Source organism: Rothia sp. 27098_8_27 (assembly GCF_041432805.1).
GTDB classification, from domain to species: Bacteria; Actinomycetota; Actinomycetes; order Actinomycetales; family Micrococcaceae; genus Rothia; species Rothia mucilaginosa.
This window is the reverse complement of record NZ_JAPWAJ010000001.1, coordinates 115343-346028: the sequence shown is the minus strand read 5'-3', so window position 1 is coordinate 346028 and position 230686 is coordinate 115343. Positions and strand designations below refer to the sequence as shown.

The following is a 230686-nucleotide window of genomic DNA, read 5'->3' as shown; positions in this document are numbered from 1 at the left end:
CTTCCACTCCTGCGCGGGGAAAGTCAGAGTCATCTGCTCACCCAGAGTAATGGAATCATCCGGCACCTCAGTATCGTTCGCGCCGATGCTGTCCTTCTCCTTCTTCGGAGCCAGATCAACGGTCTGCACAATAATCGACTCGGGGTTGGAGGCATTCAGCTCAATCTGGTGAATCGTTGCGTCCATACGCTCATCGTGCGCCCGGAGAGCCTGAAGCACCTGCCACACCACCTTGTAACGCTTGTTATCGCTCAGAGCCTCAGCGGTAGATACACCCTCAGGAATAGCAATCGGCAGAATAATATAGCCGTATTTCTTACCCTCGGCACGGCGCATCACGCGACCCACAGCCTGAATGACATCCACCATCGAATTACGGGGATTCAGGAAGAGCACCGCGTCAAGATTCGGAACGTCCACGCCCTCAGTCAAGCAGCGAGCGTTCGTCAGGATACGACAAATTTTGCCCTCTTCGTTCGGCTCCTGCTTGAGCCAGTTCAGGAGCTCGGCACGGCTCTGCGCGTTAAAACCGCCATCAATGTGGCGAACCTGCACGCCCAGGTCATCGGTCAGGTCGTCGTTCTCAGGGCTACGCAGGTTAATGCGCACGAGGTCCTCAAACTCGCGCTCAATCTTCTGGGAATCCTTAATCGAACGGTTGAACGCCACGGCACGTTTCATGGGAGCGATGTCATTGCCGAAGGAAGCCTCCAGCTCACCGCTACGGCGCTTAGCGAGACCGTTCCAACAACCCACCAGCTTCGCCACATCATCAATGGCAAGTTCGTTAGATTCGTCAGCCAGAAGGTTCTGGAAAGAGGCCGCAACCTGCGACTCAGAAACACCCAGCACCAGCACCTTGTAATCGGTCAGCAGGCCCTTCTCCACGGCCTCACCAAAGCCAATACGGTAGAACACCGGACCGAAGGTGTCCATGTCATCCATGGAACAGAGCACGGCGGCCTTCTCGCTTGCCTGGAACTTCGTGTCCTCATTAAAAATCTTGGGGGTAGCCGTCATGTAGACGCGCTTGCGGCCCGCCACACACGTATTGTCGTGAATCTTCACGAAGTTCGACTCCGACTCATCCGCCAGAGTCACACCAGTCGTGCGGTGTGCCTCATCGCAAATAATCAGGTCAAAGTCGCCGACACCCGCAGCCTGAGCCGCAGACACAGCATCAATGGAATGGTAGGTAGAGAAGACCACCTCGAGGCCCTCATCCAGCGGGTTAGCATTCATTGCCTTCGCCAACTCGGCACCGTCCGTCGTAGCGGGCAGCTGCAGGTCCTCAACACGCAGATCAGCCAGATCAGCATTAGCGCCACCGCGCTTCCTCTCGCGGCCCACCTTCGAATCGGAGCACACCGCATAAGCATGGAACGGACCCTCAATCTCGTTCGAGAACTCCGAAATGGACTGCGACATAAGCGCTAGGGAAGGCACCATAAAGAGCACACGCGCGTGACCGCCATTCTGCTCGGCAAACTTCTCAGCCAGGCGAATAGCGGTAAAAGTCTTACCGGTACCGCAAGCCATAATCAGCTGGCCGCGGTCGTTCTTCTGCAGACCAATCAAGGTATTCGTAATAGCTCGGTCCTGGTGCGGACGAAGCTCCTTATGCGGCTTGTGACCAACCTGCTGCTCGCTCGGGTCATCCAGAGAATAGGTCGACCAGTCGATATTAGAATCACGGAAATTCTGCAGGCCCATACGCTGCACAGGGAAGCGCTGCTCCTCCAACATCTTCTCCGCATTCTTCGACCACTTATCGGTCGTGGACACAATAATGCGGTGCGTAAACGGTTCACGACCGGAAGCCGCAATAAAGGAATCAATATTTTCCTTAGCAATCGTGCTCTGCTCATCGTAGAACTTGCACTGAATAGCGGTTACGCCGCCGTCAACATTTTCAGCCACCAGGTCGATACCAATATCGCCAAAGCCCTCGCGGCCATCCCACTCATTCCACAGATGCACACCCTTGTACAGGCGGCTCTGGATGCTGTCCTGGGTCAGGAACAGCTTAGTCAGGCGCTCCAAACGGTCGCCCTGTTCGCGGGTATTACGAGCAGTATCTCGAAGCTGATGAATCAAGCCATCAAAGTCCATCGACGTCTTCGTCGAAACGTCGGCAGGAGTGCCGGAGGCGGTCATGAACTCTCCTAAATAGTGTGAGTTGATAGAGATGTAACCTTTTCATCTTATATTGCGGCGGGTCAGATAGCCGTCTCCAATGGTCATTGGGGCTCTCCCCGGTCCAATGTGTGGTGAACTTACCGAGGGTACGCGCCGGTCAGGAAGTCTTTCTATGCGTTGCATGCAAGTGAGCGGTCTCTCGCCGAACCTGAACGTAGCCTGTGAACTGTGGTACCCTACTAGAAGCACAAAACCTTTAAATCCGTCCCGTGAGGCGGGGAAGGAGACGGCTATGCCTGGGTCAGCTGTACCCACATCCGGCGCGAATCAGGGGCGAAATCTAACCGCAGCCCCCCATTCGGCAACCCCTCAAAGCACCTCCGAGAACGCGACCACCGTCGGCCGCACCATCCTCAGCGAGGACGAAATCCGCCGCGCCCTCACCCGCATCGCCTACGAAATTATTGAAACCAATAAAGGCGTAGAAAACCTCGTACTCATCGGCATCCGCTCCCGCGGCGTGCCCCTCGCCGTACGACTCGCAGCCCGCATCCAAGCCATCGAGCCGAACTTCAACGCAGAAACACGAATCGGCGCCCTGGACATCACCGCCTACCGCGACGACCAGCGAACCGGCGGCACCACCTCCCCAGACACCACAGGGGAAAGCATCATGCCCAGCATCGGCATTGAAGGCAAAACCGTAGTCCTCGTTGACGACGTCCTCTACTCCGGTCGCACCGTACGCGCCGCCCTCGACGCACTCAACGCCCACGGGCGACCCGCCCTCGTACGCCTGGCAGTCCTCGTAGACCGCGGACACCGGCAACTACCCATCCGCGCCGACCACGTGGGCAAAAACCTGCCCACCAGCGCCAGCGAAACCGTGCGCGTCGTACTGACTGAAACCGACAACGCAACAGACCGAGTTGACATTATCCAGCTGGGAGGGCTCTCATGAAGCATCTGCTCGACACCCGCGAACTAACCCGCGAAGAAGCCATCGAAATCCTTGACGTCGCCGACTACATGGCGCAGGTCAAAGCCGAAAACCGCACCCTCAACGTGCTCAACGGCAAGACCGTCGTCAACCTCTTCTTCGAGGACTCCACCCGAACCCGCCTCTCCTTCGAAGCCGCAGAGAAGCGCCTGGGCGCCGCCGTCACCAACTTCTCCGCATCTGGCTCCTCCCTGTCTAAGGGCGAGTCGCTCAAGGACACCGCGCAGACCCTCAAGGCGATTGCCGCGGATGCGTTCGTGATCCGCCACTCGGCATCCGGCGCGCCGCAGCGCCTCGCCGAGGCAGGCTGGACCGACATCCCCGTACTCAACGCGGGCGACGGCACCCACGCACACCCCACCCAGGCACTGCTCGACGCCGTATCCCTGCGCCAGTACAAGGCAGAACGCGACGGCCTCGACAGCCCCCGCGGCACCGACCTGTCCGGCATGCGTGTGCTCATCGTTGGCGACATCCTGCACTCGCGCGTGGCACGCTCCAACCTCTGGCTGCTGCACACCCTCGGCGCACAGGTCGTCTTCGTCGCGCCGCCGACCCTGCTGCCGCTGAACACCGCCTCCTGGATTGAAGAAGCTGGCGTAGAAATCTTCCACGACTTCGACGAAGCTATCGCCACCAACCCCGACGCCGTCATGCTGCTGCGCATCCAGAAGGAACGCATGAACGCCGCGTACTTCCCCTCCGCAGAGGAATACACCGAGCTGTGGGGCCTGACCGCCGAACGCTTCGCAGCCCTGCAGGCACAGCCGCAGCCGGTCGCAATCCTGCACCCGGGCCCCATGAACCGCGGCCTGGAAATCTGCACCGAAGCCGCCGACGCCACCAACTCCTGGGTCCTGCGCCAGGTCAGCAACGGCGTGGCGCTGCGTATGGCGGTGCTCTATCTGCTTCTGACCGACGGCTCCAGCGCCAAGCTCTACGCCGGCGACGAATCCTAAACGACCTTCCTAACGAGAGGAACCAACACCATGAGCAAGTACCTGATCAAGGGCGCAAGCCTCTACGGCGAAAAGGTCGCCGACATCCTCATCGAGGACGGCGTGATTAGCCGCATCGCAGAGAACATTGACGCCGCAGACGCACAGGTCGTCGAGGCGGCAGGCCAGGTGGCGCTGCCCGGCCTGGTCGACATCCACACCCACCTGCGTCAGCCCGGCTACGAGGCATCCGAAACCGTCGAGACCGGCACCCGCGCGGCAGCCCTGGGCGGCTACACCGCAGTGTTCGCGATGGCAAACTCCATGCCCGTGGCAGACACCGCCGCAGTCGTTGAGCAGGTTGACCGCCTCGGCAAGGAATCCGCATGGTGCCGCGTGCAGCCCATCGGCGCAGTGACCGTGGGCCTGAAGGGCGAGCGCCTCTCCGACATTGGCGGCATGGCGAACTCCACCGCGAACGTGCGCGTGTTCTCTGACGACGGCATGTGCGTGTACGACCCCGCCGTGATGCGCCGCGCCCTCGAATACGTCAAGACCTTCGACGGCGTCATTGCGCAGCACGCGCAGGAGCCGCGCCTGACCGAAGGCGCCCAGATGAACGAAGGTAAGGTGTCCGCTGACCTGGGTCTGACCGGTTGGCCCGCCGTCGCTGAAGAGGCAATTATCGCCCGCGACGTGCTGCTGGCTGAGCACCTGGACTCCAAGCTGCACATCTGCCACCTGTCCACCAAGGGCTCCATTGAGGTTGTGCGTTGGGCTAAGTCCCGCGGCGTGAAGGTGACTGCGGAGGCAACCCCGCACCACCTGCTGCTCACCGACGAGACCGCACGCACCTACGACCCGATTTTCAAGGTGAACCCGCCGCTGCGCACCGAAGAGGACGTCATGGCGCTGCGTCAGGCAGTTGCTGACGGCATCATCGACGTGATTGGTACCGACCACGCACCGCACCCGGCAGAGACCAAGGAATGCGAGTGGGCGTGCGCCGCGAACGGCATGACCGGCCTGGAGCAGGCACTGTCCATCATCCAGATGACCCTGGTTGACACCGGCATGATTACCTGGCGCGACGTGGCACGCATCCTCTCCGAGCAGCCCGCGAAGATTGGCCGTCTGGAGGCCGAGCAGGGCCGCCCGCTTGCCGAAGGCGAACCGGCAAACATTGTGCTGGTCGACCCGAAGGCAACCCGCGTCATCAAGCCGGAGGAGCAGGCAACCAAGGGTAAGAACAACCCCTACCGCGACATGGAGGTGCCCGGCTCGATTCGTGCAACCTTCTACGCTGGCCACCCGACCGTGCTGAACGGCGAGCTGGCAACCCCGCGCCGCTAACCCGCGAGGCGAACGTACGTGGTGACCGTGCCTGGCGGTGGTAGGTTCACGCCTGCCACCGCCTCGCCGGGAGCACCGCCCCCAACCTCACCAACCCAGGCCGAGATCATCGACCGAGACCCCCAACCGAAAGAGAGAACCTTCGTGGGAAAGTTCCTGACCGCCGTCATCTGCATCGCCCTGGTCGCCCTGTGCATCTACGGCATGTGGCACGGATGGCGCTCGCGTCTGGCACGCCAGGCGAACATGTTCGGCTCCCTCAAGGAAGTTCCCGAACGCTACGAGGGCATGACCGCTGACGCCGCTTTTGAGGGCGAGTACGTCAGCACCACGATTTTCGGTAACTGGCTGGACCGTGTGGGTTTCGATTCGCTCGGCTTCAAGAGCAAGTCCACCCTGCTGATTTACCCGGACAGCATCATCTTCACCCGTAACGGCGCGAAGGACCTGTGGATTCCGGCGAAGAAGCTCGCTGTCATCACCACTGACCGCGGTATGGCAGGCAAGGTTGTGGAGAAGAACGGCCTGGTCGTGATTGGTTGGACCCTGGACGGTCACCGCGTGCAGACCGGATTCCGCACCCGCTACGCCGAGGATAAGCAGGCGGTACTGCGGGAGCTGCGCCGCATCGCCCCGAACGCGGTGGATGCGCCCGAGAAGTGGACGGCAGAACCGGAAGCCTAAATCCCGGTGTAATATCCCTGCGCACCCACACCCATAGATTTTGCCTGAGGTCAGGCGAACACCCGCCGAAGGCACCATAGACTACCCCGGAACCTGCACGGTAGAGGCCGTACAGGAAGCGGGGGAGAACACCAGAGAAAAGGAAGAAGAGCATGACTGACATGACACGATCCGGCGCCCTGCGTACGGACCGCGCGCTGCTCGTCCTGGAGGACGGCACCGTCTACCGCGGCTACGGCTACGGCGCAACCGGCGCGTCCCTGGGCGAGGCGGTTTTCTCGACCGGTATGACCGGCTACCAGGAAACCCTGACCGACCCCTCCTACGCGGGTCAGATTGTGGTTCAGACCGCTCCCCATATCGGCAACACCGGCGTGAACACCACCGACGCTGAGTCCCGCAAGATTTGGGTTGCCGGCTACGTGGTTCGCGACGCAGCACGTGTGGCATCCAACTGGCGTTCTGAGCGCACCCTCGACGAAGAGCTCATCGAGCAGGGCATCGTCGGTATTCAGGGCATTGACACTCGCGCCCTGACCCGCCGCCTGCGTTCGAGCGGTTCGATGCGTGCGGGCGTGTTCTCCGGTGAGCACGCAGAACGCCCCGAAGCTGAACTGCTGGAGGAGGTGCGCGCCTCCGAGCCGATGGCTGGCCGTAAGCTCGCTGACTCCGTTTCGGTTGATACCGCCTACACCGTTGAGCCGCACCAGTTCAACTGGTTCGCACCCCCGGTCGCAACCGTTGTCGCCCTGGACCTGGGCATTAAGTCGATGACCCCGCAGCGTTTCGCTGAGCGTGGCGTGCGCGTGCACGTGCTGCCCGCAAGCGCAACCCTCGAGGACATCTACTCCCACAACCCCGACGGCGTGTTCTTCTCCAACGGCCCCGGTGACCCGGCAACCGCTGACGAGCAGGTTGAGCTGCTACAGGGCGTGCTGCGTAAGGGCACCCCGTTCTTCGGCATCTGCTTCGGTAACCAGCTACTCGGCCGCGCCCTGGGTTTCGGCACCTACAAGCTGCCCTTCGGCCACCGCGGCATCAACCAGCCGGTCATGGATAAGACCACCGGCAAGGTTGAAATCACCGCGCAGAACCACGGCTTCGCTGTGGACGCGCCGATTGGCGACTACGTGACCGCACCGAACGCCGAGTTCGGTCAGGTCATGGTCTCCCACGTGGGTCTGAACGACAACGTGGTTGAGGGCCTGACCTGTAAGGACATCCCCGCGTTCTCCGTGCAGTACCACCCCGAGGCTGCTGCGGGCCCGCACGATTCCGCCTACCTCTTTGACCGTTTCATCGACCTGATGGTCGCAACCAAGACTGCAAAGGAAGCATAAATGCCTCGTCGTACTGACCTTAATAGCGTCCTCGTCATCGGTTCCGGCCCCATCGTCATCGGTCAGGCAGCGGAATTTGACTACTCCGGCACTCAGGCGCTGCGCGTGCTGAAGGAGGAGGGCGTGCGCGTCATCCTCGTGAACTCGAACCCGGCAACCATCATGACCGACCCCGAGTTCGCGGACGCCACCTACATTGAACCCATCACCCCCGAGGTGATTGAGAAGATCATCGAGAAGGAAAAGCCGGACGCAATCCTGCCGACCCTGGGTGGTCAGACCGCGCTGAACGCGGCTATCTCCCTGGATGAGCGCGGCGTGCTCGCCAAGTACAATGTTGAGCTGATCGGCGCGAACATTGAGGCGATTAACCTCGGTGAGGACCGTGAAGCATTCAAGGGCGTGGTGGAGCGCGCCGGCGGTGAGTCTGCACGCTCGGTGATTGTTCACTCCATGCCGGAGGCGCTGGAAGCCGCTAAGGAGCTGGGCTACCCGATGGTGGTCCGCCCCTCCTTCACCATGGGTGGTCTCGGCTCGGGTATGGCGTACAACGAGGAAGACCTCTACCGTATTGCTGGCGCCGGTATTCAGTACTCGCCGACCAGCGAGGTCCTGCTGGAGGAGTCCATCCTCGGCTGGAAGGAATACGAGCTGGAGATGATGCGTGACACCAACGACAACGTCGTGGTCGTCTGCTCCATCGAAAACTTCGACCCCGTGGGCGTGCACACCGGTGACTCCATCACCGTGGCACCCGCACTGACCCTGACCGACCGTGAGTTCCAGAAGCTGCGCGACATCGCGATCAACGTGATTCGTGAGGTTGGCGTGGACACCGGTGGTTGTAACATCCAGTTCGCGATTGACCCGAAGACCGGCCGCATCATCGTCATTGAGATGAACCCGCGCGTGTCTCGTTCCTCGGCGCTCGCGTCGAAGGCTACCGGCTTCCCGATTGCGAAGATTGCGACCAAGCTGTCCCTGGGTTACACCCTGGATGAGATTCCGAACGATATCACCCAGAAGACCCCGGCGTCCTTCGAACCGACCCTCGACTACGTGGTCGTAAAGGTTCCGCGCTTCGCGTTTGAGAAGTTCCCGGCTGCTGACCCGACCCTGACCACCACCATGAAGAGTGTTGGCGAGGCTATGGCTCTGGGCCGTAACTTCACTGAGGCTCTGCAGAAGGCGATGCGTTCGCTGGAGCAGAAGGGTGCGTCCTTCTCGTTCAAGCCGCTGAACCTCTCTGAGGCTGAGCTGGCCGAGCTGATTGAGAAGACTAAGGTTCCGACCACCCAGCGTATCTACCAGGTGCAGCAGGCCCTGCTGGCCGGTGCTACCGTGGAGCAGCTGCACGAGGCTACCAAGATTGACCCGTGGTTCCTGGATCAGCTGGTGCTGCTGAATGAGGTTGCCGGCGTGGTTCACGCTAAGCGTGACAACCTTGACCCGGAGACTTTGAAGCTGGCTAAGCGTCACGGTTTCTCGGACGCTCAGATTGCTGAGATTATCGGCTCTTCTGAGGATGTTGTGCGCGGTGTTCGCCACGCTCTGGGTATCCGCCCGGTCTTCAAGACTGTTGACACCTGTGCAGCCGAGTTTGAGGCGTTCACTCCGTACCACTACTCCTCCTACGACCTGGAGGATGAGGTTGCGCACCACGAGAAGCCCTCGATTATGATTCTGGGTTCGGGCCCGAACCGTATCGGTCAGGGTATCGAGTTTGACTACTCCTGTGTGCACGCTTCGCTGGTGCTGCGCTCGCTCGGTTACGAGACCGTCATGGTCAACTGCAACCCTGAGACTGTTTCGACTGACTACGATATTTCGACTCGCCTGTACTTTGAGCCGCTCACCCTTGAGGATGTGCTTGAGATTGTTGAGTCGGAGCGTCGTACCGGCGGTCTGATGGGCGTGTTCGTTCAGCTGGGCGGTCAGACCCCGCTGAAGCTGGCTCGTGCCCTGAAGGATGCGGGCGTGCCGATTCTGGGCACCACCCCCGAGGCTATTGACCTGGCCGAGGACCGCGGCGAGTTCTCCCGCGTGCTGGAGGAGGGCGGCCTGATTTCGCCCAAGAACGGTACCGCGTTCACTTTCGAGGGTGCTAAGCGCATCGCTGACGAGATTGGTTACCCGGTTCTGGTTCGTCCTTCGTACGTGCTGGGCGGCCGTGGCATGGAGATCGTCTACGATGAGGCGAACCTGGCACGCTACCTGGAGAACGCTACCGAGGTTTCGCCTTCGCAGCCTGCTCTGATTGATAAGTTCCTTGAGGACGCTATCGAGATTGACGTTGACGCCCTGTTCGACGGCGAGGAGCTGTACTTGGGCGGCGTCATGGAGCACATTGAGGAAGCCGGTATTCACTCGGGTGACTCTTCCTGTACTCTGCCTCCGATTACTCTCGGCCCGGATATCATCGCGAAGGTGAAGGACGCTACCGAGAAGATTGCTCGCGGCACCGGTGTGCGCGGCCTGATTAACATTCAGTTCGCGTACGTGTCTGAGAACCTGTACGTGATTGAGGCGAACCCGCGTGCGTCTCGTACTGTTCCGTTCGTGTCGAAGGCTACCGGCGTGCAGATGGCTAAGGCTGCTGTGCTGATTGGTCTGGGTAAGAGCATTGCTGAGCTGAAGGCTGAGGGCTACCTGCCGTCGAACATGGATGGCGCATCCCTGCCTGAGGAGACCGCGATTGCTGTGAAGGCTGCGGTTCTGCCGTTCGCTCGTTTCCGCACTCCCGAGGGTGTTGTGGTGGATTCGCTGCTGAGCCCGGAGATGCGTTCGACCGGTGAGGTCATGGGTCTGGATAAGCACTATGACACCGCGTTCGCGAAGGCTCAGGCTGGTGCTGGTTCGCCGTTGCCGACCTCCGGTAAGGTGTTCATTTCGGTGGCTAACCACGATAAGCGTAACGTCATTATTTACGCGAAGATGCTGGAGTCGCTGGGCTTTGAGATCGTTTCGACCGGTGGTACCGCTGAGATTCTGCGCCGTAACGGCTTGAACTCGGTGATTGTGGCTTCGAAGTTCGCTGAGGCGAATGGCGACCACTCGATTGTGGATATGGTCCGCAATGGTGATATTGACCTGATTCTGAACACCCCTGCCGGTGGTGCTGCTCGTAGCGATGGTTACGAGATTCGTGCCGCTGCGGTTTCGGTGGGTTGCCCGGTCATGACTACCATTTCTGAGTTCGCTGCGGCTGTTCAGGCGATTAACGCTCTGCGTGAGCACAGCTGGGACATCATGAGCCTGCAGGAGCACGGCGTTCAGCTGGCTGCCGCTGTGGATGCTCGTTCTGAGGGTGGCGAGGCGTAATGTCCGCTGCTTTTGGTGATCGTCTGGCGAAGGCGATGGCGGAGCGCGGCCCGCTGTGTGTGGGTATTGACCCGCATCCGAACCTGCTGGAGCAGTGGGGTCTTGAGGATTCTGCTGCCGGTCTGGCTGCTTTTACTGAGGCGGTCTATGAGGGTTGCGCCCCGTTTGCGGCGGCGTTGAAGCCTCAGGTGGCGCTGTTTGAGCGTCACGGTTCGGCTGGTCTTGCTGTGCTGGAGGCGCTGTTTGCCCGCGCTGCCGCTGATGGTGTGCTGATTGTTGCTGACGCTAAGCGCGGCGATATCGGTTCGACCATGAAGGCGTACGCGGATGCGTGGCTCGGCTCGTCTTCGCCGCTGGGTACCGATTCGGTGACTTTGAGCCCGTATCTGGGTTTTGAGTCGCTGCGTCCGGCGCTGGATTTGGCTGATGAGAATGACCGCGGCACGTTCGTGTTGGCGTTGACCTCGAACCCCGAGGGTAGGAGCGTTCAGCACGTGGGCGCGTCGGAGTCTGGTCATCCCGGTGAGTCTGGGGGCGCTGTGGCTAAGCGTATTATCGCTGCGGCTACCGCTGAGAATGCTTCCCGCCAGTGGGAGCAGATGGGCCCGTGCGGCCTGGTGGTTGGCGCGACCGTTGGTCAGGCGCTGGTTGATTTGGGTATTGACCTGAGCGTGTTCAACGGCCCGATTCTGTCGCCGGGTTATGGTGCGCAGGGCGCTTCGGCGGCTGATTTGTACCGCGTGTTTGCGGGTGTTGAGTCGCAGGTGCTGGTGAATTCCAGCCGTGGCGTGCTTGCTGCTGGCCCGTCGGTTGAGGGTTTGGCGCAGGCTGCGCAGGCGGCTCGTGATGACCTGCTGGCGGCCCGCGGCGCATAGTTCGCGTGTTGCGTGAGGGGCGTGTGCTCCGGGTGGATTCTGTTGAGGGTCTGCTCGGGGTGCGCGCCCCTTTTGCATACCCCCTGTGTGTGCCTGTTTTATCGCATTTTTTCGGTACATCCGCATGCATAATTTTGCCGCCGCCCGCTCGCGCCGATGCAAGTTTGCTCACCTCTGTAGTGGGGGAGTGTGTTTCCGTCAAGACTCACGCCCGCGGTTCCGCTTTTGATAGGGCGAATACTCCGCTATGCTATAGAGGTACTCCCTGATATTTACGTGCTGACGTGCGTAGACGCATTGTTGGTGCGAGGGTGAGTGCCGCGGGTGGAACGAGGGTTCTCGTGCTATCCGTGTTACATTAGTTGATAAGTAAAATTCTATAACTCGCAGAAATGGGGGACCCAACCATGCCGCTGACTCCGCTAACTGAGGATGCGCGCGCCTCCGCCCGCGAGAAGGCAGTACTTGCCCGAGCACACCGCCAGGAAATTAAGCGTGCACTGAGTGAACGTGAACTTTCCGTGCGTCAGGTGCTCGATATGGTCGATTCCGACCCTGCACTGGCTAAAATGCCGGTGGGGCAGATGCTGCGCGCACTTCCGGGCATTGGTGCCGTTCGCGCTGAACGCATCATTGAAGAACTTCATATTGCACCGACTCGCCGCCTTGGCGGCCTGGGTGTACACCAGCGTCGCAAGATGGTGGAGTACTTCAACCGTAATTCGCGGTATTTGAACCGTGCACGTCGTAAGACTGCTGGTCAGTCTTCCGAGTCTTCTCAGTCCTAACACATCGTGCCTTCAGCCGATGAAGGCGCAGTAAGGAAGCTATGTCTCAGCCGACTCTCACCGTACTGGCTGGCCCCACTGCTGTTGGCAAGGGTACGGTGTGCCAGTACATTCGTGAGAACTACCCGAACGTGTGGTTCTCTGTTTCCGCTACTACTCGTGATCCTCGCCCCGGTGAGGTTGACGGTACTCACTACTATTTCGTTTCGATGGAAGAGTTTGACCAGATGATTGCTGACGGTCAGATGCTTGAGTACGCTGTGGTACACGGTAAGAACAAGTACGGTACTCCGCGCGCTAAGGTCCAGGAGGCTCTGGACGCTGGCCGCCCGGTGATTCTTGAGATTGACCTGCAGGGTGCTCGCCAGATTCGCGAGACCATGCCTGATGCTCGCCTGATTTTCTTGGCTCCTCCGAGCTGGGATGAGCTGGTGTCGCGTCTGGTGGGTCGAGGTACCGAGAGTGAGCAGGAGCAAGCTCGTCGCCTTGAAACCGCGAAGGTTGAGTTGGCTGCTGAGAAGGAATTTGACGTCACGGTCGTCAACGACTCTGTTGAGCGTGCGGCGAAGGAGATTGCTGAGCTGATTGGCGCCGCCTAATCTGCATGCTTTGCGTTTGCGGTGGGGCTAGAGTTTCTTCCGACCTGTAGTTCTGCCGCGAGGCGTTGTGAAAGGTGGGGGTTTCGAAGAGTTTTCTTCGGGCCCCCACCTTTTTATATAGGCTGACACCTTTTGTCCAGGCTGGTACGTGCGTTTTAGCCGTTGAGAGGGTAGAATAGTTCTTTAGTTTTGACCGTGCCCTCAGTGCGCCCGGTTTGCGCCATAGCGCGAACGGTGTACGGGGGTGGTCGGTACGTACATTCCATCAAGCTATTTGGAGTTTTTAGTGGCAAACGAAATCAAGGAACACGAGGACTACAACTTCGTTGACGGTGTCGCTCCCGAGGGCATCGTGAGCCCCAGCGCTGACGCGCTGATTGAGAAGGCGGAGTCCAAGTACGGCCTGGTGATTTTCGGTGCCCGCCGTGCACGCCAGATTAACGCGTACTACGCTAACCTGCAGGACAATACTGCTGCGCACGTTGGCCCGCTGGTTGACGCTGAGTCGAACGAGAAGTCCCTGTCGGTGGCAATGCGTGAAATCATTGCTGACCGTGTTGTGGCGGAGCACCGCCCGGACGCTAAGTTCGACGAGGACGGCTACCCGATTCCCGAGGATCTGTCCGCTGTGATTGATTTCAGCGCGGCTGAGTTCTCTGGCGCTATCGAGGAGGAGTACATCCCCGCAGGTAGCGAAGAGGTTATTGCTATCGAAGAGGTTATCCTCGACGAGTCCGCTGAGTAATCTGCTTCTACAAGGATTCTTTGACGTACCATGCGCATTATCGTTGGTATTGGAGGGGGCATTGCTGCGTATAAGGCGGCGATGCTCCTTCGTCTTTTTGCGAAGAATGGCGACGAGGTGATCGCCATGCCCACCCCGAACGCGACGAAGTTCGTGGGTGTTCCCACCCTGGAGGCGCTGAGCGGCAACCCCGTCTCAACGGATGTGTTTGACCGCGTGCCGGAGGTGAACCACGTGCGTCAGGCCGAGCAGGCTGACGCTGTGGTGATTGCCCCGGCGACCGCTGATTTGCTGGCTCGTTTGGCGGCTGGTCGTGCGGATGATCTGCTGTCCTCTACGGTGTTGACGACGCACGCCCCGGTGATTTTGGCGCCGGCGATGCACACTCAGATGTGGGAGCATCCGGCGACTCAGGCGAATGTGCAGACGCTGCGTTCGTGGGGTTATCATGTGATTGAGCCAGCGATTGGGCGTTTGACGGGCCCGGATTCTGGTCCGGGTCGCATGCCTGAGCCGGAGGATATTTTCGCGGTCGCACTGGACGTGATTGCGCGCTTCCCGAAGGGTCAGGTGCACCCGGTGTACACGCCCGGTTACGCGCCGACTGAGCCCCTGTACACGGGCACGGAGCAGGAGCGTATGGCGGCGGCGCGTGCGGCGACGCTGACCTCGGCACTGCTGGGGCAGGTTGATGCAGGCCAGGGTGAACACAGCCAGGCAACTGGCGCATCCGAATCGCTGCGTGGTCCTCTGGCTGGTCGCCTCGTGGTCATTACCGCTGGCGGCACCCGTGAGGCGCTGGACCCGGTACGCTTCCTCGGCAACCGTTCGACCGGCAAGCAGGGCGTGGCGCTCGCGGAGGCGGCACGCGACCTGGGCGCGACCGTGCACCTGATTGGTGCGAACCTTGAGGTTCCTGCGCCGGAGGGTGTGCAGGTGACCCGCGTGGTGAGCGCCCTGGAGCTGCGTGAGGCGACCCTTGAGGCGAGCGCGGCGGCGGATGTGCTGATCATGTCTGCGGCGGTGGCTGATTTTAGGCCCGCCGAGTTTGCCGAGTTCAAGATTAAGAAGAGCGCCGATTCTGAGGATGCGCCGGTGATTCAGCTGGTGCGCAACCCGGATATTCTGCGTGAGGTCGTGGTGCGCCGCCAGCAGGCTCGTGAGGCGGGGGAGAGCACCCTCGGCCCGAAGCTCATTGTTGGTTTTGCGGCGGAGACCGGTTCGGCGGAGAAGACTCCGTTGGAGCTGGGTCGTGAGAAGCTGCAGCGTAAGGGTACGGACTTCTTGGCGGTCAATACGGTGGGTGTGAATCGTGGTTTCGGCACGGACGATAACACGATTACGCTGCTGTCGACTCTGAATGATGAGGCGCCGGTGTTCTCCGGTTCGAAGAAGGAACTGTCGGTGCGTCTGCTGGAGCATGTGGCGGCTTTCCTGCCTGAGCTTTCTGCCTAAGGCAACCTGGCGCATCCGCGTAAAGTTTCGGAGTGTTTATAGTTCGCAGTGTTTATAGTGTGGAGCCCGTGCGGTATTTCCTGGGGAGGTATCGTGCGGGCTTTGCTGTACCCTTACGGCTCTGCCGCCCGCCTCTTTCTGTAGACCGCCGCTTTTTGTAGACTCCCTTGGGGGAGCATTATGTGCAAGCACTTGTGATGCGGGTTTCTTTCTTCTGGGGTTCCTTCCGGGGTTCGCCGGGGGAGCGTCTCATATTTCTGTCATAGTGGTGAAATTTCTGACCGTACCCCTGAACCGTCAGATAAAGGTCTTGTATCATGGCATAGAGAGTATTTCGCGTTGAAGGGGAAGAAGCACCATGCCCGAGAATCAGAGCAAGCCCGCCACGGTACAGTCCGCACAGAGTGAGGAGCGCCCTCAGATTCTGGTGATCACCGGTATTTCTGGTGCAGGCCGTAGCACCGTCGCAAACGTACTGGAGGATGAGGGCTGGTACGTTATCGATAACATCCCGCCGCAGATGCTCGGTTCCCTGGCTGAGCTGGTGACCCGTGACGGTGCGCGAGTTCCGAAGGTGGCGCTCGGCATTGACGTTCGCGCCCGCGCACTGTTCTCCGATCTTCCCGCTGCGATTGAGACTTTGCGCAAGTCCGATATTGACTTCTCCATGCTCTTCCTTGACGCCAAGGACGAGACCATTATTGCCCGCTACGAGGCTCAGCGCCGCCCGCACCCGTTGCAGGGTGAGGGCCGCGTCCTCGACGGTATCCGCGCTGAACGCACTCTCTTTGAAGGTCTGCGCCTCGCTTCTGACCGCACCATTGACACCACCGGCATGAACGTTCATGAGCTGGCTCGTACCGTGCGTGAAATGTTCGCTGAGGGTGCGGATAAGAAGCTGAACCTGACCGTGATGAGCTTCGGCTTCAAGTACGGTGCGCCGTCGGACGCTAATTACATGGCTGATATGCGTTTCATCCCGAACCCGCACTGGGTTCCGGAGCTGCGCCCCCTGACCGGTCAGGACGCCCCGGTACGCGACTACGTGCTGGAGCACGCAGGCACCGAGGAGTTCATCAGCAACTACCTTGCGGCTCTTCGTCCCGTGCTTGAGGGCTACCGCCGTGAGGGTAAGTACTACGCCACCATCGCAATTGGCTGCACCGGTGGTAAGCATCGTTCCGTGGCTGTGACGGAAGAACTGGCTCGTCGTCTCTCTGCTTTCGGTGAGCTGAACGTGAATGTTCAGCACCGCGACAAGGGCCGCGAGTAAGTTCCGCCCGGCGCGTCCCAACCACCGCGTCGTGATTCATTAGCCGCCGTCCGGCCCCGCACACCGTGGGGCCGGCATACCATTCCTTCCGGGTATGTGAGGTATTACTATGTCCACCCATTCGACCAGTTATGACACTCAGGGTATTCCGCGCCTGCCGGCTCTGCCGACTCAGGCGTTGCGCCTGTTGAAGACCACGCACCGTTCGCCGAAGGTCACGGCGATGGGCGGCGGCCACGGGCTGTACGGTTCCCTGTCTGCGCTGCGCCACGTCACGCCTGATTTGACGGCTGTTGTGACGGTTGCTGACGATGGCGGTTCGTCGGGTCGTTTGCGTGAGGAGATGGGTATTCTCCCTCCCGGAGATTTGCGTATGGCGCTTTCTGCGCTGTGTGATGACACCGATTGGGGTCGCACGTGGCGTGATGTGATGCAGCATCGTTTTAGCGCGCCCGAGGGTTACGAGGGTGAGTTCCCGCTGGATTACCATGCTCTCGGTAACCTGCTGATTGCTACTCTCTGGCAGCTGCTGGATGACCCGGTTGCCGGCCTGGACTGGGCGGGTGCCCTGCTGAATGCACGCGGTCGCGTGCTGCCGATGGCGCTGGACCCGATGGTTATTTATGGCACTGTGTTGCGTGAGCATAACGGTGGCGGTATTGAGCGTGTGAAGGTGGTCGGCCAGGTGAACCTCTCGAAGGAGGAACGGGTTCACGATATTGGTCTGACCCCTGAGAATGCTCGCCCCTGCCCGGAGGCGCTCTCCGCTATTGAAGAATCCGACTGGATTGTTTTGGGTCCGGGTTCGTGGCGTACGTCGGTTCTGCCGCATCTGCTGTTGGATGCTCAGCGTGAGGCGATTATCCGCACGGAGGCGCGCCGCTGCGTGGTCATGAACCTCTCCGACGATAAGGAGACGGTCGGCTTCACCCCGGCAACGCACTTGGATTTGTTGCGCCAGTACGCCCCGAAGCTTCACCTTGACGCGGTGATTGCTGACGCTGACATGCAGGCTGATCACCGTTCCGAGCTGGAGCGTGAGGCTTCTGCGATGGGTGCGAAGGTTGTGTGGGCGCATCTGCGTTCGAGCGCCCAGCCGAATGTGCACGACCCGCTGAAGCTTGCGGCTGCGTATAACGAAGCGTTTGAGCTGAGCTCCTAGAATCACCGTTGCGGCTGCTATTTTGGTGTGCCCTTTTTACCGAATTTATAGACTTTAAACACTACGCCTAGAAGGACCTGTTCATGGCATTAACCACGCTCGTCAAGGACGAACTCGCCAACTACGAGGCAACGAAAGTCTCTGCTCGTAAGGCAGAAATCTCTACGATTCTGCGTTTTACCGGAGGCCTGCACATTGTCTCGGGGCGAATCGTGGTGGAGTCTGAGGTCGACCACGAGGCAACCGCCCACCGCATGCGCCGCACCATCGCGGAGATTTACGGCCACGACTCTGAGCTGACCAGCGTCAGCGGTGGTGGCCTGCGTCGAGGCGGCCGCTACATTGTGCGTGTGGATCACGGCGGCGAGGCGCTGGCTCGCCAGACCGGTCTGCTGGATTTGCGTGGTCGCCCGGTGCGTGGCCTGCCGCCGGCCGTGGTGAACGGCTCCCTGCAGGACGCCGAGGCGGTCATGCGCGGTGCGTTCCTGGCGCACGGTTCGCTGACTGAGCCGGGTCGTTCCTCCTCACTGGAGATTACCTGCCCCGGCCCGGAGGCGGCGCTCGCGCTGGTGGGTGCGGCTCGTCGCCTGGACATTATCGCGAAGGCACGTGAGGTGCGCGGCACCGACCGCGTGGTGGTCCGTGACGGCGAGACCATTTCGCAGCTGTTGGAGCGTATGGGTGCGACTGGCACCCTGACCACGTGGCGTGAGGCGCGCACCCGCAAGGAGGTTCGTGCGACCGCGAACCGCCTTGCGAATTTTGATGATGCGAACCTGCGCCGTAGCGCCCAGGCGGCTGTTGCGGCGAGCGCCCGCGTGGAGCGTGCCCTGCAGATTCTGGGTCATGAGGCGCCGGATCATCTGCGCTATGCCGGTGAGCTGCGTGTGCTGCATAAGCACGCGTCGTTGGATGAGCTGGGTCGTCTGGCTGATCCGCCGATGACGAAGGACGCGATTGCGGGCCGTATTCGCCGTCTGCTGGTGATGGCTGATAAGCGTGCTTCGGAGCTGGGCGTTCCGGGTACTGAGCTGCCGCGCGAGGACTAGGCGAGGACTAAATTCTGGTCTTGCGCGGGGCTGACTGCGCGTGTGGCTAGGTGTGTGGCTGAGGTGTTTGTGACGGTTTTATGACAAACCCGAACCCGCCGTTTTTGAATAAAAACCGCATATTTTTCAAAAATGAGCCTGTGGATGGCTTCTTTCTCGCTGTACGAGGGGAGTTATCCACAGGTTCTTTGTTCGCGCTCGTGCGTTCGCGCGCGTGAGCCTAGGGTAGGGGTATGACGAGCATGACCCCCAACCACGAGCAGAACCACCTGCAGAGCCCGAGCGCTGTGCCGAACAACGGCGCAGCGCAAGACAACGCACCCCAGCAGGGCGGCGCGCAGCGTAGCGCCCGCTCCCTGATGAACAGCCTCTACCGTAGCCCGCGCGCCCGCAAGAACGGTGCGCCGGATGCTGAGGACACAGTGCCGCTGGCAATCTCAACTGAGGTAACGCCGGTGGAGACAGATACCGAGGCGTCGCAGGGTGAAACCTCTCAGCCCAAGACTAACCAGCCCGCACCTACCAGCCAGTCCGGCACTAGCCAGCCCGAGGCATCCCGCCCGGAGTCGAACGGCTGGGCTGACTGGGACCAGCAGCCCGACTGGAACGAAGTGGACGACTGGGCGGAATGGGAGCAGGCCGATCAGCCCGGCACCACCCGCAGTACCCGTTGGGGCTTGTCGCCGCGCGTGCTGCTTCTCGTGGCGGTGTTGGCGCTGGTTGCCGTGGTGTGGGGTGTGACCCAGTTTTCGGCGGCGCCGCGTGCCGAGCAGTTTGCCTCCCCGAGTGCTTCCGCTGAGTCGGTGCAGGCGGTGGGTGCCCAGCAGAGCCCCGGCACCCAGTCGACCGCCCAGCCGAGTGCTAACCCGAGTGAATCCGCGCAGGGTGGCGCCTCCGGTGAGGCTACCGTGCGGGTGCACGTGGCGGGTGCCGTAAACAACCCCGGCGTGTACACCCTGCCCGCGCAGGGCCGCGCCGTGGATGCGATTGCCGCCGCCTCCGGTGCCGCAGCGGATGCTGACCTGGACCGTGTGAACCTTGCCGGTGCGCTGAGTGACGGGGTGCAGATTTATGTGCCGCATCGCGGTGAGACGGCTGCTCCGGCGCAGATTCAGCCCAACGGTGGCACGGCGAATGCGGGTCAGGCTAACGCGGCGAATGGTGCAGCGCAGAACGGCGCTTCGCAGGGTGGCACGCAGCCTCAGCCTGCGCGCACGCTGACCGCTTCGGGGAGCGCACAGAAGGGCTCAACTCCGGTGAACATTAACACCGCCACCGCTGAGGAGTTGCAGAGCCTGCCGCGTATTGGCCCGGCGATGGCTCAGCGCATTATTGCTTGGCGTGAGGCGCACGGCGGTTTCCGCAGCGTGGATGAGCTGGATGCGGTGCCCGGTATCGGCCCGTCGATGCTGGAGAACCTGCGTCCGCTGGTGACGGTCTAATGCTTGCATGGAACCGCCGGGAGCCTACGCCGCAGGGGCGCCCTTCGCGAGGCAAGCAGGCATCTGCGCGAAAGCCTGCTGCACTGCAAAAACCCAGCGCACCGCAAAAGCGCGCGTGGCAGACAGGGGAGCTCTTTCCCGGCTCCTCGCGCCTCATCCGGTCTGCGGCTACGGCGTATGACCGTGCCCGCTACCGCTGGAGCATCGGCGCTGAGCGGTGGCGTACCCGCCGTGATGACCAGGAGCTGCGCGCCCAGGGAAGCCTCATTCACCTGGACCTTCGCCTGAGTTTTACGGTGCTGGCGCTGTGGGCTTTTACCGCGGCGGCGCTGACCGTGGGCACGTGGCGGGTGGTGCATCCGCTGGCGTGCGTGCTCATTGCTCTGCTGGGGTGCCTGGCGATTCTGTTGTTCTTTCCGCCGCGTGCGGTGATGCCCTACAGCCTGCTCTTTCGCACGACCGGTCAGCTGGTTTTTCTGGCGTGTATCGTGACGGTTCAGGCGGTGCTTTTGTGCGCTACGGGGGTGGATGCATCCCGCGCCACCCTGCAGCAGGCGCAGGGTGCTTCGCTTCGTCTGAATGGCACGGTGGAGCAGGTTCGCCGCGTGGATCCGCGTACTACTCTGGTGGTTATTAAGCTGGAGGAAATTCAGGGGCGGAGCGTGCGTGCGCTGGTGAATGAGCGGGTGCGTGTGTACCGGCGTGACGGTTCGGCGAAGAGCGCCGCGCAGCGTCTGGAGGCACGTTCGGCGGCGAGTTCGGCGACTCAACAACAGGGGAGCGGCACCGTGCGCTCGCAGGCGATTTATCCAGGCATGAAGGTGACCGCCCTCGGCACGGTGGAATTCAACGGTTCCACGGCGAAGCTGAGCGGCGCGACTATTTTTCCTGCGCCCGCCTACGGTGCCGGATCGAACGCTGTCACCCGGACGGCGGCGGAGCCGTACCTGTCCAAGCTCAAGGAGCAGCTGCGCACCCGCGCCTTGGACACTCTCGGCACGGAGTCGGCGGCGCTGGTTTTGGGTACCGCCTACGGGGACGATTCGCTGATGAGTTCCACCGCGCGGGAGGAGTATAAGCTCAGCGGGCTCAGCCATATTACGGCGGTGTCCGGGGCGAATATTGCCATTGTGTTTTTGGGTGCGTACCGGCTGGTGTTGGCGGTTCGCCCGTACCGCCTCGCCAGCGCATACCTGCTATTCCGTTCCTGGATGCAGCGGTTGCGGGGGAGAGGCGCGGCTCGTTCTCGCCGCCCCGCGTACCCCCGGAATCCCGCCCAGCCCCAACAACCTACCCCGCCAAATGCCCACGCCCTGCCGCCGCTCGTGTACCGGCTGAGCACCTTCGCCATTCCGCACCGCGTCATGGTGCTGTGCGGGGTTGCGGCGGTGCTCGCCTACGCCATGCTGCTGGACTCTGAGGGTTCCGTGATTCGTTCCCTCGCCATGGGCCTGCTCGGTGCTTACGCGATGCTGCGCGGTTCGGGTCGCCAGTCTTTGGCGGCGCTGCAAACAACGGTGCTGATGTGTCTGCTTGCCGCCCCGCACCTCGCCGTGGATATGGGGTTCGCCCTGTCGGTGACGGCGACCTCCGCGTTGATTCTGCTGGGCCCGCCGCTGATTCGTCTGCTCATGCGCGTCATGCCGGTGTTCTGCGCGGAAATGCTCGCCGCGCCAATCGTGGCGTCCCTGTGGTGCACTCCGCTGATTTTGGCGATGAGCGGTAAGGTGCCGCTCTACTCGGTTCCTGCGAACCTGGTTGCGGCTCCTTTGGCGCCGCTGAGTATGCTCGCCGGGCTGGTTGCGCTCGGATTCATGCTCCTGGGTCTGCCCACTGCGGCGGATCTGTGCCTGCGTGCCGGTGGTCTTGCCGCGCAGGGCATCGAGTGGGCGGCACACACTGCCGCGCACGCGCCGGGTAACCCGTGGGAGCCCGGTTCGAACGTGCCGGCGGTGGTGTGTAGCGCCCTCTGCGTGCTGGCGTTGAGCGTTGCCCTCTGGTGGGTGGATGCGCGCCGCTACCGTGCGGTCACGCACCGGCAGTATTTGCGGGTGGTACCGCAAACCGCGCCCTCCTATCAGCGCCCTAATCAGCCCGCCCGGTCTTAACCGACTAACCCTGACCGACTACCCCTAACCACCGCTAGGAGGCATCTGAGAAGAAAACGCTATGATGGATACTCGAGACTCTACCCGCGCAGCACCCCGTGCGCAGCGGGGCCGAGTTCAGCCCGTACCCTGCAGATAAAGGCGAGTGATAAGCGTGTCCGAGCGTAAGCGTTCAACCCAGCGTGGCGGTTCCCGAGGCTACGCCCGCCGAGGCGGCCCCGCCCTCGACACCGCGTGGCGTACCGTCACCCCGGCACCCGCCGTCATGCTCTACGGCCCGGAGGAGTACTTCGCCTCCCGCGCTGCGGCACGCCTGCGTGAGCTGTTCCGCAGCATCCACCCGGAGGTGGACCGCGTTCAGATTAACGCCGCCACCTACACGGCGGGGGAGCTGATTCTGCACGCTTCGCCCTCTCTGTTTGGTTCGGCGAAGATCATTGAGGTTGAGAACGTAGCCTCCATGAGTGACGAGTTTTTGACCGATACGCTCGCTTACCTGAACGCCCCCGAGCCGGACATCATGCTCATTCTGAACCACTCGGGCGGTAACCGCGGCAAGAAGCTCATCGACCTGGTGCGCTCCCAGTTCGTGCTCATTAACTGCAAGGCGCTCAAGACCGACCGTGAGAAGAGCGAGTTCTTGGCGGGAGAATTTGCCGCCGCTCAGCGCCCCATTACCGGTGGCGCTCTGGCGTTGCTGACTGCCTCCGCCTCCGACACTGCGGAGCTTGCCGCCGCATGCCAGCAGCTGCTCTCAGACGTACCCGGCGAAATCACCGAGGAGGCGGTGAACCGCTACTACGGCGGCCGCACCGAAGTCACCGCGTTCCGCGTGAGTGACGCCGCGATTTCCGGTAACGCCCCGGAGGCTCTGCGTCTGCTCCGCCACTCCCTTGCCACCGGTACGGAGCCGATTCCGATGCTGGGTGCGCTCGCCATGCGCATCCGCAATATTGCGCGCGTGCACCACGTGCGTATGAGCGCTAACGAGCTGGCGCGTGAGGTGGGTATGTCACCGTGGCAGGTTGAGCAGGCTCAGCGTGACGGCCGCCGTTTTACCGGCGCCCAGTTGGCGCATATTGTGCAGCTTCTGGCTGATGCGGACGCGCAGCTGAAGGGCGAGTCGCAGGACGCCGTGTATGCGGTGGAGCAGGCTGTTTTGGCGATTGCTCTACCTCCGCGCCTGTAGTGCATAATAGAGCCCATGCTCGAAATTCTGAAGAAAATTTTCTTTGCCCTGCTGCCCTTCCTGCAGAAGGCGGCAGAGGATGCCCTCAACGACGCTACTGCGTCTAAGGGTGACTCCGAGTCCTCCCAGAAGAGCGAATCCCACAAGGATGATTCTCGTCAGGGTGAGGCTCGTACCTCCGGCTCTTCGGCGCCTAAGCCGAGCGCCCCGAAGTCTTCCTCGGTAAAGTCCTCGGCACCTAAGCCTTCCGCACCGGCTTCGACCGGCGCATCCGACGGTTCGGATTACCCGGGCGATTACCGCGACATGATCAACTTTGAGTACTCGCCCTCCCTGGACGGCGACGCTGACCCGGGTGAAATCGTGTGGACGTGGGTTCCCTTCGAGGAGGACCACTCGCAGGGTAAGGACCGCCCGGTGATCCTGGTGGGTCGTGACGGTGAGTACCTGCTGGCGCTGATGATGACCAGCAAGGACCACAATAACCGTGAGCACGCCGATTCGAACTACCTTGATATTGGTTCGGGTCCGTGGGATCCGCAGGGCCGCGCTTCTGAGGTGAAGCTGAACCGTGTGATTCGTGTTCGCCCGGATTCGATGCGCCGTGAGGGTGCGATTATGCCGGAGGATACGTTCCGCCTGATTGAGCGTGCGTGGACTCGCCATAACGGCTAACGTCCTGTGCCGGTAGTTTCACCGGCGACCGGTGCCGATTATCTGCGCCGGATGTGGAGGCTGCATGTAGCGGTTTTCACAGTATTTTTCTCTCCGCGGGGGTCTGTCGTGGAGGCTGTTCATCTGGTATTATGTGTGGTTGAGTGTCCGATGGTCATCGGGCACTGCTGGCCGGTTGCCATAGGCATCCCCACGCCGCTCAGTCGATGATCGGCCAGCGTCGCCCTCACCGACCAATAAGACAAAACAGAAAGTTTAATTGTGGCTAACATTAAGTCTCAGAAGAAGCGTATCCTCACCAACGAGAAGGCTCGCCTGCGCAACAACATTGTAAAGTCCGAGCTGAAGACCGCGACCCGCAAGGTCAAGGCTGCTGTTGAGGCACAGAACAAGGAAGCCGCTGTTGAGGCTCTGCGTTTTGTGAACCGTAAGCTGGACAAGGCTGTTTCCAAGGGTGTTCTGCACAAGAAGACCGCTGCAAACAAGAAGTCCGGTCTTGCTGCGCTGGTAAACAAGGCTTTCTAAAACTTGCGGGGTACGTGAGTACCTCTCTGGTTTAAGGGCAGAGACCCCCTGTGTTCCCCCTCCTCTAAGGGGAACGCAGGGGGTTTCTTTTTCGTGTATAGTTGGGGTTAAGGAGTTAAACGACCCCTCTGAAACCCTGAGCCTCACCTATTGGTGCGGCAATAACGCTCGGGCGGCCGCGGCTTTATGCTTCGGTCTAGAAGACATCGGGGGCACCACCGGTTAGCTCCTCATAACTTTTGTGAAAGGCATCCTGCTAAGTGGCGGGGTGCCTTTTGCTATGCCCGCATGCTGTGGTTTTATGGCACATATTTCGGGGAGGTGCCCGCCCGGTGACGAAACCGCTTGCGGGTCGCGTGGAAGCCCGTATAGTGGGAACTACCGGCGGTACCGCACACCGCCCGTGCCTATCACGAGCGCCCTAAGCGGCGTCGCACATAGTGCCGGTGTGGGCACACATTTTTGCATATTATCAGGAAGTTCCCCATGAGTAACGAGACCACAGAAGAAGCTTACGATTATCGTGAAGACCCTGAGTATTGGCGTGCCCCGTTCGATTTTACAAAGCCCACGTTTGACGTAAATACTCCGGAGGGGTGGATGCGTGCTGAGTTGAACGGGCGTTATTTTAATGCTCCGGCGGCACGCCCCGGTGCCGAGTATGAGTGGGGTCTGGCAGAGATTAAGCGTAGGTATGAAGCTAAGGAATTCCCCTTCGACGATAGCGAAGTAACCCTTTTGTATCGTGAGAAGGTAGCTAATGGTGAGTTGCCGGATGTTTATGCTGGCACTCCATACGATTTGGCGCTTCTGCCTTTCTAACATAGTTTCCCCTTCCGCCCGGGGTTTTGGGCGGCATAACCGAATATAGAACATATTTTTTACAACACCACCCACTACACAACCACCGATGGTTTACCGGGAACTTTCCATACACCCCCATGTACCCGGTGAACCGACCACGAGCTAAGGACAACGATGAGCCAGCCGAACTTCCCTCCCGCCCGACTTTTTGACGCTTTCGCCAAGCCCGCCTCCACCGAACAGCCCACGAAGAAGGGACTGCTCGGCAAGCTGGGCCTGGGCGAGTCCTCCGAGGAGGACAACTACACGACCGTCATGCTGGTCGGCTTCAACTCCGCGAAGGAACCCCCGGGCAACGGTGAGGACGCCCTCGACGTGATTCACCGCGCGTTCGACCCGTGCGATGAGAGCCCCGGCTTCGACATGGACGACTTCTACGACTATGGTTCCGTCGCCCCGCAGCTGCAGAACAGCGACGACTCCGATTCCACGGTTCTGGTGTGGCCCAAGATGTTCTACAACATGGTCACTATCCCGGAGCGTCGCCTGCGCCTGCTCGTGGTGACCGGCCCCGCTCCCAGCCTGTGCCTGCGGCGGTTCATGACCCGCTTCTTCAAGTACGTGAAGAAGCTCCACGTGGACCACGCGATCTTCGTTGAGACCTTCGAGGATGAGGTGGCGCACACCCGCCCGTACCCGTACACGCTGACCACTCACGACGAGAAGCTGGCGGCGATCCCCGGTATTCTGCACGAGGACTACACCGGTTCTACCTCGGTGACGATGGCGATGTCTGCGCTCGCCGCCGAGCACGGCCTGCGTTCCTCGGTCATGTTGCGTATGAGCATCCCGGGGTATCTGAGCTTTGACCAGCAGAACCCGCGCGCGGTCGTGAGCCTGATCGAGGCTCTGGAAGTCATCCTCGGTATTAAGGTCGAGTCTGAGGAGTACGACCGCCTGCGCGCCCACGCTGATGAGTGGGAGGCGGAGCTCGCCGAAGAAATGGCGAAGGACTACGAGAAGGTTGAGCTGGTGCGTGAGATTGAGCAGAAGATGGATTCGACTCTGCGCACTGTCTCCGGTGAGGTGATTGCCGAGGATATTGAGGGCTACCTGGATTCCCTCAGCGGCGCCTCCGAGGGCGTAAATCCTGCCGATGATGGTGCGGATTCTGCGGAGGATTCTTCGGAACGCTAGGTCCGTTCGCACATATGGCGCGGGTATGGGAAAATGATAGGTAACTATGCCCATACCCGCAGCCAGCATCTCGAAAGGATGATGTGATTGGCACCCATGTCGAAGAACCCGCCCGTTCCGGCGGCGACCGACCCCGCGATTATTCGCAACTTCTGCATTATCGCCCACATTGACCACGGTAAGTCCACCCTCGCAGACCGTATGCTGCAGGCCACCGGCGTGGTTGCCCCGCGCGATATGAAGGCGCAGTACCTGGACCGCATGGACATTGAGCGTGAACGCGGTATCACCATTAAGTCTCAGGCTGTGCGCATGCCCTGGGATGTTGACGGTACCTCCTACGCGCTGAACATGATTGACACCCCCGGCCACGTGGACTTCACCTATGAGGTGTCCCGCTCCCTGGCTGCGTGTGAGGGTGCGCTTCTGCTCGTGGACGCCGCCCAGGGTATTGAGGCTCAGACCCTGGCGAACCTGTACCTGGCGATGGAGAACGACCTGACCATCATCCCGGTGCTGAACAAGATTGACCTTCCCGCGGCTCAGCCCGATAAGTACGCTGAGGAGCTGGCGAACCTGATTGGTTGCGAACCGGACGAGGTTCTGCGCGTATCGGGTAAGACCGGTGAGGGTGTTGAGGCTCTGCTGGACCGTATTGTGGAGGCGATTCCAGCCCCGCAGGGTGACGCATCCGCCCCGGCGCGTGCCATGATTTTTGACTCGGTGTACGACTCATACCGCGGTGTGGTCACCTATGTGCGTGTTGTGGACGGTAGCCTGCAGCCGCGTCAGAAGATTAAGATGATGTCCACCGGCGCTGAGCATGACCTGCTTGAAATCGGCGTGATTTCCCCTGAGCCTGTCCCCTCGAAGGGCCTGGGCGTGGGCGAGGTGGGTTACCTCATTACCGGTGTGAAGGACGTCCGTCAGTCCCGTGTGGGTGATACCGTCACCTCCGCCGTGAAGCCTGCTCAGGAGTCCCTGGGTGGTTACGAGGATCCCAAGCCGATGGTGTTCTCTGGCCTGTTCCCGATTGATGGTTCGGACTACCCGGCGCTGCGTGACGCGCTGGATAAGCTGAAGCTCAACGATGCCGCGCTGATTTACGAGCCGGAGACTTCTGCCGCTCTGGGCTTCGGTTTCCGCTGTGGCTTCCTGGGTCTGTTGCACCTGGAGATTGTGCGTGAGCGTCTGGAACGCGAGTTCAACCTGGACCTGATTTCGACCGCGCCGAACGTTATTTATGATGTGGTGGATGAGGCTGGCAACGCTAAGCGCGTGACCAATCCGAGCGAATTCCCCGAGGGTAAGGTCGCGACGATTCGCGAGCCCATGGTGGCGTGTACGATTATTGCCCCGAGCGAGTACATTGGCGCGATTATGGAGCTGTGCCAGGCTCGCCGCGGCCAGATCGGCGGCATGGATTACCTGTCCGAGGATCGTGTGGAGATGCGTTACCGCCTGCCCCTGGCAGAGATCGTGTTCGACTTCTTCGATCAGTTGAAGTCCCGCACCCGCGGCTACGCCTCGCTGGACTGGAAGTTCGACGGTGAGGAAGAGGCTGACCTGGTGAAGGTCGACATCCTGCTGCAGGGTGAGAAGGTGGATGCGTTCAGCGCCATTACTCACCGCGATAAGGCGTACTCGTACGGCCTGATGATGACTTCTAAGCTACGTGAGCTGATTCCTCGCCAGCAGTTTGAGGTGCCGATTCAGGCGGCTATCGGTTCGCGTATTATTGCCCGCGAGAATATTCGCGCGATGCGTAAGGACGTTCTTTCGAAGTGTTACGGTGGCGATATTTCGCGTAAGCGTAAGCTGCTGGAGAAGCAGAAGGAAGGCAAGAAGCGCATGAAGATGGTCGGTCGTGTGGAGGTTCCTCAGGAAGCCTTCATTGCGGCACTGTCTTCGAGCGAGGAGAAGGAAAAGAAGAAGTAGCCTTTCGCTGCTGTAGCTTTTCCGGCTGTGTGCTGACCTGTTGATTGTGGAGAACCCGGCTGGTGCCTCGTGTACCGCCGGGTTCTCTGCACGCTGTCTGTTGATGTTACCCGCCCGCTGATGCTACCCGCGTAGCCGCATGCGCGGTGCCCCTATTTGATTCACTACTCGTACACCTAGTTCCAGGAGGCAGAATGCCCGCCCAGCCCACCGGCGCCCCCGCACCCCGCGACGGGCGCATCCCCGCCACCAGCGCGGCAGGATGCGAAACCCGCGACTTCAGCCTCTACGTACACATCCCCTTCTGCTCCGTACGCTGCGGCTACTGCGACTTCAACACCTACGCCACCGAAGACTTCGGCGACGGCATCGGCCTCGGCACCTACGCCGACGACGCCATCGCAGAAATCCTCTTCGCCGCCCGCACCCTCGAAGCATCCGGCATCGCAAAACGCCCCATGTACACCGTCTTCTTCGGAGGCGGCACCCCCACCAAACTGCCCGCCCGCGACCTCGTACGCATCCTACAGGCAGCCATCGACGTATTCGGCCTCGTCGAAGGGGCAGAAGTCACCACCGAAGCGAACCCCGACTCCGTCACCCGCGAAGACCTGCAGACCCTCAAGGACGGCGGCTTCACCCGCGTCTCCTTCGGCATGCAGTCCGTCGTCCCCGAGGTGCTACAGGTACTCGACCGCACCCACACGCCGTCGAACGTACCGAAGGTCGTCGCCTGGGCTAAGGAGGTCGGCCTGCAGGTGTCCGTGGACCTGATTTACGGTTCGCCGGGGGAGAGCCTGCACCAGTGGGAGCGCAGTGTTCGCGCCGCAATCTCATACGAACCCGACCACATTTCCGCGTACTCGCTCATTGTAGAGGACGGCACCAAGCTCGCCGCACAGATCCGCCGCGGCGAATACACCATGCCCGACGAAGACCTCATGGCGGACATGTACCTGCTCGCCGAGGAGCTACTCACCGAAGCCGGATACAACTGGTACGAGGTGTCCAACTACTCGCGTAGCGAGGACACCCGCAGTGACCACAACCTCGCCTACTGGCGCAACCAGGACTGGTGGGGCATCGGCCCCGGCGCGCACTCGCACGTGAACGGTACCCGCTGGTGGAACGTGAAGCACCCGGTGCCGTACGCGCAGAAGGTGCGTGCGGGGGAGTCCCCGGCGGCGGCACGTGAGGTGCTGGACACCGCCACTCGTGCTTTTGAGACGATTATGCTCATGATCCGTGTGCGTGAGGGCTTGGCGATGCGCGAGCTGCTCGCCGTGCACGATGAGGCGCAGCTGGGCGCCTCCCTGCGCTGGTTGGTTTCTCAAGCTCTGATTGAGCCTGATGCTTTGAGTCCTCAAGCTGAACCTGACCCTGAAGCCCACGTGCGACTAACCCTCAAGGGCCGCCTACTGGGCGATGCTGTCACCCGCGAGCTGCTCCCGGAGGTCTCTGAAGAGCACGAAGGGCGCTAAGAAGCATTGGCCTGACAAGGGGCTTTTCAATCGAGGCGACGTTCCGGTTCTGGTCTGTCGCAGCTTCACTTGATGCTTTTCTCTGACGCTGCCTGCGAAGGGCGTGCACCCCGGTATTGCCGTAATATTTCGGTGATTTCGGGGTGTTTTTACGGGTCTCAAAAAACTTTTAAAAAATTTTTCGGGGCTGTTTGGAGGGACTTTGGGGGAGCACCACACCTTACACCGGCGTGCTAATTGTTCGCATTTGTGCTGGACTAGCCGAAAGAATTTTCCACTCTTTCATGCCACTTTTGGAGTGCGTATTTTTCGATTACTTTCCTGTGAAAAAATTTTCCCAAAACACCCAATTTCAAGTTGTGGTTGAAGGTTACGCTGTGCCATAATAGGTCATGGCAGGACGGTATATGTCTAACAGCGTGTTCTCGTCTTTGCTGAAGTTGAGTGAATACGGTTGTGGGCTCCTGGTAACAGGGGCCCACGATCGTTTAACAACGATTATCTACAGCGCCATTCGGTAGAGTTTGCAGCAATTCACGCGCACTAGGCAAAGAAGCCCCACTTAAACGTAGAACGCCCCGCACACAACGTGCGGGGCGTTCATCGTAAAAGCTATCAGCGCGGTTCTGAGACAGCGCGGTTTAGGACCGTCAGTTCTTAGGACTCTGCGGATTCTGCGTTCTCGGTGGAGTAGAAGCGGTCCAGCAGGCGCGGGTTAATGCGGTAGCTGTACGGCTCACCGCGGTTCACCTCAATACCGGCACGCAGCGACGCAATAGCCATGAACAGCCACACGAGCGCACCCAGAACCATGGCAATGTTGCCCATGCCGGGCAGGAACGACACAACCCACAGCGCCACCAGAGCAATGGAGGGCAGGAGGGTGAAGTTCATTGCCTCGCGAGCCTCCTGCTCAGCGAAGGGCGCGTTATTGCGGCTGACGTAGAAAACCGCAGCGGAAGGGATGATGCCGAGAATACCGCCGAAATGCGCGAGAGTCGCACGGTTGCGGTCCTGAATCACGCTAATCTTACGGGTTTTCTGAGGCCCGGTTGCCGGGCGAACATCGTTAGTCACGAAAATCCTGGTTCGATAGAAGTTTCTTGTGGTGATCACCTAAGCCGGTGGATCTGCCCTCCGAGGAGGTGAATCGTTTGAGCGGTGGTGACCTAAGAGTGTAGTGATGTTGCGGCAAAACCCACAGGGGCAATGCCACACGCTCAACTATTGTACCGCTTTAGGGGACGAAACCCACAGGATAATGCCCTCGGGGGAAAGGTTCTGAGCAAATTCACACCTGCGCCCGCAGACGGGGGCGCAATGGCGGATTTCGGGTGCGGTTAGGCACCCGGCTCTGTGAGAAAATCGATGAGCGATTCGACCGGACCGAGCAGTGTCGGATCCAGGTCAGCGTAGGAGTCAACGCGGGAGAGAATATGCTTCCACGCCTGCGCCACATCCGCCTGCGTTTCGTGCGGCTGACCCAGACGGCGCAGCGTGCCCTTCTTGAAATCCTCACCGCGCGGAACCTGCGGCCACGCCTTCAAACCCAGCACCGAGGGCTTGACCGCCTGCCAAATATCGATGAATGGGTGACCCACGATCTTCACGTGCCCGGCGGCACCCGGCACAGCCAACGCCTCCGCAACAATGCGCTGCTCCTTCGTGCCTTCAATCAGGTGGTCGACCAGAATACCCAGGCGGCGGCCCGGGCCCGGCGCGAACTCACGAATAGCACCGGCGAGATCATCCACGCCGTGCAGCGGCTCCACAACAATGCCCTCAACGCGCAGATCGTGGCCCCAGACCTTCTCCACGAGTTCGGCGTCGTGCAGGCCCTCAACCCAGATGCGGGAGGCGCGTGCCACTCGAGCCGGGGCGTTCTTCACCGCAATGGAACCGGAACGAGAAATCGTGCGCTTCGGCTCCTTCGCCGCCACCGGGGCGACAATCTCAACGGGCTCACCCTCAATCAAGTAGCCCGGACCCAACGGGAAGTTCTTCACGCGACCCTTCGCGTCCTCGAGTCCGAAGAACAGGGCGCCGCCGATGCGTTCAGCCTTCACGACCTCACCCACCCAGCCGTTAATATCCTCAATCAGCAGGCCGCGGCGCAGCGGCACCTTACGCGGGGCCGGCGCCTGGCGGCTCATGCGGGCGGCGTTTAGATCCTGGGCACCCCAGCCGTAGGGGGAGTGGTGGGTACTCAACGTATTCTCCTTTGGGGCGGTAGGGGCAGCAGAGCCAGTAGGGGCGGTGACAGCGCCGGAACCATGAGACAGAACAACCAGACGGAACCGTAAGACAGAACCGGCGGGGGAACTAAAACGGGGTTCGGGGCGCACCGCAGATTAAGCGGATAGCGGGAGCGACCCCCTTTCAGCCTAGCCATTGTATCGGGTCGGGGGTAGTATCCCCTAGAATTGATACGACCATTGTTGGCGGTGCACTCATCGAGCACCGCCATCGTCTCGAGAGGAAGGAAACGCATGAGCCACTACGATACTCTCGGCGTATCGAACGACGCCAGCCCCGAAGAGATCAAGAAGGCGTACCGAAAGAAGGCACGCCAACTGCACCCCGACGTGAACCCCTCCGAGGACGCAGCCGAAGAGTTCAAGCGCGTCACCCTCGCCTACGAGGTGCTCTCCGACCCCGAAAAGCGCCGCAACTATGACACCACCGGCGACGAACAGGGCCGCGCAGGCTACCCCGGAGGCGGCGGCTACCCGGGCGGCGGATTCAGCGGCTTCGGCGGTTTCGAGGACCTGCTGAACATGTTCACCGGCGGCGCGGCAGGTGCCCGCGGCCCCGCATCCCGTATGCGTCAGGGCCAGGACGACCTGATTACCGTCTCCATCAGCCTGCAGGACGCCGTGTTCGGTGTTGAGAAGACCATTGAGCGTCGCTCCGCCGTGACCTGCAAGTCCTGTAACGGTGAAGGCACCGCAGAGGGCACCCAGCCCGAAACCTGCACCACCTGCTCCGGTCACGGTTTCATGCAGCGCCGCGTGCAGTCCATCCTCGGTACCGTCATGCAGCAGGTTGAATGCCCCGACTGCCACGGCTACGGCACCGTCATCAAGACCCCCTGCCCTGAATGTCACGGTCAGGGCCGCGTACGTGAAGACGTGCCGCTGACCTTCAACGTTCCCGCCGGCGTGCACGACCAGGCGCGTATCCGCCTGCGCGGCAAGGGCGAGGCAGGCCTGTACGGTGGCCCCAACGGCGACCTGTACATTGACCTGAACGTTAAGCGTGACAAGTACTTCAGCCGCGAGGGCGACAACCTGGTCACCACCGTGAACATCCCCATGGTCGCGGCGGCGCTGGGCACCACCATCCCGCTGAAGACCTTCGACGGCAACCAGGAAGTTGCGATCCCCGCAGGCACTCAGAGCGGTGACGTGATCACCCTCAACGGCCTGGGCGCAACCGTGCTCGGCACCGAGCGTCGCGGCGACCTGCTGGTGCGTATCCAGGTGGTTACCCCCACCGACATGACCGAAGAACAGCGTGAACTGCTGCGCCAGTTCGCCGCCCTGCGCGGTGAATCCCTCACCGAAGGTTCGCAGGTCAAGCACCGCGGCGGTCTCTTCTCCCGCCTGAAGGACCAGTTCAAGTAGGATCCCTACACCAAGCTCAGGATGCGGCGGGTGCGGTACTCAACCCGCACCCGCCGCATTCCTGTCAGCACTGCTGTCAGCGCTGCGCTGTACGCGCCCGCGCTAAGCAGCACACCTATTTCACACGCCACCCGCACACTACCCACGCTTTTAAACCGCACCTCAAGGAGAACCATGAGCGCCCCCATCTTCTACATCAGCACGGAAGAATACGACGCACTCACCCCCGGCGCCACCTGCGCGCTTAGCGGTTCCGAAGGCAAGCACGCCCTCGTCAAGCGCCTTGAGCTCGGCGAACGCATCGACCTGGGTGACGGCACCGGCCGCCGCGCACTCGGTACGGTCGCCTCCATCAACGCGGACGGCGTGAGCGTGCTGGTGCAGGAGCTACGCGAGGAACGTAGCGTGCCCTCCATCTACCTGGTGCAGGCGCTCGCGAAGGACGGCCGCGACCTGCTCGCCATCGAAACCGCGACTGAGCTGGGCGTGTACGGTGTGCTTCCGTGGAGCGCGGACCGTTCCATCGTGCGTTGGAAGGGGGAGCGCGCCTCCAAGGCACACACTAAGTGGCAGAACACCGTCACCGCTGCGGCGAAGCAGTCGCGCCGCGCGCTCATTCCCGAAGTGTACGACCTGTACAGCACCGCCGACCTGGTGGAACTCATTGAAGAAGTTGCCGGGGAGAGTTCTGAGCAGTCCGCCGCCGTGTTCATCCTGCACGAGCAGGCGACCGAACGCCTCAGCGCCCTGGCACGCAAGCTTGTAGAGGCAGAGAACCTGCCCGAAGAAATCTACCTGCTCGTCGGCCCCGAAGGCGGCATCAGCGACCGCGAAGTGCAGCTCTTCACCGACGCCGGCGCGCAGCTGGCACTACTCGGTGACGAGGTGCTGCGTTCCTCCACCGCCGGTTCTGCCGCCATGTGCACCCTGAACGTGGTGCTGGGCCGCTGGTAGAGCGTCGCTGACAGAACCTAGCCGGTGCGTGGTGCATCACGCGCATCTATACTTGTAAATACATCACTAGCCAAGGAGCCCATATGACTACCTCCCGACCTCTCTCGACCGCGCGCACCGTATCCTTCAAGAGCGCCGCAGAAATGATCGCCGTGCTCGGCCCGCAGGACGCGCACCTAGCAATTATCGAGGACTACTTCGAGCAGATTAGCCTGCGTCCCAAGGACCTGGACGTGCTCATCACCGGCCCCTCCGAGGCCGTCAACACCGCCGCAAAGCTGCTGAACGAGCTGCGCGTACTCTCCAGCCACGACACACAGATTACCGTGCAGGTCATTCACCGCCTCATGGGCATGCTCGGCGACGAACTGAGCAACCCGGCGCACTCGCTGTCCACCAGCATCCTCTCCACCCGCGGCACCACGATTCGCCCCAAGACCATTAACCAGAAGAAGTATGTGGACGCTATCGACGCGAACACCGTCATCTTCGGTATCGGCCCGGCGGGTACCGGTAAGACCTACCTCGCCATGGCGAAGGCTGTGCAGGCGCTGCAGAGCCACGAAGTGAACCGCATTATCCTCACCCGCCCCGCCGTGGAGGCTGGCGAGCGTCTGGGCTTCCTGCCCGGCACCCTCAACGAGAAGATTGACCCGTACCTGCGCCCGCTCTACGACGCACTGCACGACATGCTCGAACCTGAAACCATCCCCAAGCTCATGGAGGCGGGCACCATTGAGGTCGCACCGCTGGCGTACATGCGCGGCCGTACCCTCAACGACGCATTCATCATCCTTGACGAGGCACAGAACACCACCGCCGAGCAGATGAAAATGTTCCTGACCCGCCTGGGCTTCGGCTCGAAGATGGTCATTACCGGTGACATCACCCAGATCGACCTGCCCGGTGGCGCCGCCTCCGGCCTGAAGCAGGTGCGCAACATTCTGCAGGGTGTGGAGGATATTCACTTCAGCATCCTGGAATCCTCCGACGTGGTTCGCCACACCCTGGTGTCGAACATTGTGTCCGCCTACGATCAGTGGGGCGAAGACCAGAAGGCAATGGAACGCAAGCGCAACCGCAAGGTCAAGCGCGCCACCATCGAGGCCGCAGCCGAGAAGCTGCTGGACCGCGCCGGTATCAACGGCGGCTCCGAAAAGAACGCCGAGCAGAACCCCAACAACGCACAGACCATCCCGGAAGGACGCTAAACGGTGGCAGAGATCGAATTCGACTGTGAAGAACCCGCAACCGGTGCCGACCCGGTAACCGACGCCTTCATCCGCGAATCTTTCGAAGCGGTAGACACCGAGGTGCTCACCCGCCTCGTCGAGCACGCCTTCAAACGCATGCACCTTGCCGATGACACCTACCTGTCCATCGCCATTGTGAACGAAGACGAAATGGAACGCGTGCACATCGAGTGGATGGACCTGCCCGGTGCAACCGACGTGATGAGCTTCCCCATGGACGAGCTGGAACCGGGAACCCCCGAAAACCCCTCCAGCGGCATGCTCGGCGACATCATCCTCTGCCCGCCCGTCGCCGCACGTCAGGGCGCAGACGCGGGCCACAGCACCCTCGATGAGCTGTGCCTGCTCACCACCCACGGCATTCTGCACTGCCTCGGCTACGACCACGGCACCGCCGAAGAGGAAGCTGAAATGTTCGGCATTCAGCGCTCCATCCTCGAAGAGTTCCTGGGCCGCCCGGCACCGGTCGAAACCCGACACTAGGGGAGCGGCGTGGACATTCTACTCACAGCCCTCCTCGCCGTTCTCGCGCTCTGCCTGACCGTGGTCGCGGCAATCGCCGAAACCGCATTTACCTACCTGCCGCACAACGAGGCTGAGGAGGCAGTGGAGGCACACCCGGACACCCTCGGCGCCCGCGTCCTGCAGCGCACCCTCGACGGTGACTCCGAAGCGTACACGCACCCGCTGCGCCTGACCCGCCTCATTGCGGCAGCCGCCGCGGTGCTCGCCACCATGACCTGCCTGCTGAACCTGGTTGAGGTGCACGCGCTCGCCGTCGTGCTGACCCTCGTGATTGTTGCGCTGGTGGGCTACCCGGTTCTGCATGTGCTGGCGCGTGCTCTGGGTCGTAACCGCCCGGTCGCGTCGATTCGTGTGCTGGCTCGCCCGGTGCACTACCTGTCGGTTCTGCTGAGCCCGGCGACCGGTCTGCTCGATAAGCTCAGCGTGCGCCTGGCGCCGGAACGTTCGGCTGAGGCCCCGGTGGGCGTGTTCGATGAGGAGGAGTTGCGCGAGTTCCTGGACCGCGCCTCCGACGCTGAAACCATCGAGGACGACGAGGCGCAGATGGTGCAGTCCGTCTTTGAGATGGACGATACCCGCATCCGTTCGCTCATGGTTCCGCGTACCGACATGCTCACCGCTAGCCGTGACACCCCTCTGCGTGAGGCGCTGAGCCTGTTCCTGCGTTCGGGTTATTCGCGTATGCCGGTGATTGGTGATTCGAGCGATGAGATTCTGGGTGTGCTCTACCTGAAGGACGCGATGCGCGCCTTCATCCTGCACGGTGAGGCTCCCGAAGGTACCGCCCTGCCGACCGTGGTTGAGCTGATGCGCCCGGCTCGTTTTGAGCCCGAGTCGAAGCGCGCCATGGACCTGCTGCGTGAGATGCAGCGTGAGTCCACGCACGTGGCGATTATTGTTGACGAGTACGGCGGCACCGCCGGCCTGATTACCCTTGAGGACCTGATCGAGGAGCTGGTCGGCGACATCTCTGACGAGTACGATCACGAGCGCCCCGAGTACACGCTGAACGATGACGGCACGTTCCGTCTCTCTGCCCGCCTGGGTATTGATGAGCTGGGCGAGATTTTCGGCCGTGAACTCGACGATGAAGATGTTGATACGGTGGGCGGTCTGCTCGCTAAGCATCTGGGCATGGTGCCGATTGTCGGTTCTGAGATTGAGATTGACGGTATTCATATTCGTGCGATTGGTTCGTCGGGCCGCCGCCACCAGGTGGATATGTTGCAGGCGTGGTATGAGCCGCCTCGTGATGAGCAGCAGAACGCTGAAGGTTCCGCTACGTCTTCCTCGGAGCCTCATTCCGCGGAGGTTGCTGACATCCTCACCGTGGATACGGAGCCTCCCGCTGTGGCTGAGCCGCACGCGCATCCGGATCTTCCGGGAGATATTGCAGAGGCTGAGCCGGCAATCGATCAGCACGGCAACCGCTAGACATCGAACATAGACGCCGCAATTTCCCTAACACACTTTGAGTTGGCCGCCCCGCCCCGGAAGGCGCAGGCAGATGAAGCTGGCACCCCATACACCCCGCACGGGGTTTGACAAGGAGAAACACAATGGACCAGGAGTACACCCCGCTCGATTTGAGCACTCTGGACTTGAGCACCCCGCTGCCGACCTACCCGGCGGATTTCCGTTCGGGCTTCGCGTCGCTGGTGGGCCGCCCGAATGCGGGTAAGTCTACTTTGACGAACGCTATGGTCGGTCAGAAGGTGGCTATCACTTCGAACCGTCCGCAGACGACCCGCCACACGATCCGCGGTATTGTGCACAAGGACGAGTACCAGCTGATTCTGGTGGACACCCCGGGTATTCACCGCCCCCGCACTCTGCTGGGTGAGCGTCTGAACGACCTGGTGGCGAGCACTCTTTCGCAGGTGGATGTGCTGGGCTTCTGCATTCCGGCGAATGAGAAGATTGGCCCGGGTGACCGTTACATTGCGTCGCAGCTGGTGGCGTCGAGCAATAAGCCGGTGGTTGCTATTGTGACGAAGGCTGACACTGTGAGCTCTGAGGAGCTGCGTGAGCAGCTGCTGGCTGTTGAGGCGCTCGGCGAGGAGGTCATGAGCGCTGAGCGTGCGGCTCGTGCTAAGCGTGCCGCGCATCGTGCGAAGCAGAAGGGTAAGGGCCCCAAGGGTAAGGGCGGCAAGAATGATGCTGTGCCTTTCGCGAAGGGTTCGGGTCCTGCGGCTAAGCGCCGTGCCGGTGAGGTTGCTGAGCCGATGCCGGTTGACGGTAAGGGCGGCTGGGCTGCGATTATCCCGGTGTCTGCTGTGAAGCATTTCCAGGTGGATGCGGTTGCTGACCTGCTGGCGCAGTACACTCCGCTGTCGCCGCCGCTGTACCCGGAGGGTGAGCTGACCGATGAGCCGGAGGCAACCCTCATCGCGGAGCTGGTGCGTGAGGCTGCCCTGGAGGGTGCGCGCGAGGAGTTGCCCCACTCGATTGCTGTGACGGTTGAGGAGATGGAGTTCCGTGAGGGCCGCCCGGCGGATAACCCGCTGCTGGATGTGCACGTGAACCTGTTTGTGGAGCGTGAGTCGCAGAAGTACATCATTATCGGTAAGGGCGGCTCGAACCTGCGCAAGATTGGTACGAAGGCTCGTGAGCAGATTGAGGCGATGCTCGGTACCCGCATTTATTTGAATATTCATGTGAAGGTTGCGAAGGAGTGGCAGTCTGACGCGCGTGCGTTGAACCGCCTGGGATTCTAGTAGCTTTCCTGAGCGCATCGCCTGGAGACTTTGCCCTGCGAGGTTGCCTTCGGAGGCGGTCGCGCATCCTTAGTTTTCACCCGGTGGCTTGCAGAAATATGTGCATGCCTCCGGGTGAAACTTTTCACTCTCATTCGGCGCTCATAGGGAAGAGTGTTACTCTGAGAAAGCACTTGCTCACCGGCAGAAAGAGAAAAGGTATGCCCCAGGCACCTCGTTTACGAAGCACCGGTCGTCATATGCGCACGACGGTGATGACTTCAAACCGCAATAAGTGGATTGCTCTGCTTACTGCTTGCATGCTCGTCATTGTTGTTGGCTTTGGTGGCGTGTTGGCTCTGCGTATGCGCAATAATCTGCATACTCAGGAGCTGAACATCAGCAATTACAAGGACGGCCTGGAGAACGGCGCCTTGGACATTCTCGTGATTGGCTCCGATACCCGTAAGGGTAATAACGGTGCGTACGGTGATGAGGATGACCGCAATTCTGAGGCTCGCGCGGACGTGATGATGCTGCTGCAGATCAGCAAGGACCGTAAGAACGTGAGCGTGCTGTCGTTCCCGCGTGACTTGATGGTTGACGTGCCGCAGTGTACTGATCCTGAGAGCGGCACCGTGTACCCGGCTGAGGAGAACGTTCAGATTAACGAGTCTCTGTCTCGCGGTGGTGCCGGTTGTACTGTGGCGACCATTAGCAAGCTGACCGGTGTGAATATTGACCACTTCATGTTGGTGGACTTTAACGCTGTGAAGGAGCTGTCGAAGGTTGTTGGCGGCGTTCAGGTGTGTGTGGACGCTCCGATTGATGACGAGTACAGCGGTCTGAAGCTTCCTGCCGGTACTTCTTCGGTTGAGGGTGAGCAGGCTCTTGCGTTCTTGCGTAGCCGCCACGGCTTCTCGGACGGTTCCGATATTGGTCGTATTCAGGCTCAGCAGGGCTTCTTGTCTTCGCTGCTGCGTAAGGTGAAGAGCGAGGGTACTCTGTCGAATCCGGGCCGTCTGATTAACATTGCTGAGGCGATTACTCAGAACGTGACGGTGGATAAGAACCTGGGTAATATCAGCACTCTGGTGGGTGTTGGTGCGACTCTTGGTGGTGTGGACCTGTCGAATGTTGTGTTTGCGACGGTGCCGACTGAGCCGTGGAGCCAGGATGCGAACCGCCTGCAGGTTTCTGCGGATGCTGCGAACGTGTTCCAGCGTCTGCGTGACGATAAGTCGCTGAAGGAGGAGAAGGCTCCGGAGGCGCCGGCTACTTCTGCCGCTCCGGTTCAGCTCGATCGTACGGTTCCGGTGAGCGTGTACAACGCGACCGGTCTGGATGGCCGCTCGGCTACGATTGCTTCGGTGGTTGAGGGCCTGGGCTACTCGAATGTTACTCCGGGTACTTCCGCTAGCCCGACGAACTTCACCACGGTCTTCTATTCGACCGGTTACGAGGCGGAGGCGAAGGAAATCGCCGCAAAGCTGAACGTGACCCGAGTGGTGGCGACTGAAGAGGTTCAGGGCGTGTCGGTGACAATCGGTACTGACTTCCCGTCCGGTGAGGCGATGGAGAAGCAGGAGGCTGCGATTGCGGGTAACGCGACCGGTCAGACTGCTGATCAGAACAAGTGCCAGACTGCTTTCGCCTACTAGGTTCTAGCTAGGGCATAGCGCAGATACATGAATTTTGAGTGAAGGGGCGTAGCGCCAGAAATGGTGGCTGCGCCCCTTTACCGTTAATTCTTTCCAGATGATGGACGGCTTCCCGGGTGCCCTGCCGCCGCCTCCGACCCCTGTGATAGCGTGGAGGCATGACTATTGACGGTGAGAGCATGCGCGGGGTTACCCGCCAGGCAGTGAACCTGCTGCTTATTCGCCGGAACGGGGCACACTAGAATCTGCCGCAACCGTTCCGGCTTTTTGACGCGGCATCTCACCTTTGCATCCTTTCTGATGCACCGCCTTGACCACGGCTGCCGGGAACCGATACCCGGCACGGTACGAGCCCCACAATTGGGGTAGAGCGAGACGGACCAACCAACAGGAAATTCATCATGAAAAACCACCAGAAGCCCAGCCCCATGCCGGTACACAAGTACCGCCCTTTCCACGAGCAGATTGTTGTTGACCTGCCGGACCGCACCTGGCCGGATAAGGTCATTGAGAAGGCTCCGCGCTGGTGCGCAGTGGATCTGCGTGACGGCAACCAGGCGCTGATTGACCCCATGGACACCGACCGTAAGCTTGCGATGTTCAAGCTGCTGGTGAAGATGGGTTACAAGGAAATTGAGGTTGGTTTCCCTTCGGCGTCGCAGACTGACTTTGATTTTGTGCGCACTCTCGTTGAGGACGGCCACATTCCTTCGGATGTGACCATTCAGGTTCTGGTGCAGGCGCGTGAGCATCTGATTGCCCGCACTTTTGAGGCGATTGAGGGTGCACCGCAGGCGATTGTGCACTTCTACAACTCGACCTCCGTGCTGCAGCGTCGCGTGGTGTTCAACCAGGATCAGGAGGGCGTGCTGGATATCGCCCTGCAGGGTGCGCGCCTGTGCCGCAAGTACGAAGAGCAGATGATCTCTGATACTAAGGTCATCTACGAGTACTCGCCCGAGTCTTTCACCGGCACTGAGCTGGAGTACGCGGCTCGCGTGGTGAACGCTGTGGCTGAGGAGCTGGAGGTTGGTCAGAACGGCCGCGAGCTGATTGTGAACCTGCCCGCTACCGTTGAGATGGCTACCCCGAACGTGTACGCCGACTCTGTCGAGTGGATGGACCGCAACCTGAACCACCGCGAGCACATTGTGCTGTCGCTGCACCCGCATAATGACCGCGGTACCGGCGTGGCTGCTGCTGAGCTGGGTTACTTGGCGGGCGCTGACCGTATTGAGGGTTGCCTCTTCGGTAATGGCGAGCGCACCGGTAACGTTGACCTGGTGACGTTGGGTCTGAACATGTACACCCAGGGTGTGGATCCGCAGATTGATTTCTCTGATATTGACGGTATCCGTAAGACTGTTGAATACTGCAACCAGCTGAAGGTGCACGAGCGTTCGCCGTATGGTGGTGACTTGGTGTTCACCGCGTTCTCTGGTTCTCACCAGGACGCTATTAAGAAGGGCTTTGAGGCTCTGGAGCGTACCGCTGCTGAGGCGGGTAAGACCGTGGATGAGGTGTACTGGGAGGTTCCGTACCTGCCGATTGATCCTCGCGACCTGGGTCGTACCTACGAGGCGATTATTCGTGTGAACTCGCAGTCCGGTAAGGGCGGCATGGCGTACCTGCTGAAGCAGGATCACGGCCTGGATCTGCCGCGTCGTGCTCAGGTTGAGTTCTCGAAGATTGTTCAGGCTCGTACTGACGCTGAGGGCGGCGAGATGACCAGCCAGAAGCTGTGGAACATCTTCGCGGATGAGTACCTGCCCGCAACCGACACGGAGAAGCGTTGGGGTAAGTACCGTATTGAGTCGATTAACATTGATTCGGCTGATACCGGTGCGACTACTCTGCGTGTTGGTCTGAACATTGATGGTCACACGTACACTCGTTCGGCTTCGGGTACCGGTCCGGTGGATGCTCTGCAGAACATCCTTTCGGGCGAGGGCGTGGATATTCGCGTGATGGATTACTCGGAGCACACCATGTCGTCTTCGTCGACTGCTAACGCTGCCTGCTACGTTGAGGCTGCTGTTGGTTCTCGCGTGCTGTGGGGTATCGGTGTGGACAACTCGACGACTCGTGCGGCGTTGAAGGCGATGATTTCGGCTGTGAACCGTGCGCTGCGTGATGAGCGTCAGGCGTAGGCGATAGCCGTACATGCTTTGTGCAAGGTTTGCGGGTGACCGCTGGCTGATGACCGTTGACCGTGCATGATGTGGGGGCGGGATGCATACTGGGAGTATGTATCCCGCCCTTACGCGTTAATGTGCGCAGGTGTTGTGTGCATCGGCGTGCTGTGGGGCGAATAATCTGCTGGGAGGAACTCTCATGAAAAGCTACGCGATGGTGTTTAGCCCCGTTGATGCGGCGGGCACCGATTCTTCTGTCCGGGCCTGGAATTATGAGCTGCGCGGTGGTGATGATACTGCTCTGCCTGCCGGTTCTGCCGAAGTGTGGGAGGCTGGCTGGGTGGGTTCGACCGGTCCCGGTATTGAGCAGGATCAGTGGCCGCGCAGTACGTTTACTGGTTTGCCGATGCAGCATATTTTTACGGTGAGGTTGCCGGGGGAGTACCTGCCGGATGCGCAGAAGTATCCGGGTGTGGTGGCGTTCTCTTTCTTCGCCGGTGATGGCCAGTTCGCTGAGGATGAGGCGACTGAGGGTGTTGCTAATGCTGCTAGTGATGACCCGTTTGAGGTGCAGTATGCGCAGGCGCGGGTGCATCCGTATCAGTTGTTGTTGCGCGATATTTTGGATGCCGAGTTTGCGGTGCTGTACCTGAGCGAGGAGGAGTTCTCGTCCCGTACGGAGCCGCCGCAGGATGTGCGCCGGCCCGGTGAGCATCGCGGTGAGGAGGAGAGCTTCAGCGCCTGGGCTTTGGCGGATCGTCAACAGCCGCTGGACCGTAAGCCTGCTCTTGTGGGGTGGGTTCCGACGGATGACCCGAATGCCGGTAAGGTCCCCAGTGATGTGCTTGAGAATGTGGACTCGCAGACTGGTTATTTGAGTCCTTTCGATTGGGATGCGGAGGATTCGGCGTGGTTTGAGTGGGCGAAGCCGCTGATTGCGGTGGGTACTCACCTGGGTGGCACTCATTTTTATGCGCAGGCTCTGCCGGAGGGTCTGACGGCTCGTTATATTGAGTTCGATGAGTTTGATGTGCTGAATTTTGGGTGCGGTAGCGCTGTTTTTGATTTTGAGACTGGTGTTTTTGACTGGTCGTGCGGCTAGTGTGCTTGCGCCGTTGACGCACCTTCGACGCGCCGGAGAGCGCGCATTTGAGGTGTTTGTACGGCTTCCTCGAGCCATGGATGAGCCGTAGATAAGCCCCGGTTGCACCGCGGTGTACCGCTTGAACCGGCACCCTGAGCGTTTCACAGTGTGGACGGGGCGGTTTGCGGAAGTTCCACATCACCTTCGGCGAACCGCCCCGGGTGGGTGCGCCTCCTGTATCCTTGAATGCGTGGAATGGATTCAAGCAATTATTTTGGGCTTCGTTCAGGGCCTTACCGAATTTCTGCCGATTTCATCATCGGCGCATCTGAACATTGTTGGTCAGATCCTGCCGGAGAGGGCTGACCCGGGCGCCGCGTTTACCGCAATCACCCAGCTGGGTACTGAGACTGCGGTTCTGATTTTCTTCTGGCGCGATCTTGTTCGCATCCTGAAGTCCTGGTTCGGATCCTTGACCGGCCGCGTACCGCGCAACGACCCGGATGCCCGCATGGGTTGGCTGATTATTCTCGGCTCCCTGCCCATCGGCGTTTTGGGTCTGCTGCTGGAAGACTACATTGACACCCAGTTCCGCAGCCTGTGGGTTGTGGCGACCATGCTGATTGTCTTTGCGGTGTTCCTGGGTCTTGCGGACCGTTTTGGTCGTGAGCAGCGTGAGCTGAAGGACCTGACTTTCCGTCACGGTATTCTGTACGGTTTCGCGCAGGCGCTGGCACTGATCCCGGGTGTTTCCCGTTCGGGCGGTACGATTACTGCGGGTCTGTTCATGGGTTACACCCGTGAGGCTGCGGCTCGTTACTCGTTCCTGCTGGCCATGCCTGCCGTGTTCATGTCTGGCCTGTACAAGACCTTCAAGGTGGTCACCGGCGAGGAGGCGACCGGCTACTACGGTATTCCCTCGACTTTCGTGGCTACTCTGGTTGCGTTTGTGGTGGGTTACCTGATGATTGGCTGGTTCTTGAAGTACGTGTCTTCGAAGTCCTACGGCATTTTCATCTGGTACCGCATTGCGCTCGGTATCCTGATTTTCGTTGGTCTGGGCACTGGCGTTCTGAACGCTACTTCTTCGGCGTTCTAAGGCTTTAGCCCTCAGCGTGATATGACATACCCGTCCGTGAGTTTCTCACGGGCGGGTATTCTTATTGGAGTAGATTTTTTGGCACCCGCATGCCTTGAGGTTGGGCGGCGGGTGTGGCGCGTCCACCGGTTGTGGGCGTTTTTACGGAAAGGAAACCCATGCGAGCTTGGGATGCCCCCGCCTCTGTGACTCTGCCCGGTCAGGCTGCGCTGCCGCGTATTTTTGATACCGCGGCTGGTGAGATTGTTCAGGTTCAGGAGGATAAGGCGGCGAGCCTGTACGTTTGCGGTATCACCCCGTACGACGCGACGCATATGGGTCACGCCTCCACCTATGTTGCTTTTGACTTGCTGCACCGCGCCTGGCTGGATGCGGGCGTGCCGGTCACCTACGTTCAGAACGTGACCGATGTGGACGACCCGCTACTGGAGCGTGCGACCGCGACGAATGTTGATTGGCGTGAGCTGGCTGAGGATCAGACTGAGCTGTTCCGCACCGACATGAAGGCGCTGAACGTGATTCCGCCGGCGCACTATGTGGGTGTGGTGGAGTCCATTGAGTGGCTGTTCCCGCTGATTGAGGATTTGCTGCGCCGCGGCCTGGCGTACCGCGTGCCCGGTTTCACGGACGAGCAGGGTGTGGTGCATCCTGACGGTGACGTGTACCTGGATTTGAAGGCTGTGCGTGAGCTGCCCGCGAACGCTGAGGGCTACTCGTGGGCACCGGGCGAGGTCTGCCACTTGAGCCGTGATGAGATGCTGGAGATTTTCGCTGAGCGCGGCGGCGACCCGAACCGTGCCGGTAAGCGTGACGCACTGGATCCGCTGCTGTGGCGTGTTGAGCGTGAGGGCGAGCCGAGCTGGGATGCCGGCGAGCTGGGCGCGGGCCGCCCCGGCTGGCACATCGAGTGCACGATGATTGCCCGCCGTTTTGTGGATGGTTCGCTGACCGTTCAGGCTGGCGGTAACGACTTGACGTTCCCGCACCACGATTTGGGTGCGGGCCATTCGTGGGCTGTGTCTGCACGCCCGCACGCTAAGCATTACGCGCACACCGGCATGGTCGGTTTGGACGGCCACAAGATGAGCAAGTCCCGCGGTAACCTGGTGCTGGTTTCGCGTCTGCGTGCGGCCGGTGAGGATGCGAATGCGGTGCGCCTGGCGATTATGGGTCAGCATTACCGTTCGGATTGGTTCTGGACTGATGAGCTGTTGGAGCACGCGAAGGCTCGCCTGGACACCTACCGTCATGCGGTGTCGGTGGCTGAGGGTCGTGAGGGTGCGAGCGATGAGGCGGCTGTTGAGCTGCTGGCCGCTGTGCGTGAAGCACTCGGCGAGGACCTGAACGCTCCGGCGGCGTTGGCGGCTGTGGATGCGTGGGCTGTGAAGGCTCTGGCGGACACCACCGTCGGCGGTGGCGCGCTGGTGCGTGACATCCTGGCGGCACGCCTGGGCGTGGTCCTCTAGGGATAGCACCCTACGAAACGTTGAAGCGCAGGAGCGGCGCGACGGTGTGAAAGCCGTGGCTGCCGCCCTGCGCTTTTCTGCGCCTGCATGTGATGCGCTCGCTTTCTACCGCACCGCTGGCTGACAGCACAAGAAACCAGCTTCCCGGTTATCACGCCCGCGGGGTAATGCGCCACAGCCGATTTGCAGACTCCGCTAAAATAGAAAAGGACTTTTTCCGTCCGCAGTTCGCCGCAAAGCGCGAACAGCACAGACTGACCCAAACCCGAGGAGAATCACCCCGTGAGCAGCGGCACCCCCACCCCCACCGGCGCAATCAACCGCCGCGGCCCCTTCCGCCCCGGCGAGCGCGTCCAAATCACTGACGAACGCGGCCGCATCACCACCATCACCCTCGCCGAAGGCGGCGAATACCACTCCCACAAGGGCTTCCTCAAGCACGACGACCTCATCGGCGCACCCGAAGGCACCGTCATCCCCAACACTCACGGCATCCTCTACCAGGCGCTGCGCCCCCTCTACAAGGACTTCGTGCTCTCCATGCCGCGCGGCGCAGCCGTCGTCTACCCCAAGGACGCCGCCCAGATCATCGTCAAGGCAGACATCTTCCCCGGCGCACGCGTCGTCGAGGCCGGCGTCGGCTCCGGTGCGCTGTCCATCGCGCTGCTGCGTGCAGTCGGTGACTACGGTTGCGTGCACTCCTTCGAACGTCGTGAAGAGTTCGCAGACGTCGCCCGCGGCAACATTGAAACCATGTTCGGTGGCCCCCACCCGGCGTGGAAGCTGAGCATCGGCGACCTGCAGGACACCCTGCCGCAGGTTGAAGAGCCCGGCAGCGTCGACCGCGTCGTACTCGACATGCTCGCACCCTGGGAATGCCTGGACGCTGTAGCGGAGGCGCTCGCACCCGGCGGCGTGCTCATCTGCTACGTTGCGACCGTAACCCAGATGTCCCGCCTGGTTGAGGGCATGCGCCTGGACGGCCGCTTCACCGAACCCGAATGCGACGAAACCATTGTGCGCGGCTGGCACGTGGAAGGCCTGGCGGTCCGCCCCGACCACCGCATGGTTGCACACACCGCGTTCCTGGTCGTGGCTCGTCGCCTCGCTGACGGTGCGGTGCGTCTGGCGCCGAAGCGTCGCGCGTCCAAGACTGACTTCTCTGAAGAGGATATGAACGCGTGGATCCCCATGAACGTGGGTGAGCGTGAGGTGACCGATAAGAAGATTCGCCGCGCAGCCCGCGATGCGAAGAACCTTGCCGCTCACGCCGCACGCGCGAACGAGATTGCGCTGGAACAAAACGGCGGCGCGCAGAACAACGGCGCAGCAGCTGAGGCGACTGAGTCTGCCGAATAATTTGAACCACCTTTGACCTGCGGGGGCACGGGCGTTGCCTGGAGCCCCCGCAGTGCACTCACCAGGCTACTCACTGTGCCCACACCCACCCCCGCACCGAGTAGCCGCCGATGAGGACGAACAGCTAAAGGAGCTACCGTGTCCACCCACGAATCTGCAGATCAGGCAGGAACCCCCCAGTACGGCACCGCCCACAGTGCAGCCAGCGCGGCACCGCACTACTCGGCTGCTTTCGGGTCGACCTCCCTGCCCGGCAGTCAGCCCGTCAGCGCGCAGGAGTATGACGCCGTGCTGCGTCGACTCTCCGCGGCGGAGGCAACCCGCGACAATATGAGCCGACAGATTCGTGGTGCGGGGGAGAAGAACCGCAAGCTCGTTGAGGCAATCACCAGTATGCGCTACCAGGTGGAGCGTCTGCGCGCCTCCCTGTCGCAGAACGTTATGCCGCCGCTGAATTCGGCGATTGTGCTGGCGGTGCATGAGGGTCAGACCATGACCTACGAGCAGGTTGCCGACGATAAGACCCCCGCCGAGATTGACACCTACCTTGATGTTCAGGTGAGCGGCCGCATGATGCGTATTCCGGTGTCCCCGCTGATTGACCTGTCCACGCTGACCCCCGGCATGACCGTGCTGCTCAACGACAAGACCGAGGCGGTGCTTGCCCTAGACACCGAACCCTTCGGTGACGTGGTGACCGTGCGCGAGGTGCTGGATGAGCAGCGCGTGCTGGTTGATACGTCCTCGGGTGCTCAGCAGGTGGCGCGTGTGGCTGGTTCCCTCGACATTGAGCAGCTGCGCACCGGCGACGCGGTCACCCTCGACACCCGCACCCGCATGCTGACCTCGCAGGTTCCCGCTTCCCGCTCGCAGGAGCTGGTCCTGGAAGAGATTCCGGACGTCACCTACGAGCAGATTGGTGGCCTGGGCGCGCAGATTGAGCAGATTCGCGACGCGGTGGAGCTGCCGTACCTGCACCCCGAGATTTTTGAGCGCTACCACCTGGCACCGCCCAAGGGCATTCTGCTGTACGGTCCTCCCGGTAACGGTAAGACCATGATCGCTAAGGCTGTGGCGAACTCCCTGGCGGCTCGTGCGGCTGCGCTGAACCCGGGTTCGGCTACTCGCGGCTACTTTTTGAACATTAAGGGCCCCGAGCTGCTCGATAAGTTCGTTGGTGAGACGGAGCGTCAGATTCGCGATATTTTCGTTGCCGCCCGTGAGAAGGCGGAGGCGGGACACCCGGTCGTCGTGTTCTTTGACGAGATGGAGTCGCTGTTCCGTATGCGCGGTTCGGGTCGTTCTTCCGATATTGAGACGACCATCGTGCCGCAGCTGCTTGCCGAAATTGATGGCGTGGAGTCACTGCAGAACGTCATCGTTATTGGTGCGACCAACCGTGAAGACCTGATTGATGCCGCGGTGATGCGCCCGGGTCGACTCGACCTGAAGATTCGCATTAACCGCCCGGATGCCGCCGGTGCGGCAGAGATTTTCGGCCTGTACCTGACCGAGGACCTGCCCCTGGACGCTGCGGAGGTCGCAGCCGCCGGTTCGACCCGCGCAGCCCTGACAGCGATGATTGCGGCGGCGGCAGGTCAGCTGTACGCGCGCACCCCCTCCACCGCGTACGCTGTGGCGACCGTGGATTCTTCCATGGTCGTTGGTTCTGGTGCGAGCGCGAACCTGTCCACTCACACGCTGTACCGCGGCGATTTCGCTTCGGGTGCGGTGATTCGCAATATTGTGGACCGTGCGAAGAAGGCCGCGATTAAGGAGCAGCTGCAGGCGCTGACTGCCGGTGCGGACGCCTCGAGCGTGGGTATTGGTACCCGCCACCTGCTGGAGGCGGTACGCGCCGAGTTTGAGGATCAGGTGGACTTGCCGCCGTTGCCCGATATTGAGGATGCGCTCACCGTTGCCGGTGTGCGTGGCCGCCTGGTGTCGGTGGAGCCGCCGCGCTAAACCGCGCGCCCGCATGAGCCGGGCGGCGCGCGCCCACTAAGCTGTGCGCTCAGCCCACACCCCGCGTTTATCCCGCATCAACCCCAGTATTACCGCAGGTCCAAAGCCTTTAGATGGTATAGAACTTTTCAGGAGAACCCCATGAACTCCACCCCCAGCTACGGCGTGCACCGCATTATGGGTGCCGAAACCGAGTACGGCGTCATCGCCCCCTCCGCGCCGGGCACCAACCCGACCGTGCTGTCCGCACTGGTAGTCAACACCTACGCCAAGCTCGCCTTCCGCCGCGGCGCCGCCTTCCGCGAGCAGCTGCAGCGCCGCGCCCTGGCGGATGAGCTGACCGCCGAGCAGGCACGCCAGGCAGAGAACTACTCGACCGCCACCCCCGAGGGTCAGTGGCTGGGCGAGTCCGAGTCGCCGCTGCGTGATGCCTTCGGTCAGGTTCAGGACGCATCCACCGCCCACTCAAGCCAGATGACGCACACCCGCACCGAGCTGACCAGCGAAGATATCGCCCTGGAGATTATGCGTGAGGCGGGCGTTCAGGCACCGGGTGAGCCCGCCGAGCCGCGTAGCGCCCTGGATGCGCTCGCCGGTGTGCACGGCCGCGGTGGTTTCCCGGAGCGTCTGGATTGGGACCGCGTGACCATGAACGCGATTCTGCCCAATGGTGCGCGCCTGTATGTGGATCACGCGCATCCGGAGTATTCGTCGCCGGAGGTTCTGACCCCCGCCGACGCGGTGCTCTATGACGCTGCCGGTGACGCGCTGGCGTATGAGTCGCTGGTGGAGCTGGGCAACCACGCGCAGGATTTGCCGCAGGTGAAGCTGTACAAGAACAACACCGACTCGAAGGGCCAGTCGTACGGCGCCCACGAAAACTACCTGATTAGCCGTGACGTTCCGTTTGAGCAGGTTGCGGATGCGCTCCTGCCGTTCTTTGCGACCCGCGCGATTTTTACGGGTGCGGGCCGTGTGGGTATCGGCACGCACGGTGAGGTTCCGGGTTTTCAGATTAGTTCGCGTGCTGATTTCTTTGAGCGCACGATTGGTCTGGAGACCACGATTCGCCGCCCGATTGTGAATACGCGCGATGAGCCGCATGCGGATGAGGCGAAGTACCGCCGCCTGCACGTGATTCCGGCGGATGCGAACCTCTCGCACTATTCGAACCTGTTGAAGTTTGGTACGGCGGCGCTGGTGATGAACCTGATTGAGTCGCATAGCGAGCAGCACCCCGTGCTGCCGGGCGTGCGCCTGTCTGATCCGGTGGCGGCGATGCACGCGGTCAGCCACGATTTGTCGCTGTCGGTTCAGTTGCCGCTGGCACCGTCTTCGGCGACCCTGCCGAACCCGGTGTCCACGAGCGGTTCGGCGAGCACCCTGCAGATTCAGCGCGCCTACTATGAGGCCTCCCGTGCGCACGAGGAATCGAACCCGGCGGGTGTGGATGCTGCGACCGCGCAGATCCTTGATCTGTGGGGCGAGGTTCTGGATGCCCTGGAAACCAACCCGCTCTCGCTGGCGGATCGTCTGGATTGGGTCGCGAAGTATGCGCTGGTGCGCGGTTATGTCGCTCAGGGCGTAGATTATGCGAATCCGAAGTTGAAGGCTTTGGATTTGCAGTACGCTGATATTGACCCGTCGAAGAGCCTGTATCACCGTCTGGTGTCGCGTGGCCGTATGCGCACGCTGTTCTCTGCGGAGCAGATTGAGCGTGCGACGACTGAGCCGCCGCGTGAGACGCGCGCGTTTTTGCGTGGCACGTTGATGGCGCGTTGGCCGGAGGAGATTCTGGGTATTAACTGGGATACGGTGTCCTGCCGTGGCAGGTATTCGAAGGATCTGACTCGTTTTACGATGATGGAGCCGACCCGGTACGGTGCCGCCCAGGTGGAGCCGCTACTGGATGAGGTGAACCATTCGGATGAGCTGCTGAACCGCCTGCGCTAGTAGCACCCCCTAAACCCACATAAACTCACATTCTTCCCCGGGGTGAATACCCCCATTCGGAAGAGTAAAAACCACATAACCCACAGTTAGGGTGCAGGAGAATCCGGGTACCAAAACCCTTACACCCCGCACCCGACCCCACTAGAACTTATTTGTCCACAACCGAAAACCCCTTGAGGAGAGAATCATGAGCCGCGAACGCATCAGCGCACAGCAGACCGAAACCACCGCAGCCGAGCAGGAGCAGGAACTGACCCTCGCCGCCTCCCACGTTGTCTCTGACGTGAGCGAGGTCGACGACCTGCTCGACGAAATTGACGGCCTGCTCGCTGAGAACGCTGAAGACTTCGTCACCGGCTTCGTCCAGAAGGGCGGCGAGTAACCGGCGCACCTGCGCGTCAGGTCAGCATCATGGAACACCGTATTTTCGGCATTGAAAGCGAATTCGGGCTCAGCTACGTCCCGCACGGGCTCGGTCGGCTGAGCATCGAAGAGTCCGCCGCCGCCCTTTTCAAGCCCGTCCTGGATCAGTGGCGTTCAACGAACGTCTTCCTGCCCAACGGCGGTAGGCTCTACCTTGACGTGGGTTCGCACCCCGAGTACGCCTCCGCCGAATGCGGCAGCATTGACGAGTTGCTCGCGCAGGAACGCGCCGGTGAGCTGCTGTTCGCTGATCTGGCGCGTACCGCCCGCAAGCGCCTGCTCGCAGGTTCGGAGGGCCGCCCCCTCGACGGTGAACTGTACCTGTTCAAGAACAACGTGGATTCGGCGGGCAACTCCTACGGCAGCCACGAGAACTACCTGATCAGCCGCAAACTGCAGTTCAACGACCTGATTGCCCAGCTCGTGCCGTTCCTGGTGACCCGCCAGATTCTGGTTGGTGCCGGTAAGACCCACCCGAATGGTGGTCCGGTGCCCGGTTCGACCGACCCGGCGTCCAGCACGGGTGTGCCGTCGTATTCGTTCTCGCAGCGTGCCGACCATATTTGGGAGGCGGCATCCACCTCAACTTCGCGCGCTCGCCCGCTCATTAACACCCGCGACGAGCCGCACGCGGACGCTTCGAAGTTCCGCCGCATGCACGTCATTAATGGTGATTCGAACATGGCGGAGCCGACGACCCTGCTGAAGATTGCCAGCACCGACCTGGTGCTGCGCATGCTGGAGGACCGCTTCCCGGTCACGAGCCTGGATATTGTGTCTGTTCCGGCGGCTCTGCGCGCTATCAGCCACGACCTGACCGGCACCGCAACCTTCGAAACCACGGACGGTAAGCACTACACGGCGTTGAGCGTTCAGCGTCACTACCTGGATGCGGCACGCCAGTACGTGCAGCAGTACGGCGCGCACCACCACCACGTGGATTACGCCCTGGACCTGTGGCAGCGCACCCTGGACGCTATCGAGTCTGGCGACTACAGCAGCATTGACACGGAGATTGACTGGGCGATTAAGAAGAAGCTTCTGGATGCGTATATTGCCCGCGCCCGCGCGGCTGGTCAGCCTGCCGATTATGCGAGCGCCCGCATCCGTCAGCTGGATTTGGCGTACCACGACATCGACCCGGAGCGTAGCGTCTTCCATGCGCTGGTTCGTCGCGGTGCGGTCAAGCGCATCCTGCCTGAGGGGGCTGCGGAGGCGGCGAAGACTCAGCCGCCGAACACTCGCGCTCTGCAGCGTTCGCGTTTCATTAATGCGGCGGTTGCGGCGGGGGAGCAGTTCACCGTGGATTGGGTGCATTTGAAGCTCAACGCCTACCCGCAGCACACGCTGGTGTGTAAGGACCCGTTTGCTACCGGTAGCGATGAGCTGGAGGAGGTGCTGAGCCTGTTGGCGTCTAAGGCGCGTCAGCATCAGGAGGCGGCATTCCCGCCGCCCTGCTAATAAACAGCACTGCTAAACAGCATTGCTAGAAACGCTCTGATGAGGGGAAACCCACCGGCGGTCGGGGTTGTGGGCCTTCGGGAACACCCCGGCCGCGACACAGCCTGAACACAGCTACGTGCCGTAGCATAAAACAGCTAAACCTATACCTGTAAACTGTTCTGTGGCACACGGGCACTCACACGCCCCACTCTCACAGAAAACCCCAGAGGATAACACTATGACCAAACGCTCTAAGCTCACTATTTTCGGTGCCAGCGCGGCAGCTCTCGCGCTTGCACTGTCTGCATGTGGCGCGCAGTCCAGCAGCGACCTGTCTAAGGTGCAGTACACCCTGAAGAACGCGACCGCTGAGCCTGAGGCGTCCTTCGCGACTCCCTTCGCCGCTTCTAGCCCCTCCGCGTACGTGATTGAGGAAGGCAACGGCGACTCCATCAATGATGGTGACTACGTGCTCGTTGAGGCTGCCGTGTTCAATGGCACCGACGGCAAGCTTAACGGTTCCACTTACTCCAGCGAGCCGATTCTGCTGCCGATTAACGATCAGCTGAAGCAGGCTGCACCGCAGGTGTACGAAACCCTGAAGAAGATTAAGGTTGGCGGTTCTTTCTCGTACACCACCAACGTTCTGCAGCAGCGCAGCACTGCGGGCGTGACCACTACGACCGCTTCGCCCGGTGCCGCAACTAACGTTGAGGTGTACACCGTGAAGACGAAGCTGCCCAAGTACGCAACCGGTAAGGCTGTTGAGGCTGACCCGTCGCTGCCGTCCTTCACTCTGGATGAGTCCACCGGCAAGGCTGAAATCAAGCTGCCCGATAACAAGCCGGAGGTCACCGAGCTGACCGCTAAGACCCTCATTGAGGGCGAGGGCGCCGAGGTCAAGGAAACCGATACCGTGTACGTGCGTTACATTGGTGTGCAGTACTCCGACGGTAAGGTCGTCGACGGCAACTATGACGCCGCCACCCCGATGGGCATCTCCCTGCAGGGCGTTATCAAGGGCTGGACTCAGGGTCTGAAGGGCAAGAAGGTCGGCTCCCGTGTTGAGCTGGTCATCCCGGCGGACCTGGCGTACGGTAACGACACCGGCGGTTCCAAGCCTTCGGGCACTCTGGTGTTCGTGGTTGATATTCTGGGCGCGGAGGAGAACCCGCAGACCCTGCAGCGTGCTCAGGCGGCTTCTAGCGCAGCTGCTGCGGAGGCGAGCGCCTCGGCAACCGCAACCCCGGCAGCGTCTGCTTCGGCTACCGCGCAGTAGCCCGGGACCCATATTTTCGGGACCCACGTTTTTACGTCACATTTTTATACCGCGCTCGCCGCCTATACGGCTTAGGCGGCGGGCGCACCCACTATTTCGATGTATGTCGAACCAATCAAAGGAGACACCCATGTCTTTCGGTCAGCGTAACCTCGACCGCGAAAAGCCCGAAATTGATTTCCCCGAGGGCGACGCCCCCACCGAGCTGGTCATTACCGACCTGATCGAGGGTGCAGGCGCTGAGGTTGTTCCCGGCTCCCGCGTGCTCACCCACTATGTTGGTGTGGCTTTCTCCACCGGTGAAGAGTTTGACGCGTCCTGGAACCGCGGCGAGCCGCTGCCGTTCCAGGTGGGCGTTGGCCAGGTTATCCGCGGCTGGGATGAGGGTCTGCTCGGCATGAAGGTCGGCGGCCGTCGTCGCCTGGAGATTCCCTCCGACATGGCGTATGGTGACCGCGGCGCTGGTTCGGTCATTAAGCCCGGTGAGTCCCTGATTTTCGTGGTGGACCTGCTGGACGTCCGCTAAGGACTAGCAAGGTTCTCGCGTTTTTCGCGTAAGAGACGCGTAGCCCGGTGCTTTCTCCCGATTGTGGGAGGGGCACCGGGCTTTTGAGTACCCACATGCAAAGTAAGTGCCGCGGAACACACACGGTATGATGGAATCATGTCCACCGCAGCTCAGCTTTACATGACTCTTCACCGCCTCGCCACCGCCGCCGAGGCACCCGATACCGCAACCCGAACCCAGGGCATCAGCCGCAACGAGCTACTGACCCTGCTCGGCATTAGCACGCGCGCTAACGGCTCCCTCAGTGAGGCCCAGGAACGCGCCTTTGAACGAGCCAAGCAGACCCTGCGTGATGCCGGCGCGCGCATTACCCACGTGACCACGGATCTGGGGGAGCGCTACCGCCTCGAACCCAGCGACGCCGCTAAGCTGCCCGCTTGGAACCCCACCGCTGAGGAGTTCCGCCTCATCAACACCATCCTGCGCGGCTGGGAAGGCACCGAATTGCAGGATGACGCCTACCGCATCCTGCGTAAGATTGCGCTGACCAGCGAGAACCTCACCGATGAGGCGCTCGCCGCCGCGAAGATTCTGGAGCCGAAGACCGGCAAGCGTCAGCGCGCGAAGAACCTGTACACCTACCGCGAGCCCCTTCAGCGCATTTACTTTAGCGATAACCCGCACCTGAATGAGCTGTTCACCGCCTATGCGGAGCGTAAGACAGTCACGTTCACCTATCAGACGGCTGCCGGTGCGACCCGCGTGCAGGAAAAGGTCAGTGTTGCCGGTATTGGTTACCGTTACGGCACCTGGTATTTTGTCGGCTACTACACTGAGAGCTCGGAGCGTAAGGAGTACACGTTCCGTGCCAGCCGTATTCAGAAGCTCACGATGCTCTCACGTATCGATTCGACCCCCATCAACGCGACGTTCAACGCTAAGAACTGGCTTGAGGGCATTGAGGGCTACGAAGAGTACCTGATTGTTGCCGAGGTCAACGCCGATTCCACGCTGTCGGAGCCCTTCACCGTGCCCTCGTACGGCACGATTGATAGCGCTGTGGCGGCGACCAGCTACAGCTGCGTGATCGAGCCGCCCGAGGAATCGGAGGATGCCTCTACCCGCCAGCGTGACAGCTACGCCGCCCAGCAGCAGCTGTTGCGCACCCTTACCGACCTGCACAGCGGCGCGGTCGAGGATCCCGGCACCTGGGCGGATATCAACCAGCGCAACCGCAACAACTCCCTCGACGACCTTGTTGACCTGCTCCTGGGTCTGCACCGTGCCGACCGCTGGGCGAGCGCCCACGATGAGGCGCCCATGCCGTTGAATCAGCTCAACGCCCTCTACAGCGTAGACACCGAGAAGAACCGTGCCCTCGGCAAAACTATTGCCGAGATTTTCGCGCGGGTAGACACCGTTCCCTTCGATTCTGATCCCAAGGACCCGGACGCCCTCAAGCCCACCTACATTAACCTGCTGCCGGACTTTGGCGGCGCCACCCCGAACACGCTACTGAACTACGCGCGCCTTACCGACACTGAGCTCGCCATTCTCGTCTTCACCCTCTCTGCCGCAGATATTCTGCACCCGGCGGATGCGCGCCTGGGCAGTATCCGTGCGGCGCTCGCCGCCGCGTACCCGAACGTGCCCGTCTATGCGCAGCACCTGTGCTTCGCCCCCGAGGAGCCTCTGTTGCAAGAGGCGACTGCCGCCTTGAGTAGCGGCAACGCCGTGACCATTGGTTACGGTACCTCTGAGCGTGCCGCTGACCGCCTGGTGGACCCGTATGCGTTGGTGTTGCACCGCGACCACATGTATCTGCATGCGTGGTGCCGTACCGCTGAGGAACGCTACTATGCCGCGCGTGGTGAGCAAGTCCCCGAGTACGTACCCGAGGCTTTTGCTCACGCGGCCACCGGCGAGACTGCCGACAGTGAGGCAGGGGAGAAGGAACCCAACTTCTGGCGTAACTTCCGCCTCAGCCGCATCAACCACATTCACGAGGCGGGCGCGGGTCGCACCCACCCGGTCACCGGTGACACCGTCCCGCATTGGCACGCGCAGCAGCACAGCACTCAGACCAACCCCTTCGCTGAGTTGCGGATTCACCCGACCGAGCACATTCCCAGCGGTGAGCCGCTCGATACTCTCACCGCAACGTACATGCGCCGCAGCACCCACCACGTGAAGAAGGCTTCACGCACCCAGTACGTGCGCATCCACTACTACAACAACGCCCACGGTGCCGGCGATAAGAACATCCTCGATACCGTCATCGCGCACCGAGGTGCCCTCGAACTGGTCGGTCCCGCGCACCTGCGCGCGGCGCTGCTTGACCAGTTGCAAACCCTCAACGCGAGTAGCCGCAGTAGTATGCCGGCAGGTGTGCCCACAGAAAAATAGAACTTCACCCACAAGCAAAAACGCCCTAAAAACCCATCTAAGGGGCCAAAACATTAACCTAAAACTTGTATAATGGTGCTCATGTCTTGGTGGTTCTGGATTTTGCTATGGGGCGCGCTCATTATCTGCTCGCTCCTCTATTTGGCATGGTTCACCTACAAAGCACTCACTCGCGGTTTCACACTCCTTGACGAAACCGTAACCTGGGTCGAGTCAATCGAGGGACAATTCGACGCAGCGCAAGCGAACGCAAGCCGAAAACTCCCGCGAGACACCACCCTCGGGGTATTCACACCCATCACCGAGGCATACAATAACTACGAACAAGGTAAGCAGACACGCAGGTCTGAGCGGATCAAGCGACGGGTCTCCCGACGAGATCGACTCGGCCAACCTCAAAACATCGGAGACCTGCTCTAACAGAAAGGCACACCACCATGGGCCAGATTTTCAGCCACCCCGCGACCATCATCGTCGTTATCCTCCTCATCGTCCTGCTCTTCGGCGCACCCAAGCTGCCCGGCATGGCACGCAGCCTCGGCCAGTCCATGCGCATCTTCAAGACCGAAGTTGAGGGCCTGAAGAACGATTCCAAGAAGGACCCCCGCGAGAAGGACGGCGAAGAGGTCGTCACCGCTGAGGTCGTAGACAACGGCAAGGACGGCAAGACCGAAACCAAGTAACGGTCCCGCCACCGACGCACCAAACCCGTGCCAGCCCACCGGCCGGCACGGGTTTTGCGGCACCACCCCATAAACACCCCACCAGACCCCCTCAGCCGAATCACACACGGCACCGACACCCAGAGGACACCACGTGGCAACACCCGACCAGGACGTGCGCAACCGCAAAATCAATCCTGAAGCACGCATGGAACTCAAGGAACACCTGCGCGAATTCCGCGACCGCCTCATCAAAGCGGCTATCGCAACCATCATCGCAGCCATCATCGGTACGGTCTTCCTCTACCAGCCTTTCATCGATATGATCTCTGCGCCCCTGCAGCAGATCAACGCAGAAACCGGCCGCAACGCAAACCTGAACTACGGTAGCGTCGCATCTCCTTTCGACCAGCTGCTGAAGGTCGGTATGTACATCGGCTTGGTGATCGCCTCTCCCGTCTGGCTCTACCAGGCGCTGCGATTCCTGTTGCCGGCACTGCACACCAAGGAGAAGAGGTATCTCTTCGGCTTCCTCACCGCATCTATTTTCGCGTTTGCCTGCGGTGTCGCCATTTCGTACTTCACCCTCCCCGGCGTGGTCTACGCGCTGCTGAAGTTCACCCCCCTCAACGACAGTAACTACATTGACGCGGGCGTGTACATCTCCTTCATCTTGAAGTTCGTCGTTACATTCTCTTGCGCCTTCATCATCCCCGTGATTCTGGTCGGCATTAACATGCTGGGTCTAATCCGCGGTAAGACCATCCTGAAGTCTTGGCGCTGGGTTGTTGTGCTCGTTGCAGTGATTGCAGCGCTGACTGCACCCGGTAGCGACATCATGATGATGTTCGTGCTCATGGCGCCGCTACTGATCTTCTTCTTCGCAGCAATCCTCATCTGCATGATTAACGACAAGCGCCGCGACCGCAAGCTCGCAAAGCTGGCGCAGGGTGCAGACGAAGCAAGCCTGAACACCGCAACCAGCGCCGAAGACCTGGCGAAGATGGGTTACTTCGAGGACGAGAAGACTTCCTAAATTGAATAGCTCGCTTTGAGCAACCTAACCGAAAGGGGCGGGGTACAGAGAACCTGTATCCCGCCCCTTTCGCGTCCCCGGAAAGCGTCTCGAGGCGCACAGACGAAGAGGCGCACAGACGAATTTTTACAACGCCCGCCGGTACATCCCGGCAGAAACTGAGCATAAATTGCGCCGAAACTGTGCCGCCGGTGCGCTCGCTGTTCGCCCGTACCGGATTAGTGCCCATCCGGGATGCTTTCGGAAGGTGGGCGGTGGGCGAGCGGTTACACTGGACATACTATGAGCAAGCACCACGCACAGCACACATCCGACGCACACACTTCTAACTCTTCTAACGAGCAGACCGGCACCGACTACGCTGCCGCCTACGCCGCATCCCGAGAGCGCGCCGCATACGCGAAGACCGCCCTCGGGGCTTTTGAGGCGTCCCTTGATTTTCCGCTGGATGATTTTCAGCGTCAGGCGTGTGCCGCTGTGGAGGCGGACCGCTCCGTCCTCGTTGCCGCGCCTACGGGTGCCGGTAAGACCATTGTGGGTGAGTTCGGTATCTACCTGGCGTTGCGCCGCGGCATGAAGGCGTTCTACACGACCCCCATTAAGGCGCTGAGCAACCAGAAGTACCACGACTTTGTGCGCGCGTACGGCGAGGACTACGTGGGCCTGCTCACCGGCGATACGAGCATCAACACGGAAGCACCCGTGGTCGTGATGACCACCGAGGTGCTGCGCAACATGCTCTACGCCAACTCGACCACGCTGACCGGCCTGGGCTATGTGGTGATGGATGAGGTGCACTACCTGGCGGACCGTTTCCGTGGCGCGGTGTGGGAAGAGGCGATTATTCACCTTCCCGAGCACGTGAACGTCATTTCTCTGTCGGCTACGGTGTCGAACGTTGAGGAGTTCGGCGCGTGGCTGGATACGGTGCGCGGCGGCACGGACATTATTGTTTCTGAGCACCGTCCGGTGCCCCTGTGGCAGCACATGATGGTCGGTCACCGCGTGGTGGACCTGTTCGTACCCGAAGACAACTCCGCGCAGGGTAAGAACCAGGAGCCGGAGGAGAAGCTCTCCCGCAAGCAGGCGAAGAAGGCACAGAAAGCTAAGCAGCGCGGCGCAACCGTGGAGGCGGGCGCCAACCCTCTGCTTGCCGGTCTGCGCCTGAACCCGCAGCTGAAGGCGCTACGCCCCGGCTTCCGTTCCGCACCGGGCCGCGGACGCTACGGCGGCAAGCGTGAACGTTTCCGTCACCGCCGTGAAGGCTGGCTGAATGAGACGTTCAGCAGCGGCGAGCGCGGCCGCTCGGACCGTCGTGACCGTTTCAGCAATGATTGTTTCAGTAACGACCGGGACTTTGATGCGCGCGGTGAGCAGAAGCCTCTGCGTCCGCAGCGCATCACCCGCCCGGAGATGGTGCGCGCCCTCGACAAGCAGGGCCTGCTGCCCGCCATTTGCTTTATCTTCTCCCGAGCCGGTTGCGACGGCGCGGTCAGCCACTGCGTATCCGCCGATATTACGCTGACCACCCCCGAACAGCAGCAGACCATCCGCGCCTACATTGCAGAAGCAACCGCTCACCTGGACACCCGCGACCTGAACACCCTCGGCTACTACGAATGGCGTGACGGCCTGATTCGCGGTATCGCCGCACACCACGCCGGCCTGCTGCCCCTATTCAAGGAGGTCGTCGAAACCCTCTTCGCCCAGGGCCTAATCAAGCTGGTCTTCGCCACTGAAACCCTCGCACTGGGCATCAACATGCCCGCACGCACCGTCATCCTGGAAAAGCTCACCAAATACAACGGCGAATCCCACGTAGACATCACCCCCGGCGAGTACACCCAGCTGACCGGACGCGCAGGCCGCCGCGGCATCGACATCGAAGGCCACGCCGTCGTCATGTGGCGCCCCGGCATGTCCCCAGAACACGTGGCAACCCTCGCCTCAACCCGCACCTACCCGCTGAACTCCTCATTCCGCCCCACCTACAACATGGCGGCAAACCTCATCGCCTCCTACGGCGCCGAACGCACCCGCAAAATCCTGGAATCCTCCTTCGCGCAGTTCCAGGCAGACAAGTCGGTCGTGGGCGTCGCCTCCCGCGTACGCAAAAACGAAAGCGCTCTAGAAGGCTACCGCGAAGCCATGGCATGCCACCTGGGCGACTTCACCGAATACGTCCAGCTCAGCCGCCAGATCGCCGAACTGGAAAAGAAGGCGTCCAAGAGCAACGAACGTCACGCACGCGCGCAGGCACACCACAGCATCCAGCAGCTGTTGCCCGGCGACATCATCTACATTCCGCACGGCCGCTCCCGCGGCTACGCAGTCGTCATCACCCGCTCCGACTCGCACGCCGACCCGCGCATCGGCATCGTCACCGAGGACGCGCACCAGCGCACCGCCTCAACCCGCGATTTCGAAGGCGCCGTCGAACCGGTCTCACGCATCAAAATCCCCAAGCGCCTAAGCCTCAAAACCGCCAAGGAACGCCGCGACACCGCAAGCCGCATGCGCCAGGCACTCTACGACGGCCGCGCCCCGCGTGCGCTCGCACAGCAGAACATCCCGGCTCGTCAGAACAGCATTGACGCGCAGCTGGAGGCTCTGCAGGCCCAGCTGCGTAACCACCCGTGCCACGGCTGCTCCGACCGCGCAAACCACATGCGTTGGGCTGAGCGCTGGCAGAAGCTCAACTCTGAAACCGAAGGGTTGCGCCGCCAGATTGCCCGCCGCACCAACACAATCGCGCAGGTCTTCAACCGCATTGCGCGTCTGCTGGAAAGCTACGGCTACGTCGAACGCACCGAGGATAACGAACTATCGCTAACCACCGGCGGCCAGGCGCTGCGCCGCATCTACGGCGAGCGCGACCTACTGACCGCCCTGTGCCTAGACGCGCACTTCCTCGACGGACTGGAACCCGCCGCCATCGCGGCAACCGTCGCCGCACTAACCTACCAGGGCAAGCGCGACGCCGTAGAATACCTGGCTCACTACCCGCACCCGTCCCTGCGCGCACCCATCGCAACGATTACGCAGCGCCTCACCGACCTGAACGCAGCCGAGGAACAGTTCAAGGTCAACCCGACCCCGGCATGCGACTTCGGCCTGGTCGAACCCATGTACGCCTGGGCGAACGGCGCACACCTCGCAAAGGCAATCGAGGACACCGGCCTAGCCGCTGGCGACTTCGTACGCTGGGCAAAGCAGGTACTGGACGCCCTGGACCAGATCGCGCACATCCGCTCGCTGGACCCGGTCATCCGCGCCCGCTGTGAAGAGGCAATCGAGGCGGTACGCCGCGGCGTAGTCGCGCTCGACGTCTAACCCGCACCTCCACAAAGTGCTACACCCTGCTCGACCAGCTCGGGCCACCACCCCCGCGACTGTGCATTGTTCTGCATCATCTAAGTTCCGCCTCATCTAAGGACGAACGAACTACCACAGGCAGCGGGGGTGCTTCTATACTCGAAAGAGACGCTCAGTTGAGCTACGCGAGCACAATTGAAGTGCCCGCCCCGTGTGCGCTTTCGGCGCGCCTCAAAGGTGAAAGGAATCTAATGTCTACCCGTATTTTTGTAGATGGTAGCGTGTACAGCCCGGTCGACCCGTACGCAACCGCAATGCTCGTCGAAGACGGCTTCGTCCGCTGGGTTGGTTCCGACTCCGGGGCACGTTCAATTGCCGACGAATCAGCCACCATCACCGAACTCGACGGCGCCCTACTAACCCCCACCTTTGCACGCGCACTAGCACCGGTAGCAGGCAAAGAAGCACCCGAAATCCTCGACTACCTGCAGACATACCGCGCAGCCGGCTACCACACCCACACCCTACTCGCCGGCATGGAAGACGTACCCGACCTCGTCTCCGCACTCAGCTACTACAGCGCCGAACACGGCGTACCCGACATCCGCCTCATCCTCAACGCCACCGGCGTAGAAACCGACGAACTCATCAGCGCCATCAAGGCGCTACGCCCCCTCACCGAAGGCGAACGCGCCATCAAGGGCCTGCAGCTAGTCGGCATCTTTGTCGCACCCACCGAGGCACCCGCAGCAGCACAGGTAGCCGAAGACGCAGCACTCCTGCTCTCCATCGACGCATCCACCAGCTTCACCACCGCGGCCAACGCCGCGCTCGCCGTACGCGAGAGCCGCCCCTGGCTCTCCATCCGCCTCGACGCAGCAATCAGCACCCCGCAGGACCCCATCACCGACGAACACCTCACCCAGCTGGCAGAAGCACGCATCAACCTCGGCCTAAGCGTCTGCGAACCCGAAGAAGACGAAGCCACCAACGACACCGTCCAAGCACTCCTCGCACATGCCGGGGGAGAAGCACGCGAAACCGTCGCCTCAGTCGCACGCCGCGCAAACGCAACCGGCACCTCCATCGCCCTCGGCTCCGACACCCAACTCTACGCACCCGGCGCCTGGCCCCTCATCCGCGAACTCGTCAACGACGAACACGGCATCTCCGCACGCAGCGCCTTCGCCGCCCTCACCCGCGGCGTATACCGCCTAGCCCACGAAGAAAACCCCTTCACCGGCCAGTTCGCACCCGACACCCCCGCATTCGTAGCACAGTGGCGCGTAGAAGCCCTCATGGTCCAGGCACCCGACTCCCGCGTAGCATCGTGGAGCACCGACCCCCGCGCTCGCATTCCGCTGCTTCCGGTGCTGGATGAGGATTCGCCTCTGCCCATTCTGGAATCTATTTACACTGAAAATAACTAATTTTTTAGCTTATCAACACCTTTTTAGGCGGTTTTAGGGCCGTGGAAGCCCCCGATGATTCAGTTGCCCGCATGTTTACCCGGTATACTGGATACCTACACTGCCTGTTTTATATGTACCTGTGAGGGAGTAATATGCGCGTTCTAACTGTCATCCCGACGTATAACGAGAAGGAGAACCTGCCCATCGTGGTAGAGCGTCTTCGCAAGGCAGCTCCCGAGGTGGACATTCTCGTGGTGGATGATAACAGCCCCGACGGCACCGGCCAGATTGCTGATGAGCTGTCTGCTAAGGATTCCCAGATTCACGTTCTGCACCGCACCGTTAAGGACGGCCTGGGTGGCGCGTACCTCGCTGGCTTTGATTGGGGCCTTGAGGCAGGCTACGACATTCTGATTGAGATGGATGCTGACTGCTCGCACCAGCCTGAGCAGCTTCCTTCTCTGGTTCGTGCCGTGGAGGCAGGCGCTGACCTGGCTATTGGTTCGCGTTACGTTCCCGGCGGCAAGACCAAGAACTGGCCGGCTCACCGCCAGGTTCTCTCTCGCGGCGCTAACCTGTACACCCGTATGGTGCTGGGCACCTCCATCAAGGACATTACCGCTGGTTTCCGCGCGTACCGTCGTGAGGCCCTGCAGCGTCTGAACCTGGACGGTATTGACTCGAAGGGCTACGTGTTCCAGGTTGATCTGGCGTGGCGTTCTGAGCAGGCTGGCCTGAATATTGTTGAGGTTCCGATTACCTTCGTTGAGCGTGAGATTGGCGCTTCGAAGATGGACGGCAACATTATCTTTGACTCCATGTCTAAGGTGACCCGCTGGGGTATGGCTAACCGCATTCAGAAGCTGAAGAAGGCTCTGGGTAAGTAATCGTCCCTTGTTCTGAGACTTATACGAAAGACCGGGGCAGATACGTAAAAGTATCTGCCCCGGTCTTTTCGCTTTCTGTAGCGCTCTTTCGGCTCACGTACCGACGGAAGCCAGCACCACAACAAAGGAAAGCCCGCTAAGAGCACGAGTGGCGCTTAGCGGGCCTTCTTACAGCGCGGGCTTCTACAGCGTTTCTACGGTGCTTTTAGAGCGCGTAGTGCTTGCGGTAGTATTCCAGGCGGTCTTCCAGAGTCTTTTCCAACTCTTCGATGCTGCGGCGTTCCATGAGCATATCCCAGTGGGTACGTGCGGGCTTCTCTTCTTCAGCGTCTGCGGTGGAGTCGCCGTTGACGAGGTATGCTTCCTTGCCGGACTTTGCGGTCCAGACAGAGGGGATTTCTGCTTCTGCCGCGAAGGTCACGAAAACGCGGTCACCGTCTGCGGTACGGTATTCGACGCGCTGGCGGGGCGCGGGCTGTACGTTCGATTCGGTTTCCATCGACTGGGAACCCAGGCGCATACCGCGCAGGCTACGATCGCTCATTTTTCCTCCAGTGTCGTCGGGTGCGCTCTTTGGCGCTTTAGGCATAACGTTGGGCGGGGGAGAGCTATTCCCTCGAACGTTTACAAAACATCCATTATATCGGTAATAGTCTCCACCCGCCCAACGTGGTGGTATTTATTCGGCGTGATTTTTGGTGATTCACGCCTTTTTATGCGTAGATTTCGCGTTTAGCCGTTGATGCCGTAGCTTCCGGGTGCCTGCGGTGCGCTCTTGGGTGCCTCTGCTGCGGGCTTCTTCGGTGCGTCCGCAAGGTCGGATGCGGGCAGGGTGCCGAATGCGTTGCCCAGGCCGCGCAGTGCATCGCCGAGTTCGGTCGGGATGAACCAGAGCTTGTTGGCGTCGCCTTCGGCGAGCTTGGGCAGGGTCTGCAGGTACTGGTAGGTGAGTAGCTGCTGGCTGGGGTTGGATTCGTGGATTGCTGCGAAGACCTTCTGCACGGCTTCGGCTTCACCGTTTGCGCGCAGGATTGCGGACTGTGCGTCACCTTCTGCACGAAGGATTTGCGCCTGCTTTTCACCCTCTGCACGCAGGATTGCGGCGCGGGATTCACCTTCTGCGGTCAGAATGTCGGACTGCTTCTGGCCTTCTGCGGTGAGGATTGCGGCGCGGCGGTCACGCTCTGCACGCATCTGCTTCTCCATGGAGTCCTGGATGGATACCGGGGGCTGGATTTCCTTGATGTCCACGCGGGAGACGCGCAGGCCCCAGCGGCCGGTGGTGGAGTCGAGTACGCCTCGCAGCTCCGCGTTGATCTGGTCGCGGGAGGTGAGAGTCTGCTCCAGGTTCAGGCCACCGACGACGTTACGCAGGGTTGCGCTGGTCAGCTCGTCCACGGCGCGAATGTAGTTGGTGATTTCGTAGGTTGCAGCCTGGGGGTCGGTGACCTGGAAGTACACAACGGTGTCGATGCCGACCACGAGGTTATCTTCGGTAATCACGGACTGCGAGGGGAAGGAAACGACCTGTTCACGCAGGTCGATGAGGGGCAGCACGCGGTCAATCACGGGGATGACGATGTGCAGGCCGGGCTTGAGAACGGCGTGGAACTTACCCAGTCGTTCGACGATGCCGGCTCGTCCCTGCGGGATGACGCGCACGGTCTTTGCGAGCATCGTCAGCACGAAGAGGATGAGTAGGACCGTCAGAATAAGGCTGATAGGCATTGTTTCTCCTTATCGGTGAGTTATATGGTGTGTTTTCGGGGTATCTGAAGTGGCTTTTGGAGCCGGTATTCAGATGGGTCTTAGTTTGTTGGTCTTAGTCATGGGGGAGAGGCTCTACGATTGCGGTAGCACCCTCAATGGCTCGTACCCTCGCGTGTGATCCTGCTACGAGCGTTCCGGATGCGGTGCGCGCCGTCCAGGTGTCGCCAGCTAGTACAACTAAACCGGTTTCACTAGTCACATCTTGAGTGACGCACACCTCAGCGCCAACGAGTGCTTCAGCATTAGTGACAGCTCCGGTGGCTGATTTATTGAGCTTTTTCAGCAGCGGCGGGCGCAGACCAAGAACCAGAATCAGGCAGATCACCACGAAAATAACGGTTCGAATCAGCATGTTATCCACGAAGGGCGATATTGCTGCGGTGATGCCTGCGCTAATCGCCAGCATGAGAAAGAACAGGTCGAGGCTGAGCATTTCTATGACGGCGAAAACGAGGGCGAGTGCAACCCAGAGTGTCCAGGGTGTCTCAAAGAGCCAATCCACGAGTTTTCTCCTTTGGTGTACATCAACCGGCGTGGTTGATGTTGGATCTGCACACGAGGCGACGACACCTTCGTGATGCGGGGTATATCCATTATTTCAGGTGGATTGAGTGCTGGCGACAGTTCTGGTGACCGAGTGAGGTTAATACATGAACTGTTAAGACTTTATTTAGATACGGGGAATCTTTGGTTCATTCTAGACCTCCCTAAAAAGCCGATAATATACATTATGTAAAGTAGACCTATTTTTCACTACCCCACCGGCTACTCACCGGTGCTTTCAGCTTCATGCACCTCAGCTTCCGCGACCCGCAAGCTACGCGCTCAAATGTTCCGAACCTTCGGGCTCCTCAATATGTCCCTCAGCGCCTCCCGTTAAACGACAAGCACCCGAGACGAGCTCACACCATTCGGTGCGCCCCATCTCGGGTGCCTATCATCAGCTACTGCGCTTCTTTATTCTGCGTGCTTTTCGCTGAACTCTACCCATGCGTTGAGCACACGCTCCGCTGCGCCGGATGCAATAGATTCGCGCGCATCAGCCAAAGCCTGGGTGAAACGGGTCTCAAAGCTCTCCCCGTTGACCGGGCGGTACGCGACCAGGCCAGCCGCAGCGTTCATCACCACAGCGTCGTGAATGGCGCGCAGCGGGCTCTTCGGGGACTCGCCCTCCCCCGCCAAAATTGCACGGAAAATGCCCGCGTTGTACTCGGCGTCGCCGCCTCGCAGCTGCTCCAGCGGTGCATTCTGCAGACCATACTCGGTCGGGTCAAAACGGTACTCGGTCAGTTCGCCGTCGACAGCCTCCCACAGGCGGCTCGTAGTCGCGATGGTCAGCTCGTCCAGGCCGTCATCACCGCGGAAAATCAGGGCGTGATCGCCGCGCTCCGCAAAGACGTGAGCCATCTTCTCAGCCATGACCGGGTTAGCAACGCCGATAGCCGAGGACTTCACGCGAGCCGGGTTCGTCATGGGGCCCAGGTAGTTGAACGCGGTCGGAATGCCCAGCAGGCGGCGGGTCGGGCCCACGTGGCGCATTGCCGGGTGGAAAGTCATCGCAAATAGGAACGTGATGCCAGTCTCGCGAGCGCATTCGGCGACTGCGGAAATGGGCATGTCGAGGCGGATTCCGAGGGCTTCGAGGACGTCTGCGGAGCCGGATTTGGAGGTGGAGGCGCGGTTGCCGTGTTTGACGACGGTGGCGCCGGTGCCTGCGATGACGAGGGCTGCCATGGTGGAGATGTTGACGGTGTTTTGTTGGTCGCCGCCGGTGCCGACGATGTCTACGGCGTGGGGGTTGATGTCGACGGTTTCGGCTTTGGCGATCATGCCGGCTGCGAGTGCGCCGAGTTCTTCGGGGGTTTCGCCTTTGGAGTGGAGGGCGGTGAGGAAGGATGCGAGAATCGGCTGTTCGGTTTGGCCGGTCATGATGTGGTCCATTGCCCAGGCGACTTCGGTGTCGGTGAGGTTTTGGTGTTTGACGAGCTGGTTGAGGATGTATTTCCAGGTGATTTCGTGCGTAGTCATGTGTTAAGTGTAAAACCCCCGCCGCGTATCTGCATGGTTGGGTGCAGTATGCGAGACGGGGGTTTGTTAGGCGTGTTGCGCTTTAGTGGCGTATGGTGGGTGCCTTCGGTTTAGTGGAAGGAGTCACCGCATGCGCAGGAGCCTGCTGCGTTGGGGTTGTCGATGGAGAAGCCCTGCTTTTCGATGGTGTCTTCGAAGTCGATGGTGGAGCCGTCGAGGTAGGGTGCGCTCATCTTGTCGACGATGACTTCTACGCCGTCGAAGTTGCGGACTGCGTCGCCGTCGAGGACGCGCTCGTCGAAGTAGAGCTGGTAGATGAGGCCGGAGCAGCCGCCGGGCTGGACGGCGATGCGCAGGCGCAGGTCGGTGCGGCCTTCCTGTTCGAGGAGGGTGCGGACCTTGGTCTGTGCTACTTCGGTGAGGTTGACGCCGTGGGTCGGCAGTTCGGTGGTGGTTTCACTCATTGGTGTTGTCCTTTTGTTTTGTTGGTTGCCCGTGTGCGCCGCGTGTGGGTGCGTGTGGGCGTTTTAGCCTTCACGATACGCGCCCAAGTGTTTGATGTACAACCTAGGGTGTGCATAGTTCGCCGGGGGCGTGAGTGTTGGTGTGGGGGCTTGACATGTAATTCTGCTTCTAGGATACCGAAAAAGTGGGGGTTGGGGTTTGTGACCCTTCTCCCCCACTTTTTGTGGATGTTCCTAGCGAGCACCGAGTGCGCTGAGCAGTAGCGCTTCCGCGAGGATTGCGTTCTTGAAGTCCGGGATGTAGAGGGACTCGTTGGCGCTGTGTGCGCGGGTGTCGGGGTCTTCTACGCCGGTGACGAGGATCTGTGCCTGGGGGAAGAGGTCCTTCAGGTCGGAGATGAACGGGATGGATCCGCCCATGCCGGTCTGTACGGGTTCGACGTCCCATGCGGCGCGCATTGCGTCGAGGGCGGTTTGTGCGCCGTCTGCGTCGACTTCGGTGGCGAAGGGCATGCCGGAGTCTACGGCGGTGTAGTTCGCCTGGGCGCCGTGGGGTGCGTGTGCCTTGATGTGTTCGGCGAGTGCGCGGTGTGCGTTTTCGGGGTTGTCGCCGGGCGCTAGGCGGGTGCTGATGCGTGCGCGGGATACGACGGCGAGGGTGTTGGAGGAGGTTGCGATGGAGGGGATGTCCATGCCGATGACGGAGATTGCCGGCTGGGTCCACAGGCGGGAGGCAACGGATCCGGTGCCTGCCAGGGGTACGGTGTCGAGGATGCCGGAGTCGTTGCGGAAGTCTGCTTCGGCGTATTCGAGTTCGGGTTCGGGGGCGCGGTGCAGGCCTTCGACGGCTACGGCACCGGTGGCGTCGTGCAGGGTGGCGAGTAGCTGCGCCATGAGGGTGTGGGCATCGAGCATGGGGCCGCCGAACATGCCGGAGTGGATGGCGTGGCTGCCAACGCGTACCTCGATGTCGCCGGATGCGACGCCGCGCAGGCTGGTGGTCAGTGCGGGTACGCCGGCACGCCAGTTGGCGGAGTCTGCGACCACGATGTAGTCGGCGGACAGTTCCTCACGGTAGGTGTTGAGGAAAGAGACGAAGGAGGGTGAGCCTGCTTCTTCTTCGCCTTCAATGAAGAGCTTCACGCCGAGCTTGAAGTCCTCACCGAGAGTTTCGTTGAGGGCTGCGAGCGCGGCGAGGTGCACGAGGATTCCTGCCTTGTCGTCTGCTGCGCCGCGGCCGTATAGGCGGTCGCCCTTGCGGGTTGCGACGAAGGGTTCGGTGTCCCACAGGTCGAGGTTGCCGGCGGGCTGCACGTCGTGGTGGGCGTAGAGCAGGATGGTCGGGTAGCCTTCTGCGGCGGGGCGGGAGGCGATGACGGCGGGCATGCCCTGCTTTTCGGTGCCGTCGGCGGTGGTGTAGGTAGCGCGTTCGATGCGTACGTTGTTGAAGCCTGCCTTGGTTGCGAGCGCGGCGACTGCCTCGGCGCTGCGGTCTACCTGGGTGAGGTCGTGCGATTCCCAGGCGATGGAGGGGATGGCGACGAGCTCGGTGAGGGTCTGAAGGGTTGCTTCGAAGTTTTTGGTGATAGCGTCGCGTAGGGCGCTGTGGTGGGTGAATTCAGTAGTCATGTTTCTACCTTACCCCTACCTTACCCGCCGCCGCCGGGTGGTTGGGGTTGTTTCAGTTGCTGGTGTGGGCTTGTGGGGGCGGGTTTGGTGTGTGCCGTTCGGGTATGATGGGAGGGTGTTTGGTCGTAAGAAAGAGAAGGCTGAAGCGGAAGCTGTTCAGCCGCAGGTTGTAGAGGAGCCTCAGGCTCCGGTTAATCCGAAGTTCACCCCGAAGAAGGGCCGTCCTACTCCTTCGCGTAAGGAGCAGCAGGCGGCTCGTCGTCAGCCTCTGGTTGTTAATGACCGTAAGGAGGCGAAGGCTCGTGAACGTGAGGCAATGGCGAAGGCTCGTGAGCGTCAGAATGATGCGTTGATGGGTGGCGATCAGCGTTACCTGCCCGCCGTGGACCGTGGTTCGCAGCGCCGTTATATCCGTGACTACATTGATGCGCGCCGCAATATTGGTGACGTCATGTTGTTTGTCATGCTGGCGTTCTTTATTTTTACCCTGTTTATCCCCGGTTTCTTTGGTTCTGCTGAGGCTGCGGATGGTTTCCAGCGTATTACTACGTACGTCCTTTGGGGTCTGCTGCTGCTGTGGATTGGTGATTCCTGGATTCTGTGGCGTGGCCTGAAGAAGAAGGTAATTGCGAAGTTCGGCGAGATGGAGCCTCGTTCCGGTATGTATACGTATAACCGTGTGATGGTTCCGCGTCGTATGCGCCGCCCGGTTCCGATGGTGAAGTACGGCGAGTACCCGCACTAAGTCGTTTGTGCCCTGTAGTGTGGCTCCCTGGTGGCTCTGTGGCTCTGGGGGTTGCGCTTGTTGGGTGTGGGGAGAGGTCCTGAGTATTCTCGGGCCTCTCCCCTATTTTTTATGCCCGCTAATCCTCCATACGCGAGAAGCCACATGTGTTTCGAGAAGCCACTTCTTTGGTGGCTTTTCGAAACACATGTGGCTTCTGGACATATATGTCGCGGCTGGATACCGGTACGACTAGGCTTCGATTCGAGAGTAGAGAATCTGCCATTTACCGTCGCGGTGTTCGAGGGCGAACGTGTAGATTTCTTCTTCCTTGTCGCTGCTCCAGGTTTCTTGGCGGCCGTCGGGTTCCACCTCGGTGTGTTTGTCCCATTCGTGGAGGGTTTCCAAGTAGTAGGTTTGATGGTCGTCAGTCCTGGGTATGCCGGCGGGTTTGAAGTATTCGATGCCGTCGATGACCCATCCGCCGCGCTGGTAGAGCGCTTCTATTTCCTTGTAGATTTTGAGTTCTCCGTCGTTTGAGGTAGAGAGGAATTCGCGTGCTTTGCTGTAGTCGCCGGTTTGGACGCCGTAGTTAATCCACTGGTTCCAGGCGTCCATGGTTTTGAGGAGGCCGTCGGCGGTCTTTGCACGGTAGCCGTCGTCGGGCGCGTTGGGCTTGGGGACGTTTTGGGCGGGGCCTTTGGCGTCTGCTTTGCGGTATTCGCCGCTACCGGCATTGTTGCCGGCGCTACTGCTTGGGCTACTGTTGGCCGCGGCTGCGCCGGATGCGGTGGATCCGTCTCCTGCAGTTGTGATGTCGTGTGGGGCGCAGGCGGCGAGGAGGGTGCTGAGGCTGATGAGTGTGCCGCCGGTCAGCATTGAGCGGCGGTTCAGCGTGTTGGGGTTCATGGTTAGTCCTCCACATCGTTGTAGTGCATGGTCTCCCACTTATCTCCATTATGCGCGAGCGCGCGCTGGGAACCTGTCATTGTTCTTACCCTCTGGGTGTGTGGCTTTCTATCTTGTGGAAAGATTACGAGGACTTCACTTTGGTGGTTGATTCAATCAACCATCGCTCGCCATTATGACGCAACTTAAAATCCCACATATTGTTATTTTGCTCGCTATTTTCCCGGGTTTCCCAACTACCATCCGGCTGAACGTACATCGCATAATGCCAATCACGATAAACACGCCAAGCATAGGTTTCCCCATCCTCACACCAGGGTGCACTGTCAGCAATTGAATAATTTCCTTATTAATACACATCATCCATTTAAATGCTTAATTTAAAACTAATGTTAATGGAAAAATATAGGGGTCTCGATTTTCCGGTTCAAACATCGAGACCCCTTCCACAATACTTATTTTTTAGAGATATAGTTCACAAGACCACTATTCTTATTGATTTCATTATTCTCAATATCTTTATTATTTTCTTTAAATTCTTGCAATGCCCTATTAAATCTCCTGTACGACCTCTCGTACAAGTCCTTAAAATTCTGCTCCTGATACATATCTAGATACATATCTAGAATCTCTCTAGCATCCTTCGAATTTCGACGTTCAGCTATATTTTTCAACTTATTCTTCTCTTCCTTCTTTTCTTCTTCCTTCTTTTCTTCTTCCTTCTTTTCTTCTTCCTTCTTTTCTTCTTCCTTCTTTTCTTCTTCCTTCTTTTCTTTGGGCAAATACTTTTTCTTATAACTTGGAGGCATTAACTCAATCAGTTCGATAAACATAGCATATATGATATGCCACAGATATCTTTCATGCTTGCCACGCTCCTCCCTACTGGGAATATTTTCTGGCTTTACATAACCAATTAGATCAACATACATCTTTGCAACCAAAAAATATGCCGCCCTATTATGATATTCCGAAAATATGTCTCGATGTTTATCAATTGAATCAATCTGATTAATTTTACTTGTCGTTAGGCGCCCAAAGTTACGAGCTGCCATATGTGGAACTTTAAGGTACACAGAACTGAATGACTTTAACAGAATATTTGCATCAACATATTTAGTATTAGGAGCGTAGTGCCTAGACTCACCAGATAGACTCTCATAAAGAAGCTTGCCGGCACTAATTCCCTTAAAATACTCTTCCAGGTTTTTATGGAATTCCCCTCTTGACTCAAACTGGATAGCCTTAACTGGATTTTGGGTATTAGTTGATCTAACAATATCAAGAACTAATTCATCATCTTCACTAACTACAATCCTCAAAGGTACATGAATCAATTCCTTAATATCTTCAATTTCTTTTAATATGGCATTAATTTCTTTCAGACATGCGTCATTAGCCTTCTTATATTTTTTATATTTGTCGCCACTAATCTCATTATTGCAAAACATTTCAAATAATTGAGAGTCTGTTTTTCCTCGAGCATCCAGCGGAACACTATCTTCAATTTTCTTCTTTTCATCCAATGCGGCACGGTAGTAGTCACTTAATATATAGCTAGTTTGGCATCCATTAACAATATTATAATCATATATGGACATGAGACCCTCATCCTTATTCACTTCTGCTCGATTCGCAGTAACTGTAACACCATTATTTTTTGCAAAGAAGTTCCGCCTTCCACTGTCAGAATCCAAGGCTTCTTTAATTGATGAATTGACATTTGTGTTTCCTTGGAAGCTACGCACATTCTTGTGGAAAACATTAATATTAATGTTATCCTCATCGTCATGGATTATCTTTAGATACTCACCTAATGGAAGGTAACCAATATAAACTTCATCAACTCCCCCACCTCCGGTTGACACTTGATAAAGTCCATCATATTTGAACTTTGTACTCTTTTTATCTTGTGTTACTTTTCTATATATAGACAGAAGATGTTCACCATCAATTATTTTAGATTCGCCATACTCACAACTATGAATATTACGTAACACCTTCTTAGCAGATTCATACCTAGGAAGAGCCCTCTTATCCACAGTATCATCAGTGAAGCTATCCGCCGCAGAAACATAGTATGCATATATTTTGGGCTTATTTTTTGGCTTTAGAATTTCCTCAACCATATTCTTCAATTCAATGAATTTTTGAATCCGCTGAGAAAACTTATCTAGATGCTTTTCATCTTCATTAAGAATGGCATCTATTCCCGATGTAAATGACGCGAAATTTGCAATAAAATTTTTGTTATCAAGAATATTTTTTGCCTGAACAAAAATATACTTTACATCAAATTCATCGTCACTGTATTTTAAACTACGGACATCAATTTCATCATTTACTACAACTCCATTGACAATAATTGATATTGCATCTACTCCTTGATCATCCCCTCCCCCACTATGAACACTTATTGGATCCAGCCGGTTATCTATGCTATGCATGGCAGACAGTAGATATCCTGTAAAATATTCAAATAATTTATCTTCATTTGATTCAGTAATTTTAAATTTATCAATAATTTGATTAACAGCGCTCTTTAGTAAAGTACTTTTTTCATATCGTTCGGTAGCTGTCACTTCGGTAGCTGTCACTTCGGTAGCTGTCACTTCGGTAGCTGTCACTTCGGTAGCTGTCACTTCGGTAGCTGTCACTTCGGTAGCTGTCACTTCGGTAGCTGTCACTTTTATTCTCCTTTGGATTATCGTGAGTGGTGCAATCGTCGGTGCTGCACCACTCTGATAGTACTATCGCTCCAGGTCAGGGTGCAATCCACAACACACAAAACGCTAACAGAATCTCAGGTAAAAATTCAGCCCCCCTCCCTCAGATACCAGCACAACCACCCCTTACACGTTGAGAGGGCACGCAAAAAAAGGGGCACCGCCTCCACCCCCTAGGGTAGAGAACGGTGCCCCCTTTCAGCACGCAGAGTCAACACGCCAAGTCAGCGCGCCGGGAAGCATAACGCCCCCGCCTGCAAACCTTCTAGCGGCGAGCGCGGCGCAGCTTCACCAGGCCACGGTTAATGTGTGCCGCCCAGAGCGGACCCTCATACAGGAACGCGGTGTAGCCCTGCACCAGGTCGGCGCCAGCGTCCAGGCGCTCCTGCACATCCTCAGCGGTGGTCACGCCGCCGACGGAGATGATGGCCAGGTCGTCGCCGATTTCGCGCTTGAGCAGTCGCAGCACCTCGAGGGAGCGGGGCTTCAGCGGCGCACCGGAGAGGCCGCCTGCACCAATTTCCTTGACCTTGGTCATGTCGCTGGTCAGACCCAGGCCGTCGCGGGCGATGGTGGTGTTGGTGGCGATGATGCCGTCCAGCTTCAGCTCCTTAGCGAGGGCTGCCACCTCGATCACGTCCTCATCGACCAGGTCGGGTGCGATCTTCACGGTCAGCGGTACGTGGCGGTTGGGGCATACGCGGTCTGCCTCTTCACGCACTGCGGCAAGCAGCGGGCGCAGCGACTCGATAGCCTGCAGGGTGCGCAGGCCGGGGGTGTTCGGGGAAGAAACGTTGACGACCAGGTAGTCTGCCTGCGGTGCCAGGGTGCGGGTAGAAATCAGGTAGTCCTCGATAGCGTTCTCAAGCTCAACGACCTTGGTCTTGCCGATGTTCACGCCGATGACCGGGCGTACGGCGCCGCGGTATTCGGTTTCGAGGTCTGCGCGGGCAGCAGCAACACGCGGACCTGCCGCTGCGGCACCGTCGTTGTTGAAGCCCATACGGTTGATGACCGCCTTATCTTCCACGAGGCGGAAGAGGCGCGGCTGGGGGTTGCCGGGCTGCGCCTGACCGGTAATAGTACCGATCTCGACGTGGCCGAAGCCGATACCAGCCAGCGCGGCAATACCCTTACCGCCCTTATCGAAGCCAGCAGCCAGACCAAACGGCGAGGGGAAAGTAATGCCCATGACGGTGGTTGCCAGTTCCGGTGCAGGCTGGAAGTACTTGCGCAACGCGCGGGTGATGCCGACATTGCGCAGGGTCTGAACGCCCCAGAAGCCGACGTGGTGTGCCTTCTCGGGGTCCATGCCCTTGAAGAAGATGTTGAAGAAGGTCGGGTAGATGCGCATTTGTTCTCCCTAGTGTTGGAGGGTGTGGGTGGTTTATGGGGCTATGAGCCAGGACTGTATGCCGGGCTGCTACTTGTCGTTGGCAACAGCGTCGACTGCGCCACCGTAGCGGCGGTCGCGGCGCGCGTACTCTTCGACAGCTTCCCAGAGGGTGCGGCGGTCAACGTCGGGCCAGAGCACGTTCATGAAAATCATCTCGGCGTAGGCGCTCTGCCAGAGCAGGAAGTTCGAGATGCGCTGCTCACCGGAGGAACGCAGGAACAGGTCAACGTCGGGCAGGTCGGGCTCGTCCAGGTACTTCTGGATGGTCTTTTCGGTAATGTTGCCGGGCTTGATCTTGCCCGCCACAGCGTCCGCTGCGATAGCTGCCGCCGCGTCGGCGATTTCTGCGCGGCCGCCGTAGTTCACGCACATGGTGAGGGTGCAGACGGTGTTGTCGATGGTTTCGCGTTCGCAGTGTTCGAGCTCTTCGATGACGTTCTTCCACAGCTTGGGTCGGCGGCCAGCCCAGCGGATGCGCACACCCCAGGTCTTGAGGGTTGCCAGCTGACGCTGCAGCACCTCGGTGGAGAAACGCATGATGAACGCGACTTCGCTGGGTGAGCGCTTCCAGTTTTCGGTGGAGAAAGCGTAGGCGGTCACGTACGGGATACCCATTTCGATAGCGCCCGCCACAACGTCCAGCAGTGCCGCCTCGCCGGCGCGGTGGCCCTCGGTGCGGGGCAGGCCGCGTTCGTTTGCCCAGCGTCCGTTACCGTCCATGACGACGGCGACGTGCTGCGGAATGAACTTCTTCGGGATCGGCGGTGGGGTTGCCCCGGTGGGGTGTGCGGGCGGGGGTACGGGCTGGGTGCGTGCCATGTGTGCCTTTCTTCCCTGGCGGGTTCTCCCCCGGGGTCGTTTGCCTAGATATGCGCCAGATATAAACCTGGCGTGCTGTTAGCTATTTTACCGTGATATAGCGCGCATGGGCGGGTGCTTCGGGGGTTATTTTGTGTCCTGGTTGGCCCATGTTTGACGCGCCGGCGTGCATCTTTTACGATGCAGGAATTTCTGCTTCGAGGGCGCTCGCCGTTTTCAGGGGGTTTTCGAGCAGGTTCTGGGTGGTTTTCAGGTAGAGTCCCAGAATTTTGGAGGCAACCGGAACCGGTGCTACGTCAATAGTCGCCCAGGCGCGCGGATCCGCCGATGCGGTAGCGAGCGCATAGCCGAGCTCTTCGGCGCGCAGGCCGGTTAGGGGCGTGTCGGTGGCGGGTGCGCATTGGGGGCAGAGAACCGTATGGTGCCCGTAGGTGTGGGCGGTGTGGAAGGCAATGTACCTGCCGCTTCCGCCTGTAGCGACGGGGGCGCTACTGTCTGCCCCGTTATCACCCCGGCTATCGGCGCTCACGAGCGGGTTACCGCATCGGGTGCAGTTCTCACCGATGAGCGGCCAACCGGCGGCATTCATGCTACGCGCCAGGTAGCGGGTCAGGATCCTCTGCGGCACGTGCTGCCCGTGCGCGAGCGCGGCAAGCGCCCCGTGCGTGAGGGTGTATATGTCGGCGGTGCTGTCGGTGTCTTTAGTGAGTGCTTCTGCCAGTTCGGCGATGGTGGAGGCGCACGTGTACGCATCGTAGTTCGCCATAATCGGTGCGGTGTAGGCGTGCAGGGTTGCCGCCTGGGTGATGGTGTGCAGGTTGGTGCGGCCGCGGCTGAAGGACAGGTCGGTGTGCATGAACGGTTCGAGTCGTCCACCGAACTTGGAGGTGGGTTTGCGTACGGCTTTGGCGACGGCGTGGGTGATTCCGCCGTCGCGGGTGAGCATGATGATGATGCGGTCGGTTTCGCCGAGTTTTTGGGTGCGGAGGATGAGGGCGGCGTCGCGCCAGGTGCGGGGTTCGCTCACGGGTGTCTCCGTTCTCGGTGCATGCTCGGTGTGTATCAGGCGGGTGGGTTTTCGGCGGGCGCTGAAGGCAGTAAGCGCTGAGGGCAAGATCTACGCGGGTGTTGTGGGTACGGTTCGACCCCTGCCGTATTACCCCGCGTAGGGGTACCGGTCAGGGGTCGGTCCGTAACGTATGGGCGAGGCGCTATTTAGTCCTCGTACTCAATATCGTCGTCGATGTCGTCTTCATCGTCGAGGATTTCTTCAAGGTCATCCTCGTCTTCATCACCATAGACGCTCAAGGGAGTGACCTCGTTGTACGCCTCGAAGAGGGCATCTTCGTAGGCTTCGAAGGCGTTGGCGATTTCTACGTATGCCTCATCGACGGCAGAGTCGTGCTCGCCGGTTCGGTTGACGACGGCGGTCAGGTGCGCCTCCAGCGCGTCAAGGAGGCGGGTGAGTTCGGTGCGAGGATCAATGCTCATGCCATTTATTCTACTACCTACAGGCCGATGGTGTGCGCCGGGCGGTCATGCGGCGGTTTAAACGCGGAACTATGAACGGGTGCGGCAGGTAAATCAGCGGGTAAATTCGGTGCCGTGAAGAGAACACCAAAGCCAGAGCGGTAAGCCCAGGTTGGTCGAGTCAGGCTCGGCAAGCCAGATTGGTCAAGCCAAGCAGCACGCGGCGCATCAAACCCCGCATAAAAACCTTACAGACACAGCGAACCCGCCGTCCCCAGCTTCCCCACTCCTCAAGAGAGCAGGTGCCGGGTGCGGCGGGTTCTTCTGTCGGTTAGCTCAGCTTAACGCTGCGCCTACTGAATGTTTGCTTCTTACGGGTTGAGCCCGAGAGAATGAGAAGCCGGGGTTTTAGAAGCCCAGGGAAGCTGCGGATGCGCGGATTGCCTCAGCGGATGCCTTCAGCTGTGCCAGCTCAGCCTCGTTCATGGGAACCTCGAGCACGCGCTGGATGCCCTCACGGTTCACGATGGTGGGCAGGGACAGTGCAACGTCCTTGAAGCCGTACAGCTCGCCTGCAATGGTGGTGGAGACGGGCAGCACTGCGTTCTGGCCGCCGAGGAATGCCTCAGCGATACGTGCACCGGAGATACCGATTGCGTAGTTGGTGGAACCCTTGCCCTCGATGACCTTGTATGCTGCGCGCATAGCTTCGGTTGCCAGTTCTGCACGGACCTCTTCGGTGAAGACGAGCTTGCCGTCCTGCTCCCACTCGGTCAGGGGAACCATACCGATGTTTGCTGCAGACCAGACGGGGAACTCGGAGTCGCCGTGCTCGCCAACAACGTTTGCGTGGACGCTCTTGATGGAGACGCCAGCCTTGTTAGCGATCAGCCAACGCAGGCGGGAGGAGTCCAGAACGGTACCGGAGGACAGCACGCGGTTTGCGGGCAGGCCGGTAATCTTCTGAGCCACAACGGTGAGAACGTCACAGGGGTTGGTGACGAGCATGATGATTGCGTTGGGTGCTACGGACAGAATGTTCGGCAGCAGCTTCTCGAGGATTGCGACGTTTGCGCCTGCCAGTTCGAGGCGGGGCTGGCCGGGCTTCTGGCGAGCACCTGCGGTGATGATGACCATGTCGCAGTCGCGCAGCAGCTCGATGTCGTCGCCACCGGTTACGGTTGCTTCGTGTGCGAACATTGCGCCGTGTGCGATGTCCAGTGCTTCAGCGTGTGCGCGCTTGCCGTCGATGTCGTACAGGACGATTTCGTCTGCGGAGCCGCGGACCATAGCTGCGTATGCGGTTGCGCTACCGACGCCGCCTGCACCGATGACGCCGAGCTTGGTGGGGTTGTTGACACCGTTCATTGCTGTATGCCCTCTTTTCGTGAGAGTTATCCGTGTGGTGCGAGAGGATTCTCGCGTGGTCTATAAGGAAGCGGGTGTGTGCCTCGGGGTTGAATTTCCTTGGGCGGGCGTCCTTCCCCGGTGAGCTTGCTTCGTTATGTTCTATTATGCCGCAGATTTTGCGTTTTGTGTTGGGTTATTTTGCTTTTTTCGATGGGTGCTGGTGACTTTATGGGCTATGAGGGGTGTTTTTCACTCACAAAACCAAATAATGACGTTCTGACCTTTTGAGCAAGCTCACATGCCGCTAAAGTAGCCCTCCACGTCCACGGCACCGCCGGAAGCCTCAAAATCAGCACGAACCGCATCCGCCAGCTCGTCGTCGACTAGGAAGTCCAAAGCCACAGACGCCAAACCGAACGCCGCGTCCAGGGCAGCATCCACCGCCGCCGGGGTGTCCGCACAGTGCGCGAACTCCACCGTATGCATGCCGGTACCCTCGGGCGCAATCTGAATCAGCGGGTGAATACCGGGCACGCGCAGGCTCACATTACCGAAATCAGTCGAAGCCGCCAGGGTGTCGCTGACCGTTCCGGGCGGGTACGGGTGGCGACCCACCGAACGCTGAGCCGAAACCCAACGCTTCAACAGCGGGCGGTTCGTACGCACCGGCATGGTCATCGGCGAAGAATCCCACGTCACCTCCGCACTCACGCCAGCCATGAGCGCCGCACCGCGCAGCACCTCCTCAACCCGTCGCGACAACGCACGCAGAGTCGGCGCGTGCTTAGAACGGATATTAATGTGCAGGCTCGCGGAGGCAGGAATCAGATTCGGGGCATCCCCGCCATGGTCAATAATCGCGTGAATACGGTCAGAACCGGGAATCTGCTGACGCAACAAACCCAAACCCTGATACGCCAGGTTTGCCGCATCCAGGGCGTTACGACCCATAAACGGGTGCGAGGAAGCGTGCGCACTCACGCCCGTATAAGTCACGCGACATTCACGGCGACCCAACCACGCCTGATCAGCCACATCCATAAAGTAGGGGTGCACCATAATGGCGGCATCCACCCGCTCGAACGCGCCGGCGCGCGCCATCAGCTCCTTACCGGCGTCGGACTCTTCGGCGGGCGTGCCGTAGTAGAGGACCCTACCGCTGAACGCCTCGGGTCCGGTAACGAGCGCATCCGCCAGGGCAAAGAAAGCACCCAGCCCGGAGACCGCAATGACGTTGTGGCCGCAGCCGTGACCGATGCCCGGCAGCGCGTCATATTCGGAGAGAATCGCGATGGTGCGGTGTTTGGTGGGGTCGTAGTCGGCGCTGGTGAGCTCCACCTTGAAGGCGGTATCCAGGCCGAAGGCGGGGTACTCGATGCTGAGGTTCGGGTAGGCTTCGCGGACCGCATCAACGAGCGTGCGGGAGGCGAAATACTCCTCGTAGGCAGTCTCGGGGTGAGCGTGAATCGCCTTAAGAATTTCGGTCAGAGAGTCCGCGCGCGTGGCGACGGATTCGGCGAGGTCGCGGCGAATATGTGCCAGTCCACTATCTTCGTCGAGGCGGTGACCGTGATGCGCGCCGTGCCCCTTTCCATGACCGTGGCGGTTGCCGTGGCTACGTTCCTGCTCGGGCTGACCGTGGTCAGCATGTTCCTGCTCGGGATGCGCGTGCCCGCGCTTGCGGCGGTGCTCAGCGGCACGCTTACGCCGCTCGGTTTCGAGGGCAAGAATCTCGGAGTACTCGCTACCGCGCACGCAATCAGCGTCGGGCGCGTCATAGTGGCGGGTTATTGCGGCGGGTCGGTTCGGTGCCGTTCGACCGGAGCTGTCAGAAGTGGGCTGGGTGTGGGCGGCGGTGCCCTGTGCGTTCGCGTCAGTCATACTTCTACGCTACCGTCTGCGCTCGCCGGGCGCTAGATGCTCGGGCGTGATGGAGTCGAAAACACCCAAAAAGAAATTTGTGTCACATAAAAGAAAATTTGTATATATCCTAGGAATCTTTGATTCATAGGAGTAGCGTTAAGCACATGGGAGCGACAATCCAGCCGCACCCATCACCATCCGGCGCTAGCGATGCGAATGCCGGCAGGACAGTTCACAACCGGTCCAGACCATGTCGTTTGGGCCTCTGTCAATACCGTGACAGACCCATGGATGCGAACCGTACCAGCAAGCACACACCGCAGTGAGCGCCACAACCACGCTAAGGAGCTCCATCCCATGAAGGCAGCACGCTTCTACGACCGCCACGACATCCGCATTGAAGACATCCCCGCACCCGAAGCCGCTGCGGGCGAGGTTCTGGTCAAGGTCGCATGGTGCGGCATTTGCGGTACCGACCTGCACGAATACCTGGACGGCCCCATCTTCTGCCCCCAGCACGGTCATCCCCACCCCATTTCTGGTGAGGACTCCCCCGTCACCCTCGGTCACGAATTCTCCGGTGTTGTTGAGGCACTGGGCGAAGGCGTAGACGACCTTGAGGTTGGCGACCACGTTGTCGTCGAGCCCTACATCATTCGTGATGACGTTTACACCGGCCCCGACTCCAAGGACTACCACCTGTCCAAGGACATGAACTTCATCGGCCTGGCAGGTCGCGGTGGCGGTCTGTCCGAGAAGGTTGCTGTCAAGCGCCGCTGGGTTCACAAGATCCCCAACACCATTCCCCTGGACGAAGCTGCACTGATTGAGCCCCTGAGCGTTGGCTACCACGCTGTTGAGCGTGCAGGCGAGTTCGAAGAGGGCGCATTCGCACTGGTTACCGGTGCTGGCCCCATCGGCCTGCTGACCTCCGCAGTTCTGAAGGCTAAGGGCGCTAAGGTTATTATCTCCGAGCTGTCCCCGCTGCGCCGCCAGAAGGCTCTGGACTCCGGCGTTGCTGACTACGCTTTCTCCCCCGCAGAGGTTGACGTCCTGGCTGAGATTCACAAGCTGACCGACGGCCGTGGCGCTGACATCGCGTTCGAGTGCACCTCCGTTCAGCCCGCACTGGACCTGATCCTGGATGCTCTCAAGCCCACCGGTAAGGTCGTCATCGTCTCCATTTGGGGTAAGCCCGCTTCCTTGGATGTTCAGAAGGTTGTGCTCAAGGAGCTCGATATCCGTGGCACCATCGCATACGTGAACTCCCACCCGGAGACCATCAAGCTGGTTGAGTCCGGCAAGATTGACCTCAAGCCCTTCATCACCGGCAAGATCGCTGTGGAAGACCTGATTGACAAGGGCTTCGACACCCTGATCCACCACAATGAGACCGCTGTGAAGATTCTGGTCACCACCGACCCGGAGCGTCTGGCTGAGTAATCTCTCTGAACAGTACTGATTCGTTCAGTTTCAGCTGATCCAGCTGTTCTTCTAGCTTCCTTAGCGTAGCTAGTGTGGGGTGAGGTTCCATTCAAGGAGCCTCACCCCACTACTTTTTTGTGTGCTTTTTACCGGGCATACAAAAATCCCCGGTTCCGAAGAACCGGGGATTATCTGTGCGCGAGGGGGGACTTGAACCCCCACCCTCTAATACGAGGACTAGCACCTCAAGCTAGCGCGTCTGCCTATTCCGCCACCCGCGCAGGTGACTTTCGAACGTTTTCCTTTCGGTGCCGTTCGAAGCAACACGTAATACTATACGGGCTTTCTGGATACTCCGCAAATCGAAAGAGTATGTTCTGCATCACACATTATAGGTTGGTTGGTTCCCCACACCCCCAGCGATCTTCTCGCACCGTAAGTAATATGACCGGCACGCCCACTCAACTGCCATATTTTCGGTCATAACGACTAGAATAAAGAGCATGAATAATGAGAACCTCTCCCGCGAAGAAGCCGCAGAACGTTCGGCTCTCATCAGTGTCGACACCTACGACGTGCATGTCGACCTGACTAACGCCAAGGACCCCGAATTCGAGTCCTACCCCACCGTCACCACCGTCCGATTCTCCTGCAACACCCCCGGTGCAGAAACCTTCATCGACTACATCCACCACAGCGTCGACTCCGTTAAGCTCAACGGCACCGAACTGACCCTGGCTGATGTCGTCGACGGCGCACGCATCACCCTGCCCAACCTGCAGGCAGAAAACGTGCTCACCATTCACGGTCGCTCCTACTACTCCCGCTCCGGCGAAGGTATGCACCGCTACTTCGACCCCTCCGACGGTCGCGTCTACCTGTACACCCAGTATGAGCCCTCCGACTGCCGCCGAGTCTTCCCGAACTTCGAGCAGCCCGATCTGAAGGCAGTCTTCAACTTCCGCATCACCGCGCCCAAGGACTGGGTCGTCAGCTCCAACGGCGTACTCGAAAGCCAGGTCGTAGACCCCACCGACGACTCCATCACCAAGCGAGTCTTCTCCCCCACCGCAAAGATCTCCACCTACATCACCGCAATCGTCGCCGGCGAATACTTCACCGCAACCACCACCTACAAGCCCAAGAGCAAGGTCAACAGCGGCGACATCCCCCTGGTCGCATACTGCCGCCAGTCCCTCAAGCCGCACTTCGACTACGACCACATCTTCATGGTCACCAAAAACGGCCTGGACTTCTTCCAGGACCTCTTCGACTACCCCTACCCGTACCCCAAGTACGAGCAGGCATTCGTGCCCGAATACAACATCGGCGCAATGGAGAACCCCGGCCTGGTCACCTTCACCGAAGACTACATCTTCGTCTCCGGCGCAACCGAGGACGACCTCGAAGGCCGCACCAACACCATCTGCCACGAAATGGCACACATGTGGTTCGGCGACCTCGTCACCATGAAGTGGTGGGACGACCTGTGGCTCAAGGAATCCTTCGCAGACTTCATGGGCACCCTCGGCGCTAAGGAAGCCAACAACTTCAACGACGCATGGGTCACCTTCGCGAACAACCGCAAGGCTTGGGCATACATGCAGGACCAGCTGCCCACCACCCACCCCATCGTTGCTGACATCCCCCACCTGGAAGCAGCATCGCAGAACTTCGACGGCATCACCTACGCAAAGGGCGCATCCGTGCTCAAGCAGCTGGTCGCCTACGTCGGCTTCGACACCTTCATCGAGGCAGCACGCGTGTACTTCAAGCGCTTCGAGTGGGGCAACACCTCCCTGAACGACTTCCTGCAGGTACTCAACGAGGTGTCCGGCCGTGACATGCAGGCATGGGCTAACGCATGGCTGCAGACCTCCGGCGTGTCCGCACTGGGCACCAAGCGTGTCTACGGCGAAGACGGCCAGCTCACCGACCTGATCCTCACCCAGGAACTGCCCGCACAGCAGCCCGCAGGTCTGGGCCGCCCCCACGTGGCAAAGCTGGAAACCTTCGCGCTGACCGACGGCAAGCTCGTCTCCACCGGCCTGCTCTCCCTCGAGTACCCGGCAGAGCCCGTTTCCGAGCACCGCGTGGAGCTCACCGAGGAGCAGAAGAAGCTCGTCGGCGAAGCTGACCTGCTCATGCTCAACGCAGAAGACCACACCTACGCCAAGGTTGCTCTGACCGACGAAGACGGCCTGCAGGCAGCTATCGAAGGTGTCTCCACCCTCGAATCCGCGCTCTCCCGCGGCCTCATCTGGGGCTCCCTCTGGGAGAACGTGCGCGATGCACGCCTGCCCGTCACCACCTACGTCGACGCAGTCGTACGCAACGTCTCCAAGGAACCGAGCGCATCCCTGCTGGGCACCATGGTCAACAACGCACAGGTCGCTATCGCAACCTTCTCCGCACCCACCGGCCGCGAGCGTCTCTACGACGCTCTCTACGACGCATTCGCAGCCGCACTGGCGCAGGCTAAGCCCGGCTCCGACGAGCAGCTGATTCTGCTGCGCGCCCTGATTTCGGTCTCCACCAACGCGACCAAGGGTGAAGAGCTCTGCCGCGATATTGCCCGCGGTGCTTTCGAAGACACCACCGGCGATATTGCTGACGCAACCGGCATTCCTTACGACCAGAACCTGGGTTGGAGTGCACTGGGTGCGCTCGCAAGCCGCGACCTAGTGACCGTTGAGGATCTGGACCGTGCGGCGAAGTACAGCCCCTCCTCGATTTCTTCGAATGGTTACGCGTACGCGATTGCTGCCCTGCCCTCTGCTGAGCGTAAGGCAGCCGCGTACAAGACCATCATGGAAGACGAGTCGCTGTCGAACGACGCTCTGGCTTCGACCATTAACGGTTTTGCTCGCGGTCCGGTTGAGCTGCGTGAGTCCTACTACGACTCCTACTTTGAGGCTCTGCTGCCCATTTGGGCGTCCCGTTCGATTGGTATGGCGACCCGCATTGTGCGTGGCCTGTACCCGAAGGCTCCGTACAACACCGGCTCCACCGAGGGTCTGGGTGTTGAGGGTAACCCCTCCGTTGCGTTGGCTCAGCGTTGGCTGGAGGCGAACCCCGAGGCTCCTTCGGCTCTGCGTCGTCTGGTTCTGGAGGCTCAGGATCACGGCCACCGTTCGATTGTGGCGCAGAAGTTCAATGCCTCCCTGCAGGACTAAGCTGCATGGTTTGAGGGCTTGTGGCGGGGTGTGAGCCGGTATCTAGGCTAGGTTCCGCTCTCCCCCGCTAGGTTCTCTAGCCTCTTTGAGAGACTGCCGTTCGGCACGCTCCCGGTAACGTACCAGGACGTGCCGGGCGGTGGTCTTTTTCTGGCTCATCTATAGAATTCATAGCGGCGGTATGCCGTCCAAATATTTCCCTCATACAGCGGTTCATGCGCTGGCATGGGCGCTTACTGGCGGGGCAGTTTCGCGGGGTAGTTTCACTGGGGCACAAAACTATGTGCACCCGGTGCTAAAAGACAGATAAATGTCACCCGTTTTTGTAAGCTGTCCACCCTGAAAGCATGAGAGAATAGACTAGGTATCCGCTCGCTTAGACACATCAGAAGGAGTTTTCAGTGGTCGATTACGCACTCGGTGACCGCGGTAGCGTTGACATTGTCACCGATGATTACTACGAAGCAGAAACCCTCCAAATCTTTGAGGAACTGCACATCGACCGTGAACGTATCTGGTACGGTGAAGCGCGCCTCGTTCCCGAACCGGATAACCCCTACGAGCCCAATAGCATCGCCGTCTACATTGACGAATTCAAGGTAGGCCGCATGAGCGCGGCAGACTCCGCCGCGTACTGGGATTCTATTACCCGCGTGGTCGCCTCCGGCTACGAACCCATCGCGCACCTGCAGCTTTCCGCCGTTGCCGTGCGTGCTGAAGGCGGCGGCATGCACGTGAAGAGCACCGGTGTGCTCTCCCTGTCCGCACCCGGTTCCCTCTTCCCCCTCAACGACGCACCGACCCGCGCGACCCTGCTGCCCCAGGGCCCGTCGATGAAGGTGCTCGACGAGAAGGAACACTCCGAATACCTGCACAGCATCCTGCCGCCCAGCGGTGAAGGCCGCGTGATCCTGACCCTGGAAGCGAACCAGCTCAAGACCTCCGACGGCCGTTTCGTTGACAGTGTTGAGGTGCGCCACGACCGCAAGCTTGTGGGCCGCCTGAGCACCCAGATGTCTGAGCAGCTGACGCCCGTCATCCGTTACGCTTTTGAGAACGACCGCCTCACCAGCGCGTGGGGCACTATTCGCGGTAACACCCTCGAGCTGTCCCTGACCGTTCAGGCTGCACGCCCCGCCGATATTCCGCAGGAATGGTATGAGACCCTGCCCAACAACGTTCCGGCTCTGCTACCCGTCGGTGAAGAGTACGATGTGCCCGCCGCATTCGTCCCCACCGAAGGTGAACGCCACTACCTGGAGTCCTCCGCACAGCAGGCACCGAAGAGGCGCCGCGGCTTCATGAGCTCCCTGACCGGCGGCTCCTCCGCACCCGAGCCGGCTCGTAGCGAACTCGCCGCAGAGAAGCCCGTCATCGAGTACAGCATTGAGGAAGAAGAATACTACGAGCCGAACGAGCGTGACCGTCTGCTGAACCTGATCAAGGGTGCAGGCCTCGCCGTTCTGGTCGCCGGCCTAATCTCGATACTGTGGACCCCGATGCTCGGCATCCTCATCGCTATCCTAGGTGGCGCTGTTGCGGCAGTCGCTTTCTACTTTGGCCGTCAGCCCTACCACGAAGGCTACGAGGACTACGACGAGTACGAGGAAGAATATGAAGAGACCGACGAGGCTGAAGAAGACTCGAAAGCATAAATTCCTCTGCTACAGGGCGTAAAGATACAACGCAACGATACAAAAGGGGCGGCTACCCCACCACCGCGGTGAGGTAGCCGCCCCTTTTGTGTGCCCCAGCAGCCCTCTAAACGCTAACGAGGCGCTTCCAAGTGTCTGCATCCCGGTAGCTTCCCGGAAGCAGTTAAAAACCAGCGGGGGTGAAAGCTCATACAAGCTTTCACCCCCGCAAGGAGTTAGACCTTAGTCCTGACCGTAAGTCGCCATGAACTGATCCATCGTGTCATTCTGCAAAGCATGTGCCAACTGAGCATTTGCCGCCTGGTTAACCAGAATGATTGACTGACCGTCATAGGACCAACCCGGGCCAGCGTTCGGCAGAGTGGTCATGCGCATCGTAGTGTCACCGCTGGTCAGCACCGGAGCCGCAATCTGAGCAATCTGCGCCGCATTCAGACCCTGGTCCACGCGCATATAGTCGGTCAGAGACTCGATAGAAGACTGGAAAGATGCCACGTTGCTCAACGCACCCTTAGCCTTCATCGTGTTGTACAGACCGCGCAGGAACGCACGCTGGTTACGAACACGCTGGTAGTCACCATCAGCGAAAGAGTAACGTTCACGAACAAAGCTCAAAGCGCCACTGCCGTTGAGGTGCATCAGACCCGGGGTAAAGGTCCAGACATTACTGGTGAATGCGAAGGGAACCTGGACATCCACGCCACCAATGGCATTCACGAGAGACTTGAAGCCCTCAAACTCAATCTCAGCCACGTGGTCGATTTTGACGCCAACCAGGTTTTCGATGGTAGCAACCTGTAGGGAAACACCGCCGTAGTTCAGCGCCGCGTTCACCTTAGCCGTACCGTAACCGGGAATATCAACCCAGGTGTCACGCATAATCGAGATGATGTACACACCCTTGCCGTCAGCCGGGATGTGCATCAGCATGATGGTGTCCGCACGGGAACCGCTCACCAGAGCTGCATCAGCACCAGTACGGGTATCGCTACCGAGCAACAGGATGTTCTTGCCGGGTCCCTTAATGACGCCGTAATTGTATCCGTTGTCCAAGATACCGTCACCATCTGCGTCGTGCTCGCTGGCGTTAGCTGCAAGAGCCGCAGCAGCATCGGAGCCGTTAGCGTTGGTACCGTTCTTGCCGGTATCCGAGTTGGTCACGGTCGGAGCCTTCAGCTCCGTCACGTTGAGCTTCTTAGCCTCGCCAAGCTGCTCCTTAATTTTGCTGAGATCTTCGTCCACCTTAGTGATGGAATCAAACTTCTCGGTCTTGCTATCCCAGGTGTGGCCAGCACGCCAAATAAAGAAACCAATACCGAGGGTAATAACCAGCAGAAGAATCAGCAGGATCAGCAGGACACGCTTGACCCATTTCTTCTTCTGCGACGGTTCAGAGTGAGCGTCGCTCATTAAGTTGTCCTTTGTTTGAGGTGGTGATACGCGAGGTGCGTAGCGCATCCAGCGAAGTCTCTAGAATACAGAGAGCCGGAAAATAACCCGCCGATATGGGGCGGTGCTGGAGGGCACAGAAAATGCACAGCTCGCAAAATACTTTCCCATTGTAACGCCGTCAGCGGGTCTACGCACCAGTGAGCGAAAGGTTTTACATTACAACTTTCCTCACGTTTGTGCGAGTTATTTTGCTATGTGCCGCAGAACGCACAATGCCCCGCCTCCCTGAAAGCCAAGGAGAACGGGGCATTGATTTCGCTAAAAAGCAAAACTGGGAAAGAAGATTTACTTCTTGCCGAAGTTGCCGAAGCGTGCGTTGAAGCGCTCGACGCGACCTGCGGAGTCCATGATGCGCTGCTTACCGGTGTAGAACGGGTGCGACTCGGACGAGATTTCAACCTCGACGATCGGGTACTCGTTGCCGTCTTCCCACTTCTCGGTCTTGTCCGAGGTCATGGTGGAACGGGTCAGGAAGACCTTGCCGGATGCGAGGTCGCGGAACAGAACCAGGTTGTAGTCCGGGTGGATTTCTGCCTTCATTGATTACCTTCTTCTGCTACTGGATTTTGCCAGTAGCCCTTATATAGATGGAGTAGGTTTTTCGATGTGCAGCTATCGAGAAAATCTCAGAGCGCATCACCATTGTGCCCGCATAGGGCGTGCACAACCCATTAAGGGTACCACCTTCACGGATTAAATCCCAGTACATTCCCTCACAGGCACCAACCTACACAACGCAAGGCACCCGAAGAAGGCGCTCGCGCTGGTTAAAAATCAGGTGAGAACTCAGGTTATGAGCGCGGGCGGGTCTCCCAGAACGCCACGGCACTCGCCGCCGCAACATTCAAAGAATCCACACCGTGCGACATCGGAATCATCACCGTATCGTCACACGCCGCCAAGGTGCGGGGCGACAGACCGTGCCCCTCCGTGCCCAGAATCAGCGCAAGCTTATCATCCCGGCGGGCAGACAGCTCCTCCAGGGTCAGCGAGTCCTCTTCCAGCGCGAGCGCGGCGCTCTTAAAGCCCAGCTCGTGCAGGGTCTGCAGGTCGGCAGGCCACGACTCCAGGCGAGCCCACGGCACCTGAAAAACAGTACCCATCGACACGCGAATCGAGCGGCGATACAGCGGATCAGCGCACCGCGGAGTCACCAGCACAGCATCCACGTTCAGCGCGGCAGCCGAACGGAAAATAGCTCCCACATTCGTGTGGTCCACGATATCTTCCAAAATCGCCACGCGAGAGGCACCCTGCAACAACTGCTCCAGGGGCTGCGGCGCCGGACGAGCCATCGCTGCCAAGGCGCCACGATGCAGATGAAAACCGGTCACCTGCTCCAGCTGCTCCTCACTACCCACATACGCGGGAGTGTCAGAATGGGCGCACAGAACATCCGCCAAATCATCAGCCCACTTCTCACTCATCAGGAAAGAAACGGGCTGATGACCGGCAGCGAGCGCACGACGAATCACCTTCGAAGACTCCGCAATGTAAATACCCCACTGCGGCTCCATGGCGCTACGGAGCTTCACATCGGTCAGCTGCGTGTAGTAGCGCAAAGCCTGCTCGGGTGCCTGCGCCAGAGCCGTGACCGATTCGATGGCGTAGACACGCTCGGCACGCTCAGCAATCTGTTCGGCGCTCAGCTGCTTCGGGGCACGGCTCATGCGCGCTTGAACGCGGAGTAACGACCCGCGGAGGTGACGGTCAGAGCCAGGTCCATATCGTAGGTTGCTGCGAGGTTCGCCTCGGTAATGGTGGACAGGATCGGGCCGGCGGCGACCACGCCACCGTCACGGACCAGCAGAGCGTGGGTGAAGCCCGCCGGGATTTCCTCGAGGTGGTGGGTGATGAGCACGGTAGCCGGTGCGTAGGGGTCAGCGGCAAGCGCGGTCAGACGCTCAACCAAGTCCTCACGGCCGGAGATGTCCATGCCTGCGCCGGGCTCATCCAGCAGCAGCAGTTCGGGGTCGGTCATGAGGGCGCGGGCAATCAGTGCACGCTTGCGCTCGCCGTCGGAGAGGGAGCCGAAGGTGCGGTCAGCGAGGGTGTCGACACCCCAGTCAGCCAGCAGCTCGGTGGCGCGCTCGTCGTCCATGACGTCGTATTCTTCCTTCCAGCGGCCGGACACAGCGTACGCTGCGGTCACGACAACGTCGGAAACCTTCTCGTTGGCGGGAATCTGGTTTGCCGAAGCACCGGAAGACAGACCAATGCGCGGGCGCAGGTCGAACACGTCAACAGCGCCGAGGGTCTCATCAAGGATTTCAACCTCGCCGCTGGTCGGGTGCAAGCGGGCTGCCGCAATCGAAAGCAGAGTGGACTTACCGGCGCCGTTGGGGCCCAGAACGACCCAGCGTTCACCTTCGTTCACAGTCCAGGAAACGTCGTTGAGAATCTTGCGGCCGCCGCGAATCACGGAGACATTCTGAAGGTTGAGTACGGTGCTCATGGTTCTTCTTCCAGTGAGTTAGATGGATGGGATGCGCCCCCACCCCGCAACCCGTGCCGGGTTATCGGAGCGGTTGGCGCATAGTGCGCGGGTACCCCACATTGGGTTCCTCGCGCGAAGCCTTAGGGCTATAGGTGCCGCCGCGTCAGGGGCGGCGCGCCTCATCAAATGTACCTTGTCAGAGGGGCGGGCGCATCCGCAACGGCACCTATAGCGGCTGAAGTTATTAGTCGATGAAGCCGCGTGCGCCGCCGACCAGCTCAACGTGGCCGGTCTCAACGTCTGCGGTGACCATCTTCGCGATTTCCTGCGCGAACTCGTTGACGGTGTAGAGCTTGCCGGCGGTCTCGCGGCGCTGCTCAATAGCGCCGGGGTGCAGGCGGTTCAGCAGGGTTGCGGTGACGGTGCCTTCAATCATGTCAGCGGACACGACGACCAGGGAGATACCCTTCTCGGAAAGTGCGGGGATCTCGGCGATCAGTGCGTCTTCGCCTGCGCGCTTGGACTCTGCGACGGGCTTGTACTCGTCCATGGTCTCAACCTCGCGGATGAAGTGCGCCTGGTGGCTGGTCACGAACACGATGCGTGCGCCTTCGGGCATCTTCTCTGCAGCCAGGCGTGCCAGGTTCAGCTGTGCGTCACGGTTCAGACGCATTGCGTAGTCTTCGCCCATGCCGGATTCCATGCCGCCCGACGCGTTCAGGATCAGGTAGTCCAGGGAACCGAAGGTCTCCACGGCGGTGTTGACGAGGTTCTGCAGGTCCTCATTGTTGGTCACGTCAGCCTGCACTGCGATTGCCTTGCCGCCAGCCTCTTCAATAGCCTTGACAATCTTGTTCGCGCGCGGTGCCTTGGAGCGGTAGTTCACCACGATGTTCGCGCCCTCAGCGGCGAGAATCTGTGCGGTGTCTGCGCCAACGCCGCGGGAGGAGCCGGTAATGATGATGGTCTTGCCGGTCAGCTGTGCCATAGTTTTATGTCCTTAAGTCTAGAAAGGGTGCGCCCACGCTCGGGCGCTTCATGCAGTCCGTACGGGTGGGGTTAGTGACCCATGCCCAGGCCGCCATCAACGGGGATGACCGCGCCAGAAATGTAGCTAGCCTCATCGGATGCGAGCCAGCGAATCACGCGAGCGACCTCTTCCGCCTCCGCGAAACGACCAGCCGGGATGGATGCGAGGTAGTTCTTCTTGGTTTCTTCGGGCAGAACCTCGGTCATTGCGGTGTTAATGAAGCCCGGTGCCACCACGTTAGCGGTGATGTTGCGGCCGCCCAGCTCACGGGTGATGGAGCGTGCCATACCGACCAGTGCAGCCTTGGACGCGGAGTAGTTGACCTGGCCGGGGGAACCGTACAGACCCACCACGGAGGAAACCAGAATGATGCGGCCGCGCTTGAGCTTCAGCATGCCCTTGATGGCGCGCTGAACCACGCGGAAAGAACCGGTGAGGTTGGTGTCGACAACGTCGGTGAAGTCGGATTCCTTCATGCGCATCAGCAGCATGTCGCGGGTGATACCTGCGTTGGCGACCAGCACCTCCACGGGACCGAATTCTGCTTCAATTTCCTTGAATGCTTCGTTAATGCTGTCGGCATCGCGTACATCTGCCTTGACGGCGAAAAATTCTTCGGGGGCTTCACCGCTACGGTAGGTGATGCAGACGTTGTGGCCTGCTGCCTGGAATTCCTTGGCAATTTCGTAGCCGATGCCTCGGTTGCCGCCGGTGACCAGCACGGTCTTGGGAGTGTTCTCGCTCATGAGCTTCCTTGATGAGTCGACCCCTCACGCTCAGCGCCGATGCAGCGGCTACACGGTTGGGGTGTGGACGGATGGACAGACAAACCCTATTTTACCGCGTTTTAGCGCAAAGGTGCCGCAGGCTACACTCCACGCTTGAACACTGAACACCTGCTCCCCTTCTTTTACATGCCTTATCGGGCGCGTACACTAGCTGAAGCGGAACAGCCCGCACCCCTTTTCTGCCCGGTCGCGCGGGCACGGAATAACACCGCACGTCGAGGCGCAATAGTAAGGATAAGAAGACATGGATCTGCTCGGTTCACTTTCTCAGGATGCACAGCCCGAGTACGCCAAGTGCTCCCGCAAGAGCTGCCAGCAGGCAGCAGAATTTCAGCTACTCTGGAACAACCCGAAGGTGCACACCCCCGAGCGCCGCAAGATTTGGTTGGCGTGCTCCGAGCACGTGGGTTGGCTGGAGAATTACCTGCGCGAGCGCGAATTCTGGAAGCAGACTCTGCCCTTTGAGGGGTAGTGCCATTGAGAGGTGATGCCGCTTAAGGTGGCGCCGTTTGAGGGATAACCCCACCTATCGAAAGTAGTTTCGATATATGCTATATTTGTTCTAATTAGTTCGGGTGAACATCCCGGCGCACTGGGTAATCACACTCGCAGGGCAACCACACTCGCTGAGCAATCGCATTCAAGGAGGCACCTCCCCATGATGGGCTATTCGCACACCGTCAGCGCCGCAGCTGGCTGGCTAGTGCTCGTCGAAACGGGAGTGGCGCAGGTTCCCGATACCCCCACCCTCATCGTGACCACCCTGGCATGCGCCGGTGCGGGCATGCTACCGGATATTGACCACCACAACGGCAGTATCGCCAACTCCATCCCGCCCATTTCACGCTGGGTAGCACGCATTGTCGGGGCAGTCAGCGGCGGACATCGCAAGGGAACGCACTCCATTTTGGGTCTGGTAGCTTTCTGGGCAATTGCCTATTTCAGCGCCAACCTGAGCTACAACGGAATCCCCTGGGCTTCACTGCTTCTTGCCGCATTCTCGGGCGGTCTGGCATTGCGCGTGCTCGGCGCACCGGGTGGATGGATCGGTGCCGTCGCCCTCGGGTACGCCGCCTACACGACTGATTCGCTAGCACTACTCCCCTGGGCTATTTCGGTCGGTGCGACCATCCACCTGATTGGCGACCTGCTGACAACCCGCGGACTGCTGCCCCTCTACCCCATTGTTATCAAACCCCTGGTGGCGTCCCCCCTATGGAAAAAGAGCGGCTACATGGCACTGCCAATCCTGGGTGATGCCGGCAGCGTACGCGAGAAGGCACTCGTTCTAGCACTGACCGGGTACGTCGCCTGGTACGCGGCGGCCATGATGGGCTTTACCGAATACCCTCTGCAGATGTTCGGGCTGGGTATTCACGCCGCATAACCCACAGAACTCAGGCGACATCGCCCAGACAGTAGCGTTCAAATAACAGAATTTAGACAGCAAAGCGCCCCGTCACTTCCCTATGGAAGCGGCGGGGCGCTTTTCTAATCCTTATCCCGACCTATCGGGGTGAGAGATTAAGCGTCCTGGATGGGCCAGAAGACGTCAACCTCAACGTTCTCTTCACCGGAGGTGGGGTACTTCTCGAACTCAGTGTTGTGCATTGGTAGTTCTCCTTCGTGAGCGGGCGGGAATCTCTTCTCCCCCGCGTTAGCTCACCATCAGTAGTGAGCCCTAATGTTTCGCATTTGCGTCCTCGCAATGGCGGGAACAGTTATAAGTCTACGCCCCACGCATGTTGTGTTTCTACCATTTTTCCCACAATGTATGTAGAGACACATGAAAAATTCAAAAAGCCCACACAGACCCCCTGAAATATCGACTGAGAGCTTTTCTTTTACCCGGAAAAACCCACAAGGCAACATTATTTCCCGTCAAATACGCCGCAAGTTTCGCGTGTCGGAACTCACAAATCACATGCACGGGAACGCAATTACACCACATATAATCAGAAAACAATACAAGCCCACGGGTCAGGTCACATTTTTCCGCACTATTCACGAGAAAAATACCGACAATATCTCCGCTACACATTTTCAGAACACAAAAAATACGCCCTGGACAATACGCCCCGAACAATAAAACAACGCGCAATACATGCAAAGAGGCCCCGGCACCACACGGCACCGGAGCCTCCCCCGTACTTTTATGTCGGCTTTGATGTTCAGCGAATATTGCTTACGCCAGCGAAATCAGATCCTGGTAATCCTTCGACCATAGGTCCTCCACCGCATCCGGCAGAAGCAGCACACGCTCGGGGTCGAGCGCCTCCACGGCACCCTCATCGTGAGAAACCATCACGATAGCGCCCTGGTACGCCTTCAACGCGTTCAGAATCTCCTCACGCGAGGCGGGGTCCAGGTTGTTGGTCGGCTCATCGAGCAGCAGCACGTTCGCGCTCGATGCCACCAGGGTCGCCAGGGACAGGCGGGTCTTCTCACCACCGGAAAGCACACCGGCAGGCTTATCCACATCATCACCGGAGAACAGGAACGAACCCAAAATCGTGCGCACGCGGGTGTCATCCAGATCCGGCGCGGCAGACTTCATGTTCTCAAAGACAGTGCGGTCACCATCAAGAATTTCGTGTTCCTGCGCAAAATAGCCCAGCTTCGCACCGTGACCGTACACGACCTCACCCGTATCAGGCTTGGTGGAACCAGCCAGCATGCGCAGCAGAGTGGTCTTACCGGCACCGTTCAGGCCCAGCACCACCACGCGCGAACCGCGGTCAATCGCCAAATCAACGTCCGTGAAAATCTCCAGAGAGCCATAGGACTTCGACAGACCCTGAGCAGACAGCGGAGTCTTACCGCACGGCGCCGGATCCGGGAAGCGAATCGCCGCAACCTTATCGCTCTGACGCTCATCCTCCAGGCCGCGCAGAAGCTTCTCAGCACGCTTAATCATCTGCTGAGCAGCAACAGCCTTCGTCGCCTTCGCGCGCATCTTATTCGCCTGCTCCATCAGAGCATTCGCCTTCTTCTGCGCATTCGCACGCTCACGCTTGCGGCGGTGCTCATCCTGCTCACGCTGAGTCAGGTAGTTCTTCCAGCCCATGTTGTACTGGTCAATCACGCAGCGGTTCGCGTCCAGGTAGAAGACGCGGTTGACGACCAGCTCCATCAGGTCAACATCGTGGCTAATGACCATCAGGCCGCCCGAGAAGTTCTTCAAGAAATCGCGCAGCCACAGAATCGAGTCGGCGTCCAGGTGGTTGGTCGGCTCATCCAGAAGCATGGTGTCCGCATTGGAGAAAAGAATACGCGCCAGCTCCACACGGCGACGCTGACCACCCGACAGAGTAGACAGCGGCTGGGCGAGCACACGCTCCGGCAAGTCCAGGTTGGAGGTGATGACCGCCGCCTCCGACTCAGCCGCGTAGCCGCCACCGGCAATGAACTCAGCCTCAAGACGGTCGTAGCGGCGCATACCCTTAGCGCGCACCGCCGGGTCTTCACTCGCCATATCGTCCTGCGCCTGACGCATCTTACGCGCCACACCGTCCAGGCCACGCGCCGAAAGGATGCGGTCACGCGCCAGCTGGCTCATGTCATCCACCTTCGGGTCCTGCGGAAGGTAGCCGATAGTGCCGCTGCGGGTCACCGTACCGTCAGCGGGCAGGGTCAGACCGGCAAGCACCTTAGTCATAGTGGTCTTACCGGCACCGTTGCGGCCCACCAGACCGATCTTGTCGCCCTTATCGATGCGGAAGGTGACCTCTTCCATGAGCAGGCGTGCGCCTGCACGCAATTCGAGGTTCTGTACAGCAATCATGGGTGCCTTTCCGGATGGCGGTCTGGTGTGTGGGTTGATAGTGCTCGGTAGGCGGGATTCGCCGGGCTAGAGGCGGCGAGCACGCAGAGCACCTCATCAATTTTAGTGCAGGCGTGCCGAGTGCGCATGTGGGGCACCTTTTGTTTTTGTGGTGTGCGGTGTACTATACATACCGGACACCACTCATAGAACATTGTTCAAAACTGGGTTGTGACAAGCAGTCAACTACCGCCACCCTCAACTCTGTAGAAAAATCTGCAGAGCAATACGCATCAAAGGAGTACCACCCCAATGACCGATTCCGTGCGCGAATCAGCCCAGGAACCCCAGGCAACTCAGGCACCGCGCCGTAACGTAGCGGCAAAGACCTCCCTCGCCACCGACCTCTCCCTCATCGCAGTGTTCGCGGGCTTCATCGCCGCGCTCGCCATCATGCCCGCCGTCAGCTTGGGCGGCGTTGCGGTTCCCTTCACCTTCCAGACCCTCGGCATTTACATCACCGCACAGGTGCTCGGCGGCAAGCGTGCCACCGCCTCCGTGGCGCTGTACCTGCTGGTTGGTTTCGCTGGCCTGCCCATCTTCGCTAAGGGCGGCGCCGGTTTGGGTACGCTCGCCTCCCCGAGTGCCGGCTACCTGCTCGGCTTCCTGCCCTTCGCCGCTATTGCCGGTACCCTCGCCTACCTGTTCACCCGCAACACCCGTTCGATTGGTGCGACCTTCCTTATGGCTCTGGTCGCGAACTTCTGCGGTTTTGTGGTTCTGACCGCCTGCGGTATCGCCGGTATGATGGTGAACGCCCACATGACTTTTAACGCCGCATTCAGCGCGGCAATGGTGTTCGTTCCCTGGGATCTGGTGAAGTCCACGATCGCGGTTCTGGTTGGTTTGTCGGTACGCCGCGCCTTCCCGTCCCTGGCTTCTGCCCAGCGTTAAAAGCACACGATGTGCCACACGAGAGGATAGCTATGTTTTTTCGCCGCTCCACGCGCCAGCCTGCACCGCAGCAGGTGCAAGGCGAGCAGGCAGTGAGCGCCTCTACCAGCATGCCCGCCCTTGAGCTTGAATCGGTGAGTGTTTTCACCGAGCTGCCCGAAGGCGGGCATCGCCGTATCCTCAAGGATGTGAGCCTGCAGTTCACGGCGAAGCGCACCGCGGTGCTGGGTCTGAACGGTAGCGGCAAGTCCACCCTACTGGGGCTTTTCAATGGGCTCACCCACCCGGATGAAGGTATTGTGCGCGTGAACGGTGTCGACACTCTGGAGGCACCGAGCCGCGGCTCGACGGGCGCTCGCGGTAATTCGCAGGGTGCTTTTGAGGGTGTGGGCATGCTCTTCGCCCAGCCGGAGGCGCAGCTGATTATGCCCACCGTTGCCGAAGATATTGACCTAAGTCTGCGCCGTGCCGCCGCCGTTGAAGGTAGTGCCCTCAGCGGTGAGCAGCGCCTCGAACGGATTCGTGAACTGCTCCGTGAGCGCGGCCTGGAACACCTTGAAAGCCAGAGCGTTTTCACCCTCTCGGGAGGCGAAAAGCAGCTGGTCGCTCTCACCAGTGTGCTGGCGGCGCGCCCGCAGATTCTTTTGCTGGATGAGCCGACCACCCTGCTGGATTTGCGCAATCGTGCGCGGCTACTTAAGCACTTGGAGTCGCTGGATCAGATGCTGGTGCTCAGCACTCACGATCTGGATTTGGCGGCGTCCTGCGATGAAGCCGTCATTATTCATGACGGCCGTCTGCTCGCCCAGGGGGATGCGGCACAGCTGGTGCAACAGTACCGCACGTGGTGTGCCGAGGGGTTCCCGAATGAAGGCGCCGATATCGAAGATGCAGGCGACAGCACGGACACTGCAGGAGGCGCGCATGGGCGCTAACACGCCGCGCGTGAATCCTCGCCCCGCCTCTCAGGGCTCGGATTTCAACCCCGGTACTCTGCTGGTGGGTTTCTACCAGCCGTTGAACACGCCGGTGCATCGGGTGCCGCTATGGCTCAAGGGCACGCTCTTCTTTGGGCTGTTTCTGCTGTTGGCGGTGACCGGCTGGCAGGTGGCGCTGGTGGCGCTGATTGCCTCCACGCTGTGCGCTCTATGGGCTGGCGTACCCGCCTCCCAGCTGTGGCTGGTGGTTCGCACGCTGTCTCTGCTGCTACTGATCATGGTCGCTTATTACGTCTTCACAGGGCAGTACGCCTCCGGCGTGGATGCTATCGCGACTATGCTGACGGCTTTCTACGCGTCCCGTACTCTGCTGGTGAGCACTCCCCTGCCGGTTCTGATTGACGGCTTTGTGAGGCTGTGTTCGCCGTTGCGTTTCGTGGGTCTTTCTCCCGAGCGTCTGGGTCTGCTGATTGCGTTGATGGTCCGGTCGATTCCGGCGCTCATGGACCGTTGGGGTGCGTTGCGCCGGGCGGCGGTGGCGCGTAACCTGCCCAAGCGCATGTATTGGCGGCTGCTGATTCCGTGGGTGGTGCAGGCGGTTGATTACGCAACGGCAACCGCTCGTGCTTTGCGGGCGCGGCACGTGGACGAACTGAAATAGCGCAGACACGCGAGAGGGGCGGGACGAACCTTGTAGGTTCATCCCGCCCCTTCGCTTTACTCGCCTAGCTTAGGCTGGTTTAGGGCGTTTCAATGAGGAGCACCGCCGGGAGCTGCTCCCACCACAGGTACCAGTCGTGCTGACCGTAGAGCGCCTCCACGAGCTTGTCGAAGCCGCGGTAGACACGCACCGGCATCGCCGAGGAAACCATCGTATGCTCGACCGCTAGGATTTCGGCGTCGCGGCGGGTCGTGACCGGTACCGGCGTGTAGAACTCGATGAAGTCCGAGGCAATAACAGCCGGGTAGGCGTCGTCACGTTCAAACCAGTAGCGGGCAATGGACAGCATCGCCTCGGGGCTGGGGCTGGAATCCCACCCGCCAAAGGGCAGGTAGGCAAATACCCCGGATACATCCCGCAGCGGCAGGTCCATGATGAGCAGTTCCGCGGCGCTGTCAATGTCGGTAGCTTTGACCTTCTCATTGATGATGCCGGCGGTCAGTTCGAATGGGTACTCCGCCTTCAGCGGCATGCCGATATCGTCTTCACCGAGTTCGCCGTTTTCCATGAGACGGCGGTAGGTTTGCAGGTAGGCGCTCTCGTTCAGCTGTCGGAACGCCTCATGCGCGGCAACTTCTACACCGACTTGATCCAGGTAACGATGCTGGTCGGTGATGAGCTCGTGTGCGTACCGCTTGACGGTGTCGGCGGTGATGTTCTGCACGGGCGTTGAGGTGCGCAGGGAGACGTTATTCTCAATGGTCCCGAGCAGGGTCGGGTCGAGGGCAACCACGATGGGGGTTGTTCCCCGATTCTTGCCCTCGTAGAGGTGTTCGAGGTATCGCCGGTTAAGTTCGGCTCGTGGGGCGCCGTGGCGGATTCGCTCGTGTGGGTAGGGATACAAAGCGACGAAGCGCTCGTAGAGCTCTGCCATGGTGTTCTCCGATGTTTGGTTGCCCCCAGTTTATCGCGTATTTTCGCGGAAAAATACGGGTTTTTGAAGGTTTTAGCAGGGCACGGAGGGCGAGCATTTTTTCCGTTTGATGAGTGTGTATCGGTGTGTGCTAAACACGCTTAAACTGCCTTAGTGTTGGGCGGTTTGCGCACCTGTTTTCGCCAGAAAAAGACAGAAATTTTTTGTCACCATATGAGATTTTGGGCGAGTTACACCGGGCGGTGCAAAAGGGTTCGGAGGACACTTTCGTGGAGGTGGCGGGCGCCTCCTGAATGCCTGTTACCAACCGCAGATACACGGCAGAAAGGGCACCAAACCCACAAGTTCAGAAGGAAAAACGCCCTGTGTTCTTCTTCTACGCGTCATATTTGACGTATTAAGGGTGTTTTGGGCGAGTTCCGCCACCGCCGCCCCACAGCTGGCGTAGAGTGTTGGTACCAGCTACCGTTCCGTATCGGCTTAGCGCAACGTACCGGCACGGTCGCGGGTGCCGTCAACTCGCAGGAGTCTAAACCAACGGAGGTTCTCATGTCGAATAACTACTACAAAGAGATGGTTCGCCTGGCAGACAGCATCGCTGACAAGGCGCATGAGGGGCAGACTGATCGTAACGGCTGGCCCTACATCTCCCACCCTCGCCGTGTGGCTCTTGGGGCACGTAAGCTTGTGTCTGAAATGGCTGCCGCCACTCATCCCGATTCGTCTTTGGAGGAACTGAAGACTGAGGCTCAGATTGTGGCGTTGCTGCACGACACGGTGGAGGATACCGGCGTTTCCCTCGCATATCTGGCCCGTTACTTCTCGGCGCGTATTGTGGATGCGATTGATGCCTTGACCCGCCGCCCCGGCGAATCCTACGAGGCGTACCTGGGTAGGGTGCGTGTGAATGATTTGGCTCGCCTGGTGAAGCTTGCCGATGTCGCGGATAATACTGACCCGCGCCGTCTGGCTCTGCTGCCGGAGCCGACCCGCTCGACCCTGATGATCAAGTACGAATACTCGCTGAAGCTGCTGCACCTGGACGACTAGGTAGGCGCAAAACCCATAAGACACAAAATACCCGCCCGGTGCCGAAGGCATACACCTTCCGCACCGGGCGGGTACCTTATCTGCGAGTCAGGAGCTTAGATGTTGAAGCCCAGCGCGCGCATCATATCGCGGCCGTCCTCAGTAATACGCTCCGGGCCCCACGGCGGCATCCAAACCCAGTTCACACGCCAAGAATCAACCAGGTTATCCAGGTTGCTCTGAACCTGCTCCTCAATAACCTCCTGCAGCGGGCAGGCTGCGGTGGTCAGAGTCAGGTCCAGAATGAGGGTTCCATCCTCATCCCAGCGCAGACCGTAGAGCAGACCGAGGTCAACAATATTGACGCCGAGCTCCGGGTCAATGACCTCCTTGAGGGCTTCCTCAATCTCTTCCTGAGGAACACGACCCTGCACAGTCTCAGTCATAGTCCTATCTTTCTGTCAGAATCCGGTAGGAGAAGAAGCTTACTTCTTACCCACGTAAGAAACGTAGCCCTCTTCTTCCAGGCGGTCAGCCAGCTCGGGGCCGCCCTGGTCAACCATCTTGCCGTCCACGAACACGTGCACGAACTGCGGCTTGATGTAGCGCAGGATGCGGGTGTAGTGGGTAATCAGCATGACGCCCATGTCGTTAGCCTCGTGCGCACGGTTCACGCCCTCAGACACGATCTTCAGTGCGTCAACGTCCAGACCGGAGTCGGTCTCGTCCAGGATGCCGAACTTGGGCTTGAGCAGCTCCAGCTGAAGGATCTCGTGGCGCTTCTTCTCACCACCGGAGAAGCCCTCGTTCACGTTACGTGCGATGAACGCGGGGTCAATCTCCAGGTTCTTCATGGCTTCCTTAACGTCCTTAGTCCAGGTACGCAGGGAGGGAGCCTTGCCGTCCACAGCAGTCTTAGCGGAACGCAGGAAGTTGGACATGGTCACGCCGGGAATCTCAACCGGGTACTGCATAGCCAGGAACAGGCCTGCACGTGCACGCTCGTCCACGCTCATCTCGGTGATGTCCTCACCGTCGAGCAGGATCTGACCGGAGTCAACCTGGTACTTGGGGTGGCCAGCAATGGTGGAAGCCAGAGTGGACTTACCGGAACCGTTCGGGCCCATGATTGCGTGAATCTCGCCCGAGTTGATGGTCAGGTTAACGCCCTTCAGGATGGGCTTGGTGGTTTCGTCGTCGAGGATAACCGAGACGTGAAGGTCCTTGATTTCAAGAGTAGACATTGATTTCTCCTGGTAAAGCTTAGTTGTTGCTGAGGGCGAGCTCTGCCTCAAGGGCCTCGGTGAGCTGCTCTTCAAGTTCGGGAACACGGATCTGCTGAATGATCTCGTTCAGGAAGCCGCGCACGACCAGACGGCGTGCCTCAGCCTCCGGAATACCGCGAGCCTGCAGGTACCACAGGTGCTGCTCATCGAGCTGGCCGGTGGTGGATGCGTGGCCGGCGCCCTCAATCAGGCCGGTCTCAATCTCCAGATTCGGCACGGAGTCGGCGCGGGGGCCAACTTCCAGCAGCAGGTTACGGTTCAGCTCGTAGGTGTCGGTGCCTTCTGCATCCTTACCAATCAGAACGTCGCCAACCCATACGGAGTGCGCACCCTTACCCTGCAGCGCGCCCTTGTAGGTCACGCGGGACTTGCAGTTGGGTACGGAGTGGTCCACGAACAGGCGGGACTCAATGTGCTGACCTGCGTCTACGAAGTACAGGCCGTACATTTCAGTCTCAGCGCCGGGAGCGGTGAACTTGGTGGAGGGGGTCACGCGCACCAGGTCGCCGCCGAGGGACACCACAACGTGCTTGAAGCGTGCGTTGCGGCCCAGCTTAGCGTAGTGTGCGGAGGTGTGGATTGCGTCGTCAGCCCACTGCTGCACGGAAACAACGTTCAGCTCAGCCTCGTCGTTCACCACGAACTCAACGTTCTGTGCCAGGACGGTGGAGCCGGTGTGGCGCAGAACCACAACAGCCTTCGAGAAGGGCTTAGCCTCAATCACGATGTGCTGTGCGGCAGCCTCGTTACCGGTGCCGGTGATGTCAATCTCGACGTGCTCAGCCAGTTCAGCTTCGGCGGGGATGGTCACCACGGTTGCTTCGGTGAAGCTGGACCATGCGTTCGCTGCCACGCGGTCCTCGGGGATACCTGCGGAGCCGATGCGTGCATCCTCGCGGGAGACGGTCTCAACCTGAACCTGCTCGGGTGCAGTAATCTGCGGTGCCGGTGCGGTGCCGGTCAGCTTCTCCAGGTGCAGGCCACCCAGACGCTTCAGCGGGGTGAAGCGCCAGTCCTCTTCACGACCGGTCAGGGGCGCGAAGTCCTCCACGTTGTAGGAGGTCTTACGCTCTGCACGGGATGCTTCGAGTACCTTCTGGACGTTGTTCGGGTTGGAGCCCTGGTGGTGTGCCTCGGTGGCGCGCAGCAGGGTGTCATCGTGGGCGAACTCGGTGGCGAGCTTCTCGCCCTCCTGGTCCATGCCGGGGATGATCGGGGAGTGGTAACCCAGGGTTTCTTCGTTGGTCGGCATTAGCCCACAGATCCTTCCATCTGAAGTTCGATCAGGCGGTTCAGTTCGAGTGCGTACTCCATCGGCAGCTCGCGGGCGATAGGCTCAACGAAGCCGCGGACGATCATCGCCATTGCTTCTTCTTCGCTCAGACCGCGCTGCATCAGGTAGAACAGCTGGTCCTCGGAGACGCGGGAAACGGTCGCCTCGTGACCCATGGTCACATCGTCCTCGCGGACATCCACGTAGGGGTAGGTGTCGGAGCGGGAGATGGTGTCCACCAGCAGTGCGTCACAGACCACGGAGGACTTGGAGTGCTTAGCGCCCTCACGTACCTGAACCAGGCCGCGGTATGCGCTGCGGCCGCCGTTACGTGCCACGGACTTGGACACAATGGTCGAGGAGGTGTTCGGTGCAATGTGAACCATCTTCGAACCGGTGTCCTGGTGCTGACCCTCACCCGCGAACGCGATGGACAGAGTCTCACCCTTAGCGTGCTCGCCGACCATGTAAACAGCCGGGTACTTCTGGGTGACCTTCGAACCGATGTTGCCGTCCACCCATTCCATGGTGGCGCCCTCGTGCGCAACCGCACGCTTGGTCACCAGGTTGTAGACGTTGTTCGACCAGTTCTGAATCGTGGTGTAGCGAACGCGGGCGTTCTTCTTCAGCACAATCTCAACCACTGCGGAGTGCAGGGAGTCGGACTTGTAGATGGGGGCGGTGCAGCCCTCGATGTAGTGAACGTAAGAGCCCTCGTCAGCAATGATCAGGGTGCGCTCGAACTGGCCCATGTTCTCGGTGTTAATACGGAAGTACGCCTGCAGCGGGATCTCCACGTGAACTCCCGGGGGAACGTACACGAAGGAGCCACCGGACCATACGGCGGTGTTCAGTGCGGAGAACTTGTTGTCACCAATCGGGATGATGGAGCCGAAGTATTCCTTGAACAGTTCGGGGTACTCGCGCAGACCGGTGTCGGTGTCGACGAAGATCACGCCCTGCTTCTCCAGGTCCTCACGGATCTGGTGGTACACGACCTCAGACTCGTACTGTGCAGCCACACCCGCGACGAGGGAGTTACGCTCCGCCTCGGGAATGCCCAGACGCTCGTAGGTGGTGCGGATATCCTCGGGCAGTTCGTCCCAAGAAGCCGCCTGACCCTCGGTCGAGCGCACGAAGTACTTGATGTTGTCGAAGTCGATTTCGGAAAGATCCGCGCCCCAGGTGGGCATGGGCTTACGCTCGAAGAACTTCAGCGCCTTCAGACGCATATCCAGCATCCACTGGGGTTCGTTCTTCTTCGCGGAGATGTCACGCACGACGTCCTCGTCCAGGCCGCGCTTTGCTACCTGGCCTGCTTCGTCGGAGTCTGCCCAACCGTACTCGTAGTTGCCAATGCCCTCGAGTTCGGGGTTCATCTCCAGGATCTCTGAAATGACGGTGTCGTTGGCGTTCTGCCCAACTTTCTCAGTCATTACGGCCTTTCTTCGATGGTTATTACATTTCTCTCCGCCACCTGCCGGTTGCAGGCGCGGTAGTTTTTGGGGGCTGATGCCGCGCTCGACCACGGCGTTTAACGTAGCGTGGGGCGGGCGGGTTCCAGCGTGCGGGTCGCACCCTTTGAGGGGTTCATCGGGGTGCGCCGCGGGGTACTGCGGTAAGTGTTACGCGGAAGGTTTCTCTAGGAATAGGTTTCTCTAGGATTCTTCTGCGTTCTTCTCACCCTCGGCGGTGACGCGGTTCAGGGGCACGTGCGTGGTACACACGTGAGCACCCGAAGCCATGGTTGAAAGCCTACGGACATCAACGCCGAGCAGGTCAGAAATAATCCCGGTTTCCTGCTCGCAGAACACTTGGAAGTCTCCAGCGAGGTCACGTACCGGGCAGTGACCCTGACAGAGCTGAATACTTGCCAGAAAATGCTCGGGAACGGTCCGTCCTGCAGGAGGCGCGGTGACCTGAGCGGTCGCCACGAAACCATCCTTGCTCATTGCCTCTGCGAGCGCCTGCGCTCTGGCTGCCACATCATCACCGGCGGCTTCTACGATGGGTCGGTAGCGGGCTTCCATTTCTGCGGCGCGGGCGGAGGCGAAAGCTTCGAGGGCTTCCTGCCCAACCGTGTCGCGGAGCATTTGCAGGGCGTCGCGGGCGATGATGAGGTAGTCGTTGCCGAGGCGTTCGTGGCCCTGGGGGGCGATCACGTAGCGGCGGGCGGGTCGTCCAGCTCCGGCGCCGTGCTTTTTGATGGGCGCGACCTCAATCATGTTGTTGGATTCGAGGGCGTCGAGGTGGCGGCGTACCGCTGCGGGGGTGAGGCTGAGGAGCTCACCGAGGGTTGCTGCGGATACGGGGCCGTTGTTGAGGACTTCTCGCAGGACGCGGTCCCTGGTGCGTTCTTCTGCCTCGGCTTTGCGCTTGGATGTGCGTGCCGCGGAGGACTTTGTACTGGAAGCACCAGTAGAGCCCGAGGCGGCGGTTCGGGTGCCGTTTCGGGTCTGCGCCTCGTTCGTTGAGGCGCGCTGAGGGGTCTTATTCACGGAATACACAAATAAAGTATGTCCTAATTAGTTTTTCTTTGGCTAGTTAGGTACTCCTACTTGCTAACTTTTCTACCTTAAGGTGAACATTTGAGTCGTTACGGGTGTGCTTTAAACGTGAGTTAGGGCATAAGATGAAGGGGGCACACACGCTCCTTCATCGAAAAAATCGAAAGTGACTGTCTATGGAGACCACCACCGCGGGCCAGCAGGACCACCCTGGGCGTGCATCCGCCGCGCCAACGGCACACGCTGAGCACCACACGGAGCCCAGCGCCTCCCCCACTGCACGACGACGCATCGTCGCCGAAGAACCGGCGCTCAGCATTAAAGACCTCATCAAAGAGTTCAAACCCTCACGCGCATTCCGCACCCAATACCCCGAACGGCTCACCGCCAGCGGGCTCTACCGCGCCGTCAACAAGGTCAACCTGCGCGTCTTCCCCGGTGAAGTGGTCGTCCTGCTCGGAGCTAACGGTGCCGGCAAAACCACGACCCTCGCCTGCGCCCAGGGTCTGCTCAAGCCCACCCGCGGTACCGTGCGCCTCCTTGGTGAAAACCCGCTGCAGGCAGACCCGGAGCTGCGCGCCAAGGTCGGCATTATGCTCCAGGACGGCGGCCTGCCCAACGCCATGCACCCCATTCCGCTACTAGAGCATATTTCGACCATGTACACCGACCCGTACCCGGTCGAAGAGCTTGCAGAACGCCTCGGCATTGATGCTTTCAACGGCACCACGATTCGCCGCCTCTCGGGTGGTCAGAAGCAGCGTGTCTCCCTCGCCGCCGCCCTCATTGGACGCCCGGACGTGCTCTTCCTCGACGAGCCTTCCGCAGGCCTGGATCCGCAATCCCGCAACGTCGTCTTCGACATCATTCGTGAACAGCGTGAACTCGGCACCGCAATCGTGCTCACCACGCACCTGATTGACGACGCGCAGAAGCTCGCCGACTACGTCTACATCATTGAAAACGGCACCACGGTTCAGGAAGGTACCGTCTCCGAGCTCATCGCCAGCGACGGCACAAACCGCCTGCGCTACACCCTGGATGCGCCCACCCCCACCCGTGAGCAGCTGTTGCCCGCGCATCTGCGTGCCGGTGTGGAGCTCATCGAGAAGGTGCCCTACACCCCGGCTCGTGACGGTGCGCCCTCCGTACCCGGCGAGTATGAGCTGGTCGGCGCACTGCGTCCCGAGCACCTGGCGACGTTCACCTCCGCTCTCGCCGAGCGCTACCTCATGCCCATTTCTCTCACCATGGAACCGAAGACTCTTGAGGATGTCTTCCTCGACATTTCAGGACGTGATATCCGATGAGCAACACCGCACGCACTAACAACAACCGGGCGGCAGAAAACCCAGCAGAAAAGAACCGAGCAGAAGAACACGCCGCGAACACCCGCCCCAAGGTCTCTTCTATTGACGAAGATGAGGAGTACATTCCCCCGCGCGCGAACTACCCGCTCGTGCGCGTGATCGAGCAGGGCCGCTACGAGACGATGGCGATGCTCCGCAACGGCGAGCAGCTGATGCTCAACATTATTTTTCCCGTCATGGCACTCATTGCCTTGCGGTTCACCGGCCTGATTGATGAGTACGCGAACTCGGTGGGGGTATCCCGCATGGATGCGGCGGTCCCCGGCGTTCTGGCGCTCTGCGTGATTTCTACGGCGCTGTCAGGTCAGGGCATTGCGACCGGTTTTGATCGCCGCTACGGCGTGCTGCGGTTCCTTGCGACCACTCCCCTGGGCCGTAACGGCCTGATTATGGGCAAGTGCATTGCGGTGCTGGTGGTCGTGGCAATTCAGTTCACACTGGTGGCGGCGCTCGGGTACGGTCTGGGCTGGCGCCCGGACGCTATCGCCGTCTCCCGCTCCATCATCACGATGCTCATGGGCGCCGGCGCGTTTACGGCGCTGGGTCTGCTCATTGCCGGCACGGTGCGCGCGGAGGCGACCCTCGCCATCGTGAATATTGCCTGGGTGATTCTTGCCGGTGCCGGCGGCGTGGTGTTCCCGTTGAAGTCCTTCCCCGACTGGTACGCCGGGGTTGTGGCATGGTCGCCCTCGGCGGCTCTGGGTGACGCGCTGCGCGGCAACTTCATTCAGCATCAGTGGCTCGCCGACCCGCACTGGGTCATCATCGTGTGGACCGTGGTCATTGGGTTTATTGCCTCGCGCAAGTTCAAGTGGTCCGACTAGCAACAGCGCAAATACAGACAATGCAAGCGTAGACAGTGCAAGAGCAGACAGAGCTTCTTCTAATTGCAAATTAAAAGGCGGGCGCCGGATATGTTCCGATACATATCCGGCGCCCATTCATATAACACAAACCTTTAGCCTCAACCACGCACAAAGTGTACGGTCAGAGACTAAAAGAAAGCACCCTCCTCCAGAACCTTTTATCTCACCACCACAGTAAGATAATCAATGGTTCTTACGCGGAGGAGGGGCTTCAATCACCGAGATGCAGACCGACCCAACCACTGTTTCGGTCTGCAACCTTCCTGCTCAACCTTAACATGAGCTTCACCACTTTCACAAAAATTGTTACGTTACTGAACAATATTCAGCGCATAGCTCAGAAACACAGCTCAAACATGCACCGTGAAATCCACAGCGCCCGCGTTGTAGCGTAGCTTTTTCTCCATCTCAGCCCCGTATCACCCTGTGAATGTCTGCATTCACACACCGGATACTTCCGCCCAGTGAACTATCCTGTTAAAACGAAAGGGTCGAAACATCCTCCGGGCACCCAGCCACACACGGCACGGGAATAACAGCCTGATGAGAACCGTTACACCCGACGGACAGCGCGCTAGCACAAGCCTGCTGGCGCATCCACTCACGTTGTGAAAGGACACCCACGTGGCAGAGAACTTCCAGTGGACAGAAACCGACCAGCGCGCCGTAGATACCGCACGTATCCTCGCCGCAGACGCCGTAGAAAAGGTCGGATCCGGCCACCCCGGCACCGCAATGAGCCTGGCGCCGGTCGCCTACCTGCTCTTCCAGAAGGTCATGAACCAGGATCCCTCCGACGACCGTTGGGAAGGCCGTGACCGCTTCATCCTCTCCCCCGGCCACACCTCCCTCACCCTGTACACTCAGCTGTTCCTCGGCGGCTACGGCCTGGAAATGAAGGACCTGGAAGCCCTGCGCACCTGGGGTGCACTCACCCCCGGCCACCCCGAATACAAGCACACCAAGGGCGTAGACATCACCACCGGCCCGCTCGGCCAGGGCCTGGCATCCGCCGTTGGTTTCGCCTACGCACAGCGCCGTATGCGCGGCATGTTCGACCCCGAAGCAGCACCGGGCACCTCCCCCTTCGACCACCACGTCTATGTCATCGCCTCCGAAGGTGACGTGCAGGAAGGCGTCACCGCCGAGGCGTGCGCGCTCGCAGGTCACCAGGAGCTCGGCAACCTGATCGTCGTCTGGGACCGCAACCACATCTCCATTGAGGAAGACACCGACGTTGCCTTCACCGAGGACGTAGCAAAGCGCTACGAGTCCTACGGCTGGGATGTTCAGCGCGTGGACTGGACCCGCACCGGCGACTACGTTGAGGACGTCGCAGAACTGTACGCCGCTATTGAGCGTGCAAAGGCTGTCACCGACAAGCCCTCCTTCATTGAGCTGCGCACCATCATCGGCTACCCTGCACCCACCAAGCAGAACACCGGCGCAGTTCACGGCTCCAAGCTGGGCGTTGAAGAGGTCGCCGCAACCAAGGAACTGCTCGGCTTCGACCCCGCCAAGAGCTTCTTCATCGAGGAGAACGTCCTGGCACACACCCGCCAGCTTGTCGAGCGCGGCGCCGCAGCACACAAGGCATGGGACGAGAAGTTCGAGGCATGGGCTAAGGCTAACCCCGAGCGCGCCGAACTGTACAAGCGCCTCGTCGCAGGCGAACTGCCCGCAGACTACAAGGCTGCTTTCCCCGTGTTCGAGGCTGGCACCTCCGTGGCAACCCGCGCGGCATCCGGCACCGTCATCAACGCTATTGCTGACACCTTCCCCGAACTGTGGGGTGGCTCCGCTGACCTCGCCGGCTCGAACCTGACCACCATCAAGGGTGCGGATTCCTTCAACCCGGCATCGCGCAGCACCGAAGACTGGACCGGCAACCCCTACGGCCGCGTACTGCACTTCGGTATTCGTGAGCAGGCTGCCGCAGCAATCGTCAACGGCATCGTGCTCTCCTCCCCCACCCGCGCATTCTCGGGCACCTTCTTCGTGTTCTCCGACTACCAGCGCCCGGCTGTTCGCCTCTCCGCGCTGATGGGCGTTCCCGCACTGTACGTGTGGACCCACGACTCCATCGGTGTGGGCGAGGACGGCCCCACCCACCAGCCGATCGAGCACCTCTCCTCGCTGCGCGCTATCCCCGGCTTCGACGTGGTTCGCCCCGCGGACGCTAACGAAACCGCCGTCGCATGGCGCACCATCCTGGAGAAGTCCGACCGCCCCGCAGGTATCGTGCTCTCCCGTCAGAACCTGCCTGTCTGGGCTCGTGAAGACGTGCACGCAGACGCTGAGGGTGAGAAGTTCGCCTCCGCTGAGGGCACCGCACGCGGCGGCTACATCATGGCTGACACCGAGGGCACCCCGGACGTCATCCTGATCGCTACCGGCTCTGAGGTTGAGCTCGCTGTTCAGGCTCGCGCAACCCTCGCGGAGCAGGGCATCGCGGCTCGCGTGGTTTCCATGCCTTCGCGTGAGTGGTTCGCTGAGCAGGACGCAGAGTACCGCGAGTCGGTTCTGCCCTCCTCGGTTGCAGCCCGCGTCTCCGTCGAGGCTGGCCTGGCGATGAGCTGGTACGACCTGCTCGGCACCGCCGGCCGCGCCGTATCCATCGAGCACTTCGGTGCATCCGCCGATGCGAAGACCCTGTACCGCGAATTCGGTATCACCGCGGAGGCTGTCGTGGCTGCCGCGAAGGATTCCATCGAGGCCGCTAAGTAGGCGTAACAACGCCGCGGTAACTGCCGCGCACACTGCGCTCCCCCTGTACGGGTGGGGTGCGGACGCAACGGGGAGGCTCCAGCTGACCGCTCAGCCGGAGCCTCCCGCCGCCCAGAAGATTTCGCCGATATCTCAAATTTCAATTTCGACATTTTCAATTTCGACAAAGAATCGAAGGTTTTCACATGTCTGAGTCCACTCAGAAGCTTTCCGACGCCGGTGTCTCCATCTGGCTTGACGACCTCTCCCGTGAGCGTCTGACCAGCGGCAACCTCGCCGAACTCATCAAGACCCACAACGTCGTCGGTGTGACCACCAACCCCACCATCTTCGCTGGCGCGCTCTCCAAGGGCGCCGCATACGCTGAGCAGATGCGTGAGCTTGCCGCCGCCGGCGCAAGCGTTGAAGAGGCAGTCTTCGCCGCAACCTGCGACGACGTACGCAACGCCTGCGACGTGTTCGCACCCGTCTACGAGGCGTCCAACGGTTTTGACGGCCGCGTCTCCATCGAGGTTGACCCCCGCCTGGCACGCGACGCCGAAGGCACCGCCAAGATGGCACGTGAACTCTACGAGCGCGTGGGCCGCGAAAACGTCATGATCAAGATCCCCGCAACCCAGGAAGGTCTGCGCCCCATCGCGGAGACCCTGGCTGCCGGCATCAGCGTGAACGTGACCCTGATCTTCTCCCTGACCCGTTACCGCGAGGTCATCAACGCCTACATGCTCGGCCTGGAGCAGGCGCTGGAGAACGGTAAGGACCTGTCCACCATCCACTCGGTCGCATCCTTCTTCGTCTCCCGCGTAGACACCGAAATCGATGCACGCCTCGAAGCGGCCGGCGGCGACGCTGTGCAGCTCAAGGGCAAGGCAGGCCTGGCGAACGCACGCCTCGCCTACGAGGTGTTCGAGGAAATGTTCTCCTCCGAGCGTTGGGCACGTCTGCAGGCACACGGCGCGAACGTACAGCGCCCGCTGTGGGCATCCACCGGCGTGAAGGACCCGTCCCTGCCGGACACCCTGTACGTCACCGGCCTGGTCGCACCCAACACCGTGAACACCATGCCCGAGGCAACCCTGAACGCTGTTGCCGACCACGGCGAGGTTACCGGCAACACCATCGTGCCGAACTACTCCGAGTCCAACAACGTTCTGGACGCTATCTCCGCTTACGTCTCCTACCCGGAGGTCGTGGAGAAGCTCGAGGTTGAGGGCCTGTCCAAGTTCGACGTCTCCTGGGAAGAGCTGCTGCAGACCGTCCGCGAGGCACTCGAGCAGGCTAAGTAGAACCAGGCGACACAGCCGAATCTACAGCTACTGAAATTCGGAAGCTACTGAAGTTTAGCAACCGCTGAAATATAGCGCATGACCAATGCGTTCCCGGTGTGCACCACCCGACGCACACCAACCGATATGCACGCCCAACATATTGTGGGCACAGCACCAATCCGCCGGGATTCTCGTAGAGATTCTGACCGGGATTTTCGCCAGGGTTCCCGCAGGGCTTCACCGCCCGCGGCGTCCCAGAGAATCTCGGCGGGTTAGGTGCCCCTCATATCGTCCCGTCAAAAACCGGTACAATACAGGGTACACACCTTCCAGAATGCGGCATCGCCTCCGCGCGACAAGGTACGAACCGCGCGCCGCACGAACCAACCAAGGCAATCAAAGGAATATATTGTGACTATCGGTCATGAAGCGAACCCCCTCAGGGACACTCGCGACCGCCGCATTACCCGCATTGCGGGGCCGTCCGCGCTCGTCTTCTTTGGCGTAACCGGTGACCTGGCCCGCAAGAAGCTGCTTCCGGCAGTGTATGACCTCATGAACCGCGGTTTGCTCCCGCCGAGCTTCGGCCTTGTCGGCTTCGGCCGCCGCCCCTGGAGCGATGACGACTTCCGCGCCTATGTGCGTGAATCTGTTGAGGCAAACGCCCGCACCCCCTTCCGCGAGGACGTATGGAACCAGTTCCAGCAGGGCATGCGATTCGTTGAAGGTGCCTTCAACGACGACGCAGCCTTCGAAAAGCTCAAGAACACCCTCGCTGAACTCGACGAGCGTGGCGCCCACGGCAACCACGCTTTCTACCTCTCCATCCCCCCGAAGGCATTCGAGCAGGTCCTCACCAAGCTCGCCGAACACGACCTCTCATCGCGCGATAACGACACCGTCAACCCCGTCGACGGTTGGCGCCGCGTGGTCATTGAGAAGCCTTTCGGCCACAACCTTGAAAGCGCACGCGAACTGAACTCCATCGTGGAGGCAGTCTTCCCGCCCGACGCCGTGTTCCGCATCGACCACTACCTGGGCAAGGAAACCGTTCAGAACATCCTGGCGATGCGTTTCTCCAACCAGATGTTCGAGCCCCTCTGGAACTCCCACTACGTGGATCACGTCCAGATCACCATGGCAGAAGACATCGGCATCGGCTCCCGCGCAGGCTACTATGACGGCGTGGGTGCGGCCCGCGACGTCATCCAGAACCACCTGTTGCAGCTACTCGCCCTCACCGCCATGGAAGAGCCTCTCAGCCTCGACGCTAAGCACCTGCGCGCCGAGAAGGCGAAGGTCCTCGAAGCAGTCCGCATCGACGACCTGCCGAACTCCTTCGCCCTCGGCCAGTACGCAGCAGGCTACCAGGGCGGCGAGCACGTCAACGGCTTCTTCGACGAGAACGACATCCCCGCAGACTCCCGCACCGAAACCTTCGCAGCGCTGAAGGTGTCCATCGCAAACCGCCGCTGGGAAGGCACCCCCTTCTACCTGCGCGCCGGCAAGCGCCTGGGCCGCCGCGTCACCGAAATCGCCGTGGTCTTCAAGAAGTCCTCCGACCGTCTCTTCGGCGAACGTGAAAACCCGCAGGTCGGCCAGAACGCCATCGTCATCCGCGTGCAGCCCGACGAAGGCATGACCATCCGATTCTCCGCGAAGGTGCCCGGCACCCAGATGGAAATCCGCGACGTCAACATGGACTTCGGCTACGGCCACTCCTTCACCGAAGAGTCCCCCGAAGCCTACGAACGCCTGATCCTGGATGTTCTGCTCGGCGAGCCGCCGCTGTTCCCCCGCCACGAAGAGGTTGAGCTCTCCTGGAAGATCCTCGACCCCTTCGAAGAGTACTGGGAAGAAAACCGCATTAAGCCTGAACCCTACGAGTCCGGTTCGTGGGGTCCGCGTTCAGCACACGAGATGCTTGAGCGTGACAACCGCGCTTGGAGGCGCCCGTGATCTCGCACCTGCATAACACCACCGTTTCCGCTATCAACAAGGAACTGAGCCACCTGACTGCCGCCAACGGTAGCCTCAGCAGCGGACGAGTTCTCACCCTCGTTGTTCTCGCGGAAAAGGGCCACTCCCGCGAAGCAATGCGCGCCGCAATTCGTGCCTCCCACGAGCACCCGAGCCGCATTATTGTGCACATTTCTCACGACCCGCTCGACCCCGACCAGCTGGATGCAGAAATCCACCTCGGCGGCGACACCGGCGCATCCGAGATGATTGTTCTGCGCGGCTGGGGTAGCGCATCCCGCCCGACCGAAGCACTGATCTCCGGTCTGTTGCTGCCGGACTCCCCGATTGTGGTCTGGTGGCCGCACTCGGTGCCCGAGAACCCAGCACAGCACTCCATCGGTCGTATCGCGCAGCGTCGCATTACCGACTCTGCGCGCGCCGACGACCCGAAGGAAGCGTTGCGTAAGCTCACCGACGTATTCCGTGCAGGCGACACCGACCTGGCGTGGACCCGCCTCACCCTGTGGCGCACCCAGCTGGCAGCGCTCATGGAGCAGATGCCTTCCTCCCCCGTACGCCGCGTGGTTGTATGGGGTTCGAGCAAGTCCCCGTCCGTGGTGCTGCTCGGTACGTGGCTCGGCTGGAAGCTTGAAGCACCCGTACACCTCGCCACCATTGGCGCGGCAAACCGCGGCCTGTACCGCGTCAGCATTGAGCGTGAAGACGGTTCGGTGACGATGTTCCGCCCCGGCATTTCCGTGGCGACCATCTCCACCCCGTACGCGCCCGATCAGCAGATTGCGCTGCCGGTGCGTACCCTCGCCGAGTGCATCTCTGAGGAGCTGCGCCGCCTCGACCCGGACGACACCTACGGTGACGTGCTGAAGCAGGCGCTGTGCACCGTCACCCTCGTCGATGACACCTGCCAGCCTGAAGACATGCTGGACCTCGAAGAATACCCGGAGGTTTTCGATGCCTAAGATTCAGAACATGGGCGCATCCACCCCCACCCTGGTGGCGCACCCGACCCGCGAGGCTCTCGCAGCGGACGCGGTGACCCGCATCCTCGACATCATTGAGCACGTGCTCTCTGAGCGCACGATCGCCCACATTTCGCTGACCGGCGGCACGATGGGTATCGCCACTTTGAAGGCGTGGGCTGAGAACGAGCGCGTGAAGGATATCGACTGGTCCCGCGTGCACTTCTGGTTCTCCGATGAGCGTTTCGTGCCCGAGCGTAGCCCCGAACGTAATGACGGTCAGGCTATTGAGGTGCTGCTCGCTCCCCTGCTGTCGCACGGCCTGGTTGTGGACAATGTGCACCGCATGGGTCCGTCCGATATTTTCACCGGCCTGGAAGCTGCCGCTGAGCACTACGCTTTTGAGATGCGCGACTACACCGGTTCCGCACCGGCTGTGAGCGTGCAGATGCCCGAGGGCGCAACCGAACTGCCGCTGGCTGGCGGTCACGGTGGCGGCGCAGGTCACGAGCACGGCGGCTCCGGCGGCTGTGGTTGTGGTGGCGGCGGTTGCGGTTCTTCCGCACCCGAGCAGTCCATTGAAGAGACCACCCTGGACGAATTTGATGCTGAGGCTACTGAGCCCGCAGGTGGTTGCGGATGCGGCGGAGGCGGCTGCGGTGGTGGCGGTGGCCAGTGGCCCGCACCGGTCTTTGATATCACCCTGCTGGGCATGGGCCCGGACGGTCACATTGCGTCCCTGTTCCCGGGCCGTAAGCAGGTTCTGCTGGGTACCGGTCTGCCGGAGGACCCGGTTGAGGGCGGTAAGGCTGTGACCGTGATGGTTTCTGATTCGCCGAAGCCGCCGGCTGAGCGCGTGTCGGTGACCCTGCCGATTATCAATAATTCGCGTCACGTGTTCTTCCTCATCACCGGTGAGGATAAGCAGGATGCGACCAGCCGCCTTCTGGCCGGCGCAAAGCTGGACGCTGAGGACCTGAACGCGGAGTTGCTGCTGGAAACCCCGGCGGTGGGTGCACGCGGTAAGAAGCAGACCCTGATTTTTGCAACCGAGGAGTCGCTGGCTCCTGAGAACCGCCCGTAAGGTTCGGTTCTGAACTGCATCAACAAAAGAGTGGAGCCCCGGATAGTTTCGACTATCTGGGGCTTTTCTCTATGGTTTTAAACCAGCCCGAAATGGTACTAGAAGTGGTACCATGAAGTATGCCGAGTATTGAAGATTTAGTTGCGAAGATGGCCTCCAGCCCTCAAAACGTTACTTTCACTCAACTTCAAAAGGTATGCACCCATTTCTTTGGAGCGCCGCGTATCCGCGGATCTCACCACTACTACAGCACCCCCTGGCATGGTGACCCTATTGTCAACATTCAACAGGGAAACTCAGGTAAAGCAAAGAAATACCAAGTCAAGCAGGTTCTAACTGCCATTCGAAAACTGGAGAATAACGATGACTAGTACTCTCCCCCGCCAAGAGCTCTACACCTACCGCGTCGAGTGGTCTGAAGACGACCAGGAATTTGTCGGAACCGTCGCAGAATTTCCCAGCCTCTCATACCTGGCCCCAACTTCTACCGAGGCATTCGCAGGTATCCGAGAAGTCGTCGCCGACACCCTCGAAATTCTTGAAGAAGACGGCCGCGAGGCACCCGAACCGTTCTCTCTGCGTTCCTTCTCAGGACGATTCAACTTGCGTGTTTCACCGCAATTGCATCGTCGTCTGGTTCAGCAGGCAGCGCTTTCTCACCAGAGCCTGAACCAGTACGTGAGCCAACAGCTCGAAGCAGTCGCCTAAGTAAGCCAGTACATCTTCATCATCCAACGAAGATTCCAAAATGTTATGACATGACAAAAGAGTGGAGCCCCGGATAGACATCTATCCGGGGCTCCACTCTTGCTACGCCCGCCTACTGTTCAGCAGCGGCAGGATTCTGCGGCTTCTATTTCTGCGGCTCCTGTTCCTGGGCCTCCTCCGCTTCGCTCTCGAAGCCCACGTACAGTGCCGCCAGCGACGGAACCGTAGCCTCCAGCACCTGCTGAGCCTCCTCTGCGGTCGGGGCGAGCTTCGCGCCGGTCAGACGCAGGTACTCGCGCACCGTCATGGGCTGCGCCCAGTCAAAATGCTCACGCACGGCGGTGATGTTCGCGCCAGACTGCAACACGTTAATGCCGCGGGCAAGACCGATGTCCGTCACCTTCACGATGGCGTCGGTCTCCTCGGGAATGTCGTACGGGTCGCGGTTCTGCAGGTCCACGATGAACGGCAGCACGCCGCGGCTCTCAGCGCGCAAGGTGAACTTGGTGTGCACCTGGCTCACCTCGTGCACCTCGCCCACACCCACGGCGGGAACCACCATGAAGCCCGCCTGCAGGTCGTTCACCGCGGCCAGGGTGTGTGCCTCCCCGAAACCGGAGTACAGCTGCACCACCGGCACGAGGTAGCACACCTCCGCCTTGAGCGCCTTGCGTGCCTCAATGTCGATGTACTCCCAGGCGCCGCCGGTACCGTCCGTAATGTCGCCGGAGTGGTGCGCGTAAATGGCGCCCTGGCTGTTCTTCGCGGTCTGCGACCAGTAGCTGATCTTGTCCATGTAGTTGCCTTCGGCGTCGAACATCATCAGCGACAGGTCAATGTCCACGCCCTCATCCCAGAAGCAGAAGAGGCGAATCACGCCGGTGGGCAGCAGGTGCACCGTGGAGGTGTTGTAGCGGCTCATGCCGTCCAGGGAGGGGCGGGCGCTGCGGGTGTTCAGCGGCATGACCATGTCCCCCACCTGCTCGGGCAGGTAGATGCTGGTCTCGGCAAGGCGGCCGGACAGACCAATCTCAACCAGGCGTTCCAGCAGGTCCAGCACCGCCGGGCTGTACTCGCGCGCCGGAATCATAGTGGCGATGCCGGTCTTGGACAGGTTCATGCGCTGCGGGGCGGCAGGCTGAGTCTTCTGAGCGGACGCCGCGCGGCGCTCCTCGCGCTGGCTCGTAGAGGGGTCGGAACCGACCGGGATAGAACGCATCGGGTTCTCCGGGCCGGAATTAGCGCCGAAGAACGAACCCAGCGGATTCGGAATGCCCGCGTTCTGCATGATGTTCTGAACCCTGGCGACGCCCTCCGGGTTGCGGCGCGCGTAGTCGGCGAGCTCCCGGTCCTCCTGCACCGCCACGGGGTTGGCGGGGCGTTCCTTCGGCGGGTTCGCGAGCGCGTTACGCTGCAGGGTCACCAGGTTGCGGATCTGCACCAGGATGGGCGCGGAAACGCGCGGCGCCACGGCGGCGAACGCGTCAAAGATGACCTGCTGGCCGGGGCTCGGTGCGGTGTCGATGCCGTAGCGCGGCACCTCAAACGCAGTCAGGGCGCGCACCAGCTGGCGTGCGAACACGCCGGGGCGGGTCGAGAGCAGACGTGCCACGTTCTGCGCATCCCGGGTTGCGTAGGCGCGGTCCACTAGCGACTCGAAGCTGTACACCTCGCCGCGGTACAGGTCGTCAGCCCAGCGGCTCAGCGCGGTCAGTGACGGGTAGTCGCCGGGGTGAACCGCCTTGACGAGGCGCTTGTACATCTCTGCATTGGGCGCGCTGTCGTAGCGGGCACCGACCGGGTCGGCATCAATAATGCGGTTGAGCAGGTGCGCGATGCGGGTGCGTTCGTTACGGCGCAGCTTCAGGCGCGGCGCGATGCTCAGGCTCAGGTCCCCCACCGTGCCGTTGGAACGCAGACGCGAGTAGGCGGCGGCGAGGGCGAGTGCCTCCTTCATGGTGCGCAGGTGCTCAGCGTCTTCGGGGTGCAGGCAGGCGGCGATGAACACGCGGTTTTCGCGGCTGGTGTTCTCCGGTCGGGCAGCCGGCAGCGCGTCATGCTGGGCGAGGAAACGGCGCAACGCCACAAGGTCGCGCTGGTCGGTCTGGTTGTACGCCTGCTGCTGACTGAGCAGCTGCCGGTAGAGGGCGTCCGCCATAATCAGGGCGTTCTGCACACCGCTGACCATCTGCAGGGGGCGGCGGTTGCGTTCCATGCTCGTGAAGTTGGCGCGGCTCATCGGCTGCTGCCACTCGTAGGGCACGTAGTTCTCGGGCAGGCCGCCAACGATGCGCTCCGTGCCGTCCGGGTTGTAGTACGGGTTGGAGAGGTAGTGCATGATTTGCTCGGTGTAGCGCTGCTCCTCGGTGAGCGTCAGGGCGCGCAGATCAAAGTCGCGGCGGAACACGCGGCCGGGGCGGTACCCGTATTCGTAGGACCAGATGGTCAAGAATAGGGCGAATTCGTTGGTGCTAGCCTTCAACGCCTGGGCGAGAGATTCCTCACTGAGGGTCAGGCCGCAATTGCTCAGGGCAGACACTCGCCCCAGGTCGGTGTCGAATACGCCGGCCTGGTGCCGCTCGTTAATGCTCGAGTAGTTCGAACGGTAGTAGGGGCCGTACAGGTCGGTGAAGACGTACACGCCGTAGCGGCGCATCAGGATGAGGCGCACGAGGGGGCTAAGGCCTTCGGGCGCTTCGCCGTGAAGGTATGCGGACTCGTTGAGGTAGGGTGATTCCTGCAGGTAGGGGGATGCGTCGTAGGGAGTGGTCACGGGTCGTCCTTTCCGTTGGTCTCACCCGACTGTCACCGTCGGTGGTGTGTTTATGTTCTTATCGTAGCGTCGTGGGCGCGGGCTGTCGTTGCGTTTGGTCATCGGTGACCTGCAGGGTGCGTATTCGCGAGGCAACAGGCGGTTACGTCATTCCGTTCGGGGCTCGCCAGTCATCTGCGCCCCGTCATCGCGGTGGGAACGGCGGTTAAAAGAAAAATGGCGGGAAGCGAAGAATCCGACAAATATAAGAAAAAGATATTTCAGAAAGTAGGACTCTTCATGATCCGCCATTACCTATAGAGTACTCCCGCCCCGCGACGGCGGTCAAGCCGTTTCGTCACCGAAGCATGCTTGGGGTTTTCCACCCGCCGGTGAGGCTCTAGCTAAGGGGCAAGTAGCATCACCGGCAGGTAGGTTTTTCAGGCTAGGACTCGCCCAATAGTGCGAGCGCGGCCTCTCGGGCGGCAAGCGCCTCCTCGGTCACACGCGGGGCCACCGCAGCCAGGGCGCGCAGGCTTTTCGCCAGCACCGTGGAGCCCTTCATCTTTGGTTCCAGTTCGGCGGGAATCTCAACCGGCGTGCCGTACAGTTCGGCGAGCTCAACGGCAAGCTTCACAAGGGACGCACCCTGACCCACCTGCGGAGCCAACGGAAGGATCCGGCGCACCGTCTGGAAGACAGACCACCCTGCCAAGGGGCTCAGCGAAGCGGCATCGTTCAACGTCTGCACCAGGCGATTCGCCCCGAACCAGCCGTGCTCCAGAAGGTACCCGAGCTCGCGGGCGAAAAGGTGCGCATCCCAGTTGCCGCGGTCAATGAGGGAGGCAATCGTCTCCGCCGTCAACGCGCGACGTTCCGGGGCGTACACTACAGCAGCCCACGCCAGGAAGTTATACGACGGCACACCCAGAGCACGCTCCGCCGCACCGAGCGTCTGCATAACCTCCTCAAAACCGTGAAGACGAGAGAACTGATACACGCTCAGCAGCGGCTTATACTGCGCCGCCAGAAGGTCCGGGTTGTGGCGCATCGCCCAGGCGTACCAGCCGCATACTAGGGCAACAGACGGCACCTCGGCATGTTCCAGGGAACGCCCCGGATACTCCACACAGGCACCAGCCACCGTGTATGCCGCCGCCGTGAACGTACTCCGCTCCGTGGCTAGCTCCTCCCCCGGCACCTGCCACAGCTCATAGGTGGAATCATTCACCTCATACTCGCCGTGCAGAACCTTCGGAAACGCCTCACGGTACGACTTGAAACGAATCACCGTGCGCTCAAAAGAACGCTCCACCGCAGGCAGCGGCTCAGCCAGCAGAGGCGCAAAGCCCTGCCCAGCCGCACCCTCGCTACTATAGGGCTGATCCCCGAATGCAACGCGAAGCTGCTCGTGGAATAGTGCCGTGGGCGAACGGTACGCCCAATATTTGCTACCCTTGCGCGGGTACCCCCTGAAATGAAAATCAGCACCCTGAAAACGGCCCGTGTGCTCGGCGAGTGCTGCCTGCGGGTCAGGGTCTGCGGCGTGTATATGCTGGACCAGCAGCCGGTAGGCGAGGTAGCGCAATTGGTCGCAAACGTCATGCCAGGTACGGCTCAGGTAGCGGCGCAGATGCTTCTGAAAAGCGGGACTGAATTCAATGATTCGCCCCTCCTGATGCGCCCGGTGCAGGTAGCTCAGCAGCGCCGGGATGCGGCGGACAGACTGCTCTCTCTCGTTGAGGTGGTAGAGGGCGAACAGCAGCTCTTCGCAGTCCCGGTCGTTGCGAATAGCATCCCGGGTAGCTGCGGAGGCGCGCCCAGCCTGGGGTGCCGCGTTGAGGGCGGCGTTCACCTCCGAGGCTGAGAGCCCAAGGGCAGGGACATCCGGGATCTGCACGCTACGGGGCGGCTGATCTGTTGCAGGCTGAGTGGGAACAGGCTGAGCCGAGCCAGACTGAATCGAACTAGGCTGTGCAGGCACAGTGTCAGGGCACAGCTTCTGGGCGCGATCGCGCAGCTCCAGAGGAAGAACCTCCACAGCATCCTGCGCGTAAGCAGATACCTCCCCGGCACGTTCCGGTACCGCCCGAACACTCAACTTAAGCACCTTCAAACCGGCAGTCATCAGCTTCTTCTCACGCCGGAACAGCAACTGCGCGGCGGCAGGTAGAGCCTCCGCCACCAGGGTTTGAAGCTCACCAGCAGTCAGCGGCACCTGACCGGCAGAGGTAGAACCGCCAGACGGCGCGCAGACTTGCAGAACACTCTGCAACATCTGCGCACCCACAGCAGCCGTGGTCGCCACCGGCGAAGCCAACAACGCCGGAATCAGCGCACCGTGCCGAGCATAGGATTGCGCCTGGCCCACCAAAGCCTGCTTACGTTCAGCACCGCGCAGCCCCTTCGGAACCGCCGTCAGAGCCTCAAAGGCACGCGAGAAAACGCGGGCGTTCTGCGGCGCATAATCACGTAGCAACGCCTGAACGCACTCCTGCTCAATCCGGGCTCGATACTGCGGAAAACGCTCCGCCAAATACACCAGAAAATCATGACCGCAGATGGTCAGCTGCGCATCATAAATAAACCAGATTCCTAGACCATTCGAGGGCATGGCGCCCTCCACGGTAAACAGCGCCCAGATTTTTTCCCAGTGTTCCGGATGGTCCCTGAAAAACTCGGCAATCACCTCATCATCCATAGAGCGCATGGAACGACCCGGCACAATGCGCCACAGGAACTCCTGCAGGTATTCAGCGCTCCACGCAGGCGCCGCAGGATGCACGCTTTCAGGCACAGTATTAGGCACCGTTCTCCCCCAGTAGCGCGAGCGCGGCTTCGCGGGCGGCAAGCGCCTCCTCAGTCACGCGCGGGGTCACCGCAGCCAGGGCACGTAGCGCTTTCGCCAGCACCGTGGAGCCCTTCATCTTCGGCTCCAGCTCGGCGGGAATCTCAACCGGCGTACCGTACAGTTCGGCAAGCTCCACCGCCAGGCGCACATAGTCGCCGCCCTTCGTCAGCCCACCAACCATCGGCAACAGCAGGCGCAGAACCTGCAACACACGCCAACCCGCCAGCGGACTAATAGCCGACACCTCACGCAGGGTCGCCACCAGGCGGTTCGGAAGGACCATCCCGTCCTCCAACGCCCACTTCAGGGTCTCCGCGAAGGTTGACGCATCCAGCAGGCCCGCCTCAAAGAGTGCCGCAATGGCCTCTGCCGCCGCCAGACGGTACTCAGGGTTCTTCGCGCTCGCCACATAGCCGAGCAGGGTGCAGGTCGGGGCGCCCACCTGCACGGTGGATTCCCTCAACGCACGCATGAGTACGGGAACGGGGGTGATGGTCTTCTCCTCAACGCACTGCGAAGCGGCAAACAGGAAGTATGCAGAGAGCAGGTCCGGGTTGTTCTGAAGCAACCAGGACGCCCACTCGGTGAGAGCGATAATATAGTCGCCCCGCCACCCATCGACGCTATCAAGATTCAGCAGATATACGAAGGGGATAAAGGCGGTGTTCAGCGCCTCGTAGGCGATGGCTTCCTCGGGGCTCATGCCAGCGGTTGCGCGGATCAGCGCCTCGCGCGCCTCATCCGCGGTATCCACGATGTCGCCCTTGACCTGCCACATGGGCTGGTACTTCACGAATTCCTCAACGTTAAAGTTTTCGAAGCCTGCCTCGCGGAGACGACCCGACCTGCTGGCCTCCTGGTATTCCCAGACTCGATCATTGTCGAGACCACGGTTGAGGCCGCTCCAGGGCATATCCAGGCCAGAAACAGTGCGATAAGTCCAGTCGCTATAGGTAAGCTGACGGGCGGGTAGCGGGGCACTCAGCAGGCGCACCGTGCGTCCGTCCGTGTGGTACTCTCCCCCGGCGGCGACGGCGCGCATCTGCTCGCGGAAGATCTCATAGAGGTCACGGGAACCCTTCAACGGCTTGTAGTCAGCATTCCAGAGATGGTGTTTATTCTGAATGATCAGGCGCACCATCTCTTCCCTGCTGATGAGCGTGTTAGTCGATCGGGCTCGCGCAATCATTTCGCTACGGTTTGACTGTCCCGTATACATCCCCACATCATACATCCCCACATCGGGCAGCTCCCAGGACTTGTACCCGGCGGCCTCGGCGTTAGCTTCCAATACAGCGCGGAGAACAGGCATGTACCCAATATTGTTGTAGCCGTATTCACTGACAATCTTTCGCAGGGTGCGAAGCTGCTGCTGATCTGCCGGTGCCAGCTGCCCGGTCGCGGCAAAGTGGTAGAGGCGCACTAGGTTCTCTCCCCTGGTGCTGGGAGATTCGTCCCCTACGATTCGACTGGAATGGGTGTTCGATTCCTCGGTCAGCAGGGTACAGAACTCGCCCAGATCCGCGATGGGGGTGAACGGCTCATGGTGCGGGGTGCCGGGCAACAGCACCGGCGGTACCTCTACGGAGGCGCCCGCCGCCTCCGCCTCTTCCTGCTGGGGTAGGCGGGCTTCGGGTAGGCAGGCTTCCGCAGCGCCGCGCAGTTCCAGGGGCAGCACCTCGTAGGCTTCAAGAACACGGTCAGCAACATAGTTGGCGAGCGCCACCTGCTCGGCGGTTTGCGCCTTCTTGCGCTTAGCTTTGCTCAAACCGGCGTACTGGGTGGCGATGAGCTTGAGCAGGCGCAGGGCGCCGCGCTGAATCTTCTTTTCGGTGCGGTAGAGGTTCGCGCCGAGTGCGTCGATGAGCTGTTCCAGGTCAAGCTGTTCGAGGGGCTGCAGGTCGGGGGTCTTCTGCAGGTCGGCGGGTGCGCAGGCTTTGAGCACGTTCTGCAGCATTGTCTGGGCGAATCCGACGGAGGCGCTGGGCTCTGCGGTGAGTACAGCCATGAGCTGCCCGAAGCGTACCCGGTTTTCTGCGTCGGTGGGCTGCAGGTCGGTGTAGACGGAGTGGAACGCAGCCGAGTTGAAGGCACTGAAATCGCTGGTCAGGCCGCGTAGCAGAGCGTCCAGAATCTCGTCGCGGATATCAAAGTATTCGCCCATGAGGCGGCAGAGTTCCGCGCTTTCGCCCATGTAGTTGCCGTAGCCTTTGAAGAGCACCCCTTCGGTGCGGAATACAGCCCAGAATTCCTGGTCGAGCAGGGTCATGTCGCGGGTGAAGAAGGTTTTGAGCTGGGCGTGGTTGCTGGAGCTGTCCTTCTTCACGCAGGGTAGGGCCTCGTGTAGGAAAAGGACCAGGTATTCGGGGGCATCGCAGCTCAGGTTTCGGGCGCGCAGCAGCGTGTAGCAGGTTTCCCATATCTTCTTCGAACGAGCCCAAGAGTTCGGCAGACCCTCAATAAAACGCAGAATCCACTCGTCGGGGCGTTCGATGGCGCCGAGCAGGAACGCGTCAATCAGCTGCTGGTCCGGGCTCCCACGCCAGAGCAGGGTGCGCATGGCGCGGCCGGCGGAACGGTGATATTCCCACGGGTCGCCGTCGGGGGTGCGCACGAGCGCCCCGGCAACGTAGGCGGCAAGCGGGGTGCGGTTAATGTGGTCGCTACCGATCACGCTCTTGGGGGTGAGGGTTCGGGCGAGGGATGCGCGTTCCTCCTCGGTGGCGCCGGTGATGACGGCATGGTATTCCTGCACGTCAGTTGATTCTGCCTCCATAAGGGCTTTGAGGGCGGCACGGCGCTCTTCGAGGGTGCGCTCACCGGCGTTATGCGGCTGGGCGGTATCAGTCATTGGTACCTGCTTTCGGAGTTGATGGTGAATGGTTGTAAAGAGTTGAACGGAGGGTTTGAACGGGTGCGGGCGGGGCGGTTAGCCCTGCACCTGGTTGAGGATATTCCGGGCGTACCGCGCCTTCTGCGAAGAACCGGTCAGCGTACCCAACCAGGCACGCAGCGGCTCATCCACAAGCTCCGCACGGGTGGCGGGGTCGAGAGTTGCCAACGCCTGGCTGAAGGCGCCTAGCAGCTTACCGAGCGAGTTCGCCCCGGTATCCAGGTGCGGTATGAGGCGCGCGAAGAAGCGCACCGCCGCCCGCGCATCCAGCTGGGCGAAGTCGGTGAGGGCGAGCGCCCAACGGTTCAGCATCGCCAGTGGCACAAAGTTCACGAAGCCTGCCGTGGCGTCCTCAAGGCTGAGCTGGTCGTCCAGCACGCGGTGCATGATTTCCACGGCGAGGGAACGAATCTCGACGCGCTGCTCCGAGAAGCCCGCGGCAAACACGAACGCGCAGGCGGGACCCCATGCGCCAGGGTGCGCCGCCAACGCCAAATACAGGCTCCGGTCAAAGGCGCTGTGGTCCAAGCTGTACCAGTTGCTGCTAGCGCAGTAGTACGCCAGCGGTTCTGCCTGCGCCGGGTAAAGCAGGGCGTACTGTCCTTCTTCGCTGTGGTGGGCGGTGGCGAGTCCGCGGAAAGCGTTCAGCTCGGGGGTGGAAGCGCCGTGCGCCACCCCGTTCAGCTGAAGGCCCCAGCTTTTCTCCCTCTGGGATACCGTAATGGATTCCAGGTAGGGGTTGACGCGCCCGGTGGCGAGGGTGCCGTCGAGAGCGGAGCGGAGCACACGGATCTGGGTAGGAGCAGAGCGCGGAGCATCCTCCTGAGCGTTCTTCACGTATTGCTCTTCAAGGCTTTCAAGCAGGGTCAGCGCCTCAGCTCGGCGGCTCTGTGCATCCTGTCGCTGCTCGTCGGTAGCGTACGGAGGCAGCACCTCCGGCACACACACACGCAGTAGCGCCGCCGTGAAATCCTGACGCAGGATGGGGGCTCCATCAGCCAGGTTCTTGGCGTACCGGCGCACCAGGGTATCCGGATGCACCCACCCGCCGAACAGTTCGGGGGTGGCGAGCGGGGTGTAGCTCTGACTGCTCTGCAGCACGCCGAGGGAATCCTTGAATCCGGTGCTGAAGAACGTGGCGTGGCGGGAGTACATGGTGTGCAGGTTCGGCACCGTACCGGGGTCTTCCTTCGGGGTCATCTCCGACGCCTTCGGGCGCTCACGCAGCTTCCCGGCGGCGGCAAGAACCGTCAAGTGCGCGCGCATGTCGAACCATGTCAAACCCCAGTGGTTCAGCTTTTTCAGGCAGATAGGAACCAGCTGTTCGAGCAGTTTGGGGCTCTGCGCGACGCCGTCGGCGCTGAGCAGGTAGGCGGTGAGCAGTTCCAGTTCCAGCTCGCATCCGGCGTGCGTTTCGGGTTGGTCTGCTTCGCTGAGCGTATCGGGGGTAGCGCAGGGCGCGACCTGATGGTGCAGGAGCGCGCGGGCGCGTTCTTGCACGTCAGATGCGGTAACGGGGCGCACGGGGGTGTCCCAGTACCGGTGGATTACGGCGCGGGAGGCGGCGAGCGCCTCCGCGGCGGCGGCCTCAATATCAGCGGCTTCAGTGAGGGCGGTGCTTTCGGTACCGCTCCCCTGGCTATTCTCCGGGCTGTACCCATCTTCGAGGAGCGGCGAGCCCTCTTCCTGAATCTGCGCCACAACCAGCGGATCGAGCTGGGGTCGGTAGTCGCGGTAGAGTTCGCGGGCACGCTCGGCGAACACGATAGCGTCGGCGCCCGCGTTGTCTGCGGCGCCCGCCTGCACCCATTCTTTGAGGTGGTTGAGGGCGGCTGCCTGCACCTGCGCGTGGGTGTGGCTGAGCGCCATGGCTACCGCGTCTTCGCAGGCGGCAGAGTCAAGGGTGCCCGCCCGGTACAGCGCCTGGAGCATGGTCAGGATTTTGAGTGCGTTTGCTTTGGTTCCGGCGCATACGGCGGGTGCCGCGTAGGCGAAGGCGATAGCATCCAGCGCCTGCGGGTTTTTGCTCCAGAGGCGGTGAATATGCTGCACGCCGAGGGTCACACTCGGGCCGATGGGCGAGGAGAAAAGCGTCAGAAATTCGCTCTGACGTGCCGCAATTTCTTCGGCGGTGAGTTTGAGTCCGGTGACCAGGCGTGAGAACCAGCCGACCCGATACGCCGGGAAGTCGCTCATGAGGGAGCTCAGGAGCGCATCAATGAGGCGGTCACGGCTAATCAGCCCGGTTTCGGTGGCTTCGATGAGGGCGCAGGACCAGCCGGGGTTGTTGTCCTTCTGCCCGGGCTTGTAAGAGTCACGCTGGGTGAGGGATACGTCCCGGTTACCTTCGACGGCGAGCATACCCCAGATGAGTTCTTCGCGGAGCTGTTCGTCCTCGCGCAGCAGCGGGAGGATCAGCTCGCGGTCGCAATTGATGAGGGCGGTGTAGTAGTCCTCGTCGTGTTCGAGGCGCGCCCCGCCGTAGAGCTCAGCTAGGCGCATGGCAACGCCTCCGGTGAACCAGCCGAACTCTGCGTAGGCTTTGACGCGGTCCTGTGTGACGGTTCCGGGCGTGTTTTTACCGAGCTGGGAGCCGTATGGGGTGGTGGTGATGTCGAAGTACTGCCAGCGGCGGTAAATCTGTTCGAGGGTACCGCCGACCGCCAGGATGTTGGCGAGGTTGCGGTTGAAGTGCATGATGTCGCTCCAGGTTTTCTGCTGCCTGGTGAGCGGGTAAATGACTTCGCCGGGGAGCGGCTCGGTGATGACACCTTCGGGGAAGGTGTGCGTTTCGGGGCGTTTGCTCATGGTGGTCTTTCGGAAGGAAGCTGAGGGGAGCTTTTGGGGCGTCGTCTTTTAGTACGGTGCGTGGTGTGTCGGGGCGTTTACCCTAGCCGGCGGCGTGTTCGCGGTAGAGAATGCTAACCGCCAGCGCGTGCTTGCAGGGGCCGCGCGTACCGCGGTACTTCAACCACCAGGGGCAGGAGCAGAGGTACCCCTCCACAGCGTACGGGTCGGCGGGCAACACCACGGTGTACGTGTTCTCACCGCTGCGCACGCTGTACTCACCGGTGCCGTGCTCCCCCACACCAACCCGCTCAATAGCGCCGGAGTCGGCAAGCTTTTTCGCGCCGACCAGGCGCGGGTGCATGGCGGTCAGCGCCTCCGGATGCACCGGCAGCGGGCGGTGGAAATATTCGCCGGCATGCGCGTCAAAACCAACCTGGCCGGAGGAAGCCAGCAGGGCGAGGGCGTCGCGGGTTGCCGCCTCATCCAGGCCGGCGCGAGCAGACATGACGGGCACGTTAATGCGCGGCTCGAAGGAGAGCAGCACGCTGAGCATGTCAGCGTTCTGGGCGGTGTTCGGGTTAGACAGCGCCTGCAGCACAGATCCCTCGCCGGAGAACCCGCGTGACTTTTCGGGGCTCAAACCAATGCTCAGGCGTGCTCCGGGCAGGTGCGCCACCCACACGCTGGGCACGGGCGCGTTACCGGCGGTCACGGGCTCACTGTACGCGTCCAGACGCTGAATGTGGCGGATGAGCGGTTCAAGCACGCGCAGACGCTCGGGGCCCGCCACGCATACGGATCCGGCGGTGGCGCGGGTGGCAAGGCGCAGGGAACGCACGGCACGGGTTGCCCACAGGACCGCCTTGGTGCTGGAGTTACGCGGCAGGGAGTGGATGAAAGTTCGGGCGGCGGCAGCGTCCAGGCTGTGCACGGGACTCATGCGGGATGAGAGCATCTGCGTTTCTGCAAAGCCTTTGAGCCAGCGGATGGGCAGCGGCACTTTTTCTTCCATGACGGAGCCGTCAAGGGTGGTGGTGAGCAGCCCGTCGTCGCCAACGTTCAGGTGGATGGGCTCCCCTGCCCTGAGGGAGGCGAGCGCGGCGCGCAGGGGCGGGTTGACGTCTACGTTGGTGACGCCTACGGCGCTGTGGCTGGCGTCGAGTGCGCTGGAGTCAACGTCGAGGCGTGCGTACACTCCGCAGCAGGCGCTGAAGGATTCGAAGCGTAGGCCTTCGGCGGTGCTGGTGACGACGGGGTCTGCGGCGCGTAGGGCTCCGGCGAGGGAGCTGGGCGGCACGTAGAAGCGAGTGCGGGCGACCCTGGCGACGACCAGTAGTGCAGTGGCGTAGACGTCTGCTCGTTCGAGAAACCCGGAGAAGAAGTACGGGTGGGAGGCGGCGCCTTCGGGGGTGCTGCCGCCGCTGGTAGCGAGGCTGAGCGCGCGGGAGTCGGCGCCGTCGATGAGGGCTGACGGGGCGGTGTACGTGTAGTCGAGGGTGTAGGCGCTCATGGCTTCTTTGCCTTTCGTATGTGGTGTATACGTCCTATCATGCCGTAAAGATTCGCGCCCCGCTACCGCTTTCGTCATTGCCGTTTGGTGCATAAAAAATCCCCGGCATTCTCGGTTGAGAAGTGCCGGGGAGAAGCTCTATTGGCTCACCCTCGGTGGGGTGGGCGTGGGCTCTGGCGAGAGGCGACTAGACGACGATCTGGCCGTTGAAGCGCATTGCCAGGCCGTACAGGACCACTGCGATAACCCAGATGACGATCACGGTGACGGTTAGGCGGATCAGGTTCTTAGACGCCATACCGGAGGAGTTCAGGGAGTTGGTCATACCGCCGCCGAACATGTCGGAGAGGCCGCCGCCCTGACCGCGGTTGAGCAGCACAAGCATTACTGCGATCACGCTGGTGATGGCGATGATGACCATGAGTACGTTCATGATGACGTCCATGGGGACCTTCCTTCGTTGTCTTCTGGTGGGGTGCCTGGGCTGCGGGGTGCAGACAGACGGGTTTAACTATACGCTACAGCCGCCATTCGGTCACGTTGAGGCGGCTTTTTACGCGGCGCGGTTGCTGCGGCGCTGGTATTCGCTGGGGGTCAGCTGCAGGGCCGCGGGCCGGTCGGTGAGCACGCGCTGGGCGGTGAGCTCATCGCCCTCAGTGTCGTAGGCGCGCACGTACCCGCCGTCGATGAGGTAGTAGGTGAACTGCTGTGCGGCCGCCCAGTAGGCGCCTCCTCCGGCGTAGAAGCCCTGGTCAACCCAGTCGCGCAGGGTGAGGGTCACGGGGATTTCGGGCGAGGAGGTGCGGCTGTAGAGCCGGTCGAGGAACTCGTCCCGTCGGCTTTCGAAGTACTGGTATTCGGGCGAGGGCTCCCTGTACTCTTCGCCGCCCGCGTAGCCGAGGTTGCCGCCGTCATTGCCGGGTAGGCGCGGGGCGCTGACCCTGCGGTTGCGGATGTAGAGGAAGAGCATCGTGCCGATGAGGCCTGCGATGATGAGGGAGAATCCGAAGCTGAACATGCCGTTAAGTGTACGGGGTGAACCGTGCGGCGGGCACGTTCCGGGCGGGTTTTGCGGCGAGGGGCGAACGGGTCCCGGCGTATCGCCCACCGGCCGCGCATCGCCGGTTAGCGGGACTCCCCTTAGCCCAACTCCCCCGCCACTTTGCTGCCGAAGCTCACGGACTTACGGAGGTGCACCCGTGAAGAAGCGCGGTTAAGTTAAAAGGCGCGGCGCCCGGTCGGGTGGGTACCCGCCGGGCGCTGTAACGCTATGAGACGCTATGCTGCGTCGGGGTTTTATGCGTCGAAGCGTGCGATTGCTGCGAATTCGTCAGCCTGCAGGGATGCGCCGCCGACGAGCACGCCGTCCACGTCTTCCTTGCCCATGATGGAGGGTGCGGAGGAGGACTTGACGGAGCCGCCGTAGAGAACGCGGACCTTCTCTGCAACGTCTGCGGAGTAGAGCTTAGCGATTTCTGCGCGGATTGCTGCGGACATTTCCTGAGCGTCGTCTGCGGTTGCAACCTTACCGGTGCCGATTGCCCAGACGGGCTCGTATGCGATGACGAGGGTTTCTGCCTGCTCTGCGGTCAGACCTGCGATGGAGCCGCGCAGCTGCTCGAGGGTGTACTCGACGTGGGTGCCTGCTTCGCGGATTTCGAGGGGCTCACCGACGCAGAGGATGGGGGTCAGGCCGTGCTTGTATGCTGCCTGGACCTTTGCTGCGCACAGCTCGTCGCTTTCGTGGTGGTAGGTGCGGCGCTCGGAGTGGCCGACGAGCACGAAGGTTGCGCCGAGCTTGGAGAGGAATGCGCCGGAGATTTCGCCGGTGTATGCGCCGGAGTCATGGACGGAGAGGTCCTGGCCGCCGTAGAGGATGTCCAGCTTGTCGCCTTCGACGAGGGTCTGCACGGAGCGGATGTCGGTGAAGGGCGGGAAGACGGCTACTTCGGTTGCGGAGAAGTTGAAGTTTGCGTCGTCGAGGGTCCATGCGAGCTTCTGGACGAGGGTGACTGCCTCTGCGTGGTTGAGGTTCATCTTCCAGTTGCCTGCGATGAGGGGCTTACGCGACATAGTTCGCTCCTTAGCTTTCCCGCGCGGTATGCCGGGCGGGGTTGTTGTTCGGAATTTTCCTTTTCTATTTTAGAGGGTTGGCGGCATATTTTCACTGGTTCGGCGCGGTTTTATGCTGTGCCTTGACTATTCTCACCCCGCGTTCGCTGATTGCGCGGAACCCCGGATACGAAGTACCGGCAGGGCGGAGCTTAGGGGGCTCTACCCTGCCGGTATTCTGCCGGTGGTGTTTGTCTGCGGTGTGTTAGTAGCGGCTACCTATGAGAGATGCAGTCAGACAAAAAAAGATAATGGTGATGATGATTGTATCGAGTGCCATCGCTCGTGCGCATTTGCCGAGAGACTGTGCCCAGGGTAGCTTGCGAGTGGCGATTGCTTCGGTAATCCAGGCGACGAGTGCACAGTAGGCGAAGGCGATGCACACCCAGATAATGATACTCGCAATAATCAGCAGGGTTGCGTTAGGACCTGTCGTATACGTCAGGTACAGCCACATTAGAGGTATCCCGCCGATAGACGCTCCAAGGGGAACCGCAACCAGAAGGCAGATAAGCGAGTAGAGGCCCATGCGCTTAGGCTCTGCGGGGGCGGGTGCTACCGCCTCGGCGGGAGCTGCGGAGGCGACACCAGCTGCAGCAGGGTCATGCTCGGGGCTCTGGAGGGCGGTTGCGGCAGGTGCCGCAGTGGCTTCTACCGTGGTGCTTTCTGCTGCGTTGTTCTGCACGGTATTTTCCTGTACAGCATTGCTCTGCGCAGTATTCTCCGGCAAGGGGTTGCCCTGCACGGTGCTAGCTTGCATGGTGCTATCCTGCGCGGGTGCGCCGGGGTTCTGGGGCGACTGTTCCATATGTCTCCTAGTGTGGTTGGTGTGGTTATTGGTGATGTCGTGCGGCTACCGGGAAGGCGGGTCCTTATACCTCTAGCCCTTCGAGGGAGAATCCCGGAGGGTACAGCGGCGTGGCGTCCTTATCGTCTTCCACCAGCACCCAACGGCCGCGCAGGTGCTCAGCACAGAGGAAAGCGTACTCTTCCTCACCGGTCTTCAAGAACTTATCGATGGGTAGCTTTTCCCCCGTTTGGGGCACATAGAAGACAGCTTCATCACGAATACGTCGCCTTGCCTGGTATCTCAATATCTGCCGACCATTCTTACTGCGGTCATTAATACCGGCGGTGGTAACCTGCAGGCGGTACACGTCCTGATTAGCAATAAGCCAGCCGCGGTTTTCCCGGTACAGCCGAAGAAGCTCAGGAGAAATGATCTCTTCGGGGTTGATCACTTCAGAGAGCGGTTTGGTATCTCCGGTGTAGTAGAAATAGTTCAGGGCGGCATAAAAGTACGCCTGAAAAATATAGAAACCACCGCGGTTATACTCATTCATTCCCGGCTGCAGAACGGGGTAGGGTACATTCTGGGCGGCGCGCTCTTCGGTGGCGGGCACGTACCTTCCGCTGCGTTCGTAGGCGGTGTACACCATAAACCCCGCTGCGCTTCCACGGTCTACGTAACCAGCATCAAACTTCTCATCAGGTTCTAGAGCGATTAGTGCCCTATCCCATTTAAGAAGACGCACTTCTTGCTTTTCCTCATTGGTGGCAAGGATACCGGCCTGTCGACCAACGAAGAGAGCGCCGAGGACTCCCACGCCCCCTATTGCGAGGGTACGACGAGAAAAACGGGGCTTTCGCGGCTCCGACTGATGAGCAAGTAGCTGACCAGAAGATACCGGATGAGCTTCCTGGGAGGAGTTCTGCTGGATGCTCGTCTCCTGTTCCTTACGTTGGGGTCCCATGGTTATACCTCCTTTTCAGGGATGAAGTGAATATCCCATCCGGGATCGAGGAAACGCGAGCGCAAGGTCCCGTGGATTGCTCCGTCGCGAAGGAGTCCGCGCGTGTCGAATTCGGCGATGGGCTGTAGCTGCCCGGTATCTTTCCGGAAAACTTTTGCTTCGGGAAGGATGTCGAATTTGACGTTCCAGTCGAAAATTTTTTGTTCCTCGTTATGGATGCGCGGTTGTGCTTCGAGAATGTGCATGGTCAAGATTTGTTGATTGGGGGTGATGACCCACCCTTTTCCGTCGTCAAAGATATCTTGGATGGCGGGAAAGAATAGTTCTTCGGCGGTCATTGCATATTCGAGGCGGCGCGAATCGGATGCCAAAAGCATATAGTTTTGGCATTGATAATAGTAGCTATTATAGAATTTCAAATCAGCGGACGTTAGAAATTTAGTAAACGTATAGCTGTAGTCTGGCGGCGGCGCAGAATATGCAGGGTGCTGCTGATTTGCCGGGGTGTAAATTCCAATCATGTCAGTATCGACAAGATGGTATGCACCCCTGTAGTCTTCTTGATTGAAGAATTTTTTAGTCCACTCCGGGTCGACAGTCATTTCCTCTCCTTCCTAAAATATATCTCTCATTACCTAACGCTAATTTGAATTCATGAATCTATTTCGTATATCCGGCAACAGAAGCACCCTTGGGCAATAAGAGATCGCCCTGCAGATTTTCGTCAACGCTTACCCAGCGTCCATCCAAAAACTCGCCGTAGAAATTTATAGTCGGGTGGCGGTCAGTATGAAACATATCCCGAAAATACTTCACTTCGCCGGTATCGCGGTACACAAAATAGGCGTCTCCATATATCGATAATTCCGTCTACATTTGTTGTGAGTTGAAATATCTAATGCATAAACATAAGAAGAACACTCATTGTTCAGGCAACAAATGAGATCATTAAACGAATAAATACCTTTAGCGAATCAACATCTGACTTGTCTGAGTTAGATGCTTGAACCGCATCGTGAGAACCTCAGCGCACTCACCTTGAAAAGATACAGGGACGGCATAAGCCTGAAAAGTAACCATATATTTAGCTTCCGGAAGTTGAAGTTGATGTGACGGTGAACGAGCTTCCTCGCCCACACCTCAAGGTAACACACGCACGTTCTGCACACGAACTCAGTAGGACGGATTCCACCCCCCCATTGCTCCCACCTCCCCTAGCCAACCGCGAAGAGCCCACCAGGAAAGCCCAGCAAGAAACCCCCGCCAGCGCAGTACCGAAAGTACTGCCCGGCGGGGGTTTCTAGAGAAGCTACAGCTGCCCGAATCCTTGCGGGTAGATCGGCTCGTAGGTGTTGCGGTTGCTGTAGCCGTCGCGGTCAACCACAATCACCCACTGCCCACGCAGATGCTCCACAGCCAGCGAGAAACGCCCCAGATACTTCAAATATTTGCGGATATCCTGCTTCTCCCCCGTCTCCTTAACGTAAAACGCAAGGTCCTTAGCCTTAGTCGTGTACAGGGTGCTCACCAGGATTTTTCGGCTCGTATTTTTAGCCTTTTCACCCGCGATAAGATCATCAGCAACATTGGCGCTCAGCACATTCTTATCAGCCGAAGTAACCCACCCGCGCTTCTCCCTGTACAGGCGAAGAATTTCGGGGTGCAGCACCTTTTCGGGGTCTGTAACCTTAGAAAGAGGCTCCGTGTCGCCCGTGTGGTAGAAGTAATTCATCGACGCAAAGAAGTACGCCAAGAATGCGTACAAGCCGGCGCGGTCGTAGTTATCCATTCCGGGCTGCTGAATAGGGTACGGCACGTTCTGCGCTGCCTGCGCCTCGGTGGCAGGAATGAAGCGCCCCTTACGTTCGAATGCCGTGTAGACCAGCGGCCCGGAGGAAGGCCCCAAGCTGTGGAGCTCATCGTACTTCTCCGTGGGTTCCAGGCGCACAAATTCCTGGTCACGCTTCTTATCGGCCTGGGACTCCAAGCCTGTCCCGTTGAACAGTTTAGTGCCCCAGCCAAAACCTATCGCGACGAGGGCGGCACCGGCGAACACGCCAGCTCGTATAAACTTGGCGCGAGAAATCATAGACCTCATGAGCGCTCGTTGCTCGTTGTATCCGGGTCCGCCGTATCCGGGTCCACCAAAGTTATTCGTCATGTTGCTCTCCCCTCCCCTAGCTCAAACTATTTTCTGGGATGAATTGGACGGGCCTCCACTCATTCGTGAATTGTGTGCGCAGAGTCCCGTGTATTGCACCGTCTCGGATCAGGCCGCGCGTATCAAAATCGGTGATGGGGTACACCTGGTTTGTGTCTTTGCGGTACACCTGAACTTCGGGAAGAATATCGAACCGCACGTTCCATTCCACAATTTTTAGCGTCTCGTCGATGAGGCGCGGCTGCCCCTCCAGAAGGTTCATGGTCAGAACCTTAGAGGCAGGCGTGATGACCCAGCCTTTACCCTCTTCGTAGAGGTCCTGAATGGCGGGGAAGAACATTTCTTCGCTGATATTGTCGATCCGCAGAACTGCCGGTTCCGAGGCGAGAATCATGTAGTTTTGGCAGGCGTAGTAGTAGCCCAGGTAGGGGCGCAGGTTTGACACCTTGTAAGTATTCGGCGTGTACCTCACGCCCGGGGCGGGTGCCGAGTAGGCGGGGTGGTCCCGGTTTGCGGGTGTGTAGGGCCCAATCACGCCATCGGCTACATACGGGTATGTTCCGGTGTAGTCTTTTTCGTCAAAGAGCATTTGAGCGTTGACGGTCATTCTTTGCCTCCTTGGATTCGATGTTGATTCGATGTTCACTAGTTGCCGTTTTCACGAGCTGCCGAGGTGGTCCTGGACTGCTCGGGCGGCTGGGTTCAGCACCTGGGCGTCTTCGCCCGCCTGTATTCGCTTGTCTGTATTTGTTTGCCTGTGGAGGTGCGTGCGCTCCCTGTTTCACTCCCCCGCAGTAACCGTATGGGTACCGCCCGGTGAGCACCGGGAACCTGTACATTTCCAGTCTAGTAAAGCCGCCTCCAACCCTCCCCGGTACAAGCCGCACACCCAGGGAACCCACAGCATATAGCCAGGAAACAGCCCCCCCCCGCATAGGGTAAGCCGGGCATGAGCGGGCATGCAGAAACCCCCACCGGAACGGTACCGAAATACCGCCCCAGCGGGGGTTCCTTACACTAAAACCGTGTACTAAATCTGTGCACCCAGATTAGGCGCCCAGTGCCTCCAGGCCGGGCAGGGTCTTACCCTCAATGTACTCGAGGGAAGCGCCGCCACCGGTGGAGATGTGGCCGAACTGCTCATCCTTGAAGCCCAGGTTACGAACTGCAGATGCGGAGTCGCCACCACCAATGATGGAGAATGCATCAGAGTCGACGATAGCCTGTGCCACCGCGCGGGTACCCTCAGCGAAGGGAGCAATCTCGAACACGCCAACGGGGCCGTTCCAGAAGATGGTCTTTGCAGCCTTAATCTTCTCAGCGAAGATTTCGCGGGTCTTGGGGCCAATGTCCAGACCCTCAGCCTCTGCACCCAGCTTGCCGCCGGTCAGATCCTCAATGGGGCGGATCTCGGTGTTAGCGTCAGCGGAGAATGCGTCAGACCAAACAACGTCAACTGCGGTGATGATCTCGGTGCCCTTCTCGGGAGCTTCCTTCAGGTAACGCAGAACGTTCTCGACCTGGTCCTTCTCCAGCAGAGACTGGCCAACCTCGTAGCCCTGTGCGTATGCGAAGGTGTAGCCCATACCACCACCAATGAGGATGGTGTCAGCCTTACCGATCAGGTTGTCAATCACGGCGAGCTTATCGGAAACCTTAGCGCCACCCATGACCACAACGAAGGGACGCTCGGGGTCGTTCAGGGTCTTAGCCAGAACGTCAACTTCCTTCTTCACCAGGTCACCCAGGTATGCGGGCAGGCGCTTAGCAACGTCGTAGACGGAAGCGTGCTTGCGGTGAACTGCACCGAATGCGTCGTTCACGTATGCGCCGTTCTCACCGGTCAGTGCGACCAGCTCGTCAGCGAATTCGCCGCGCTCTGCGTCGTCCTTGGAGGTCTCGCGTGCGTCGTAGCGGACGTTCTCAACGACCAGAACTTCGCCGTCAGCCAGGGCTGCTGCCTTAGCCTTTGCGTCCTCGCCTACCAGGTCGGTTGCAACCTTCACGGGCACGGATGCCAGCTCAGCCAGGCGTGCAGCTGCCGGTGCGATGGAGTACTGGGGGTCAACCTTGCCCTTGGGGCGGCCCAGGTGCGCGGTCACGATAACGCGTGCGCCAGCCTTGGCAAGCTTCTCAATGACGGGCAGGGATGCGCGGACGCGGCCGTCGTCGGTGACAACGCCGTCCTTCAGGGGTACGTTCAGGTCGGAACGGACGAGAACGTGGCGGCCTGCGACGCCTTCTTCGAGCAGTTCGGACAGTGCCTTAGCCATAGGAATTCCTCCTGGATAGGTGGGTTTATATACCGTTTCCATCATACCGAACATTAGGGTGATTGACAGCCTAGTAAATAGCTTTTATATGGTGTTTTTCCGCAGAATATCGCGGATATTCGCACTCTCTATCAGCTATTTTCTTACGGTATTTTTGACCCAAAAAGGGCGACGGAAAATAGTATGTTTATACATTTTGGGGTTTTATTAAGACCCTTTACACAGAGCCTTGGTACAGCAAACCCCGACTCCCCCGCTTGATGCGGTGGTGCCGGGGTTCACTATGCGTTAGTTACGCGGGGTGACGCTTACACTCAGTGAGCGTCGTAAGCCTATTGGGGCTTAGAGGGATGCCACAACCTTGTTGGTGAACATCACGAGGCGTGCAACGTAGCCGTACTCGTTGTCGTACCAAGCGATAACCTTCACCTGGTCGCCGATGACCTTGGTCAGCGGTGCGTCGAAGACGGTGGAGATGGGCTCACCCTCGATGTCCTTGGACACGATGGGATCCTCGTTGTACTTGATGATGCCCTTCATGGGGCCCTCAGCTGCTGCCTTGACTGCTGCGTTGACTTCCTCAACGGTGACCTCGCGCTCAGCGGTGAAGGTCAGGTCGGTGATGGAGCCGGTGATGGTGGGAACGCGGACTGCGAAGCCGTCCAGCTTACCCTTCAGCTCGGGCAGAACCAGGCCAACAGCTGCTGCTGCACCGGTGGAGGTGGGGACCATGTTCACAGCTGCTGCGCGTGCACGGCGCAGGTCGCGGTGGGGAGCATCCTGCAGACGCTGGTCAGCGGTGTATGCGTGGATGGTGGTCATCAGACCCTGCTTGATGCCGAATGCGTCGTTCAGGACCTTAGCCATCGGAGCGAGGCAGTTGGTGGTGCAGGATGCGTTGGAGACGATGTGGTGGTTAGCTGCATCGTACTGGTCGTCGTTCACGCCCATGACGAAGGTGCCGTCGATGTTCTTACCGGGAGCGGAGAGGATAACCTTCTTAGCGCCAGCCTCGATGTGTGCCTTTGCCTTGGTACCGTCGGTGAAGAAACCGGTGGACTCGAGGACTACGTCAACGCCCAGGTCCTTCCAGGGGAGGTTCTGGGGGTCACGCTCAGCGAGGATCTTGATTTCCTTGCCGTCAACAACCAGCGCGCCTTCCTTGACCTCAACCTCTGCGTTGAAGCGACCCATGATGGAGTCGTACTTGAGCAGGTGTGCCAGGGTCTCAACATCGGTGAGGTCGTTGATTGCGACGATCTCGAAGCCGACGCCCTCGGTCTGAGCTGCGCGGAAGAAGGTGCGGCCGATGCGGCCGAAGCCGTTGATTGCTACGCGTACAGTCACTGGAGTATCTCCTTGTCAGTGCGTTGGTGGCGGGGTACAAATCCGATGCCTTGTGGGCTCTGGTTTAGTCGGATTTGTCCGTGCTCTATGTTGCCCGGTGCGTTCCGCCGTTGTTGGTAATAATCCTACCCTAGTTTGTGTGTGTTTTGGTGTGTTATATCGAGAAATTTTTGTGAGTTGCGCCATAAAAACCGGCAAAAACCCGTTGTTTTCTGTTGGTTTGCGTTGTGTTCATGCTTAGAAAATGTTGCGATACGGTCACGGCAACATAAACACACATGAAACGCACATTTACTAAAAACCGCGCCATATCAAGGCAAAATCTGAGGGTAAAAAATACCCTTTCACCTGCGAATGGGTTTCAATGACGCCCCATGCGCTCGCACGCAGTGCAATTTCTCACGCGAAAACAGACGAGCCCAACGTAAGACACACCACAGCCTCAAAACGGGTTAAATACGCTCCCGGCACACAGTTTTCGTGTCGTGTTTCGTGTCGCCCGCGGCGCATCATACGGGAACACCGCGCAGGAACACCGCATGAGCACATCCGCGGACACACAGCACGAGCACACAGCACAGGCTCAACACGGGCACGCCGGAAAGGCAGCTAGTACACAGTCCTAATAAACAACCAGCGCCACAGCACCCAAGCCCGAATGAGCCGACAGCACCGGCGGTAGCGCGCTCACCAAAAATTCCGGCGCCGAAGAAGCGGCAGCGTCATGAACTAGGGAGCTCTCCCCCAGCATCTGCTGAACCTGCTCATACAGCTGCACCGCCTGCGCCGCATTGCCCACATGATGCACCGCAACCACCTCACCGCGCGGGGATGCGGCAAGCAAAGAACTAGCGGGGTCGGCGGCGGTAGAGCCCACTGAAGCAGAGCTGAGCGCAGCCGCATGCTGATGCTCACGGCAGGTCTGCACGGTCACCTCCACCAGGCGCTCCAGCGCGCGCGCCGCAGTGCGGGGGCGCTCCACATACGCCAGCTTGCCCTCGGTAATCGTGCCAATCGGCTTAATCTGGAACATCTGACCCACCATCGCCAACGCCGGGGAAACACGGCCACCGCGGCGCAACGCATCCAGGGTCGGGATATAGAAGTAGAGCGTGGACTGCTCGCAGACGGACTGAATGTAGTCCACCAGCTGCGCGGGACTCGGACATTCAACACTCGCGCCTGCGGATGCAGAGTTCAGCACCTCCAAGGCGCGCACCACCGCATGACCGTAGGCACCGGCGACCGTGCGGCTATCCACCACGGTCACGCCCGTAGAACCCAGGCGGCTCAGGCGGGCACCTGTGCGTGCCGCCTCCACCGTGCCCGAGAGCTCACCGGACAGATGCACAGACACCACATGCGTAAAACCTCGCGACTCCAGCTCGTCATACACATCAGCAAACACGCCCGGTGCGGGCCCGGAAGTGCTCACCGTCTGACCCATCACGTGCGCAAGCATAATCGCCTCATCCACCTCGGCGGCGGTCAAATCCTGCAGCTGACGATCCGGCTCACCGGGCGTGCGAATGGTCACCGGCATCGGAACCAGCATAAAATTACCGCGAGCGCTCAGGCGCTGCACGAGCTCCGGGTCGAGGGCGGCGGCGCTATCGGTTACCACGGCAATGCGGTTCTCTGCGTTATTTTCTCGCTCCATATTCCGACCCTTCTTCCGGTTCGTCAGTGCATGATTCGATGACGAACCCTCTCCTAGCGTTCCCTGAACATTATGGCACTCATCACTACTGCAGTACAGCAAAGCCCCGCCGCGCCTCCGGCACGTTCCATGAAACGAACCGAAGCCACAGCGGGGCTTGTACTTTATCTAAGAAACTTCTTTATCTAAGAAGCTTAGATCACGATGTTCACGAGCTTAGGCGCACGCACGATCACCTTGCGGATCTCGGCGTCACCAATCGAACGCTGAACAGCGGCATCCGCCAGAGCCAGCTCCTGAAGCTCCTGCTCGGAGATGTCCTTCGCAACCTCCAGGCGAGCCTTGACCTTGCCCTTAATCTGCACGATAGCGGTGACGGTGTCATCCACCAGCAGAGCCGGGTCAACCTCGGGGAAGCCCGCGGTCAGAACCGGGGTGTCGTGACCGAGAGCGTGCCACATATCCTCAGCGGTGTACGGTGCGTACAGAGACAGCAGAATCGCGATGGTCTCAGCAGCCTTACGGACAGCCGGGTCAGCCGCGCCAGCACCGGAGTCAATAGCCTTACGGGTAGCGTTCACAAGCTCCATGGTCTTAGCAACAACCACGTTGAACTTGCCGTTATCCAGCAGGCCCTGAACCTCGTGCACGGTGCGTGCAATCAGCTTCTGCAGCTCCAGGTCACCGGCGGTTGCATCAACGCCGGGTTCGCTGGTGACGTCCTGGGCCACACGCCATGCGCGAGCCAGGAACTTCTGCGAACCAGCCGGGGAAACATCCGCCCAGTCCACGTCATCCTCGGGCGGGGACGCAAAAATCATGGTGGTGCGGATAGCGTCCACACCGAACTTGTCGAGCTGCTCACCCAGGTTCACGCCGTTACCCAGCGACTTGGACATAGCCTTACCGCCGTTGAGCACCTGACCCTGGTTCATGAGCGCCTTGAACGGCTCATCGTGCTTAATCAGACCCAGGTCGCGAACAACCTTGGTGAAGAAGCGTGCGTACAGCAGGTGCAGAATAGCGTGCTCCACACCGCCAACGTACATGTCGACGGCACCCCACTCGCTCATAGCCTGCGGGTCGAAGGGGCCCTCATCGAAGTTCGGGGAAACGTAACGCAGGAAGTACCAGGAGGAATCCACGAAGGTGTCCATGGTGTCCGAGTCACGGCGAGCCTGCTTGCCACACTCGGGGCAAGGCACAACAGCCCAGTCATCGGCAGCTGCAAGAGGCGACTGGCCCTTAGGAGCCAGCTGCTCACCGCGCAGGTTATCGGGCAGCAACACCGGCAGCTGATCCTCAGGCACCAGAACCTCGCCACAATCCTCACAGTGAATCACGGGGATGGGGGTGCCCCAGAAACGCTGGCGGGACAGCAGCCAGTCACGCAGACGGTAAATGACCTTACCCTCACCGGTGCCGGCAGCCTCAACCAGCTCAATAGCCTTAGTGAGCGCCTCAGCCTTCGGCAGGCCGGTCAGCTCACCGGAATTGATGAGCACGCCGTCACCAGCTGCGGCAACACCGCTGGTAGCCGGGTCCTCAGCACCCTCAACGTCCAGGACCTTCACGATGGGCAGGTCGAACTTCAGGGCGAACTCAAGGTCACGCTGGTCGTGCGCGGGCACAGCCATAATCGCGCCGGTACCGTAGTCAGCGAGCACGTAGTCAGAAGCCCAGACGGGCAGCTTCGCGCCGGTCAGCGGGTTAATCGCGTAGCGGCCGGTGAACACGCCGGTCTTCTCGCGGTCGGAGGACTGGCGGTCAATATCGCTCAGTGCCTTAATGTCTTCGCGGTACTGCTCCAGGGCAGCCTTGTGCTCGGGTGCCACAATCTGCTCGGCGAACGCCGCATCCGCAGCAACCACGATGAAGGTTGCTCCGTACAGGGTGTCCGGGCGGGTGGTGAACACGGTGAAGGACTCAGCAGCCTGGTCCTCGGTCGCCTCAATCTCGAAGCGCACCTCAGCGCCCTCGGAACGACCAATCCAGTTGCGCTGCATGAGCAGAACACGGTCGGGCCACTTGCCCTCCAGCTGCTCCATGTCGTCCAGCAGCTGCTGTGCGTAATCAGTGATCTTGAAGTACCACTGGTTCAGCGACTTCTTAGTCACGGTAGTACCGCAACGCTCACACGCACCATTGACAACCTGCTCGTTAGCGAGCACGGTCTGGTCCTTGGGGCACCAGTTGACCATGGAGTCCTTACGGTACGCCAGGCCCTTCTTGTAGAACTGCTCGAACAGCCACTGAGTCCACTTGTAGTACTCGGGGTCCGAAGTGTGCAGGCGGCGGCTCCAGTCAGCGGCAATAGCGTAACGCTTGAAGGACTCAGCCTGAGTCTCAATGTTCTTGTACGTCCACTCCTTGGGGTGAGTGTCGTTCTTAATGGCTGCGTTCTCAGCGGGCAGGCCGAAGGAGTCCCAGCCAATCGGGTGCAGAACATCGTAGCCGCACTGCTTGAAGTAGCGGGCGTTCATGTCACCAATAGCGAATGCCTCCGCGTGACCCATGTGAAGGTCACCGGAGGGGTACGGGAACATATCCAGCACATACTTGCGGCCCTTGGGGGCGTCACCGGTGGGCTGGAAAACCTTCGTTTCGTCCCAGTAGGGGCGCCACTTGGCTTCCATAGCGCGGAAGTCGTACGCATTTTCGTTGCGTTCGGTCTCTACCTGAGCAGACACAGCGATTCCTTAAATAAAGACAGGTTGATAAAAACTTAACCCTCCAAGTGTAACGCGAAACCCGCACCGAGCCAGAGTTGAGGCCGCCTCGACTACCAAATGGACGGCACCGCCCGCCCGACCACCCGCCCAGCTGACGATGCGGGACGCAAGTTTCAGAGCCCTTTCAGGCTTCTCCCCTAGAATTAAGAACGGGACTTAGCCGTCCCAGTACCCAACCCGCGAAAGGTACCCATGACCTCCACCGTTACCCCGGACTCCCCCAACACCTCAGTTCTTGAGGGTGTGCCCGGCCCGCTCATTCCCGGCACCCGCCACGACGCCCTCATCGATGAGGGCGCGCAGGCGGTCATGACCCGCTACTGGCAGTACGGCAAAGGCATGAACGGCGGCACCTTCCCCGAAGGCTCCTACCCCGTGCTGCTCGTGCACGGCTTTCGCGGCGACCACCACGGCCTGGAAATCATCGCGAACTACCTGCTGAAGCTCATCCCGAACGTCAGCATCATCAGCCCCGACCTGCCCGGCTTTGGCCGCTCCGCAGACCTGCCCGAAAATACTCAGGGCAAAGACGCTCAGGGCGAAGACAACATCAATGCGTACGTGGCGTGGCTGAACAACTTTGTGGAGCACACCAACCCCGCCCGCGAGGATGCACAGCCCCTACCGCTGCACCTGGTCGGCCACTCCTTCGGCTCCATCGTCACCAGCGCCTTCGCCGCCGCACACCCGAACTCGCTCGCGCTCCTCTCGCTTATCAACCCGATTAGCGAACCCGCCCTCGAAGGCAGCCAGCGCGTCGCCTCCCGCCTCGCTTCCCTCTACTACCGTGCCGGCGCGGCACTCCCCGAAAAAATTGGCTACCCGCTGCTGCGTTCGCAGCTGATTACCCGCGCCTCCAGCGAAGTCATGATGCGCACCAAAGACAAGGCAATGCGCCGCTTCATCAACGGCCAGCACGCCGCCTACTTCGGCTCCTTCGGCTCCCGCCGCGGAGTGCTCAGCGCCTATGAAGCGTCCATTACGCACACCGCCGCCGAATACGCCGCCGCAATCCGAGTGCCGGTGCAGATGCTCGTCGCCGAAGACGACGACCTGGGTACCCCCGAAACAGCTCGCGCCATGTACGCGACGCTGACCTCCCGCGACCTGCCTGATTCCCGCAATCTACCCGCGTCTTCGTCCGGCGCCCGCGAGCGCCTGGACATGATCCCTGAAGTCGGGCACCTCATCCACTACGAAACCCCGCACCTGGCCGCGGAACTCATCGCCGATTTTGCCGCCGGCCACTCAGGGAACGAGAAGTAAGGAACCAACATGAAACTCATGGTTGACGCCCGATACACCCGTATCGGCTTCCACGACGGCATCAGCCGCTACACTGCGTCCCTGCTGGGCGCGCTCAAAACCCTCATCGATACCGGTGACGAAGCCGCCGCCGACCTCGACCTGACCATGATCATTAGCGACGAGCGTCAGCTGGAGATGCTGCCGGATTTGCCGCACGTGAAGATCTGCTCGCCCACCGGCCCGCTCGAGCCGACCGCCGCGTTGCAGCTGAACAAGTACGCGCCGGACGTGGTGTTCTCCCCCATGCAGACCATCGGCTCCACCGGACGCAAGTTCAAGCTGGTCCTCACCCTGCACGACCTGATCTACTACTCACACCCGACCCCTCCCGGGTTCCTGCCCGCACCGGTGCGCGTGGGCTGGAGGCTCTTCCACAAGACCTACACCCCGCAGCGCTTCCTGCTCAACCACGGCGACGCGGTCGTGACGGTTTCTGAGTCGACCGCCTCGCTAATTCGTGAGCACGAGCTGACCACCAAGCCGCTGTTCGTGGTGCCCAACGCCCCGCAGCCCGGCAGCGTCGTCTCGCGCCAGACCGCGCTGGAACGCGCCACCACGCGCGAAGAGCAGCCCGTCAAGCACCTGGTGTACATGGGTTCGTTCATGCCGTACAAGAACGTAGAAACCCTGCTGCTGGCGATGCGTTCCCTGCCGGATTACCGCCTGCACCTGCTGTCGAAGATGCCGCCGCAGCGTCTGGTGCAGCTCACCGACGAGCGCCTCATCGGTGAGAACGTGGAGGTGCATAACGGCGTGAGCGACGAGGAGTACCAGCAGCTGCTCCGCCAGGCGCACGCCCTGGTGACCGCCTCCCGCGAGGAGGGTTACGGACTGCCCGTGGTTGAGGCTCAGGCTGCCGGTTGCCCCGCGGTGATTAGTGACATCCCGATTTTCCGTGAGATTGCGCCGCACGCCGTGTTCGCGCCGGTTGACGGTGCCCCGGAGGCGCATGCCGCCGACTGGGTGAAGGCTATCCGCTCGCTGGAGGACACCGCCGTTCGCGAGCGCGTGATTATTGACGGCCTGTCGGATGTGCGCCGCTACTCCTGGCGCAATTCGGCACTCAAACTGCTGGAGGTCGTGCGCGGGCTCTAGAGCCTGCGTTGGGCAAAGAAATGCCGCCACGCTCCCCCGAAATTCGGGAGGGTGCGGCGGCTTTCTCATATTTAGTTTGTGGTTGCCGGTAGGGGTATGCGGCTTACGGTAGCGGTTCGCTGTCCCTTTCCTGAAAGACCGTATACAGGTTCCAGATAAAGTGTCTAAGTCTATATCTCTACAAGCATATAAATATCCAATCAGCTCAAGCGAAAGGAAAAGCAATATACTTCTAACACCACTCTATCGATTCGTAAATTATCTCATAAAACTCTTAATAAATTTAATCAGTTTTGCAATTAAAATCAAAACAACTATTACACCCATAATTAACGCAAGTTTTGACAAAAATCCAGGTCGCCCATAAATATTAATAAACAACAATGGTGCCATCAATATAATCGTTGAAAAGTCTACAGCAAAAAATGAAATAGCCCGGTACAACCTGGAGTTGAGGTCAACTTTCAAACAATAGAGGTGTATAAGCGTTTTGACAGCAAATCCTAAAATAAAATATGAAACATATTCAAGAAACACAAACATTGGCCCTGTATAAATTACAGCGTAAAAAGGAAAAGGAGCATCATATTCTTTATATGTATCCATAAGCACCTGGAATCCATAAATTCCAAGGAATATAAGCCATATCCAAAGCAGTTGATCCTTGCGACGATTTTTATTGAGATTCTTTTCAATATCTCGCAAACTAAAATTCTGAATTCTAGCACCTAAGCCCACCAGACAAGAAGAAGAATCAATAACAGTATTATTTTTCATATAGTATCCCATGTCGTGCGCAAAAATGACTCTCTTAAATATGTTATCTACTACAGATAGACCCAGAATACCTCCAACTCTAGCGTCATTTATATCTCTTGAATAAACAAATCTAGAGGTATTTCCAACAAGGTCTGCTGGATAATAAAATTCATAATGGGTTTCTTCACCTAGGTACCCAAGCTTGAATCCACTATTCAAGAACGTATATACAACAAGATATATCAAAAGAATTATAGCGATATTAATAAATATACACATTAAAATAGGGGTTCCGGATAGTCCACGCGTAATAAAAATGAACCCATTGTCCCACCTACACGAAAAAAATAGGGAAAGATTAAACCACAGTGTCACTAACTCTATAGATAGCAGTGAGAATAAAGTCAAATAAACCAAAATATCAATTTTAAATCTCCGTATAAAGCCGGGACAAGAATTTCCTCTGCCGCAATTCGTAGGTTTCTCAATGATTGACATAGGACCCAATCCACTACCCATGCCTACAAAATAGATTTTTCCATTAAAGCCACTCATTTGAGATACGGCTTTATGTGCCAAATACCCACCCATTGAATGAGACACAATTAATATATCGGTGCTTTCATTTATAAGCGAACGAATATCATTTGAAACCGTATTGGCATACTTCGACAAATGCCCCAATCTACTACTCTGCACCTGCCCCACCAGGGATCCAATATCAGGTAATTTTATAACCAAAAGACAAATCAAAATCAAGCCCAGAAAACAAAGTATTCCACCAACAACTGCCCAGTTTACTTCATTCTCACCCATAAAATCTCGAAAATAACTTGACCTAAAGGAAACATACATAAAACCCACAAATAATATAAAAGCTATGGTGGATACTCTTGGTTGTAAAATTTTTAAGAGGAATATCCTTAAAGCCGCTTGAGCTATATCAATAACCTCCTTAATAATCTCACAGAAACTCATATCCTGATTATTTATATTTTTTTCATGCCAATGGGATTCACGAAAAGCGATATTCTTATAGTTATCCAAATTTTGCAATTCTACATCTAATCCAACTAGAGAAGTATTAGTTTTCAAGCAATTTCGTTTTGTTGCTTTATAATACCCTTTAATAATACGAGTTGAACTATTAGGCAGATTCTGGGCAAGAATTTCTTCTAACTTATTTTTAATTGGCCAAAACATTGTCTCGAATGTGTCACCAGGCTTCTGTTTACCAATTCCGTGCACGAAAAGGACGCCTAAGTCATATTTTTTATTATTCTGATTGTTTTGGATGGTTGGCGCCTGAGATGTTTGCTTGTTCTGCGCTGCAGTATTTTCCGCTGTCGGGTTAAACAATTGCCCTTCAGAACTAACACCGGAATCTTTCGATGTCTCCTGGGGCCTTGATGAATCCTGTGACAACTCTTCTGTCATAGTCTTCCTCCTTGAAACTAGATGTACGTACGTCGTCATACAATGGCACTGGCCTCCTGCGGCCAGCCTCACCCATTATATAAATAATGTGAAGCAAACACTGGCATAAAGCCTTGTCGGCGCACGCTCAAAGCCAAAACATCAGCCTCACCTCTACAGCGAAAAAGGAAATGCCGCCGCACTCCTCCGAAACTCGGGAGGGTGCGGCGGCATTCTCGTATTCAATTCGTGGTCGCCGGGTAGCATATGTGGCTTACAGCGGCGATTCGCAAGGGCAGCTTGCGGCAAAGGTTAACGGCGGCGGTTCGCTACACACTTCCTCCGCGCCGACGCAGGGAACCCGCCCTCGCAGAGCTCGGGCACCCTGAGGGCGCATCCGGAAGGTGTAGCATCACCGCATCACACCGGAGCAGAAATCCTTAGACCGTAGCAAAGCTACCAGTACGAGCCGCTTCCTTCGCAGCCAGCTCATCCGCATGACCGTACGCGTAGAAAATCTTCGCGTCATCCAGCTCAGCAAAACGAGCCAGGTAGCGGCACACCGCGCCACGCTGAGCCTTCGTCATCGAGGACAGCAGTACAGGGTCAGGGTGAGTAATGCCGTTGTCGCGGCTCGGTGCCGAATTGCCGAACTCGGGCTCGTAATTAGAGGTGATATTGGTGAAACTCATCGGTGAGTACCTTTCCTTAGGGCGTTTCTTAGTGGAGCGCCGCAACAATGCAGACGCTACCGGAGGCAACACCGCGAAAAGAACCTACGGAGATCATCGGAAGTCTCTTCGCAGTAGTGGTTGTGATATCTCTAAACTACCCAAGAGCTAATCAATGTTCAAGAACCATCAGGGAACGCCCCCATAGTGGACACGTTCCCGGTTGTCAGGAAGAAATCAGGGGCATCATAGCGGCATGCGACCGCCGAGTTCACCACCGAGCTAAAACCCACCCGAAAGCCAGCCCGAAAAGCAGAAATGCTGCCGCACTCACGAGGAGTGCAGCAGCATTTCCAAAGCTAATTATGCAGGCTACGCCATAGTTGCGTAGAGACCACGTTCAGCGTCCTTACGAGCCAGCTCGTAAGCGTGACCGTACGCGTAGAAAATCTTTGCGTCATCCAGCTCAGCGAAGCGCGCCAAGTAGCGGTAAACAGCTCCTCGTTCTGCGCTGGTCATATCGGAAAGCAACACGGGGTCCGGGTGCATGACGCCGTAATTGTGTACAGAAGCAGACCCGCCGCATGCAGGTTCGTATGCGGGGGCGATCATAGTCTGAGTCACCAGTATTCATCTTTCGTTGGTGCGCACGGTTGTGAAGCGTGCGCGAAATTGAGTGATAGATACCGCCAATACCACCTCGACAAGCGCCGAAATAGTATCCGCAGTGCTGAATATATTACCGTGGATACGGAGACTACGCTAATTAGGAGCACCTAGAGCTACCATCAACCACTAAATGCACAAAGGTGCATAAAATGGCGGATGTGCACCCACGCCGAGCGAGACTAATCTATATCCCGTTCGCCTGTGCTGTACTGGTCTGGACTGCATAAGTTTGCGACGCGCCCTTCTCCCCTGCGCTCGCCACGGCTTCATCTTCGTCATCGTCCTCCTCACCATCAAGACCCAGAAGAGCCGTCACCATCGGCAAAGGATTGAACTCGCTCAGCTGACCCGTGCGGTCCACCTTACGCATCATGAACGCACGCTGCAAACGCCTCTGAGTCCACGGCGAAAGCACCATCATCAGCAGCGCCTCCACCACAAAAATGCCGACCAGAATCCACAGCAGCATATCCGAAGAACCCGCCTGCTCGCGCAGCTGCTGAGCATCCGCCACCAGACGGTCGAATCCCTCCGAATGCAGGCGCGAGGTATCGAGCCCAGTCAACGCGGACAGGCTCACCGGCGACGCCACATTCAGCAGCACCGACAGCATCAGCAGAAGCACCGCATACAGCCCGTAATGCATGGTGCGCATCAGCTTCTTCACGCGCGCAAAACCGCGGTTCAGTTCCGTACCAATATCGGTGAAAGCCGCCGCCTTCTGCGTCTGCTCGCCCTCCGGCATCATGTGCGGCACCAGGCGGTGCGCAAGCATCAACGGCACCGGCGAGCACGCATCAAAATACTGCATGTGACTATTCACCGACGGGCCCGGCAGGGTCACAAAGCTGACGTCTACATCGGCGGGCTGAGTAATATTCGACCTGCCAATACTGTCACCACGAGCGGAAATCTCGCACCGGTCAGCCACATCAAGATCCTGCAGCATCGGCGCGTAGGCGCGCACATACAGGTGGCAGGCGCTACGCACCGACATCATGAGCACCAGAATCAGCGCGCCCCAAAACGCCACGGAGGCGGCGGTCAGCTCAGGGACCGCGCCCTCAACACGCAACTGAGCCAGCAGCAGCATGAACACCGCGTACAGCATGAAAACGCCGTGCACGAAGAGCAACGGAATCAGCCACTTCACGTAGGCGCGCGTGCCGTACGGGTTGACCAGACGCACATCCTCCGGGGTGTTTACCGAGGTAGTTGCGGAGGTATCTGCGGAGGCGCTTTCCCGGGCGCTCTTGCGGCCAATACGCGCCCTACCCTTGAAGGCACCCGGCACGCTCGCAACCAGGGGTACCACGCTCAACGCTAGGGGCACCAGCATCGTATAGTGCAGCAGCGAACGGTACGGACCAAACAGCAGGGACGCCTCCACCAGCCACGAGAACGCCGCGACCGCGCTCACCCACAGAAGCATGGCGCGGTTACGGTAGCCGCCCGCAGCATCCAGGTGCCCCGGAGTGTCGTTACGGTCACTAGCGATAATGCCAATCGGGACCACGCCACTACCCAGGCCGTAGAAGAAACGAATCGGCTTCTTACCCGCCGCCGCACGACGACGCAGAAGCTCATAGCTCAAATACCCGCCCTGCGAATGGGCAATAATGCCCACCGCATCGCTACGGGAACTCAAATCGTCCAGCTGACGATCCAGACGCGCATAAATACGCTCCAAATCGCGCGACTCCGGGCTGGTCGCCGTCTGAATCAACTGCGTCGGAATAGCCTTCACCAGCGCCCACAGCTCACGGGCACGACGAGCCAAAACCCAGCCCACAATACCCAGGCCGAGCGCCGCCGCCAGACCCGTAAATGCACCCTGCGGAGTGCCCAGGGACGCCACAAAAGCATCACGGAACGTCATGAGCGCCATAGCCGCCAGCACCAGCCACAGCGCTACGTTCACGAATCGAGCAGTAGAACGCAACAGGTGCCCGGCACGCTCACGCCAGGTCACGCCGGGGCGCTCATAGTAGAAGCAGAACATCAAAAACAGCGGCAAAACCGACACCAACCAGGGCAAATGCTCCTTCAACGGGCGGTAATGTCTGGGCCGCCAGAAGCCCTCCTGAAAAAGGAGGCTGCGGCGTGTGATTGTGCGAACCGGGCGCGGCTTCGGCTGAGGCAGGCGCGGAAGCTCAAGATTAGGTAGCTCGATGTTCGGGAAATCAATGTTCGGGAGCTCTACCTTGGGAAGCTCAATTTTCGGCAGCTCAATCTTAGGGAGCTCCACTTTAGGCAGCTCAACCTTCGGAAGTTCAACTTTCGGCAGACTGATTCTTATAGATTCTTTGGGCTCGGAGGCTTCGGCGGGTTCTTCCTGCGGGCTTTCCTCAACCGGGTTGGCAGGGTCGGCAGGGTACTCCGTGCGCTCAATCGTCAACGAATACGTCAACTCGCTGTGGTGGCTCAGCGGGTTCACCTCAGCGGCAGGCGGGAGGGTATCACCGTCAGGAATCACCTCAACACGAACCCGCGCAGAAGCCTCCGCGGTGGGGTTCCCTTCGGAGAGCGCGACAGAATCCGTGTTCAGCGCCAGCAGAGTCTGCACACTATGCGCCACCGGCTTGCCAAAATACGCGAGCGTCTCGCCGTGATTCTGGTAGCCGATACCGTGAACCAGCAGCACCGCCGCATCATGGTGCTGGCCCTTGCGGTGCAGGGTACTCTTCGGATGCGCAGAAGCATACTCAGCCAGCCGTTGCTGCTCACCATCAGACAGCGCACTACCCTTCAGCAGATGAGGCACCTTCGACATACCTCTCACCTCCTCGCCTCTGCGCACAGCGCACCTGCAAACCCGCGTAGCTCAACGCCCAACCCGGGGCAAAAACTGCCCTCACTAGAACACTACAGCACGACTAGAAAATCACAGCACGTCCAAGCCGTCACAGCGAATCTGAACCGGGCGCTCCCCCACGTTCTTCTTCAACGCCGCAATCGTTGCACGCGTAGCACGCAACTCACGGGTCACCTGCTGGGCAATGCCGTACGAGAAGAACATCAGGGTACGCCAATCGCCCTGAACCGGCGCCTCCTCAGAATCCTCCTCAAGAGACTCCGACCAGGCAAAATACCCCTGATCCAGAGGAACCGGACCCACAATACGCAACTGCTCACGCACCCGCTCCGGTAGCGCAGAAGAACCCAAGAACTCCTCCATGAAGGCGCGAACATCCGCCTCCGCACCGGTCACCGCAGCCGTACGAACCGCCGGAGGCAGACCCGTCTGAGCGCGCTCCTCCAGCTCCTGACGAGCAAACCACGCCGGATCCCAACGCACCAGCGCCTGCTCCACCGGCGACGGCGAAGCAGTCGTCACCACCGTACCCTCAAGAGCCGCCGGACGAACCAATGCCGCCGCATTCAACCAGCGACGCAACGCCGCCTCCGGAGCACGCAACGAATCAAAACGAAGCATCTTATCGGCATCCAGAAGAAGCGCCGCCGCATAGCCGCCAAAAGCCACCGGCTCAGCGCCCGGAGTCGCCACCACCAGCGCAGGCTCAGGCCCAACCGACGCGCGCACATGGTCACCCGCCGAAGAGATCACCGGAACGTTCGGGAACGCACGACCCAGCTCCTCAGCAGTACGAGTCGCACCCGCAGCCGAATAACGCCAATGCGTAAAACCACACTCAGAACAACGCCACTGCTGCGCCAAATGACCGCACCACGAACACGACGGAACCGACGAACCCGAAGCCACCGACAAAGGTCCACTACACTCGCCACAACGCGCCGGCATGCGGCAACGCTCGCACGAAAACGACGGAATATAACCGCTACGCGCCACCTGCACCAACACAGGACCACGCGCCAACGCCCGACGAGCATGCTCAAACGCCAGGTGCGGAATACGCGCCATCGCCGCCAACGGGTCACGCGCCAACTCAAACTCCGAACCTGTCGAAAAAATACGCGGCGAATAATCACGCACCAACGCACGCGGCGCACGCACATGAGACGCCCAGCGGGTACGCACCAGACGCGCCGCCTCACTACTCATGCTGAACCCGGCAAACAGCGCCGCAGTATTCTCAGCAGAAGCACGCAGAAGCAACACATCACGGGCATGACAATACGGGGCGCGCTGCTCCACCAGCGAAGAATCGCCGTCATCCCAGCACACCACCAGGCCCAGGTTCGCCACCGGCGCGTAGGCTGCCGCGCGGGTACCAATCACCACAGGAACCTGCCCCAGGCGAGCCTTCACAAACCCGTGATAGCGAGTATGCGGAGTGGAATCAGAACTCAAACGCACAAACGAGTCAGCGGGCAGACGCTCGGCGAGCGCCGCCTCCAGAAGATCCAGGTTCTTAGCGGTCGGAACCACCGCAATAGCGCCGCGACCACTGGCAGCAGCAGCCGCGAGTGCGGTCGCCAAAACATCCGCCCACGTGTGCTCCAGGTGACCGGGAAGAACCGTCATCACGGCGCGGGTCGCGGCACCGGCGGCAACATCTTCAATGAACTCCGCGCCGTTCTCGTAATCGGAGAAGACGGAGGCGGCATCCGGCGCGTCCGGGTTCAGCGCCGGCGGGTCCAGCACGAAGGGGGCGGGCCCGCCGGGGGTGGCAAGCCACGCGTACGGGTCGGTAGCGCTGGAGGCAGCGGCGGCGGTAGAAGGCTCAGATTCCGCGTGCTCCGGATCCGCGCTCTCGGGAGTATCGGAAGTGCTTACCGGAGCAGAATCACCCAAATACGCCGACTCATAACCCGGCAGAAGGGGCGCGTACTTCTTATCCAGCGCGGCAATGCGCGGCGGCACCGCCAGGCGCAGCACGTTCGCCACCGTGGAGGCGTAGCGGTCAGCAAGCGCCTCGGCAAGCGCAAAAATTTCGGGCGCTGCAGAGGGCACACGCGACAGCACCGACTTGAGCGGCAGCAGCGAGGCGCGCGTCCAATCAGTCGTGGCGGCGCGCTCCTCAATGTAACCGGTCAGCTCGTGGCCGTTGAACAGCACGCGCACACGAGCGCCGGGCACCGCATCCTCACTCAGCTCAGCGGGCACGCGGTAATCAAACGTGCGGTCCACCTGCGGCAGGGTGCTATCCACGCGCACACGCGCCACAGGGTTCGGCACGCCGCTCGCCTCCAACTCGGCGGCAACGTTTACCGGCTCCGGGGCGGCCGGAATCAGGGCATCACGAAGAGCAGGAAATCCCTGCAACAGGTCAAGCTGTTGCAGGGATTCCTGCTGAGCACCCAACGGTGCCGAAGAGTTCGATTCAGAACTGCTCTGAGTCACCCGAATCAGCGTGCTCCTCTACCCTGACAGATATTAGGAGGAGGACACTGCCGAACGCAGTGCATCCACGCGGTTCAGGCGCTCCCAGGTGAATTCCGGCTCGGTGCGGCCGAAGTGGCCGTGAGCTGCGGTCTTCTTGTAAATCGGGCGGCGCAGATCCAGTTCGTTAATGATTGCCAGCGGGCGCAGGTCGAAGACCTCACGCACAGCCTTCTCAATCTTGATCGGGTCGACCTTCTCGGTGCCGAAGGTTTCAACGTACAGACCGACCGGCGCTGCCTGGCCGATAGCGTACGCAACCTGAACCTCGGCGCGGTCGGCAAGACCGGCACCCACAATGTTCTTCGCAACCCAACGCATTGCGTACGCTGCGGAACGGTCCACCTTCGACGGGTCCTTACCGGAGAACGCGCCACCACCGTGACGAGCCGAACCGCCGTAGGTGTCCACAATAATCTTGCGGCCGGTCAGGCCCGCGTCACCCACGGGACCACCCTGAACGAAGCGGCCAGCGGGGTTCACAATGAACTTGGCGTTGGAGGAATCCAGCTCAACGCTGCCCAAAACCGGTGCGATAACGTGCTTCTCAATGTCTGCACGCAGGTCAGCCAGGTCGTAGCTTGCGGTGTGCTGGCTCGAAACAACCACGGTGTCCACGGAAACGGGCACGTTGTTCGAGTCGTAGCCGAGGGTGACCTGGGTCTTGCCGTCGGGGCGCAGCTCGGTCAGCAGGCCGTCCTTACGGACCTTGGTCAGACGCTCAGAGAGGCGGTGCGCCAGCCAAATCGGGGCGGGCATCAGCACGTTGGTCTCGTTCGAAGCGTAACCGAACATGATGCCCTGGTCGCCCGCGCCCTGGCGGTCGTACTCGTCAGCAGCAATGCCCTGACGAACCTCGAGGGACTCGTACACGCCGGCGTTAATGTCCGGGGACTGCTCACCAATGGACACGGACACGCCGCAGAACTCGCCGTCGAAGCCGCGGGTAGAGGAATCGTAGCCGATACCCAGAATGGTCTCGCGCACGATGGAGGGGATTTCGACGTAGCTGGAGGTAGTCACCTCACCAGCAACATGCACCTGACCGGTGGTCACCATGGTCTCCACAGCAACGTTCGCTGCGGGATCCTGGGCGATGATGCCGTCAAGGATGGCGTCAGAAATCTGGTCACAAATCTTATCGGGGTGGCCTTCAGTCACCGACTCGCTGGTGAATAGGCGCAGATGGTTATTACTCACGGTTTCCACTCTACTGGTTGAGGGCGCGCGAAGATAGCGCGCTCGTAATGATGACGGTTTCCTTCAATTATGACACGTTTGTTAAGCGCTATTACGAGGCGGGGTGCTACGTTCACACCCCGGGCGGGCCTTCACCCAGCGCCAGCCAGAGGATTAGGTCAGCGCCGCCAGAATCTTCTGAGCCAACGCCGGACCAATACCCGGCACCGCCGTCAGCTCCTCGGCGCTCGCCTGCTTAATCTGAGCCACCGACCCGAAGTGCTTAATCAGCGCGGAACGCTTCACCTCGCCCAGACCGGGCACCTCATCCAGGGCGGAGGCGACCATCGCCTTACCACGCTTGGAACGGTGGAAGGTGATAGCGAAACGGTGCGCCTCATCGCGGATGCGCTGCACCAGGTACAGCGCCTGCGAGGTGCGCGGCAGCACGACCGGGTAGTCGTCGTCCGGTAGCCACAGCTCCTCCAGGCGCTTAGCGATGCCGGCAACGTACACGTCCGTAATGCCCAGGTCGCTCAGCGCGGCGGATGCGGCAGCCACCTGCGGCGGGCCGCCGTCCACGAGCACCAGGTTCGGCGGGTAGGCAAACTTCGCAGGCTCGGGCGTGGAGGCGTCAATCTCACCGGAGTGCACGGGCGCAGCTTCGCGTTCAGCCTGCTGCGCCAGGTGCCTCTTGAAGCGGCGCGTAATGACGTCGTACATGCTGGCGGTATCGTCACGCGCGGCGTCGCCGGTAATGCTGTAGGTGCGGTAGGCGTTCTTCGCGGGCATGCCGTCCTCAAAGACAACCATGGACGCAACCACGTTCGTGCCCTGCACATGCGAAATGTCGTAGCACTCGATGCGCAGCAGCGGGTCGGGCAGTTCCAGCGCCTCCTGCAGCTCCACGAGGGATGCGCTACGGGTGGTCAAATCGCCGGCACGGCGGCTCTTGTGCAGGGTCAGCGACTGGCGAGCGTTCTCGGCGACCGTCTTCATGAGTTCTGCCTTGTCGCCGCGCTGCGGGACGCTAATCTCCACGGGCCCGCCGCGCACCTCCGCCAGCCAGGACGCCAGCTGCTCCTTATTCTCGGGCTCCACCGGCACGAGCACGGAACGCGGAATATCGTAGCTGTTCAGGCTCTTCTCGGCATCCTTCTGGGAAGCGAGGCTCGCCGCAATATCGCTGTACACCTGCGCAATCAGCTGCTCGATGAGCTGCGCGTCGGTGCTGTCGTTGACCTTCTCCACAATCCAGCCGCGCTGGCCGCGGATCCTGCCGCCGCGCACGAAGAACACCTGAACGGACGCCTCCAGGTCGTCCTCAGCGTAGGCGAACAGGTCGGCGTCCACGGTCGCGCCGAGCACCACGGCGTTACGCTCAAACGCTTTAGTCAGCGCGGCAATATCGTCGCGAAGAATCGCGGCGCGCTCAAAGTCCATATCAGCTGCGGCGGCTTTCATTTCCGCGGTCAACTGGGCGATATGCTTCTCAGCGCCACCACCCATAAACCGGGTCAGCCCGCGCGCCAACTCGCGGTGCTCCTCGGCGCTAATCTTGCCCACGCACGGCGCCGCGCACTTATCGATATAGCCGAGCAGGCAGGGCCGGCCGCTATTCTTCGCGCGGTTAAACACGCCGTTCGTGCAGGTGCGCACCGGGAACACGCGCAGCAGCGCATCCAGGGTTTCACGAATCGCCCACGCCTGCGAATACGGACCAAAATAGCGCACGCCCTTACGGCGCTCGCCGCGGGTGACCATGGCGCGCGGGTACACGTCATTGACGGTAATCGCCAGGTACGGGTACGACTTATCGTCACGGAACGCAATGTTGAAGCGCGGCGAAAACTCCTTAATCCAGGTGTATTCGAGTTGCAGCGATTCCATTTCGCTCGCCACCACGGTCCACTCCACGCTCGCCGCCGTATGCACCATTGCGTAGGTCTTCGGGCTCAGCGTCTGCGGGGACGCAAAATAGCTGTTGAGGCGGTTGCGCAGGTTCTTCGCCTTACCCACGTAGATGACGCGGCCGTCAGCATCGCGGAAACGATAAACGCCCGGGTCGGTGGGGATTTCGCCGGGGGCGGGGCGGTAGCTGGAAGGCTCTGCCATGGGTACTTTCTCCTCGCTCTACTGGGCTTGACGGTGCTTCTCTACGGGGGTCGGTGCGGGCTTTCTGCTGGGCTGTCGGGGTCATCCCAGGCTCGCGCATACGACAAACCGCGCATCCTACACCGGCCCCCAATGCGCGGGGGTCGGTGCGTGAATGCGCGGTTTAAGTCTACGCGGTATAGGCGGGGCGTGCCCTAGCCTGCGTCACGTGCGGCTGAGGGCGAAACGTTGTACTCGTGCTTTCGCGCCTGACCGGACAGCTGAGCAATCTCATCCATGATCGTGTCGGTGGTGACGCGGCGCTGCTTGCCGGTCATCTTCTCACCGGTCTTCTCAAAGTAGAGCGGCTTGCCCACACGAATCGTAAAGCGGCGCGGGTAAATCATGTTCGAGCCGGGCTTCTGCAGGCGGTCAGTGCCAATCAGACCAACCGGAACCACGGGCGCGCCGGTCATGTGCGCCAGCCACGCCACACCAATCTTGCCGCGGTACAGGTAGCCGTCGCGGGAGCGGGTGCCCTCGGGGTAAATGCCGAAGACCTTACCCTCCTGCAGCTTCTCCAGGGCAATGTCGAGTGCCTTGAGCGATTCGGAACGGTCGGAGCGGTTCACGGGAATGATGTCCACGGCTTCGAAGAATGCCTTCATCATCTTGCCGCGCGGGCCGGGGGTGTTCACGTACTCAGCCTTGGCGAGGAACGCCACACGGCGCGGCATCATGGCAGAAATAATGATGGAGTCCAGGAAAGACAGGTGGTTGGAGGCGACAATCACCGGGCCGTTGGCGGGGAAGTTTTCGAGTCCGGTCACGCGGGCGCGGAAGACGGTGCGCAGGATTCCGGTGACTGCTTTCTGGGTGGATTTGTAGAGAAGCACGTGAACTCTCCTGAGGTGCCGATAGATTGCGGGCTGTGGCGGCGGTCCGCCGTGGATGCGGGGCGAGTGACCCCTTCTGAATATACGCCGCCAAAGAGCACAAAATCTGTACTGCGGTAACCTATGCCGCAAAAAATTTGTACTGTGTTTAGTAGCGTTGGGTTTTATTATTCCACACCCGAGTGTAGGCACGTGAGGGGTGCCGCGCTCCCCTTCCACATGCTGGGATGCGCCTCCCACCCAAGTTCCTGCGAGTGCCCCGATTGAGGGAGTCTGCACAGCTTCCACCCCGGCGCCTCCTCCCCCGTTACAGGCGGGGAGGTAGCGCGGAAGCTAAGGGTTCAACCTCAACGTAATATTTCAGGTTTTCCGCCTTATGATTGCCAATTTCCCCGCCAAATAGCCGTGTCACATTATGACGCTACGTCAGCAAAGTTTCGTAAATGCGCATTTAATATGCAAAAATGAGAGCAGGGTGGGCTGTCGCACCTCCCTCAAGGACGATTCACCCTGAACATAGTGAGCCGCCCCTCCAGCGGATGTGCGTCGGGACCACTCCACCTACAAATTCCACGCACACTGGAGACATACACTATGGCTACAAAACCCGTCTCGCGTGCGCAGGCAGCAAAGATTGCCCGCCGCTCAGACACGGTCGGTGCCTATGCCGGAAAAGGCTGGGTACAGGCTGTTGCGTTTGTGATGCTCCTGGGCTTCACCATCATGGCAGTCCTTGCAATGCGCACCTACGCACTCTCCATGCCGCTCCCCGACAAAATCGTCGGCAACGACGGCAAAACTATCGCAACCCAAGAACAGATTCTGCACGGTCAGGAACTGTTCCAGGGACGCGGCCTGCAGCAGTACGGATCCGTTCTGGGTCACGGTGCTTACCTCGGCCCCGACTACACTGCAGAATACCTGCGCCTGACCACCGATGCTGCCGTCAAGGAGTACCGTGAACAGGGCAAGCAGGACCCCCGCGAGCTCGTCAAGAACGAGTGGCGCAAGGAGAACAAGTACGACGAGCAGACTAAGACCATCACCTGGTCCGCTGGTGAGACCAAGGGCTACCAGCTCATGCTCAAGCACTACCGCGAAACCCTGATGAAGGGTGACACCTCGCAGGGCCTGTTCCCCAACGCCATTAAGAACGACGAAGAACTGCACGACATCGTCGCATTCTTCGGCTGGACCGCGTGGGCATCGGCGGCAGACCGCCCCGACCAGCCCTACTCCTACACCAACAACTGGCCCTCCGAACCCAACGTGGACAACAAGCCCACCGCGGATCTGATGGTCTGGTCGGCACTCTCCCTGATTGCCCTCATCGGTGGTACCGGTCTGATGTTCGCTATCTACGGCCGCTGGTCCCGCGCTATCGGCTGGCACGCGGAAGAGGCACCCGTCCTCGACTTCCGTCAGCCCGACGAAGTTCGCCTGACCCCCTCGCAGAAGGCAGCCTGCCTGCTCTTCGCAACGATCCTGGTGCTGTTCCTGCTGCAGGCTCTGGTGGGTGCGCTCACCGAGCACTACCGTGAAGAACTCACCGGATTCTTCGGTATCGACATGGGCCAGTTGCTGCCCTACACGGTATCTCGCACCTGGCACCTTCAGCTCTCCCTCTTCTGGACCGCAGGCGCGTTCCTGGCGGGCGGTATCTTCATCGCCCCGCTGATTACCCGCCGCGAACCCAAGAAGCAGGGTCTGCTCACCTACGTTCTCATCGGCGCCGTGGTCTTCGTGGTCCTCGGCTCGCTGCTGAACGAATGGTTCTCTCAGAAGGGCCTCATCCCCAAGGAATTCACCGGCTTCTTCTCGCAGCAGTGGGAGTTCCTGGACCTGCCGCGATTCTTCCAGATCCTGCTCACCGCGGGTATGTTCATCTGGATCGTCATCGTCTGGCGTACCCTCTCCGCTCGCCTGAAGGGCTCGAAGAAGACCTCCCTGCCGTGGCTGTTCCTCTTCTCCGGCCTCGCCATCCCCATGTTCTACGCGGTCGGCCTGCTCGCAGGTCAGCGTACTCACGTGACCGTCGCCGAATTCTGGCGATTCTGGGTGGTTCACCTCTGGGTGGAGGACTTCCTCGAACTGTTCACCACCGTCATGGTGGCGTACATCTTCGTGCTGCTCGGCGTGGTCCGCGAGCGCATCGCGATCTCCATCATCATGATGGACGCCGTGCTCTACTCCGTCGGTGGTGTGATCGGTACTCTGCACCACACCTACTTCGTCGGTACCCCCTCCGAGCAGATGGCATTCGGTGCGTTCTTCTCGGCTGCTGAGGTTATCCCGCTGACCTTCCTGACCGTTGAGGCGTGGGGCTTCATGCAGCTGGGTGCTCGCCAGTACTCCAACCGCACCAAGCCTTTCCCGCACCGTTGGGCTGTCATGTTCCTGATTGCTGTGGGCTTCTGGAACTTCCTCGGCGCGGGTGTGTTCGGCTTCCTGATTAACCTGCCGATCGTGTCCTACTTCGAGATTGGTACGGCACTGACCGCAAACCACGCACACGCATCCATGATGGGTGTGTACGGTATGCTCGCGATCGCGTTCGCGGTGTTTGGTCTGCGCTACCTGCTCCCTGAGGACAAGTGGCCTGAGAAGGGTCTGAAGTTCTCCTTCTGGACCCTGAACATTGGTCTGCTGTGGATGTCCTTCATCTCGCTGCTGCCGCTGGGTATTGCTCAGCTGTACAAGTCCGTGGGTGAAGGCTACTACGAGGCTCGTTCCTTCGCGTTCATTCACGACGGTGCTTCCGCCGTGATGGGTTGGATGCGTATGCCCGGTGACGTCATCTTCCTGGTCGGCATTATCCCGCTGATTAAGCTGGCTCTGCTGGGTATCAAGGAGATCTTCTCCAAGAACGCTAAGGAAACCGTCCTGGAGCTGCCCGAACCGCCGCTGTACGAGGTGGTTGAGGACGCTCGCATCGCAGAGTTCGCCGGCGCTAAGGCTGCCGAGGAGCTGCCCGAGCAGACCAGCCCCTACCGTAGCGATCGTCGAGGCTAACCATGCCTGAGCAGATTGCTGGAGTTTCTTTCCTCGTGTGGCTGGCCTGCGTGTACGCGCTGGGCCTGGTCGCCGTGGGTTGGGGCTTCGATATTCTCGCCAAGCGCACCAGCCAGCGCATGGTGGCGGCGCGAACCTTCGGGTTCACCTACCACGAAGAGAGCGACGCGTGGCTCTGCCCCGAAGACCAGTGGCTGTGGGCGACCGCATTCGACTCGGATAACCGAGTGATGCGTTACCGCGCCAAGCCCAGCGTGTGCAACACCTGCCCGATTAAGGACAGCTGCACCGTCTCGGCGAACGGCCGCGAGCTCACCCGCGAAGTGGACGAATGGCCCTACTCCGAGTCGGGTCGTTTCCACCGCGGGCTGGCGGTTGCTGTCTCGCTGCTGGGCGTGGTCATCCTGATTGGTGCCGCCATCGTCTGGCACTCCCCGCTGGAGCTTCTGGTGGAGGGTGCCGCCGCGGTGGTCTGCCTGTCGCTGACCTACCCGCTGGCTGTGAAGCTCATGCGTTCCCCCGCGAACTTCGAGAACGATCCGAAGCATATTCACGCATCCACCGCTGATGAATCGGTGAACGTGAAGATGGACCGTTTCGCGGCGAAGTGGGGTGGCGTGTCGAATGAGCGTAAGCGCCGTACCGAGCAGACCCGCAAGCAGATGATTGCGGAGGCAACCCTGCCGGTTCGTACCTCTGCCCTCGACCCGGACCGCCCCGCATGGAGCGGCACCGGCACCTCGGTTAAGCGACTGCACAAGACCACGAACGAGGTCCTGCAGGAGCAGAACCTGGCTGAGGTTGAGGCTGCTGAAAAGCTGGCAGAGCAGATGGCGAAGAAGTAGCGCTGCACAAGTTTTTCCGTTCCGGCGGCTGACCGGCTGGCTGGTCCCGTCTGTTAGCTTCGGCGGCTACCCCGTGTGGAATTCTCTTTTGTTCCTCTTTTGAGTTTTCCATGCGGGGTGCCGCTAAAGCACCGACCGCCGCGATGTACGCCGGGACGGAAAATTCCCCTCCCTAAACTCCCCCACACGCAGCCCGGTTACCGGGCACCCCCTACTACCTGCACCGTACGAGGCGCGGGCAGGTGGGCACACATACCGTCCTCCCCCAATATTTGTGAAGGAAAACCATGGATCCCGTCACTTTGGCAACTATCCTCATCCCAGTTGCCGTCATTGTTCTTTTTATTCTGATTCGTATGTTCCGCGTCATCCCCGAATACGAGCGTGGCGTCTCTTTCCGCTTCGGTCACCTGCGTTCGGAGCTGAAGCCCGGCCTGAACGTCGTCTTCCCCCTCGTTGATTCCCTGCAGCGCGTTGATATGCGTGTTATCACCCTGACCATTCCCCCGCAGGAAGTCATCACCAAGGACAACGTTCCCGCCCGCGTGAACGCCGTGGTCCTCTTCCGCGTGACCAACGCCAAGAACGCCGTGCTTGAGGTTGAGAACTACCCGATTGCCACCAGCCAGATTGCGCAGACCACCCTGCGTTCCCTGCTCGGCCGCGTTGACCTGGACACCCTGCTCGCACACCGCGAGGACCTGAACGAGGACCTGCGTTCCATCATCGGTTCGCGCACCGAGCCGTGGGGTATTCAGGTGGAGCTCGTCGAAATTAAGGACGTTGAGATTCCCGAGGCTATGCAGCGCGCCATGGCTCGCGAGGCTGAGGCTGAGCGTGAGCGCCGCGCAAAGATCATTTCGGCACGCGGTGAGCTGGAGGCCTCCAGCGAGCTGAAGGAAGCATCCGACATTCTGAGCCAGTCCCCCGCCTCCCTGCAGCTGCGTTACCTGCAGACCCTGCTGGAGCTGGGTGCCGATCAGAACTCGACCGTGGTCTTCCCGCTGCCCATGGACGTGATTGGTCCGCTCGTGGGTGCGCTCAAGGGCGAGAGCAAGTAGACTGTAGACCTTGCATCTTCTGAGGCACCTACGTGCCTATCGCAAAAACCTCGAGTACCATAGGTGCTCGAGGTTTTTGTATGCCCGGATCTTTTTTCACCACCAAGGACCACGATGACTGCCCGCTTTGCACTTTTTCTTTCCAGGATTCCAACTCCGCGCCGCTACGGGCGGATTATGGCGCTTCTCTTAGCATCCCTGGGTGGAGCGGTAGATGTTTTCTCTCATATTCATTACAAAGCTTTGGTTGCCACGCAGACCGGTAATTTTATCCTTCTCATTGCTGATATGAGTCACAGTTCGCAGCACGCTATTCACCTGCGTTGGCTCTCAGTGATTTTCTTTAGCCTGGGGTACCTGGGCGGTCATCTTCTGCATGATCTTTTGGGGCAGAGGGCACACCTGAAACACTGGCGTATTTTTACTCTGGTGCCCTTCCTCCTCGTCTGTTTTGTGACTCCTCTGATTCACCGGGTGAGCGAGCACGGGGTCCAGGTGGGGGCGTTAGCGTTCACTATTGGCATGCTCATTCATGCACTTGCAGACACGCGTATTGGTGAGAACCCGTTTTCCCTGTTTATGACCAGCGGAAATTGGCGCAAAATGTTAAGCGCCTGGTACACGGCCGGCGCCCTCTATACCCGTGCTATAGCTAATGCTTGCAGCACCCGGAGGGAGCGTGTTGTTAGAAGGCGTGTTGAGGCTCGTCACCCGTCAGCGGATACCGCCCCCGCCCTGCCTGAGGACGAAGGACGCCGCACCCGCAGACGTGCTCTGATGACGGCTTTAGATTACTCCCTGGTGGTCGGGGGATTTGTCGCCGGTGTGATTGTGATGGCTCTCCTAGATCAGCTGGTAGGTAGTATCTCTCTGTGGTTTGTCGGGTGTTTGGCAGCTGGAGCGTTCTGGGTGGGGTTCCGGGCCGAGAAAAATGAAGATGCGGATAACGAAGCTGAGGCTCAGAGCTAAGCTCAATAAATCAGAACTAGGTTCTGCAGGTCAGAACTAAACCCGGCAACTCAAAGCTAGACCAGCTCCCCTTCCCTGACGCATTAGCCTGACGCACTAGCCGCGGCGGCTGATTCGTAACGGTTAGACATATAGAAATATCCCGTGCAGATGAGAGTATCTGCACGGGATATTTCTATGCCGAACATTCTTCACGAACGCTAGAAGGAAGGCGTTTGGCCCGCCGCGGGGGTTGGATGAGGTGGTTGCGACGGGCCAAACTGGTCGGTTACACGCCGTAGAGGTGCGGGCGCGGCAGGTACATCAGCCAGTTGGGTGAGGGCCGGAATCCTACCGCAAACGGTTTTCACCGACGCCTTAAGCATAACCGGCACAACCCCCGAACCAGCGGTAGCTTGAGTGAAGCATCAATCACCCATCTCACGCCATGCCGGGACGGTATTCAGCCCAAAAATCGGGCGCCTAAAGCACCTGCGGGCTGGCTGCGGTGCAACCCCTCACGCAGCGCACGTCGTCTAGCGCAGCGCCCGGCAAACTAACGCAATGCTCGGTGCGCCTGGTCAAAGAACTCACGCTCGTACACGCACGCCGACAGGTACGCCCGCGCCGCGCGCACACGCTGAGCCGGTGAAGCCGTCTCAAACGCACGCTCCACCTCCGCGAGGCTACGCGCCACATCCGCGGCGAACTCTTCGCCACCGTACATGCTCAACCACTCCGCGTACGGGTGGTCCGCATGATTCTGCGAGGAGAGCACAGCGCCCACCTCTTCGTACAGCCAGTAGCAGGGCAGGATCGCCGCGGCACCGACCACGTAATCATCACCGGCGGCGGTGGCACGCAGGAAATTCGTGTACCCCATCGTAATCGGTGAGGGCCCACCCAGACGCGCACGGTTCGCCAGCCAGCCCTCGTGTAGCTGCGATTCGGCGGCAATCGCCTCGTGCGCACCGGCGGCCCAGTGCACCTGCGCCTCAGCGGTGTCAGCACGCGCCGAGAGAGTCGCGAGCGCACGCGAATAATCACGCAGGTAGAGGGCGTCCTGATCTAGGTAGAAGGCGAACAGGTCCTCGTCGAGGGTGCCGTCACCGAGGGCACGCACGAAGGGCAGGTCCAGGATTTGGTGCCAGGTTTCGCCACCGGCTGCCCAGAGGGCGGCGGTCCAGGGACCGGCGGGCTTTACGACGGCTTCACCGGCGGGCACGGGGCTGACCGGCAGCAGACGTTCCGGGCTGGTGCCGTCCAGAGTATTGCCCTCAGAGTCGGTGGTGGCGAGCAGGTGATGCCACGGGTATGCGGAGGCGGCAGCCTCCAGGCGGCGGGCACGGGCGGCGTGGTCCACCGGGCCGTGGCCCTCACCGGAGCCAACCTGCAGACCGGCACCTGCGGCAATGGATTCGTGGAGCCAGCGGGTGCTCCACTGCAGGGCGCGGTGGGTGTCTTCGCTGGTCAGAACGTCCTGCTCTGCGGTGTACTCTGCGGCTTCAGTGTGTTCTGCGGCTTCAGTGTGCTGGAGCAGTTCCACGCCCAGGCGGGTTGCCAGCGAAGAGGACAGGGAGCATCCGGTGCCGTGCGTATTGCGGCTGTCCAGGCGCGGGGTGCGCACGTGGGCGCAGGTGCCGTCCGGGAAGACCGCGGTGTTACCGGCGTCCTGACCGCACAGGTGGCCGCCCTTCACAATCACGGTGGTTCCGGTCGCCGCCGCAAGGTTCGCCGCCTGCTCGTGCGCCTCATCGAAAGTCTGAGCGGGCTCCTTCTGACAGAGCACGGCGAGCTCCGGAATGTTCGGGGTAATCACATTCACGAGCGGCACGAGGTCGCGCAGCGCCTGCTCCGCTTCCGCCTGCAACAGACGGTCACCGCTTGAAGCAATCATGACCGGGTCGAGCACGACCACGGGCACGGGGTGCTCGCTCAGCCAGGTGCGGACGGTACGGATCGTGTCCGCGTCGCCGAGCATGCCGATTTTCACGGCGTCAACCGTGACGTCATCAAAAACGGCGGCAAGCTGCGCGGTCAAAAACTCCAGGGGCGGGGTGAATACTTCACGAACCCCACAGGTGTTCTGGGCGACCAGTGAGGTGGTCACGCACATGCCGTAACCGCCGGATGCGGCAATGGACTTGAGGTCCGCCTGAATACCTGCACCGCCGGAGGGGTCGGTTCCAGCAATGGAGAGAACCCTCGGCACCCGAGCTGCCTGAGGTACCTGAGCTGTCTGGGGTGCCCGGGAGGTTCCGGAGGCGCTCGCGCCGGGTACAGGGCTGGTGGGGGTCGTGGGTGCGCACGCGGGCGCGGTAGGCTGCTCTGCCATCATCGATAATCCCTTCGCTAGTTCGAACTAGAGCAGGTTCAATGGGTGATTCTCTCAGCCTTGAGTGTTCTTACGTCGTTTCGTGCGTCCACTGTGCCGTAGCTCTTCGCTGTGCCGTAGCTCTTCGTTGGGCGGGTTAGCGGGTCGCAGTCGTCTCAAGGCACCCCATATCGCTCTGCCAGGTTATCACAATGATTCTTAGTAACTGAAAGTTTTGCGGGTGACAAGTGAATCTCTCCGAAATTTTCGTTTGAGTCTTGCACTCTTGCGAGTGCTCCCGCCACTGATTTCAGCGCACCCTTGTGCGGAAACCACCCGTTAAACACGTAGTGCCCGGCACCGCTTCACACGGTACCGGGCACTATCAGCCGGGCTTATCCTCCGGGTTTAGGTCAGGGCGAAAATCTCTGCCGGTGAACCCTCCGCAATGATCCTGCCCTCGTGCAGCAGGACCGCGCGGTCAGCCAGCGAGGCGATACGCGCATCGTGCGAAATGATCAGCACCGCACGGTTCGCCAGCACGGCGCTCAGGGACTCGGTTGCGTCCGCGAGTTCCAGCTGGGTGGTGGATTCGTCCAGAATCACGGCGTGCGGGTCGGCAAGCACAATACGTGCCAGTGCCAGCTGCTGAATCTGGTCGCGAGTCAGAGGCGAATCCGCACCGCTCACGACAGTATCCATGCCCTGCGGCAGGTCGCGCCACCAGCGGGCACCGATAGCGTCCAGCGCCTCACGCATCTGCTCGACGGTTGCATCCGGCACGACCACCGTAAAGTTATCGGCGAGAGTACCGAAGAAGACGTGCGCTTCCTGGGTGCAGACCAGCAGGCGCGGGCGGCCATCGGCGGCGGCATCGGTCGGGAAGTCGCCGTGACCGACCGGGCGGCCCATCACGGTGATGGTGCCTTCCAGGGCGGTCAGCGAACCACCAATCAGACGAGCCAGGGTGGTCTTACCCGAACCGGAACGACCCACCAGGGCAAGTGCCTCACCGCGGCGAATCTTCAGGTTGATACCTTCCAGAACGAGGGCGTCCGGCGAGTAGCCGTAGGAGACGTCGGTGCAGTCAATGGCGTACTCCGGGTTCTTCACGGCTTCATCAGATACGGCGGCGAACGCTTCGGCACGGTGCTGTGCACGCGCCTCACGCTGCTTCTTCGCCAGGGAGACCACACCGAACACACGACCCATGTTCACCAGCATGATGCGCAGGCTGCTGACGTGGTGGTTCAGCATGTCGGCGAGGACTCGCAGGCTGAAAACCATGACCGAGGCGGTCGCCACGGCGCCCCAGCTTGCCCAGCCGAGAGCCACGCAGGCGGCACCCCAGAGCATACACAGAATCGTGGGGATCCAGGCGTTGATAGCGTCCACGGTGAAGTACAGCTGGCGGATGCGCACCATGCCCAGCTGCGCGGCGAACTGGCGCTTGTTCTCACCGGCGAAGGCGTCTTCGCGGGCGGTATGAACGCCCAGCTCACGGATCGTGGAGGTGCCGCGAATGTTCTCGGTCAGCACGCTGTTGAGGTCGCTCACGCGCTCCTGGGCGGTCTGGTTGCGTGCCGCCATGAGCGGCAGCATCTTCGACATGATGAGGGCAAGACCGGCAATCATGGGTAGCATAATCAGACCCATTGCCGGGCTCACCACCGCTAGCGAGATGGTGGAGATCAGGAAGTACAGCAGCACGTAAATCGCGCCGAGCAGGTCCTCACTGACGGACTTCGCCGCCGAGGACAGGTCGTCGGTCACGCGGGTGAGCAGGTCACCGCTGCCGGCTTCTTCCACGGTGCGTGCGTCCAGGTCGAGGGTGCCGTCGAGGGTGTCCTGGTTGGCGTCACGGGTGACGAGCGCACCCAGTCGCGCCGCACTGTACGAGGAGACCATGAGGGTTATCGCCTGCACGATGAACGCCGCCAGGATAATCAGAATCGGCTGCCACGGGTAGCTGGAGAACTTGCCCGCCACCACGTCGTCCACGGTGGCACCAATCTGCAGGGGCACCACCGCACCCATGAGGGTGCTGACCATGTAGATGACGAAGGTGTAGAGGGCTCGCCCCTTATGCGCTGCGAGGTAGTTCCACATGCGGCGTGCCACGTAGGCGGGGCTTTCGATGGGGAGCTGCTTTGCCATGCTAGTTCACCTCCTGATTCTGAGTGGTTGCGGGGGTTTCTGCCTGAGCGACGGGGTAGCCGTCGCGTTCCATGCGGCGGGTCGTCTCCGCGGTCGTGGAGACAACGTAGACCTGCTCCAAATCCTGTAGCAGGCCGGGGTAGCCGACGGGCAGGCGGTCGCTACCGACCTGGGTTTCCATCGCATCGTAGATGTAGCGCTGGCTGGGTTCATCCACGGAGTTCAGCGGCTCGGTCAGGATGAGCACCTGCGCGTCCTGTGCGAGTGCGCGGGCGAGTGCCAGACGCTGACGCTGACCGCCGGAGAGGTTCGCGCCTTCGCTGGTGATGCGGGCGGCGAAGTAGTCTTCGGGGTTGCGTCCGCCCAGTCGGTAGGCGATTTCGCGGGAGTCGGTAATCTTCAGCAGTTCCTCATCCTTTGCCTGTGCCAGCTCCTCATCGGGGTTCGGAACGGTGCCCAGGCGCAGGTGCTCCTGCAGGGTTCCGGCGAAAATCATGGGGTTGGGTTCGCTCAGCAGCACGCGGCGGCCGGTTGCGTCCTTGAGGTCCTCTCCCCCGCGTCGCAGGGTGCGGGCAAGCGCCTCAGCGTAGTCTTGCGCGGTGAGGTTGTAGTCGCGCGGGTTGACGTACACGATGCGCGGGTTGCTGGCACCGGCGGGGGCGACGGGTACGGGCACCTCGAGGGTGCTAGCCTCGACTGCCTGTTCGGCGCGTGCCAGCTGCGCCATTTCCTCGTCGGTGCGCGGGCTCTTCAGCACGCCCTGGCGTACGCCCGCGTGACCTTCGAGGCGGGCAACCTTGGCGAGCGCAATCTTGGCGTATCGCCATGCGGTGAGGAAGTTCTGGGTAATCCAGATGGGGCCGCCCATCATCGCGATAATGGAGGCGACGGTCACCAGGGACGCGGCGGGCGTGTCGGAGACCCAGCGGCCGTTTTCGACGTGGCCGGTGAGGGCGAAGCCGATGCCGAGCAGGGTCACGGCGCCGCCGAGCAGCGCGCGGATGAGGTACATCCAGCGGTGCGTCTTTTCGTAGCGCATGTAGCTGTCGAAGACTTCGTCGGTGCCGCGGTGGTAGCGTTCACGCATCTGTTCTTCGGCGCCGAGGCCGGCGATGGTGCGCAGACCGGTGGCGATGTCGGAGGCGCGTGAGGAGGCTTCACCGTCCTTTTCGCGGTATTCGCCAATCTTCGATTCGAGGAAGGTCGAGTACCAGGCGATCACGCCGACCACGATGAGCGTGCCGATGAGGGTGACAATCGCGGTGACGGGGTTAATGAGCCAGAGCTGCACGGCACCGAGGGTCGCGATAATCATGGCGTTGACGAATAGCGGCAACGAGAAGTAGACGTCCGTAATGCGGCGTACGTCTTTGTTCATGACGGTGACCGCTTCGCCGGAGTCTACGCCAGCGCGGGTGCGCCCCATGAGCCGGTTGATGTAGATGCGCCAGTCGCGGCTAAGTTCCGCGCTGAGGGTCATGGAGGTGCCCCAGCCGAAGAACTCGTTGATCACGATGAAGGTGATGGCTGCGACTACTACCCAGAACATGGGCCAGGCATCGGGGGCTTTGCCGGCGATGTGCTGGTTGATGAATTGGCCCACCATGACGGGAATCAGGATTGCGCCGGTACCCGCGGTGGTTTCACCCAGGACGGGGATTGCCCAGCGGTGCCAGGGGTATTTGTATCCGGGGGCGGTGACTCGCAGGGCGAGGCGCTTTTTGAGGGCTTCCTCTTCTGCCTTGCGCTGTTCGCTACCGGTTACTTCCTGTGCAGCTTTTTTCTGCACAGTTTTCTTCTGAGCGGCTTTTTCCTGCGTGGTTTTGTTATGCATGGATTCTTCATGCGTAGCTTCTTCACGCGCGGCGTTTTCTTGTGCCTTGTCAGCGTTGTATTCAGTCATTCAACGTCTCTCCTTTCTCTTACCCTATTCCTTTATCAATGTGGCACGCAACACTATTTATGCAATAGATGGGCGTGTCGTTATTTATGCAACGTATTTTGGGGCGTGCATCAGCCGCTCAATATGCACCGACATCAATCGGCGGATTCTGCATCTACGCGGTAATCTATGCGGCATGGAGGCCTACGTTTTCGACCTTCTGAGCACCAGGTTTTTGCACCACTGCACTTTTAGTGCTTTGTTCTACACTACACGAATTTGGGGAATTCCCGCGTTAGCGCGGCACCGCGCCTCCCGAACACCCTATAAACGCCCCGCGAAGGAACCGCGAACTCCCTGCAAAGATGCAGCGAACACCCCGCAAACACTCCGCGAGTACCCGTTTGTTCCCTCGTAACGATAACGCCCCCGCGCCCGCGCTATTCCCGATAGACTGGAATCCTCATGAGTATTTTGAATTTTCTTTCTCCCGGGCTGGGCGAGAACCCCGGCGACTACAATCGACGCGATTTTAAGGGCAACCCCCTCACCGCCGAAGAAATCTATGAGGCGTTCACCGAGTGGATTTCGACCCGCGGCATGACCCTGTACCCCGCCCAGGACGAGGCCGTTCTGAGCATTGCCGCCGGACATAACGTGGTGCTGGCAACTCCGACCGGTTCGGGTAAGTCCACTGTGGCTGTTGCCGCGCATTTTACGGGCCTGGCGACCGGTCAGCGCTCCTACTACACCGCCCCCATTAAGGCGCTGGTGTCTGAGAAGTTCTTTGACCTGATCAATATTTTTGGTGCCGAGAACGTGGGCATGATTACCGGCGACTCCGCCATTAATACGGAGGCGCCCATTATCTGCTGCACCGCGGAAATTCTCGCCAATATTGCCCTGCGCGAGGGTAAGGATGCGGACCTCTGCCAGGTCATTATGGACGAGTTCCATTTCTACTCTGACCCGCAGCGCGGCTGGGCGTGGCAGCTTCCCCTGCTGGAGCTTCCGCAGGCGCAGTTCCTGCTGATGAGCGCAACCCTGGGCGATACGACTCGCTTCCAGGAGGAGATGACGGCGCTGACCGGTCGTGAGAGTGACCTGGTGGCGCACTCTGAGCGTCCCATTCCGCTGCATTTCTACTACTCCACCACCCCGGTTCAGGAGACGGTGCAGGAGCTCGTGCAGACCAAGCAGACTCCGGTCTACATTGTGCACTTCTCGCAGAAGGCGGCGCTGGAGCAGGCGAACGCGCTGCTGTCGGTGGCTATTGCTTCGAAGGAAGATAAGGAACGCATCGCCGAGCTGATTGCTAAGTTCCGTTTCGGTCCGGGCTTCGGTAAGGCGTTGAATAAGCTGGTGCGTGCCGGTATCGGTATTCACCACGCGGGCATGCTGCCCAAGTACCGCCGCCTCGTGGAGCAGCTGGCTCAGGAGGGTCTGCTCAAGGTGATTTGCGGTACCGACACCCTGGGTGTGGGTATTAACGTACCCATCCGTACCGTGCTGATTACGGCGCTGTCGAAGTTTGACGGTGCCCGTAGCCGCCGTCTGCGTGCCCGCGAGTTCCACCAGATTGCTGGACGCGCCGGCCGCGCCGGTTTTGATACCGCCGGCACCGTGGTGGTTCAGGCACCCGAGCACGATATTGAGAACGCTCGCCTGCTGGCTAAGGCTCAGGCGAAGTTCGGTGACGACACCAAGCGCATTAACCAGTCGCTGTCCTCCAAGCGTAAGAAGGCGCCGGAAGGCTTCGTTGGCTGGTCCGAGAAGACCTTCGACCAGCTGGTAGAAGCAGCCCCGGAGCCGCTGACCTCCTCCTTCGACATCACCCACTCGATGCTGCTGAACCTGATGCACCGCCCGGAGAACCCGGTCATTGCCGCGTACCGCATCATTCAGGAGAACCACGAGAGCCCCGCGCGCCGCCGCGAGCTGTTGCGCAAGGCGATTGGCATCTACAAGGAGCTGCTGACCGGTGGCGTGATTGAGCGAACCAACACCCCGGACGAGCACGGCTCCTACCTGCGCCTGACCGAGGACCTGCAGGATAACTTTGCCCTGAACCAGCCGCTGTCTGCCTTCGCGGTCGCCGCGCTGGAGCTTCTTGACCCCGAATCCCCCAGCTACGCCCTGGATGCGCTCTCCCTCATCGAGGCGACCCTGGATTCGCCGAACCAGGTGCTGTACGCGCAGGAGCGCAAGGCGAAGAACGAGCTCTCGGCGCAGTTGAAGGCGGACGGTGTGGACTACACCGAACGCATGAACGAGCTGGACAAGGTCACCTACCCGCAGCCCCTGGCGGAGCTCATCGATCAGGCGTACACGACCTACAAGCAGTCCGCACCCTGGGTGGCTCGTTTTGAACCGCGCCCCAAGTCGATTGTGCGTGACATGTACGAACGCGCAATGGGCTTCAACGACTTCGTGCAGTTCTACTCGCTGGAACGCGCCGAGGGCGTGCTTCTGCGCTACCTTTCCGACGCGTACAAGGCACTGCGACACACCATCCCCGATTCTGCCGTGACTGACGAGCTCGACGACATCATCGAGTGGCTCGGCGAGCTGGTACGCCAGACCGACTCCTCCCTGGTGGACGAATGGGAGAAGCTGGCTGCCGGCGAAGACACCGCAACCATTGCGGCCGAGCACGCCTCCATCGAGGAGGAAGAGCCTCCCGCCGTGACGAAGAACCTGCGCGCTTTCCGCGTGATGGTGCGCAACGCCCTCTTCCGCCGTGTGGAGCTCTTCGCTGACGAGCGTGACCGCGCCCTGGGCGCCCTGGACGAGTGGTGCGGCTGGGATGCCGACCGCTGGGCGGACGCCATGGACGACTACTTCGACACCTACGACGACATCTACACGGACGCCGACGCGCGCTCGCCTCGCCTGGTCAGCATGGATGAGGACACCGCCGCGCATCCTGGCGTGTGGAAGGTTCAGCAGAGCTTCGCCGACCCCGAAGACAACTTCGACTTCGGTATTCGTGCCGAGGTTGATTTGGCGGCATCCGATGAGGCGGGTTACCCGGTGCTGAAGATTCTGAGCGTGGGCGAGTTCTAAGGCTCCGCCAGAGGCTCTGATTGAGACTCCGCCCGAGGCTCTGCCACGATGTTGCCCATAGTGGGCTAGAATACAGAGTATCTATCTATTTGAATGAAAGAAGGTTCACCGTTGACCGTTTCTTCGCTTCCCAAGGTTGAGTACCGCAAGGGTTCGGTCGTCAAGCACGACGGCTACGAGATTACCGACCACTGGTTCCAGGTTCCCCTGACCCACGGTCTGATTTTCTCCAAGGGCAAGGATGCCGCTCTCTCCTCCCGTTTCGCAGACCAGACCATCACCGTGTTCGCCCGCGAGGTTGTAAGCACCAACGAGACTCTGACCGTTTCGGCTGATAAGCGTCCTTACATTGTGTACCTGCAGGGCGGCCCCGGTTTCGGTTCGCCGAAGACCGGCTCCATTGGCGGCTGGATTGCTGAGCTGGCGAAGACTCACCGCGTGATTCTTCTGGATCAGCGCGGTACCGGCATGTCTTCCCCGCTGTCTGCTCGCAACATCACCGCTGTGGGTGACGCGCAGGTTCAGGCTGAGTACACTGAGCTGTTCCGTGCGGACTCCATCATCGCTGACGCGGAGGCTGTCCGCGAGGTGCTGCTGGCTGACCGTGCCGACAAGCGCTGGTCCACCATTGGTCAGTCCTTCGGTGGCTTCCTGACCCTGTCCTACCTGTCGTTCGCACCGCAGTCGCTGCGTGACTGCCGCATCACCGCGGGCCTGGCGCCGATTCGTACCTCCGTGGACAACGTCTACCAGCACACCTTCGACCGCATGAAGGAACGTAACGAGGAGTACTACAGCTGGTTCCCCGAGGACGCTGAGCTCGCTACCCGCATCGCTGAGCACCTGCGCACCCACAAGGAGTACCTGCCCACCGGTGAGCGTCTGACCGATCACCGCTTCCAGATGGCTGGTCACTTCCTGGGTGGCCGCTGGCGCGAGCGCGGTCTGCACTACTTCCTGGAGACCGCTTTCGCTGAGGGTAACGACCACCTGTCCGATCAGTTCCTGACCGCTATGGGTGCCGAGGTGACCTTCCAGGCAAACCCGCTGTACGCCCTGATGCACGAGACCATTTACGCTGACGGCCCCGCCGACGGCGTTCTGCCCGGCATCCCCGGCTACGAACTGTCCCCCTCCCCCGCGCCGACCAACTGGTCTGCTGCTCGCGTGGCGGCTTCCCGCCCCGAGTTCGCACCGGATGCGGATCGTCTGCTCTTCACCGGCGAGCACATCTTCCCCTGGTACTACGAGGAGGATCCCTCGCTGCGTCCGCTGGCTGAGGTTGCAAACCTGCTGGCTGAGAAGAAGGACTGGGGCCGCCTGTACGACCACGCACAGCTGCACAAGAACGAGGTTCCCGTGGTGGCTGCGGCGTACAACCCGGACGTGTACGTGGACTTTGAGCACTCCATGGAGACCGCTCGCTGGGTCGGCAACACTCAGGTGTGGACCTCGAAGACCCACCACCACGACGGTTTCGGTTCTGACTCGCTGACCATTCTGGGTCACCTGAAGAACATGCTGGCTGAGGTTCACAACCAGTAATTCTTCTGAAATATCTCTGATATAGCTAAAGCCCCTCACCCCGGTTGATCCGGTGTGAGGGGCTTTAGTGTTAGCGCTTAGCCTGGTGAGGCTGCACGCTCAGTAGCTCAAACTACTTCGAGGAGGAAGCGTGCGCATCCTGTGCGGTGCGGGCACGCATCACGAGGGCATGGTATTCGTCTTCCTTCTCAATCAGCTCGTCACGCAGCTTGGCGGGAATGGCGTTGAGCTTCTCGGTTTCCTTCTGCCAGCGGGCGGTGATGTCCGCACGCTCGGCGGCGGGTGCATCCTCGGGCAGTGCCAGGTACTTCTCGGAGAGCGCCTGAACACGCTGAATGGTCTGCAGTGCGCGGCCCTTGGGGCTGAGCAGCGAGGCAAGCACGGTAATGATCAGGACGCCCACGATGACCATCAGCGACATTTCGGTGCTGATTTCGATGACGTGCACGGGCTCGCCGTGGTTGATGAACGGCAGGTTGTTCTCGTGCATTGCGTGCAGGATGAGCTTCACACCAATGAACGCGAGGATGGTCGCCAGGCCGTAGGAGAGGTAGACGAGGCGGTCCAGCAGGCCGTCAATGAGGAAGTACAGCTGGCGCAGACCCATAAGAGAGAACGCGGTCGCCGTGAACACAATGTAGACGGACTGGGTGAGGCCGAAGATCGCGGGGATCGAGTCGAGCGCGAAGAGCAGGTCGGAACCGGCGATAGCGACCATGACGAGCATCATGGGGGTCATGACGCGCTTGCCGTTTTCGATGGTGAAGAGCTTGTCACCGTCGAAGTGGTCGCTGGTCTTCAGGTACTTCTTCGCGAGGCGGACCATGATGTTGTCGGCTTCGTCGTCGCCGTCGCCTTCGGTGAGTTCGTCCTTGAGCAGGTTACCTGCGGTCATGAGCAGGACCAGGCCGAAGATGTAGAACACCCAGGCGAAGGAGTTGATGATTGCCGCGCCGGCGAAGATGAAGGTACCGCGCGCCAGGATCGCGAAGACGATACCGAAGAGAAGGACCTTCTGCTGATTCTCACGGGCGACACGGAAGGTGCCCATAATGATCATGAAGACGAAGAGGTTATCGACCGAGAGAGCTTCTTCGGTGATGTAGCCTGCATAGAATTCGGTGGCGGCGGAGGGGCCGTTCGTCACGAAAATATACAGACCAAACAGCATCGCGATGCCGATGTAAATACTCGACCAGATGGCCGCTTCCTTGACGGAGGGTTCGTGCGCCTTACGAACGTGGAACACGAAGTCGAAGGCCAACAGACCCGCGATGATGAGAATAGTAACCAACCATTGCAACCCGGTAACTTCCATGGGGAGCCTTTCTTGTGGTGTGCGTACAGGACCACAAGTCTCTCCCGCCGGCCTGAATGGAGGTCGGCTCGATTCACCGGTTAGGCGCCTTCGGCTAACGTGCTGACGATGAGTCGATTGGTGGGATACTCCCTTGCTCGGTGAACGATTATACAGCAGGTTGGGGTTTTCGCACAGGAGCCCCTCCGGGAGAACTTTCAGGAGCGAGGTGCACCGAAACGCCGCATCCGGCGGGGTTGACCTGTCGGATGCGGCGTTCTGCGTGACGAATACACGCTGTCTAGTTGGGGGTCTAGCTGGCGCCACTATTAGTTTGACAACATGTAGAGCGGCGTATTGCAGACCAGCACTACACAGATCAACACCGTGCAGCAAGCCCATACAAAAGTAGCCCTCCCCGTGAACTATTACGGGGAGGGCTACTTTTCATTCAATTAAGAGACCATGTTGAAGGTCGGCGGGGTGAAAGCAATCGCGTTCACCTGCTTGTTCGTGTCCACCGTGCCGTTCTCACGAATCGTCGGGACGGTAATAACCACCTCAAACTGGTACATGCCTTCCATGAGCTTATCGCCACGCAACGCAAAACGCGCGGAGATGCCGGTCGCCTTATCATTCACGCTCGACGCGAAGGGAATGACCTGACCCTGAACGGTCTGAGTCTTGCCGTTGCGGGTCATGACGGTTGCCTTGCCGGTCGGGTCAGTCGTGAAGACCTGACGGTCAATGATTTCACCCTCGGGCGAGAAGAGATAAATGTCCATGGACGGGTGCAGGTGCGTGGTGCCGGCCGTCGCCTCCACCGCGGAGACGTTGTAGGTCATCACGAACTCACCGCAGTTCAGGTTGAGGTCACCCTCGGGGCCGTGAGTCGCCTCGTACACGGACATGAGGCGAATCGTCGCGGGGTTCGGTGAGGTTGCATTCTCCATGGACCACCACGCCTGACCGGTCTCCGGCGCAGTCACGGGCTTGTTCTTGGTGCGCGACTGCAGGGCGCCACTGGCGGGGTTGGTAATCATCCAGCCGCCGACCTGGGTGAAGTCCGGGCCGTGTACCGTCTTGCAATCATCAGCCGAAGCAGCGAATGCGGGCACCGTCGTGGAGGCGGCAATAGCGGGCACAGCCCAAAGCGCGCCGCGGGTGAGGTTGCGGCGGGTAACGGAACGAGCTCCCATGGTGTGTGCGTCTGAAGAATTATTAGAAATAGTCACAGATTTTTCTTTATCGTTCGGAAGCATCAAGGTTTTATTTGACACGTAAAACACCTTGATAGTGTACAGCATGTATCTGCACTCAGTAGAACTTCATGAACAATGAGTTACCTCATGGCGAAAAACCCACGTCGGCCCCTAAACGCCGGGCTTAGAACACCGGGCTTAGGCGTGACCCGCCTCCTTCATCAGACGCAGCTCCTTCTTCAAATCGGCAAGCTCATCACGCAGACGCGCCGCCAACTCAAACTGCAGGTTCTCCGCCGCCACGCGCATCTGCTCGTTCATCTGCTCAATCAAATCCAGCAGGTCCTCGGCGGGTGCCGCCGCCAGGCCGTCGGCACGAACGCGCGCCTCCGCACGGGCGAGAAGCTCCTCCGACTCCGGGGTGCTCGTGGCAATCTTCGACGAGGTCGCAGAACCGGTCTTCGCACCCGCGCTCACCGTGCGGGCGCCCTTCTTACCGCTCTTACGCTGCTGCAGAAGCTCGCGGGTGTCCTCTTCCTCGCGGGCGAGCACATCCGTAATATCGGCAATCTTCTTACGCAGCGGCTGCGGGTCAATGCCGTGCTCACGGTTGTACGCCTGCTGAATCTCGCGGCGGCGGTTCGTCTCATCAATCGCCACGCGCATAGAATCCGTAATCTTATCGGCGTACATGTGCACCTGACCGGACACGTTACGCGCCGCACGACCAATCGTCTGAATCAGCGAAGTGGTCGAACGCAGGAAGCCTTCCTTATCGGCGTCCAGAATCGCAACCAGGGACACCTCGGGCAGGTCCAGGCCCTCACGCAGCAGGTTAATACCAACCAGCACGTCGAAGGTGCCCAGGCGCAGCTCACGCAGAAGCTCCACACGGCGCAACGTGTCAACGTCAGAGTGCAGGTACTGCACCTTCACGCCGTGCTGCAGCAGGTACTCGGTCAGATCCTCCGCCATGCGCTTGGTGAGGGTCGTGACCAGCACACGCTCATCACGCTCAACGCGCACACGAATCTCCTCGAGCAAATCATCAATCTGCCCCTTGGTCGGCTTGACCACAATCTCCGGGTCAATCAGACCGGTCGGGCGAATAATCTGCTCCACATAACCATCAGCCTGCGACAGCTCGTACTTGCCGGGGGTCGCCGAGAGGTAAATCGTCTGACCGATACGCTCCAGGAACTCCTCCCACTTCAGCGGGCGGTTATCCATCGCCGACGGCAGACGGAAACCGTGCTCCACGAGGGTGCGCTTACGGGACATATCACCCTCATACATGGCGCCAATCTGCGGAACCGTCACGTGTGACTCGTCAATAATCAGCAGGAAATCATCCGGGAAATAATCCAGCAGACAGTTCGGAGCGCTACCTGCGGCACGACCGTCAATATGGCGAGAGTAGTTCTCAATGCCATTGCAGAAGCCCATCTGCTCCATCATTTCCAGGTCATAGGTGGTGCGCATGCGCAGACGCTGCGCCTCCAGCAGCTTGCCCTGAGATTCGAGGGTCTGCAGGCGCTCGCGTAGCTCATCCTCAATGGAGGTAATAGCCTTCGCCATGCGCTCAGCACCGGCAACGTAGTGGCTTGCGGGGAAGACATACATTTCTTCTTCCTCGCGAATCACCTCGCCGGTCAGCGGGTGCAGGGTGTAAATCGCCTCAATCTCATCACCGAAGAACTCAACGCGGATCGCGTTCTCCTCGTACATGGGGATGATTTCGACGGTATCGCCGCGCACACGGAACGTGCCACGGTGAAAGTCCATATCGTTACGCGCGTACTGCATCGCCACGAACTGGCGCAACAGCTCGTCGCGGTCAACCTCCTCACCGCGACGCAAAGTCACCATCTGCGCAATGTACTCCTCGGGCGTGCCCAGACCGTAAATGCAGGACACGGTCGCAACCACCACCACGTCACGGCGAGTCAGCAGGGAGTTCGTCGCCGAGTGGCGCAGACGCTCCACCTCCTCATTGATGGAGGAGTCCTTCTCAATGAACGTATCGGTCTGCGGCACGTACGCCTCAGGCTGGTAGTAGTCGTAGTAGGAGACAAAATACTCCACCGCATTATTCGGCAGCAGCTCACGCAGCTCATTCGCCAGCTGCGCCGCCAGAGTCTTGTTCTGCACGAGCACCAGAGTCGGACGCTGCACCGCCTCAATCAGCCAGGCTGCGGTCGCGGACTTACCGGTACCGGTGGCACCCATCAGCACAATGTCTTTCTCGCCGTTCTGCACGCGCTCGGTGAGCTCGGCAATAGCCTTGGGCTGGTCGCCGGCAGGCTGGAAGGGGCTGACTACCTCAAAGGGGGCAACAACACGGTTAATCTGGGGTGCATAACTCATGTATCCATCCTAGGGGAAAGCCGCCCGACGCGCCCCCGGATTGGTCACCCTTTTCTGCTGGCGCAATACGATGACGCGCCATAGTCCAGACACGACAGGTAACAAGCCATCACCATGAAAGTGCCCAAGTTCATAAAAGAGGGGGCGCAAAAGATAAGGGGCTTTCGACTGGCTCATATTCTCTACCGGGCAGGAGGCGAGCGGGAGCATTTTCCCGCACGATGACGGTGCTCTTAGGAACAGTGCTCTTAGGGGTGGCCGCTCTCCCCCGCAGCCGCCGCCGCTCACGGGCACCGCACCGCAGAAGATAAGCGGCAACACATAAAGACTTATGACGGGCGCTCCGCACTCACCCCCTTTGCCTCCTTGATGTGGCTCACATATGTTTAGAGCGCATACACGCAGACAGAACGGACCACAAGAGCGCACGGAAGGACTCCATGAGCACGACCACGGAGACAGCTTCACAGGCAACTCCGAACGAATCCACAGAAGCAAACCCGGAGGCGAACCCCACCGGCGCGCCGGTTGCCACCTTAGATACCAAAACCGAGCATCGCCGCACCCTCTTCGCGTCCTCGTACCCGCTGATTCTGCTCATCGCCCTCGCCATTCTGCTGGGCGTCACCTACCTCTCGCTCATCACCGGCAGGTACCCGCTCGAATTGGACGAGCTCTTCCGCATTCTCGGTAAGAACTGGTTCGGCATGGACCTGAAAGTCTACAAGCCCGCCGAAAATATGCTGCTGACCGTGCGTATTCCGCGTCTGCTCGCCGCCGGGCTCATCGGTGCCGCCCTCGCCATTGCGGGTGCCACCTTCCAGGCGGTCTTCCGAAACCCGTTGGTCTCCCCGTACCTGCTAGGTGTTTCGCAGGGTGCGTCGGTGGGCGCCGCCTCCGCCATTCTGCTGGGTGTGGGCACGAGCATCGCCATTCAGGGTTCTGCCCTCGCCGGCGGCCTCGCGGCAGTACTGCTGACCGTGAGCATTCCGCGTCTGCTCAAGAATCAGTCCACGCTCATGCTGGTGCTTTCCGGCGTGATTGTGGGTGGCTTTGGCACCGCCGCGCTGGGTGCGTTGAAGTTCATTGCGAACCCTGAAACTCAGCTGGCACAGATCGTGTTCTGGCAGATGGGCTCCCTGCAGGACGTACGCGCGGAAGCACTCACGCAGTTTGCGCTGGTGACGGTGCCCTGCATTCTGTTGCTCTTGGCGATGCGTTGGCGCATCAATATCCTCTCGCTCGGTGACGATGAGGCGCGCACCCTCGGCATTAACCTGACCCGCACCCGCGGTATCACCATTCTGCTGGCAACCCTGGTCACCGCGACCAGCGTGTGTATTGGCGGCCCGATTTCTTGGGTTGGTCTGGTCATTCCGCACCTGTGCCGCCTGCTGGTCGGTAGCGACACGACCAAGCTCATGCCGCTATCCATTCTGATGGGTGCTTCGTTCATGATGTTCGTCGATACCCTGGCACGTAGCCTCACCAGTGCGGAGGTGCCTTTGAGCGTACTGACCGGCTTCATTGGCACGCCCCTGTACGTGGCGCTACTGCTGTTTGGAAAGGTTCGGGTGAAGTAATGTCGTCTTCCATTCCCGATGCTCAGCACCGCACGGATGTGAGCGCCGAGGTTCTGCTACACCTGGACGGTGCGGGCTTCCGTTACGGCCACCGGGGCGGGCACATCAAGCGCCGCCGCACGGATCACCGCGCTGGTCTGCACCGTTCCGGGCACCGCTCCAGCCGCTGGATTTTCCGCAACGTGAACCTGCAGGTGCGACGCGGTGAGGTCCTCGCCATTCTGGGTCGCAACGGTGTGGGTAAGTCCACCCTGCTGAACTCCCTGATAGGTTTGCATTCGCTCACCGAGGGCACCGTCCACCTGGGCGGTGAGCCGCTGGATTCTTTGACCGCAACTGAGCGTGCCCGCCGCATCGCCTACCTTCCGCAGATGGAGGGTCGCGGCATCTCCTACACCGTGACCGAGTACCTGCTGATGGGTCGCGCACCCTATATCGGGTTGTTCTCTTCGCCCTCGCGCCGTGACCGTGAGCAGGTGCACACCGTGATGGAGGAGCTGGGTCTACTCGACCTGGCGCACTCCCCATTGGATGAGCTGTCCGGCGGTCAGCGTCAGCAGGTGGGTATTGCCCGAACCCTGGTGCAAGACGCCCCGCTCATCGTTCTGGACGAGCCGACGAGCGCCCTCGATGTGGCGAATCAGGCGAAGGTTCTGCGGAAAATTCGGCAGCTGCGCGATGCCGGGTACGGGGTCATCTTCACGACCCACAACCCGGATCACGCCCTCATGCTGGATGCGACCGTCGCCCTGCTTAGCGCACACGATATGCCCGGCACCGTGCCAAACGCAGCGCCGGAGGTACCTGCAGATGCGCCAGCTCAGCTTTTGACGGGCCGCGCCTCCAAGGTGCTCACGAGCGAGGTTCTCTCACGCACCTTCAATACCGGCCTGACGGTGGCCTACTCCCCCGAGCTGGGTCGTTCCAGCGTGCACATGACGAGCCTCGATATCTGAGGCTCCGCAGCGTTTAGTTTTCCGGCGGCGGTTTGGGCAGTACACAAGAGATGCGGTAGAGGTGCCGCATCCGCTGTGGTGGCGTGTCCCTAGCACGCCTGCCCCACCCAGGCCGCCGCCGGGTTATTCACCTATCCGTTGTACACCCCAGAAAGACACATCATGAAAATCACGAAGTTCCACACCGGCGTTGCCCTGACCACTTCCCTACTGCTGGCTACGCTGACCGGTTGCGGTGCCGCGAACACCACCACCTCCTCGGGTTCGGCTTCGAGCTCAACCTCAGTCTCGGCTTCGAGTAATTCCGCGAAGAAGCACACCAGCTTCTTCGTGAAGGATAACGGTGACGGCACCAAGGTCATTAAGGACATTGACGGCAAGGAGGTCACCGTCCCCACCAACCCGGAGCGTATCGCTGACCTGTGGCACGCAAACAACCAGGTGGTTCTGCTGCTCGGCGGCGCTGAGAAGCTGGTGTCCACCACGACTAACGTGAAGTCTCTGGCATGGTTCAAGCAGGTGTACCCCGGTATTGAGAAGGTTGACGCGCCGGTGAAGGGCACCGACGTGAACATGGAGCAGCTGCTTGCCGACAAGCCGGAGGTGCTGCTCGCCTCCTCGAAGGAGCAGATTGCGAAGGCAGCTGAGGCGGGTATCCCGGCGGTGCACGTTGAATTCCAGAACTTCGCGGACCTGAAGCGCACCGTTGAGCTGACCGCCGAGGTGATTGGCACCGATGAGGCGATTGAGCGCGCTGAGAAGTACCTGGCGTACCTGGAGAAGAACGAGAACCTCATCAAGGAGCGTCTGCAGGGCGTCACCGAGTCCCCGAAGGTTCTGCACATTGCGGGCGGTTCTGACCTGACGAAGGTGGACGGCTCAAACTCCCTGATTGGCGAGTGGATGAAGCTTTCGGGTGCGAAGAACTCCCTGGACGGCGTGGAGAACCTGAAGAACATTTCCCTGGAGCAGATCATTGCCTCGCAGCCGGAGTACATCATCATTGGCGGCGCGGATGCGCAGAAGGGCGTGGAGGCAATCAAGGCTGACGCCGCGTGGGCTGACGTTCCGGCGGTGAAGAACGGCAAAATCATTAAGAACCCGGTCGGCACCTTCAACTGGGACCGTTACTCCGCTGAGGAGGCTCTGCAGATTCTGTGGGCGGCAAAGCTGTTCCACCCCGAGAAGTTCTCCGACGTTGACCTGGTGAAGGAAACCCGCGAGTTCTACTCGACCTTCTACGGCTACCAGCTGACCGAGGATGAGGCGCAGCGCATCATCAATGGTCAGGGCCCCGCAACTAACTAATCCGAAACGAGCTAATCCGGCAACTAGCTCGCCTGGCGGCAGCTCGCCTGGCGATTGGTTAGTTCGTTAAACACGTACCGCCCGGAACCGTGCTCACAGCACGATTCCGGGCGGTATTTTATTGGTTTGTAGCCGTGGGGCGCCGCAGTGCTAGTTGACGGCAGCGCTAGTTGACCGCAGTGTTAGCGCACCTCCACGGTGGCTCCGGCGAGGCTCATCAGCGCCCGGTTCGTCAGCGGAAGGTACCCGTTCAGGGCGCTCAAAATCAGCTGCATGGTGCGCTCTTCATCCTCCACGCTCAGCCCGCGCGGAATGCCCACACCCGGCACGCAGATGCGCTGCTTGTACAGGTCAATCACCGCGCACACGGTGCGGTTCGGCACGCTCAACACCGGCAGCATGCCGCGGTGATTGATGGTGCGCAGGCCCTTACCGACCACGGCGGCGGTGCGGATATCCGGGCGGGCACTCCTCGCGAACCGGGAGGTGCTCGCACCGTTCGCAAAAGCGGCAGGGTCGGGAATACTATTCGGCACCGCGCTCTTCTCGTTCAGCACAGACAGCAGCGGCTCCCCCACCGCGGCGGTGACCGCCACGTAGCGTACCTGCCGGTCCATGGCGTTGAGGAAGTCCAGTTCCGCGTACTCCTCCACGCGGTAGTTTTCGACCAGACCGGCTTCGCCCGACCCGGTTTCTTCCACGGTGCGGGTGATGACTTCTTCATCGTAGAAGCTTGCCACGCACACCTGCGGGGCGCCGCGCTCAATGCGGGCGCGGCACTGGTAGTCGTCGTCGAGCAGCCAGAGGGACAGCTCGTAGCCGTCGGGTACCTCGCGCACACCGGTCGCGAGCAGCACTTCGCTGCCGTCCAGGGAGAACGGCTCCCAGCCTGCCGGTTCGAAAGCGTTGAGTGCACCGTCCAGGGCGGGGTTGCAGGACCCGAGGCTCGGCGCCTGATCAGCCGGGGTGAACGCCTCGGTGGAGGGCATGGCGATGGTGAGCCCGCGCATCCTGCCGGCGAGGCAGAGCTCAACCGCCATGAGCAGGTGACCCGCACCTTCACGGCTCAGTGTTGGGCTCTGAACCAGGTGCGCCACGCCGGAGTTATCCAGGCTGAGGTGTTCGCCAACTCCGCGGGCGGCGTTGGAGTAGCGGTTGTGCAGGCGCACCAGCTCGTCAATGGGCAGGGCGCGGCCCACGGCGCCGAACGCCTGGGCAATAGCGTGTACATGTTCGGGGAAGACGCGGCAGAGCCTGCCGAGCTGACGGGCAAACTCTGCCGGACGCTGCGTGAGCACGCCCAGCAGGGTGCCGAGGTTCTGCTGGCGGTATGCATTGAGTAGCTGGGCGACGGTGGCGGGTTCAAGCTGCTCGACAGTGCCCATCTTGGGGAGGCGCGCTCCCTGGCGGTTGAGGGTCGCGGTGCCGCCGCGGCTGCCCGCTGACTGCTCTGATGAGTTTTTGCCTGCTTGTTCGTCTACTTGTTGATAGTAGGTTCCCGACTGCGTCACGTTTTCACGACCTTGAGCTCTTCAGAGCGTTCGTTAGCTGATTCTTCGTAAGGTGACGGGCGGGGCTCAGCGCCTACCGGCAGATGGTTCGTGCACACACTCGACCGTCTGCCGGATCGTATAGTACCGGCATACAGCTGTGCCTCATTTCTTGAGCAACTAAGCTATAGCTTCAAGACGTCAGCATCAGGACCTCAGCGCTGAGATAGTACCCAGTTCTCGGCGCTGAGATGTCAGCGTTGAGCCCTGCCCGTCAGTGCGGGCGCACGCGTTCCCTCGTGGAGGCGCCGGACTGGGTTACCGCTGGTAATGAACCCGTTGCCCGTGCCGTGGAGGGGCGTGTGCGTTCCGCAACGCTTTTTAGACTATCAGCTTTAGCGGGCAATTACTAGGGTTAGAGTAAGTATTAACTAAGGTTGGACTACCTTTTGGGTTTTGGAGGCTTTACACAGGCGCTCAGCCCGGAAACCTAGGAGGAAAATCTGGGAGCGGGAATCTAAGACCGGAAATCTGGAACCAGAAATCTAGAGGCCGGGAACCTAAACCGGCAAATCCACCCACTGCGTATCCCCCCAGGTCACACTCGCCGCACCGGAACTCAAGCTCACCACCAGCTCCTCGGCACGGGCCAGCTCCTCCGGGCGGTCAAACACGCCCAGGGAAATCGTGGCACCCTCCGCACCATACTCGGTACCCAGCACGTTCAGACCGGCGGCACGGATCTCGTTCTCCAGGCGGCCAGCATCCGCATGCGAACTGGGCACCTGACCCACACGCAGACGCTCACGCGAATCGAATAGCGCACCGTCCAGGGTCTGCACCACCGAATCAGTGTAGGCGCGCACCAAACCGCCCGCGCCAAGCTTAATGCCGCCGAAGTAGCGCACGACCACGGCAACCACATCCGACAGGTCGGTGGTGCCGTCCTCGCGGGTCTGACGCGCCAGCAGCGCCTGCATCATCGGCACACCGGCGGTACCGGCGGGCTCACCATCATCGGAGGAACGCTGAATATCGCGGTCAGCACCAATAATGAACGCCGAACACACGTGGCGGGCATCGTGGTAGGTCTTGCGCACCGACTCAATGTAGGCGCGCGCCTCCTCAACGGTGCTCACGCGCTTGATGTGGCCAATAAATTCGCTACGCTTAATTTCGAGGAGGCTCTCATAGGGCTCATCGCCGCGCGGCACAAGGTAGCGGTTGGCGCGAGTTTCTTCCTGCATGTGTCCTCCTCTGATCAGTACCTATCTATTGTGGCACAGCCCGTCAGGAGCACCGTCCATGTCCCAGCCTTCTTCCCCCGCCTCCACTGCCCTGCGCCGTTACGCCCTCACCGGCGGTATCGGCAGCGGCAAGAGCACCATCGCCTCCCTCTTCGTTGAGCAGGGCGCATTCCTGGTGGATGCGGACGCTATCTCCCGTTCCCTCATGGAGCCCGGCGAGGCGGTGCTCGCCCGCACGGTCGCGGAGTTCGGTGAGCATCTGCTCGATGAGGACGGCCGCCTCAACCGCCCCGCCCTGGCGCGTATCGTGTTCAATGATGAGCAGGCGCGTCTGCGTCTGAACGCGATTGTGCACCCCGCTATTCGTGAGCGTGCCGCGCAGCTGGTGGAGCAGGCGCAGTCCGAACCCGGGTTTAGCGGCGTGGTACTGGAGGATATTCCTCTGCTCGTGGAGACCGGCGACCCGTCCGCCTTTGAGGGCGTGGTCGTGGTGCGCACTCCCCTGGCGACTCGCCTGCAGCGCCTCGTATCTTCGCGCGGCATGAGTGAGGAGGATGCGCGCGCCCGCATCGCCGCGCAGGCTACCGACGAGCAGCGTGAGGCGGTCGCAACCTGGATTATTGATAATGGCGGCTCGCTGGAGGAGACCGCCGAGCAGGTGCGCGCCGTCTGGGAGCAGATGACCGCCGCCTAAGATCCTTCCCAGCAATACCAAACCAAAACCCCCAATAACGCAAAGAACCCCCTCACCTCCCAAACGGGAGATGAGGGGGTTCCCCTGCTCTAGGCACCCCACGCGGGGGTTACCTATCGGCTATTACGCCTGATGAGTGCTCATCTGAGCGGCAGATTAGTTGCCGGTCAGCTTCTTGCGGAGCTCAGCCAGTGCCTCATCCGATGCGAGGGTACCTGCGGAAGCGGGCTCCTCGGAGGAGTAAGAGGTCGGTGCGGGCTCAGCTGCTGCGGGAGCTGCTGCTGCAGCCTCTGCGTCAGCCTCGAGAGCCTTAGCAACCTGAACCTTGTGAGCCTCGAAGCGAGCCTGTGCCTCTGCGTACTGTGCTTCCCAAGCCTCGCGCTGTGCGTCGAAGCCTTCCAGCCACTCGTTAGCCTCGGGGTCGAAGCCCTCGGGGTACTTGTAGTTGCCAGCCTCGTCGTACTCTGCAGCCATGCCGTACAGAGCGGGGTCAAACTCGGTAGCGTTGGGGTCAACGCCCTCGTTTGCCTGCTTGAGGGACAGGGAGATGCGGCGGCGGTCCATGTCGATGTCGATGATCTTAACGAAGACCTCTTCACCAACGGAGACGACCTGCTCAGCCAGGTCAACGTGGCGGGTTGCCAGCTCGGAGATGTGGACGAGGCCCTCGATGCCGTCCTCAACGCGCACGAATGCACCGAAGGGAACGAGCTTGGTGACCTTGCCGGGAACAATCTGACCCAGAGCGTGGGTGCGAGCAAATGCCTGCCACGGATCTTCCTGGGTTGCCTTGAGGGACAGGGACACGCGCTCGCGGTCCAGGTCCACCTCGAGAACCTCGACGGTAACGGGCTGGCCAACCTCGACAACCTCGGACGGGTGGTCGATGTGCTTCCAGGACAGCTCGGAAACGTGAACCAGACCGTCCACGCCACCCAGGTCCACGAATGCACCGAAGTTGACGATGGAGGAGACAACGCCCTCGCGGACCTGACCCTTCTCCAGCTCGTTGAGGAAGGAGGAGCGAACAGCGGACTGAGTCTCTTCCAGGTATGCACGGCGGGACAGAACAACGTTGTTGCGGTTCTTGTCCAGCTCGATGATCTTAGCTTCGATCTGCTGACCGATGTAAGGTGCGAGGTCGCGGACGCGGCGCATCTCAACGAGGGATGCGGGCAGGAAGCCACGCAGACCGATGTCGAGGATAAGGCCACCCTTGACAACCTCGATAACGGTACCGGTAACGACGCCGTCGTTTTCCTTGACCTTCTCGATGTCGCCCCATGCACGCTCGTACTGTGCGCGCTTCTTGGAGAGGATCAGGCGACCTTCCTTGTCCTCCTTGGTGAGGACGAGTGCCTCAACCTCGGAGCCGAGCTCGACAACCTCAGAGGGGTCGATGTCGTGCTTGATGGACAGCTCGCGGGAGGGGATGACGCCTTCGGTCTTGTAACCGATGTCGAGCAGAACCTCATCGTGGTCGATCTTAACGACCTGGCCGGAGACGAGATCGCCGTCGTTGAAGACCTTAATGGTCTTCTCGACTGCCTCGAGGAATGCCTGCTCGTCGCCGATGTCGTTGATTGCGACCTGAGGGATGTTGGTGCTCATGTAGTGAGGGCTCCAATTGGATTTCTAATAGGTCGACGCTGCCGGTTCGCCGCTCAACACCTCCGGGTGGAGGCACCAACCGGCTCACTGTTTCACCCCGGCGCGCACGGCATAGGGCCGTTAACACCTTTGAACGGAGTGAGGAAACGTCGAGCTGACGGATACTTACAATGTGTACCACCCACCGGAAGCAGATGCTCTCAGCAGGGTGTGCGAGCGGTCTGTGCCCGTCTTCTCCCCGTTTTCTTAAGGAGAAAAAGAGCATAGAAAACCCGTACGTTGGTACACGCGATTAATAGTGTACGGGAATCCCGGGCGTGTCGTCAATGGTTACGCGCCCGGGATTCCCGTACTTATTTGCGGTTTTGTTTGCTTGTGAAGTTGAGGGACGGCGTTCGCCCTCGTTCCTCTCCCCACCCAAGGATGCGACCGGTGCGCACCTTCCTACGCTCCTACAGGGGAACCCACCCTCTCGGGCGCTCCGCTCTCTCCTTGCTTCGCTGCGGAGAGCACCCGAGAGGGTACCCTGATGTCGCTTCCGGAAGGTGCACCGGCACGCTCCGGTAGCGGGGCCAAGAGCGGCTCGCTGAGCAGCTACCCGGAAAACGCGGCCGCACCCGCTCGGTGACCTGCTACCCCCAGCGCGGAAAGGCGGTATCGTCCGTAGTGACATCAGGGTGCCCGAAGCGAAGCGAGGGCGGGTGCCCCTGTAGGAACGAGGACGAATACCGCTTTCCGTGCAGAGCCGAGAGAAGAAACGCGCCTAGTGGCCCGCCTCCTGCCAGGACTTGCCCCAGCCGACCTGCACATCCAGAGGAACACGCAGGGAGGCGGCACCGCTCATCTCCTCGACGAGCACGCGTTCGGCGGCTTCACGCTCACCGGTGGCGACTTCGAGGATGATTTCGTCGTGCACCTGCAGCAGCATGCGGGTCTTCAGGCCCTCTTCGCGCAGGCGGCGGTGAATGTTGATCATGGCAATCTTGATGATGTCCGCGGCGGTGCCCTGAATCGGGGCGTTGAGGGCGGCACGTTCGGCGGCTTCACGGCGTACACGGTTGGGCGAGTCCAGGTCGGGCAGCACGCGGCGGCGGCCGAAAATGGTTTCGGTGTAGCCGTCCTGGTGTGCCTGCTTGAGCACTCCGCGCAGGAAGCGTCCCACGCGTCCGAAGCGTTTGAAGTAGTTGGTGCGCAATTCGCCTGCTTCGTCGGAGCTGATGTTCAGCTGCTTGGCGAGGCCGAAGCGGGACAGGCCGTATGCCAGGCCGTAGGACATTGCCTTGACCTTGGAGCGCTGCTCGGGGGTGACGTCTTCGGGGGCTACGCCGAAGACTTCGGAGCCGACGTAACGGTGCAGGTCCTCCCCCGCTTCGTAGGCTGCGATGAGCTTCTCGTCGGCGGCGAGGTGCACCATGATGCGCATTTCGATCTGCGAGTAGTCGGCGGTGAGTAGACCCTCGTACTCCACACCGTCGACGGGTGCGGGCGCGACAATGAAGGCGCCACGGATGCGTCGGCCTTCTTCGGTGCGGATCGGGATGTTCTGCAGGTTCGGCGCAGTCGAGGAGAGGCGACCGGTGGAGGCGGCACCCTGCTGGAAGGTGGTGTGCACGCGTCCGTCGTCGGCGGCTGCTTTCTGCAGGCCTTCGACGGTCTGCACGAGTTTGATGTTGTCGCGGTAGGCGGCGAGCGCACCGAGGAATGCGGCACCGTCGGACTCCGGGGAGATTTTGGTGAGCAGTTCGGTGACGGATTCGGCGTCGGTGGAGTAGCCGGACTTGATTTTGCGGGTGTGCGGCAGGGCGAGCTTGTCGAAGAGCACGGTCTGCAGCTGTTTGACGGAGGCGAGGTTGAGGGGTTCTTCGCCGTCGTCGGTTTGGACGGTGTCGCCGATGATGGTGCGTGCGGCGTCCTGTGCCTGGTTAGCGCGTGCGGAGAAGGTGTCGTGCAGTTCGGCAAGGAGCGCGTCGGAGACGGCGATGCCTGCCTGCTCCATGTCTGCGAGGACGTAGAGTAGCGGCAGTTCGATTTCTTCGTAGACCTTCAGCTGGCCGTGTTCTTCCATTTCAAAGTGCAGCAGGCGTGCGAGTTCGTGGATGATGCGGCTGATTTGCGTGAAGTAGCGCAGGTTGTCGACGGGTTCGGCTTCGCCGGGCAGGCTGAAGAGGGAGGGTTCTGCCTCGTCTTCTTCGGGCTGGAAGACGAGCTGCGCGTAGGGGTCCTTGGGGATCCAGAGGTAGCGTTCGGCGAGGTCTTCCATGCGTTCGGAGAAGAGCTTGCGGGTTGCGGTGGGGATGAAGCCGCACATGTAGGAGGATAGGGCGGGGTCTTCGACGGCGCCGGCGAGTTCGTAGCCGTAGGCGCGCAGGAGTTTGCGCTGAACCTTCAGGTCCATGACGATTTTGCGGGCTGCTTCGTCGGAGAGCCACGCGGCGAGGGCGGAGTCGAGTTCCGGGTCGATGGTGCGGGTGTCGATCCAGAGGCTGGTGTTCTTGCTGGTGAGGAGCACGCCGAGCAGTTCGGGGTTTTCTTCGGCGGCGCGGATCTTGGTTTTGGTGACCTTGACGGCGGGTGCGTCGCCGATGGCGGGGCGTGCTACGGGCAGGTTGGTGACCGGGTAGAGGGTCACGGCGCCTTCGAGGCGTTCGGGTACGGCGATGGGCGCGCACTGTTCGTCGGTGCCGTAGTTTTCTTCGGCTGCGGAGGCGCAGAAGGCTCGGAATGCTGCTGCGTCTGCGTTTTTGGTGGGTTCGCTGGTGGCAATGGGTGCGTAGACGGGGCCGGTGGGTGCCTTCTTGGTGGCGCCCTCCTCCCCTGCTTCTGCGGTGGAGCTTGCAGGACCTGCGGTTCCGGCGGCGCGTACGATGGGACCGAGGGTGTCGGCGGCGCGCTTGCGGATGGTGCGGAACTCTACTTCGTCGAAGAAGGTGTTGAGTGCATCCAGGTCGGGGGTGAATGCGGTGTCTTCGAGGGTGACGTTCAGGTCGAGGTCGTTGACGAGCTGGTTGAGGCGGCGGTTGCGCACCACGTTATCCACGTTCTCGCGCAGCGCCTCGCCCTTCTTGCCGCCAATCTTGTCGCGGTTGTCGAGCACACCCTGCAGGGAGCCGTATTCGCCGAGCCATTTAGCGGCGAAGCCGGGGCCTACGCCGGGTACGCCGGGCAGGTTGTCCGCCTGTTCGCCGGTGAGGGCGGCGAGGTCGGGGTACATGTGCGGGGGTACTTTGGTTTTCTTTTCGACGGCGGCAGGGTCCATGCGCTGAATACCCTTGGAGGGGCCGGTGGTGACCGGGTAGAGCAGGGTGACGTCGTCGGTGACGAGCTGGAAGATGTCGCGGTCGCCGGAGAGGATGAGGACCTTGTAGCCGGCTTCGGTGCCGCGGCGGGTGAGGGTTGCGACGATGTCGTCGGCTTCGTAGTTTTCGTAGGTGAGCGCGGGGATGTTGAGCGCGCCGAGCATCTTTTTGATGAGGTCGATCTGGCCGTTGAAGGCTTCGGGGATGGCGTTGCGGCCGCCCTTGTATTCGCCGTATTCGGCGGTGCGGAAGGTGCCGCCGGGCAGGTCGAAGGCTACGGCGATGTGGCTGGGCTGGTTGTCTTTGATGATGCTCAGCAGGGTGGAGAGGAAGGCGTGCACGGCCTCGGTGTGTTGGCCGTCGCTGCGCACGAAAATGTGCTGGCCGGTCTTTTCGGCCATGGTGTAGATGCCGAAGAAGGAGCGTAGGGCCAGGGAGTGTCCGTCAATGAGCAGGAGGGTTTTGTTCTCTGTAGTCACTCCTCTAGTGTATCGAGTCTGAGTTTGCTCGGTGGTTGGCTTCGTGGCTGCTGGGTTCGGGGGGCTAGTTTCGGTGGCTGCGGGTTAGCCCTGTGGGGAGGCGCCCGCGCTGTGTTGAGTGCCGGTACTGTGTTGAGTGCCGGCGCTGTGCCATATAGCGGAATAACGGGGTGTGTGGAAAGAGTTTTACCTCATATGTAGGTGCCGGTGGGGTGCGTTTGGTGAGTTTTTCTCCCAAAAACTGTGCCCTAAGCCACTATGTGAGGTGGATAATAATACGGTTTCCAGATAATATATAACCTTATTATCGCCTCCAGCGTAGGAACCCCCCACACCCCGTGTATTCATAGGCAGAACTCTACCCAGAATTCACCGGCAGGATTCATCGGACTGTGAGGGCACCTCCCGCGCTCAACACACAACGAACCCTCATTTAGGAAACCTATGAAGGCACTCAAAAAACTTCCCCTCCTCGCGTGGATTATCATCGCGATCGCATCGGGTGTGCTCATCGGCATGCTGACCCCCGGAATGATTAGCGGCATCAATGACGCAACCGGCGCAGCCATCCCCACCGACCTCATTGTGCAGCTCTTCGTCTCCTTCTCGACCGTATTCAGTGCCTTCCTGAGCTTCGCGATTCCGCTGATTATTATCGGTTTCATCGTGCCCGGCATTGGTTCCCTCGCGCAGGGTGCGGGCAAGATGCTCGGCATCACCGTGGGTCTGGCGTACATCTCCAGCATCCTTGCTGGCTTCCTGGCACTGACCTGCGCACTGCTGCTCTACCCCATCATCCTGAAGGGTCAGCAGCTCGCTTCCTTCGATAACCCCGAGAACGCACTGTCCAAGGGCTACATCTCCTTCGAGCTGACCCCGATTATGGGCGTGCTGAGCGCACTGATTCTCTCCTTCATCCTGGGCCTGGGCATTACCGCACTGAAGACCCGTGCGATGCTGAACCTCTTCGAGGACTTCCAGGTCATCGTTGAGAAGATGCTCGGCTACGTGATTATCCCCCTGCTGCCGGTGCACATTGTGGGCGTGTTCGCGAACATGACCCTTGCCGGTCAGGTGGCGAAGATCCTCTCCGTCTTCGGTCTTGTGTTCGTCATGGTGATTATTCTGCACTGGGTCACCCTGGCGCTGCAGTACTCGGTGGCTGGCGCGATTTCTCGCCGCAACCCCATCCAGATGCTCAAGACCATGCTCCCGGCATACTTCACCGCAATCGGTACCCAGTCTTCGGCTGCGACCATCCCGGTGACCGTGCGTTCTGCAAAGAAGGCTGGCATCTCCCCCCGCGTGGTGGACTTCGCGATTCCGCTGTGCGCAACCATTCACCTCTCCGGCTCCATGATCACCATTACCTCCTGCTCGGTGGCTGTGCTGTTCATGACCGGCCAGCACCCCGACTTCGGTAGCCTGATCCCCATGATTCTGGTGCTCGGCGTGATGATGGTTGCCGCTCCCGGCGTTCCCGGCGGTGGCGTGATGACCGCAATCGGTCTGCTGCAGTCCATGCTTGGTTTCGATGCCTCCATGATTGCCCTGATGATTGCCCTGTACCTGGCTCAGGACTCCTTCGGCACCGCAACCAACGTGACCGGTGACGCGACCATCGCAACCCTGACCGAGCGCATTTCCAAGGCAATCGGAGCGAACCCCGATAAGGAAATCCGCGACGAGGACATCGAAAAGGCAGAAGCTATTTCCGCCTAATCCTCATCCGCTCACATAGCGTTTTTCAGCCCCGCCTCCTGAGTTCAGGAGGCGGGGCTGACCCGTACCCGGAAGCACTCCAGAAAAGCTATCCCACCCAAAACAACAAAAACCAAGGAGTACACTGGAAGTCATGACTGAAAACAACACACAGCACGCACCCGTCCGCGCGGCAGCACCCACCACCCTCACCGCAGAAGAAATCAAGGCGCAGCTGACCGAAAGCGGCATCCCCGAACACCTGCACCCCTACTTCCCCCGAGGCCTGGGCGAGCTCATCCCCGCCATGGGCATTAAGTTCCAGGAACTCACCGCAGAACGCACCGTCGCAACCATGCCCGTCGCCGGCAACACCCAGCCCATCGGCCTGCTGCACGGCGGCGCCAACGTGGTCCTTGCCGAGACCCTCGGATCGCTCTCCGCAGGTGTGCATGGCGGCGAAAACCTCGTAGCAGTCGGCGTGGACATCAACGCAACCCACGTGCGCCCGGCAGTCTCCGGCGTGGTCACCGCAACCTGCACCGCCGTCAAGCTCGGACGCACCCTGTGCATCCACACCATCGACATTGTGGATGAGCGCGGCCGCACCACCTGCACCGCACGCATCACCAACATGCTGATCCCCCGCCCCACCGCCTAACGTCCTACAACTTCAGCAAGTAGCCTAAAATCGTAGAAGCACGGGGTACACGGCACCCCGCCAACACCCCACCAGAAGGTACGACCAGAAGGAGCACCATGGCCCGCGAGCGCACCCCCTATTTCAAGCGTTACCCGAAGATTGTGCGCGCCAAGCGCATTGTCCTGCCCATCGCAATCGGCGTGATGCTGGTGTGCCTGGTGACCGCCATCAACAACCCCGGCAGCTTCTGGTGGCTGGGCGTGATGCTCGGTACCGGCGGAATGCTCTGGGCTGGCTCCCCCACGGACCGCCCGATTAGCGGCCCGAACAATGACGAAGACGATTTGAACCGCTACCTGCGCTAAGTTCCGTGTAGCGCCGGGTTCCCGCCCGCGCTAAGCGCCGGGTTACAACGCACACCCGCGAACCGTTAACACGCGAACCGTTAAACACGAACGCCCCGTCCCTCAGCTTTATCGTGAGGGGTGGGGCGTTTGTGTGTCATGAATAAAGGTGCTGGTTCATCACTGCACCAGCCGTGTGTGCTCAGCGGCGATTCCTAGTCTTCGCCGTAGCGTGCATTCGTACCTGTACTGTCACGTACTTTGCACGTCTTGTGCTTAGGAGAGCTGCTTGATGATGGTGTCAGAAACTTCGCGCATGGACAGGCGGCGGTCCATGGAGGTCTTCTGAATCCAGCGGAATGCTTCCGGCTCGGTCAGGTTCATCTTGGTGATGAGCAGCGACTTTGCGCGGTCAACGAGCTTGCGGGTCTCGAACTGGTCGCGGATGGTGCCCACTTCCTTCTCGAGAGCGCGAATCTGCTCGTAGCGGCTAATTGCCACCTCAATGGCGGGAACCAAATCGTTCGGGGAGAACGGCTTGACGACGTACGCCATAGCGCCTGCCTCAACGGCACGGTCAACGAGTTCCTTCTGGCTGAATGCAGTCAGCAGAACGACGGGAGCAATCTGCTCCTTCGCGATTTCTTCGGCTGCGGTGATGCCGTCCATAATCGGCATCTTCACATCCATGAGGACGAGGTCGGGGCGGTGCTTCTGTGCTAGCTCGACGGCGGTCTTGCCGTTATCGGTTTCTGCAACAACATCGAAACCCTGGTCCTTCAGAATTTCAACGATGTCGAGGCGAATCAATGCCTCATCTTCTGCCACGACGACGGTGCGAGCGGGACCCTGCTCCTCCGCCTGATTTTGAGTGGTCAGCTCTGACATTACTCTTCTCCTTTATCAAATTTGAATCACTTAAAGTCTACAGGAGGGAATAAATGTTCATCTACTTTCTCGCCTTGTCCCCCGCGTGTTATATGCGCCCTATGTGCAGGTGAGAGGAGTTTTCTTTCGTCATTTTTGAGCCACCACGCAGATTTTGCATCTTAATGCATGTTTTTGTTCTATACTGCTCATAACCACAAAGAAAAACCCTCACACCATATACATACGCGGCGAAATTCACACCTAAAACATAGGCCCGAAAATGACTCTGACATGCATTAACGCGTCATCGGGTTAGATACAAACGTAATAAACAAAATATTTATACCGAAACTCCATCACCTGCCAAAGAAGGCCGATACACTGGAATGGATTATTCTCCTCGACTTCTCCGGCACTCGCATTTGACCGACCATACTCGACACCCGGAGGGGATTCATGTCAATCACCCGTCAAGCACGCACCCTGTACTCAGACTTCGTCGAGTACAAGGAACTCGATCGCGCCCCGCTGACTTCCATTCACCCCGGAATTCTCGTCGCCTTCGACTCCACCGCGCTTGCAAGTCTCTACAACTACCCAACCCACGTTAGCGACGAAATCCTCCGCGTCTACTCGCAGCTGCGCGGACACGCCTTCCTCCCCCACCAGGCACTCAAAGAATTCTGGGCAGCACTCGACGGCGCCTCCCCCGTACCCGCCGCCGCAGAACGCGTCCGCTCAGCACTCGCTTCCTTCAAAGAAACCCTGCCCGAAGAACGCAACTCTCCCTGGAGCGCGCTGCGTTCAGTCACGCACCAGCTGGACCACTCCATCGCGCAGATCATGAAGATCCTTGAACCCACCACCGACACCGGATCCATCAACATGGCACGCCGCGAAGATGACACAATCCTGCCGCGACTAAACCGCATCTTCACCGGGCACGTGGGTGCCGCACCCAGCCCCGAACGCCACGAACAGCAGTGCTGTGAAGCCCTCGCACAGGGCCACCCGCTGCTCGCTAACGCCAGCTTTGACGCCGACTTCGCGCTCTGGAACCAGTGCGTTACCGAAGCAACCACTCGTGTGAAGGGCACCGACTGCGTCTTCGTCACCGGCGGTGTGCGCGACACCTGGCTGCGCAACGGTCAGCAGGTACGCGCCGCATCGGGCGGCGAACCCGTGCGTCAGCTCGCGAACCGTCAGCTGCTGCGTGAATACGCCAAGGCAACCGGAGGCGGCGTGTTCCGCATCTACACCGTCGAGGAGATCCTGCGGCTCGCCTCCAACCAGTACGGCGTGACCGTCAGCGACGCGACCTACAGCGCGATTCGCGCGGAACAGCCCGTAGCTGTGTAAATTCGCCGTGCACAGTCACCGTCGAGAATAATCCCACCACACCACACCCACCACCATTAACCGCAAGAAGCCACATGTGTTCCGAACACATGTGGCTTCTTAGCGTCTGCGGGCAAGGTGTCTACAGAATCAAAGTAGGGCGCGAAAACCTAGTTCTCACGGCTGGCGCGGTACAGCTCCGCGGCGCGCTGCTCCAAGGAATCGTCATCACCGAGGAGCAGGTAGCACAGGTACAGGGTGAAAGCGGCGCGGCGGTCGGCGGCGAGCGCATTAGTTCCTTCACCGGGCTGGGTGCTGAAAGCAATAACGTCGTGCGCCTGGGGCAGGGCAGCAATCAGGTGCGCGGCGGTTTCGTAGCCGTCCTGGTCGCCAGGCAGGGTGAACTGGTGCGGCTCCTGGTTCTCGACAGCAGCGCCGGCTTCCGCTCGGGCGGCGGAAAAGTTAGCATTGAGGACGTCTTCAACACGGGTCATCAGCTCATCATTGGGCAGTGCGCGGTCATCTGCGGCAAACGCAACGTGGATGCCTTTCAGAGTCTCGTAGGGGTGCTCGCCCGCGTAGTATCCGGCGGCAAGCGCGTAGCCGGTGAGCAGCTGCGCCTCGGCGGCGGTGAAGGTGCCGCGCGCCTCACGCAGGGCGGGCAGCAGCAGCTCGATCAGGAGGGGATGCAAGGACTCAGGGGCGTTCGCGATAGCCTCCTGCAGGTACTTTTCCACCTCCGCGGTAGGCTCAGAGTTGAGCAGGGTCAAGAAAGCCTCATCGGTGCCAGCCCAGCATCGGGCGATCAGCACAAGGGTTGCAACGAGCGCGAGAAGGTTGCGGTAACTACCCGAACGGTCAGCACCGAAGGACTCAGCAACAACACGTGCCAGCATGCGGGCGGCAATGTTCTCAAGGACGAACTCGTCGTAGGCGTTGCTGCCGGGCCAGTTTGCGGGGTCGGGAAGGTAGGTTTCGTCCAGGTACCGCATCACGGGTTCCAGGGGCGCGGGCGCGTCCGCCGCGAGGTCGGGGCGGCACTGCTCAACCCAGCTGTTCACGGTAGCCTCATCAGCGATGCCGGTAGCTTCAGCGAGCTGGGCGCGCGAAAGGCTGTACGGTGCAACGAGTGCGGCGAGGTCGTCGCATGCGCCGTTGGGGCGGTAGGTGGGTCGGTAGTTGGCGCTGGGGAGGGTTCCGGGGAGGGTGGCTGCCATGGTGGCTCCTTCGCTGAGGTTCGGGGTGAATTGGGTTGTATGGTGTGCGATGCTCGGTGCCGCCTGAAGGGCTGGCGCATCTTCTAATTTCAGAATATCCCAGAGCCCCGCATCGTGTGCTGCCCGTCGTCATTACCCGCCCAATAACCGCGAAAAGCCACATGTGTTTCGAAAAGCCACGTCTTTGGTGGCTTCTCGAAACACATGTGGCTTCTCGGCGGAGAGATAAAGGATGTTAGTCCAGCAGCGCGTCCACGAATGCTTCGGGGTCGAACGGCGCCAGGTCGTCCGGGCCTTCACCCAGGCCGATGAGCTTGACGGGAACGCCGAGCTCCTCCTGGATAGCGACCACGATGCCGCCCTTTGCGGTGCCGTCGAGCTTGGTCAGCACGATACCGGTGACGTCCACGATATCGCCGAAGACCTTCGCCTGAACCATACCGTTCTGGCCGGTGGTCGCATCAATCACGAGCAGAACCTCGGTGACCGGCGCTTCCTTCTCGATAACGCGCTTGATCTTGCCGAGCTGATCCATCAGACCGGACTTGTTCTGCAGGCGGCCCGCGGTGTCCACGAGCACGGTGTCGACGCCCTGCTCCTTGCCAGCCTTCACGGCATCAAACGCGACGGATGCGGGGTCGGCGCCTTCCTTCTCGGAACGCACGGTCTTCACGCCCACGCGGTCACCCCAGGTGGTCAGCTGCTCGGAGGCGGCCGCACGGAACGTATCCGCGGCGCCCAGGAGCAGGGTCTGACCGTCAGCGACCATCACGCGGGCGATTTTGCCGACGGTCGTGGTCTTACCGACGCCGTTCACGCCAACGACCAGCACCACGCCGGGGTTGCCGTCGCTGCCGGCGGTCTTCAGCTCGCGGTCCATGTCGGGGCGAACAATCTTCACGAGCTCTTCGCGGAGCATCTTCTTCACGGCGGCGGGGTTGCTCGTACCCTCAACGCGCACACGCTGCTGCAGCGCCTCCACCAGGCGGGTGGTCGGCTCAGAGCCGAGGTCAGCGAGCAGCAGGGTCTCTTCCACTTCGTCCCAGACGTCCTGGTCGATGCGGTCGCGGGAGAGCAGAGCCAGCAGGCCCTTGCCGAGCATGTTGTTGGAGCGTGCCAGGCGGGCACGCAGGCGCACCAGGCGACCCGCGGACGGGTCGGGCATATCAAGTTCAATAGCGCGAGGTGCCGAGCTTTCGGGTTCTTCCGCCGATCCGCCGGAGGCCTTAGCCGCCTCCTGGCGCAAAGACTGCAGGTCCGCGGTCTTCTTGGGTCGGCGCAGAACGGCGAAAAGTACACCGGCGATAACCAGTACACCCAGCACAATCGCGCAAATCATCATCATCGTTTCGTTCACACTACTAGCTTACCGGTTTGGGCGGTTTGGCTGGTCGAGGTTACGCGCATGCCCGGCTGTCGGCGGAGTAGACTGGAAACTATTAAAGTTTTCTAGCCGAACATATTGCCGGCGGTTGCGGGTGGGGCCCGCGGCTGCCGCACGGCACCGCACGATTTCGAGGATGAACATGAGGAACCCTGCCAAAACACCGCCTGTTTTTGACCCGCGCACGATTGACCCGAACCGTGTGCCGACCGGCTTGAAGGTTCTGATTGCTGCATCGTTCATGATTGCGGTGGGTTTTGGTTTGGTGGCGCCGGTGCTACCGAACTATGCGCAGAACTTTAATGCGACGGTCACGATGGCGACGATGGTGGTTTCTGCGTTGGCGATCACGCGCCTGATTTTTGCGCCGTCGGCGGGTCAGCTGATTACCCGCTGGGGTGAGCGTCCGGTGTACACGATTGGCATGCTGATCGTGTCGGTGACGTCGTTTATGATTGCGTTCGCCTGGGATTATTGGGTGCTGCTGGGTTCGCGTGCGGTGGCGGGTATCGGCTCGGTCATGTTCACGGTCTCTGCGATGGGCCTGCTGGTGCGCTTGTCCCCGGCGCATATGCGTGGCCGTATTTCGGGCTATTATGCGACGGCGTTCCTGCTGGGTAACTTGCTGGGCCCGGTGATTGCGAGCGCGCTGGCGCCGTTTGGTATGCGTGCGCCGTTCATTGTGTATGGTTTTTCGCTGGCGGCGGCGGGCCTGATCGTGTGGTTTTTGATGCCGTCGCAGGCTGCACTAGAGGCGGAGCGTGACGCGATTATGGAGGCGGCGGCACTGGCTGAGGGTAAGGGTACCGTGGTGTTGCCGTCGGCGGCGCCTTCCCCTGCTGACACTCAGGCTGGCGCATCCGGTAAGGGCGCTAAGCCTGGAGATTCTTCGGGTAAGAGCGACCTGCCTGCGATGACGGTTCGTGACGCGTTGAAGTTTACGAATTACCGTTCTGCGCTGGTTTCGAATTGGGCGATTGGCTGGTCGGTGTTTGGTGTGCAGTCGTCGATTATTCCGTTGGCGGCGGCGTATTTGGCGACTGGTGGCGATATGTCGAATTCGGTTGCGGGTACTTTGTTGGCGTCTTTGGCGATGGCGACGAACTCGTTTGGTAATGCGTTGACGCAGACGTTCTCGGGTCGTTTTTCGGATCGTTTTGGTCGCCGTGTGATGGCGTTTTCGGGTCTGCTGTTGGCGGGTTCGGCGGTGACGTTTATGGGTTTCGCGCCGGTGGCGTGGGTGTTTGTGTCGTTGACGGCGTGTCTGGGTATTGGTGCGGCGTTTATGGGTCCGTCGATTCAGGCTGCGGTGTCTGATGTGATTGGTACTCGTCGCAGTGGTGGTCAGGTGTTGGCGGTGTATCAGATGTGTAGCGATTTCGGTATGATTTTGGGCCCGCTGGTGGCTGGCATGATTGCGGATGCGTGGGGCTTTGTTCCGGCGTTCATTATCAGTGGTTTGTTGTTGGTGGCGGCGGCGTTCACGTGGGCGCCGTTCCGCAAGGCGCGCTGGCCGAAGGATATTGCGGACGCGGACTACACGGGCCGCTAAGAGCTCTCTAATAAGTAAAAAGCCGGTGCCTGCTGCGAAGCAGGCACCGGCTTTATGTGTACGAGAGGTGAGCTGGCAGAGCAAGCCAACAACATGGAACCCCAGATGCAGGCAAGCTGACCCGAGAAGGAAACCCCAGGCCAACCCCTTCTATCACCAACCCGAGGGGTAGGCGACCTAGAGGGCGTACCGGACACGCGAGGCGGGGGCTCCGTCCTCGAAGCGCCCCCAGGCGCTGAAGAGGGGGCACTCCCCCGCGAGCGTTGTCCGATACGCCATCTCAAACAACTAACCCACGGAAGCCACACTCCCCCGCTTCGTGTGTTTTGGTCGCCCTCTCCAAACAACTAACCCTTCTAGGGCAGCAGCCAGACGGGACCAATCACGTCCGGGCCGCCCCAGAGCAGGCGCATCCACAGGGCGGAGCCGAGCAAACCGATGAGCACTAGCAGGAGGCGGTACACGCGGCTCTTCGGCAGGTAGGCGGCGACCAGCAGCGACAGGGGGAACAGCGGCAGCAGAATACGGAACGTAGACGACGTCGGGAGCCAGAAGATGAACAGGTATCCGGCGTAGCAGGCGGTCCACAGCCACAGGGCGGGGTGCAGCAGGGTGCGGGTGAACTTCTGCGACATCCACCAGTAGAAGCTCAGGATGAGGAGCACCAGGGCAGCCCACATGATGATGGCGGGTACGGAGCCCACGTAGTAGAGGTTGAATTGGTGGACCCACTGGGCGAAGTACTGGTGGCCGTCTTCGACCTTGCGGAAGCTCCAGCCGAGTTCCGTAGCGAGGTACGCATCCATACGTCCGGTGCGCAGAGCCGCGTGCAGGGGGTGCACGAATGCGAAACTGCAGACCAGTAGCGCGCCGAGGAGCTGGCCGATGCGTCCGCGGAACGCAGCCCACGCATCCGACAGGACAGACTGCGAGGAGTCATCGGAGCGGCGGGCGAGGTAGTCAGAGACCGTGCACCATAGCCACCATAGGCCGACGAATGCGCCAAGTGGCACGCCCAGAGGTCGGGACAGCGCCGCCAGAAGTGCTACGGGTAGGAGCAGGATGTAGCGTTCACGCGCCACACACCAGACGCTCAGGGCAAGGAGCAGAGTGGAAAGAGCCTCGGCGTAACCGGTGACGAAGATGGGGCTCGCGGGGCTGAATGCGTACACGGCGAGCGCCCACAGGGCGATGCGGTTTCGGCTCTCATCGCCAACGAGGGTGCGAGTATCGAAGACACCGCGGGCACGCCAGTTCAGGCTACCGATGAAGAGGCGGTAGAGCACAACGGCCAGGGCGAGGCCGGCGGCGAGGCTGACTCCGACTGCGGCGAGGCGGTATTCGATGCCGAAAGTGTCAGCGACTTTGCCGCTGATCATTGAGTGGAGGGGCATGAATGCCCAGGAGTTGAAGGATACGGACCCGTCGGCGCGCAGGGGTAGTTCGGTGGGGTACCACTCTTTGTAGATGCCCTGGTACCAGCCGGCGTCCCAGATGTTGAGGTAGGAGAGGAGGCCGTTGTGGTTTTTGTTTTCGTGGCTGAGGGGGTTCCGCTGGTCTTCGGCGAGCGAGTAGGCGAAGGTGCCGAGGTGGGTTGCGCAGGCTAGCGCCCAGATGATGAGGGCGGGGACCCAGGTGCGGTAGGCGGCCAGTTTCTGGGGGTTGGCGGCGGGTTCGGTATTACTCATCTTAGTTTTTGTGGAGGGGCGCTGCGCTTTGAGGGCAGGCACGGGACCGGATGAGAGGTCGCGTTCGATGAAGGACACAGGTTTTCCTGGGGGTTTAGCCATAGTTCTCGTGAGTGTAGTGTGGACGCATGATGGATATTCCGGTGCTGCACCTGTTGGACCGTGTCTATTAGATGTGGCGGGTGCTAGCCAGCCAAGATGGGTGGTGCAGTTTGGTGAAATATCCATGTGTAGACTATCAACGAACTGACTGCGTCTCAATATGAACGTGCTATTCCTGCTGATTATGACGAAAGAGATGGGTGAAGCCGGTGCCTGCGAGGGAGCAAGCACCGGCTTTATGTCTATGTATAAGGTCTGTATCCGGGAAGTAGATAAAAATCCGACAGGACAAATAACCCCAGAATCAGGTGAGCTGACAGCAACACTCAACCCCAGACCAACCCATCTATATATCCCCAACCCGAAGCAAGCTGACCTGAGAAGGTAACCACCTACCAACCCCTTATACCCTTCCCCTGAGGGATAGGCGACCTAGAAGGCGCACCGGACACGCGAAGCGGGGGCTCCGTCCTCGAAGCGCCCCCAGGCGCTGAAGAGGGGGCACTCCCCCGCAAGCGTTGTCCGATACGCCCTCTCTCAAACCCTAGCCCACGGAATCCGCACTCCCCCGCGAGCGTTGTCCGATACGCCATCTCAAACAACTAGCCCACAGGCTAGCGGGTCACCGGCACCTTGGAGAATTCACGCACGGTACCTTCGGGGTCGCCGGAGCGTACCAGTGCTTCACCGATGAGTACGGCATCGGCGCCGGCGCCGGCGTAGGCGCGTACGTCTTCGATGCTGGCGACACCGGACTCAGCGACCTTGATGACGGAGTTGGGCAGGTGCGCTGCGAGGGATGCGTAGTGTTCGTTGTTGACCTCGAGGGTCTTGAGGTTGCGCACGTTGATGCCGACGATTTTGGCGCCGATGCGCTGGGCGACCTCGATTTCTTCGGGGGTGTGGGTTTCGACGAGGGCGTTCATGCCGAGCGATTCGGTGAGTTCGAGGAACTCGCGCAGGGTCTGTTCGTCGAGGGCTGCGACGATGAGTAGCACCAGGTCGGCGCCGTGTGCGCGTGCCTCCCAGATCTGGTATTCGTCAACGGTGAAGTCCTTGCGGAGTACGGGGATGTTCACGGCGGCGCGTACTGCGTCGAGGTCGGCGAGGGAGCCGTTGAAGCGGCGCTGTTCGGTGAGAACGGAGATTGCAGCGGCGCCACCTGCTTCGTAGCGTGCGGCGAGCGCGGCGGGGTCGGGGATTTCGCCGAGCGCACCCTTGGAGGGTGAGGAGCGCTTCACCTCGGAGATAATGCGTGCGGTCGTGCCGTTGCCGCCGCCGGGTACTTCACCGCGTAGGGAGGCGAGCGCGTCGCGGGCGGGTGCGGCTGCGAGGGCGCGCTTCTTCATTTCTTCGAGGGGAACCTGCTGTACGCGGGCGGCGAGGTCTTCGCGGACGCCGACGATGATCTCGTCGAGAACGGTGCTCATGGTGTCTCCTTGGGTTACTTGGTGGCGTTTACGGCTGCGTCTGCGTCCAGGGGTGCCAGGCCGGAGGCGGTCAGCACGGCGCGCAGCGGGGCGGCGGACTTGTTGACGGTTTCGAGGGTTTCGGAGTCCGGGTTGGAGTCCATGACGAGTCCTGCACCTGCCTGTACGTAGGCGGTGCCTTCCTTGAGTACGGCGGTGCGGATGGCGATTGCCATGTCCATGTTGCCGGCGAAGTCGAAGTAGCCGCATACGCCGCCGTAGACGCCGCGGCGGGTGGGTTCGTATTCGTCGATGAGCTGCATGGCGCGCGGCTTGGGCGCGCCGGAGAGGGTGCCTGCCGGGAAGGCGACGCGCAGCACGTCGTAGGCGCTGAACTGCGGGTCGAGTTCGGCGCTGACGGCGGAGGAAATGTGCATGATGTGGCTGAAACGCTCAATGATCATGAACTGGTCGACGGACACGGTGCCGGGCTTGGCGATGCGCGAGAGGTCGTTGCGTGCCAGGTCGACGAGCATGAGATGTTCGGAGCGTTCCTTTTCGTCGGCGAGCAGTTCCTCGGCGAGTGCGAGGTCTTCTTCGCGGGTTGCGCCGCGCGGGCGGGAACCGGCGATGGGGTGGGTGCTGGCGATGCCGTCCTTGAGGGTGACGAGCGCCTCCGGGGAGGAGCCGACAATGTGGAAGGGGATGCCGTTGCTGTCTTCGAAGTTGAAGAGGTACATGTACGGCGAGGGGTTGGACTGGCGCAGTACACGGTACACGTCGAGTGCCTTGGCGTTGGTTTCGGCTTCGAATCGGCGTGAGAGCACGATCTGGAAGACGTCGCCGTCGATGATGTTCTTCTTGGAGCGGTCGATGGCGTCCTTGAAGCCCTGTTCGCTCCAGGTGAGGGTGACGTCTTCGCGGACCTTACGGTCAACGTCTGCCACGCCGGAGAGAGTGGAGGTGGTTGCGGTGGCGCCGCGCTGCAGGCGGCGGAGCATACTGTGCAGGCGCGCGACGGCATCCTTGTAGGCGCCGTCAACGTTTTCGCTGGTGCCGTTGAAGTTGATGGCGTTGGCGACGAGCAGGACGGTGCCGTCCTTGTTGTCGTGAATTGCCATGTCGGAGACCATGTTGAGCGCGAATTCGGGCAGGTTCACGTCGTCGGCGGGCGGGAAGGGCAGGTGTTCCCAGTGGCGTACGACGTCCCAGCCGAGGTAGCCGACCAGGCCGGAGGTGAGCGGCGGCAGGGTCGGGTCGGGTTCGGTGTAGAGCATCTGCAGGGTCTTGGCGATGGCTTCTACGGGGTCACCGTCGACGGGTGCGCCGGCGGGGGTGCGGCCCTGCCAGTGGACTGCGCCGTCAACGGTGGTGAGGGTGGAGCGGGAGGATGCGCCGATGAAGGAGTAGCGGTCCCAGGCTGCGGATTCGCCTTCTGCGGAGATTTTGGCGGATTCGAGCAGGAAGGTGCCGTGGGCTGCTTCGACGGGTTCGCCCTGGTCGTTTTGGAGTACGAGGGATCGGTAGATGCCGATGGGGGTGAGTGAGTCGGCGAGGATTTTGATGTGTACGGGAATGACGCGGGTGCCGGCTGCGCGGGCGCGGAATTCTTCGAGGCTGGGGGTGATGGTGCCCAAATCCTGCATTGCTGTACTCCTTGGTGTTGGGTTGGGAGCGCGTCGGTGCGCTGTGTCCCTTAGCTGCCGCGCGGGGTTTTTACCGGTATATGGGGGGGGTACCGGGACATATGTGCCGGCGTGTATCTCTCTGGCGTATACCTGCCAGATCCATAGACGCCCGATAATGCCTGATAAATCCCGGTAAGCCCGGTGCGCGGGTTGTTTCAGTTTAACCGGTGCTGCGGCCCAGTTCCACGGTGAAGATTCAATAGTTCTCTTCGTGAAACTGAGCCGCGTACCGTTCAGCCGCGTTAGTTGCTGAACTGCTTGAGGGTTGCTGCGGTCTGCAGTGCCGCTGCGGTCGCCTCGTAGCCCTTATCTTCGTTAGAGCCTTCCAGTCCTGCACGGTCGAGTGCCTGCTGCTCGTTGTCGCAGGTGAGCACGCCGAAGCCGATGGGGCGGCCGGTCAGCACGGACACGTCGGTCAGGCCGTTGGTTGCGCCCTGGCAGACGTAGTCGAAGTGGGGGGTGCCGCCGCGGATGACCACGCCGAGCGCGACGATTGCGTCGAACTTCTCAGCGAGGCGGGTCGCTGCGACGGGCAGCTCGAAGGTGCCGGGAACGCGCACGAGGGTCGGCTCGATGCCTGCTGCGTAGGCGGCGCGCTTAGCACCGTTAATGAGGCCGTCCATGACCTCGGTGTGCCAGCTTGCCGCTACGATTGCGAGCTTGAAGCCCTTGTAGTCTTCGGGGTTGAGGGTGGTGTCTGCTGCGCCTACGCCGCTCATTGTGTTCTCCTTGTGGGTTTTTGGTTTTTGAAAAATTAGGGGTTTGCAGGGGTGCCGCTACGCGCTTTTGAGCACGTGGCGCATGCGCTCACGCTTGGTCTGCAGGTAGTGTGCGTTCTCGACTCGGGCGGGAATTTCGTCCGGGATGAGCTCGGTGACCTGCAGGCCGAGGCTTTCGAGCGCCTCCTGCTTGGCGGGGTTGTTGGTCACGAGCCTCAGCTCGTTCACGCCGAGTTCCTGCAGGATCAGTGCCGCCTGCGAGTAGTCGCGCATGTCGCCGTCCAGGCCGAGCGCCAGGTTCGCGTCGAGGGTGTCGAGCCCGGCATCCTGCAGCGCGTAGGCGCGGAGCTTGTTGACCAGGCCGATGCCGCGTCCTTCGTGGTTGCGCACGTAGATGAGGTACCCGCCGGTGTGGCCAATGATGCGCAGGCCGTTCTCCAGCTGAGGACCGCAATCACATCGGAAGGAACCGAAAATATCGCCGGTGGCGCATTCGGAGTGGATGCGCACCGCGGGCACTCCCCCGTCCTCGGCGGGTACGGGGGTGCCGTCACGGTCGAGGGCGCGGGCGCTGATATGCTCGGCACCGTCCGCAAATCGCCAGGCACGCAATCCGAACAGGCCCTGCGGGGTGGGTACGGCGACTTCTTCGGTGCTTTCGACCAGCAGCGGGCTGGGGTTGGGCACCATGTCGAGGGGGCTGACTCGGTAGCCTTCAGCGAGCTGGGAGGCGATGCGCAAGGATTCGGCGCTGAGCTCTTCAGCCTGCGCCTCAACCGGCTCTGCGGGAGTGCCCGGCGTCGCCTGGGTGTTAGGGGTTTCGCTCATGCGTTCTCCTACGCCTTAGCTACGTACTTGATGAGGTCTTCGATAGAGATCATGGGCAGGTTGTGCTCGGTGGCGAAGGCGCGCAGTGCGTCGAAACGCATCATGGAGCCGTCGTCGTGCACGACCTCGGCGATAACGCCCACGCCGGACAGGCCCGCCGCGCGGGAAAGTTCCACTGCGGCTTCGGTGTGACCGGGGCGCTCCGCCACGCCGCCGTCAACGGCGCGCAGCGGGAAGATGTGGCCGGGGCGGGTAATATCCGCCGGAGTGGAGGCAGCGTCCGCGAGGATCTGCACGGTGCGTGCGCGGTCCGCCGCGGAAATGCCGGTGCTCACGCCGGATGCCGCATCGCAGGAGACGGTGTAGGCGGTGCCCTTGGGGTCTTCGTTGTTGGTGACCATGGGCGGCAGGTTCATCTCGTCGGCACGCTTGTTGCTCAGGGGTGCGCAGACCACGCCGGAGGTGTAGCGGATCATGAAGCCTATCAGCTCGGGGGTTGCGTGCTCGGCGGCGAAGATGATGTCGCCTTCGTTTTCGCGGTCTTCGTCGTCAACGACGACTACGGCGCGACCTGCTGCGATAGCGTCCACTGCGGTCTGCACGCTGTCGAGGACGCTTGCGGCGTCGGCGCGACGCGGCGCAACCTGCTCACCGGAGTGCGCAGAGTCAGCCTGGGGCACGCCTGCGAACGCGGTCAGACGCTGCACGTACTTAGCGAGCGCATCGGTCTCAAGGTTCACGCTGTCGCCAACCTTGAGCGCGCCGAGGTTGGTTGCCTTCAGGGTTTCGGGAATCAGGCCGACCTCGAACCATGCGGGGGTTTCACCGGCCTCAGAAACGGCGGTGACGGTCAGGGACACGCCAGAAACAGCGATGGAGCCCTTCTCAGCGAGCAGGGGTGCCAGTTCGGTGGGCAGGTTGAAACGCAGGGTGCTCCACGCCTCGTGCGCGGTGACGGATGCGAGGGTACCGACCGCATCCACGTGGCCCTGCACGACGTGACCGTCGAGGCGGCCACCGGCGGGCAGGCAGCGCTCCAGGTTGACGGTGTCGCCGGGGTTCAGGTTGCCGAGGTTGGTGCGGCGCAGAGTCTCACCCATCGCGTAGGCGCGGAACTGGCCGGGCTGCAGCTGGTCGAGGTCGATAGCGGTGAGGCATACACCGTTGACGGCGAGGGATCCGCCGTGTTCGAGGTCGGCGACGATGTCACCGGCGTTGAGGGTCAGGTAGGCTGCGTCGCTACCTTCGATGGGGGTGATGGATTCTACGGTGCCGAGGGCGCCAATGATTCCGGTAAACATGTGTGCTTTCCTTTTCTCGCCGTGTCCGCCGGGGCGTCGTCGTTGAGGGCGACGGGCGGCGATGGTTTGTTCGTCGGTATAACTATACGTATTTTTCGAATATTCCCCGTGACGGGGAGCTTTTGTGCCAGCATGCGAACCAGCCGGCATGAATCAGCCGGGCGCAGGCGGGGGTCCTTGAGGTACTACTCCCCCGCCCGCGCTCAGCCCAAGGGAGACTAGCCCAAGCGGATGCTAGTCCAGCCTCGGCTAATCTAATCTCGGTTCGGGCGCGTGGCAGGCGTCCAGCTTCGGCAGGGTACGCCGCTCGCCCGGTTCCTGCGCCGTTCCGCGAGGTGCCGGCACCAGGTGCGTTGCAGTGTCATTGCCGAGCACGCGCACCGCCGGGAACATGCCCAGGTCGTCCAGTTGCAGGCGCGGTGCCTGCGCGAGGGTGTCCACGAGCAGACGGTACACGGCGCTCTTGCCCTGCCCCATGATCATCGGGGCGCGGTACCAGACCATCTCGTCGATGAGGTCTTCACCGGCGAAGAGGCCAACCATGCCGGGGCCGCCCTCAATCATGAGGTGCCGAACCCCGCGGGCGTACAGTTCGTCGAGCAGTTCACGCGGGTCGTGGGTGAAGACCTGCAGGAAGTTCTGCGGGTCCGCCTCCACGCCTTCGGGCGGGTTGAGGCCGCGCACGCGGTAGTTCTCGGTAATCTCGGTTTTGCCCATGACCACGCGCAGCGGCTGCTTCTCAAAGCGTTCCCCGTTGGCGTCGCGCGCATCCAGGGTCGGGTCGTCCATGAGGGTGGTGCGGGTGCCGATCATGACGGCGTCGGCGCGGTGACGGATCAGGTGCCCGTCAATGCGCGCGGCGGGGCCGGTAATCCACTTGCTCGTGCCGTCAGCTGCCGCAATGAACCCGTCCAGGGTGGAGGCGCTCTTTGCGGTAATGAAGGGGCGGCGTTCGGCGGCGGCAATGAACCAGCGCTCATTCAGCAGATAGGATGCGTTCGCGAACTCCTCCATGGCGTGCACGGTGACGCCCTGCGAGCGCAGGTAGGCGGCGCCTCCGGCTGCATTTTCGGTGTCGTCGCTGTAGGCGTAGTAGAGTTCGCTGATGCCTACCTCGGCGACAGCGTGGGAGCAGGGGCCGGTGCGTCCGGTGTGGTTGCAGGGTTCGAGGCTCACGTACATGCGGGCGCCGGTGAGGTCGGTTCCCGCGGCTCGGGCGGCGGCGAGGGCGTCGGCTTCGGCGTGCGGGGTGCCTGCGCCTCGGTGGTAGCCCACGTGCAGCAGGTGCCCGTGCGCATCGGTAATGACGGCGCCGACGAGGGGGTTCGCGCCGCGGATACCCTGGCGTGCCGCCTGCAGTGCCAGGGTCATGGCCTCTGCGTGGCTGAGCTCCTGCTCAGGGTCGGGCAGCTGGAGGGTGCGTGCGGTGGGTAGCCCCGCGAGGTGACCGTACTCCGCGGCGGAGTAGTCTACATCGTTGCGCGGCGAAGATACGCTCGGGGCGACGGTTAGGGGCAGGTGCGCGCTCGCCAGCACCTGCAGCGAGGGGTTCTGCGGCATTTATGCACGGCCCTTCTGCACGTCGGTTACCTCAACGGTCACGTCGGGGAACTGGGTCTGTACCTGGGTCTTCTGCGCCTCCAGGTTGCGGGTGCGCCACCAGACGAAGAAGCCGACCAGGGTGAAGCATCCGTAGAACACGTACATGAGGGAGGTCGCGTAGTAGCCTGCGCTCCACAGCAGCGGCACGCCGACCAGGTCGACGGCAACCCAGATGAGCCAGAATTCAACCCAGCCGCGCGCCATGCCGTAGGTGGCGAGTAGCGAGCCGGTGAAGATCCAGGCGTCGGACCAGACCGGTTCATAGGAGCCGAGGGCACGGAAGATGGGGGTGAGCAGCAGGGTGCCCGCAACCATGGCGACAACCAGGCCTGCGCGTTCGGTGTTGGTAGCCCACTTGGGAATCACTGCGGCACCTTCGGAGGCGTCACCACCGGCGGCGCGGGTTGCACGCCAACGATGCCAGCCCCAGATGGACACGGCAATGAACATGATCTGGCGGCCTGCCTGGCCGAGCATGGTGACGGGGTGCGGGCTGCCGACGAGGGCGCCCAGGAAGACGGTGAGGAGCAGCAGGTTGCCGAGAATGCCGACGGGCCACGCCCATACTTTGCGTCGCATGCCGCCGAGCGCCGATGCCAGGCCGAATGCGTTTCCGAGAACTTCGCGCACGAGGAGGGACTGGTCCCCCACGTGAATTTGTGCGTCGAAGAGCCACCGCAAGATGTCCATTGTTTCTTTCCTCTCTGAGTTGGACCGTGTGTCGGATGCGCTGTGTGCGCATCTGCGGCGGCTCCGGGGAGAGGAACAGAAAAGGGCGGCTACCGCGGGCATCTTATGGAGTGCCCGGTATCCGTGGTGAGGCGGGAGCGGCGAATCAGCTAACCGTAGCTGAAAACCGTGGCTGAAACCAGCGGCTGCGGTCGAGGGGAATAACGTACCGGCACCTACGAAAGGTGCCTCTCCCCTGCTACACAAAAAGCTACTGCTCTCTTAAACAACTGCATTGGGTGCGCGGTGCAAGCTGTCCCAAGGTTTCTCGGGAGGCTCGGCAGAGTGCGCTCCTGCCTTTTTCTGCTCGTGCTACCTTCCATCCAGACTGTACTGTCGGCACCGGATTTTCACCGGTTCGGCCTCTCTTGCGGGCGGGCTTCTCTAGCGGAGTCTTGGCGTCCTGTGCGGATGCGAAGATTCGTACGATTTTTTGCCTGCTTGCGAGAGCGGTTCGCGGGCTGTGACCGCCGGTTCGGAATTTCACCGACCCCGGAGCACGATGTTGATACTGATTATGCCACAGCGCACGCCGGGGGTTTAATTTGTTTTCTCTGGGATAACTTCCGTGACAAGATGACGTTTTATGACTGTACTCTCGGCGCGTCTTCAAGACCCTCTCAACAAGCCCTCGCGGTAGTCACTTGCGGGACCGTTTTGGACCCGATTCTTCAATTTTCGGGAATGATTTATCACGGTTTCATAACGACGGAGAGCACCAAACAGACCAAAGAGCTATGAGGGCCTCCAGGGGGTTACCCAGGGCATCCTGAACACCCGTCAATACCTTTATGACAAGGAATTATAACAATAAGGTTAAATTATTGGTTTAAGGTTTACTCCAGGGGTGATTTAAGGTTATTCTTATCTACAGGAGCTCCCATCACCGATAAACCGGTTCCGTTGAGAGCGACATGATTCGGACCATCCGAGCACTCACATCAAACCCTTAAGCTTCTGCCATTTGAAGCTGGAAAACTGGCCCGCGGACTGCATTCCTGAGGATGGTTTTCACGCAACATCTGCGCGTACTGGATTGCGCAGTATTGCGGCACACGATGTTGATGTGCTTCACCATCGGGAGGCAACCACACCGAATTGTTTTCTCAACGGAACCGGCGTGGGAGCTCTTCCGAATAAACTTCCGGAAGATCGCATGGCGTGCGCCTTTGTACACCTATACAGGGGGGCGTTGTGCGTGTCAAACGGTCATAAGCTCCCATTCTTCTGTCGTCGCCTACCGTGGTGCGCGATGGAGGTTACGGGAACCTTGCGGGATGGTTGATCCCGCGCGCTCTGCATTGTCTTGTGGAGTGTGGTGTGTTTGGGTGGCGTATTCGCAGTGCCGGAGCGGATACGCCACCCGTTTTTAACCTGTGAAACCCTGCCCACCCCAAACTCAGGTGAGCTGCGCACGAAACTCAGCCCCAGACCAGCCTCATATACCCCAGACTGAGGCGAGCTAAACCGAGAAGCTAACCGCCTACCAACCCCTATCTCAACCAACCCGAGGGGTAGGCGACCTAGAGGGCGTACCGGACACGCGAAGCGGGGGCTCCGTCCTCAAGGCGCCCCCAGGCGCCGAAGAGGGGGCACTCCCCCGCGAGCGGCGTCCGGTTATGCCTTCTCAAACAACTAACCCACGGAAGCCTCACTCCCCCGCGAGCGTGAACCGGTATGCCGCTCTCTCAAACGCAAAGGTCGCCCGCGATAGTTACCTATCACGGGCGACCCTATTTGTTACCAAGCCTATAGGGGCGCAGTCGGGAATGCATAGCGGGGGCTCCGTCCTCGAAGCGCCCCCAGGCGCTGAAGAGGGGGCACTCCCCCGCCAGCATTGTCCGACGTACCCTTTTACGGGATTAGCCCTCTACGGAGCGGAATGCTACAACCGCGTTGTGACCGCCGAAACCGAAGGAGTTCGACAGTGCCACGATCTCACCAGCGGGCAGCTCGCGTGCCTCGGTCACCACATCCAGGTCAATCTGCGGGTCCTTGTTGTCCAGGTTGATGGTGCAGGGTGCGGTGCGGTGGTGCAGAGCCAGGACGGTCAGCACAGCCTCGAGGGCGCCCGCGCCGCCGAGCAGGTGGCCGGTCATGGACTTGGTTGCGGAGACGGCGATGTTCTTGGTGTGCTCGCCGAAGGTTTCGTGCATTGCGGTTGCTTCGGGCAGGTCACCGGCGGGGGTGCTGGTGGCGTGCGCGTTGATGTGCACGACGGTCTTCGGGTCGATGTTGCCGTCTTCGAGGGCTTCGCGCAGTGCGCGGGTTGCGCCGAGTGCTGCAGGGTCCGGTGCGGTGATGTGGTAGGAGTCGGCGGATACGCCGGTGCCTGCCAGTTCCGCGTAGACGCGTGCGCCGCGTGCCTTGGCGTGCTCTTCGGATTCGAGGATGAGCGCTGCTGCGCCTTCACCCATGACGAAGCCGTCGCGGTCGACGTCGTAGGGGCGGGATGCCTTTTCGGGTTCGTCGTTGCGGGAGGAGAGTGCCTGCATCTTGGCGAATGCTGCCATGGGAAGCGGGTGGATTGCCGCTTCGGCACCGCCGACGATGACGACGTCCGCCTTGCCACTGCGGATCATTTCAGCACCGAGCTGCATGGCTTCGGTGGAGGATGCGCATGCGGAGACGACGGTCTGTGCTGCGGCGCGTGCCTTGAGGTTCATGGAGACGGCTGCTGCGTTGCCGTTGGGCATGAGCATGGGAACGGTCATGGGGAGGACGCGGCGGGGGCCCTTTTCACGGAGGGTGTCCCATGCGTCGAGGAGGGTCCACACGCCGCCGATACCGGTGCCGAAGGCTACGCCGGTGCGTTCGGGGTCGACTTCTTCTGCGGATTCGGCGTCGGGGCCGGAGAATCCTGCGTCTTCCCATGCTTCGCGTGCGGCGATGAGGGCGAGCTGGCCCGAGGGATCCAGGCGCTTTGCTTCTACCTTGGTGAGGCGGCCGGATTCGAGGGCGGGCACTGCGAGCTGGCCTGCAATGTATACGGGCAGGTCGTATTCCTTGACCCAGGGGTGGTCGAGGGTGGATACACCAGATACGCCCTTGGTTGCGTTTTCCCAGGTGGTGGGGACGTCGCCGCCAATGGGGGTGGTCGCGCCGAGGCCGGTCACCAGCACTTTTCGAGACATTGTGGCACTTTCTCTTCGGTGGTCGATTTGGTGGTTTATCCGGTGGTGTGTGGATAAAAACCTGTAGGGCCCGGGGTTTACAGTGGGCGTTTTCACGCCGTGGAGAGTGCAGTCATCGCACCCTGCGTGTTCCCGGGGTGTGTTGGATTGAAAGCTGAGTGAATAGCGATGCGGCGCGGGCCGGTGAGAGCCCGCGCCGCCTCGTTATTGGTTATAGCTTAGGCAGCGTTCGCGATGAACTCGACTGCGTCGCCAACGGTCTTGAGGTTCTTGACCTCTTCGTCCGGGATGGTCACCTCGAACTTCTCCTCAGCGTTCACGACGATGGTCATCATCGAGATGGAGTCGATGTCCAGGTCCTCGGTGAAGGACTTGTCCAGCTGAACGTCCTCAACCTCAACGCCGGTCTCTTCGTTAACGATTTCTGCCAGACCTGCGAGGATCTCTTCCTTGTTAGCCATTCAGGGGCTCCTTTGTTTTTTCGATGGTCATCGCACCCGCCGGGTGGGGGTACGCGTGCATTACCGAGTTTATCGTGTCTGCGTGGTGTACGCATGCGTCAACTCGGAGTTTGTGGGGATGCTTTCCCGCTTTATTTTCTTTCTCGCACACCGGCGCTGTACCGGTCGTGAGGAGCGGGGAGCATCGGGCTCCGGGGTTTCCTTAGGGAAGGACGACTACCTGAGCTGCGAATGCCAGGCCGGCACCGAAACCGATCTGCAGGGCGAACTTGCCGGAGAGTTCCGGGTTCTCCTTGAGCAGGCGGTGTGCGGCCAGCGGGACCGATGCGGCGGAGGTGTTACCGGCATCGACGATGTCGCGTGCCACTGCCACCGTGTCGGGAAGCTTGAGGGTCTTGACCATCTGGTCAATGATGCGGGCGTTTGCCTGGTGCGGGATGAGCGCGCCGAGCTCGTCGGGGGTGATACCGGCGGTTTCGAGTGCCTGCTTGGCGACCTTCGCCATTTCCCATACTGCCCAGCGGAAGACGGAGGGGCCGTCCTGACGCAGGGTGGGCCAGATCTTTTCGCCTTCTTCGACGGGGTTTGCGGCGAAGTCGCGGTTGCGGATGTCCAGCAGGGAGTGGGTCATGCCGACGGTGCCCCAGCGGGAGCCGTCCGAACCCCATACGGTCGGGGCGATGCCCGGCTCGTCGGATACGCCTACGACTGCTGCGCCTGCGCCGTCGCCGAGCAGGAAGGAGATGGTGCGTTCGGTGTTGTCGATGAAGTCGGAAAGCTTCTCAACGCCGATGACCAGCACATGCTTTGCGGTGCCGGCGCGGACGAGGGCGTCTGCCTGGGCGATGCCGTAGCAGAAACCTGCACACGCTGCGGAGATGTCATATGCGGGGCACTTGGAGCCGATTGCGTCGGCGACCAGGGTTGCCAGGGAGGGGGTTGCGTAGGGGTGCGAGATGGTCGAGATGATGACCGCCTCAATGTCCTCACCGGCTACACCGGATGCTTCGAGGGCGTCCTTGGCGGCACCGATGGCAAGGTCGGTTACCGACTGGTTTTCGCTGGCGCGGTGGCGGGTTGCGATGCCGGTGCGCTGCTTGATCCACTCGTCGGAGGAGTCGATTGCCTCAACGATGTCGTCGTTGGGGACGATGACCTCGCCGCGGGCTGCGCCGTAACCGAGGATGCGGGAGTAGCGGTTGATTTCGTACTGCTTGAGGGTAGTCACGTATTCAATCCTTAGTGCTGATGCTCGCAAGACACTGTGTGCCTCGCAGGTCTAAAGTGCATGTCTAGTGTGAAGGGTTCAGAAGTAGAGCGGGGTGCTCTCCCCCGGCGTTTAGCCCTTCAGCGAGGCGAGGTCCTCGGGAGTGTTGATGGAGGTGCCGGGCACGCCGCGCATCGCGCGCTTTGCCAGGCCGACCAGAGTACCTGCGGGGGCGACCTCGATAATGCCGGCGACCTCACGCTCAAGCAGGGTTGCCATGCACAGGTCCCAGCGGACGGGGCTGGTGACCTGGGAGACGAGGGTCTTGACGAACTCTTCACCGGATGCCACGGCGGAACCATCGCGGTTGGTCAGCAGTGCGGAGGTCGGGTCGGAGATCTGCAGGGATGCGGCGAACTCTTCCAGTGCGGGCACGGCGGGTGCCATTGCCTCGGTGTGGAATGCGCCAGCGACCTTCAGGGGGATGACGCGAGCGCGTGCAGGCGGGTTCGCGGCGAATGCCTCGATGGCGGGGATGGGGCCTGCGGCTACGATCTGGCCGCCGCCGTTGGAGTTTGCTGCGACGAGGCCTGCTGCGTCGATGGCTTCGCGGACGTTTTCTTCAACGCCGCCGAGTACTGCAGCCATGCCGGTCGGGGAGGCGGCTGCCGCCTCCGCCATGCCGTTGGCGCGCACGCGCACGAAACGCATTGCGTCTTCGTCGCTGAGTACGCCCGCGAGGGCTGCTGCGGTGATTTCGCCGACGGAGTGGCCCGCGAAGATGAGCTCTTCACCGTCGAGTTCGCGCAGGGCGAGGCGGCCGGTGACGATGCCTGCAGCCACGATGAGGGGCTGGGCGATTGCGGTGTCCTTGATGGTTTCTTCTTCGGCTTCGGTGCCGTAGTGAATCAGGTCGATGCCTGCCGCTTCGGAGAGTCGTTCCAGGTGCTCACGCACACCTTCAATCTCGAGCCAGGGGCTCAGGAAGCCCTTCTTCTGGGAGCCCTGTCCGGGGCAAACGAGTGCGCGCATGCGGTGCGACCTTTCTGGTTTTTAGTACTCGTACGCGGTGCCGTTATAGAGACGGAGACCACGGTTAGTCTGTTACCTATGCTACCTTGTTCAATCGCTTTGTATAAACATCACTGTGCAGAAACTTTGGGCTACGCGGGATATTTAGGCAGACGTTGAACAGTGTATAGCTTAGAACGATTTCCCCCATTCGTACAGTTCAGCCACTCAAGGTTCAAATAGAGAGACATTAGACGGCGGCGCTCAGCGCACTATTCAAAGCACAGCCCAGCACACTCCCCCGCACCGGTGCACGACCTTAGGCACATGAACGCCCTATGCCCCCGAACATCCTATGCTCGCGGATGCGCCCGCGCGTACGTCTCCGCCAGACGTTTCATCGACACGTGCGTGTAAATCTGCGTGGTCGCCAACGACGAATGTCCCAGCAGCTCCTGCACCGAACGAATATCGGCACCACCATCCACCAGGTGAGTCGCCGCCGAATGACGCAAAACGTGCGCACCCGACGCCTGAGTATTCTCCACCGTGCGCAACAGGCGGGTCAGGTCCTCACGAATCTGACGGGCATTCGCACGCCCGCCCCGAGGACCAATAAACAGCGCCGTCACGCCCTGGGACCCTTCCGGAATCCACTGCGGACGACCATAGGACACCCAACGATTCAACGCCTTGAGCGCCGGGGTACCCAGCGGCACCACGCGCTCCTTATTGCCCTTACCCAGCACGCGCACGGTCTTATTCGCCCGGTCCACGCTCTGCAAATCCAGGCCCGTCAGCTCAGAAATACGCATGCCCGAGGCGTACAGAACCTCAACCACAGCTTCCAGGCGCAGCAGGCGCGCATCACGAGGATCCTGTGCCCGACGCTCCTGCAGGGTAGTCAGCAGCTGGTTCATCTGCTCACGGCTCAGCACCGGCGGTAGGTGATTCTCCCGCTTGGGGGTGCGCATACCGCGCGTCGGGTTGGCGTGCACCAGCTCCTCCTCCTGAGCCCAGGTGAAGAACGTGCGCAGGGTCGAACCGCGGCGCGCCACCGTAGAACGAGCCGCCTGCCGCAGATGCAACGAACCCAACCACTCACGAATCAGGGACGCATCAATGCTGTCCAGATGCCGCACACCGCGGCGCGCCATGTAGCCAAAGAAGCCCTCCAAATCGGAGATATACGAGCGGATCGTCTCTTCGGAACGGTGCTTCTCGTAGCGCAGAAAACGCTCAAAACGGTCCAGGACGGGGCGGAACACCTCACCGGAAACACCCAGTGCAGAATCGGGCAGAGTAGAGCTCTCTACTTGCTCCGGCGCAAGCGTGCGGGTATAGGTCACCGGCAGGGTCGTGGAGGGAGCCTCGTCCCGGTACTCCTCGCGATTCTCGTTCCGGTTTTCTGCTCGGTTTTCGTGCTGGCGGGCGGGGGTCATGCGTCCCTCCTTTCGGGTTTCTGGTTCCTGGCTCTGGCGGCGTTGATGCTTCTCGACGTTGTATTTCTGCCCCCGGCGCATCTGCCGATAGCGCGGCGGGGTAGGCTCCGCGCCAGTACGCGCAAGCCTACCCCAATTGTAGAGAGGTTCCGAGCTCTCCACATGCCGCCCCGTCATCAGGAAGAACTCTACGCCGCGACAGCCGGGCGGACCTTCCGCCAGCTCGTTCCGCTACTCTCCGCCAGACCGCAACGACCCAGGTGGAACAGGTCAGCCATCACGTCGCGAGCGCTCAACCCAAGGGCTGCGGCAATCTCGTCCACGCCGCGGTAGGAGCGAGGGCTCAAATCGTCCCACACCCTGCCCTGTCGTTCGGTCAGCTCGTCCAGTGCACTGGAGGAGGCAGCCTGATCCCATTCGCTCTCGTGCTCGGTGCCCAGCTCGAACCCCGCGACGGCATCGTACTCGAGGATGTCGGCGGCCTCGGTGAGTGTTTGCGCTAGTCCATCGCGTAGCAGACGGTTCGTGCCCACTGAGTTCGGCGAGTTAATCTGCCCCGGAACCGCCCAGAGGGTACGCCCAATCTCCATCGCGTGACGAGCCGTGTTCAGGGCGCCGGAACGCCAGCGCGCCTCCACCACAATGGTGTGCCGCGCCAACGCCGCAATCAGGCGGTTACGCTCCAGAAAACGCCAACGCGTGGGGGTGTTACCCACGCTCACCTCGCTCATGATGAGCCCGCGATCAACAATCATGTTCAGCGCATCCGAGTTCTGCGCCGGGTAGAGCCGGTCCAGCCCACCCGCCATGAAAGCGATGGTCGGCAGGTCGCTACCCTGCTGGGTCAGCGCTGCCCGATGCGCCGCAATATCGATGCCCATCGCACCGCCAGAAATCACCGTGTACCCGCGGCGCGCCAGCTCGGCGGCGAGGTGGGTCGTCGCCTCCGTACCGTAGATGCTCGGGTCACGTGAACCGACCAGCGCCACGCTCGGGGCAGACGCCACATCCAGCAGGTGCCGCGAATCGCCTCGGCACCACAGCCCGTACGGTCGAGCAGGCCCCAAATCGTTCAGCTGCGGCGGCCACAGCGGATCGGCGGGAGTGACCAGCCACGCCCCGCAGGTTGCCGCCATGTGCGCCTCCGCGTTCAGGGTGCGTTCCATGCGGCGGTTCCAGCGCAGGCGGCGGGTCGCGAGCGCCTTGCCGAACTTATCGCGGCTCATCTGATGCTCACCCGGCATGTAGTAGCCATTCGCGCTAGAAAACAGGGCGGACTCCCCTTCCGCGGGTGCGCCCACCGAGTGCAGAAAATCGCTGAGCTGCGTATCTGGTTCGCCGTGCTCCCAGGTGTGTTCATCCGGGATGTGCCCGGTCAGCAGGTAGTGCAGGGTCAGCGGCGCTCCCAGGGTGGTGAGGGATTCGACCACGAGCTCATCGGCGGGTTCGGCGTAGCGCATCAGCTGGGCGGTGCAGCAGCGGATGTACTCGCGGCACGCCGCCTCAAGCTCCTCCGCGCTGAGGGCGGGATTGAACAGGGGCGCGGAATCAGAACCGCTGGAGGCGGTGCCCATCACAGGTTCGGGGCGCTCACCCTGTAGCGCCTCACCCTGTAGCCGCTCCCTCTGCTGTTCCTGCTGATTCATCTCATTCAGGTGCATCTCTTCCAGGTACACCGGGTTCAGGCAGGATGCGAGGAACCCCGGCAACCGCGCCGCGTTATACGGGCTCGGCGAAGGCTCCTGCCCCAGCGACAGGATATGCGCCACTCTCTCACGCGCCAGGGCGTGCGCATCCAGGGTGCGACCGGGCAGGCGAATCTGCAGTTCCTCCTGCACAAAATCCTCCGCCGCGCTCTCTTCAGGCGCGCTCTCCCCCGTTACTTTCTCTTCTGGCACACACTCGTCCGGCGCTGTTTCTCTCAGCCCATTTTCTTTCAATTCGGCCTCTTCAGCTCGTTTTCTGAGCTTCTTCTCACTCATGACGTTCTTCTCCTCTCGTGAGTGATTCGTTCTATAAACCGGCACGCTATGTCAGCGGTCCCTATTTCAATTGCCCCTGCTGCCGCAGAAAAAGCGCCACATCCAGGTGCTCCCGGCTCGGGTAGGCGGCCCCCTCCAAATCGGCGAGAGTCCAGGCGATACGCAGCACCCGGTCGTAGCCGCGAGCCGTCAGCGTTCCGCGGTCCACGGCGGCGTTCAGTTCGCCGGTGAGCTTCGCATCCAGACGCAACGGACCGCGCAAAATCTTGCCGTTCATCTCCGCATTCGTCTTCAACCCGTACGGCTCCAGACGCTCCCGCTGAGCCTGTCGCGCCGCCATGACGCGCTCACGAATCTGCGCCGAACTCTCGTTCACCTGACCGCCCGCAAGCTCCGTGGACGACACCTTCGGAACCGTCACATTCACGTCAATGCGGTCCACCAGCGGGCCGGACAGCCGCCCAAAATAGGCGCGACGCTCACGCGGAGCACACGTGCACTCCGTACCGGTGCCCACGTTCATGCCGCAGGGGCACGGGTTCGCAGCCAGGATCAGCTGAAACCGCGCCAGATAGGTCGCCGACGCGCTCGAACGGTCCAGGGTCACGGTCCCCGACTCCAGGGGCTGACGGAGCGAATCGAGCACCGTGCGTTTGAACTCCGGCGCCTCGTCCAGAAAGAGCACGCCGCGGTGCGCTTTAGACACGCAGCCCGGTCGGGGAATGCCACTGCCTCCACCCAAAATCGCCGGCGCGGAGGCGCTATGATGCGGCGCCTCAAACGGCGGCTGACGCACCAGCTCGCTCAGGTGCTCCCCCGCCGAGCAGAGGGAACGAATCGCGGTCACCTCCATCGCGGCATCGTTGTCGAGGGTCGGCAGGATGCTCGGCAGGCGCTCCGCCAGCATGGTTTTACCCGAACCGGGAGGGCCGGTCAGCAGCATGTGGTGACCACCCGCAGCGGCAATTTCCAGGGCGAAACGACCCTGTGACTGACCGGCGACATCGCTCATATCCGAAGGGATTTCAGCCGGTTTCGCCACCGGTGCGCTCGCCTCCGTCTGCGGGGCGGGCGGGTAGGTCAGCTTCTGGGTCTCAGCGCCGAGAGCGGCAAAAACCTCCGCCAGGCAGCGGAAACCGCTCACCTGCGCGCCGGGAATGAGCGCCGCCTCCTCAGCGTTTTCGGCGGGCACAATCACGCGGTGGTGTCCGGCATCCACGGCTGCTTTGACCGCAGGCAGGATGCCCGGCACGGGGCGTAGCGTTCCGTCCAGTCCCAGCTCGCCCAGGAAGACGCTATCACCGCTGGGGTGCAGTTTCTTCTCCGCCTGCAACGCCGCAACCACAATGGCAAGGTCGAACGCCGAGCCGCGCTTGGGCAGGGTCGCCGGGGTCAGGTTCACGGTGAGCCGGTGCTGAGTGAGGGTGATGCCGGTGTTCTTCGCCGCGGAGCGCACACGCTCTTTAGATTCGTTGAGGGCGGTATCGGGCAGTCCCAGCAGCACGAAGCCGGGTAGGCCCTGCGAGATGTCAGCCTCGACGTCAACAATATGCCCGCGCAGGCCAACCAGCGCCACGGAATAGGTGCGTGCGAATCCCATTACGCCACCGCCTTCAGATGCTCGAAGGTGAAGGTTTCGCAGGTTCCGGTCACCGCAATTGCGTCAATGCGAAAGCGCGGAAAATCCAGGTTCTCGCGCAGCCTGCACCAGAGAATCGCCAGCGAGCGCGTGCGGCGCGCCTTATCGCGGTCAATGGACGCGAACGGGTGCCCAAAGTCTTCGCTGCTGCGGGTCTTGACCTCAACGAAAACCAGTTCGTCCTCAGGGTCAATAGCGATTAGGTCGAGCTCACCCCGGATCTGTTCGTGTTCCAGCCCGGCGGGCGGTCGCCAATTCCTCTCCAGGATGCGGTAGCCGTTCGCTTCCAGGATGCGGGCGGTCAGCTCCTCGCCCCACCTGCCGACGCTGTGGGCGCGGGGCGGGGTTCGCTGGAGCTGGGTTCGCGGAGGCTGGGTGCTCTGGAGCAGAGGTCTGTTGGGTGCGCTTCGGGTTGCGGCGCGGGCTGTTATTCGGGCTGTTGTCATTGGTCTCTCCCCCGGTAGATAGCGGTAGTGCTTCTACTGTGCCCGCCGCGCACATGCCCGAATGCGGTTAACGAAAAACTGTGGATAACCTCGGCTCCCAGAAGGAATTAGAGGTTATCCACAGTCGGTTATTTGAAATTTTGGGGCATATTTTTCAAAAACGCCACTCGGGTGCCGATTCGACGCGTCATATTCGCGCGGGTTCATCACCCAGCACTGCCACCCGGCAGCTCGGCAGCCGCGCGCTTACCCCCGGCAAGGCGGTAAATCGGGCGTGAGCTAGGCGTTAAAGTCCGGCATTTCCGGCACGGTGAACTCCTGGTTGGGCAGACGCTCCTCCACGTTCACATCACGCACCGAGTAGGCGTGCACCTTCTTCACAAAGCGGTTGGAGCGGAATACATCCCACACCCACACGTCGCTCATGCTCACCTCAAAGTAGAGGGTGCCGTCCTGCACGTGCGGGGTGACGTCCACCTGGTTCGCCAGGTAGAAGCGTCGGTCGGTTTCTACCGCGTAGCTAAAGAGCGACATGACGTCTTTGTATTCGCGGTAGAGCGCCATTTGGGCGTCGGTCTCGTAGTTTTCGAGGTCTTCTGCGCTCACTACTCTTCCTTTCCTGGGCTTTTGTAGTACTGATTCAGCGGTGGCACGTTAGGCTTTAGCAGGCTTCCGAGGCGCGGTTTTCAGGAACACTGCGCACTCTAGCCGCGCTGTGCTGCCGCAACCTCAATCTGCTCGGCGGTCGCCGGAAGCGACCATGAGAGTCGATGCTGCGGGCTGGGGCCCTGCACGCTAATCGCCTCGCGGTGAGCGGCAGATCCGTAGCCCTTGTTCTTTGCCCAGCCGTACCCCGGGTAGCGGGTATCCAGCTGAACCATCAGTTCGTCACGTTCCACCTTCGCGACCACCGATGCGGCGGCGATGGAGGCGCACTTATAGTCGCCCTTAATGACCATGGTCACCGGCATCTGCGCGGGCTCCCCTGCACCTCCTGCGCCTTCCCACGCCTGGGCGAGCAGTGCGTTGTAGTGTGCCTGCGCCGGGTCCGGTGCCAGCGCGCTGAACAGGTCCTCCTGCGGAGGGGTGAACCAGTCGTGTTTACCGTCCAGCAGGGCGGCGTCGGCACGGTATCCGCGGCGCGCCAGCTCGGCGAGCGCACGCTGGGCGGCAAGCCTCAGCGAGAGGGTCATGCCGAGCCGGTCAATATCTGCCGGTTCCACGTGCCCGACCGCCACGGCGCACCACTGGCGGATTTCGGGAACCATGGATTCGCGGCGTGCCGGTGAGAGCGCCTTGGAGTCGATCAGCCCGCCCACCTCGAGGGTGGCGTCCGGGGTGAGGATTGCGACGCCCACGGTGACCGGGCCCGCCATGGAGCCGCGGCCTACCTCGTCGATTCCGGCAACCGTGCGGGCGCCGGAGGCGAAGAGCTGTTGCTCGTACTCGAGGTCGGCGGCGGGCGGGGTTGCTTTCGCGGGCTTAGCTTGAGCAGGTTTTGTTGCGCTCTTCTGGGCGCTCACCATCATTGCCACGCTCGCTTATTCGCTCGGGGTGGAGGTCGGTGCGGGAATCGAGGAGAACACCGAGCTCTGATCCTGCAGCAGACCGAAGTGGTTCAGCGGCCACGCCACCACGAACACGTTACCCTGCACGTCGTCCTTGGAGATGAACGCGGTGCCGTCGCTAATGTGGTAGCGGGAGTCGGCGGAGTTGCTGCGGTGGTCGCCCATGACGAAGTACTTGCCGGCGGGCACGGTCACCTTAAAGGGGACTTCCGAGGGCGGGTTGCCGGGGTACAGGTACGGTTCGGTAATCTCTACGCCGTTGACCTTGATTTTGCCGTTGCCGTCGCTTTCGACCACGTCACCGGGGGTGCCGATAACGCGCTTGACCAGGAAGTTCGAGGAGGTATCCGGCAGAATACCCGCGAAGGACAGGGCATCCTTGAGCGGGCTACTGGTCTTCTGGGTGGAGGGAATCCAGCCCTGAGAGTCCTTGAAGACGATCACGTCACCGCGCTTGGGCTCGCTAAAGTAGGAGCCCGCCACGTTAATGAACACGCGGTCGTTGACCTGCAGGGTCTGCTCCATGGAGCCGGAAGGAATGTAGAAGCCGCGCAACAGGAAGGTCTTGACCAGGAATGCAATGACCAGCGCGTACAGGATGACGGTGCCGCCCTCGCGTGCCTGCACCCAGAGCCATTCGCCGAGGCGGCCTTCTTCCTGCGCCTGGGAGTAGGTCAGCTCTGCCTGTTCGGCACGCTTTGCCTTGCGGCGTTCCTTGGGGGTCATTTCGGAGAAGTCCTTGGTGGTTTCCACGTCTACGGCAGCCTCCTCATCGGTGGCTTCTTTGCGCTCGGTATTCTTCGCTGCAGCGCTCTGCTCGGTAGCAGCCTCCTCAGCTGCAGCCTTTTCGGCAGCGAGGCGCGCGAAGTATTCTTCCATTTCGCGGCGCTCGCGGCGGCTTTGAGGCTGGTATCCCTCAGGGAAGGGGCTGATGTTCGCAGTGTTCTTGTCGTCTGCCATGCTGGAGTGAGCCTTTCGTTTGAGAGATACCTAGCTCGAGTGAAACGGTACCTAGCTATTGTATCGAGAGTGTTTGCGCTCTTGGGCTTTTATTTTCTGAGAGCGGCAAGGTTCTCAGAAAGCGGGGTCTCAGAATATGCAAAAACCGCTCCTCTCCCGCGGAATGCGGTTGGGGAGCGGTTTGCAACAGAATTCTGTATCTATAAAGATTAGAACTCGCGCTTCTCGCGGATACGAGCAGCCTTACCGTGGCGGTCGCGCATGTAGTACAGCTTTGCACGACGGACGTCACCGCGGGTCACCAGCTCGATCTTCTCGATGGAGGGAGAGTGAACCGGGAAGGTACGCTCAACACCAACACCGAAGGAAACCTTGCGGACGGTGAAGGTCTCGCGAACGCCTGCACCCTGGCGGCCAACGACGAAGCCCTTGAAGACCTGGATACGGTGGTTCTTACCTTCAACGATCTTAACGTGAACGTTCAGGGTGTCACCGGGGCCGAATGCGGGGACGTCGTCACGGAGGGACTTCTTGTCGAGGAAGTCAAGAGTCTGCATAGTTGTAGATCTCCAGAGTCATCTGCCGCAGGTCAAATAGACTCAGATTGCTCTGCCCCACTGCGGGACAGAAAACTTCATGCTTCGGACAGGATTGGTGCCCGAAGGTTGACATCGTTGGTCGCTCTTCCCCCTGCGGCAGGGGCGTGCCCGATGTCAACACAATGCTCCATTATCCCAATGCACCCGCGTTTATGCAAGCATCCGGGGAGCACTTTTAGAAGGGGGGTTCGTCACTTTGCGCTCCCCCGCCCTGGGATGCGCCGTTCTGTGCAGGAGAACCCTGAGCGGTCATGCCCGGTGCCTCCGGGTTCTGCTGGGGTGCGTACTGAGGTGCTTCCTGCGACGGCGCGTACTGCTGCGGTACACCCGGCATACCCTGCTGAGGTGCGCCCTGCAGGGAGCCCTCGTTGACCGTGCGCTTCTCCACGGTGCGGGCGAAGGTGCTCGTACCGTAGTTCAGGTCGTGACCGATGCCGAGGGCATCCACCTCTACGGTAGTGCCCTGCGTGCCGTCTTCGCGGTTCCAGCGGCTAATGCGCTGGCGGCCGCTCACGACCAGCGGCTGCCCCTTCTCAATGGAGGTGGCAATGTTCTGGGCGAGGCGGCGGTAGGCTTTCACGGTGTACCAGTTCGTGGTGCCTTCTTTCCAGGTGCCGGTGGCGTCCTGCCAACGCGGGGTGCTGGCGAGGCGAAAGTTCACGACGGGCACCCCGTTGGGCAGGGTGCTCAGTGCCGGATCGGAGGCGGTGAATCCGCGGATCAGGATGGTGTCGCTCATGGTTTCTCCTTAGAAACTAGTGGGTGGGTTCCTTCACCTTGCCAGCACTGAGCCGACCCTGCATCCGGCGGTTACCGCTTCTGTGGATAACTTCGCGTTTTGCGGTTTTGGGCACCGCCTGTGGATAGAGTTTTTGAACTTTTCACCCCGTTTTTTCAAAAATCGCCCACAGGCAACACGCTTCCTGCAGAAATATGACGGCTACGCCCCATTCGACATCGTGATAGGTATCTCAGCGTCGGGGCGGCTATTTTTGCCCTCAAGTTAACTATTTCTATCCGGCGCACTCTATCCTTGATGATGCGGTGCACTCAGCCGCATCCCGTCTACCCGCCTTGGAGAACCCGTGAGCAAAAAGCCCGCGAACAACAATCTGCCCTCCCTGCAGGAACTTCAGCAGCTGCAGCGCAACCTGCCCAAGCTGCCCGATTCGATGGACCCGCAGAAGAAGCGCCTCATTTACGGTCTGCTCGCTGTGTTTGCCGTGATTGTGCTGATTATTGGTCTGGTTTACGTGAGTAAGAACGGCGTGGACGGGCTACTCGGTTCGGATACGACAACCTCCACCACCGATGATGAAGAGACCAACGTTCAGACCGAAACCCTCGCCGAGGTCAAGAACCCGTACAAGGCGGTTGATCCCGCGACCGCGCTCGCACCTGATCTGGCGACCGCGAAGAGCGAGCTGGCGTCCCTGCAGGTGAAGGAACGCGCGTCGAAGGCTGGCTACTCTCGTGATCAGTTCGGCCCCGCCTGGGATGACGTTGACGGCAACAAGTGCAACACTCGCGACGACATTCTGCGCCGCGACCTGACCAATCTTCGTTTCAAGGTCAGGACCCACGCATGCACCGTGATCAGTGGCACTCTGGATGACCCGTACACCGGCAAGACCATCGAGTTCAAGCGCGGCAAGAAGACCTCCTCGGCTGTGCAGATTGACCACGTGGTGGCTCTTTCGAACGCATGGCAGACCGGCGCGCAGGATCTGACCGCAGAGCAGCGCCGCCAGCTGGCGAACGACCCGGAGAACCTGCTCGCTGCAGACGGCCCGGCGAACCAGCAGAAGTCCGATGCGGACGCCTCCGAATGGTTGCCGAGCAACACCGCCTACCGCTGCACCTACGTGGCACGCCAGGTGCACGTGA

Annotated in this window: 174 protein-coding genes, 1 tRNA gene and 2 riboswitches (2 of these 177 cut by a window edge); of the genes, 84 read left to right on the top strand and 91 right to left on the bottom strand. The window is 60.5% G+C overall.

What is annotated here, in order from left to right; genetic code table 11:
* Positions 1 to 2157 carry the beginning of a DEAD/DEAH box helicase gene (locus O3675_RS01310; protein WP_371570437.1) on the bottom strand. Its footprint begins 2745 nt before the window's first position, so 2157 of the gene's 4902 nt are visible here — the first part of the coding sequence; its start codon is at positions 2155 to 2157; its stop codon lies off the left edge, out of view.
* Positions 2158 to 2431: 274 nt separating this feature from the next.
* Here O3675_RS01310 and pyrR point away from each other — a divergent pair, with 274 nt between their 5' ends.
* The 23 genes from pyrR (at position 2432) to hemW (ending at position 30080) form a co-directional block, all read left to right on the top strand.
* On the top strand, positions 2432 to 3100 hold the full coding sequence (pyrR, locus tag O3675_RS01305) for a bifunctional pyr operon transcriptional regulator/uracil phosphoribosyltransferase PyrR (RefSeq protein WP_371570435.1): 669 nt from the start codon (positions 2432 to 2434) through the stop codon (positions 3098 to 3100).
* Positions 3097 to 4098 (top strand): aspartate carbamoyltransferase catalytic subunit, encoded by a 1002-nt coding sequence (locus O3675_RS01300; RefSeq protein WP_371570433.1) that lies wholly within the window; start codon positions 3097 to 3099, stop codon positions 4096 to 4098. Before pyrR ends, O3675_RS01300 begins: the two co-directional genes overlap by 4 nt.
* Before the next feature lie 30 nt (positions 4099 to 4128).
* Positions 4129 to 5430 (top strand): dihydroorotase, encoded by a 1302-nt coding sequence (locus O3675_RS01295; protein WP_314067967.1) that lies wholly within the window; start codon positions 4129 to 4131, stop codon positions 5428 to 5430.
* Positions 5431 to 5574: 144 nt separating this feature from the next.
* Positions 5575 to 6114: a hypothetical protein gene (locus tag O3675_RS01290; protein ID WP_005505942.1), complete on the top strand. Its 540-nt coding sequence runs from the start codon at positions 5575 to 5577 to the stop codon at positions 6112 to 6114.
* 152 nt (positions 6115 to 6266) lie between these two features.
* Complete coding sequence (gene carA / locus O3675_RS01285; RefSeq protein ID WP_070847729.1) at positions 6267 to 7454, top strand: glutamine-hydrolyzing carbamoyl-phosphate synthase small subunit; 1188 nt, start codon at positions 6267 to 6269, stop codon at positions 7452 to 7454.
* On the top strand, positions 7455 to 10775 hold the full coding sequence (carB, locus tag O3675_RS01280) for a carbamoyl-phosphate synthase large subunit (protein ID WP_314608400.1): 3321 nt from the start codon (positions 7455 to 7457) through the stop codon (positions 10773 to 10775).
* On the top strand, positions 10775 to 11650 hold the full coding sequence (gene pyrF / locus O3675_RS01275; RefSeq protein WP_371570429.1) for an orotidine-5'-phosphate decarboxylase: 876 nt from the start codon (positions 10775 to 10777) through the stop codon (positions 11648 to 11650). Before carB ends, pyrF begins: the two co-directional genes overlap by 1 nt.
* A gap of 407 nt (positions 11651 to 12057) precedes the next feature.
* On the top strand, positions 12058 to 12438 hold the full coding sequence (gene mihF, locus O3675_RS01270) for an integration host factor, actinobacterial type (protein WP_005508715.1): 381 nt from the start codon (positions 12058 to 12060) through the stop codon (positions 12436 to 12438).
* Positions 12439 to 12479: 41 nt separating this feature from the next.
* The gene (gene gmk / locus O3675_RS01265) at positions 12480 to 13037 is read left to right on the top strand and encodes a guanylate kinase (protein WP_005505951.1); all 558 of its coding nucleotides are present in this window, start codon (positions 12480 to 12482) and stop codon (positions 13035 to 13037) included.
* A 286-nt stretch (positions 13038 to 13323) separates the two neighbouring features.
* The gene (rpoZ, locus tag O3675_RS01260) at positions 13324 to 13782 is read left to right on the top strand and encodes a DNA-directed RNA polymerase subunit omega (protein WP_044150418.1); all 459 of its coding nucleotides are present in this window, start codon (positions 13324 to 13326) and stop codon (positions 13780 to 13782) included.
* 30 nt (positions 13783 to 13812) lie between these two features.
* Positions 13813 to 15237, top strand: a complete 1425-nt coding sequence (locus O3675_RS01255) for a bifunctional phosphopantothenoylcysteine decarboxylase/phosphopantothenate synthase (RefSeq protein ID WP_371570426.1) — start codon at positions 13813 to 13815, stop codon at positions 15235 to 15237.
* Positions 15238 to 15595: 358 nt separating this feature from the next.
* Positions 15596 to 16510 carry an RNase adapter RapZ gene (gene rapZ / locus O3675_RS01250; protein ID WP_005505957.1) on the top strand — a complete coding sequence of 305 codons (915 nt, stop codon included), beginning with the start codon at positions 15596 to 15598 and terminating at the stop codon, positions 16508 to 16510.
* 109 nt (positions 16511 to 16619) lie between these two features.
* Positions 16620 to 17672: a uridine diphosphate-N-acetylglucosamine-binding protein YvcK gene (gene yvcK / locus O3675_RS01245; RefSeq protein ID WP_049337428.1), complete on the top strand. Its 1053-nt coding sequence runs from the start codon at positions 16620 to 16622 to the stop codon at positions 17670 to 17672.
* A gap of 83 nt (positions 17673 to 17755) precedes the next feature.
* On the top strand, positions 17756 to 18721 hold the full coding sequence (whiA, locus tag O3675_RS01240; protein ID WP_005505961.1) for a DNA-binding protein WhiA: 966 nt from the start codon (positions 17756 to 17758) through the stop codon (positions 18719 to 18721).
* A gap of 233 nt (positions 18722 to 18954) precedes the next feature.
* Positions 18955 to 20163: a ComEA family DNA-binding protein gene (locus O3675_RS01235; RefSeq protein ID WP_070738465.1), complete on the top strand. Its 1209-nt coding sequence runs from the start codon at positions 18955 to 18957 to the stop codon at positions 20161 to 20163.
* Complete coding sequence (locus O3675_RS01230; RefSeq protein ID WP_371570422.1) at positions 20163 to 22271, top strand: ComEC/Rec2 family competence protein; 2109 nt, start codon at positions 20163 to 20165, stop codon at positions 22269 to 22271. Before O3675_RS01235 ends, O3675_RS01230 begins: the two co-directional genes overlap by 1 nt.
* Before the next feature lie 154 nt (positions 22272 to 22425).
* Positions 22426 to 23460: a DNA polymerase III subunit delta gene (gene holA / locus O3675_RS01225; protein ID WP_296704071.1), complete on the top strand. Its 1035-nt coding sequence runs from the start codon at positions 22426 to 22428 to the stop codon at positions 23458 to 23460.
* A 15-nt stretch (positions 23461 to 23475) separates the two neighbouring features.
* Positions 23476 to 24135, top strand: coding sequence for a type II toxin-antitoxin system PemK/MazF family toxin (locus O3675_RS01220; RefSeq protein WP_371570419.1), 660 nt, complete (start codon positions 23476 to 23478; stop codon positions 24133 to 24135).
* Between the two features lie 261 nt (positions 24136 to 24396).
* A complete protein-coding gene (rpsT, locus tag O3675_RS01215) occupies positions 24397 to 24660 on the top strand; it encodes a 30S ribosomal protein S20 (protein WP_049349792.1) in 264 nt (87 codons plus the stop codon).
* A 486-nt stretch (positions 24661 to 25146) separates the two neighbouring features.
* Positions 25147 to 25482 (top strand): hypothetical protein, encoded by a 336-nt coding sequence (locus O3675_RS01210; protein ID WP_371570416.1) that lies wholly within the window; start codon positions 25147 to 25149, stop codon positions 25480 to 25482.
* Between the two features lie 156 nt (positions 25483 to 25638).
* Entirely contained in the window at positions 25639 to 26661 is a 1023-nt protein-coding gene (locus O3675_RS01205) for a PAC2 family protein (protein ID WP_371570414.1), read from the top strand.
* Positions 26662 to 26757: 96 nt separating this feature from the next.
* The gene (gene lepA, locus O3675_RS01200) at positions 26758 to 28599 is read left to right on the top strand and encodes a translation elongation factor 4 (protein ID WP_371570998.1); all 1842 of its coding nucleotides are present in this window, start codon (positions 26758 to 26760) and stop codon (positions 28597 to 28599) included.
* A 194-nt stretch (positions 28600 to 28793) separates the two neighbouring features.
* On the top strand, positions 28794 to 30080 hold the full coding sequence (gene hemW / locus O3675_RS01195) for a radical SAM family heme chaperone HemW (protein WP_371570411.1): 1287 nt from the start codon (positions 28794 to 28796) through the stop codon (positions 30078 to 30080).
* A gap of 657 nt (positions 30081 to 30737) precedes the next feature.
* Here hemW and O3675_RS01190 read toward each other — a convergent pair.
* Positions 30738 to 31157, bottom strand: a complete 420-nt coding sequence (locus O3675_RS01190; protein ID WP_044150421.1) for a DUF4870 domain-containing protein — start codon at positions 31155 to 31157, stop codon at positions 30738 to 30740.
* 263 nt (positions 31158 to 31420) lie between these two features.
* A complete protein-coding gene (locus O3675_RS01185) occupies positions 31421 to 32290 on the bottom strand; it encodes a DUF3097 domain-containing protein (RefSeq protein WP_070629734.1) in 870 nt (289 codons plus the stop codon).
* Between the two features lie 279 nt (positions 32291 to 32569).
* On the opposite strand from O3675_RS01185, the gene dnaJ reads away from it, so the two are divergent.
* The 24 genes from dnaJ (at position 32570) to O3675_RS01065 (ending at position 65227) form a co-directional block, all read left to right on the top strand.
* Positions 32570 to 33706: a molecular chaperone DnaJ gene (dnaJ, locus tag O3675_RS01180; protein ID WP_371570408.1), complete on the top strand. Its 1137-nt coding sequence runs from the start codon at positions 32570 to 32572 to the stop codon at positions 33704 to 33706.
* A gap of 174 nt (positions 33707 to 33880) precedes the next feature.
* Positions 33881 to 34660, top strand: coding sequence for a 16S rRNA (uracil(1498)-N(3))-methyltransferase (locus O3675_RS01175; RefSeq protein WP_371570405.1), 780 nt, complete (start codon positions 33881 to 33883; stop codon positions 34658 to 34660).
* A gap of 83 nt (positions 34661 to 34743) precedes the next feature.
* Complete coding sequence (locus O3675_RS01170) at positions 34744 to 35871, top strand: PhoH family protein (RefSeq protein WP_371570403.1); 1128 nt, start codon at positions 34744 to 34746, stop codon at positions 35869 to 35871.
* 3 nt (positions 35872 to 35874) lie between these two features.
* On the top strand, positions 35875 to 36396 hold the full coding sequence (ybeY, locus tag O3675_RS01165) for an rRNA maturation RNase YbeY (RefSeq protein WP_005508686.1): 522 nt from the start codon (positions 35875 to 35877) through the stop codon (positions 36394 to 36396).
* Positions 36397 to 36405: 9 nt separating this feature from the next.
* Positions 36406 to 37872, top strand: a complete 1467-nt coding sequence (locus O3675_RS01160) for a hemolysin family protein (protein WP_371570401.1) — start codon at positions 36406 to 36408, stop codon at positions 37870 to 37872.
* A gap of 125 nt (positions 37873 to 37997) precedes the next feature.
* Entirely contained in the window at positions 37998 to 39155 is a 1158-nt protein-coding gene (locus O3675_RS01155; RefSeq protein WP_193389055.1) for a GTPase Era, read from the top strand.
* A 200-nt stretch (positions 39156 to 39355) separates the two neighbouring features.
* Positions 39356 to 40795, top strand: a complete 1440-nt coding sequence (locus O3675_RS01150) for an LCP family protein (protein ID WP_371570398.1) — start codon at positions 39356 to 39358, stop codon at positions 40793 to 40795.
* Positions 40796 to 41196: 401 nt separating this feature from the next.
* A complete protein-coding gene (gene leuA, locus O3675_RS01145) occupies positions 41197 to 42945 on the top strand; it encodes a 2-isopropylmalate synthase (RefSeq protein WP_303938039.1) in 1749 nt (582 codons plus the stop codon).
* Between the two features lie 184 nt (positions 42946 to 43129).
* The gene (locus O3675_RS01140; protein ID WP_371570395.1) at positions 43130 to 44032 is read left to right on the top strand and encodes a hypothetical protein; all 903 of its coding nucleotides are present in this window, start codon (positions 43130 to 43132) and stop codon (positions 44030 to 44032) included.
* Positions 44033 to 44264: 232 nt separating this feature from the next.
* Complete coding sequence (locus tag O3675_RS01135; RefSeq protein WP_371570393.1) at positions 44265 to 45113, top strand: undecaprenyl-diphosphate phosphatase; 849 nt, start codon at positions 44265 to 44267, stop codon at positions 45111 to 45113.
* Positions 45114 to 45271: 158 nt separating this feature from the next.
* On the top strand, positions 45272 to 46579 hold the full coding sequence (gene mshC, locus O3675_RS01130) for a cysteine--1-D-myo-inosityl 2-amino-2-deoxy-alpha-D-glucopyranoside ligase (protein WP_371570391.1): 1308 nt from the start codon (positions 45272 to 45274) through the stop codon (positions 46577 to 46579).
* Between the two features lie 282 nt (positions 46580 to 46861).
* The gene (locus tag O3675_RS01125) at positions 46862 to 47938 is read left to right on the top strand and encodes a tRNA (adenine-N1)-methyltransferase (RefSeq protein WP_371570389.1); all 1077 of its coding nucleotides are present in this window, start codon (positions 46862 to 46864) and stop codon (positions 47936 to 47938) included.
* 138 nt (positions 47939 to 48076) lie between these two features.
* Entirely contained in the window at positions 48077 to 49903 is a 1827-nt protein-coding gene (gene arc, locus O3675_RS01120) for a proteasome ATPase (RefSeq protein ID WP_005508671.1), read from the top strand.
* A 141-nt stretch (positions 49904 to 50044) separates the two neighbouring features.
* Complete coding sequence (gene dop / locus O3675_RS01115; RefSeq protein ID WP_371570387.1) at positions 50045 to 51856, top strand: depupylase/deamidase Dop; 1812 nt, start codon at positions 50045 to 50047, stop codon at positions 51854 to 51856.
* Between the two features lie 187 nt (positions 51857 to 52043).
* Positions 52044 to 52238, top strand: a complete 195-nt coding sequence (locus tag O3675_RS01110; RefSeq protein ID WP_005506016.1) for a ubiquitin-like protein Pup — start codon at positions 52044 to 52046, stop codon at positions 52236 to 52238.
* A gap of 29 nt (positions 52239 to 52267) precedes the next feature.
* The gene (gene pafA / locus O3675_RS01105) at positions 52268 to 53740 is read left to right on the top strand and encodes a Pup--protein ligase (protein ID WP_371570385.1); all 1473 of its coding nucleotides are present in this window, start codon (positions 52268 to 52270) and stop codon (positions 53738 to 53740) included.
* 220 nt (positions 53741 to 53960) lie between these two features.
* Complete coding sequence (locus tag O3675_RS01100; protein ID WP_303950367.1) at positions 53961 to 55001, top strand: FKBP-type peptidyl-prolyl cis-trans isomerase; 1041 nt, start codon at positions 53961 to 53963, stop codon at positions 54999 to 55001.
* Between the two features lie 130 nt (positions 55002 to 55131).
* A complete protein-coding gene (locus O3675_RS01095; RefSeq protein WP_005506021.1) occupies positions 55132 to 55527 on the top strand; it encodes an FKBP-type peptidyl-prolyl cis-trans isomerase in 396 nt (131 codons plus the stop codon).
* A 138-nt stretch (positions 55528 to 55665) separates the two neighbouring features.
* A complete protein-coding gene (locus tag O3675_RS01090) occupies positions 55666 to 57915 on the top strand; it encodes a helix-turn-helix transcriptional regulator (protein WP_371570382.1) in 2250 nt (749 codons plus the stop codon).
* 437 nt (positions 57916 to 58352) lie between these two features.
* The gene (gene tatA / locus O3675_RS01085; protein WP_005506024.1) at positions 58353 to 58598 is read left to right on the top strand and encodes a Sec-independent protein translocase subunit TatA; all 246 of its coding nucleotides are present in this window, start codon (positions 58353 to 58355) and stop codon (positions 58596 to 58598) included.
* Positions 58599 to 58731: 133 nt separating this feature from the next.
* Positions 58732 to 59613 (top strand): twin-arginine translocase subunit TatC, encoded by an 882-nt coding sequence (gene tatC / locus O3675_RS01080; protein WP_296547020.1) that lies wholly within the window; start codon positions 58732 to 58734, stop codon positions 59611 to 59613.
* A gap of 282 nt (positions 59614 to 59895) precedes the next feature.
* Positions 59896 to 62946 (top strand): DEAD/DEAH box helicase, encoded by a 3051-nt coding sequence (locus O3675_RS01075; RefSeq protein WP_371570380.1) that lies wholly within the window; start codon positions 59896 to 59898, stop codon positions 62944 to 62946.
* Between the two features lie 233 nt (positions 62947 to 63179).
* A complete protein-coding gene (locus O3675_RS01070; protein WP_371570378.1) occupies positions 63180 to 64358 on the top strand; it encodes an amidohydrolase in 1179 nt (392 codons plus the stop codon).
* A gap of 134 nt (positions 64359 to 64492) precedes the next feature.
* Entirely contained in the window at positions 64493 to 65227 is a 735-nt protein-coding gene (locus tag O3675_RS01065) for a polyprenol monophosphomannose synthase (protein ID WP_371570375.1), read from the top strand.
* Positions 65228 to 65432: 205 nt separating this feature from the next.
* Here the strand turns inward: O3675_RS01065 and O3675_RS01060 are convergent, their stop codons facing one another.
* The 6 genes from O3675_RS01060 to O3675_RS01035 form a co-directional block, all read right to left on the bottom strand.
* Positions 65433 to 65771 (bottom strand): RNA polymerase-binding protein RbpA, encoded by a 339-nt coding sequence (locus tag O3675_RS01060; RefSeq protein WP_005506034.1) that lies wholly within the window; start codon positions 65769 to 65771, stop codon positions 65433 to 65435.
* Between the two features lie 188 nt (positions 65772 to 65959).
* Entirely contained in the window at positions 65960 to 66955 is a 996-nt protein-coding gene (locus O3675_RS01055) for an SPFH domain-containing protein (protein ID WP_070688237.1), read from the bottom strand.
* Positions 66956 to 67049: 94 nt separating this feature from the next.
* Complete coding sequence (locus tag O3675_RS01050; RefSeq protein WP_371570372.1) at positions 67050 to 67499, bottom strand: NfeD family protein; 450 nt, start codon at positions 67497 to 67499, stop codon at positions 67050 to 67052.
* A 455-nt stretch (positions 67500 to 67954) separates the two neighbouring features.
* Positions 67955 to 69025 carry an anthranilate phosphoribosyltransferase gene (gene trpD / locus O3675_RS01045; RefSeq protein WP_371570370.1) on the bottom strand — a complete coding sequence of 357 codons (1071 nt, stop codon included), beginning with the start codon at positions 69023 to 69025 and terminating at the stop codon, positions 67955 to 67957.
* Positions 69026 to 69135: 110 nt separating this feature from the next.
* Positions 69136 to 69489: an iron-sulfur cluster assembly accessory protein gene (locus O3675_RS01040; RefSeq protein ID WP_005506039.1), complete on the bottom strand. Its 354-nt coding sequence runs from the start codon at positions 69487 to 69489 to the stop codon at positions 69136 to 69138.
* 234 nt (positions 69490 to 69723) lie between these two features.
* Positions 69724 to 71118, bottom strand: coding sequence for a M20/M25/M40 family metallo-hydrolase (locus tag O3675_RS01035; protein ID WP_371570368.1), 1395 nt, complete (start codon positions 71116 to 71118; stop codon positions 69724 to 69726).
* 115 nt (positions 71119 to 71233) lie between these two features.
* On the opposite strand from O3675_RS01035, the gene O3675_RS01030 reads away from it, so the two are divergent.
* On the top strand, positions 71234 to 71863 hold the full coding sequence (locus tag O3675_RS01030; protein WP_303981741.1) for a DUF3043 domain-containing protein: 630 nt from the start codon (positions 71234 to 71236) through the stop codon (positions 71861 to 71863).
* 231 nt (positions 71864 to 72094) lie between these two features.
* Here O3675_RS01030 and O3675_RS01025 read toward each other — a convergent pair whose 3' ends face one another.
* The 8 genes from O3675_RS01025 to O3675_RS00990 all read right to left on the bottom strand — a co-directional run bounded on the left by O3675_RS01025 (position 72095) and on the right by O3675_RS00990 (position 82393).
* Positions 72095 to 72751, bottom strand: coding sequence for a DUF6318 family protein (locus tag O3675_RS01025; protein ID WP_371570366.1), 657 nt, complete (start codon positions 72749 to 72751; stop codon positions 72095 to 72097).
* A 455-nt stretch (positions 72752 to 73206) separates the two neighbouring features.
* A complete protein-coding gene (locus O3675_RS01020) occupies positions 73207 to 75438 on the bottom strand; it encodes an AIPR family protein (RefSeq protein WP_371570363.1) in 2232 nt (743 codons plus the stop codon).
* 304 nt (positions 75439 to 75742) lie between these two features.
* A complete protein-coding gene (locus tag O3675_RS01015; RefSeq protein ID WP_049341239.1) occupies positions 75743 to 76831 on the bottom strand; it encodes a quinone-dependent dihydroorotate dehydrogenase in 1089 nt (362 codons plus the stop codon).
* 69 nt (positions 76832 to 76900) lie between these two features.
* Complete coding sequence (locus O3675_RS01010) at positions 76901 to 77692, bottom strand: isoprenyl transferase (protein WP_049341241.1); 792 nt, start codon at positions 77690 to 77692, stop codon at positions 76901 to 76903.
* 175 nt (positions 77693 to 77867) lie between these two features.
* Entirely contained in the window at positions 77868 to 78719 is an 852-nt protein-coding gene (gene recO / locus O3675_RS01005) for a DNA repair protein RecO (RefSeq protein ID WP_371570360.1), read from the bottom strand.
* Positions 78720 to 78907: 188 nt separating this feature from the next.
* On the bottom strand, positions 78908 to 79183 hold the full coding sequence (locus O3675_RS01000) for a hypothetical protein (RefSeq protein WP_005509088.1): 276 nt from the start codon (positions 79181 to 79183) through the stop codon (positions 78908 to 78910).
* Between the two features lie 387 nt (positions 79184 to 79570).
* Positions 79571 to 80530 (bottom strand): L-lactate dehydrogenase, encoded by a 960-nt coding sequence (locus O3675_RS00995; RefSeq protein ID WP_371570358.1) that lies wholly within the window; start codon positions 80528 to 80530, stop codon positions 79571 to 79573.
* 276 nt (positions 80531 to 80806) lie between these two features.
* The gene (locus tag O3675_RS00990) at positions 80807 to 82393 is read right to left on the bottom strand and encodes an amidohydrolase (protein WP_371570356.1); all 1587 of its coding nucleotides are present in this window, start codon (positions 82391 to 82393) and stop codon (positions 80807 to 80809) included.
* 339 nt (positions 82394 to 82732) lie between these two features.
* Between O3675_RS00990 and O3675_RS00985 the strand changes: the two genes are divergently transcribed.
* Complete coding sequence (locus tag O3675_RS00985; protein WP_294641744.1) at positions 82733 to 83818, top strand: 2,3-butanediol dehydrogenase; 1086 nt, start codon at positions 82733 to 82735, stop codon at positions 83816 to 83818.
* Between the two features lie 177 nt (positions 83819 to 83995).
* Here the strand turns inward: O3675_RS00985 and O3675_RS00980 are convergent.
* Positions 83996 to 84081, bottom strand: a tRNA-Leu gene (locus O3675_RS00980).
* Positions 84082 to 84303: 222 nt separating this feature from the next.
* On the opposite strand from O3675_RS00980, the gene pepN reads away from it, so the two are divergent.
* Positions 84304 to 86976, top strand: a complete 2673-nt coding sequence (gene pepN, locus O3675_RS00975; RefSeq protein ID WP_371570354.1) for an aminopeptidase N — start codon at positions 84304 to 84306, stop codon at positions 86974 to 86976.
* A gap of 401 nt (positions 86977 to 87377) precedes the next feature.
* The gene (locus O3675_RS00970) at positions 87378 to 88631 is read left to right on the top strand and encodes a hypothetical protein (protein ID WP_371570352.1); all 1254 of its coding nucleotides are present in this window, start codon (positions 87378 to 87380) and stop codon (positions 88629 to 88631) included.
* Between the two features lie 222 nt (positions 88632 to 88853).
* On the opposite strand, the gene O3675_RS00965 is transcribed toward O3675_RS00970, so the two are convergent.
* The 6 genes from O3675_RS00965 to O3675_RS00940 all read right to left on the bottom strand — a co-directional run bounded on the left by O3675_RS00965 (position 88854) and on the right by O3675_RS00940 (position 94296).
* Positions 88854 to 90041 carry an LCP family protein gene (locus O3675_RS00965; protein WP_005506066.1) on the bottom strand — a complete coding sequence of 396 codons (1188 nt, stop codon included), beginning with the start codon at positions 90039 to 90041 and terminating at the stop codon, positions 88854 to 88856.
* A 327-nt stretch (positions 90042 to 90368) separates the two neighbouring features.
* Positions 90369 to 90623: a type B 50S ribosomal protein L31 gene (locus tag O3675_RS00960; RefSeq protein WP_005506069.1), complete on the bottom strand. Its 255-nt coding sequence runs from the start codon at positions 90621 to 90623 to the stop codon at positions 90369 to 90371.
* 251 nt (positions 90624 to 90874) lie between these two features.
* On the bottom strand, positions 90875 to 91753 hold the full coding sequence (locus tag O3675_RS00955; protein WP_371570349.1) for a TrmH family RNA methyltransferase: 879 nt from the start codon (positions 91751 to 91753) through the stop codon (positions 90875 to 90877).
* On the bottom strand, positions 91750 to 92538 hold the full coding sequence (locus tag O3675_RS00950; protein WP_096740637.1) for an ABC transporter ATP-binding protein: 789 nt from the start codon (positions 92536 to 92538) through the stop codon (positions 91750 to 91752). Before O3675_RS00950 ends, O3675_RS00955 begins: the two co-directional genes overlap by 4 nt.
* Before the next feature lie 226 nt (positions 92539 to 92764).
* A complete protein-coding gene (locus O3675_RS00945) occupies positions 92765 to 93508 on the bottom strand; it encodes an SDR family oxidoreductase (protein ID WP_012903562.1) in 744 nt (247 codons plus the stop codon).
* A gap of 71 nt (positions 93509 to 93579) precedes the next feature.
* Entirely contained in the window at positions 93580 to 94296 is a 717-nt protein-coding gene (locus tag O3675_RS00940; protein WP_005509097.1) for a beta-ketoacyl-ACP reductase, read from the bottom strand.
* Between the two features lie 286 nt (positions 94297 to 94582).
* Here O3675_RS00940 and O3675_RS00935 point away from each other — a divergent pair, with 286 nt between their 5' ends.
* Positions 94583 to 94810: an acetone carboxylase gene (locus O3675_RS00935; RefSeq protein WP_371570346.1), complete on the top strand. Its 228-nt coding sequence runs from the start codon at positions 94583 to 94585 to the stop codon at positions 94808 to 94810.
* Positions 94811 to 94996: 186 nt separating this feature from the next.
* Positions 94997 to 95725 carry a metal-dependent hydrolase gene (locus O3675_RS00930; protein WP_371570344.1) on the top strand — a complete coding sequence of 243 codons (729 nt, stop codon included), beginning with the start codon at positions 94997 to 94999 and terminating at the stop codon, positions 95723 to 95725.
* 798 nt (positions 95726 to 96523) lie between these two features.
* Here the strand turns inward: O3675_RS00930 and abc-f are convergent.
* A complete protein-coding gene (gene abc-f, locus O3675_RS00925) occupies positions 96524 to 98122 on the bottom strand; it encodes a ribosomal protection-like ABC-F family protein (RefSeq protein ID WP_005506088.1) in 1599 nt (532 codons plus the stop codon).
* Between the two features lie 291 nt (positions 98123 to 98413).
* Between abc-f and O3675_RS00920 the strand changes: the two genes are divergently transcribed.
* The 3 genes from O3675_RS00920 to O3675_RS00910 are packed head-to-tail and all read left to right on the top strand — an operon-like array spanning position 98414 to position 100654.
* On the top strand, positions 98414 to 99055 hold the full coding sequence (locus O3675_RS00920) for a biotin transporter BioY (RefSeq protein WP_049358339.1): 642 nt from the start codon (positions 98414 to 98416) through the stop codon (positions 99053 to 99055).
* Between the two features lie 32 nt (positions 99056 to 99087).
* A complete protein-coding gene (locus O3675_RS00915; protein WP_371570342.1) occupies positions 99088 to 99990 on the top strand; it encodes an energy-coupling factor ABC transporter ATP-binding protein in 903 nt (300 codons plus the stop codon).
* Positions 99980 to 100654, top strand: a complete 675-nt coding sequence (locus tag O3675_RS00910) for an ABC transporter permease (protein ID WP_070629676.1) — start codon at positions 99980 to 99982, stop codon at positions 100652 to 100654. The genes O3675_RS00915 and O3675_RS00910 overlap by 11 nt, the downstream gene beginning before the upstream one ends.
* Before the next feature lie 79 nt (positions 100655 to 100733).
* Here O3675_RS00910 and O3675_RS00905 read toward each other — a convergent pair whose 3' ends face one another.
* Entirely contained in the window at positions 100734 to 101588 is an 855-nt protein-coding gene (locus tag O3675_RS00905) for a DUF4253 domain-containing protein (RefSeq protein ID WP_005509107.1), read from the bottom strand.
* A 549-nt stretch (positions 101589 to 102137) separates the two neighbouring features.
* On the opposite strand from O3675_RS00905, the gene O3675_RS00900 reads away from it, so the two are divergent.
* Complete coding sequence (locus O3675_RS00900) at positions 102138 to 102638, top strand: HD domain-containing protein (protein WP_005509108.1); 501 nt, start codon at positions 102138 to 102140, stop codon at positions 102636 to 102638.
* A gap of 95 nt (positions 102639 to 102733) precedes the next feature.
* Here O3675_RS00900 and O3675_RS00895 read toward each other — a convergent pair whose 3' ends face one another.
* From O3675_RS00895 to O3675_RS00875, 5 genes are all read right to left on the bottom strand, one after another.
* Positions 102734 to 103063, bottom strand: coding sequence for a metal-sulfur cluster assembly factor (locus O3675_RS00895; protein WP_005506103.1), 330 nt, complete (start codon positions 103061 to 103063; stop codon positions 102734 to 102736).
* A 39-nt stretch (positions 103064 to 103102) separates the two neighbouring features.
* Complete coding sequence (gene sufC / locus O3675_RS00890; protein WP_049356992.1) at positions 103103 to 103861, bottom strand: Fe-S cluster assembly ATPase SufC; 759 nt, start codon at positions 103859 to 103861, stop codon at positions 103103 to 103105.
* Positions 103862 to 103880: 19 nt separating this feature from the next.
* Positions 103881 to 105155, bottom strand: coding sequence for a Fe-S cluster assembly protein SufD (gene sufD / locus O3675_RS00885; RefSeq protein ID WP_371570340.1), 1275 nt, complete (start codon positions 105153 to 105155; stop codon positions 103881 to 103883).
* Entirely contained in the window at positions 105155 to 106612 is a 1458-nt protein-coding gene (gene sufB, locus O3675_RS00880; protein ID WP_049327160.1) for a Fe-S cluster assembly protein SufB, read from the bottom strand. The genes sufD and sufB overlap by 1 nt, the downstream gene beginning before the upstream one ends.
* A 222-nt stretch (positions 106613 to 106834) precedes the next feature.
* Positions 106835 to 107683 carry a metalloregulator ArsR/SmtB family transcription factor gene (locus O3675_RS00875; RefSeq protein WP_304268179.1) on the bottom strand — a complete coding sequence of 283 codons (849 nt, stop codon included), beginning with the start codon at positions 107681 to 107683 and terminating at the stop codon, positions 106835 to 106837.
* A 176-nt stretch (positions 107684 to 107859) separates the two neighbouring features.
* On the opposite strand from O3675_RS00875, the gene O3675_RS00870 reads away from it, so the two are divergent.
* The 9 genes from O3675_RS00870 (at position 107860) to O3675_RS00830 (ending at position 118648) form a co-directional block, all read left to right on the top strand.
* The gene (locus O3675_RS00870) at positions 107860 to 108993 is read left to right on the top strand and encodes an ABC transporter ATP-binding protein (protein ID WP_371570338.1); all 1134 of its coding nucleotides are present in this window, start codon (positions 107860 to 107862) and stop codon (positions 108991 to 108993) included.
* Complete coding sequence (locus O3675_RS00865; protein WP_371570336.1) at positions 108990 to 109877, top strand: ABC transporter permease; 888 nt, start codon at positions 108990 to 108992, stop codon at positions 109875 to 109877. The genes O3675_RS00870 and O3675_RS00865 overlap by 4 nt, the downstream gene beginning before the upstream one ends.
* Positions 109878 to 110543: 666 nt before the next feature.
* A complete protein-coding gene (tkt, locus tag O3675_RS00860; protein ID WP_371570334.1) occupies positions 110544 to 112646 on the top strand; it encodes a transketolase in 2103 nt (700 codons plus the stop codon).
* 185 nt (positions 112647 to 112831) lie between these two features.
* Entirely contained in the window at positions 112832 to 113932 is a 1101-nt protein-coding gene (gene tal, locus O3675_RS00855) for a transaldolase (protein ID WP_371570331.1), read from the top strand.
* 393 nt (positions 113933 to 114325) lie between these two features.
* Positions 114326 to 115873 carry a glucose-6-phosphate dehydrogenase gene (gene zwf, locus O3675_RS00850; RefSeq protein ID WP_371570329.1) on the top strand — a complete coding sequence of 516 codons (1548 nt, stop codon included), beginning with the start codon at positions 114326 to 114328 and terminating at the stop codon, positions 115871 to 115873.
* The gene (locus tag O3675_RS00845; RefSeq protein WP_005506118.1) at positions 115870 to 116856 is read left to right on the top strand and encodes a glucose-6-phosphate dehydrogenase assembly protein OpcA; all 987 of its coding nucleotides are present in this window, start codon (positions 115870 to 115872) and stop codon (positions 116854 to 116856) included. The genes zwf and O3675_RS00845 overlap by 4 nt, the downstream gene beginning before the upstream one ends.
* On the top strand, positions 116849 to 117940 hold the full coding sequence (locus O3675_RS00840) for a 6-phosphogluconolactonase (RefSeq protein WP_049327153.1): 1092 nt from the start codon (positions 116849 to 116851) through the stop codon (positions 117938 to 117940). The genes O3675_RS00845 and O3675_RS00840 overlap by 8 nt, the downstream gene beginning before the upstream one ends.
* 119 nt (positions 117941 to 118059) lie before the next feature.
* On the top strand, positions 118060 to 118311 hold the full coding sequence (locus tag O3675_RS00835) for a toxin HicA (RefSeq protein ID WP_005506120.1): 252 nt from the start codon (positions 118060 to 118062) through the stop codon (positions 118309 to 118311).
* A complete protein-coding gene (locus O3675_RS00830; protein ID WP_070604265.1) occupies positions 118304 to 118648 on the top strand; it encodes a type II toxin-antitoxin system HicB family antitoxin in 345 nt (114 codons plus the stop codon). The genes O3675_RS00835 and O3675_RS00830 overlap by 8 nt, the downstream gene beginning before the upstream one ends.
* Positions 118649 to 118793: 145 nt before the next feature.
* Here the strand turns inward: O3675_RS00830 and O3675_RS00825 are convergent, their stop codons facing one another.
* The 18 genes from O3675_RS00825 to leuS form a co-directional block, all read right to left on the bottom strand.
* Positions 118794 to 121421, bottom strand: a complete 2628-nt coding sequence (locus tag O3675_RS00825) for a hypothetical protein (protein ID WP_371570327.1) — start codon at positions 121419 to 121421, stop codon at positions 118794 to 118796.
* 424 nt (positions 121422 to 121845) lie between these two features.
* Complete coding sequence (locus O3675_RS00820; protein ID WP_371570324.1) at positions 121846 to 124209, bottom strand: hypothetical protein; 2364 nt, start codon at positions 124207 to 124209, stop codon at positions 121846 to 121848.
* Positions 124202 to 127102, bottom strand: coding sequence for an endonuclease (locus O3675_RS00815; RefSeq protein WP_371570322.1), 2901 nt, complete (start codon positions 127100 to 127102; stop codon positions 124202 to 124204). Before O3675_RS00815 ends, O3675_RS00820 begins: the two co-directional genes overlap by 8 nt.
* A gap of 78 nt (positions 127103 to 127180) precedes the next feature.
* Complete coding sequence (locus tag O3675_RS00810) at positions 127181 to 129952, bottom strand: DUF6493 family protein (protein WP_371570320.1); 2772 nt, start codon at positions 129950 to 129952, stop codon at positions 127181 to 127183.
* A gap of 82 nt (positions 129953 to 130034) precedes the next feature.
* Complete coding sequence (locus O3675_RS00805; RefSeq protein ID WP_371570319.1) at positions 130035 to 131444, bottom strand: SWIM zinc finger family protein; 1410 nt, start codon at positions 131442 to 131444, stop codon at positions 130035 to 130037.
* Positions 131445 to 131631: 187 nt separating this feature from the next.
* The gene (secG, locus tag O3675_RS00800; RefSeq protein WP_005506130.1) at positions 131632 to 131889 is read right to left on the bottom strand and encodes a preprotein translocase subunit SecG; all 258 of its coding nucleotides are present in this window, start codon (positions 131887 to 131889) and stop codon (positions 131632 to 131634) included.
* A 108-nt stretch (positions 131890 to 131997) separates the two neighbouring features.
* Positions 131998 to 132462 (bottom strand): hypothetical protein, encoded by a 465-nt coding sequence (locus O3675_RS00795; protein ID WP_049327147.1) that lies wholly within the window; start codon positions 132460 to 132462, stop codon positions 131998 to 132000.
* A 278-nt stretch (positions 132463 to 132740) separates the two neighbouring features.
* A complete protein-coding gene (gene tpiA, locus O3675_RS00790) occupies positions 132741 to 133517 on the bottom strand; it encodes a triose-phosphate isomerase (protein ID WP_371570318.1) in 777 nt (258 codons plus the stop codon).
* A gap of 244 nt (positions 133518 to 133761) precedes the next feature.
* Positions 133762 to 134364: a histidyl-tRNA synthetase gene (locus O3675_RS00785; protein ID WP_371570317.1), complete on the bottom strand. Its 603-nt coding sequence runs from the start codon at positions 134362 to 134364 to the stop codon at positions 133762 to 133764.
* 64 nt (positions 134365 to 134428) lie between these two features.
* Positions 134429 to 135310, bottom strand: coding sequence for a DUF6318 family protein (locus O3675_RS00780; protein ID WP_296548188.1), 882 nt, complete (start codon positions 135308 to 135310; stop codon positions 134429 to 134431).
* Positions 135311 to 135312: 2 nt separating this feature from the next.
* Positions 135313 to 135912, bottom strand: coding sequence for a DUF6318 family protein (locus tag O3675_RS00775; protein WP_294640968.1), 600 nt, complete (start codon positions 135910 to 135912; stop codon positions 135313 to 135315).
* A gap of 58 nt (positions 135913 to 135970) precedes the next feature.
* A complete protein-coding gene (locus O3675_RS00770) occupies positions 135971 to 136147 on the bottom strand; it encodes a hypothetical protein (protein WP_314928262.1) in 177 nt (58 codons plus the stop codon).
* A gap of 472 nt (positions 136148 to 136619) precedes the next feature.
* A complete protein-coding gene (locus O3675_RS00765; RefSeq protein WP_371570314.1) occupies positions 136620 to 137471 on the bottom strand; it encodes a DUF6318 family protein in 852 nt (283 codons plus the stop codon).
* A gap of 16 nt (positions 137472 to 137487) precedes the next feature.
* Positions 137488 to 138078 carry a DUF6318 family protein gene (locus O3675_RS00760; RefSeq protein ID WP_371570311.1) on the bottom strand — a complete coding sequence of 197 codons (591 nt, stop codon included), beginning with the start codon at positions 138076 to 138078 and terminating at the stop codon, positions 137488 to 137490.
* Positions 138079 to 138520: 442 nt separating this feature from the next.
* Positions 138521 to 139744, bottom strand: a complete 1224-nt coding sequence (gene pgk / locus O3675_RS00755) for a phosphoglycerate kinase (RefSeq protein WP_005509129.1) — start codon at positions 139742 to 139744, stop codon at positions 138521 to 138523.
* A 342-nt stretch (positions 139745 to 140086) separates the two neighbouring features.
* The gene (gene gap / locus O3675_RS00750; RefSeq protein ID WP_303977663.1) at positions 140087 to 141091 is read right to left on the bottom strand and encodes a type I glyceraldehyde-3-phosphate dehydrogenase; all 1005 of its coding nucleotides are present in this window, start codon (positions 141089 to 141091) and stop codon (positions 140087 to 140089) included.
* A 622-nt stretch (positions 141092 to 141713) separates the two neighbouring features.
* Positions 141714 to 142751 carry a DegV family protein gene (locus O3675_RS00745; protein WP_371570307.1) on the bottom strand — a complete coding sequence of 346 codons (1038 nt, stop codon included), beginning with the start codon at positions 142749 to 142751 and terminating at the stop codon, positions 141714 to 141716.
* 194 nt (positions 142752 to 142945) lie between these two features.
* Complete coding sequence (leuS, locus tag O3675_RS00740) at positions 142946 to 145447, bottom strand: leucine--tRNA ligase (protein ID WP_371570995.1); 2502 nt, start codon at positions 145445 to 145447, stop codon at positions 142946 to 142948.
* Positions 145448 to 145675: 228 nt separating this feature from the next.
* On the opposite strand from leuS, the gene O3675_RS00735 reads away from it, so the two are divergent.
* Both O3675_RS00735 and O3675_RS00730 read left to right on the top strand, forming a co-directional pair.
* Positions 145676 to 146749 (top strand): alpha/beta fold hydrolase, encoded by a 1074-nt coding sequence (locus O3675_RS00735; RefSeq protein WP_371570306.1) that lies wholly within the window; start codon positions 145676 to 145678, stop codon positions 146747 to 146749.
* A 9-nt stretch (positions 146750 to 146758) separates the two neighbouring features.
* On the top strand, positions 146759 to 147886 hold the full coding sequence (locus O3675_RS00730; protein ID WP_371570304.1) for a glycosyltransferase family 4 protein: 1128 nt from the start codon (positions 146759 to 146761) through the stop codon (positions 147884 to 147886).
* Positions 147887 to 148144: 258 nt separating this feature from the next.
* On the opposite strand, the gene O3675_RS00725 is transcribed toward O3675_RS00730, so the two are convergent.
* The 8 genes from O3675_RS00725 to O3675_RS00690 form a co-directional block, all read right to left on the bottom strand.
* On the bottom strand, positions 148145 to 150082 hold the full coding sequence (locus tag O3675_RS00725; RefSeq protein WP_371570302.1) for a hypothetical protein: 1938 nt from the start codon (positions 150080 to 150082) through the stop codon (positions 148145 to 148147).
* 419 nt (positions 150083 to 150501) lie between these two features.
* Positions 150502 to 150753, bottom strand: a complete 252-nt coding sequence (locus tag O3675_RS00720) for a hypothetical protein (protein WP_049327136.1) — start codon at positions 150751 to 150753, stop codon at positions 150502 to 150504.
* Positions 150754 to 151104: 351 nt separating this feature from the next.
* Positions 151105 to 151356, bottom strand: coding sequence for a hypothetical protein (locus tag O3675_RS00715; RefSeq protein ID WP_049327135.1), 252 nt, complete (start codon positions 151354 to 151356; stop codon positions 151105 to 151107).
* A gap of 229 nt (positions 151357 to 151585) precedes the next feature.
* On the bottom strand, positions 151586 to 154174 hold the full coding sequence (locus tag O3675_RS00710) for an aconitase (protein WP_371570299.1): 2589 nt from the start codon (positions 154172 to 154174) through the stop codon (positions 151586 to 151588).
* Between the two features lie 111 nt (positions 154175 to 154285).
* A complete protein-coding gene (locus tag O3675_RS00705) occupies positions 154286 to 156667 on the bottom strand; it encodes a primosomal protein N' (RefSeq protein WP_371570296.1) in 2382 nt (793 codons plus the stop codon).
* A gap of 33 nt (positions 156668 to 156700) precedes the next feature.
* Positions 156701 to 157906, bottom strand: a complete 1206-nt coding sequence (gene metK / locus O3675_RS00700) for a methionine adenosyltransferase (protein ID WP_005506182.1) — start codon at positions 157904 to 157906, stop codon at positions 156701 to 156703.
* Positions 157907 to 158059: 153 nt separating this feature from the next.
* Complete coding sequence (gene uvrC, locus O3675_RS00695) at positions 158060 to 160000, bottom strand: excinuclease ABC subunit UvrC (RefSeq protein WP_005506184.1); 1941 nt, start codon at positions 159998 to 160000, stop codon at positions 158060 to 158062.
* Positions 160001 to 160194: 194 nt separating this feature from the next.
* Positions 160195 to 160875: a 1-acyl-sn-glycerol-3-phosphate acyltransferase gene (locus O3675_RS00690; RefSeq protein WP_070543026.1), complete on the bottom strand. Its 681-nt coding sequence runs from the start codon at positions 160873 to 160875 to the stop codon at positions 160195 to 160197.
* Between the two features lie 594 nt (positions 160876 to 161469).
* Here O3675_RS00690 and O3675_RS00685 point away from each other — a divergent pair.
* From O3675_RS00685 to O3675_RS00670, 4 genes are all read left to right on the top strand, one after another.
* Positions 161470 to 163887: a nitric-oxide reductase large subunit gene (locus tag O3675_RS00685; RefSeq protein WP_070676263.1), complete on the top strand. Its 2418-nt coding sequence runs from the start codon at positions 161470 to 161472 to the stop codon at positions 163885 to 163887.
* A 2-nt stretch (positions 163888 to 163889) separates the two neighbouring features.
* Entirely contained in the window at positions 163890 to 164732 is an 843-nt protein-coding gene (locus O3675_RS00680; RefSeq protein WP_070629640.1) for a transposase, read from the top strand.
* A gap of 287 nt (positions 164733 to 165019) precedes the next feature.
* Positions 165020 to 165793 (top strand): slipin family protein, encoded by a 774-nt coding sequence (locus O3675_RS00675; RefSeq protein ID WP_005509141.1) that lies wholly within the window; start codon positions 165020 to 165022, stop codon positions 165791 to 165793.
* 114 nt (positions 165794 to 165907) lie between these two features.
* Complete coding sequence (locus tag O3675_RS00670; protein WP_371570291.1) at positions 165908 to 166762, top strand: YoaK family protein; 855 nt, start codon at positions 165908 to 165910, stop codon at positions 166760 to 166762.
* Between the two features lie 535 nt (positions 166763 to 167297).
* Here O3675_RS00670 and O3675_RS00665 read toward each other — a convergent pair.
* From O3675_RS00665 to O3675_RS00655, 3 genes are all read right to left on the bottom strand, one after another.
* Positions 167298 to 169079, bottom strand: coding sequence for a bifunctional hydroxymethylpyrimidine kinase/phosphomethylpyrimidine kinase (locus O3675_RS00665; protein WP_371570288.1), 1782 nt, complete (start codon positions 169077 to 169079; stop codon positions 167298 to 167300).
* Positions 169068 to 169254, bottom strand: a riboswitch (TPP riboswitch). It overlaps the preceding gene by 12 nt.
* A gap of 209 nt (positions 169255 to 169463) precedes the next feature.
* Entirely contained in the window at positions 169464 to 171212 is a 1749-nt protein-coding gene (locus O3675_RS00660; protein ID WP_371570285.1) for an ABC transporter ATP-binding protein, read from the bottom strand.
* A 1-nt stretch (position 171213) separates the two neighbouring features.
* Positions 171214 to 173115, bottom strand: a complete 1902-nt coding sequence (locus O3675_RS00655; protein ID WP_303957207.1) for an ABC transporter transmembrane domain-containing protein — start codon at positions 173113 to 173115, stop codon at positions 171214 to 171216.
* A 444-nt stretch (positions 173116 to 173559) separates the two neighbouring features.
* Here O3675_RS00655 and O3675_RS00650 point away from each other — a divergent pair, with 444 nt between their 5' ends.
* Both O3675_RS00650 and O3675_RS00645 read left to right on the top strand, forming a co-directional pair.
* Positions 173560 to 176160 (top strand): RNA helicase, encoded by a 2601-nt coding sequence (locus tag O3675_RS00650; RefSeq protein ID WP_303957205.1) that lies wholly within the window; start codon positions 173560 to 173562, stop codon positions 176158 to 176160.
* Positions 176161 to 176253: 93 nt separating this feature from the next.
* A complete protein-coding gene (locus tag O3675_RS00645) occupies positions 176254 to 177705 on the top strand; it encodes an alpha/beta fold hydrolase (protein ID WP_371570281.1) in 1452 nt (483 codons plus the stop codon).
* Between the two features lie 112 nt (positions 177706 to 177817).
* On the opposite strand, the gene O3675_RS00640 is transcribed toward O3675_RS00645, so the two are convergent.
* The 3 genes from O3675_RS00640 to uvrB all read right to left on the bottom strand — a co-directional run bounded on the left by O3675_RS00640 (position 177818) and on the right by uvrB (position 182571).
* Positions 177818 to 179023 carry a TerC family protein gene (locus tag O3675_RS00640; protein ID WP_314130555.1) on the bottom strand — a complete coding sequence of 402 codons (1206 nt, stop codon included), beginning with the start codon at positions 179021 to 179023 and terminating at the stop codon, positions 177818 to 177820.
* Positions 179024 to 179457: 434 nt separating this feature from the next.
* The gene (locus O3675_RS00635; protein ID WP_315327552.1) at positions 179458 to 180237 is read right to left on the bottom strand and encodes an ornithinee aminotransferase; all 780 of its coding nucleotides are present in this window, start codon (positions 180235 to 180237) and stop codon (positions 179458 to 179460) included.
* 165 nt (positions 180238 to 180402) lie between these two features.
* Positions 180403 to 182571: an excinuclease ABC subunit UvrB gene (uvrB, locus tag O3675_RS00630; protein WP_371570278.1), complete on the bottom strand. Its 2169-nt coding sequence runs from the start codon at positions 182569 to 182571 to the stop codon at positions 180403 to 180405.
* 440 nt (positions 182572 to 183011) lie between these two features.
* Between uvrB and O3675_RS00625 the strand changes: the two genes are divergently transcribed.
* From O3675_RS00625 to O3675_RS00615, 3 genes are all read left to right on the top strand, one after another.
* Complete coding sequence (locus O3675_RS00625; protein ID WP_371570276.1) at positions 183012 to 184154, top strand: FecCD family ABC transporter permease; 1143 nt, start codon at positions 183012 to 183014, stop codon at positions 184152 to 184154.
* Complete coding sequence (locus tag O3675_RS00620) at positions 184154 to 185110, top strand: ABC transporter ATP-binding protein (protein WP_371570273.1); 957 nt, start codon at positions 184154 to 184156, stop codon at positions 185108 to 185110. The genes O3675_RS00625 and O3675_RS00620 overlap by 1 nt, the downstream gene beginning before the upstream one ends.
* A gap of 162 nt (positions 185111 to 185272) precedes the next feature.
* Entirely contained in the window at positions 185273 to 186418 is a 1146-nt protein-coding gene (locus O3675_RS00615; protein ID WP_371570270.1) for an ABC transporter substrate-binding protein, read from the top strand.
* A 182-nt stretch (positions 186419 to 186600) separates the two neighbouring features.
* On the opposite strand, the gene O3675_RS00610 is transcribed toward O3675_RS00615, so the two are convergent.
* Together O3675_RS00610 and O3675_RS00605 are read right to left on the bottom strand one after the other, a co-directional pair.
* Positions 186601 to 187929, bottom strand: a complete 1329-nt coding sequence (locus O3675_RS00610; protein ID WP_371570268.1) for a 2-oxoglutarate dehydrogenase — start codon at positions 187927 to 187929, stop codon at positions 186601 to 186603.
* Between the two features lie 539 nt (positions 187930 to 188468).
* Entirely contained in the window at positions 188469 to 189155 is a 687-nt protein-coding gene (locus O3675_RS00605; protein ID WP_005506219.1) for a YigZ family protein, read from the bottom strand.
* Positions 189156 to 189213: 58 nt separating this feature from the next.
* On the opposite strand from O3675_RS00605, the gene coaE reads away from it, so the two are divergent.
* Positions 189214 to 189849 carry a dephospho-CoA kinase gene (coaE, locus tag O3675_RS00600; RefSeq protein ID WP_049353143.1) on the top strand — a complete coding sequence of 212 codons (636 nt, stop codon included), beginning with the start codon at positions 189214 to 189216 and terminating at the stop codon, positions 189847 to 189849.
* A 156-nt stretch (positions 189850 to 190005) separates the two neighbouring features.
* Here coaE and rpsA read toward each other — a convergent pair whose 3' ends face one another.
* Together rpsA and polA are read right to left on the bottom strand one after the other, a co-directional pair.
* Entirely contained in the window at positions 190006 to 191460 is a 1455-nt protein-coding gene (rpsA, locus tag O3675_RS00595) for a 30S ribosomal protein S1 (protein ID WP_005506223.1), read from the bottom strand.
* A gap of 763 nt (positions 191461 to 192223) precedes the next feature.
* Positions 192224 to 195235 carry a DNA polymerase I gene (polA, locus tag O3675_RS00590; protein ID WP_371570263.1) on the bottom strand — a complete coding sequence of 1004 codons (3012 nt, stop codon included), beginning with the start codon at positions 195233 to 195235 and terminating at the stop codon, positions 192224 to 192226.
* 444 nt (positions 195236 to 195679) lie between these two features.
* On the opposite strand from polA, the gene O3675_RS00585 reads away from it, so the two are divergent.
* From O3675_RS00585 to O3675_RS00575, 3 genes are all read left to right on the top strand, one after another.
* Positions 195680 to 196957, top strand: a complete 1278-nt coding sequence (locus O3675_RS00585; protein WP_049341347.1) for a dicarboxylate/amino acid:cation symporter — start codon at positions 195680 to 195682, stop codon at positions 196955 to 196957.
* Positions 196958 to 197090: 133 nt separating this feature from the next.
* Positions 197091 to 197597 (top strand): PaaI family thioesterase, encoded by a 507-nt coding sequence (locus O3675_RS00580; RefSeq protein WP_005509158.1) that lies wholly within the window; start codon positions 197091 to 197093, stop codon positions 197595 to 197597.
* A 98-nt stretch (positions 197598 to 197695) separates the two neighbouring features.
* Positions 197696 to 197944, top strand: coding sequence for a hypothetical protein (locus O3675_RS00575; RefSeq protein WP_005506231.1), 249 nt, complete (start codon positions 197696 to 197698; stop codon positions 197942 to 197944).
* 255 nt (positions 197945 to 198199) lie between these two features.
* On the opposite strand, the gene O3675_RS00570 is transcribed toward O3675_RS00575, so the two are convergent.
* Entirely contained in the window at positions 198200 to 198811 is a 612-nt protein-coding gene (locus O3675_RS00570; protein ID WP_005509159.1) for an ANTAR domain-containing response regulator, read from the bottom strand.
* A 438-nt stretch (positions 198812 to 199249) separates the two neighbouring features.
* On the opposite strand from O3675_RS00570, the gene O3675_RS00565 reads away from it, so the two are divergent.
* Complete coding sequence (locus tag O3675_RS00565) at positions 199250 to 200152, top strand: PIN-like domain-containing protein (RefSeq protein WP_371570259.1); 903 nt, start codon at positions 199250 to 199252, stop codon at positions 200150 to 200152.
* Between the two features lie 149 nt (positions 200153 to 200301).
* Here the strand turns inward: O3675_RS00565 and O3675_RS00560 are convergent, their stop codons facing one another.
* A complete protein-coding gene (locus tag O3675_RS00560) occupies positions 200302 to 201348 on the bottom strand; it encodes a glycosyltransferase (protein WP_371570256.1) in 1047 nt (348 codons plus the stop codon).
* 235 nt (positions 201349 to 201583) lie between these two features.
* Positions 201584 to 202693, bottom strand: coding sequence for a signal recognition particle-docking protein FtsY (gene ftsY, locus O3675_RS00555; protein WP_049354759.1), 1110 nt, complete (start codon positions 202691 to 202693; stop codon positions 201584 to 201586).
* A 181-nt stretch (positions 202694 to 202874) separates the two neighbouring features.
* Between ftsY and O3675_RS00550 the strand changes: the two genes are divergently transcribed.
* Entirely contained in the window at positions 202875 to 204284 is a 1410-nt protein-coding gene (locus tag O3675_RS00550) for an MFS transporter (RefSeq protein ID WP_371570253.1), read from the top strand.
* Between the two features lie 356 nt (positions 204285 to 204640).
* On the opposite strand, the gene O3675_RS00545 is transcribed toward O3675_RS00550, so the two are convergent.
* From O3675_RS00545 to O3675_RS00445, 21 genes are all read right to left on the bottom strand, one after another.
* Entirely contained in the window at positions 204641 to 206050 is a 1410-nt protein-coding gene (locus O3675_RS00545; protein ID WP_371570250.1) for a hypothetical protein, read from the bottom strand.
* A gap of 638 nt (positions 206051 to 206688) precedes the next feature.
* Positions 206689 to 207504 carry an indole-3-glycerol phosphate synthase TrpC gene (gene trpC / locus O3675_RS00540; RefSeq protein ID WP_005507463.1) on the bottom strand — a complete coding sequence of 272 codons (816 nt, stop codon included), beginning with the start codon at positions 207502 to 207504 and terminating at the stop codon, positions 206689 to 206691.
* A 14-nt stretch (positions 207505 to 207518) separates the two neighbouring features.
* A complete protein-coding gene (locus O3675_RS00535; protein ID WP_371570249.1) occupies positions 207519 to 209129 on the bottom strand; it encodes an anthranilate synthase component I in 1611 nt (536 codons plus the stop codon).
* 284 nt (positions 209130 to 209413) lie between these two features.
* Positions 209414 to 209890 carry a 6,7-dimethyl-8-ribityllumazine synthase gene (gene ribH / locus O3675_RS00530; protein WP_070643178.1) on the bottom strand — a complete coding sequence of 159 codons (477 nt, stop codon included), beginning with the start codon at positions 209888 to 209890 and terminating at the stop codon, positions 209414 to 209416.
* A 57-nt stretch (positions 209891 to 209947) separates the two neighbouring features.
* Positions 209948 to 210718, bottom strand: coding sequence for a GTP cyclohydrolase II (locus O3675_RS00525; protein WP_371570246.1), 771 nt, complete (start codon positions 210716 to 210718; stop codon positions 209948 to 209950).
* An 8-nt stretch (positions 210719 to 210726) separates the two neighbouring features.
* Positions 210727 to 212019 carry a 3,4-dihydroxy-2-butanone-4-phosphate synthase gene (gene ribB / locus O3675_RS00520; protein ID WP_371570244.1) on the bottom strand — a complete coding sequence of 431 codons (1293 nt, stop codon included), beginning with the start codon at positions 212017 to 212019 and terminating at the stop codon, positions 210727 to 210729.
* 249 nt (positions 212020 to 212268) lie between these two features.
* Positions 212269 to 213579, bottom strand: a complete 1311-nt coding sequence (gene ribD / locus O3675_RS00515; RefSeq protein WP_371570242.1) for a bifunctional diaminohydroxyphosphoribosylaminopyrimidine deaminase/5-amino-6-(5-phosphoribosylamino)uracil reductase RibD — start codon at positions 213577 to 213579, stop codon at positions 212269 to 212271.
* On the bottom strand, positions 213580 to 214311 hold the full coding sequence (pnuC, locus tag O3675_RS00510; RefSeq protein ID WP_005506248.1) for a nicotinamide riboside transporter PnuC: 732 nt from the start codon (positions 214309 to 214311) through the stop codon (positions 213580 to 213582).
* A gap of 344 nt (positions 214312 to 214655) precedes the next feature.
* A riboswitch (FMN riboswitch) is annotated at positions 214656 to 214855 on the bottom strand.
* A 1357-nt stretch (positions 214856 to 216212) separates the two neighbouring features.
* The gene (gene fabF, locus O3675_RS00505; RefSeq protein ID WP_044150502.1) at positions 216213 to 217484 is read right to left on the bottom strand and encodes a beta-ketoacyl-ACP synthase II; all 1272 of its coding nucleotides are present in this window, start codon (positions 217482 to 217484) and stop codon (positions 216213 to 216215) included.
* 218 nt (positions 217485 to 217702) lie between these two features.
* Positions 217703 to 217945, bottom strand: a complete 243-nt coding sequence (locus O3675_RS00500) for an acyl carrier protein (RefSeq protein WP_005507475.1) — start codon at positions 217943 to 217945, stop codon at positions 217703 to 217705.
* Positions 217946 to 218147: 202 nt separating this feature from the next.
* Positions 218148 to 219173, bottom strand: coding sequence for a beta-ketoacyl-ACP synthase III (locus O3675_RS00495; protein ID WP_303941085.1), 1026 nt, complete (start codon positions 219171 to 219173; stop codon positions 218148 to 218150).
* 111 nt (positions 219174 to 219284) lie between these two features.
* Positions 219285 to 220184 carry an ACP S-malonyltransferase gene (locus tag O3675_RS00490; protein ID WP_005506253.1) on the bottom strand — a complete coding sequence of 300 codons (900 nt, stop codon included), beginning with the start codon at positions 220182 to 220184 and terminating at the stop codon, positions 219285 to 219287.
* A gap of 332 nt (positions 220185 to 220516) precedes the next feature.
* Complete coding sequence (locus O3675_RS00485) at positions 220517 to 221605, bottom strand: tyrosine recombinase XerC (protein ID WP_298700708.1); 1089 nt, start codon at positions 221603 to 221605, stop codon at positions 220517 to 220519.
* A gap of 188 nt (positions 221606 to 221793) precedes the next feature.
* Complete coding sequence (gene dprA, locus O3675_RS00480; RefSeq protein WP_371570237.1) at positions 221794 to 223503, bottom strand: DNA-processing protein DprA; 1710 nt, start codon at positions 223501 to 223503, stop codon at positions 221794 to 221796.
* Positions 223504 to 223648: 145 nt separating this feature from the next.
* Positions 223649 to 225187 (bottom strand): YifB family Mg chelatase-like AAA ATPase, encoded by a 1539-nt coding sequence (locus O3675_RS00475; protein WP_371570236.1) that lies wholly within the window; start codon positions 225185 to 225187, stop codon positions 223649 to 223651.
* Complete coding sequence (locus O3675_RS00470) at positions 225187 to 225672, bottom strand: YraN family protein (protein WP_005506258.1); 486 nt, start codon at positions 225670 to 225672, stop codon at positions 225187 to 225189. Before O3675_RS00470 ends, O3675_RS00475 begins: the two co-directional genes overlap by 1 nt.
* 279 nt (positions 225673 to 225951) lie before the next feature.
* On the bottom strand, positions 225952 to 226278 hold the full coding sequence (locus O3675_RS00465) for a DUF2469 domain-containing protein (RefSeq protein ID WP_005506259.1): 327 nt from the start codon (positions 226276 to 226278) through the stop codon (positions 225952 to 225954).
* 98 nt (positions 226279 to 226376) lie between these two features.
* Positions 226377 to 227207 (bottom strand): ribonuclease HII, encoded by an 831-nt coding sequence (locus tag O3675_RS00460; protein ID WP_371570232.1) that lies wholly within the window; start codon positions 227205 to 227207, stop codon positions 226377 to 226379.
* Positions 227208 to 227213: 6 nt separating this feature from the next.
* Positions 227214 to 228200, bottom strand: a complete 987-nt coding sequence (gene lepB, locus O3675_RS00455; RefSeq protein WP_371570230.1) for a signal peptidase I — start codon at positions 228198 to 228200, stop codon at positions 227214 to 227216.
* A gap of 209 nt (positions 228201 to 228409) precedes the next feature.
* Positions 228410 to 228757 carry a 50S ribosomal protein L19 gene (gene rplS / locus O3675_RS00450; RefSeq protein WP_005506264.1) on the bottom strand — a complete coding sequence of 116 codons (348 nt, stop codon included), beginning with the start codon at positions 228755 to 228757 and terminating at the stop codon, positions 228410 to 228412.
* A gap of 217 nt (positions 228758 to 228974) precedes the next feature.
* The gene (locus O3675_RS00445; protein WP_371570228.1) at positions 228975 to 229538 is read right to left on the bottom strand and encodes a single-stranded DNA-binding protein; all 564 of its coding nucleotides are present in this window, start codon (positions 229536 to 229538) and stop codon (positions 228975 to 228977) included.
* A gap of 346 nt (positions 229539 to 229884) precedes the next feature.
* Here O3675_RS00445 and O3675_RS00440 point away from each other — a divergent pair, with 346 nt between their 5' ends.
* On the top strand, positions 229885 to 230686 hold the 5' portion of the coding sequence (locus tag O3675_RS00440; protein WP_314893638.1) for an HNH endonuclease family protein. The gene runs 95 nt beyond the window's last position; the window shows 802 of its 897 coding nt (coding positions 1-802); its start codon is at positions 229885 to 229887; its stop codon lies off the right edge, out of view.

Excerpts from the sequence above, each read along its gene's own strand:
- O3675_RS00835 (WP_005506120.1), top strand. The coding sequence starts at position 118,060 with ATGCCGAGTATTGAAGATTTAGTTGCGAAGATGGCCTCCAGCCCTCAA.
- O3675_RS00470 (WP_005506258.1), bottom strand. The coding sequence starts at position 225,672 with ATGACAACAGCCCGAATAACAGCCCGCGCCGCAACCCGAAGCGCACCC.
- O3675_RS01065 (WP_371570375.1), top strand. The coding sequence starts at position 64,493 with ATGCGCGTTCTAACTGTCATCCCGACGTATAACGAGAAGGAGAACCTG.
- ftsY (WP_049354759.1), bottom strand. The coding sequence starts at position 202,693 with ATGATGATGATTTGCGCGATTGTGCTGGGTGTACTGGTTATCGCCGGT.
- carB (WP_314608400.1), top strand. The coding sequence starts at position 7,455 with ATGCCTCGTCGTACTGACCTTAATAGCGTCCTCGTCATCGGTTCCGGC.
- O3675_RS01100 (WP_303950367.1), top strand. The coding sequence starts at position 53,961 with ATGACCAAACGCTCTAAGCTCACTATTTTCGGTGCCAGCGCGGCAGCT.
- O3675_RS00920 (WP_049358339.1), top strand. The coding sequence starts at position 98,414 with ATGACCGATTCCGTGCGCGAATCAGCCCAGGAACCCCAGGCAACTCAG.
- tpiA (WP_371570318.1), bottom strand. The coding sequence starts at position 133,517 with ATGTCGCGTAAGCCCCTCATCGCAGGCAACTGGAAGATGAACCTCAAC.
- O3675_RS01070 (WP_371570378.1), top strand. The coding sequence starts at position 63,180 with ATGTCTACCCGTATTTTTGTAGATGGTAGCGTGTACAGCCCGGTCGAC.
- O3675_RS01140 (WP_371570395.1), top strand. The coding sequence starts at position 43,130 with ATGAAAAGCTACGCGATGGTGTTTAGCCCCGTTGATGCGGCGGGCACC.
- O3675_RS00645 (WP_371570281.1), top strand. The coding sequence starts at position 176,254 with ATGAAAGAAGGTTCACCGTTGACCGTTTCTTCGCTTCCCAAGGTTGAG.
- O3675_RS00620 (WP_371570273.1), top strand. The coding sequence starts at position 184,154 with ATGTCGTCTTCCATTCCCGATGCTCAGCACCGCACGGATGTGAGCGCC.
- O3675_RS00870 (WP_371570338.1), top strand. The coding sequence starts at position 107,860 with ATGGAGACCACCACCGCGGGCCAGCAGGACCACCCTGGGCGTGCATCC.
- tal (WP_371570331.1), top strand. The coding sequence starts at position 112,832 with ATGTCTGAGTCCACTCAGAAGCTTTCCGACGCCGGTGTCTCCATCTGG.
- O3675_RS01155 (WP_193389055.1), top strand. The coding sequence starts at position 37,998 with ATGGACCAGGAGTACACCCCGCTCGATTTGAGCACTCTGGACTTGAGC.
- O3675_RS00985 (WP_294641744.1), top strand. The coding sequence starts at position 82,733 with ATGAAGGCAGCACGCTTCTACGACCGCCACGACATCCGCATTGAAGAC.
- O3675_RS01040 (WP_005506039.1), bottom strand. The coding sequence starts at position 69,489 with ATGAGTGAAACCACCACCGAACTGCCGACCCACGGCGTCAACCTCACC.
- dnaJ (WP_371570408.1), top strand. The coding sequence starts at position 32,570 with ATGAGCCACTACGATACTCTCGGCGTATCGAACGACGCCAGCCCCGAA.
- rplS (WP_005506264.1), bottom strand. The coding sequence starts at position 228,757 with ATGCAGACTCTTGACTTCCTCGACAAGAAGTCCCTCCGTGACGACGTC.
- O3675_RS01110 (WP_005506016.1), top strand. The coding sequence starts at position 52,044 with ATGAGCCGCGAACGCATCAGCGCACAGCAGACCGAAACCACCGCAGCC.
- O3675_RS00965 (WP_005506066.1), bottom strand. The coding sequence starts at position 90,041 with ATGAGCGACGCTCACTCTGAACCGTCGCAGAAGAAGAAATGGGTCAAG.
- pepN (WP_371570354.1), top strand. The coding sequence starts at position 84,304 with ATGAATAATGAGAACCTCTCCCGCGAAGAAGCCGCAGAACGTTCGGCT.
- O3675_RS01090 (WP_371570382.1), top strand. The coding sequence starts at position 55,666 with ATGTCCACCGCAGCTCAGCTTTACATGACTCTTCACCGCCTCGCCACC.
- trpD (WP_371570370.1), bottom strand. The coding sequence starts at position 69,025 with ATGACTACGCACGAAATCACCTGGAAATACATCCTCAACCAGCTCGTC.
- O3675_RS00895 (WP_005506103.1), bottom strand. The coding sequence starts at position 103,063 with ATGACTGAGACTGTGCAGGGTCGTGTTCCTCAGGAAGAGATTGAGGAA.
- O3675_RS00930 (WP_371570344.1), top strand. The coding sequence starts at position 94,997 with ATGATGGGCTATTCGCACACCGTCAGCGCCGCAGCTGGCTGGCTAGTG.
- O3675_RS00760 (WP_371570311.1), bottom strand. The coding sequence starts at position 138,078 with ATGACCGTCAACGCTCAAATGCTCTTTGACGAAAAAGACTACACCGGA.
- O3675_RS00840 (WP_049327153.1), top strand. The coding sequence starts at position 116,849 with ATGCCTAAGATTCAGAACATGGGCGCATCCACCCCCACCCTGGTGGCG.
- O3675_RS00660 (WP_371570285.1), bottom strand. The coding sequence starts at position 171,212 with ATGGCAAAGCAGCTCCCCATCGAAAGCCCCGCCTACGTGGCACGCCGC.
- O3675_RS01055 (WP_070688237.1), bottom strand. The coding sequence starts at position 66,955 with ATGCCTATCAGCCTTATTCTGACGGTCCTACTCATCCTCTTCGTGCTG.
- O3675_RS00865 (WP_371570336.1), top strand. The coding sequence starts at position 108,990 with ATGAGCAACACCGCACGCACTAACAACAACCGGGCGGCAGAAAACCCA.
- sufB (WP_049327160.1), bottom strand. The coding sequence starts at position 106,612 with ATGACTGAGAAAGTTGGGCAGAACGCCAACGACACCGTCATTTCAGAG.
- O3675_RS00720 (WP_049327136.1), bottom strand. The coding sequence starts at position 150,753 with ATGAGTTTCACCAATATCACCTCTAATTACGAGCCCGAGTTCGGCAAT.
- O3675_RS01220 (WP_371570419.1), top strand. The coding sequence starts at position 23,476 with ATGCTCGAAATTCTGAAGAAAATTTTCTTTGCCCTGCTGCCCTTCCTG.
- O3675_RS00710 (WP_371570299.1), bottom strand. The coding sequence starts at position 154,174 with ATGTCGAAGGTGCCTCATCTGCTGAAGGGTAGTGCGCTGTCTGATGGT.
- O3675_RS00725 (WP_371570302.1), bottom strand. The coding sequence starts at position 150,082 with ATGACAGAAGAGTTGTCACAGGATTCATCAAGGCCCCAGGAGACATCG.
- O3675_RS00655 (WP_303957207.1), bottom strand. The coding sequence starts at position 173,115 with ATGACTGAATACAACGCTGACAAGGCACAAGAAAACGCCGCGCGTGAA.
- trpC (WP_005507463.1), bottom strand. The coding sequence starts at position 207,504 with ATGAGCACCGTTCTCGACGAGATCATCGTCGGCGTCCGCGAAGACCTC.
- O3675_RS00680 (WP_070629640.1), top strand. The coding sequence starts at position 163,890 with ATGCCTGAGCAGATTGCTGGAGTTTCTTTCCTCGTGTGGCTGGCCTGC.
- O3675_RS00585 (WP_049341347.1), top strand. The coding sequence starts at position 195,680 with ATGAAGGCACTCAAAAAACTTCCCCTCCTCGCGTGGATTATCATCGCG.
- O3675_RS00910 (WP_070629676.1), top strand. The coding sequence starts at position 99,980 with ATGGGCGCTAACACGCCGCGCGTGAATCCTCGCCCCGCCTCTCAGGGC.
- O3675_RS00745 (WP_371570307.1), bottom strand. The coding sequence starts at position 142,751 with ATGGAGCGAGAAAATAACGCAGAGAACCGCATTGCCGTGGTAACCGAT.
- pafA (WP_371570385.1), top strand. The coding sequence starts at position 52,268 with ATGGAACACCGTATTTTCGGCATTGAAAGCGAATTCGGGCTCAGCTAC.
- O3675_RS01035 (WP_371570368.1), bottom strand. The coding sequence starts at position 71,118 with ATGACTACTGAATTCACCCACCACAGCGCCCTACGCGACGCTATCACC.
- ribB (WP_371570244.1), bottom strand. The coding sequence starts at position 212,019 with ATGTTTACCGGAATCATTGGCGCCCTCGGCACCGTAGAATCCATCACC.
- carA (WP_070847729.1), top strand. The coding sequence starts at position 6,267 with ATGACTGACATGACACGATCCGGCGCCCTGCGTACGGACCGCGCGCTG.
- O3675_RS01010 (WP_049341241.1), bottom strand. The coding sequence starts at position 77,692 with ATGGCACGCACCCAGCCCGTACCCCCGCCCGCACACCCCACCGGGGCA.
- O3675_RS00995 (WP_371570358.1), bottom strand. The coding sequence starts at position 80,530 with ATGAACGGTGTCAACAACCCCACCAAGCTCGGCGTCATCGGTGCAGGC.
- ribH (WP_070643178.1), bottom strand. The coding sequence starts at position 209,890 with ATGAGCGGCGTAGGCGCAGCAGACACCACCCTCAACCCCGAAGACTAC.
- lepB (WP_371570230.1), bottom strand. The coding sequence starts at position 228,200 with ATGGCAGACGACAAGAACACTGCGAACATCAGCCCCTTCCCTGAGGGA.
- O3675_RS00785 (WP_371570317.1), bottom strand. The coding sequence starts at position 134,364 with ATGGAACAGTCGCCCCAGAACCCCGGCGCACCCGCGCAGGATAGCACC.
- pgk (WP_005509129.1), bottom strand. The coding sequence starts at position 139,744 with ATGGCTAAGGCACTGTCCGAACTGCTCGAAGAAGGCGTCGCAGGCCGC.
- mihF (WP_005508715.1), top strand. The coding sequence starts at position 12,058 with ATGCCGCTGACTCCGCTAACTGAGGATGCGCGCGCCTCCGCCCGCGAG.
- O3675_RS00475 (WP_371570236.1), bottom strand. The coding sequence starts at position 225,187 with ATGGGATTCGCACGCACCTATTCCGTGGCGCTGGTTGGCCTGCGCGGG.
- O3675_RS00535 (WP_371570249.1), bottom strand. The coding sequence starts at position 209,129 with ATGCAGGATTTGGGCACCATCACCCCCAGCCTCGAAGAATTCCGCGCC.
- rpsA (WP_005506223.1), bottom strand. The coding sequence starts at position 191,460 with ATGAGCACCAACATCCCTCAGGTCGCAATCAACGACATCGGCGACGAG.
- O3675_RS00665 (WP_371570288.1), bottom strand. The coding sequence starts at position 169,079 with ATGATGGCAGAGCAGCCTACCGCGCCCGCGTGCGCACCCACGACCCCC.
- O3675_RS00605 (WP_005506219.1), bottom strand. The coding sequence starts at position 189,155 with ATGCAGGAAGAAACTCGCGCCAACCGCTACCTTGTGCCGCGCGGCGAT.
- leuA (WP_303938039.1), top strand. The coding sequence starts at position 41,197 with ATGAAAAACCACCAGAAGCCCAGCCCCATGCCGGTACACAAGTACCGC.
- O3675_RS00685 (WP_070676263.1), top strand. The coding sequence starts at position 161,470 with ATGGCTACAAAACCCGTCTCGCGTGCGCAGGCAGCAAAGATTGCCCGC.
- uvrC (WP_005506184.1), bottom strand. The coding sequence starts at position 160,000 with ATGGCAGAGCCTTCCAGCTACCGCCCCGCCCCCGGCGAAATCCCCACC.
- O3675_RS00915 (WP_371570342.1), top strand. The coding sequence starts at position 99,088 with ATGTTTTTTCGCCGCTCCACGCGCCAGCCTGCACCGCAGCAGGTGCAA.
- O3675_RS00670 (WP_371570291.1), top strand. The coding sequence starts at position 165,908 with ATGACTGCCCGCTTTGCACTTTTTCTTTCCAGGATTCCAACTCCGCGC.
- O3675_RS00950 (WP_096740637.1), bottom strand. The coding sequence starts at position 92,538 with ATGAGCACCGTACTCAACCTTCAGAATGTCTCCGTGATTCGCGGCGGC.
- O3675_RS00550 (WP_371570253.1), top strand. The coding sequence starts at position 202,875 with ATGAGGAACCCTGCCAAAACACCGCCTGTTTTTGACCCGCGCACGATT.
- O3675_RS00565 (WP_371570259.1), top strand. The coding sequence starts at position 199,250 with ATGTCAATCACCCGTCAAGCACGCACCCTGTACTCAGACTTCGTCGAG.
- O3675_RS00955 (WP_371570349.1), bottom strand. The coding sequence starts at position 91,753 with ATGAGCCGTGCCCCGAAGCAGCTGAGCGCCGAACAGATTGCTGAGCGT.
- O3675_RS01015 (WP_049341239.1), bottom strand. The coding sequence starts at position 76,831 with ATGCGCATCTACCCGACCTTCTTCAACATCTTCTTCAAGGGCATGGAC.
- pyrF (WP_371570429.1), top strand. The coding sequence starts at position 10,775 with ATGTCCGCTGCTTTTGGTGATCGTCTGGCGAAGGCGATGGCGGAGCGC.
- tatA (WP_005506024.1), top strand. The coding sequence starts at position 58,353 with ATGGGCCAGATTTTCAGCCACCCCGCGACCATCATCGTCGTTATCCTC.
- O3675_RS00580 (WP_005509158.1), top strand. The coding sequence starts at position 197,091 with ATGACTGAAAACAACACACAGCACGCACCCGTCCGCGCGGCAGCACCC.
- secG (WP_005506130.1), bottom strand. The coding sequence starts at position 131,889 with ATGGACGTCATCATGAACGTACTCATGGTCATCATCGCCATCACCAGC.
- O3675_RS00615 (WP_371570270.1), top strand. The coding sequence starts at position 185,273 with ATGAAAATCACGAAGTTCCACACCGGCGTTGCCCTGACCACTTCCCTA.
- O3675_RS00500 (WP_005507475.1), bottom strand. The coding sequence starts at position 217,945 with ATGGCTAACAAGGAAGAGATCCTCGCAGGTCTGGCAGAAATCGTTAAC.
- lepA (WP_371570998.1), top strand. The coding sequence starts at position 26,758 with ATGTCGAAGAACCCGCCCGTTCCGGCGGCGACCGACCCCGCGATTATT.
- O3675_RS01060 (WP_005506034.1), bottom strand. The coding sequence starts at position 65,771 with ATGAGCGATCGTAGCCTGCGCGGTATGCGCCTGGGTTCCCAGTCGATG.
- O3675_RS01095 (WP_005506021.1), top strand. The coding sequence starts at position 55,132 with ATGTCTTTCGGTCAGCGTAACCTCGACCGCGAAAAGCCCGAAATTGAT.
- O3675_RS00775 (WP_294640968.1), bottom strand. The coding sequence starts at position 135,912 with ATGACTGTCGACCCGGAGTGGACTAAAAAATTCTTCAATCAAGAAGAC.
- O3675_RS00805 (WP_371570319.1), bottom strand. The coding sequence starts at position 131,444 with ATGAGCGCCTACACCCTCGACTACACGTACACCGCCCCGTCAGCCCTC.
- fabF (WP_044150502.1), bottom strand. The coding sequence starts at position 217,484 with ATGTCTCGAAAAGTGCTGGTGACCGGCCTCGGCGCGACCACCCCCATT.
- O3675_RS00650 (WP_303957205.1), top strand. The coding sequence starts at position 173,560 with ATGAGTATTTTGAATTTTCTTTCTCCCGGGCTGGGCGAGAACCCCGGC.
- mshC (WP_371570391.1), top strand. The coding sequence starts at position 45,272 with ATGCGAGCTTGGGATGCCCCCGCCTCTGTGACTCTGCCCGGTCAGGCT.
- rapZ (WP_005505957.1), top strand. The coding sequence starts at position 15,596 with ATGCCCGAGAATCAGAGCAAGCCCGCCACGGTACAGTCCGCACAGAGT.
- dop (WP_371570387.1), top strand. The coding sequence starts at position 50,045 with ATGAACTCCACCCCCAGCTACGGCGTGCACCGCATTATGGGTGCCGAA.
- whiA (WP_005505961.1), top strand. The coding sequence starts at position 17,756 with ATGGCATTAACCACGCTCGTCAAGGACGAACTCGCCAACTACGAGGCA.
- O3675_RS01235 (WP_070738465.1), top strand. The coding sequence starts at position 18,955 with ATGACGAGCATGACCCCCAACCACGAGCAGAACCACCTGCAGAGCCCG.
- O3675_RS01150 (WP_371570398.1), top strand. The coding sequence starts at position 39,356 with ATGCCCCAGGCACCTCGTTTACGAAGCACCGGTCGTCATATGCGCACG.
- O3675_RS00795 (WP_049327147.1), bottom strand. The coding sequence starts at position 132,462 with ATGTTCAGCTTCGGATTCTCCCTCATCATCGCAGGCCTCATCGGCACG.
- abc-f (WP_005506088.1), bottom strand. The coding sequence starts at position 98,122 with ATGATTGCTGTACAGAACCTCGAATTGCGTGCAGGCGCACGCCTGCTC.
- O3675_RS01300 (WP_371570433.1), top strand. The coding sequence starts at position 3,097 with ATGAAGCATCTGCTCGACACCCGCGAACTAACCCGCGAAGAAGCCATC.
- uvrB (WP_371570278.1), bottom strand. The coding sequence starts at position 182,571 with ATGAGTTATGCACCCCAGATTAACCGTGTTGTTGCCCCCTTTGAGGTA.
- O3675_RS01175 (WP_371570405.1), top strand. The coding sequence starts at position 33,881 with ATGAGCGCCCCCATCTTCTACATCAGCACGGAAGAATACGACGCACTC.
- O3675_RS00640 (WP_314130555.1), bottom strand. The coding sequence starts at position 179,023 with ATGGAAGTTACCGGGTTGCAATGGTTGGTTACTATTCTCATCATCGCG.
- gmk (WP_005505951.1), top strand. The coding sequence starts at position 12,480 with ATGTCTCAGCCGACTCTCACCGTACTGGCTGGCCCCACTGCTGTTGGC.
- O3675_RS01170 (WP_371570403.1), top strand. The coding sequence starts at position 34,744 with ATGACTACCTCCCGACCTCTCTCGACCGCGCGCACCGTATCCTTCAAG.
- O3675_RS00830 (WP_070604265.1), top strand. The coding sequence starts at position 118,304 with ATGACTAGTACTCTCCCCCGCCAAGAGCTCTACACCTACCGCGTCGAG.
- O3675_RS01255 (WP_371570426.1), top strand. The coding sequence starts at position 13,813 with ATGCGCATTATCGTTGGTATTGGAGGGGGCATTGCTGCGTATAAGGCG.
- O3675_RS00735 (WP_371570306.1), top strand. The coding sequence starts at position 145,676 with ATGACCTCCACCGTTACCCCGGACTCCCCCAACACCTCAGTTCTTGAG.
- O3675_RS00990 (WP_371570356.1), bottom strand. The coding sequence starts at position 82,393 with ATGACTGACGCGAACGCACAGGGCACCGCCGCCCACACCCAGCCCACT.
- O3675_RS01205 (WP_371570414.1), top strand. The coding sequence starts at position 25,639 with ATGAGCCAGCCGAACTTCCCTCCCGCCCGACTTTTTGACGCTTTCGCC.
- O3675_RS01210 (WP_371570416.1), top strand. The coding sequence starts at position 25,147 with ATGAGTAACGAGACCACAGAAGAAGCTTACGATTATCGTGAAGACCCT.
- O3675_RS00945 (WP_012903562.1), bottom strand. The coding sequence starts at position 93,508 with ATGGCACAGCTGACCGGCAAGACCATCATCATTACCGGCTCCTCCCGC.
- pyrR (WP_371570435.1), top strand. The coding sequence starts at position 2,432 with ATGCCTGGGTCAGCTGTACCCACATCCGGCGCGAATCAGGGGCGAAAT.
- sufD (WP_371570340.1), bottom strand. The coding sequence starts at position 105,155 with ATGCCGACCAACGAAGAAACCCTGGGTTACCACTCCCCGATCATCCCC.
- O3675_RS00490 (WP_005506253.1), bottom strand. The coding sequence starts at position 220,184 with ATGCGCGCACTCGTTTGCCCCGGACAGGGCTCCCAGAAGAAGGGCTTC.
- O3675_RS01000 (WP_005509088.1), bottom strand. The coding sequence starts at position 79,183 with ATGAGCATTGATCCTCGCACCGAACTCACCCGCCTCCTTGACGCGCTG.
- O3675_RS00765 (WP_371570314.1), bottom strand. The coding sequence starts at position 137,471 with ATGACGAATAACTTTGGTGGACCCGGATACGGCGGACCCGGATACAAC.
- O3675_RS00625 (WP_371570276.1), top strand. The coding sequence starts at position 183,012 with ATGAGCACGACCACGGAGACAGCTTCACAGGCAACTCCGAACGAATCC.
- O3675_RS01025 (WP_371570366.1), bottom strand. The coding sequence starts at position 72,751 with ATGAACCCCAACACGCTGAACCGCCGCTCAATGCTGACCGGCGGCACA.
- O3675_RS00730 (WP_371570304.1), top strand. The coding sequence starts at position 146,759 with ATGAAACTCATGGTTGACGCCCGATACACCCGTATCGGCTTCCACGAC.
- O3675_RS00675 (WP_005509141.1), top strand. The coding sequence starts at position 165,020 with ATGGATCCCGTCACTTTGGCAACTATCCTCATCCCAGTTGCCGTCATT.
- sufC (WP_049356992.1), bottom strand. The coding sequence starts at position 103,861 with ATGTCTACTCTTGAAATCAAGGACCTTCACGTCTCGGTTATCCTCGAC.
- coaE (WP_049353143.1), top strand. The coding sequence starts at position 189,214 with ATGTCCCAGCCTTCTTCCCCCGCCTCCACTGCCCTGCGCCGTTACGCC.
- O3675_RS00960 (WP_005506069.1), bottom strand. The coding sequence starts at position 90,623 with ATGAAGGCAGAAATCCACCCGGACTACAACCTGGTTCTGTTCCGCGAC.
- O3675_RS00935 (WP_371570346.1), top strand. The coding sequence starts at position 94,583 with ATGGATCTGCTCGGTTCACTTTCTCAGGATGCACAGCCCGAGTACGCC.
- O3675_RS00940 (WP_005509097.1), bottom strand. The coding sequence starts at position 94,296 with ATGAGCGAGAACACTCCCAAGACCGTGCTGGTCACCGGCGGCAACCGA.
- O3675_RS00575 (WP_005506231.1), top strand. The coding sequence starts at position 197,696 with ATGGCCCGCGAGCGCACCCCCTATTTCAAGCGTTACCCGAAGATTGTG.
- O3675_RS00815 (WP_371570322.1), bottom strand. The coding sequence starts at position 127,102 with ATGACTGATACCGCCCAGCCGCATAACGCCGGTGAGCGCACCCTCGAA.
- O3675_RS00810 (WP_371570320.1), bottom strand. The coding sequence starts at position 129,952 with ATGAGCAAACGCCCCGAAACGCACACCTTCCCCGAAGGTGTCATCACC.
- O3675_RS01230 (WP_371570422.1), top strand. The coding sequence starts at position 20,163 with ATGCTTGCATGGAACCGCCGGGAGCCTACGCCGCAGGGGCGCCCTTCG.
- O3675_RS00900 (WP_005509108.1), top strand. The coding sequence starts at position 102,138 with ATGTCGAATAACTACTACAAAGAGATGGTTCGCCTGGCAGACAGCATC.
- O3675_RS00525 (WP_371570246.1), bottom strand. The coding sequence starts at position 210,718 with ATGAGCGAAACCCCTAACACCCAGGCGACGCCGGGCACTCCCGCAGAG.
- pnuC (WP_005506248.1), bottom strand. The coding sequence starts at position 214,311 with ATGGACATCTTGCGGTGGCTCTTCGACGCACAAATTCACGTGGGGGAC.
- ribD (WP_371570242.1), bottom strand. The coding sequence starts at position 213,579 with ATGCCGCAGAACCCCTCGCTGCAGGTGCTGGCGAGCGCGCACCTGCCC.
- O3675_RS00780 (WP_296548188.1), bottom strand. The coding sequence starts at position 135,310 with ATGGGACCCCAACGTAAGGAACAGGAGACGAGCATCCAGCAGAACTCC.
- O3675_RS01075 (WP_371570380.1), top strand. The coding sequence starts at position 59,896 with ATGAGCAAGCACCACGCACAGCACACATCCGACGCACACACTTCTAAC.
- O3675_RS00445 (WP_371570228.1), bottom strand. The coding sequence starts at position 229,538 with ATGAGCGACACCATCCTGATCCGCGGATTCACCGCCTCCGATCCGGCA.
- O3675_RS01295 (WP_314067967.1), top strand. The coding sequence starts at position 4,129 with ATGAGCAAGTACCTGATCAAGGGCGCAAGCCTCTACGGCGAAAAGGTC.
- yvcK (WP_049337428.1), top strand. The coding sequence starts at position 16,620 with ATGTCCACCCATTCGACCAGTTATGACACTCAGGGTATTCCGCGCCTG.
- O3675_RS00485 (WP_298700708.1), bottom strand. The coding sequence starts at position 221,605 with ATGACCCCCGCCCGCCAGCACGAAAACCGAGCAGAAAACCGGAACGAG.
- O3675_RS00570 (WP_005509159.1), bottom strand. The coding sequence starts at position 198,811 with ATGTCAGAGCTGACCACTCAAAATCAGGCGGAGGAGCAGGGTCCCGCT.
- hemW (WP_371570411.1), top strand. The coding sequence starts at position 28,794 with ATGCCCGCCCAGCCCACCGGCGCCCCCGCACCCCGCGACGGGCGCATC.
- O3675_RS00905 (WP_005509107.1), bottom strand. The coding sequence starts at position 101,588 with ATGGCAGAGCTCTACGAGCGCTTCGTCGCTTTGTATCCCTACCCACAC.
- O3675_RS00560 (WP_371570256.1), bottom strand. The coding sequence starts at position 201,348 with ATGGCAGCCACCCTCCCCGGAACCCTCCCCAGCGCCAACTACCGACCC.